Annotated in this window: 211 protein-coding genes and 3 pseudogenes (2 of these 214 only partly in view); 98 read left to right on the top strand and 116 right to left on the bottom strand. The window is 59.6% G+C overall.

Annotation, left to right across the window (positions count from 1 at the left end; all coding sequences use genetic code 11):
- Window positions 1-268, top strand: partial view of an amino acid ABC transporter ATP-binding protein gene (locus tag QF010_RS13350; protein WP_429511623.1) — the 3' portion only. It extends 470 nt beyond the left edge of the window; 268 of the gene's 738 nt are visible here — the last part of the coding sequence; its start codon lies beyond the left edge, outside the window; its stop codon occupies window positions 266-268.
- A gap of 105 nt (window positions 269-373) precedes the next feature.
- On the top strand, window positions 374-1876 hold the full coding sequence (ppx, locus tag QF010_RS13345) for an exopolyphosphatase (protein ID WP_033060648.1): 1503 nt from the start codon (window positions 374-376) through the stop codon (window positions 1874-1876).
- A 107-nt stretch (window positions 1877-1983) separates the two neighbouring features.
- Here the strand turns inward: ppx and ppk1 are convergent, their stop codons facing one another.
- Both ppk1 and hemB read right to left on the bottom strand, forming a co-directional pair.
- Window positions 1984-4206: a polyphosphate kinase 1 gene (gene ppk1 / locus QF010_RS13340; protein ID WP_033060650.1), complete on the bottom strand. Its 2223-nt coding sequence runs from the start codon at window positions 4204-4206 to the stop codon at window positions 1984-1986.
- An 18-nt stretch (window positions 4207-4224) separates the two neighbouring features.
- Complete coding sequence (gene hemB, locus QF010_RS13335) at window positions 4225-5238, bottom strand: porphobilinogen synthase (RefSeq protein WP_008150323.1); 1014 nt, start codon at window positions 5236-5238, stop codon at window positions 4225-4227.
- Between the two features lie 208 nt (window positions 5239-5446).
- Here hemB and QF010_RS13330 point away from each other — a divergent pair, with 208 nt between their 5' ends.
- Window positions 5447-6079, top strand: coding sequence for a DedA family protein (locus QF010_RS13330; protein WP_008150321.1), 633 nt, complete (start codon window positions 5447-5449; stop codon window positions 6077-6079).
- Here the strand turns inward: QF010_RS13330 and QF010_RS13325 are convergent.
- Window positions 6060-7295 (bottom strand): sterol desaturase family protein, encoded by a 1236-nt coding sequence (locus tag QF010_RS13325; RefSeq protein ID WP_429533271.1) that lies wholly within the window; start codon window positions 7293-7295, stop codon window positions 6060-6062. The two genes, QF010_RS13330 and QF010_RS13325, sit on opposite strands and share 20 nt — an antisense overlap.
- 115 nt (window positions 7296-7410) lie before the next feature.
- Between QF010_RS13325 and elbB the strand changes: the two genes are divergently transcribed.
- Complete coding sequence (elbB, locus tag QF010_RS13320; RefSeq protein ID WP_033060653.1) at window positions 7411-8079, top strand: isoprenoid biosynthesis glyoxalase ElbB; 669 nt, start codon at window positions 7411-7413, stop codon at window positions 8077-8079.
- 65 nt (window positions 8080-8144) lie between these two features.
- On the opposite strand, the gene QF010_RS13315 is transcribed toward elbB, so the two are convergent.
- The 5 genes from QF010_RS13315 to QF010_RS13295 all read right to left on the bottom strand — a co-directional run bounded on the left by QF010_RS13315 (window position 8145) and on the right by QF010_RS13295 (window position 13998).
- A complete protein-coding gene (locus QF010_RS13315; protein WP_033060654.1) occupies window positions 8145-8600 on the bottom strand; it encodes a YaiI/YqxD family protein in 456 nt (151 codons plus the stop codon).
- A 108-nt stretch (window positions 8601-8708) separates the two neighbouring features.
- A complete protein-coding gene (locus QF010_RS13310) occupies window positions 8709-10607 on the bottom strand; it encodes a cytochrome c/FTR1 family iron permease (RefSeq protein ID WP_033060655.1) in 1899 nt (632 codons plus the stop codon).
- 151 nt (window positions 10608-10758) lie between these two features.
- Window positions 10759-11391 (bottom strand): LysE family transporter, encoded by a 633-nt coding sequence (locus QF010_RS13305; protein WP_033060657.1) that lies wholly within the window; start codon window positions 11389-11391, stop codon window positions 10759-10761.
- A gap of 115 nt (window positions 11392-11506) precedes the next feature.
- Window positions 11507-12088: a mechanosensitive ion channel family protein gene (locus tag QF010_RS13300; protein ID WP_033060659.1), complete on the bottom strand. Its 582-nt coding sequence runs from the start codon at window positions 12086-12088 to the stop codon at window positions 11507-11509.
- Complete coding sequence (locus QF010_RS13295; protein ID WP_074871876.1) at window positions 12088-13998, bottom strand: ATP-binding cassette domain-containing protein; 1911 nt, start codon at window positions 13996-13998, stop codon at window positions 12088-12090. Before QF010_RS13295 ends, QF010_RS13300 begins: the two co-directional genes overlap by 1 nt.
- Window positions 13999-14048: 50 nt before the next feature.
- Between QF010_RS13295 and QF010_RS13290 the strand changes: the two genes are divergently transcribed.
- On the top strand, window positions 14049-14513 hold the full coding sequence (locus tag QF010_RS13290) for a TIGR02444 family protein (RefSeq protein WP_429511618.1): 465 nt from the start codon (window positions 14049-14051) through the stop codon (window positions 14511-14513).
- On the opposite strand, the gene QF010_RS13285 is transcribed toward QF010_RS13290, so the two are convergent.
- Complete coding sequence (locus tag QF010_RS13285; RefSeq protein ID WP_429511617.1) at window positions 14510-15631, bottom strand: AlgP family protein; 1122 nt, start codon at window positions 15629-15631, stop codon at window positions 14510-14512. The two genes, QF010_RS13290 and QF010_RS13285, sit on opposite strands and share 4 nt — an antisense overlap.
- 192 nt (window positions 15632-15823) lie before the next feature.
- Between QF010_RS13285 and QF010_RS13280 the strand changes: the two genes are divergently transcribed.
- Complete coding sequence (locus tag QF010_RS13280) at window positions 15824-16489, top strand: FKBP-type peptidyl-prolyl cis-trans isomerase (protein WP_429511616.1); 666 nt, start codon at window positions 15824-15826, stop codon at window positions 16487-16489.
- A 63-nt stretch (window positions 16490-16552) separates the two neighbouring features.
- Here QF010_RS13280 and QF010_RS13275 read toward each other — a convergent pair whose 3' ends face one another.
- From QF010_RS13275 to QF010_RS13240, 8 genes and pseudogenes are all read right to left on the bottom strand, one after another.
- Window positions 16553-17011, bottom strand: coding sequence for an Rsd/AlgQ family anti-sigma factor (locus QF010_RS13275; RefSeq protein WP_033060667.1), 459 nt, complete (start codon window positions 17009-17011; stop codon window positions 16553-16555).
- Window positions 17012-17190: 179 nt separating this feature from the next.
- Window positions 17191-17742 carry a disulfide bond formation protein B gene (locus QF010_RS13270; RefSeq protein WP_033060668.1) on the bottom strand — a complete coding sequence of 184 codons (552 nt, stop codon included), beginning with the start codon at window positions 17740-17742 and terminating at the stop codon, window positions 17191-17193.
- A 334-nt stretch (window positions 17743-18076) separates the two neighbouring features.
- Window positions 18077-19315 (bottom strand): heme biosynthesis protein HemY, encoded by a 1239-nt coding sequence (locus QF010_RS13265; protein ID WP_429533270.1) that lies wholly within the window; start codon window positions 19313-19315, stop codon window positions 18077-18079.
- Window positions 19312-20466, bottom strand: coding sequence for a uroporphyrinogen-III C-methyltransferase (locus QF010_RS13260; protein ID WP_429511614.1), 1155 nt, complete (start codon window positions 20464-20466; stop codon window positions 19312-19314). Before QF010_RS13260 ends, QF010_RS13265 begins: the two co-directional genes overlap by 4 nt.
- Before the next feature lie 16 nt (window positions 20467-20482).
- The gene (locus QF010_RS13255; RefSeq protein ID WP_429533269.1) at window positions 20483-21250 is read right to left on the bottom strand and encodes a uroporphyrinogen-III synthase; all 768 of its coding nucleotides are present in this window, start codon (window positions 21248-21250) and stop codon (window positions 20483-20485) included.
- On the bottom strand, window positions 21247-22188 hold the full coding sequence (gene hemC, locus QF010_RS13250) for a hydroxymethylbilane synthase (protein ID WP_008150280.1): 942 nt from the start codon (window positions 22186-22188) through the stop codon (window positions 21247-21249). Before hemC ends, QF010_RS13255 begins: the two co-directional genes overlap by 4 nt.
- A 137-nt stretch (window positions 22189-22325) precedes the next feature.
- Entirely contained in the window at window positions 22326-23072 is a 747-nt protein-coding gene (locus QF010_RS13245) for a LytR/AlgR family response regulator transcription factor (RefSeq protein WP_033060674.1), read from the bottom strand.
- A pseudogene (locus tag QF010_RS13240) lies at window positions 23069-23188 on the bottom strand (sensor histidine kinase); the annotation flags it as partial. The pseudogene QF010_RS13240 and the gene QF010_RS13245, both read right to left, overlap by 4 nt.
- Window positions 23189-23531: 343 nt before the next feature.
- Between QF010_RS13240 and argH the strand changes: the two are divergent.
- Entirely contained in the window at window positions 23532-24926 is a 1395-nt protein-coding gene (argH, locus tag QF010_RS13235; RefSeq protein ID WP_033060676.1) for an argininosuccinate lyase, read from the top strand.
- Window positions 24927-25028: 102 nt separating this feature from the next.
- On the opposite strand, the gene QF010_RS13230 is transcribed toward argH, so the two are convergent.
- Complete coding sequence (locus QF010_RS13230; RefSeq protein ID WP_429533268.1) at window positions 25029-25688, bottom strand: glutathione S-transferase family protein; 660 nt, start codon at window positions 25686-25688, stop codon at window positions 25029-25031.
- Window positions 25689-25812: 124 nt separating this feature from the next.
- Here QF010_RS13230 and QF010_RS13225 point away from each other — a divergent pair, with 124 nt between their 5' ends.
- The 3 genes from QF010_RS13225 (at window position 25813) to QF010_RS13215 (ending at window position 29719) form a co-directional block, all read left to right on the top strand.
- Window positions 25813-26097, top strand: a complete 285-nt coding sequence (locus QF010_RS13225) for a hypothetical protein (protein ID WP_007894899.1) — start codon at window positions 25813-25815, stop codon at window positions 26095-26097.
- 323 nt (window positions 26098-26420) lie between these two features.
- Entirely contained in the window at window positions 26421-26666 is a 246-nt protein-coding gene (locus tag QF010_RS13220; protein WP_008150272.1) for a TIGR02647 family protein, read from the top strand.
- A gap of 206 nt (window positions 26667-26872) precedes the next feature.
- Window positions 26873-29719, top strand: coding sequence for a class I adenylate cyclase (locus tag QF010_RS13215; RefSeq protein ID WP_429533267.1), 2847 nt, complete (start codon window positions 26873-26875; stop codon window positions 29717-29719).
- A 5-nt stretch (window positions 29720-29724) separates the two neighbouring features.
- Here QF010_RS13215 and rnk read toward each other — a convergent pair whose 3' ends face one another.
- The 3 genes from rnk to cyaY form a co-directional block, all read right to left on the bottom strand.
- The gene (rnk, locus tag QF010_RS13210) at window positions 29725-30135 is read right to left on the bottom strand and encodes a nucleoside diphosphate kinase regulator (RefSeq protein ID WP_033060680.1); all 411 of its coding nucleotides are present in this window, start codon (window positions 30133-30135) and stop codon (window positions 29725-29727) included.
- A gap of 257 nt (window positions 30136-30392) precedes the next feature.
- Complete coding sequence (locus tag QF010_RS13205) at window positions 30393-30611, bottom strand: DUF1289 domain-containing protein (protein ID WP_429511609.1); 219 nt, start codon at window positions 30609-30611, stop codon at window positions 30393-30395.
- Between the two features lie 4 nt (window positions 30612-30615).
- The gene (cyaY, locus tag QF010_RS13200) at window positions 30616-30948 is read right to left on the bottom strand and encodes an iron donor protein CyaY (protein WP_008150266.1); all 333 of its coding nucleotides are present in this window, start codon (window positions 30946-30948) and stop codon (window positions 30616-30618) included.
- 242 nt (window positions 30949-31190) lie between these two features.
- Between cyaY and lptM the strand changes: the two genes are divergently transcribed.
- Genes lptM through QF010_RS13170 form a run of 6 tightly spaced genes read left to right on the top strand, consistent with a single transcriptional unit; the run spans window position 31191 to window position 35804 of the window.
- A complete protein-coding gene (gene lptM, locus QF010_RS13195) occupies window positions 31191-31364 on the top strand; it encodes an LPS translocon maturation chaperone LptM (RefSeq protein WP_429533266.1) in 174 nt (57 codons plus the stop codon).
- Between the two features lie 9 nt (window positions 31365-31373).
- Window positions 31374-32621, top strand: coding sequence for a diaminopimelate decarboxylase (gene lysA / locus QF010_RS13190; protein ID WP_429533265.1), 1248 nt, complete (start codon window positions 31374-31376; stop codon window positions 32619-32621).
- Window positions 32622-32625: 4 nt separating this feature from the next.
- Window positions 32626-33456: a diaminopimelate epimerase gene (gene dapF, locus QF010_RS13185; RefSeq protein ID WP_046053813.1), complete on the top strand. Its 831-nt coding sequence runs from the start codon at window positions 32626-32628 to the stop codon at window positions 33454-33456.
- A gap of 13 nt (window positions 33457-33469) precedes the next feature.
- Window positions 33470-34195: a DUF484 family protein gene (locus tag QF010_RS13180; RefSeq protein ID WP_429511608.1), complete on the top strand. Its 726-nt coding sequence runs from the start codon at window positions 33470-33472 to the stop codon at window positions 34193-34195.
- A gap of 2 nt (window positions 34196-34197) precedes the next feature.
- Window positions 34198-35097: a tyrosine recombinase XerC gene (gene xerC, locus QF010_RS13175; protein WP_008150257.1), complete on the top strand. Its 900-nt coding sequence runs from the start codon at window positions 34198-34200 to the stop codon at window positions 35095-35097.
- Entirely contained in the window at window positions 35094-35804 is a 711-nt protein-coding gene (locus QF010_RS13170; RefSeq protein WP_429533264.1) for an HAD family hydrolase, read from the top strand. Before xerC ends, QF010_RS13170 begins: the two co-directional genes overlap by 4 nt.
- A 193-nt stretch (window positions 35805-35997) precedes the next feature.
- On the opposite strand, the gene sutA is transcribed toward QF010_RS13170, so the two are convergent.
- The 4 genes from sutA to glnK all read right to left on the bottom strand — a co-directional run bounded on the left by sutA (window position 35998) and on the right by glnK (window position 38777).
- On the bottom strand, window positions 35998-36321 hold the full coding sequence (sutA, locus tag QF010_RS13165; protein WP_033060690.1) for a transcriptional regulator SutA: 324 nt from the start codon (window positions 36319-36321) through the stop codon (window positions 35998-36000).
- A gap of 102 nt (window positions 36322-36423) precedes the next feature.
- A complete protein-coding gene (locus QF010_RS13160; protein WP_033060691.1) occupies window positions 36424-36849 on the bottom strand; it encodes a secondary thiamine-phosphate synthase enzyme YjbQ in 426 nt (141 codons plus the stop codon).
- A gap of 216 nt (window positions 36850-37065) precedes the next feature.
- Window positions 37066-38403 carry an ammonium transporter gene (locus QF010_RS13155; RefSeq protein ID WP_033060693.1) on the bottom strand — a complete coding sequence of 446 codons (1338 nt, stop codon included), beginning with the start codon at window positions 38401-38403 and terminating at the stop codon, window positions 37066-37068.
- Between the two features lie 35 nt (window positions 38404-38438).
- Window positions 38439-38777, bottom strand: coding sequence for a P-II family nitrogen regulator (gene glnK, locus QF010_RS13150; RefSeq protein ID WP_002555808.1), 339 nt, complete (start codon window positions 38775-38777; stop codon window positions 38439-38441).
- A gap of 417 nt (window positions 38778-39194) precedes the next feature.
- Between glnK and QF010_RS13145 the strand changes: the two genes are divergently transcribed.
- A complete protein-coding gene (locus tag QF010_RS13145; RefSeq protein ID WP_429533263.1) occupies window positions 39195-39455 on the top strand; it encodes an accessory factor UbiK family protein in 261 nt (86 codons plus the stop codon).
- Between the two features lie 385 nt (window positions 39456-39840).
- Window positions 39841-40362, top strand: a complete 522-nt coding sequence (locus QF010_RS13140) for a BRO-N domain-containing protein (RefSeq protein ID WP_429533262.1) — start codon at window positions 39841-39843, stop codon at window positions 40360-40362.
- Between the two features lie 50 nt (window positions 40363-40412).
- On the opposite strand, the gene QF010_RS13135 is transcribed toward QF010_RS13140, so the two are convergent.
- Together QF010_RS13135 and QF010_RS13130 are read right to left on the bottom strand one after the other, a co-directional pair.
- A complete protein-coding gene (locus QF010_RS13135) occupies window positions 40413-40718 on the bottom strand; it encodes a HigA family addiction module antitoxin (protein WP_030129123.1) in 306 nt (101 codons plus the stop codon).
- Window positions 40719-40726: 8 nt separating this feature from the next.
- The gene (locus QF010_RS13130; protein ID WP_082459222.1) at window positions 40727-41005 is read right to left on the bottom strand and encodes a type II toxin-antitoxin system RelE/ParE family toxin; all 279 of its coding nucleotides are present in this window, start codon (window positions 41003-41005) and stop codon (window positions 40727-40729) included.
- 775 nt (window positions 41006-41780) lie between these two features.
- Here QF010_RS13130 and QF010_RS13125 point away from each other — a divergent pair.
- Entirely contained in the window at window positions 41781-43274 is a 1494-nt protein-coding gene (locus tag QF010_RS13125) for a YifB family Mg chelatase-like AAA ATPase (RefSeq protein ID WP_033060699.1), read from the top strand.
- 5 nt (window positions 43275-43279) lie between these two features.
- Here the strand turns inward: QF010_RS13125 and QF010_RS13120 are convergent, their stop codons facing one another.
- The gene (locus QF010_RS13120) at window positions 43280-44491 is read right to left on the bottom strand and encodes an aldose 1-epimerase family protein (RefSeq protein ID WP_429533261.1); all 1212 of its coding nucleotides are present in this window, start codon (window positions 44489-44491) and stop codon (window positions 43280-43282) included.
- Window positions 44492-44758: 267 nt separating this feature from the next.
- Here QF010_RS13120 and QF010_RS13115 point away from each other — a divergent pair, with 267 nt between their 5' ends.
- The 11 genes from QF010_RS13115 to QF010_RS13065 are packed head-to-tail and all read left to right on the top strand — an operon-like array spanning window position 44759 to window position 61217.
- Window positions 44759-46165: an SrfA family protein gene (locus QF010_RS13115; RefSeq protein WP_429533260.1), complete on the top strand. Its 1407-nt coding sequence runs from the start codon at window positions 44759-44761 to the stop codon at window positions 46163-46165.
- A gap of 17 nt (window positions 46166-46182) precedes the next feature.
- Window positions 46183-49248 carry a virulence factor SrfB gene (locus tag QF010_RS13110; protein ID WP_429511602.1) on the top strand — a complete coding sequence of 1022 codons (3066 nt, stop codon included), beginning with the start codon at window positions 46183-46185 and terminating at the stop codon, window positions 49246-49248.
- Entirely contained in the window at window positions 49245-51956 is a 2712-nt protein-coding gene (locus tag QF010_RS13105) for a putative virulence factor (protein ID WP_429533259.1), read from the top strand. The genes QF010_RS13110 and QF010_RS13105 overlap by 4 nt, the downstream gene beginning before the upstream one ends.
- Before the next feature lie 3 nt (window positions 51957-51959).
- Entirely contained in the window at window positions 51960-53003 is a 1044-nt protein-coding gene (locus tag QF010_RS13100; protein WP_033060707.1) for a hypothetical protein, read from the top strand.
- Complete coding sequence (locus QF010_RS13095; protein WP_429533281.1) at window positions 53003-54994, top strand: vWA domain-containing protein; 1992 nt, start codon at window positions 53003-53005, stop codon at window positions 54992-54994. The genes QF010_RS13100 and QF010_RS13095 overlap by 1 nt, the downstream gene beginning before the upstream one ends.
- Before the next feature lie 10 nt (window positions 54995-55004).
- Window positions 55005-55706, top strand: a complete 702-nt coding sequence (locus QF010_RS13090) for an ABC transporter ATP-binding protein (RefSeq protein WP_429533258.1) — start codon at window positions 55005-55007, stop codon at window positions 55704-55706.
- Complete coding sequence (locus QF010_RS13085) at window positions 55690-56913, top strand: ABC transporter permease (RefSeq protein WP_429533257.1); 1224 nt, start codon at window positions 55690-55692, stop codon at window positions 56911-56913. Before QF010_RS13090 ends, QF010_RS13085 begins: the two co-directional genes overlap by 17 nt.
- The gene (locus QF010_RS13080; protein ID WP_429533256.1) at window positions 56903-58447 is read left to right on the top strand and encodes an SUMF1/EgtB/PvdO family nonheme iron enzyme; all 1545 of its coding nucleotides are present in this window, start codon (window positions 56903-56905) and stop codon (window positions 58445-58447) included. The genes QF010_RS13085 and QF010_RS13080 overlap by 11 nt, the downstream gene beginning before the upstream one ends.
- 34 nt (window positions 58448-58481) lie before the next feature.
- Window positions 58482-59216, top strand: a complete 735-nt coding sequence (locus QF010_RS13075) for a hypothetical protein (protein WP_033060714.1) — start codon at window positions 58482-58484, stop codon at window positions 59214-59216.
- Window positions 59217-59220: 4 nt separating this feature from the next.
- Entirely contained in the window at window positions 59221-59727 is a 507-nt protein-coding gene (locus tag QF010_RS13070; protein ID WP_033060716.1) for a hypothetical protein, read from the top strand.
- Between the two features lie 56 nt (window positions 59728-59783).
- Window positions 59784-61217 (top strand): vWA domain-containing protein, encoded by a 1434-nt coding sequence (locus tag QF010_RS13065; protein ID WP_429533255.1) that lies wholly within the window; start codon window positions 59784-59786, stop codon window positions 61215-61217.
- A 124-nt stretch (window positions 61218-61341) separates the two neighbouring features.
- Here QF010_RS13065 and QF010_RS13060 read toward each other — a convergent pair whose 3' ends face one another.
- The gene (locus tag QF010_RS13060) at window positions 61342-63318 is read right to left on the bottom strand and encodes a methyl-accepting chemotaxis protein (protein ID WP_429533254.1); all 1977 of its coding nucleotides are present in this window, start codon (window positions 63316-63318) and stop codon (window positions 61342-61344) included.
- Between the two features lie 183 nt (window positions 63319-63501).
- Window positions 63502-64422: a LysR substrate-binding domain-containing protein gene (locus tag QF010_RS13055; RefSeq protein ID WP_033060721.1), complete on the bottom strand. Its 921-nt coding sequence runs from the start codon at window positions 64420-64422 to the stop codon at window positions 63502-63504.
- A 159-nt stretch (window positions 64423-64581) separates the two neighbouring features.
- Here QF010_RS13055 and QF010_RS13050 point away from each other — a divergent pair, with 159 nt between their 5' ends.
- Window positions 64582-65976 carry a NorM family multidrug efflux MATE transporter gene (locus QF010_RS13050; protein WP_429511593.1) on the top strand — a complete coding sequence of 465 codons (1395 nt, stop codon included), beginning with the start codon at window positions 64582-64584 and terminating at the stop codon, window positions 65974-65976.
- Between the two features lie 109 nt (window positions 65977-66085).
- On the opposite strand, the gene QF010_RS13045 is transcribed toward QF010_RS13050, so the two are convergent.
- Window positions 66086-67759, bottom strand: coding sequence for a putative bifunctional diguanylate cyclase/phosphodiesterase (locus QF010_RS13045; RefSeq protein WP_033060723.1), 1674 nt, complete (start codon window positions 67757-67759; stop codon window positions 66086-66088).
- 263 nt (window positions 67760-68022) lie between these two features.
- Between QF010_RS13045 and rep the strand changes: the two genes are divergently transcribed.
- Window positions 68023-70032, top strand: a complete 2010-nt coding sequence (gene rep / locus QF010_RS13040; protein WP_008150203.1) for a DNA helicase Rep — start codon at window positions 68023-68025, stop codon at window positions 70030-70032.
- Window positions 70033-70089: 57 nt separating this feature from the next.
- Window positions 70090-70662, top strand: a complete 573-nt coding sequence (locus tag QF010_RS13035; protein ID WP_020799401.1) for a xanthine phosphoribosyltransferase — start codon at window positions 70090-70092, stop codon at window positions 70660-70662.
- Window positions 70663-70789: 127 nt separating this feature from the next.
- On the opposite strand, the gene QF010_RS13030 is transcribed toward QF010_RS13035, so the two are convergent.
- The 6 genes from QF010_RS13030 to dadA form a co-directional block, all read right to left on the bottom strand.
- Window positions 70790-72712, bottom strand: coding sequence for an acetyl-CoA hydrolase/transferase C-terminal domain-containing protein (locus QF010_RS13030; protein ID WP_429533253.1), 1923 nt, complete (start codon window positions 72710-72712; stop codon window positions 70790-70792).
- 134 nt (window positions 72713-72846) lie between these two features.
- Complete coding sequence (locus QF010_RS13025; protein ID WP_033059396.1) at window positions 72847-73260, bottom strand: c-type cytochrome; 414 nt, start codon at window positions 73258-73260, stop codon at window positions 72847-72849.
- Window positions 73261-73441: 181 nt separating this feature from the next.
- Entirely contained in the window at window positions 73442-73990 is a 549-nt protein-coding gene (locus QF010_RS13020) for a cupin domain-containing protein (protein ID WP_008150195.1), read from the bottom strand.
- A 127-nt stretch (window positions 73991-74117) separates the two neighbouring features.
- Entirely contained in the window at window positions 74118-75191 is a 1074-nt protein-coding gene (alr, locus tag QF010_RS13015; RefSeq protein ID WP_429533252.1) for an alanine racemase, read from the bottom strand.
- 96 nt (window positions 75192-75287) lie between these two features.
- Window positions 75288-75641, bottom strand: a complete 354-nt coding sequence (locus QF010_RS13010) for a RidA family protein (RefSeq protein ID WP_033059393.1) — start codon at window positions 75639-75641, stop codon at window positions 75288-75290.
- Window positions 75613-76917 carry a D-amino acid dehydrogenase gene (gene dadA / locus QF010_RS13005; RefSeq protein ID WP_033059391.1) on the bottom strand — a complete coding sequence of 435 codons (1305 nt, stop codon included), beginning with the start codon at window positions 76915-76917 and terminating at the stop codon, window positions 75613-75615. The genes QF010_RS13010 and dadA overlap by 29 nt, the downstream gene beginning before the upstream one ends.
- A gap of 156 nt (window positions 76918-77073) precedes the next feature.
- Between dadA and QF010_RS13000 the strand changes: the two genes are divergently transcribed.
- Window positions 77074-77562 (top strand): Lrp/AsnC ligand binding domain-containing protein, encoded by a 489-nt coding sequence (locus QF010_RS13000; RefSeq protein WP_003177284.1) that lies wholly within the window; start codon window positions 77074-77076, stop codon window positions 77560-77562.
- A 126-nt stretch (window positions 77563-77688) separates the two neighbouring features.
- On the opposite strand, the gene QF010_RS12995 is transcribed toward QF010_RS13000, so the two are convergent.
- Window positions 77689-78042: a YkgJ family cysteine cluster protein gene (locus tag QF010_RS12995; RefSeq protein WP_007947437.1), complete on the bottom strand. Its 354-nt coding sequence runs from the start codon at window positions 78040-78042 to the stop codon at window positions 77689-77691.
- Between the two features lie 147 nt (window positions 78043-78189).
- Here QF010_RS12995 and QF010_RS12990 point away from each other — a divergent pair, with 147 nt between their 5' ends.
- Complete coding sequence (locus QF010_RS12990; protein WP_429533251.1) at window positions 78190-79503, top strand: NAD(P)/FAD-dependent oxidoreductase; 1314 nt, start codon at window positions 78190-78192, stop codon at window positions 79501-79503.
- Between the two features lie 183 nt (window positions 79504-79686).
- On the opposite strand, the gene QF010_RS12985 is transcribed toward QF010_RS12990, so the two are convergent.
- Window positions 79687-79932 carry a DUF1127 domain-containing protein gene (locus QF010_RS12985; protein ID WP_429533250.1) on the bottom strand — a complete coding sequence of 82 codons (246 nt, stop codon included), beginning with the start codon at window positions 79930-79932 and terminating at the stop codon, window positions 79687-79689.
- A 179-nt stretch (window positions 79933-80111) separates the two neighbouring features.
- Between QF010_RS12985 and QF010_RS12980 the strand changes: the two genes are divergently transcribed.
- The gene (locus tag QF010_RS12980) at window positions 80112-81536 is read left to right on the top strand and encodes an aminotransferase-like domain-containing protein (RefSeq protein ID WP_429533249.1); all 1425 of its coding nucleotides are present in this window, start codon (window positions 80112-80114) and stop codon (window positions 81534-81536) included.
- A gap of 20 nt (window positions 81537-81556) precedes the next feature.
- Here QF010_RS12980 and QF010_RS12975 read toward each other — a convergent pair whose 3' ends face one another.
- The 4 genes from QF010_RS12975 to QF010_RS12960 form a co-directional block, all read right to left on the bottom strand.
- Entirely contained in the window at window positions 81557-82132 is a 576-nt protein-coding gene (locus tag QF010_RS12975; protein WP_429533248.1) for a DUF1120 domain-containing protein, read from the bottom strand.
- Between the two features lie 27 nt (window positions 82133-82159).
- Window positions 82160-84550 (bottom strand): fimbria/pilus outer membrane usher protein, encoded by a 2391-nt coding sequence (locus QF010_RS12970; protein WP_429533247.1) that lies wholly within the window; start codon window positions 84548-84550, stop codon window positions 82160-82162.
- 59 nt (window positions 84551-84609) lie between these two features.
- On the bottom strand, window positions 84610-85314 hold the full coding sequence (locus QF010_RS12965) for a fimbria/pilus chaperone family protein (RefSeq protein WP_429533246.1): 705 nt from the start codon (window positions 85312-85314) through the stop codon (window positions 84610-84612).
- Between the two features lie 178 nt (window positions 85315-85492).
- Window positions 85493-86149 carry a DUF1120 domain-containing protein gene (locus tag QF010_RS12960; RefSeq protein ID WP_033059378.1) on the bottom strand — a complete coding sequence of 219 codons (657 nt, stop codon included), beginning with the start codon at window positions 86147-86149 and terminating at the stop codon, window positions 85493-85495.
- 606 nt (window positions 86150-86755) lie between these two features.
- Here QF010_RS12960 and QF010_RS12955 point away from each other — a divergent pair.
- On the top strand, window positions 86756-88276 hold the full coding sequence (locus tag QF010_RS12955; protein WP_429533280.1) for a phospholipase D family protein: 1521 nt from the start codon (window positions 86756-86758) through the stop codon (window positions 88274-88276).
- Between the two features lie 166 nt (window positions 88277-88442).
- Here QF010_RS12955 and QF010_RS12950 read toward each other — a convergent pair whose 3' ends face one another.
- Window positions 88443-89588, bottom strand: coding sequence for an MFS transporter (locus tag QF010_RS12950; protein WP_429533245.1), 1146 nt, complete (start codon window positions 89586-89588; stop codon window positions 88443-88445).
- 185 nt (window positions 89589-89773) lie between these two features.
- Entirely contained in the window at window positions 89774-91267 is a 1494-nt protein-coding gene (locus QF010_RS12945; RefSeq protein WP_033059373.1) for an aldehyde dehydrogenase, read from the bottom strand.
- Between the two features lie 237 nt (window positions 91268-91504).
- On the opposite strand from QF010_RS12945, the gene QF010_RS12940 reads away from it, so the two are divergent.
- Entirely contained in the window at window positions 91505-91867 is a 363-nt protein-coding gene (locus QF010_RS12940) for a cupin domain-containing protein (RefSeq protein WP_033059370.1), read from the top strand.
- Window positions 91868-91939: 72 nt separating this feature from the next.
- On the opposite strand, the gene rpmG is transcribed toward QF010_RS12940, so the two are convergent.
- The gene (rpmG, locus tag QF010_RS12935; protein WP_007894709.1) at window positions 91940-92095 is read right to left on the bottom strand and encodes a 50S ribosomal protein L33; all 156 of its coding nucleotides are present in this window, start codon (window positions 92093-92095) and stop codon (window positions 91940-91942) included.
- An 11-nt stretch (window positions 92096-92106) separates the two neighbouring features.
- The gene (rpmB, locus tag QF010_RS12930; RefSeq protein ID WP_007894701.1) at window positions 92107-92340 is read right to left on the bottom strand and encodes a 50S ribosomal protein L28; all 234 of its coding nucleotides are present in this window, start codon (window positions 92338-92340) and stop codon (window positions 92107-92109) included.
- Between the two features lie 445 nt (window positions 92341-92785).
- On the opposite strand from rpmB, the gene QF010_RS12925 reads away from it, so the two are divergent.
- Window positions 92786-94372: an ABC transporter substrate-binding protein gene (locus QF010_RS12925; protein WP_429533244.1), complete on the top strand. Its 1587-nt coding sequence runs from the start codon at window positions 92786-92788 to the stop codon at window positions 94370-94372.
- A 115-nt stretch (window positions 94373-94487) separates the two neighbouring features.
- Here QF010_RS12925 and radC read toward each other — a convergent pair whose 3' ends face one another.
- Complete coding sequence (gene radC, locus QF010_RS12920) at window positions 94488-95162, bottom strand: RadC family protein (protein ID WP_429533243.1); 675 nt, start codon at window positions 95160-95162, stop codon at window positions 94488-94490.
- A gap of 136 nt (window positions 95163-95298) precedes the next feature.
- On the opposite strand from radC, the gene coaBC reads away from it, so the two are divergent.
- The 9 genes and pseudogenes from coaBC to QF010_RS12875 all read left to right on the top strand — a co-directional run bounded on the left by coaBC (window position 95299) and on the right by QF010_RS12875 (window position 102954).
- Window positions 95299-96507, top strand: coding sequence for a bifunctional phosphopantothenoylcysteine decarboxylase/phosphopantothenate--cysteine ligase CoaBC (gene coaBC, locus QF010_RS12915; RefSeq protein WP_429511577.1), 1209 nt, complete (start codon window positions 95299-95301; stop codon window positions 96505-96507).
- Window positions 96508-96512: 5 nt separating this feature from the next.
- The gene (gene dut, locus QF010_RS12910; protein WP_033059363.1) at window positions 96513-96968 is read left to right on the top strand and encodes a dUTP diphosphatase; all 456 of its coding nucleotides are present in this window, start codon (window positions 96513-96515) and stop codon (window positions 96966-96968) included.
- Between the two features lie 241 nt (window positions 96969-97209).
- Window positions 97210-98613, top strand: a pseudogene (locus tag QF010_RS12905) (phosphomannomutase/phosphoglucomutase); the annotation flags it as partial.
- A gap of 25 nt (window positions 98614-98638) precedes the next feature.
- Window positions 98639-99544, top strand: coding sequence for an acetylglutamate kinase (argB, locus tag QF010_RS12900; protein ID WP_010465204.1), 906 nt, complete (start codon window positions 98639-98641; stop codon window positions 99542-99544).
- Window positions 99545-99734: 190 nt separating this feature from the next.
- Window positions 99735-99944 (top strand): hypothetical protein, encoded by a 210-nt coding sequence (locus QF010_RS12895; RefSeq protein WP_033059358.1) that lies wholly within the window; start codon window positions 99735-99737, stop codon window positions 99942-99944.
- Window positions 99945-99961: 17 nt separating this feature from the next.
- A complete protein-coding gene (locus tag QF010_RS12890; protein ID WP_429533242.1) occupies window positions 99962-100534 on the top strand; it encodes a hypothetical protein in 573 nt (190 codons plus the stop codon).
- Entirely contained in the window at window positions 100521-100904 is a 384-nt protein-coding gene (locus QF010_RS12885; RefSeq protein ID WP_429533241.1) for a hypothetical protein, read from the top strand. Before QF010_RS12890 ends, QF010_RS12885 begins: the two co-directional genes overlap by 14 nt.
- A complete protein-coding gene (locus QF010_RS12880) occupies window positions 100886-102097 on the top strand; it encodes a type IV toxin-antitoxin system AbiEi family antitoxin (protein WP_231670554.1) in 1212 nt (403 codons plus the stop codon). Before QF010_RS12885 ends, QF010_RS12880 begins: the two co-directional genes overlap by 19 nt.
- Window positions 102085-102954: a hypothetical protein gene (locus QF010_RS12875; RefSeq protein WP_429511574.1), complete on the top strand. Its 870-nt coding sequence runs from the start codon at window positions 102085-102087 to the stop codon at window positions 102952-102954. Before QF010_RS12880 ends, QF010_RS12875 begins: the two co-directional genes overlap by 13 nt.
- Before the next feature lie 72 nt (window positions 102955-103026).
- Here QF010_RS12875 and pyrE read toward each other — a convergent pair whose 3' ends face one another.
- Complete coding sequence (gene pyrE, locus QF010_RS12870) at window positions 103027-103671, bottom strand: orotate phosphoribosyltransferase (RefSeq protein WP_007934609.1); 645 nt, start codon at window positions 103669-103671, stop codon at window positions 103027-103029.
- Between the two features lie 82 nt (window positions 103672-103753).
- On the opposite strand from pyrE, the gene QF010_RS12865 reads away from it, so the two are divergent.
- Window positions 103754-104533 carry a catabolite repression control protein Crc gene (locus QF010_RS12865; RefSeq protein WP_007934608.1) on the top strand — a complete coding sequence of 260 codons (780 nt, stop codon included), beginning with the start codon at window positions 103754-103756 and terminating at the stop codon, window positions 104531-104533.
- A 177-nt stretch (window positions 104534-104710) separates the two neighbouring features.
- Here the strand turns inward: QF010_RS12865 and QF010_RS12860 are convergent, their stop codons facing one another.
- Window positions 104711-105079, bottom strand: coding sequence for a DUF4870 domain-containing protein (locus tag QF010_RS12860; RefSeq protein ID WP_046053852.1), 369 nt, complete (start codon window positions 105077-105079; stop codon window positions 104711-104713).
- Between the two features lie 28 nt (window positions 105080-105107).
- Window positions 105108-105830: a ribonuclease PH gene (gene rph, locus QF010_RS12855; protein ID WP_010465211.1), complete on the bottom strand. Its 723-nt coding sequence runs from the start codon at window positions 105828-105830 to the stop codon at window positions 105108-105110.
- Between the two features lie 269 nt (window positions 105831-106099).
- On the opposite strand from rph, the gene QF010_RS12850 reads away from it, so the two are divergent.
- The 6 genes from QF010_RS12850 to QF010_RS12825 all read left to right on the top strand — a co-directional run bounded on the left by QF010_RS12850 (window position 106100) and on the right by QF010_RS12825 (window position 111390).
- The gene (locus QF010_RS12850) at window positions 106100-106963 is read left to right on the top strand and encodes a YicC/YloC family endoribonuclease (protein WP_429511572.1); all 864 of its coding nucleotides are present in this window, start codon (window positions 106100-106102) and stop codon (window positions 106961-106963) included.
- A 12-nt stretch (window positions 106964-106975) separates the two neighbouring features.
- Window positions 106976-107596, top strand: a complete 621-nt coding sequence (gene gmk / locus QF010_RS12845; protein ID WP_033059345.1) for a guanylate kinase — start codon at window positions 106976-106978, stop codon at window positions 107594-107596.
- A gap of 167 nt (window positions 107597-107763) precedes the next feature.
- A complete protein-coding gene (gene rpoZ / locus QF010_RS12840; protein WP_007894670.1) occupies window positions 107764-108027 on the top strand; it encodes a DNA-directed RNA polymerase subunit omega in 264 nt (87 codons plus the stop codon).
- Window positions 108028-108083: 56 nt separating this feature from the next.
- The gene (gene spoT / locus QF010_RS12835) at window positions 108084-110189 is read left to right on the top strand and encodes a bifunctional GTP diphosphokinase/guanosine-3',5'-bis pyrophosphate 3'-pyrophosphohydrolase (RefSeq protein ID WP_033059343.1); all 2106 of its coding nucleotides are present in this window, start codon (window positions 108084-108086) and stop codon (window positions 110187-110189) included.
- Between the two features lie 24 nt (window positions 110190-110213).
- Window positions 110214-110594: a RidA family protein gene (locus QF010_RS12830; protein WP_003229509.1), complete on the top strand. Its 381-nt coding sequence runs from the start codon at window positions 110214-110216 to the stop codon at window positions 110592-110594.
- A gap of 55 nt (window positions 110595-110649) precedes the next feature.
- On the top strand, window positions 110650-111390 hold the full coding sequence (locus tag QF010_RS12825) for a hypothetical protein (protein WP_429511571.1): 741 nt from the start codon (window positions 110650-110652) through the stop codon (window positions 111388-111390).
- A 52-nt stretch (window positions 111391-111442) separates the two neighbouring features.
- Here QF010_RS12825 and QF010_RS12820 read toward each other — a convergent pair whose 3' ends face one another.
- On the bottom strand, window positions 111443-112300 hold the full coding sequence (locus tag QF010_RS12820) for an SDR family oxidoreductase (RefSeq protein ID WP_033059340.1): 858 nt from the start codon (window positions 112298-112300) through the stop codon (window positions 111443-111445).
- A gap of 189 nt (window positions 112301-112489) precedes the next feature.
- Here QF010_RS12820 and exbB point away from each other — a divergent pair, with 189 nt between their 5' ends.
- From exbB to QF010_RS12790, 6 genes are all read left to right on the top strand, one after another.
- Entirely contained in the window at window positions 112490-113464 is a 975-nt protein-coding gene (gene exbB / locus QF010_RS12815; RefSeq protein ID WP_429511570.1) for a tonB-system energizer ExbB, read from the top strand.
- Window positions 113465-113470: 6 nt separating this feature from the next.
- Complete coding sequence (gene exbD / locus QF010_RS12810) at window positions 113471-113899, top strand: TonB system transport protein ExbD (protein WP_008150131.1); 429 nt, start codon at window positions 113471-113473, stop codon at window positions 113897-113899.
- Window positions 113896-114642: an energy transducer TonB family protein gene (locus QF010_RS12805; RefSeq protein WP_429511569.1), complete on the top strand. Its 747-nt coding sequence runs from the start codon at window positions 113896-113898 to the stop codon at window positions 114640-114642. Before exbD ends, QF010_RS12805 begins: the two co-directional genes overlap by 4 nt.
- A 160-nt stretch (window positions 114643-114802) precedes the next feature.
- A complete protein-coding gene (locus QF010_RS12800; protein WP_008150125.1) occupies window positions 114803-115732 on the top strand; it encodes a hydrogen peroxide-inducible genes activator in 930 nt (309 codons plus the stop codon).
- Window positions 115733-115741: 9 nt separating this feature from the next.
- Window positions 115742-117817: an ATP-dependent DNA helicase RecG gene (gene recG, locus QF010_RS12795; protein WP_033059336.1), complete on the top strand. Its 2076-nt coding sequence runs from the start codon at window positions 115742-115744 to the stop codon at window positions 117815-117817.
- A 78-nt stretch (window positions 117818-117895) separates the two neighbouring features.
- Complete coding sequence (locus QF010_RS12790; protein WP_429533240.1) at window positions 117896-119296, top strand: aminoacyl-tRNA deacylase and HDOD domain-containing protein; 1401 nt, start codon at window positions 117896-117898, stop codon at window positions 119294-119296.
- A gap of 251 nt (window positions 119297-119547) precedes the next feature.
- On the opposite strand, the gene QF010_RS12785 is transcribed toward QF010_RS12790, so the two are convergent.
- Window positions 119548-119937: a hypothetical protein gene (locus QF010_RS12785; RefSeq protein ID WP_008030620.1), complete on the bottom strand. Its 390-nt coding sequence runs from the start codon at window positions 119935-119937 to the stop codon at window positions 119548-119550.
- Between the two features lie 561 nt (window positions 119938-120498).
- On the opposite strand from QF010_RS12785, the gene QF010_RS12780 reads away from it, so the two are divergent.
- Complete coding sequence (locus QF010_RS12780) at window positions 120499-120882, top strand: DUF6124 family protein (RefSeq protein WP_429533239.1); 384 nt, start codon at window positions 120499-120501, stop codon at window positions 120880-120882.
- Between the two features lie 72 nt (window positions 120883-120954).
- Here the strand turns inward: QF010_RS12780 and QF010_RS12775 are convergent, their stop codons facing one another.
- The 30 genes and pseudogenes from QF010_RS12775 to QF010_RS12630 all read right to left on the bottom strand — a co-directional run bounded on the left by QF010_RS12775 (window position 120955) and on the right by QF010_RS12630 (window position 154776).
- The gene (locus QF010_RS12775; protein ID WP_429533238.1) at window positions 120955-122328 is read right to left on the bottom strand and encodes a lysozyme inhibitor LprI family protein; all 1374 of its coding nucleotides are present in this window, start codon (window positions 122326-122328) and stop codon (window positions 120955-120957) included.
- A gap of 36 nt (window positions 122329-122364) precedes the next feature.
- Window positions 122365-122811: an XAC2610-related protein gene (locus QF010_RS12770; protein ID WP_429533237.1), complete on the bottom strand. Its 447-nt coding sequence runs from the start codon at window positions 122809-122811 to the stop codon at window positions 122365-122367.
- A gap of 9 nt (window positions 122812-122820) precedes the next feature.
- Window positions 122821-123246 carry a hypothetical protein gene (locus QF010_RS12765; RefSeq protein WP_429533236.1) on the bottom strand — a complete coding sequence of 142 codons (426 nt, stop codon included), beginning with the start codon at window positions 123244-123246 and terminating at the stop codon, window positions 122821-122823.
- A 43-nt stretch (window positions 123247-123289) separates the two neighbouring features.
- Window positions 123290-124039 (bottom strand): lysozyme inhibitor LprI family protein, encoded by a 750-nt coding sequence (locus QF010_RS12760; protein WP_429533235.1) that lies wholly within the window; start codon window positions 124037-124039, stop codon window positions 123290-123292.
- Between the two features lie 108 nt (window positions 124040-124147).
- The gene (locus QF010_RS12755; protein WP_429533234.1) at window positions 124148-124576 is read right to left on the bottom strand and encodes a lysozyme inhibitor LprI family protein; all 429 of its coding nucleotides are present in this window, start codon (window positions 124574-124576) and stop codon (window positions 124148-124150) included.
- Window positions 124577-124766: 190 nt separating this feature from the next.
- A complete protein-coding gene (locus QF010_RS12750; protein ID WP_429533233.1) occupies window positions 124767-127076 on the bottom strand; it encodes a hypothetical protein in 2310 nt (769 codons plus the stop codon).
- A gap of 48 nt (window positions 127077-127124) precedes the next feature.
- Entirely contained in the window at window positions 127125-129158 is a 2034-nt protein-coding gene (locus tag QF010_RS12745; RefSeq protein ID WP_429533232.1) for a type VI secretion system Vgr family protein, read from the bottom strand.
- 28 nt (window positions 129159-129186) lie between these two features.
- Window positions 129187-130203, bottom strand: coding sequence for a serine/threonine-protein kinase (locus QF010_RS12740; protein WP_429533231.1), 1017 nt, complete (start codon window positions 130201-130203; stop codon window positions 129187-129189).
- Entirely contained in the window at window positions 130200-130928 is a 729-nt protein-coding gene (locus QF010_RS12735; protein ID WP_033059323.1) for a PP2C family protein-serine/threonine phosphatase, read from the bottom strand. The genes QF010_RS12740 and QF010_RS12735 overlap by 4 nt, the downstream gene beginning before the upstream one ends.
- A complete protein-coding gene (gene tssM / locus QF010_RS12730; protein WP_429533230.1) occupies window positions 130928-134452 on the bottom strand; it encodes a type VI secretion system membrane subunit TssM in 3525 nt (1174 codons plus the stop codon). The genes QF010_RS12735 and tssM overlap by 1 nt, the downstream gene beginning before the upstream one ends.
- Window positions 134453-134465: 13 nt before the next feature.
- Entirely contained in the window at window positions 134466-135341 is an 876-nt protein-coding gene (gene icmH, locus QF010_RS12725) for a type IVB secretion system protein IcmH/DotU (protein WP_429511562.1), read from the bottom strand.
- Between the two features lie 5 nt (window positions 135342-135346).
- Window positions 135347-136678, bottom strand: a complete 1332-nt coding sequence (gene tssK, locus QF010_RS12720) for a type VI secretion system baseplate subunit TssK (RefSeq protein ID WP_033059318.1) — start codon at window positions 136676-136678, stop codon at window positions 135347-135349.
- A 2-nt stretch (window positions 136679-136680) separates the two neighbouring features.
- Window positions 136681-137181 carry a type VI secretion system lipoprotein TssJ gene (tssJ, locus tag QF010_RS12715; RefSeq protein WP_008150089.1) on the bottom strand — a complete coding sequence of 167 codons (501 nt, stop codon included), beginning with the start codon at window positions 137179-137181 and terminating at the stop codon, window positions 136681-136683.
- Between the two features lie 5 nt (window positions 137182-137186).
- On the bottom strand, window positions 137187-138383 hold the full coding sequence (gene tagH, locus QF010_RS12710; RefSeq protein WP_429533229.1) for a type VI secretion system-associated FHA domain protein TagH: 1197 nt from the start codon (window positions 138381-138383) through the stop codon (window positions 137187-137189).
- A gap of 17 nt (window positions 138384-138400) precedes the next feature.
- Complete coding sequence (locus QF010_RS12705) at window positions 138401-138541, bottom strand: hypothetical protein (protein WP_007894589.1); 141 nt, start codon at window positions 138539-138541, stop codon at window positions 138401-138403.
- A 93-nt stretch (window positions 138542-138634) separates the two neighbouring features.
- Window positions 138635-140158: a sigma-54 interaction domain-containing protein gene (locus QF010_RS12700; RefSeq protein WP_429533228.1), complete on the bottom strand. Its 1524-nt coding sequence runs from the start codon at window positions 140156-140158 to the stop codon at window positions 138635-138637.
- Between the two features lie 10 nt (window positions 140159-140168).
- Window positions 140169-142823, bottom strand: coding sequence for a type VI secretion system ATPase TssH (gene tssH / locus QF010_RS12695; RefSeq protein ID WP_033059314.1), 2655 nt, complete (start codon window positions 142821-142823; stop codon window positions 140169-140171).
- A gap of 13 nt (window positions 142824-142836) precedes the next feature.
- A complete protein-coding gene (gene tssG, locus QF010_RS12690; RefSeq protein WP_033059313.1) occupies window positions 142837-143844 on the bottom strand; it encodes a type VI secretion system baseplate subunit TssG in 1008 nt (335 codons plus the stop codon).
- Window positions 143808-145595, bottom strand: a complete 1788-nt coding sequence (gene tssF / locus QF010_RS12685; protein ID WP_033059312.1) for a type VI secretion system baseplate subunit TssF — start codon at window positions 145593-145595, stop codon at window positions 143808-143810. The genes tssG and tssF overlap by 37 nt, the downstream gene beginning before the upstream one ends.
- 66 nt (window positions 145596-145661) lie before the next feature.
- On the bottom strand, window positions 145662-146045 hold the full coding sequence (locus QF010_RS12680) for a hypothetical protein (RefSeq protein WP_197281763.1): 384 nt from the start codon (window positions 146043-146045) through the stop codon (window positions 145662-145664).
- 20 nt (window positions 146046-146065) lie between these two features.
- The gene (locus tag QF010_RS12675; protein WP_429511555.1) at window positions 146066-146449 is read right to left on the bottom strand and encodes a hypothetical protein; all 384 of its coding nucleotides are present in this window, start codon (window positions 146447-146449) and stop codon (window positions 146066-146068) included.
- 20 nt (window positions 146450-146469) lie between these two features.
- Window positions 146470-146853 carry a hypothetical protein gene (locus QF010_RS12670; RefSeq protein WP_033059308.1) on the bottom strand — a complete coding sequence of 128 codons (384 nt, stop codon included), beginning with the start codon at window positions 146851-146853 and terminating at the stop codon, window positions 146470-146472.
- A 1149-nt stretch (window positions 146854-148002) separates the two neighbouring features.
- Window positions 148003-148291: pseudogene (locus QF010_RS12665) on the bottom strand (PAAR domain-containing protein); the annotation flags it as partial.
- A gap of 10 nt (window positions 148292-148301) precedes the next feature.
- Window positions 148302-148709, bottom strand: coding sequence for a type VI secretion system baseplate subunit TssE (gene tssE / locus QF010_RS12660; RefSeq protein WP_008150080.1), 408 nt, complete (start codon window positions 148707-148709; stop codon window positions 148302-148304).
- A gap of 14 nt (window positions 148710-148723) precedes the next feature.
- On the bottom strand, window positions 148724-150199 hold the full coding sequence (tssC, locus tag QF010_RS12655; protein ID WP_033059305.1) for a type VI secretion system contractile sheath large subunit: 1476 nt from the start codon (window positions 150197-150199) through the stop codon (window positions 148724-148726).
- Between the two features lie 28 nt (window positions 150200-150227).
- Complete coding sequence (gene tssB / locus QF010_RS12650) at window positions 150228-150731, bottom strand: type VI secretion system contractile sheath small subunit (protein ID WP_429533227.1); 504 nt, start codon at window positions 150729-150731, stop codon at window positions 150228-150230.
- Window positions 150732-150763: 32 nt separating this feature from the next.
- Window positions 150764-152320: a type VI secretion system protein TssA gene (tssA, locus tag QF010_RS12645; protein ID WP_429533226.1), complete on the bottom strand. Its 1557-nt coding sequence runs from the start codon at window positions 152318-152320 to the stop codon at window positions 150764-150766.
- Window positions 152321-152970: 650 nt separating this feature from the next.
- A complete protein-coding gene (locus QF010_RS12640) occupies window positions 152971-153246 on the bottom strand; it encodes an HU family DNA-binding protein (RefSeq protein WP_003213368.1) in 276 nt (91 codons plus the stop codon).
- A gap of 192 nt (window positions 153247-153438) precedes the next feature.
- Complete coding sequence (locus tag QF010_RS12635) at window positions 153439-154587, bottom strand: NAD(P)/FAD-dependent oxidoreductase (RefSeq protein ID WP_046045007.1); 1149 nt, start codon at window positions 154585-154587, stop codon at window positions 153439-153441.
- Between the two features lie 18 nt (window positions 154588-154605).
- The gene (locus QF010_RS12630) at window positions 154606-154776 is read right to left on the bottom strand and encodes a rubredoxin (RefSeq protein WP_033059298.1); all 171 of its coding nucleotides are present in this window, start codon (window positions 154774-154776) and stop codon (window positions 154606-154608) included.
- 200 nt (window positions 154777-154976) lie between these two features.
- On the opposite strand from QF010_RS12630, the gene QF010_RS12625 reads away from it, so the two are divergent.
- On the top strand, window positions 154977-155540 hold the full coding sequence (locus QF010_RS12625) for a chorismate--pyruvate lyase family protein (RefSeq protein ID WP_429533225.1): 564 nt from the start codon (window positions 154977-154979) through the stop codon (window positions 155538-155540).
- Window positions 155540-156430: a 4-hydroxybenzoate octaprenyltransferase gene (gene ubiA / locus QF010_RS12620; RefSeq protein WP_033059295.1), complete on the top strand. Its 891-nt coding sequence runs from the start codon at window positions 155540-155542 to the stop codon at window positions 156428-156430. The genes QF010_RS12625 and ubiA overlap by 1 nt, the downstream gene beginning before the upstream one ends.
- Window positions 156431-156519: 89 nt before the next feature.
- Here ubiA and QF010_RS12615 read toward each other — a convergent pair whose 3' ends face one another.
- Window positions 156520-156903, bottom strand: a complete 384-nt coding sequence (locus QF010_RS12615; protein ID WP_429511546.1) for a COG4315 family predicted lipoprotein — start codon at window positions 156901-156903, stop codon at window positions 156520-156522.
- A gap of 153 nt (window positions 156904-157056) precedes the next feature.
- Here QF010_RS12615 and phoB point away from each other — a divergent pair, with 153 nt between their 5' ends.
- The 3 genes from phoB to QF010_RS12600 all read left to right on the top strand — a co-directional run bounded on the left by phoB (window position 157057) and on the right by QF010_RS12600 (window position 160578).
- A complete protein-coding gene (gene phoB, locus QF010_RS12610; protein WP_008150066.1) occupies window positions 157057-157746 on the top strand; it encodes a phosphate regulon transcriptional regulator PhoB in 690 nt (229 codons plus the stop codon).
- 81 nt (window positions 157747-157827) lie between these two features.
- Complete coding sequence (gene phoR, locus QF010_RS12605) at window positions 157828-159114, top strand: phosphate regulon sensor histidine kinase PhoR (protein WP_231670556.1); 1287 nt, start codon at window positions 157828-157830, stop codon at window positions 159112-159114.
- A gap of 123 nt (window positions 159115-159237) precedes the next feature.
- A complete protein-coding gene (locus QF010_RS12600; protein WP_033059291.1) occupies window positions 159238-160578 on the top strand; it encodes a hemolysin family protein in 1341 nt (446 codons plus the stop codon).
- A 171-nt stretch (window positions 160579-160749) separates the two neighbouring features.
- Here the strand turns inward: QF010_RS12600 and QF010_RS12595 are convergent, their stop codons facing one another.
- The 8 genes from QF010_RS12595 to QF010_RS12560 all read right to left on the bottom strand — a co-directional run bounded on the left by QF010_RS12595 (window position 160750) and on the right by QF010_RS12560 (window position 171396).
- Window positions 160750-161646 carry a peptidoglycan DD-metalloendopeptidase family protein gene (locus tag QF010_RS12595; RefSeq protein ID WP_033059289.1) on the bottom strand — a complete coding sequence of 299 codons (897 nt, stop codon included), beginning with the start codon at window positions 161644-161646 and terminating at the stop codon, window positions 160750-160752.
- Window positions 161647-161867: 221 nt separating this feature from the next.
- Entirely contained in the window at window positions 161868-162818 is a 951-nt protein-coding gene (locus QF010_RS12590) for a response regulator (protein ID WP_429533224.1), read from the bottom strand.
- Between the two features lie 167 nt (window positions 162819-162985).
- Complete coding sequence (phoU, locus tag QF010_RS12585) at window positions 162986-163747, bottom strand: phosphate signaling complex protein PhoU (RefSeq protein WP_008150055.1); 762 nt, start codon at window positions 163745-163747, stop codon at window positions 162986-162988.
- Window positions 163748-163818: 71 nt separating this feature from the next.
- Window positions 163819-164652, bottom strand: coding sequence for a phosphate ABC transporter ATP-binding protein PstB (gene pstB / locus QF010_RS12580; RefSeq protein ID WP_033059285.1), 834 nt, complete (start codon window positions 164650-164652; stop codon window positions 163819-163821).
- Window positions 164653-164735: 83 nt separating this feature from the next.
- Window positions 164736-166406 (bottom strand): phosphate ABC transporter permease PstA, encoded by a 1671-nt coding sequence (gene pstA / locus QF010_RS12575; protein WP_429533223.1) that lies wholly within the window; start codon window positions 166404-166406, stop codon window positions 164736-164738.
- A 15-nt stretch (window positions 166407-166421) separates the two neighbouring features.
- Window positions 166422-168704: an ABC transporter permease subunit gene (locus QF010_RS12570; protein ID WP_429533222.1), complete on the bottom strand. Its 2283-nt coding sequence runs from the start codon at window positions 168702-168704 to the stop codon at window positions 166422-166424.
- A 159-nt stretch (window positions 168705-168863) separates the two neighbouring features.
- The gene (locus QF010_RS12565) at window positions 168864-169865 is read right to left on the bottom strand and encodes a phosphate ABC transporter substrate-binding protein PstS family protein (RefSeq protein WP_033059279.1); all 1002 of its coding nucleotides are present in this window, start codon (window positions 169863-169865) and stop codon (window positions 168864-168866) included.
- A gap of 232 nt (window positions 169866-170097) precedes the next feature.
- Complete coding sequence (locus QF010_RS12560; RefSeq protein ID WP_033059277.1) at window positions 170098-171396, bottom strand: MFS transporter; 1299 nt, start codon at window positions 171394-171396, stop codon at window positions 170098-170100.
- A 364-nt stretch (window positions 171397-171760) separates the two neighbouring features.
- Between QF010_RS12560 and QF010_RS12555 the strand changes: the two genes are divergently transcribed.
- Together QF010_RS12555 and QF010_RS12550 are read left to right on the top strand one after the other, a co-directional pair.
- Window positions 171761-172165 carry an acyl-CoA thioesterase gene (locus QF010_RS12555; protein WP_003177184.1) on the top strand — a complete coding sequence of 135 codons (405 nt, stop codon included), beginning with the start codon at window positions 171761-171763 and terminating at the stop codon, window positions 172163-172165.
- 57 nt (window positions 172166-172222) lie between these two features.
- Window positions 172223-173122 carry a D-hexose-6-phosphate mutarotase gene (locus tag QF010_RS12550; protein ID WP_429533221.1) on the top strand — a complete coding sequence of 300 codons (900 nt, stop codon included), beginning with the start codon at window positions 172223-172225 and terminating at the stop codon, window positions 173120-173122.
- Between the two features lie 81 nt (window positions 173123-173203).
- On the opposite strand, the gene QF010_RS12545 is transcribed toward QF010_RS12550, so the two are convergent.
- The 5 genes from QF010_RS12545 to QF010_RS12525 all read right to left on the bottom strand — a co-directional run bounded on the left by QF010_RS12545 (window position 173204) and on the right by QF010_RS12525 (window position 177018).
- Window positions 173204-173740: a DUF3299 domain-containing protein gene (locus tag QF010_RS12545; protein ID WP_429533220.1), complete on the bottom strand. Its 537-nt coding sequence runs from the start codon at window positions 173738-173740 to the stop codon at window positions 173204-173206.
- Between the two features lie 89 nt (window positions 173741-173829).
- Window positions 173830-174075, bottom strand: coding sequence for a GlsB/YeaQ/YmgE family stress response membrane protein (locus tag QF010_RS12540; RefSeq protein ID WP_033059272.1), 246 nt, complete (start codon window positions 174073-174075; stop codon window positions 173830-173832).
- 107 nt (window positions 174076-174182) lie between these two features.
- On the bottom strand, window positions 174183-175265 hold the full coding sequence (locus QF010_RS12535; RefSeq protein ID WP_033059270.1) for a 5-(carboxyamino)imidazole ribonucleotide synthase: 1083 nt from the start codon (window positions 175263-175265) through the stop codon (window positions 174183-174185).
- An 11-nt stretch (window positions 175266-175276) separates the two neighbouring features.
- Complete coding sequence (purE, locus tag QF010_RS12530) at window positions 175277-175768, bottom strand: 5-(carboxyamino)imidazole ribonucleotide mutase (protein ID WP_008150032.1); 492 nt, start codon at window positions 175766-175768, stop codon at window positions 175277-175279.
- A 332-nt stretch (window positions 175769-176100) separates the two neighbouring features.
- Entirely contained in the window at window positions 176101-177018 is a 918-nt protein-coding gene (locus tag QF010_RS12525) for a LysR substrate-binding domain-containing protein (protein ID WP_046053897.1), read from the bottom strand.
- 180 nt (window positions 177019-177198) lie between these two features.
- Between QF010_RS12525 and aspA the strand changes: the two genes are divergently transcribed.
- The 6 genes from aspA (at window position 177199) to QF010_RS12495 (ending at window position 185069) form a co-directional block, all read left to right on the top strand.
- Window positions 177199-178623: an aspartate ammonia-lyase gene (gene aspA, locus QF010_RS12520; protein ID WP_033059267.1), complete on the top strand. Its 1425-nt coding sequence runs from the start codon at window positions 177199-177201 to the stop codon at window positions 178621-178623.
- A gap of 503 nt (window positions 178624-179126) precedes the next feature.
- Window positions 179127-180578 (top strand): alanine/glycine:cation symporter family protein, encoded by a 1452-nt coding sequence (locus QF010_RS12515; protein WP_033059266.1) that lies wholly within the window; start codon window positions 179127-179129, stop codon window positions 180576-180578.
- Window positions 180579-180677: 99 nt separating this feature from the next.
- Entirely contained in the window at window positions 180678-181682 is a 1005-nt protein-coding gene (locus QF010_RS12510; RefSeq protein ID WP_429533219.1) for an asparaginase, read from the top strand.
- A gap of 98 nt (window positions 181683-181780) precedes the next feature.
- Window positions 181781-182773, top strand: coding sequence for an AraC family transcriptional regulator (locus tag QF010_RS12505; protein ID WP_429533218.1), 993 nt, complete (start codon window positions 181781-181783; stop codon window positions 182771-182773).
- A gap of 135 nt (window positions 182774-182908) precedes the next feature.
- On the top strand, window positions 182909-183940 hold the full coding sequence (locus QF010_RS12500; protein WP_033059261.1) for a histone deacetylase family protein: 1032 nt from the start codon (window positions 182909-182911) through the stop codon (window positions 183938-183940).
- Window positions 183941-183953: 13 nt separating this feature from the next.
- The gene (locus QF010_RS12495) at window positions 183954-185069 is read left to right on the top strand and encodes a polyamine ABC transporter substrate-binding protein (RefSeq protein WP_033059260.1); all 1116 of its coding nucleotides are present in this window, start codon (window positions 183954-183956) and stop codon (window positions 185067-185069) included.
- Window positions 185070-185084: 15 nt separating this feature from the next.
- Here QF010_RS12495 and pdxR read toward each other — a convergent pair whose 3' ends face one another.
- Window positions 185085-186635: a MocR-like pyridoxine biosynthesis transcription factor PdxR gene (gene pdxR, locus QF010_RS12490; RefSeq protein WP_429533217.1), complete on the bottom strand. Its 1551-nt coding sequence runs from the start codon at window positions 186633-186635 to the stop codon at window positions 185085-185087.
- A gap of 90 nt (window positions 186636-186725) precedes the next feature.
- Between pdxR and QF010_RS12485 the strand changes: the two genes are divergently transcribed.
- Genes QF010_RS12485 through QF010_RS12475 form a run of 3 tightly spaced genes read left to right on the top strand, consistent with a single transcriptional unit; the run spans window position 186726 to window position 188494 of the window.
- The gene (locus QF010_RS12485) at window positions 186726-187349 is read left to right on the top strand and encodes an FMN-binding negative transcriptional regulator (RefSeq protein ID WP_429533216.1); all 624 of its coding nucleotides are present in this window, start codon (window positions 186726-186728) and stop codon (window positions 187347-187349) included.
- 9 nt (window positions 187350-187358) lie between these two features.
- On the top strand, window positions 187359-187805 hold the full coding sequence (locus tag QF010_RS12480) for a GNAT family N-acetyltransferase (RefSeq protein ID WP_429533215.1): 447 nt from the start codon (window positions 187359-187361) through the stop codon (window positions 187803-187805).
- A gap of 17 nt (window positions 187806-187822) precedes the next feature.
- On the top strand, window positions 187823-188494 hold the full coding sequence (locus QF010_RS12475; RefSeq protein WP_429533214.1) for a GNAT family N-acetyltransferase: 672 nt from the start codon (window positions 187823-187825) through the stop codon (window positions 188492-188494).
- An 88-nt stretch (window positions 188495-188582) separates the two neighbouring features.
- Here the strand turns inward: QF010_RS12475 and QF010_RS12470 are convergent, their stop codons facing one another.
- Entirely contained in the window at window positions 188583-189482 is a 900-nt protein-coding gene (locus tag QF010_RS12470; RefSeq protein WP_033059251.1) for a homocysteine S-methyltransferase family protein, read from the bottom strand.
- A gap of 112 nt (window positions 189483-189594) precedes the next feature.
- Here QF010_RS12470 and QF010_RS12465 point away from each other — a divergent pair, with 112 nt between their 5' ends.
- From QF010_RS12465 to QF010_RS12455, 3 genes are all read left to right on the top strand, one after another.
- Window positions 189595-190416, top strand: a complete 822-nt coding sequence (locus QF010_RS12465; RefSeq protein WP_429533213.1) for an ABC transporter substrate-binding protein — start codon at window positions 189595-189597, stop codon at window positions 190414-190416.
- Window positions 190413-191249, top strand: a complete 837-nt coding sequence (locus QF010_RS12460; protein ID WP_258618363.1) for an amino acid ABC transporter permease — start codon at window positions 190413-190415, stop codon at window positions 191247-191249. Before QF010_RS12465 ends, QF010_RS12460 begins: the two co-directional genes overlap by 4 nt.
- Before the next feature lie 221 nt (window positions 191250-191470).
- Window positions 191471-193930: an autotransporter outer membrane beta-barrel domain-containing protein gene (locus QF010_RS12455; RefSeq protein WP_429533212.1), complete on the top strand. Its 2460-nt coding sequence runs from the start codon at window positions 191471-191473 to the stop codon at window positions 193928-193930.
- Window positions 193931-194008: 78 nt separating this feature from the next.
- On the opposite strand, the gene oadA is transcribed toward QF010_RS12455, so the two are convergent.
- Both oadA and QF010_RS12445 read right to left on the bottom strand, forming a co-directional pair.
- On the bottom strand, window positions 194009-195817 hold the full coding sequence (gene oadA, locus QF010_RS12450) for a sodium-extruding oxaloacetate decarboxylase subunit alpha (RefSeq protein WP_033059612.1): 1809 nt from the start codon (window positions 195815-195817) through the stop codon (window positions 194009-194011).
- A gap of 11 nt (window positions 195818-195828) precedes the next feature.
- On the bottom strand, window positions 195829-197244 hold the full coding sequence (locus QF010_RS12445) for an acetyl-CoA carboxylase biotin carboxylase subunit (protein WP_033059614.1): 1416 nt from the start codon (window positions 197242-197244) through the stop codon (window positions 195829-195831).
- Between the two features lie 190 nt (window positions 197245-197434).
- On the opposite strand from QF010_RS12445, the gene QF010_RS12440 reads away from it, so the two are divergent.
- Complete coding sequence (locus QF010_RS12440) at window positions 197435-198397, top strand: LysR family transcriptional regulator (protein WP_033059616.1); 963 nt, start codon at window positions 197435-197437, stop codon at window positions 198395-198397.
- Here QF010_RS12440 and QF010_RS12435 read toward each other — a convergent pair.
- The 3 genes from QF010_RS12435 to QF010_RS12425 form a co-directional block, all read right to left on the bottom strand.
- Window positions 198339-198548: a PA3496 family putative envelope integrity protein gene (locus QF010_RS12435; RefSeq protein ID WP_082459174.1), complete on the bottom strand. Its 210-nt coding sequence runs from the start codon at window positions 198546-198548 to the stop codon at window positions 198339-198341. The genes QF010_RS12440 and QF010_RS12435 overlap by 59 nt on opposite strands.
- Window positions 198549-198778: 230 nt before the next feature.
- Window positions 198779-199645 (bottom strand): transcriptional regulator HexR, encoded by an 867-nt coding sequence (hexR, locus tag QF010_RS12430; protein WP_008156648.1) that lies wholly within the window; start codon window positions 199643-199645, stop codon window positions 198779-198781.
- A gap of 135 nt (window positions 199646-199780) precedes the next feature.
- The gene (locus tag QF010_RS12425) at window positions 199781-202654 is read right to left on the bottom strand and encodes an EAL domain-containing protein (RefSeq protein WP_429533211.1); all 2874 of its coding nucleotides are present in this window, start codon (window positions 202652-202654) and stop codon (window positions 199781-199783) included.
- Between the two features lie 258 nt (window positions 202655-202912).
- Here QF010_RS12425 and uvrD point away from each other — a divergent pair, with 258 nt between their 5' ends.
- The 4 genes from uvrD (at window position 202913) to QF010_RS12405 (ending at window position 207291) form a co-directional block, all read left to right on the top strand.
- Complete coding sequence (uvrD, locus tag QF010_RS12420) at window positions 202913-205096, top strand: DNA helicase II (RefSeq protein WP_046053913.1); 2184 nt, start codon at window positions 202913-202915, stop codon at window positions 205094-205096.
- Window positions 205097-205255: 159 nt separating this feature from the next.
- Window positions 205256-205696: an EamA family transporter gene (locus QF010_RS12415; protein ID WP_429533210.1), complete on the top strand. Its 441-nt coding sequence runs from the start codon at window positions 205256-205258 to the stop codon at window positions 205694-205696.
- Between the two features lie 179 nt (window positions 205697-205875).
- Window positions 205876-206748, top strand: coding sequence for a Tim44 domain-containing protein (locus QF010_RS12410; RefSeq protein ID WP_348131669.1), 873 nt, complete (start codon window positions 205876-205878; stop codon window positions 206746-206748).
- A gap of 135 nt (window positions 206749-206883) precedes the next feature.
- Window positions 206884-207291 (top strand): SMI1/KNR4 family protein, encoded by a 408-nt coding sequence (locus tag QF010_RS12405; protein WP_008007803.1) that lies wholly within the window; start codon window positions 206884-206886, stop codon window positions 207289-207291.
- A gap of 21 nt (window positions 207292-207312) precedes the next feature.
- Here QF010_RS12405 and QF010_RS12400 read toward each other — a convergent pair whose 3' ends face one another.
- Entirely contained in the window at window positions 207313-209076 is a 1764-nt protein-coding gene (locus QF010_RS12400) for a cation:proton antiporter (RefSeq protein WP_429533209.1), read from the bottom strand.
- A 290-nt stretch (window positions 209077-209366) separates the two neighbouring features.
- Here QF010_RS12400 and QF010_RS12395 point away from each other — a divergent pair, with 290 nt between their 5' ends.
- Window positions 209367-209849 (top strand): acyl-CoA thioesterase, encoded by a 483-nt coding sequence (locus tag QF010_RS12395; protein ID WP_074872148.1) that lies wholly within the window; start codon window positions 209367-209369, stop codon window positions 209847-209849.
- A gap of 54 nt (window positions 209850-209903) precedes the next feature.
- On the opposite strand, the gene pdxY is transcribed toward QF010_RS12395, so the two are convergent.
- Entirely contained in the window at window positions 209904-210776 is an 873-nt protein-coding gene (gene pdxY / locus QF010_RS12390) for a pyridoxal kinase PdxY (RefSeq protein ID WP_429511529.1), read from the bottom strand.
- A gap of 120 nt (window positions 210777-210896) precedes the next feature.
- Between pdxY and QF010_RS12385 the strand changes: the two genes are divergently transcribed.
- A complete protein-coding gene (locus QF010_RS12385; protein WP_033059629.1) occupies window positions 210897-211310 on the top strand; it encodes a DUF3301 domain-containing protein in 414 nt (137 codons plus the stop codon).
- A 1-nt stretch (window position 211311) separates the two neighbouring features.
- Here QF010_RS12385 and QF010_RS12380 read toward each other — a convergent pair whose 3' ends face one another.
- Window positions 211312-212283: a CobW family GTP-binding protein gene (locus tag QF010_RS12380; protein WP_429533208.1), complete on the bottom strand. Its 972-nt coding sequence runs from the start codon at window positions 212281-212283 to the stop codon at window positions 211312-211314.
- A gap of 26 nt (window positions 212284-212309) precedes the next feature.
- Here QF010_RS12380 and QF010_RS12375 point away from each other — a divergent pair, with 26 nt between their 5' ends.
- Window positions 212310-212666, top strand: a complete 357-nt coding sequence (locus QF010_RS12375) for a hypothetical protein (protein WP_033059632.1) — start codon at window positions 212310-212312, stop codon at window positions 212664-212666.
- A 4-nt stretch (window positions 212667-212670) separates the two neighbouring features.
- On the opposite strand, the gene QF010_RS12370 is transcribed toward QF010_RS12375, so the two are convergent.
- Together QF010_RS12370 and zigA are read right to left on the bottom strand one after the other, a co-directional pair.
- Window positions 212671-213321, bottom strand: coding sequence for a DUF1826 domain-containing protein (locus QF010_RS12370; protein ID WP_429533207.1), 651 nt, complete (start codon window positions 213319-213321; stop codon window positions 212671-212673).
- Window positions 213321-214529: a zinc metallochaperone GTPase ZigA gene (zigA, locus tag QF010_RS12365; RefSeq protein WP_033059634.1), complete on the bottom strand. Its 1209-nt coding sequence runs from the start codon at window positions 214527-214529 to the stop codon at window positions 213321-213323. The genes QF010_RS12370 and zigA overlap by 1 nt, the downstream gene beginning before the upstream one ends.
- 143 nt (window positions 214530-214672) lie before the next feature.
- Between zigA and QF010_RS12360 the strand changes: the two genes are divergently transcribed.
- The gene (locus QF010_RS12360; protein WP_033059636.1) at window positions 214673-215050 is read left to right on the top strand and encodes a hypothetical protein; all 378 of its coding nucleotides are present in this window, start codon (window positions 214673-214675) and stop codon (window positions 215048-215050) included.
- Here the strand turns inward: QF010_RS12360 and QF010_RS12355 are convergent.
- Window positions 215047-216243 carry an N-acetylmuramoyl-L-alanine amidase gene (locus tag QF010_RS12355; protein ID WP_429533206.1) on the bottom strand — a complete coding sequence of 399 codons (1197 nt, stop codon included), beginning with the start codon at window positions 216241-216243 and terminating at the stop codon, window positions 215047-215049. The genes QF010_RS12360 and QF010_RS12355 overlap by 4 nt on opposite strands.
- 86 nt (window positions 216244-216329) lie before the next feature.
- Here QF010_RS12355 and folE2 point away from each other — a divergent pair, with 86 nt between their 5' ends.
- From folE2 to QF010_RS12320, 7 genes are read left to right on the top strand one after another with little or no spacing between them, the layout of a single operon-like run.
- Window positions 216330-217226 carry a GTP cyclohydrolase FolE2 gene (gene folE2 / locus QF010_RS12350; protein WP_429533205.1) on the top strand — a complete coding sequence of 299 codons (897 nt, stop codon included), beginning with the start codon at window positions 216330-216332 and terminating at the stop codon, window positions 217224-217226.
- A complete protein-coding gene (locus QF010_RS12345) occupies window positions 217223-217891 on the top strand; it encodes a metal ABC transporter ATP-binding protein (RefSeq protein ID WP_429533204.1) in 669 nt (222 codons plus the stop codon). Before folE2 ends, QF010_RS12345 begins: the two co-directional genes overlap by 4 nt.
- A complete protein-coding gene (locus QF010_RS12340; RefSeq protein ID WP_429511521.1) occupies window positions 217891-218757 on the top strand; it encodes a metal ABC transporter permease in 867 nt (288 codons plus the stop codon). Before QF010_RS12345 ends, QF010_RS12340 begins: the two co-directional genes overlap by 1 nt.
- A gap of 11 nt (window positions 218758-218768) precedes the next feature.
- Entirely contained in the window at window positions 218769-219644 is an 876-nt protein-coding gene (locus QF010_RS12335) for a metal ABC transporter substrate-binding protein (RefSeq protein ID WP_429533203.1), read from the top strand.
- Window positions 219641-220201, top strand: a complete 561-nt coding sequence (locus QF010_RS12330) for a gamma carbonic anhydrase family protein (protein WP_429533202.1) — start codon at window positions 219641-219643, stop codon at window positions 220199-220201. The genes QF010_RS12335 and QF010_RS12330 overlap by 4 nt, the downstream gene beginning before the upstream one ends.
- Window positions 220202-220203: 2 nt before the next feature.
- Window positions 220204-221541 carry a dihydroorotase gene (locus QF010_RS12325; RefSeq protein WP_429533201.1) on the top strand — a complete coding sequence of 446 codons (1338 nt, stop codon included), beginning with the start codon at window positions 220204-220206 and terminating at the stop codon, window positions 221539-221541.
- 17 nt (window positions 221542-221558) lie between these two features.
- Window positions 221559-222440 carry a His/Gly/Thr/Pro-type tRNA ligase C-terminal domain-containing protein gene (locus QF010_RS12320; protein ID WP_429533200.1) on the top strand — a complete coding sequence of 294 codons (882 nt, stop codon included), beginning with the start codon at window positions 221559-221561 and terminating at the stop codon, window positions 222438-222440.
- Window positions 222441-222463: 23 nt separating this feature from the next.
- On the opposite strand, the gene QF010_RS12315 is transcribed toward QF010_RS12320, so the two are convergent.
- Complete coding sequence (locus QF010_RS12315; RefSeq protein WP_033059649.1) at window positions 222464-222985, bottom strand: DUF3617 domain-containing protein; 522 nt, start codon at window positions 222983-222985, stop codon at window positions 222464-222466.
- 132 nt (window positions 222986-223117) lie between these two features.
- On the opposite strand from QF010_RS12315, the gene cls reads away from it, so the two are divergent.
- Window positions 223118-224557, top strand: a complete 1440-nt coding sequence (gene cls / locus QF010_RS12310; RefSeq protein ID WP_429511516.1) for a cardiolipin synthase — start codon at window positions 223118-223120, stop codon at window positions 224555-224557.
- Here the strand turns inward: cls and cfaB are convergent.
- The 5 genes from cfaB to hflK (QF010_RS12285) form a co-directional block, all read right to left on the bottom strand.
- Complete coding sequence (gene cfaB / locus QF010_RS12305) at window positions 224554-225738, bottom strand: C17 cyclopropane fatty acid synthase CfaB (RefSeq protein WP_429511515.1); 1185 nt, start codon at window positions 225736-225738, stop codon at window positions 224554-224556. The genes cls and cfaB overlap by 4 nt on opposite strands.
- 226 nt (window positions 225739-225964) lie before the next feature.
- Window positions 225965-227875, bottom strand: a complete 1911-nt coding sequence (locus QF010_RS12300) for a cation-translocating P-type ATPase (protein ID WP_429533199.1) — start codon at window positions 227873-227875, stop codon at window positions 225965-225967.
- The gene (gene hflK, locus QF010_RS12295; RefSeq protein ID WP_429533198.1) at window positions 227872-228930 is read right to left on the bottom strand and encodes a protease modulator HflK; all 1059 of its coding nucleotides are present in this window, start codon (window positions 228928-228930) and stop codon (window positions 227872-227874) included. The genes QF010_RS12300 and hflK (QF010_RS12295) overlap by 4 nt, the downstream gene beginning before the upstream one ends.
- The gene (gene hflC, locus QF010_RS12290) at window positions 228927-229967 is read right to left on the bottom strand and encodes a protease modulator HflC (protein ID WP_429533197.1); all 1041 of its coding nucleotides are present in this window, start codon (window positions 229965-229967) and stop codon (window positions 228927-228929) included. The genes hflK (QF010_RS12295) and hflC overlap by 4 nt, the downstream gene beginning before the upstream one ends.
- On the bottom strand, window positions 229964-230686 hold the final stretch of the coding sequence (gene hflK, locus QF010_RS12285; protein ID WP_429533279.1) for a protease modulator HflK. It continues 1236 nt past the right edge of the window; only the last 723 of its 1959 coding nucleotides appear in the window; its start codon lies off the right edge, out of view — the gene reads right to left on this strand; its stop codon occupies window positions 229964-229966. The genes hflC and hflK (QF010_RS12285) overlap by 4 nt, the downstream gene beginning before the upstream one ends.

Genomic DNA, 230686 nt, shown 5'->3' with positions numbered 1-230686 from the left:
GAAGGTCTTGCTGTGCGATGAAATCACCTCGGCGCTGGACCCGGAATTGGTCAATGAAGTGTTGAGCGTGGTTCGGCAACTGGCCAAGGAAGGGATGACGTTGATTATGGTCACCCATGAGATGCGTTTTGCCCGGGAGGTTGGGGACAAATTGGTGTTCATGCATCAGGGCAAGGTGCATGAGGTCGGGGATCCGAAGGTGTTGTTTGCCAATCCGCAAACGGCGGAGCTGGCGAATTTCATTGGGACGGTTGAGACCGTCGGCTAACCCTTGTGGCGAGGGTGCGCTGGATCAAGGCATTGAACACTGCGCGTTGGCGGCAGCGTTTGATCGTGGCACGATGTCGAGGTTATCGACCGAGACCCCCTGACCATGCCGCAATCCCAAGCCAAGAATCTGTCCCTGATCGCCGCAATCGACCTGGGCTCCAACAGCTTTCACATGGTCGTGGCCAAGGCCCAGAACGGCGAAATCCGTATTCTCGAACGTCTCGGGGAGAAGGTTCAGCTGGCCGCCGGCATCGACGATGAGCGTCAGCTCAGTGAAGAATCCATGCAACGCGGGCTCGATTGCCTGAAGCGTTTTGCCCAACTGATCAACGGTATGCCGCCCGGCGCCGTGCGAATCGTCGGCACCAACGCCCTGCGTGAAGCCCGTAACCGTGGCGAATTTATCCGCCGCGCTGAAGAAATTCTCGGCCACCCGGTGGAAGTCATCTCCGGCCGTGAAGAAGCACGCCTGATTTACCTCGGCGTTTCCCACACCCTCGCCGACACTCCGGGCAAACGCCTGGTGGCCGACATCGGCGGCGGCAGTACCGAATTCATCATCGGCCAGCGCTTCGAGCCGCTGCTGCGCGAAAGCCTGCAAATGGGCTGCGTCAGCTACACCCAGCGCTATTTCAAGGACGGCAAGATCACCCCGGCCCGCTACGCCCAGGCGTACACCGCGGCGCGGCTGGAGATCATGAGCATCGAACACGCCCTGCATCGCCTGACCTGGGATGAAGCCATCGGCTCCTCGGGCACCATTCGCGCCATCGGCCTGGCGCTGAAGGCCGGCGGGCATGGCACGGGAGAGGTCAACGCCCAGGGTTTGGCCTGGCTCAAGCGCAAGCTGATCAAGCTCGGCGACATCGAGAAGATCGACTTCGAAGGCATCAAGCCTGACCGCCGGGCGATCTTCCCGGCGGGCCTGGCAATTCTCGAAGCGATCTTCGACGCACTCGAACTGCAACGCATGGACCACTGTGAAGGCGCCCTGCGTGAAGGCGTGCTCTATGACCTGCTAGGCCGCCATCATCACGAAGATGTCCGTGAGCGCACCCTCAGCTCGCTGATGGAGCGTTATCACGTCGACCTGGAACAAGCGGCGCGGGTTGAGCGCAAGGCGTTGCATGCGTTCGATCAAGTCGCCGAAGATTGGGATCTGGATGACGGCGTCTGGCGTGAACTGCTGGGCTGGGCCGCCAAGGTCCATGAAGTGGGCCTGGACATCGCTCACTATCAGTATCACAAGCACGGCTCCTACCTGATCGAGCATTCAGACCTGGCCGGATTCTCCCGCGAAGACCAACTGATGCTGGCGTTACTGGTGCGTGGCCACCGCCGCAATATTCCCCGGGACAGGTTTGCGGATTTTGGTGACGAGGGCATCAAGCTGATTCGCCTGTGCGTACTGCTGCGCTTTGCGATCCTGTTCCATCACATCCGCGGCACCCAGGAAATGCCCCAGGTCGTGCTGCAGGCCAATGGCGACAGCCTGGATGTGTTGTTCCCGGAAAACTGGCTGGACGAAAACCAACTGACCCAGGCCGACTTCGCCCTGGAAGCAGAGTGGCTGACCCGCGTCGGCTTTGTGCTTAACGTCCGCTAACACCGTTTCTGTGGAGAGGGGATTTATCCCCTCACCACAGGTAAGTAGCTAGAACCAAAAAGGGCGATCCATATGGATCGCCCTTTTTTTGCCCATCCGAATCTGCGTTAACGAACAGTCAGAATCGGGCTACCCAAGCGCTCCAGCAAAGTCGCCTGCGCGCTGCGCGGGTTCTGGTTGCCGGTCGGCGTGTTGCGGATGTAACGACCGTCCGCCTGCAGGCTCCAGCTGTGAGTGTTATCAGTGAGATAAAGCTCCAGCTCTTTCTTGACCCGCAAGATCAGCTTCTTGCCCTCGACCGGGAAGCAAGTCTCGACGCGCTTGTCGAGGTTGCGCTCCATCCAGTCGGCGCTGGACAGGAACATCTGCTCTTCGCCGCCATTGAGGAAGTAGAAGACCCGGGTGTGCTCCAGGAAGCGACCGATGATCGAGCGCACGTGGATGTTGTGCGAAACCCCGGCGATGCCCGGACGCAAGCAGCACATGCCACGCACCACCAGATCGATACGCACCCCGGACTGACTGGCCTTGTACAGCGCGCGGATGATCTTCGGGTCGGTCAGCGAGTTGAATTTGGCGATGATGTGCGCCGGTTTGCCGTCGAGGGCGAACTGGGTTTCGCGGGCAATCATGTCGAGCATGCCCTTCTTCAACGTGAACGGCGCGTGCAGCAGCTTTTTCATGCGCAGGGTTTTACCCATGCCGATCAGCTGGCTGAACAGTTTGCCGACGTCTTCGCACAAAGCATCGTCGGACGTCAGCAAGCTGTAGTCGGTGTACAGACGGGCGTTGGCCGCGTGGTAGTTGCCGGTACCCAAGTGGGCGTAACGGACAATCTCGCCGGCTTCGCGACGCAAGATCAGCATCATCTTGGCGTGGGTCTTGAAGCCGACCACGCCGTAAATCACCACCGCACCGGCCGCTTGCAGACGGCTGGCCAGTTGCAGGTTGGACTCTTCGTCGAACCGCGCACGCAACTCGATCACCGCAGTAACTTCCTTGCCGTTACGCGCTGCATCGACCAGCGCATCGACGATTTCCGAGTTGGCGCCGGAGCGGTACAGGGTCTGACGGACCGCCAATACATGCGGGTCCTTGGCGGCCTGGCGCAGCAGGTCGACCACCGGAGTGAAGGACTCGAACGGGTGCAGCAACAGGATGTCCTGCTTGCTGATCACGCTGAAGATGTTCTCGCTGTTCTGCAGCAGTTTCGGGATCTGCGGGGTAAACGGCGTGTATTGCAGCGCTCGCTGACTGTCCAGGCCGGTGATGCTGAACAGGCGGGTCAAGTTGACCGGACCGTTGACCTGATACAACTCGGTCTCGTGCAGGTTGAACTGCTTGAGCAAGTAGTCGGACAAGTGTTTCGGGCACGTATCGGCGACTTCCAGACGCACCGCGTCACCGTAGCGACGGGAGAACAACTCGCCGCGCAGGGCGCGGGCCAGGTCTTCTACATCTTCGGTGTCGACGGCGAGGTCGGCGTTTCGGGTCAGACGGAACTGGTAGCAGCCCTTGACCTTCATGCCCTGGAACAGGTCATCGGCGTGCGCATGGATCATCGACGACAGGAACACGTAGTTGTCGCCAGAGCCGCCCACTTCTTCCGGCAACTTGATGACGCGCGGCAGCAGACGTGGCGCCGGGATGATTGCCAGACCGGAATCGCGGCCGAAGGCGTCGATACCTTCGAGCTCGACGATGAAGTTCAGGCTCTTGTTCACCAGCAACGGGAACGGGTGCGTCGGGTCGAGGCCGATCGGGGTAATGATCGGCGCGATCTCGTCGCGGAAATAGCGGCGCACCCAGGTTTTGATCTTGGTGGTCCAGTGACGCCGGCGGATGAAGCGGACCTGATGCTTTTCCAGTTCCGGCAACAGAATGTCATTGAGGATCGCGTACTGGCGGTCGACGTGACCGTGCACCAGTTCGCTGATGCGCGCCAGGGCCTGGTGCGGTTGCAGACCATCGGCGCCAGCCTGTTCACGGGCGAAGGTGATCTGCTTCTTCAGGCCGGCCACACGAATCTCGAAGAACTCGTCCAGGTTACTGGAGAAGATCAGCAGAAACTTCAGCCGCTCCAGCAACGGGTAGGACTCATCCAGCGCCTGCTCCAGCACGCGAATGTTGAACTGCAGTTGCGAGAGCTCGCGATGGATGTACAGGCTGCTGTCATCCAGGCCGGGAATGGCAATCGCTGGCGCCGCTATTGCGGGCTCGGCCACCACCGCCGGAGCAACAGGCTCCAGTTCCGGCGGGGTTTCAGCGATTTGCTCCACCACAGGTTGAGCGTCTTTTACGGCAACTTCAGTGAGCACTTCGGTATTCATCGAATGTTCCTGGGAGGGCTATTTTTGCTCTCGTAACAATTGAGCAGCACGGACGGCAAAGTAAGTCAGGATGCCATCAGCGCCTGCACGTTTAAAAGCGGTCAGGGATTCGAGGATAACCCCTTCGCTCAACCAGCCATTCTGGATCGCCGCCATGTGCATGGCATATTCACCGCTGACCTGATAAACAAAGGTCGGCACTTTAAATTCTTCTTTGACCCGGTAGAGGATGTCCAGATACGGCATGCCTGGCTTGACCATGACCATGTCCGCGCCTTCTGACAAGTCCGCCGCTACTTCATGCAGGGCTTCATTGCTGTTGGCCGGGTCCATCTGATACGAGGCCTTGTTGGCCTTGCCCAGGTTCAGCGCCGAACCGACCGCATCGCGGAACGGGCCGTAATAGGCGCTGGCGTACTTCGCCGAGTAGGCCATGATCCGCACGTTGACGTGATCGGCCAGTTCCAGTGCTTCGCGGATTGCCTGGATGCGACCGTCCATCATGTCCGACGGCGCTACCACCTGAGCACCGGCTTCGGCGTGGGACAGCGCCTGCTTGACCAGTGCGTCGACGGTGATGTCGTTCTGCACGTAGCCTTCTTCGTCGAGGATACCGTCCTGGCCATGAGTGGTGAACGGGTCCAGGGCGACATCGGTGATTACGCCCAGCTCAGGGAACTGCGCACGCAACGCGCGGGTGGCGCGCTGGGCAATCCCGTTCGGGTTCCAGGCTTCGGCGGCATCCAGAGACTTGAGCTCCGGCGGCGTCACCGGGAACAACGCCAATGCCGGAATCCCCAGCTCGACCCACTTGGCCGCTTCTTCAAGCAACAGATCGATGGTCAGGCGCTCGACGCCTGGCATCGACGCCACCGCTTCGCGACGGTTTTCACCGTCCAGCACGAACACCGGCAGGATCAGATCGTCGACGGTCAGAACGTTTTCACGGACCAGTCGACGCGAGAAATCATCACGACGATTGCGACGCAGGCGGGTTGCTGGAAACAAACGGTTGGCGGGGGTAAAGCTCACGGCAGACTCCTGAGCCCGCGCTGGCGGGCGAGCGTGACAGTTATAAGCGGCCATTATGACGAACGTATTACAGTTGTGCGCACCCCTGTGACAGGTAGTCGCATTCCATTGTCGTTGTAGGAAATGTTCACGTCGAGACACATTTGGACACTTTCATGAATGTTCCCGAAGGGTTAGGCTGCGCGTTCATTTCGCCAGCATCCAGACAATGCTCCAACAATTTCTTCAGGAATTCGGCTACTTCGCCCTCTTTCTCGGCACGTTTTTCGAAGGCGAAACCATTCTGGTGCTCGCAGGCTTCCTCGCGTTCCGCGGATACATGGACCTCAAAGTGGTTATGATCGTGGCGTTCCTCGGCAGTTATGCCGGTGATCAGCTGTGGTATTTCCTGGGGCGCAAGCACGGCCGCAAGTTGCTGGCGCGCAAACCGCGCTGGCAATTGATGGGTGACAGGGCGCTGGAACACATCCGCAGGCACCCGGACATCTGGGTACTGAGCTTCCGCTTTGTCTATGGCCTGCGCACGGTGATGCCAGTGGCGATCGGCCTGTCGGGCTATCCGCCGGGACGTTATCTGCTGCTCAACGGGATTGGTGCCGCGATCTGGGCCGCCGCGCTGGCTGCTGCCGCGTATCACTTCGGTGCAGTGCTCGAAGGCATGCTGGGCAGCGTCAAGAAGTACGAACTGTGGGTGCTTGGTGCCCTGCTGATACTGGGCTTTTGCCTGTGGTTACGCCGACGCCTCAAGAACGCCCGTCTGGCGAAGAAGATCTACGCCGACGAGCAGGCCTTGAAAGCGGAACAAGCCAAAACCAACGAACCTACGACGCCAGTCGAGTGAAACGGTTTCTGCAACAGTAGAGACCGATACCACTGAGCAGGCTGTAACTCAGCAGGCCGACCCAGCCCACTGCGCTGGCCGGCCACAGCCCGACGACCGGCGCCAGCCACACCAGCGGCACATTCGACGCCAGGCGCAGCAGCTCCAGCTTCAGCGCCCACGGGCGATTCTCCAGGACCACGCCCAACGTAAACAAACCCAGCGCCACGGCACTCCAGCCGAGCACCAGCGCGGCGGTTGGCAAACTTTGCTCCAGGTTCATCAAGTAGCTGCCCAGCGCGATGTAGACGCAGAACTGCAATACGACGTAAAGCTGCTGACGCCCGTCCAGCGGCACCTCGAATTTACGGAACTGACTCAGGTCGGACTTGTTCATCGGGTATTTGGCGGCCACATCCGCCGGCCGCCAACCGGTGCGCATGAACCAGATGCGCAGCTTGTCCCATTTGCTTTGCGCACGCCGCGCGTCATCCCACAGCTGCGCGTAGAACTGCACGTTCGCCCACAACGGATTCCAGCTCGCCAGCGGCGTGGTGACGCCGAAAATCACCGGTTCGTTGTCGTCCTCTTCCTGGAACGAGCCAAATAGACGGTCCCAAATAATGAACACCCCGCCGTAGTTGCGATCCATGTAGAGAGCGTTCTGTGCATGGTGGGCCCGATGATTGGACGGCGTGACAAAGAACCACTCGAACCAGCCGAGCTTTGGAATGTGTTTGGTATGCACCCAGAATTGGTACAGCAAGTTCAGCGAGGCGACGCTGATGAACACCAGCAGCGGCACGCCGAGCACAGCCATCGGCAGGTAGAAGATCCAGCTCAGCAGGAAGCCGGTACTGGTCTGGCGCAGAGCCGTGGACAGGTTGTAGTCCTCGCTCTGGTGATGCACCGAATGCGCCGCCCAGAGGATGTTGCGTTCGTGGCCCATGCGATGCAGCCAGTAGTAGCAGAAGTCGTAGAGGACAAAGGCAAAGATCCAGACCCAAACGCTGTCTGCCGAGAGCTGGAACAGCGCCAGATGCTTGAGGGCAAACGCATACGTCACCAGGCCGACGCCTTTGGTCAACAGGCCGGTGGTGGTCGACAGCACGCCGGTGCTCATGCTGTTGATCGCGTCCGCCACGCGATAATTGCTCACTCCGCGCCAACGGTCAGCCAGCAGTTCGACGGCTATCAGCACAAAGAAAAACGGCACCGCATACAGAATGAAGTCCATGACGCGCCCTGATCGGAATCTTGAGGACAGATCCTAGGTGTAGCCGCGAATTAACCCTATGGCAACGAGTGACAAATTAGTGGACATTTAACGCCATGAATCTGGAGAAAAGCCCATGAGCAAAAAAATTGCAGTGATCCTATCCGGCTGTGGCGTGTACGACGGCGCCGAGATCCACGAAAGCGTGATCACCCTGCTGCGTCTGGACCAGCGGGGGGCTCAGGTGCAGTGTTTCGCACCGAACATCGCGCAGCTGCACGTGATCAATCACCTGACCGGCGAAGAAATGCCCGAGTCACGCAATGTACTGGTGGAGTCGGCGCGGATCGCCCGGGGCAATATCAAGGATATCCGCGAAGCGGACGTGGAAGACTTCGATGCGCTGATCGTGCCTGGTGGTTTCGGGGCGGCCAAGAACCTGTCGAACTTCGCCGTCGAAGGCGCCGGCTGCACCGTGCAACCGGAAGTCCTGGCGCTGGCTGAAGCCTTTGCCGAGGCCGGCAAACCGGTCGGGCTGATCTGCATCTCGCCGGCGCTCGCGGCGAAGATTTATGGACCGGGCGTGACCTGCACCATCGGCAACGACGCCGATACTGCCGCCGCCATGAACAAGATGGGCGCTACACACGCAGACTGCGCGGTCACTGACATCGTTGAAGACAAAGCACGCAAACTGGTCAGCACCCCGGCATACATGCTGGCGCAATCGATCAGCGAAGCGGCGTCAGGCATCAACAAACTGGTCGACCGGGTACTCGAACTGACCCACGAAAACGACGCCTGACATTGTTCGATGAAGGGCTTTTGTGGCGAGGGAGCAAGCTCCCTCGCCACAAGAACAGGGTTTGTTCAGGCTTTACGGGAAAGTCGCGTGAGGATCCGGTCCAGCGCATTGGCAAACGCCTGCTTCTCACGCTCGCCAAATGGCGCTGGCCCGCCACTCATCTGCCCCTGTTCACGCAAATCGGTGAACAGGTTACGCACCGCCAACCGATCGCCCATGTTCTGCGCATCGAACTCTTTGCCCCGTGGATCCAGCGCCGCAACGCCCTTTTTCACCAGACGGTCGGCCAGCGGCACATCGCTGCAGATCACCAACTCGCCGGGGACCGCGTATTCCACCAGATAGTCGTCTGCGGCATCCGGACCGCTTGGCACCACGATCAGCTTCACCAGGGCCAAACCCGGTTTGATCTGCGGCTGCCCGGCCACCAACACCACTTCGAACTGGCGCTTGAGGGCGAACTTCACCACCAGATCCTTGGCCGCCCGGGGGCAGGCGTCGGCATCGATCCACACACGCATGTTTTTCTTCCTCTTAAAAGCTTCGCGGGCAAGCCACGCTCCCACAAGGTTAACGCTAAACCTGTGGGAGCGTGGCTTGCCCGCGATTGTGAGCGCAGCGAATGCTGTTTAAGAAACCTGCACCCGCCGCTTCTCAGCCAGCCGACTACGGCTATACAGCACGATGATCGCAATGATCGCCACCGCCTGAGCACTCAGCGAATACGCATCAGCGTGGATCCCCAGCCAGTCGAAGTCAAAGAACGGCACCGGCCGAGTGCCGAAAATCCCGGCTTCCTGCAACGCCTTCACGCCATGCCCGGCAAACACCACCGACAACGCGCACAGCAGGCCGGCGTTGATACTGAAGAACAGTGACAGCGGCAGCTTCGCCGAACCGCGCAGAATCACCCACGCCAGCCCCACCAACAACACCAACGCCGTCCCACCACCCGCCAACACCGCGTTATGACCCGCCGGACCTGCCTGCAGCCACAGGGTCTCGTAGAACAGAATCACTTCAAACAGCTCGCGATACACCGAGAAGAACGCCAGCGTCGCAAACCCGAAACGCCCACCGCCGCCCACCAGGCTGCTCTTGATGTAATCCTTCCAGGCCGCCGCGTGACGACGGTCGTGCATCCACACGCCGAGCCAAAGCACCATGACAGCGGCGAACAACGCCGTCGCACCTTCCAGCAATTCACGTTGCGAGCCGCTGACATCGATCACATACGCCGCCAACGCCCAAGTCCCGAGACCGGCCAGCAGCGCCAGCCCCCAGCCGACGTTGACGCTGCGCACCGCCGATTGCTGGCCGGTATTGCGCAGGAACGCGAGGATCGCCGCCAGCACCAAAATCGCTTCCAGGCCTTCGCGTAACAGAATCAACAAACCGGAGATGTAGCTCAGGGACCAGCTCAAACCATCGCTGCCCAGCAGGCCGGCGGATTCCTTCAACTTGGCCTTGGCCGTATCCAGGCGCTGTTGGGCCTGGGCCACCGGCAAACCGTCCTGCAACGACTGACGGTAAGCCATCAGCGATTTTTCAGTGTCTTTGCGCACGTTGGTGTCGACGTTATCCAGAGAACTTTCGACCAGTTCGAAGCCCTCCAGATATGCCGCCACCGACAGGTCATAGGCCTGATCGTGATCGCCGGCACGGTAGGCCGCGATGCTCTTGTCCAGCGTTGCGGCGGTGTAATCGAGCAACTGCGCCGGGCCACGCTTGACCTGTGGCGGTTGCGCCCGCTGCGAACGGAAGGTCGCCGCCGCTTGCGGCCCCTCGGCAACCTGCACTTCTGCGGGAGTCTGACGGGCCAGGTCGGCGATGTTGTAGGCCTTTTCGGATTTTGCAGCAGCCGGATCTGCGCTGAAGCTGGCGATGTAGGTCGCCAGGTCCCAACGCTGTCGATCATCCAGCTGATCGGCGAAGGCCGGCATATCGGTGCCTTCGACACCGAGGCCCAAAGTGCTGTAGATCGCATAGAGGCTCAGGTGATCCAGCCGCGCAGCATCACGCAGATTGGACGGTGGCGGTGTCAGACCGACACCCGCCGGGCCATCCCCGGCACCCACGTCGCCGTGGCACACCGAACAGTGCTGAGCGTACAACGGCGCACCACGGGTCGGATCCGGCGTAATGATCGGCGCCTGGCTGACTTCATAGGTCACCGCCAACTTGGCGCCGAGTTGCCGTGCCTGACGACCGACGTCCGCGCCGTCCTGACGCGCAGTGATCGCGTTGCGCAGCGTGCTGACGCCCTGCTCCAGCCCGGCTTTTTCCGGTTTGGCCGGCATCGCAGCGATCAAGCCTTGCAGCGCCTTGATGGATGCCAGCTGCTCTTGGTACTCGGATTCATTAATGACCTTGCCCGCCTGCACCGTTTCCGGGTAATCCGCACCGATGTAATCGAGCAAATGCAGCGCTTGCGGCGCGCCTTCCACGGTGTCGGCCAGCAGGTTGAAACTGCACAAGGCAAACAACGGCAACATCAGCCAGGCCAGGAATCGGGACGGGGCAGTCATGGAATGAATCTCAATTGGAAATAAGAAGTAACACATTGTTCACTTCCAATGACTTTCACTCAAGCGTTGTTCGCAAGTACCGCCGTTTTTGCACGGGTTTGGGCCATGAAAAAGGCGACCTCGAGGGTCGCCTTTTTTGTGCTTGGCGGTTTTACACCACCGCTTTGCGAAGGGTCGCCATGAACGCCGCCGCACCGATGAACAGCCCGGCAAAGGTACGGTTCATGCGTCTTTGCTGCTTCGGCGTGCGCAACATGCGCAACACCTTGGAAGCCAGTCCGGTGTAACCGGCCATGACGATCAGGTCGACGCAGATCATGGTCACACCGAGGATCAGGTACTGCGCCACCAGTGGTGCATGCGGATCAATGAATTGCGGCAGCACCGCGAGCATGAACACCAACGCCTTGGGGTTGCTGACGTTCACCAGGAAACCCCGGAACACCAGCGCCATCGGCTTGCCGATTTGCCGGACGGCCGCGTCGTCGCTCATGTCATTGGGCAATGCGCGCCATTGCTTGACCGCCAGGTAAACCAGATAGGCCACGCCAAACCATTTGATCGCGTAGAAAGCGCTGGCCGACGCCGCGAGGATTGCGCCAACACCGGCGGCGACAATCGCAATCTGTAGCGCCAGGCCCAATTGCAGGCCCAGGGCGTTCCAATAACCGCGCCAGAAACCGTATCGCAGACCGCTGGACATCGACGCAATGGCGCCGGCACCGGGAGACAGACTGATCACCCAGCAGGCGGCAAAAAACGCCAGCCATGTTTGAAGCACCATCGCACACCTCGATTCAGACTCGTGACAGACGTCTAAGCTAATGCGGCTTTGGGCCGATGACTACCGATTTTTTGCAGGACAGAACAGCTGCCGACCAGCGTGGTCGGCATTCAGGCTACTTTTCGAAACCGCTGGAAGGGAATACATCACTGCCGCGCCAGCGTCGAACCGAGCGTTGGAAGAACAGGCTGTTGGGCACTTGCACCATGGCGCTGCCGGTGCCGAGTTCTTCGGCTTCGATCAGCGTGGTGTAGAGCAGATTGATTGCCACCACCCGGCCTTTGACGCCGGGCTTGTCGGTGGTGTCCACCAACTCGACCACGTCGCCGAGACGGAACGGGCCGACGGTAAAGATCAGAATGGCGCAGAGCAGATTGGAGAGCACGCTCCACATGGCGAAGAACGCCACTGCCGCTACCGCGACAAACCCGGACAACGCGGTCCAGAGCACCGTTGCCGACACCCCGAGGCGTTCCAGCACGAAGATCAGCGCGCTGCCCATGATCAGCCAGCGCAGACCACCGCGCAGCGGCATCAGAAACTGTGGCGGAAACGGATAACGCTCACCCAGGCGAGTCAGGCACTTGGCGACGCAACGCTGGGCAACATATCCCGCCAACAGAATCAGCAGGATCTGCACGAAGAGCCAGATCGGCTCAATCCACACGGCAGGCAATGGCAGCTTGAAAGCTTCCATCAGGACAGCGCCTCCAGCTCCGCCTGCATGCTTTCGAGCAGTTCCAGCGCTTCCATCCAGGCTTCTTCCAGCTCGGCTTCACGGACCTTCAGCTTGGCCTGTTCGGCCAGCAGATCACGCAAGTCGTTCTTGCGCGCCGGCTCGTAAATGTCGCTGTCGCCGAGGCTGGCATCGATCTTCGCCAGTTTCTCGTGCAGCTTGCCCAGCTCGGCTTCGAGCTTGTCAGCCTCGCGCTTGTGCGGTGCCAGTTGCTGACGCAACGCAGCGGCGGCCTGGCGCTGGGCTTTCTTGTCGGTCTTGTCCGGATTGACCGGCGTATTGCTGACCGGGGCGTTGCGCTGACGGTAGTCCACCAGCCAACGGGTGTAGTCTTCCAGGTCGCCGTCGAATTCCTCGACCTTGCCGTCCGCCACCAAGTAGAAATTGTCGGTGGTGCTTTTGAGCAAATGGCGATCGTGGGAGACCACCAGTACCGCGCCACTGAATTCCTGAAGGGCCATGGTCAGCGCCAAACGCATTTCCAGGTCCAGGTGGTTGGTCGGTTCGTCGAGCAGCAGCAGGTTCGGCCGGCCCCAGGCGATCAACGCCAGCGCCAGGCGCGCCTTTTCGCCACCGGAGAAGTTCAGCACCGGCTCATCGATCCGCGCACCGCGGAAGTCGAAACCACCGAGGAAGTCGCGCAGCGTCTGCTCGCGCTCGGTCGGCGCCAGGCGCTGCATGTGCAGCAACGGGCTGGCCTTGGAGTCGAGTGAGTCGAGTTGATGCTGGGCGAAGTAGCCGACGACGGTGTTCTCGCCACGGGTCAGTCGGCCGGACAACGGCTCGAGTTCACCGGCAAGGTTTTTGATCAGGGTCGATTTACCGGCACCGTTCGGGCCAAGCAAACCGATCCGCGCACCGGGGATCAGTTGCAGCTTGACCTTCTCCAGCACGGCTCGCTCGCCGTAACCCAGTCGGGCGTCGGAAAGGTCAATCAACGGGCTGGAGATTTTTACTGATTCGCGGAAAACGAAATCGAACGGCGAATCGACGTGGGCGGCGGACAGTTCTTCCATCCGCTCCAGCGCCTTGATCCGGCTCTGGGCCTGACGGGCCTTGGTGGCCTGGGCCTTGAAACGGGCGATGTAGCTTTCCATGTGCGCACGTTGCGCCTGCTGCTTCTCGTAGGCCTGCTGTTGCTGGGCCAGACGTTCGGCACGGGCGCGTTCGAAGGCGCTGTAACCACCGCGGTACAGGGTGATCTTGCGCTGATCGACGTGGGCCACGTGATCGACCACGGCATCGAGGAAGTCCCGGTCGTGGGAAATCAGCATCAAGGTGCCGGGATAGCTTTTGAGCCATTCTTCGAGCCAGATGATGGCGTCGAGGTCCAAGTGGTTGGTCGGTTCGTCGAGCAACAACAAGTCCGAAGGGCACATCAAAGCCTGCGCCAGGTTCAGACGCATCCGCCAACCACCAGAGAAATCTCCTACCTGGCGATCCATCTGCTCATTGGTGAACCCAAGACCGGCCAGCAGCTTTCGGGCCCGGGCATCGGCGGTGTAACCGTCGGCGCTGTCGAGTTCCGAGTGCAGGCGGGCCTGAGCGGTACCGTCATGGGCCGCTTCGGCTGCCGCGAGGTCGCGTTGCACCTCGCGCAGGCGCAGGTCGCCATCGAGCACATAGTCGACCGCCACCCGATCGAGGGTGTCGATCTCCTGGCGCATGTGGGCGATGCGCCAGTCCGCCGGCAGGAAGCAATCACCCGAGTCCGGGTGCAGGTCACCCAGAAGCAAGGCGAACAGGCTCGATTTGCCGGCGCCGTTGGCACCGATGAGGCCGGCTTTGTGGCCGGCGTGCAGGGTCAGCTCAGCGTCTTCTAGCAGACGTTGAGGGCCACGCTGTAAAGTCAGGTTCTGAAGTCGAATCATAATGGCGGCGGAGTCTACCAGCTTCGCTCGCAACTGGCGCGAGTAGCACTATGTCCTCTGACCTGTGGAGCTTTTCCCTTAGTACTTACGCCCGTCCCGGCGTTGAACCCGCCTGCCTGCAATTACAGTCGGCGGGGATCAATGTGTGCTTGCTGCTCTGCGGACTCTGGCTGGGAGATCGTGGCGTCGCCTGTAACGAACACCGATTGCAGCAACTACGTAGCGTGGCCGAGCCGTGGGACGCAGACGTGGTGCACCCGCTGCGAGCCTTGCGGGTGAATTGGAAAGTCGTCGCCGCCGACGATAGGGAACTGAATGCTTTGCGCGAGCAAGTGAAGGCACTCGAGCTGGAAGCCGAGCGACATCTGTTGGTACGACTGGAACGATCGGCGCAGAGTTGGCCGCAGTGTGAGGCGACCGATCTATCGGCCTGGCTGGAAGGTGTGACGGCAGGCGCCGCCCACCTGGACCGCGACGCGCTGCATCAGCTGCGCGTCGCGGTAACCGGCACTTAGGAAGCGCTGGTTGGGGTGGTTGCTGCGATCGACGCGGCGGCCGGCGTTGGCGCTGGCGTGGCTGTCGAGGTGGCTGCTGCTAAAGCAGACGGTGCTGCCGGAGCCGGGCTGGCTGGCTTGGCAACTGGCGCGGCGGCCGGCTTGGCGGCAACCGGTTTTTTCACGGCTGGTTTTGCAGCAGGTTTGGCAGCGGCAGGTTTGGCTGCTGGTTTCGCTGCGGCAGGTTTTGCAGCAGTGGCTGGCTTGGCTGCGGCAGGTTTTGCAGCAGCCGTTTTGGCAGCCGGTTTGGCTACAGCTTTTGCAGCTGGTTTTGCAGCTGGCTTGGCGGCAGTTTTAGTCGCGACTGATTTCGCGGCAGGCTTGGCAGCAGGTTTCGCAGCGGCAGTTCTTGCAGCTGGTTTTGCGGCCGGTTTGGCAGCTGGTTTAGCCGCTGCAGTTTTCGCCACCGCCGGTTTGGCAGCAGCGGTTCTTGCAGCCGGTTTAGCGGCAGCTGTTTTGGCAGCAGCTGGCTTGGCGGCAGGTTTTGCTGCAGCTGTTTTAGCAGCCGGTTTTGCAGCGCTAGCAGCGACTGGTTTTTTTGCCGCAGGTTTAGCGACAGGTTTTGCTGCGGCTTTCACCGGTGCTTTGGCGGCCGGTTTGGCGGCAGACTTGACCGGTGCTTTTGCAGCAGCCGGTTTGGCAGCGGCTTTCTTGGCAGGAGCCGCAGCAGGCTTGGCCGAACGCAGGGACAACGCCTTGCCGACAGCCTCTTGTACACGACCGACGCCCTGGGCCAGTTTCAGGCTTTCTTGAGCATCGCGCTTGAGTTGCAGAATGTAGCTGCGAGTTTCGGATTGACGATCCTTGAGGGCATCGAGCAAGTCCTCAAGCTCCTTCACTGCGCCCTTGGCTTTGGTTTGTGCCTTGGCCTTGCCGGCCGCCGCAGCGTCCTGCAATTTGGTACGGGACTTGTGCAGTTTTTCTTGCGCTTTTCCGCGCTGCTTTTCCAGTTTGGCGAGCAGTTTTTCAGCATCAGCCAAGGCTTGCGAACAAGCGTTTTCCAAATGCTCAAGCAAGCTGCCCGAGAGTTGTTGGAGTAAGTGCAACGGAGTATTTACTGGCTTCTTGGTGGCCGACATGGTTTACCTCCTGGCTGACGTGGGTGCGGCTCATACTAGACCTCTGCTGCTACCGCCGCTAGGGCATGTTGACAGTATCGAAAGCGCCGCGTTGCAACGGATTGAAATTCTTCTGCACTTGCGCAAAACCAGTTCACCGTCGAGCGCATTCACACTGGCATAATCCCCCGCATCTCAGGTCGGAGAGTGCCCATGTCGCGCTACCTTTTTTTATCACTGTGCGTGTTTTTTTCCGTGGCCCAGGCCGCCGAAAAAACCAAAGAAAATGACACTCATGATCTCTCTTACAGCCTGGGCGCAAGCCTGGGCGAACGCCTGCGCCAAGAGGTTCCCGATCTGCAACTTCAGGCGCTGATCCAGGGCTTGCAACAAGCCTATCAAGGCAAACCCCTGGCGCTGAAAGATGAGCAGATCGAACAGATTCTTGCCGAGCATGAAGCCCAGGTCGCCTTGCAAACGAGTACGCCACAAAGTGAAGTCGCCCTCAAAAAAGAGCAGGCCTTTCTCGCCGAGGAAAAAGCCAGGCCGGGCGCTCGTGAACTGGCCGATGGAATATTGCTGACGGAGTTGGCGCCAGGCACTGGCGCCAAAGCTGGCCCCAACGGCAAAGTCCAGGTGCTGTATATCGGTCGCCTTCCCGACGGCACGGTGTTCGATCAGAACAGTCAGCCGCAGTGGTTCAGTCTCGACAGTGTGATTAGCGGATGGCGCAGTGCGTTACAGCAAATGCCGGTCGGTGCGAAATGGCGCCTGGTGATTCCATCGGCCGAAGCCTATGGCGCCGAGGGTGCCGGCAACCTGATTGCGCCGTTCACACCGCTGGTGTTCGAAGTCGAATTGCGCGGTGCCACAAGCTGAATACCGGAAACGAAAAACGGCGCGCATAGCGCACCGTTTTTGGAGGTCTTGCAGGAAGGGGGTTCAGGCCTGAACCGAGTCCTCTTCCTTGTGAGCGGTGTGCAGCACTTCGATCAGGCAGTCTTCCAGTTCGAAGCGTTCGTGCAACAGACCACCCAGCTCTTTGAATTTCTCTGCCACGCATTGACCTGCATCACACAGGTCATTGAACGCGAGCAGCTTCTCGGTGATGACGTCGATGCGAGGGTAGATGGTCTCGGCCAGCTCGAGCCCGCGAGTGTCGCCAAACGCTTTGGCTTCGCCGGTCAGCTGTTCGTAGATCTCGAAGTGCCCGGCAGACACGTAATCGACCAGCACGCCGCAAAACTCCTGCAACGGCTTACGGTTCTCACCCAGCGCCTCAGGCTCGGCGCCGAGAGCATCATAGGCCCGAACCAGTTCGTGACGCTCCTGCAACCAGCGATCGATCAGCAGATGCACTCCACCCCAACGTTCCTGAGCATTCTGACAACTTTCGAGCATGGTGATCTCTCTTCCCTTGTGGGTCATGCTGCCCTACACCCGTCGCCACACTTGAAGGTCAAGTATCGGCCAGGCAGAGCGTCATTCGAGCAACATAATTCCAATGACACGTGCGGGCCAGATTATGCCCGCGCGACAATGGCTTCAAGGTACGCAGGAGATAAAGTTCATACAAGTGTTTAATCTCCCGCCAGCGCCCGGTGCGACGAACCGCCGCTGAGCGGTCGCAGACAGGCTTTCCAGACAACGCGCAGCAGCTGATAAAGTCCCAGAATTGTCATCGCCATGAAAAACAGCAGACTCCATTCAGGAATGCTCAGGTCGAACAGTGTCCAGGAGATCTCCGCGCACTCCGCCTCCCCTTTAAACATCTGTGTGGCCTGACACAACCAAGGCATGTCCTTGTACTGAACGGCCAGATTGGGCGAGCACATCAACAGCTGATGCATTGGATCGCTCTGCAGCAATACCTGCCGCCACGCCGTGACCGTACCCGCCAGACTGCAAAACAGCCCGAGCATCCAATACAGGAAAGACCCGAAGCGGCCCGGCCCATGCACCGAAGCCACCAGGCTGATACCCGTAAGCAACGCGAGGCAAAAGCGCTGCAACAGGCACAACCCGCAAGGCTTGAGGCCGACCGCATATTCCAGGTAATAGGACACGCCCAGGGCCAGGGCACCTGCAATGAAAGCCATGAAAAACAAGGAGCGTGAGCAGGCCAAAGACATGGCATTTCCGTAACAGTAGAGACAGGCGGTTACGGTAGAGGAAAGCGCTGCAGCCTTTCAAGGCAGGCCAGCGGGGACACTTCAACAGAGGTGTAGGGAAATCCCGACAGGAACGAGAGGATTAGGTGTAGTCCTCTGTAGGATTCTGCCTGCGAAGGATTACAACGCTGAAACAGTGGCGGATTCGAAGCGATTCCCGCCCCTGGCGCAGCCTGCGTTCGGCTGCGCAGCAGTCGTCCAAGTTTATGCGACTCGACTGACCAAACCGTGGTGTCTGTTTTGCGACTGCTGCGCAGCCGAACGCAGGCTGCGCCATCTGCTACAGGGGCAGGAGTCAGGCGTGAACAGGAACCGGCAACGGTGCCGCCAGCAAGCGCTCGTCCAACAAGCCCAAGCCCTCCTGGAACAACTGATTGCTGCGTTCTGTGTCACCCAGTTGCGCCAGCAGCCGCGCCAGTTCCGCACAGGCTTCCGGATTGCGCTGCACGCGCAGGCTGCTTTCCAGATAGTCCCGGGCCTTGCCCCAAAGGCTGCTTTGCAGACACAAACGCCCCAGGGTCAGCAACAGGCTTGGGTCGGCCGGATGCTCCTTGAGCCAGCCCTCGGCGGTGTGCAGTTGACGTGCCGGATCGCTGCCGCGAACGAGTCCGTAGAGGCGCGCCAGATGACTGTCGTAGTTGCGCTTGAGCGCCGTTCGCAGAATCTCTTCGGCTTCGACCTGAGCACCCAGTTGCCGAAGTTGCTCAGCATAGGCGAGCACCAGTTGCGGCTCCTGACGCTGGGCCGAGGTTAACTGCTGCCAGGCGCGATTGAGCGATTGCAGGCCAACCGTCCCGTCTTCTTCCTGATGCGCCGCCAGGGACAGGTTCTCACCCCAGGCCCGGCGTTCCAGTTCGGCCAGCTCGGCCGGTGGCAGGACCTTGTCCTTGCGTAGATCCGGCAGCAGACGAATCACGGCCGACCAGTCGCCCCGCTGTTGGTGCAAGCGCTGCAACTGGCGCAAGGTCTGGACGTTATGAGGATGACGCTCGTGCATGGCTTGCAGGGTTACCAGGGCGCCTTCGGTATCGCCGCGGTCGGTCTGTAATTGCGCGTGGCTCAGGGCAATCGCCAATTCTGCCTGGGGTTGTCGCTCCAGAGCGCGCTCCAGCAGGTTGTCGCTTTCCTCGTATTGACCTTGTTCGTTCGCGGCCCGGGCAGCGCCGAGGTAGTAAAGCAAAGGCTGGCGCTCGGCTTCCGCAGCCCGATGCAGATGGCGCTGCGCACTGGCCCAGCGACCTTCGGCCAGATCCAATTGACCGTGTTCAATGGCTACCTGCACACGGCGACTGCGATTGCGTCGCGACCACGGATTGACTACGCCGCTGGAGGTCGTCACCAATTCGATCAACGCCTTGATGCCCCAGAACACCAGCCAGAGCACGGCGACCAACGCCAGGGTTGCCCACAGGCTCGATTCATAACGAAAGCTTTTGTAGGCGATCAGCACGTAACCGGAATGCTCGGCAATCGCCAGCCCCAGCGCGGCAGCCGCAGCGATCACCAGGAACACGATCACATAGAGGCGTTTCATGGCGTCGCCTCCTGCACGGTGTCCGCGGCAGGTTTGGCCATTGGTTTGATCGAGTCCTCCGCGTTGACATTACGCCGCTCCAGATACCCCTGAACCGCACTCAGCGTGCCGGTCAGGTCTGGCGTCAGGACGGTGACCGGTTGCTTGCTCAACTCGCCAACCTGCTCAAGCATCACTTTGCTCTGAGGGTTGTCCGGGTTGAAGTTGCCCTTGAGCACGTCCCGCGCTTCGGCAAGCGCCTGCGTATAAACCGCGGCCTGGCCATTGAGCGCGGCCCATTGCGCCTGCTCCAGCGCCAGGCTCAGGGCCAGGCGCACCTGGCTCAGGCTCTGCCCGGCCAGCAACGGACGCACATTCTTGTCGGCGTTGAAGTCGATGCGGATGTAGCGCGAGACCTGATCCCACCATTGCGCCCAACGACTGGCGCCGTCGCCATCAGCGGTGAGGCCTAACAGGGATTCGCCACGGTCCTTGTACTCGGGCGCCAGCTCGGTGAGGCTGATGACCTGATCGCGCAGCGCCCCCAGTCGCAGGAACAGACCGGTGCGATCGGGCTGTTGGGTGCTACGCAATGCCACCAGCGTTTTGGCCACTTGCTCGCGAGCGGCAAAAGAGCCCGGGTCGTTCTGTTCGCGCAGGATTTCATCGGCGCCCTGCACCAAAGCCTGGGCACTGCTGATGTCCTGCAACGCGGAAAGACGCAGACTGGCCAGACGCAGCAGATGCTCGGCCTCGGCCAGACGCCAATCCTTGCGGCTGGCGCCGAGAACCGTTTCCAGACGTTGATTCAAGCGTTGCTGATCGCCTTGAAGTTGCGTGACCAAACGACTGCGCGCGTCGAGCTCGGCGGCGGCAGGCATTTGTTCCAGGCGAGCAGTCAGGCGTTGTTCATTGAGCTTCAGGTCCTGCGCCTGATCGCTCAATGCCTGGACCTGACTCAACTGCAGTTGAGTATTGGCTTGCAGGTGACGCACCTGCCAGACTCCCCAACCGCCCACGGCGACACCGGCAGCGCCCAGCAGCAGCGCGAAGATTGCCAGCCCATTGCCTCGGCGCTGCGCTGCAGCAGGTGGCCCGTTTCCAACCGGTGCTTCAACCGGTGCATCGAGCACTGGCTTGACGTCATCTTTAGGCAAGGCTGTTTCGCTCACGTATCCATCCTTTGCATTAGAGAACGGGTCCGGGATGCTCCCGTAACGCCGTCAGCAAAGCCGCGGCACTGGCGCCACGACAATCCACAACTGTTTGGGCCCCGGCGGCACGTGCCAGCTCGGCGACCCTGGGGCTTGGAACAAACAACGGCAACCGCGCCAATTGCGGCCAGGCATCGCCGGCCAATTGATGCAGGTGCTCAAAACCCTGTCCACTGCTGACCACCAGCCCGTTCAAGCGTTCCGCTTCGATCAGGTCTGGCAGCGCTGCCGGCGGGTAGTGCGGCAGGTCGCGGCGGTACAACTCCAGATACTCGACACTAGCACCAAGCTCGCGCAAACGCTCAGCCAGCAACTCGCGCCCGCCCTCCCCGCGCATGATCAGCACGCGTGGACCGGGCCGCGCGATTGCCTCACGCAACCGAGGAAGTTCAAGCAAGGCTTCGCTGTCATCGCCATCCACCGGAAAGCTGACGTCCAACCCGTGGTCCTCAAGGATCTGCGCGGTGGCTGCGCCCACGCTGAACCACTTCAAACGAGGGGGTTGTGGCCGATACCGCCCGAGCAGATCCACAGCAATTCTGGCGGCCGGCTTACTGACCACGATCACCGCGCAATAGCGATCCAGTCCCTGAATCACCTCGCGCATTGTGTCAGAGGCAGGAATCGGCTCGATCTCCAAAAGCGGCAAACTGCTGCTGAAAATCCCCTTTTCGGCCAAAAGATTGCTCAGCGCCGCCGACTCATCCTCGGGACGCGTCAGCAGCAGGCGCCAGCCCGTCACTCGTGACCTGCCTCGCCGTAGACTGCTTTCAGAATGTCGTTGGCGCCTTGACTCAGCAGGTCTTCAGCCACTTGCACGCCCAGGGCTTCGGCGTCGCTGCGTGGCGCACGAGCCTCGGCGCTGAGCAGCAGACCGCCGTTCGGATCACCGACAAGACCACGCAACCAGATCTGCTCGCCTTCAAGCACGGCATAGCAGGCGATCGGCACTTGGCAGCCGCCATTCAAATGTTTGTTGAGCGCACGTTCGGCGGTCACGCGGGTGGCGGTGTCCTGATGGTGCAGCGGTGCCAACAGCGCGTGGATTTCGCTGTCGACGCTGCGGCATTCGATACCCACCGCGCCTTGACCACCCGCCGGCAGACTGTCGTCGACGCTGATGGCCGAGGTAATCCGATCTTCAAAGCCGAGACGAATCAGGCCAGCGGCGGCGAGGATAATGGCGTCGTATTCGCCGGCATCGAGCTTGGCCAGGCGCGTGTTGACGTTGCCGCGCAGGAAGCGAATTTCCAGGTCCGGACGACGGGTCAGCAACTGGGCCTGACGGCGCAGGCTGGAGGTGCCGACGATGCTGCCTTGCGGCAATTCGTCCAGGCTGGCGTAGGTGTTGGAGACGAATGCATCACGCGGGTCTTCTCGCTCGCAGATGCAAAACAGACCGAGGCCTTCGGGGAAGTCCATCGGCACGTCCTTCATCGAGTGCACGGCGATGTCGGCTTCGTTTTCCAGCAGCGCGGTTTCCAGTTCTTTGACGAACAGGCCCTTGCCGCCGATTTTCGACAGTGGCGAGTCGAGCAATTTGTCACCGCGACTGACCATGGGCACCAACGTCACGAGCAGACCCGGATGGGCCTCTTCCAGACGGGCTTTGACGTATTCGGCCTGCCACAGGGCGAGTGCACTTTTACGGGTGGCGATGCGGATTTCGCGAGAGGACATGGATCAATCCGTACTGAATAGATACGGCGGATAATAACAGCTCAGCCAAATCCACTTTGACTTGTATCAGAAAACGCGTGGCCTCCCTGGCCTCAGACATCCAGCAATCGGGATAAAACCCGCCCGTAAATGGCGGATTAAAGCTGTTGCATCATCTTGCGCACGCCGGCCACATGCCGTCGGCTGACGATCAGGGCGTCGCCGTTCAAGCCTTTGAGGAACAGCTGAAAATGCCCCAGGGGCGTGCGCTGCAGGCGTTCGATGCGTTCGCGGGCGACCAGCGCGTTGCGGTGGATTCGCACGAAGCGGTCGCCAAATTCATCTTCAAGGGCTTTGAGCGGCTCATCCAGCAACACTTCGCCGCCTTCGTGGCGCAAGGTCACGTATTTGTGATCCGCAATGAAGTAGACCACCTGACCCAACGGGATCAGTTCGATACCTTTACGGGTACGGGCGCTGATGTGGCTGCGCGGGCCGCTGCCACTTTCGGCGGCGGGACGGGTCAGGGCTGCGAGCTGGACACGATTGGGCCGCTCGGCTTTTTTCAACGCTTCATGCAATTGTTCTGTACGCACAGGTTTCACCAGATAGCCTACGGCGCTGGCCTGTAAGGCTTCCACGGCAAATTCATCGGGCCCTGCGCAAAACACCACGGCGGGCGGGGTTTCGCGTTCGCACAATCGTGCAGCCACTTGCAGGCCATCGAGGCCCGGCATACCGATATCGAGCAGCACGATATCGGGTTTGTGGCTGTCGATCAGAGCCAACGCCTCATCGCCGTTCGTGGCGCTAGGCTCCAGGACACTGTATCCCTCGAGTTCGCCAACCATTCGGCTCAGGCGCTCGCGGGCAAGGGGTTCGTCATCAACGATCAGGACATTCATATTGCGCTGGATTCCTGCGTGAGTCTCGCACAAGGATAGCGTAGACAGGTGAAGTGACGTCCGTCACCGCGATCCACGCTAAGACTAGCGCGAGGGCCAAAAAGTGCCGCCCGTCTGACGGCTAAATTTTCATCTGTCCTGCGTTTGGCGGCCCAGGCCCGCATTGGCGAGGCATCGCCGTAGGGTTTGTTGATACACAATACGAACACCCCCTCTTTTTATAGTCAGCTGCAACGTCTGGAACTGCGCTGATCCTACTGTCCAACTGTAGACGGTTGCCGGCACGATATTGCTCAATTGAAAAATATCGTTGCGCAAATCCCCTCGGGGTTGATTCGAGTATGGACCGCCGCCTGAGAAAAAAACGTATCGACCAGTGTCAGCGACAGGATTGGCAACCCTGTTATTATCCGCGACAGCTTTCTACGCCATCTTTCTTCAGCCGACACGAGCGAATTCATGAGCACTGACAAGACCAATCAGTCCTGGGGCGGCCGCTTCAGTGAACCCGTCGACGCCTTCGTCGCCCGCTTCACCGCCTCCGTCACTTTCGACCAGCGCCTGTATCGCCACGACATCATGGGCTCGATCGCTCACGCCACGATGCTGGCCAAGGTCGGCGTGCTGACCGATGCCGAGCGCGACAGCATCACTGATGGCCTGAAGACCATCCAGGGTGAAATCGAGGCCGGCCAGTTCGACTGGCGCATCGACCTCGAAGACGTGCACATGAACATCGAGGCGCGTCTGACCGACCGCATCGGCGTCACGGGTAAAAAGCTGCACACCGGACGCAGCCGCAACGACCAGGTCGCCACCGACATCCGCCTGTGGCTGCGTGACGAGATCGACCTGATCCTGAGCGAAATCACCCGCCTGCAAAAAGGCTTGCTGGAGCAGGCCGAGCGCGAAGCCGGCAGCATCATGCCGGGCTTCACTCACCTGCAAACCGCGCAGCCGGTGACCTTCGGGCACCACATGCTGGCCTGGTTCGAGATGCTCAGCCGCGACTACGAGCGCCTGGTCGACTGCCGCAAGCGTACCAACCGCATGCCACTGGGCAGCGCCGCACTGGCGGGCACCACCTACCCGATCGACCGCGAATACACCGCTCAACTGTTGGGCTTCGACGCCGTGGGCGGCAACTCGCTGGACAACGTGTCCGATCGTGACTTCGCCATCGAGTTCTGCTCGGCCGCGAGCATCGCGATGATGCACCTGTCGCGCTTCTCCGAAGAGCTGGTGCTGTGGACCAGCGCGCAGTTCCAGTTCATCGATCTGCCGGACCGTTTCTGCACTGGCAGTTCGATCATGCCGCAAAAGAAAAACCCGGACGTTCCAGAGCTGGTGCGTGGCAAGACCGGTCGCGTATTCGGCGCGCTAATGGGCCTGCTGACCCTGATGAAAGGCCAGCCCCTGGCCTACAACAAGGACAACCAGGAAGATAAAGAGCCACTGTTCGACGCCGCCGACACGTTGCGCGACTCGCTGCGGGCCTTTGCCGACATGATCCCGGCGATCAAACCCAAGCACGCGATGATGCGTGAAGCAGCCCTGCGCGGCTTCTCCACTGCCACCGACCTGGCCGACTACCTGGTTCGCCGCGGCCTGCCGTTCCGTGACTGCCACGAAATCGTTGGCCATGCCGTGAAGTACGGCGTGGAAAGCGGTAAAGACCTGGCGGAAATGAGCCTGGAAGAGCTGCGCAAGTTCAGCGACCAGATCGATCAGGACGTGTTTGCCGTGCTGACCCTGGAAGGTTCGGTGAATGCCCGTGACCATATCGGCGGGACTGCGCCGGCACAGGTCAAGAAGGCTGTGGCTCGCGGCCAGGCATTGCTCGCCAGCCGTTAAACCGCTAAAAACTTCGCGAGCAGGCTCGCTCCTACATTTGGAATGCGTTCCCCTGTAGGAGCGAGCCTGCTCGCGAAAGCGGTCTTGAATACGCTGTAAAACCTACTTCTTGCCAGCGACCATCGCCAAAAACGCAGGCATTGCCGCATCCTTGTCAGCCGCAATCCGCTGTACGTTCGGATTCTGCTCCAGACGCTTCAATAGCGCCTTGGCTGCCGGCATCTCAGCCAGCAAATCCAGGTCAAACAACTTCTGCGCCACCGCACAGGCCAGCGGCACGCTGTACAGGAAATACAAATCCGCAATGCTCAGGCTGTCGCCTGCCACATAAGGGGCGAACTTGCCGTGCCTGCCCAATGAGGCAAACCCCAGCAGCAACTCGGCTTTGGTCTTGTCCTTGATCGCCTCCGGCACCGTCATGCCGAAAAATGCTTCGGCGTAGCAGGCACGCCCAGGCAATTCGATGTACAGCTCGATTTCCTTGGCCAACGCCAGGACCTGCGACCGTTCAAAGGGATCGCTCGGCAACAGCGGCGTACCTTTCTGGCTATGTTCGAGGTATTCGAGAATCACGCTGGTTTCGTTGACGAAACCCTGTTCGACGCCCAGTACCGGCACCTTCCCGCGCGGGCTGATGGCTAATGCCTCAGGGCTCGGCCCTGGGTAAAACAGTACTTCTTCAAACGGCAGTCCCTTCTCCAGCAGCGCCAGCTTGACCATGTTGTAGTAGTTGCTGACGGAAAATCCATAAAGCTTGAGCATCACATAGCCTCCAGGCCGTGCGGGGTTGGCAGGTGCCTTTTATAGAACGCCGCGGCGGTTCTTGCCAGCAGCATCACAGCGCTGAATGCAGGTAAACTGGCCGCCTTAACTTGAGGAGCCTGCCATGAGCGAGCCAACTGATATCGAGATCGACGAAGAAGAGTTCGCCGAAAACACCCTGATCGAAGCCATCGAAAACCAGATTGAAAGCGACAATCCGCCAGCAGCCAAGGCCACCTTCAACAAGCTGACCTTGGTCGGCTACGAACGTGAAGAAATCCTCAACCTGATGGCTCACGTGTTAGCGGTAGAAATCGACGCGATCCTCGAAGAAGACCGTGCGTTCAACACCGAATGGTACGAAACAGCGCTGCGCGCGTTGCCAGAATTGCCGCCGGAAAAGAAATAACTCCGACCTGAAGGGCGCAGGCTTCTGTGGCGAGGGAGCTTGCTCCCGCTGGGGCGCGAAGCGGCCCCAAAAGCTTTGCGACTGCTTCGCACTCGAGCGGGAGCAAGCTCCCTCGTCACAAAAACAGGTTCAACACAGAATGTAACCAATCAATCCTGCCTTCTTCCAGACCCTGACTACACTGAATCCACCCCGCTGCCGCGTTACCCAACGGGGAATGCTTCCCAAGGCGAAAAAACCCTGTCGCGAGCACTGGACATGCCGCCCGAGTGGGATCACCTTAGGGGCGCTGTCGTCCAATTCCTAGAAAGTCTGGAGTCCTTATGTCGCTTACCCCTGAGTTGGTTGCCGAACTGGAAATCCTCGCACTCTTCAACCTGGACAGTTCCCAGGAAGGTTTGAAAATTCATCAGACCGCTGCCCCGAAAGCCATTGCCGCCGCCCAAAGACTGTTCGACAAAGAACTGATCACCCAGCCAGATGGTGGTTATCTGACCAGCCTGGGTCGTGACGCCGCGCAAAATGTGCAAACCGTTCTGACCATTCTCAACGTCCGGGAAACTGCCTGAGCATTACCGTAGCGCCCACGGAAACCCCTGCTACGGGATTTCCGCGGGCACATTTCGTAACCTGCCCTGTTGCCTGCCGTCGCCCCGCGATAAAAATCTGACGCCAGAAAAACAAAATCAGCTTAAAAGTCCTGGAGCCGAGGCGCTAAACTGCCCCTCATCCGCAGACACCCACGTCTGAGCCCCGCGAGCCGGTTTGAGCTGACATGACCCGCCACCATGAAATCCGCCCCGATCTGGACGAGGGAATCGATCGCAAGATTCTCAGTCAACTGCGCGCACGTTTTCTGAAGCTCAATGAAGGCCGTATGGCCCGCGCCATGGAAGGGTTGTCGACCCGCCAGCAAGCGGTGCTGACCTTGTTGCCGCTGTTTTTCCACGTCAATCATCCGCTGTTGCCAGGGTACGTTTCGGGCAGCACGCCGGCCGGGCTGTCGAATTACGAACCCGACGCCAACACCCTCGCCGAAGCCCAACGCCTGACCCGCTCGTTTTCCTATAAGCCCCGCCATGGCAGCAATCCGCCGCGACCGATTCACGGCCTGTTCCTGATGGGCAGTCTCGGCACCCTCGCCCAGGCCGACCAGAGCGACATGGACGTGTGGGTCTGTCACGGGCCGGACTTGAGCGAAAGCGAGCTCACTGAACTGCGTAAAAAATGCCAGCTCCTCGAAATCTGGGCCGCCAGCCAGGGCGCCGAGGCGCATTTCTTCCTGATCGATCCGACCCGTTTCGTACGCGGCGAACGTGATACGCAAATGAGCTCGGAAGACTGCGGTACCACCCAGCACTATCTGCTGCTGGACGAGTTTTATCGCACCGCGATCTGGCTGGCCGGACGCACGCCCATCTGGTGGCTGGTGCCGGTCTATGAAGAAGCAAGCTACGACCGTTACACCCACACGCTGATGTCCAAGCGTTTCATTCGTACCGACGAAACCCTGGACCTGGGGCATCTGGCCTATATCCCGCCGGGTGAATTCATCGGCGCCGGACTCTGGCAGTTGTTCAAGGGCATCGAGTCGCCGTACAAATCGGTGCTCAAACTGCTGCTGATTGAGGTCTATGCCAGCGAACACCCCAAGGTCCATTGCCTGAGCCTGCGCTTCAAACAAGCAGTGTTTGCCAATAGGCTCGACCTTGATGAGCTGGACCCGTACGTCGTGGTCTACCGGCGCATCGAGGAATACCTCACCGCCCGTGGCGAGCCGGAACGGCTGGAGCTGGTACGCCGGGCGCTGTACCTGAAGGTCAATCGCAAGCTCACCGGCAGCAACAGTCGCACTCAGAGCTGGCAGCGTTCATTGCTCAAACGCCTGGCCCACGAATGGCAGTGGGATCATCGTCAACTGGCCCTGCTCGACAGCCGCAGCCAGTGGAAAGTCCGCCAGGTCGGTTCTGAACGCAGGGCTTTGGTCAACGAGCTCAATTACAGCTACCGCTTCCTGACCCAGTTCGCCCGCAACGAACAGACCGTCAGCCTGATCAACAAGCGCGACCTCAACGTGCTGGGGCGACGGTTGTACGCGGCCTTCGAGCGCAAGGCCGACAAGGTCGAGTTCATCAACCCTGGCATCGCCCCGGATCTGGCCGAAGACACCCTTACGCTGGTGCACGCGCCGAACAAAAAAGAATCGGGTCAAACTCAGTGGGGTTTGTACAACGGCAGCCTGACGGCCCTCGAATGGGAACATTTCGCACCGATCAAGCGCAGCCGCCAATTACTGGAACTGCTGACCTGGTGTCACCGCAATGGCGTGATCGACAGCAGCACTCGCCTGGCCTTGCACCCCGGCAGCAGCGACCTGAGCGAGTTCGAACTGTTCAACCTGCTCGGCAGCCTGCAACAGAGCATCGTCCTGCCGCTGACGACCGTCGCCGAAGAACCGTTACTGCGCGCCAGTGTGCCGAGTGAAGTGCTGATTCTGGTGAACGTCGGCGTCGATCCACTCAAGCACCACCGCGACCTGAACATCCTGATGACCACCGAGCGCACCGATTCCCTCAGTTACGCCGGTGTCCGGGAAAATCTGGTGCTGACCCTGGATCAGGTCACGCTCAATAGTTGGAACGAAGTGCTGGTCAACCGCTTTGACGGCCCTCACGCGCTACTCGACTGCGTACGCGATTACCTCAACAACCTGCCCGGCGGGCTACAACAGCCCACTTTGCGGGTTCGTTGCTTCTGCCACAACCGCGCACAGTTCATCGCCCGGCGGGTCGAAGAGATCCTCGACACCGCGCAGAACCTGCTGTTGAGCAAACTCAATCATCGCTACCTGATTCAGGTCCAGCAGCACTACCACGTTCTGGAGCTGGTGCCCGGCCAGGTCAATCATGTCGCCCTCGCCACGCTGCCGGCGCTGGTCGATTACCTGGGCGAAGAGCTGGCAAGCTACAGTCCGCTGCACCTGGACCCGATGGCGCTGGAAGACCACGACCTGGCGCTGGTCCTGCCGATGGGCCAGCCCGATTGCATTCAGGTGTTCTACCGGATCAGCGAATACCACGCCGACCTGTACGTGCTGGATGAATTCAATGCCCTCTGGCAGCAGCGCTTGCCCTACCACGACGAGCAAAGCCTGCTGGTGCCGTTGCAACGTTTCCTGCAATCGATCCAGTACCGGCGCGACGCCTTGCTGCCGATGGACGCCGCCCAGCCGCTGAGCCTGGACACCTTGTATTACCAACTGCTGCCCTCCGGCCCCGTGCGGGCGCGTCGGGTCGAAGCTCGGCCAGCGCCGCAAACCCCGGTCAACAAACCGTTCTACGACGTGCAGGCGATTATCGGCAAAGCCGCACCAGGGGAGGTGCAGGTCACGCTGTATTGCAATCAGCGGGAGTTTTCAGAACTGGAGCATGGCGACCAACTGTTCAGCGTGGTCGCCCGGGAAATCGTCGAGCAGCGCCGTGAAACCGAACGCTATCGCTGCTACATCACCGACCTGGACCTGTCGGGCCTGCTCGGTGATGGTCAGAGTTCAAGCATTTTGTATTTGCGCTACAAGGCTGACCTGGAGCGCGCATTGAATGAGGCGCTCGAGCAGGTCTGAGGGGTTCATTCCGGAAAGTGGCCGCCCTCGGCTGGCTGCGATTCAACTTCCAGCAGCGTCAGTTTTAGTGTCTTGCCGCCCGGTGCCGGCCAGTCGATGTGCTGACCAACTTTCAGGCCGAGCAAGGCACTGCCCACCGGCGCCAGAATGGAAATCTTGCCTTCGTCGGCATTGGCGTCTTTGGGGTAAACCAGCGTCAGGTGATAGTCCTTGCCACTGCCTTCTTCACGGCAATGCACACGGGAATTCATGGTCACGACATCGGCGGGCACTTCATCGTGACCGACCACGGTATCCGCGCGATCCAGTTCGGTTTGCAGCGCGATTACGCCCGGCAGCGTGTCATCCAGGCTGTCGATCAGGCGTTCCAGACGTTGCACGTCCAGACGAGTAAGGGTGATGGAAGGTGCGGTCATGATAGAGGCAGACTCCTTTCTTCTGCACAGAAAAAGCAAAACCCCGCCAGAAAAAGGCGGGGTTTTCACGAGCCTCGATGGGTTGAGGCGTTTCTCGACACTATCACAGCTCAATAAATATACAAGTCAGGGGCGATCACGGCCCGACGTAGACCTTTGTGGCGAGGGAGCTTGCTCCCGCTAGGGCGCGAAGCGGCCCAAAATCTTGCGGTTGCTTCGCAACCGAGCGGGAGCAAGCTCCCTCGCCACAAAAGCACTTATGCCAAGGATTTGCGCTGGATGGCCTGGGCGCAGATGACTCGCCGGCGATCATCATCGGCCGAGCGCCATTCGCGGATGTCTTCGACATGGCGAAAACACCCAAGGCAGACCTTCTGCTCATCCAGCCGACACACACCGCTGCACGGCGAAGCCACCGCCGGGCTGACATTGCTGTAGAGCGGTTTTGGCGGACGAGCGGGCGCAGGTTGGGTCACGATCTCACAGACCTTCGAAATCGAGCTCGGCGTCAGCTTGCTGCTTGACGATGCGCTCGAGCATCTCGCCGAGTTGTTCGTCGCTCTTGTCACACATCCAGCGCTTGCTCTCTTCGTCGTAATCGAAGTGGAAACCACCGGACACGGCCGCCAGCCACAGCTGCCGCAGCGGTTCTTGACGGCTGAAGATCAACTGGCTGCCGTTTTCGAACTTGACGGTGAGCACACCGGCCGAGCTCTCCAGATCAATATCCAGGTCACACTCGTCAAAAATATCCTCCAGCGTCTGCTGGGTGGCATCGACCAGATCGTGGAAACGGGCTTCAGTCAAACTCATTGCGGGAACCTCAAAAAGTGTCTACTCACGCTCAAGCGCCGCAAGATACGGGCGAGCCCCGGTGATTGCAAAGGATAACGACCAAGGGCCGATATAGGTACACCTGTGGGAGCGAGCCTTTGTGGTGAGGGGATTTATCCCCTCACCACATAGCCCCGCCGGACGGGACCCCCGTCGCATAGGCAAGCTGCCGGGTGGCCGGTATACTCCGGCGCAATTAACGCATTTTCAAGGATTTCGCCATGAAGCGCCTGATCTCTTCCCTTGCTGCGCTCGTCGCGGTTGCCTGCCTTGTGTCGGCCTGTGGTCAAAAAGGCCCGCTGTACCTGCCTGACGACTCCCAGGATCCTGCCGCGCAAGCCCAGTCCTCGCAAAAGAGCCCGTCGAAAGCACACAAGCACGACGTCTACCAATAAGGGAACGCCATGGACGCTTTTAATTACCGTGACGGCGAGCTGTTCGCGGAAGGTGTTGCCCTGTCCGCCATCGCCGAACGCTTTGGCACACCGACCTACGTCTACTCCCGTGCGCACATCGAAGCCCAGTACCTGGCTTACGCCGATGCGCTGGCCGGCACGCCGCACCTGGTCTGCTTTGCGGTCAAGGCCAACTCCAACCTGGGCGTGCTGAATGTCCTGGCACGTCTGGGCGCCGGTTTCGACATCGTTTCCCGTGGCGAGCTGGAACGCGTACTGGCCGCTGGCGGCACCGCTGACAAAATCGTCTTCTCCGGCGTCGGCAAGACCCGTGACGACATGCGTCGCGCCCTGGAAGTCGGCGTGCATTGCTTCAACGTCGAATCCACCGATGAGCTGGAACGCCTGCAAGTGGTCGCCGCCGAGCTGGGTGTTCGCGCGCCGATCTCGCTGCGCGTGAACCCGGATGTCGACGCCGGCACTCACCCGTACATTTCCACCGGTCTTAAAGAGAACAAGTTCGGCATCGCCATCGCCGACGCCGAAGACGTGTACATCCGCGCCGCCCAACTGCCAAACCTGGAAGTGGTCGGTGTCGATTGCCACATCGGTTCGCAACTGACCACCCTGCCACCCTTCATCGACGCCCTCGACCGCCTGCTGGGCCTGGTCGACCGCCTCGGCGATTGCGGCATTTACCTGCGCCACATCGATCTCGGTGGTGGTTTGGGCGTGCGTTATCGCGATGAAGAGCCGCCATTGGCTGCCGACTACATCAAAGCCGTGCGCGAGCGTCTCGACGGTCGTGACCTGGCACTGGTGTTCGAGCCGGGCCGCTTTGTCGTCGCCAACGCTGGCGTGCTGCTGACCCAGGTCGAGTACCTCAAGCACACCGAACACAAAGACTTCGCCATCGTCGACGCGGCCATGAACGACCTGATCCGCCCGGCGCTGTACCAGGCCTGGATGGACGTCACTGCCGTGCGCCCGCGCAATTCCGCTGCCCGTGCCTACGACATCGTCGGGCCGATCTGCGAGACCGGCGACTTCCTGGCCAAGGATCGTGAGCTGGCCCTGGAAGAAGGCGACCTTCTGGCCGTGCATTCCGCCGGTGCCTACGGGTTTGTCATGAGTTCCAACTACAACACCCGCGGCCGTGCCGCTGAAGTGTTGGTGGACGGTGATCAGGCATTTGAAGTGCGTCGCCGTGAGACGGTAGCCGAGTTGTTTGCTGGCGAAAGCCTGCTGCCGGAGTAAAACCATGCTGCTGCGTTTTACCAAGATGCACGGCCTGGGCAATGACTTCATGGTCCTCGACCTGGTCAGCCAGCATGCGCATATCCTGCCCAAACACGCCAAGCAATGGGGCGATCGGCATACGGGTATCGGTTTCGACCAGTTGCTGATCGTCGAAGCGCCCAGCAACCCGGACGTGGATTTCCGCTATCGGATTTTCAACGCCGACGGCTCCGAAGTGGAACAGTGCGGCAACGGTGCGCGCTGTTTTGCACGCTTCGTGCTCGACAAACGCCTGACCGCGAAGCGGCAGATCCGCGTCGAAACCAAAAGCGGCATCATCGAACTGGATATCCGCAGCGACGGGCAGATCGGTGTCAACATGGGCGCACCGCGCCTGGTGCCGGCCGAGATTCCATTCGAAGCGCCGGAGCAGGCCACGAGCTATCAGGTTGACGTCGACGGCACCCTGGTCGACCTGGCCGCCGTGTCCATGGGCAACCCCCATGCCGTGCTGCGGGTCAGCGACATCAACAATGCACCGGTGCATGAACTGGGGCCGAAAATCGAAAACCATCCGCGCTTCCCGGCGCGGGTCAATGTCGGTTTTCTCCAGGTCATCGACCGGAACCGCGCGCAACTGCGCGTCTGGGAACGCGGCACCGGGGAAACCCAGGCTTGCGGAACCGGCGCTTGTGCTGCCGCAGTGGCGGCGATCAGCCAGGGGTGGATGGATTCGCCGCTATTGATCGACCTGCCCGGCGGGCGTCTGTCCATTGAATGGGCAGGCCCTGGCCAACCGGTCATGATGACCGGCCCGGCAGTGCGCGTTTATGAAGGACAAGTGCGTCTTTAAGAGAGTCGAATCCATGAAAGATAAGCCCCAGGTTCCCGCCCTACAGCCCGACGAATCCCCTTCTGAAAGCCTTGAGGCGGCGGCGACTGCCGCGTACCTGGAGGCTCATCCGGATTTCTTCGTCGAGCGTGAAGACCTGCTCGCAACCTTGCGCATTCCGCACCAGCGCGGCGACACCATCTCGCTGGTCGAACGCCAGATGACCATCCTGCGCGACCGCAATATCGAGTTGCGTCATCGCCTCTCGCACTTGATGGACGTGGCCCGCGACAACGACCGCCTTTTCGACAAGACCCGCCGCCTGATTCTTGCGCTGATGGACGCCACCAGCCTGGAAGACGTGGTGATCAGCGTCGAAGACAGTCTGCGCCAGGACTTCCAGGTGCCCTTCGTCAGCCTGATTCTGCTGGGTGACAACCCGATGCCGGTGGGCCGCTGGGTGACCCATGCCGACGCGCAAACGGCCATCGGCGGCTTGCTCTCGGAAGACAAAAGCGTCAGCGGCAGCCTGCGTGAACACGAACTGGACTTCCTGTTCGGCGAAGAACAGCGCAAACAGATCGGTTCCACCGCCGTCGTCGCCATCAGTTACCAAGGCATCCACGGCGTCCTGGCCATCGCCAGCCGTGACCCACAACACTACAAGAGCTCGGTGGGCACGCTGTTCCTCAGCTACATCGCCGAAGTCATGGGCCGCGTGCTGCCACGGGTCAACACCTCCCTGCGCTCGGTACGCTGATCGTGGAACGGCAACTGGACGCTTACTGCGAACACCTGCGCAGTGAGCGGCAGGTGTCGCCTCACACGCTGTACGCCTACCGTCGCGACCTCGACAAAGTGCTGGGCTGGTGTGTCAAACAGAACATCAGCAGTTGGGCGGCCCTGGACATCCAGCGCCTGCGCAGCCTGATCGCTCGCCTGCATTCACAGGGCCAATCTTCGCGCAGCCTGGCGCGGCTGCTGTCGGCGGTGCGCGGGCTCTATCACTATCTGAACCGCGAAGGCCTCTGCGACCACGACCCGGCCAACGGCCTGGCGCCGCCGAAGGGCGAACGTCGTCTGCCAAAAACCCTCGACACCGATCGCGCGCTGCAACTGCTTGAGGGCGCGGTGGAGGATGATTTTCTGGCGCGTCGGGATCAGGCGATTCTGGAGTTGTTCTATTCCTCGGGCTTGCGGCTGTCGGAGCTGACCGGGCTCAATCTGGATCAGCTGGACCTGGCCGACGGCATGGTTCAAGTGCTCGGCAAGGGCAGCAAGACCCGACTGCTGCCGGTCGGCAAAAAAGCTCGCGAAGCGCTGGAGCTGTGGCTGCCGCTACGGGCCATGACCAACCCGGCGGACGACGCGGTGTTTGTCAGCCAGCAAGGCCGGCGCCTCGGCCCACGGGCGATTCAAGTGCGGGTTAAAGCCGCTGGCGAGCGCGAGCTGGGACAGAACCTGCATCCGCACATGCTGCGCCACTCCTTCGCCAGCCATTTGCTGGAGTCCTCCCAGGACTTGCGGGCAGTTCAGGAATTGCTCGGCCATTCGGACATCAAAACCACCCAGATCTACACCCACCTGGACTTCCAGCACCTGGCGACGGTTTACGACAGCGCCCATCCACGGGCCAAACGCATCAAAGGCGATGAGTCATGAGAATCCAATTAATCACCTTCGACCTCGACGACACCCTGTGGGATACCGCCCCGGTGATCGTCAGCGCCGAAGCCGTACTGCGTGAATGGCTGACCGAGCATGCACCAAATCTGGGCGCCGTACCGGTGGAGCATTTGTGGGCGATTCGCGAACGGATCCTGAGCAGTGAGCCGGGCTTCAAGCACCGCATCAGCGCCCTGCGCCGCCGAGTCTTGTTCCACGCCCTGGAAGAGGCCGGTTACGACCATGATCAAGCTTCGGATCTGGCCGACAAGAGTTTTGAAGTGTTTCTGCATGCGCGGCATCAGCTGGAAATCTTCCCGGAGGTGCAACCGACCCTGGAGACGCTGGCCAATCACTACGCGCTTGGCGTGGTCACCAATGGCAACGCCGATGTGCGTCGGTTAGGGCTGGCGGATTACTTCAAGTTTGCCTTGTGCGCCGAAGACATCGGCATCGGCAAACCGGATGCGCGACTGTTTCATGAGGCATTGCAACGGGGTGGTGCGACGGCTGAAACGGCCGTGCATATCGGCGATCATCCGGGTGACGACATTGCCGGCGCCCAACAAGCAGGGTTGCGCGCGATCTGGTTCAACCCGGCGGGCAAGGTTTGGGAAGCCGAGAAGGCACCGGATGCCGAGATTCGCAGCCTGAGCGAGTTGCCTGCGTTGTTGGCCCTCTGGAACGCCCAACACCCGTCCTGAGATCACCGATATCCCCTTGTAGGAGTGAGCCTGCTCGCGATTGCGGTGTGACATTCAGCACTTATATTGCCTGACACACCGCATCGCGAGCAGGCTCACTCCTACAGGGGATCGAAGTAGCCCCACGGCTTTTGTTTCACCCATGAAAAAGCCCGCAGCGACGGCGGGCTTTTTCAGCAAGCAAGTAGCAGGCTCAGATAGGCCGGCTGCCGTACTTGTTGTCAGGCTTCTTGGGCGGATCGGCGACCACATTGGCCTCCACTTCCTGCACCTTGCCGCCCTTGGCCAGGAACTCTTCCATGGCCCGCGCCAGAGCATCACGCTCCTTGTTTTTCGCTTCGACGCTCGGCAGCTCATCGACCGATACCGCTGCCTTGGCTTTGCCTTTGGCGGTCGGAACGGGCGCTTCACCGCCATCGTCTTCAGCGACGTCGTCCGTCGCTGCTTCCAGACCTTCTTCGGTTTCGTCGTCGTCGCCTACTTCGAGGTCGTCGTTTTCCAGATCATCGTCGCTCATGTTCTACCTCATGACTTGCGAAAAGCAGATTAGTTATAGCCCAGCTACGCCATCTGTCGAAGGCCGCCGGAAAAAATTCTACAACCACTGGTAACCAGCAGTTTATGCCCCTTCACCGTGCACGGTGGCGAGGACTTTACGGGCACCGCCAAAATCACGGTGCTCGCCCAGATAAACGCCTTGCCAGGTTCCCAGCGCCAGTCGGCCTGCCGAAATCGGCAAACTGAGCTGACAGCCAAGTACGCTGGCCTTGAAGTGCGCCGGGAGGTCGTCCAGGCCTTCGTCGTTATGCTCATAGCCGTCTGTTCCTTGTGGGATCAGACGATTGAAAAATCGTTCGAAGTCGCGACGTACCGCCGGATCGGCGTTCTCGTTGATGGTCAACGACGCCGAGGTATGCTGCAGCCACAAATGCAACAGACCGACCCGACATGCCTTGAGTTCAGGCAGGCCAGCGAGTAACTCGTCCGTTACCAGATGAAAGCCCCGGGGCCTCGCCCGCAGGGTAATCAGAGTCTGTTGCCACATACAGTTCTCCGCACGTTCGGGGCGCATTCTAGCGCGCTCTGGGAAAAAACAAAGGCCCTAATATTCCTTCTATCATGTAAGCCATTGGCCGCAGAAAAACGCTCGTCGTAAACGCCACTAAACGTGTACGAAAAAACCTTTCAGCAGTTCCTTCACTGACAAACTCCAGACAAAAAAATGCCCGGCAAGCCGGGCAAGTTTTTTTTGTGCGCGTACTTACAAGTTGTAGCCGCGTTCGTTGTGAAGTGCCAGATCGATGCCGACGGCCTCTTCTTCCTCAGTGATACGCAGACCCATGACGGCGTCCAGGACCTTGAGGATGATGAAGGTGACGATCGCGGTGTAAATCACCGTGAAGCCCACGCCTTTGCACTGAATCCAGACTTGTGCGGCGATGTCGGTCACGGTGCCGAAGCCACCCAGCGACGGTGCAGCGAAGACACCGGTCAGGATCGCGCCGAGGATACCGCCTATACCGTGCACGCCAAAGGCGTCCAGGGAGTCGTCATAGCCGAGTTTGCGTTTCAGGGTGGTGGCGCAGAAGAAGCACACCACGCCGGCTGCCAGACCGATGACCAGAGCGCCCATCGGGCCCACGGTGCCAGCGGCTGGTGTGATTGCAACCAGACCGGCTACAACACCCGAAGCGATACCCAAGGCACTTGGTTTGCCGTGAGTGATCCACTCCGCGAACATCCAGCCCAGTGCGGCGGCGGCGGTTGCGATCTGGGTCACCAGCATCGCCATACCGGCGGTGCCGTTGGCTGCAGCGGCGGAACCGGCGTTGAAGCCGAACCAACCAACCCACAGCATGGCAGCGCCCATCAGGGTGTAACCGAGGTTGTGCGGCGCCATCGGGGTGGTCGGGAAGCCTTTGCGTTTGCCCAGTACCAGGCAGGCAATCAGACCGGCCACACCGGCGTTGATGTGCACCACGGTGCCGCCGGCGAAGTCCAGCACGCCCCAGTCCCACAACAGGCCGCCATTACCGGACCAGACCATGTGCGCGATGGGGGCATAAACCAGGGTGAACCAGACGCCCATGAAAATCAGCATGGCGGAGAACTTCATCCGCTCGGCGAAGGCACCGACGATCAGCGCAGGGGTGATGATGGCGAAGGTCATCTGGAAGGTGACGAACACCGCTTCAGGGAACAGCGCCGCGGGACCGGTCAGGCTCGCTGGCGTGACACCGGCGAGGAATGCCTTGCCCATGCCACCGAAGAACGAGTTGAAGTTGATGACACCCTGCTCCATGCCAGTGGTGTCGAACGCGATGCTGTAGCCATAAATGACCCACAGGATGCTGATCAGACCGGTAATGGCGAAGCACTGCATCATCACGGAAAGAATGTTTTTGGAGCGAACCATACCGCCGTAGAACAGCGCGAGGCCGGGAATGGTCATGAACAGCACGAGGGCTGTCGAGGTCATCATCCAGGCAGTGTCGCCGGAGTTGAGGACTGGGGCTGCCACTTCGTCTGCCGCCATGGCCAGGCCGGGCATTACGAGGGACAACAGGGCTCCTAGCCCTGCGAATTTACGCAGAGTCATATTGTTTTCTCCTGGGGCGTTGGGTTTGTGGCGGCTTAGATTGCGTCGGTATCGGTTTCGCCGGTACGGATGCGAATCGCCTGTTCCAGATTGACCACGAAGATCTTGCCGTCCCCGATCTTGCCGGTGTTGGCAGCCTTGGTTATCGCCTCGATAACCCGATCAAGATCCTTGTCGTCAATGGCGACATCGATCTTCACCTTTGGCAGGAAATCGACCACGTATTCCGCGCCGCGATACAGCTCGGTGTGACCCTTCTGCCGACCGAAGCCTTTGACTTCAGTAACGGTAATGCCCTGCACGCCGATCTCGGACAGCGACTCGCGTACGTCGTCCAGTTTGAACGGCTTGATGATGGCAGTGACTAGCTTCATGAAAACTCTCTCCCGAATTGGTGGACTTGCCCCAGGAAAACAAACCCGACTCAAGTCTAAGCGCAGTGCCTGGCTTTGTAACGCATCGTCGGCCTTACCTGCCCGTCCGACGCCAGCTAACCGCTCCTCACGAAACAACTCCCCGTTCCGCTTGGCGCACTGCATTCGTCACAGCGACTGCATCAGTGCATGGGTTGCTACTGACTAAGCAGAAAGCTTGCCATCTCCACAAAACCCTCAGTTTTCAAGCCTTTGGCCGTAGATGCCAACCACATCGCCGCAACACCTGACGCGTTACGCACAACAACGGTGCGATGCCGTCCGTCCGCATGCGCGAAAAGCGTGCATCCCTGCCGCCGGAATTGACTATAGACACTGCGTGATACACTGCCCGCCATTGTTGACAGGACATTTGCCATGCTCGCACCCAAAGACTTCCTCGACGCCCTGACCGGCACCGCTTCGCGCCTCTTCAGCGGCGACACTCCACTGCCGAAAAGCGAAATCGAAAGCCAGTTCAAGGCTTTGTTGCAGAGTGGTTTCAGCAAGCTGGACCTGGTGAGCCGGGAAGAGTTTGATAGCCAAATGGTTGTGTTGGCGCGCACTCGGGCACGACTGGAGAGTCTTGAGGCGAAGGTGGCGGAACTGGAAGCGAAGCTCACTCCACCGGCCGAATAACACCACCGATCAACTGTGGGAGCGAGCTTGCTCGCGATAAGGTCGGAACGACCTTCCGACCATTACGGATTCCGCGCTAATTCCAGGCTGAGTCCTACAAAGATCACATCCGCCGTCCGATAGCGTCGCAAAGCCCCGACTCCTAAGCTCATTCTCAGCTGAATTATTCAGCACTGGGTTTGGCGACCTGGAACCAAGCTATGCACGCAACCTCATTCGATATCGGGTATTTCCCTCGATTCGTTATATGGCGGCTGTGTGTGGGAGACCTTCGGGTCTGCCGGTATTCGCTTGGCCGGTTCGCCAACCCGCACGCAGCTGCCACCCTTATTGTTTGGCGACGATAAGTGGCAGTCATCTATCAAGCGAATTTGGGTACTGCACCATGGACGAAAACTATCTGACTCCACACATCTTCACCCGCCACAAACTCCACCTCCACGCCCTCCTCCTACAAAACCAACCCTGGTTCAGAGCCCGAGACCTAGGCCGCCTGCTTCGCCTCTACCTCGACGAACGCGCCGTCCGCAAACTCGACCCCGATCAACATCAGTCCGCGCGAGTCCTCACCCACGGCACCATCGAAAACACCCTGCTAATCAGCGAGTCCGGCGTCTACGCCCTGCTGGTTTACCACTACTGCCCCGAATACCGAGGCCTGCGCGAATGGCTGACCCACGACGTAGTGCCAGCCCTCAGAGATGCCCAACAACCGACGTCAACCGAACGCCCGATTCTGAGCCTGCTGAACTGGCCGGAGATGTCGTTGAGTTTGCTGCACTGGAATAACCAGCCGTGGATTCGGTTGCAGGATGTTCCGCACATGCTGCCCGACAGTGAACGGCCGCAGCGTGCGGTTAATGCACCGTGGTGGAAGCGTGCTTCCCGAATACTCCAGGCATTCTGAACGACAAAAAACCCCACGTTGTAGCGTGGGGTTGGTTCACGAATTCAGGATTAGGCGCAGTGCGGAAGCCGCTCAACCTGATCCCGGATCGCTGCCCCTCGTTCAATCTCGGCTTTGCGCAAATCATAAGTCGATTGCAGGTTCAGCCAAAACTCCGGGGTCGTGTCCAGACAGATAGATAGCCTTAAAGCCATATCAGCGCTGACACCCCGGCGCTGGAGCACGATATCGTTCACCGTTGGTGTCGAAACGCTCAATGCTCTAGCCAAGGCTGCCGCCGTAAGGCTCAGAGGCTCTAGGTATTCCTCTTTGAGGATCTCGCCAGGGTGAACCGGGCGCATACCATTCTTAGTCATTACTCACCTCAGTGATAATCGACGATTTCGACATTTTCTGGCCCGTTAAGACCCCAAACAAAGCAAATTCGCCATTGAGTGTTGATACGGATGCTGTGCTGACCTTTTCGATTTCCCCCCAACGCCTCCAAGCGATTACCCGGCGGTGATCGAAGGTCAATCAGTACGGCAGCAGCATCAAGCATCGTCAGCTTTCGTTCCACGACACTCAAAATGGCTGACCACATACGGGTCCTACCGTTGCGAAACAGGTACTCGGTCTCAGAACACTTAAAGCTAACGATCATAATTTAAAGCTTAACGTTATGCATTAATCTTGAGTGTATAACCTGAATTCACTTATGCAAATGCGCCAATGCGACTCTTGGCCAGCCCTTCAAAGCTTTAGGAAAAGGACTACCAAAGGCCTTCAGAACTCCTTTTAATCCAAGACGCTTCCTACAAAAAGGAGCACCAATTCTCATTGCATCACTACCGCGCTCACCTCTTAAGCTGACCCACCTGTAAAACCATCTTCAAATCCAAAAGAGATCGCTATGAAACCCGGAAAACGAAAAGCCAAACTGCTACTCATCGCTGGATATCATGCGGAGGCACTCCGACTGGCCGGGAACGTATCAGCCACTCAACGTCACTTTTTTGAGGTCGCTGCGGCTCGCGGTAAAGAATTGGAACCAAGCGGCTGGCTCGCCGGTTATAGGGCACCCGCTACGCTTGATTCGACAACAAAAGGTGAATAGTCTCAGCACCGTGAGTGTTTCCGTTGAGGATGTGCAGGTCTTGGCTCCACCGAAGCCTGCAAACAAAAAACCGCCTCCTCAAGGCGGTTTTTTTTCGCCTTCGATTCAGCTTTCGCCGCCGTCCTTCATAGATCCAGGCAACGTCCTACAACAACCTCATCCCACGACTGATTACGTCGTAAATCCCCACTCCCTTACGCTTCACCCATCAGAAAGACACTCGCAACATCCTGCGAAAATTTGGCGCCTGCGCCGTCACGCGCCCCCGACTACCCTTCAAAAAACCGCAGGAAGCGGTTCCCGTAAAGCTCAAGGAACGACCATGTCCCTCTCCATCGTCCACAGCCGCGCCCAGATTGGTGTCGATGCGCCCGCCGTCACCGTAGAAGTCCATTTGGCCAACGGTCTGCCGTCCCTGACGATGGTCGGTTTACCCGAAGCGGCAGTGAAGGAAAGCAAGGATCGGGTACGCAGTGCGATCATCAATTCAGGCCTGCAATTCCCGGCGCGGCGCATCACGCTGAATCTCGCGCCTGCGGACTTACCGAAGGACGGCGGGCGGTTTGATCTGGCGATTGCCCTGGGGATTCTGTCCGCCAGCGTGCAGGTGCCGACGCTGACGCTGGATGACATTGAATGCCTGGGTGAGTTGGCGCTGTCAGGCGCGGTACGTGCCGTGAGGGGCGTGTTGCCGGCTGCGCTGGCCGCACGAAACGCCGGGCGCTCGCTGATGGTGCCGCGGGCGAACGCCGAGGAGGCGTGCCTTGCGTCAGGGTTGAAGGTGTTTGCCGTGGATCACCTGCTGGAAGCCGTTGCGCACTTCAATGGACATTCGCCAGTCGAGCCCTACGTTTCCAACGGGTTGCTCTACGCCAGCAAGCCGTATCCCGACTTGAATGAGGTGCAGGGGCAAATCTCGGCCAAGCGCGCATTGCTGATTGCGGCGGCGGGCGCTCATAACCTGTTGTTCAGCGGTCCGCCCGGGACCGGGAAAACGCTGCTGGCGAGTCGTTTGCCAGGCCTGCTTCCTCCACTGGCCGAAAACGAGGCGCTGGAAGTCGCAGCCATTCAATCAGTCACCAGTTGCGTACCCTTGAGCCACTGGCCGCAACGACCCTTCCGCCAGCCTCATCACTCAGCTTCCGGCCCGGCGTTGGTAGGCGGTGGTTCGAAGCCACAACCTGGCGAAATCACACTCGCCCATCATGGCGTTCTATTCCTTGATGAGCTTCCGGAATTCGACCGTAAAGTTCTAGAGGTTTTAAGGGAGCCACTGGAGTCCGGTCACATCGTGATTTCCCGCGCCAAGGATCGCGTGAGGTTTCCGGCGCGCTTTCAATTGGTGGCCGCGATGAACCCCTGCCCCTGTGGATATCTCGGCGAACCCAGCGGCAAATGCAGTTGCACACCGGACATGGTCCAGCGTTATCGCAACAAATTGTCGGGGCCTCTCCTGGACCGGATCGACCTGCACCTGACCGTCGCCCGCGAAGCCACGGCGTTGAATCCTGCGCTCAAACCCGGCGATGACACCGCCACTGCGGCGGTCCTGGTCGCCGACGCCCGGGAGCGGCAACACAAACGCCAGGGTTGCGCCAACGCCTTCCTTGATTTGCCGGGGCTGCGCCGTCACTGCAAGTTATCCACAACCGACGAAGCCTGGCTGGAAACGGCCTGCGAGCGTTTGACCTTGTCACTCAGATCGGCGCATCGACTGCTCAAAGTTGCGCGAACCCTCGCAGACCTTGAGCAGCTGGATGACATCACTCGTGGCCATCTGGCTGAAGCGCTGCAATACCGGCCAACCTCCAGCTGATGAAATCACTCCTTGGTCAAATCCACCAACGGCGCCTGCCGCACCTCAGTCTCCCGACCACCCTGAATGTCGCTCACCGTTTTCAAAGCCTTATCCACAGCCCCTTTATCCGCCAGCAAGCTATACCGGATCTGGAACTGCCTCTGCTCTTTAACCCCAATCATCGGCACCAAACCAAGCGGCCGCTGATACCGACGGTTGTAGGAAAAACTCGTCCCCGGCTCCAACCCGGTCACATACCCCTGTCCCTGCGTATCCGTGTTTTTCCACAACGAAAAAACCGGCAACTGTTGAGTATTGAAACCCACCGAAACCCCGAGGCTCCCGGCTTTGTTATGCAGCACGGTCAGTGTGTCGCCCTTGGCGTCGCCATAAGGCACCACGTTGTAAACCGTCTCGTCATAGTCCTTGGTCGGTGCACGGTAAGTCTGCCAATCCGGCAGATCCCCTTTGGCCTTGTCATTGAACGGCGAGACCTGTTTCACCGGGGCAGCGAAACGGGCGCCTTGTTCCAGGAATGGAGTGCTGAAGTTGCTGTGATACAGCGCCTGGTATTCCTTTGGATAATCGCCATTGTTGGTGAGGGTGTCGTTGAGGGTGAACGCTGCGCTGCCGGGTTCAGTGACCAGTTCGGTGATCACCGAGAAGTCGACTTTCTTGAACGCCTGCTCTTTCAACTCGCCGCGCAGGCTGATGGCGTAAGGCGGTTTTTCATCGATGTGCAAAGTGACTTTGCTGGCCGGGATGTTGGCGGCGCGACCGTGGAGCGTCAGCAATTCACCGTTATCCATGCCTGGGTGACCGACCCACTCATAGCCGCAGCGGGTGACCAGTTCGTTAAAACCCTCAAGCCAGCCCAGCCCGCCGCGACCGTTGAGTTCGATGAAGGACGGATTGACCACGTCCTTGACCGGCGAATCCCAACCCATGCGCACATTACCGACCGACGCCTGCAGAACGTTCATCCCGCGAGTGGGGACCACCGAGAGTTTCATTGTGCCGTTATCGATGTCGACGATGCTGACGCCCTCCTGCCGACCGCCATGCAAATTACGAAGGGTCACGGAGAAGGGTTTGTCGGTTTTCACACCGAGTTGCTGGCTGGTGATCTGCCAGTTTTGGGCAGCCTTGTCGCTGTCGAGCAGGACGTAGTCCCAAGCCATGGCGTGGGTGGCGGACAGAGCGCTAAAGGCAACGAGGAATTTGAGCGGAGTCATGGGGAAGCCTTTCTTGGAGTTGTGCATTTTTTATAACGCTGATGAAACGATTCAGCAAGCTTAAAAAGCTGACACCCGAGCCTCCCCAAGCGAATAAAAATTGACCCCATGCAACCTACGCACGCTTACGCTAGTCTCATACGGTTTCGAGGCCTCCGGCAGATTGACGGCGACATCATTATGACATTAAGGTCGCCGGCTAATTGCAGGAGCAAGAACAGACACCTTTGTCTGTCATTTTTGCGCAACAGAACATATGGAGTTTGAATGCGCGGGGCACTATTACGCAGCGGTAAGAGCGGGTCATTCACAGCCCTGGGCGAGACAGGTCAACCGGTTTACCGGGCGGCCCTGCAATTGCGCGAAGCCATTCGCCGCAAGAACCCTGAAATGGTCGATCATCTGGCCATCCCTCAAAGCGATGAACTTGGCAACCAGATTGACTGGTACAGCGGACTCGACGGCGATGTGATCCCGTGGAGCAGCGCGACTGAAGAAGAACGCGCCCCTGCCCGCCGCCAACTCGAAGCGCTGAAGACCGCGCTCGAGGAATTGAGCCAGCGTTTCCTGGGCACTGATTCCGGCGAACAGCAGCAAGGTGACAAAGCCGTGTTCGGCAAGCTGCTCAAGCGCGTGATTCATTTCCCCGACGAGAATTTCGTCTACCTGGTGCAAGGCAAGCCGGTGCTGACCTTTTGGGGTTTCGAGCATGCCGGTACCGGCAATCGCGATCCCCTGCACTGCCTCTATCAAGTTCCGCCCGCGTTCACGCTTCCCCCTGTGGTCGAAGCCGCGCCTGTCGTTGCGCCGGTAGTGCCGGTGGTTGCTCGTCCGTGGTGGCGTCGCTGGTGGTGGCTGTTGCTGCTGCCGTTCCTGCTGCTGCTTTTGTGGCTGTTGCTCGGTCTGCGCGGTTGCGTGCCGATTCCGTTGGTGGCGGTAGACCTGCTGCCTGAGGGCATCGTGCCGGTGGAAAAACGGCTGGAAGAGCCGCAACTGACCGGCAATGCCACGACGCTGAACGGCGTTCCGGTGACGGGCACCGTTGTAGGCTCCACCACTGGAACCGGCACTGCTGTGACCGGCCCCCATGACGTGGAAGCGCCGGCGGTCGAGGGCAAAGAGGCTGATGCAGCGCCGGCCGACCTGGCCAAAGACCCAGCCAAAGACGCAGCCAATGACCCTGCCCAAGACGCGGCCAAAGACCCGGCAGCCGAATCGCCCGCCACCCCGCCCGAAAACAAAACTGCGCCGCCGGATATCACATCGCCCGAGGCCGAAAAATCCGCCGCCGCAAAACCCGGCCCTCCCCTGAGCATTCCGCCAGACGCCGCCGACGGTGCCGCCAAGTTCCTCGACGGTCAGTTCCGCGCCGGTGCCGGTATTCAGGACAGCCGAACCGGCAAACCCCTGCGTCTGGAATACCAGCTCAAGGACGGTAAGGGCGAAGTCACCGTACACCAGGCCGACGGCACGAAATGCACCGGGCCGGTGAGCGCTACTATGAAGGGTGGCAGCCTGGCCATCGACAGTCAGGGCCAGGCCGTGTGTGGCGATGGCAGCACTTACGACATGCCCAAGGTCAACTGCCGCAAAGGGGCGACCACCGTCGCAGACTGCACCGGCGGTTATGGCAAAGAACAATTCCCCATGTCCATGCGGCACGTGGCCGAATAAAAACGGAATAACCCGACATGTTGCCTGAAGTCACCCAATTCGAAGACACCGTCACGCTGGTCAGCGACACCGGCATCCAGTTCATGGATTTCGCCCTGCGCCTGGATCCTCGCAAAGAACCGGCGGGCGAGTTCGCGCCGATGATCAGCGGGTTGATCTGCCGCCTGTCGTACAACGAAGAGAAAGACTTCTTTTTCTACGAGCCGGAGCCGGAAAAGGTCGAAAAAGCCAAACCTGCGTTCAGCGTCGACATGAAAAGCAGCCTTGAACTGCTCGACGGTGTCTGGCTGCCGACCCCGTTTTTCCGCTTCATGCCGCCGTACCGCTTCGACGAAGGCCCGACCAACTGGTCGCGCATGCGCCTGGTCAAACTGGCGACGCCCGACATTGACGGCAACACCCACCGCCTGACGATGGCCTTCGACAGCCGCGTGATGCCCAAGCGTGACGGCACCGCTTACCTGGCACCAAACGAAGAAGACATCAGCTCCGGCGTGTCCTTCAAACTGGCGACGAAGGCCAGCGAAACCCGCTGGTTCCTGGCCCAGCCGTGGGTCAACGAGTGGCTGCTGGAAGTGTTCAACGAGGGCAATGCCCACCGCTCGCGCGCAGAGCTGGACACTGACATCCGCGCCAACTATCACTTGGCGCACTACCTCAACTTGCTCAGTCTGCTGAGCAATCCGTCCGCCGCCCAGCAGTCGACGAGCCGTGCGAAAGTTGAAATCCCTGAGCTGAAAGTCGTCGCCAACGACAGCAATGGCCTGGTCAAACCGATTCCGGTGGACCTGGTGCTGGACGTCGGCAACTCGCGCACTTGCGGCATCCTGATCGAAAACCACGGTCAGGCCGGTTCCGGGTTGAAACAGAACTACGTGCTGGAACTGCGTGACCTGATCACCCCCGAACACACTTACAACCTGCCGTTCGAAAGCCGTGTGGAATTCGCCCAGGCGTACTTCGGCAAGGACCACTGCTCGGTCAAAAGCGGCCGGCACGATGCGTTCCAATGGGCAACGATTGCCCGCGTCGGCAATGAGGCCAGCCGTCTGGCCAGCCGTCGCCGTGGTACCGAAGGCTCCACTGGCCTGTCCAGCCCAAAACGTTATCTGTGGGACGAAAACGCCTACGGCCACGGCTGGCGCTTCAATTGCTCGTACATCAAGACCGACAGCGAGCCGTACGCCACTGCCGCGCCGTTCTCGCACCTGATCAATGAAACCGGCGAGGCGCTTTACAGCCTTGAAGAAGACGATCGCCTGCCGGTATTCATGCCGCGTTATTCGCGCAGCTCGCTGATGACCTTCATGCTCGCTGAAGTACTGGCCCAGGCGCTGTCACAAATCAACAGCCCGGCCCAGCGCTCGCGTCAGGGGCACACCCGCGTGCCGCGCCAACTCAACAGCATCACCCTGACCGTGCCGCCGGGCATGCCGCAGGCCGAGCGCAGCATTCTCAACGAACGCATGCTGCAAGCCATCGGCCTGGTGTGGAAAAGCCTCGGCTGGCATGCCGGCGAGGAAGACCCGCATCAGGATCAGGCTGTCAGCCCGCGTACGCCGATCCCGAGCATCCGCGTGGAATGGGACGAAGCGTCCTGCGGTCAGTTGGTGTACCTGTACACCGAGGTCAACGAGAATTTCGCCGGTCACCCAGAAGAGTTTTTTGACACCATCGCCCGGCCAGACAAGACCGACCGCGAACGCATCACCCTGGCGACCATCGACATCGGCGGTGGTACCACGGACCTGGTGATCACTGACTATCGCCTCGACCGTGCCGGCAACACCGGCAGCGGCAGCAACGTGCACATCGTGCCCGAGCAGCGTTTTCGCGATGGCTTCAAAGTGGCCGGCGATGACATCCTGCTGGACGTGATTCAGGACTTCGTCCTGCCGAGCTTCGAAAAAGCCTTGCAGAACGCCGGTGTGAAAGCCCCGGATTCGCTGATGTCACGCCTGTGTGGCGATGAATCGGTCAGCGCCCAGGACATGATCCTGCGCCAGCAATTGAACCTGCAAGTGTTCGCACCGCTGGGCCTGGCGCTGCTCAAGGCGTACGAGCATTACGATCCGCAAGTGCCACAAGAAGTCACCCCGCAAAGCTACCGCCAATTGCTCGGTGACAACGCGATCAGCCAGACCGTGCTCGACTACGTCAACGCCGCCGTGCGCCGCGATGTCGGCGGTCAGAGCGGTTTCGACCTGTATGACGCGCCGATCAGTTTCGACCTGCAGAAGCTTCACGCCGCGTTCCTCAACGACCAGATCAACATCACCAAGATTCTCGGTGCGCTGTGTGAAGTGGTCGCGCATTACCCGTGCGATGTCTTGCTGCTGACCGGCCGCCCTTCCCGCCTGCCTGGCATCCAGGCGTTCATTCGCAAGGTGCTGCCGCTGCCACCGGGGCGCATTCTGGCGCTGCAAAACTACCGCACTGGCGGCTGGTACCCGTTCCACAAGAACGGCCGGATCGACGACCCGAAAAGCACCGCATCGGTCGGCGCGATGCTCTGCCTGTTGTGCGCCAACCACAGCGTGCCGAACTTCTACTTCCGTGCGTCGGCGCTCAAGCCGTATTCGACGGTCAAGAATATCGGGGTCATCGACCTGAACAACGTGATCAAGGATGCCGACGTGCTGTACCGCGACATCCAGTCCGAAGACTATAAAATCAAGCTGCCGGAAATCGGCGTTGGCGATGCCGCCGACACGCCACAGCTGGAAATGCGCGGCGATCTGCGCCTCGGTTTCCGTCAGTTGGCCGCCGACCGCTGGGCCGCCTCGCCGCTGTATACCTTGCGGTTCACCAAGGCCGGTCGGGAGAAGTTTTCCCGCGCGATCGGTGAAAACGGCAGCTCGCCGCTGCTCAAGGTGCGGTTCGAGGTCAAGCCGGCGGACAAGTACACACGCAAGCAGGATCTGGTCAGCGACCGCCTCTCGGTTCGCGACATCGAATCCAACAGTAGCAACGTCAACTTCAACCCGCGCAGCGACCTCGAACTGGAACTCAACACCATGCTCGACGCCGGCCTGAGCGAGACCAAGTACTGGCTCGACAGTGGAAGTGTGAAACGCAAATGAATGATCTGACCCCCGATCAAACTCAGCTCTCTGCCAGTTGGGCCGCTGTTTATAACGGTGCCGGTCAGGCGCTGGACTGGATTGCCCAGACGCGCGGCAACGCGCCACGCCTGGACAGCGAAGCCGACAACCTGAACATCCGCCTGCACCGCGCCCGCAACCTGGCTCACAGCCTCGGTCGCGTGGCCTGCACGCCGATGACCATTGGCTTTTTCGGCTTGTCGCAAGCCGGCAAGTCCTACCTGATCTCGGCCCTCGCCGCCGGTCAGAACGGCAAACTGGAAACTGATTTCGGTGGCCAGCGCCTGGACTTCATCAAGCACATCAACCCGGTGGGTGGTGGCAAGGAAGCCACCGGTCTGGTGACGCGCTTCAGCCGTCGGGCGACGGAGAGTCAGGACAATGACTTTCCGGTAGAGCTCACGCTGTTCAAGGAAATCGAGCTGGCGAAGATTCTCGCCAACTCCTGGTTCAAGGATTTCGACCTTGAGCGCATTTCCTACGAGATCGACGAAGAGCGCATCCAGCGCGTGCTCAAGCCGTTCGAAGGCCGTGAAACCGGGCCACTGCAAACGGGCGTCAACGCCGATGATCTGGTGTCGCTGTGGGATTACCTGCGGGACAACTTCCGCAACTCGGTGAAGAAACTCGAACACCTGTATTGGCCCAAGGCGTTGCAACTGGCGCCTCGGCTGAATTTCCAGGAACGCGCCGAGCTGTTTTCCATCCTGTGGGGAGAGCAAAGCGAGCTGACGCGCGTGTACCAGCAACTGGCCGGTGCGTTGCACAAGCTGGGCCTGCCTGAGACCGTGTTCGCGCCATTGAAGGCGTTGGTGAGTTTCGAAAACGACACCTACAGCCAGCGCGACAGCATCATGAACGTCGACATCCTCGAACGCTTCGGCAGCCCGCAGGACTTGCCGATTGATGTTCGACCGCTGGTTGGCGGTCACCTGCAAAGCAGTCAGGGCATCCCGGTCGCGCAACTGGCGGCACTGACCGCCGAAATGACCTTCCGCCTGATCGAAGCGCCAGCGGATGACATCGTCAATCAGGTCGACTTGCTGGACTTCCCGGGTTATCGCGGGCGCAAGAAACTGCACGGGATCGCCGATTCCAACGACCCGCAATCCGCCACCAAGGACAACTCGGTTTCGCAGCTGATCCTGCGCGGCAAAGTCGCCTATCTGTTCGAGCGCTACACCGACAACCAGGAAATGAACGCGCTGGTGGTCTGCACCGGCTCGACCAAGCAGAGCGACGTCAACGACGTGGGCCCGGTGCTGACCCGCTGGATCGAAAAGACCCAGGGCGCCGACTCGGCCGCTCGCAGCAAGCGCGACACCGGTCTGATCTGGGCGTTGACCATGCTCGACCTGCGCATCACCAACTCCCTGAGCCTGACGCCTGATCAGTACGACGAGAGCTGGAACGGCATGGTCAAGCTGACCATGCTGGAGCGCTTCGGCAGCCTGAGCTGGATGAGCGACTGGGCCGGCACACCGTTCCAGAACACCTTCCTGGTGCGCAAACCACGCATGGACGCGGCGTTCATCGAGCAAGACGCAACGGGTGCGGAAACCGGCCTCAATGCCAGCTACCAGGAGCGAGTCGATGCCCTGGGTACAAGCTTTGTCAGCAACGACCTGGTGTGCAAACACATCCACGATCCTGCCAACGCCTGGAAAGAAATGCTGCGCAACGATGACGGTGGCATCAGCCACTTCAGCAGCAGTTTCAAAGGCGTGGCCAATCTCGAATTCAAACTGCAGCGCATCCGCGAGCAATTGAGCGAATGCCTCGAAGGCCTGACCACTCACGGTCTGAGCACCTGGTACCACGCCGACGGCGACGGAGCCGCTGCCGCCAAGAAAGCCCAGGCGCAGATGATTCTGACCGGCCTGGGCCGTCGCCCGGCAGTGCTCGGCGAGCTGATCGATCAACTCGACATGCCGAGCGAAGAGGTCCGCGACCTGTACCTCAGTGGCGTGTACGAAACGGATGACGAGCCGGCCGCGAACGACGAGCCAGTCGCCCCGACACCGAGCCAGAGCCTGTACGGCAATGACGCCGGTTTCGACTTCGATTTCGGTGACGACCCGAGCCACGACGCGCCGGTCAGCAGCAACACCGGCACCCCGGCGCCCGAACTGCAAAGCAACGAACATCGATTCGCCAAAGCGGCATTCAAGGCCTGGATTGCGCACCTGCGTGAACTGACCACCCGGCAAAGCCTGCTCAACCTCCTGGGGTTGGAAAAAGCATTGCTGGAAGCGGTGGTCGACGAATTGATCACCGCCGGCTATCGCCAGGATTTGCCGGGGCAACTGAGCCGTGCGGTCCTCAAGCGTGCACAAAGCGGCGCACGGCGCGATCAACTGGTCGAGCGCCAGGTACTGGAAGTACAACGGGTACTGCGCGATTTCGTGTCCTGGTTCGGCTACCTCCAGAAGCCGGTAAGCGAGCGTCCGAACAGCCGCGCCGGTACCAAGGCGCCGCTGTTCTCGTTCTACACCGACATCAGTCCGGGACAAGTGCCCGTGCTACCGGCGCAACCAGCGAATCAGGCGCAGCGGTATCTCGGCGACTGGCTCTCGGGCCTGGCCTGCCTCACGCAGGACAATGCCGGCCATGGCGCCGGACGTGAAATCACCCCTGAACAGAACGAACGGCTGGGCCAAGTGCTCAAAGCCTTCACAGCGAGATAAGCAATGCCAATTCGTGTCGACCTGCTCGCGTTAGAGCCCAATGTGCCTGGTCAGGCCCGCCTCACTGTGAAGAAATGGCAGGGTGGCGAGGAACAGCTGGAGTTTTCCATTCAGCGTAACCAGGATGGTTTTTACCTCCAGGACCACAAGGCCTGGAGCAACAATCCATTCTGGTTCAAGGTCTCGCGTTTCAACGTCACGGCCAGCGGCGAAGGCCTGGAAGCACAGGTCGGCCCAGACGTGGTCGACCCGCTGCTGGAAGGCGGCGCCAACTCGCAATTCCAGATCGAACTGCGCGAACAAAGCCAAGGCCACGCCGACAAAGGCGTGGTTCGTCCAGGCGTTGGCGTGTTGCCGTCCACGGCCGGCGGCCAGACGCGCTCAACTTACGGTGGCGCCGAACTGACGGCGCCAAATGCACCGGCACCGAATGCACCGGAACCGGCACCGGAAATCCCGGAGTTGCCTGAGCTAACCCTTTCCACCGCCGAGCCAGAACTGGAATTGGAGTCGGTGCTCACCGAGCCCGCCTACACACCGCCTCCCGCACCGGTGAAGAAAAGCAACAAAGGCCTGATCGGCCTGTTGATTGTCGTGGTGTTGCTGCTGGCCGCGGGCGCCGGATTCTGGTTCTACAAACGCACCCCGCAGCCTGCCCCGGTAGCCGCAGCCCCTGCCACCGCACCAGCCGGTGCCGACGCTCAAGCCTGCACCCTCGATAGCATGAACAGCCTGCCCGAATTGACCTTCGTCCAGACCTGCATCAAGGCTGCGCCCGACAGTGCCAAGTTGCTGGAGATCATCAACCAGGCCAAGACCGGCAAACACTGCGGTGTCGCCCAGCGCCTGTACGCCAACCGTGCCCAGGCCGGTGACGCGCTGATCGCCAACGCCTATGCCCGCGAATACGACCCTAAATACCTGAAGGCCAGCGAGTGCTTCCCGGCCGCGGACAACGCCACGGCGGCCTATTGGTACGAAACTATTCTTACCCAGGACCCGAACAACGCCGAAGCCAAGCAGCGTTTCGAGGAGTTGCAGAAGTGATGCGTTCGTCCGTGAGTCGATTCCTGTTGAGCGGCGCCGCATTGTTGGCGCTGTGTATCAGCCCGTTATCCCAGGCCGATGACAAACCACTGATCCAGGCCGGTAAAAAGACCCTGTTCCAACGCGTGCTGACCACGCCGGGCTGCAAGATTAGCCCCACAGCGGGTGGTGCCGCCGGTGACGCACAACCGGTCTTCAGCCGCTTTTATGTGTACGAGCGCGCCCAAGCGAACAACGCCGAATGGCTGAAAGTCGGCCCCGACAGCTATGGCAAAACCATTGGCTGGCTTCCTGCCAGCTGCACCACCGACTGGAAGATGCAGCTGACACTGGCCTTCACCAACCCGGCCAACCGCGACCGGTTGCTGTTCTTCAAGGACCGCGCCACCGTCGAAGGCATCCTCGATGCGCCGGACCCTGTCAGCAAAGTCGCGCCGCTGCGGGCCACGTTGAAAAAAGGCCAACAAGCACCGGGTGTACTGGCTCAGGAACCTGAATACTTCGTCGACCTGCAAAAGCAGTTCTACCTGCTGCCGGTGCTCAGCGGCGAAGAAGTCATGACCGAAGGCGGTTTCCGCACGCGCCTGCTCAACGTCGCGTCGGTCAGCAAGCCGGATGACAAGAATGCCAAGGGCGGTGCTGCGAACAGCGCGGCCGGCGGCAAGGAAGCCGCGGACAAAACGTCCAACCAACTGAAAGAATTCAGTGCAGCGGTGGTGTTTGTCATCGACTCGACGATATCGATGGACCCGTACATTGACCGTACTCGCGAGGCGATCCGCAAGGTTTATCAGCGGATCGAAGCGCAGAACCTCGGCAAGCAGGTCAAGTTCGGCATGGTCGCTTTCCGCTCCAACACCCAAGCGGTGCCGGGGCTGGAATACACCACCAAGATGTACGCCGACCCTACCAAGGTGAAAGACAGCGCCGACTTTTTCGCCAAGATCGCCGACCTCAAACAGGCCAACGTGTCGAGCAGCAGCTTCGATGAAGACTCGTTTGCCGGCGTCATGGACAGCATTGACAAGGTCGACTGGAGCCAGTTCGGCGCGCGCTACGTGGTGCTGATCACCGACGCGGGCGCCATCGAAGGCGACGACAAACTGTCGAAGACCGGCTTGAGCGCCGCGCAGGTGCGTATAGAAGCCGCCAACCCGGGCGTGGCGATTTACACCCTGCACTTGAAAACCCCCGCCGGGGCCAAGGACCACGCCAAGGCCGAAGCGCAGTACCGGAACCTGTCGACCTACCCGGGCACCAACACCTCGCTGTACTACCCGGTGAACGCTGGCGATGTGAATGAATTCGGGCGCAAGGTCGACGCTCTGGCCGCAGCGATCACCACTCAGGTGAAAGCCGCCTACATGGGCGAAGACGCCATCGGCAGTGCGGCGAACGCCAAGCAGGACCCGGCCGAGAAGAAGATGCTCGAAGACGCGGCGCTGATCGGCCACGCCATGCAACTCGCCTATCTCGGCGAGAAGACCAACAGCAAGGCCCCGCCGGTGTTCAAGGCATGGATCACTGACCGTGACCTGATCAAGCAGAACATCCCGACCACCGATGTGCGGGTGCTGCTGACCAAGTCCCAGCTCAGCGACTTGAGCGACGTGATGAAGAAGATTCTCGATGCCGCCAACGAAGGCCTGATTTCGCCGACGGAAATGTTCGATCGCCTGCGTTCGGTAGCCGCGACCATGGGCGCCGATCCCAATCAGCTCAAGCAAAACAGCAACGCCAAACTGGCGGACATGGGCGTCCTCGGCGAGTACCTCGAAGACCTGCCCTATCAGAGTGAAGTGCTGAACCTGGATGAAGAGACCTGGAAGAGCTGGGACGGTCTGGCGCAAGAGAAATTCATCCGTACGCTGAACACCAAACTGCGGCATTACCAGCGGTACAACGCGGATGTCGACCGTTGGGTGGCTTTAGCCAAGGACAGCGATGCACGGGACAACGTGTACCCCGTACCTCTGGAAATGATGCCTTAACGAGACGCCGATGCTCGATATCAAGAACCTGCTGGTGCGCCGTGGTGAAGGCGCGCTGGCCCATCACGTGCGCCTGCCCCACTTGCAGGTCGGTGTCGGGGAAATCCTCGCCATCACCGGCGAGAGCGGCAGCGGCAAAAGCACGTTGCTCGAAGCCATCGGCCTGTTGCTCGCGCCGATGGAGCTCGAGCGGTTTCGGCTGGGCGCGGCGCAGGGTCAGGATATCGCCCAACTGCTTGCCAACGACGACCAGCCAGCCTTGGCGACCGTGCGCTCGCAGCATTTGGGGTTCATTTTGCAGAGTGGCGGCTTGCTGCCGTTCCTGAGCGTGCGGGACAACATCAGCCTGCCACGCCGGTTGCTCGGGATGCCGGCAAAGAGCGCGCACATCGACCATGCGGTTGACGTGTTGCGCCTGCAAGGCTTGCTAAACAAACACCCTCAAGCGTTGTCGATCGGCGAACGCCAGCGCGTGGCCTGCGTGCGGGCAATTGCCCATGAACCGCTGCTGCTGTTGGCCGACGAGCCGACTGCCGCGCTCGACCCCCACAGTGCCCGACGCTTGTTCGAGTTGCTACTGAGCCTGGTGTCGAGCATGGGTTTGAGCGCGCTCGTTGTGTCCCATGACTGGGCCTTGCTGAAGGATTTCGGCTTGCCGCGCCTCGGTGCGATCAGCCGTGAGGGAGAGACATCGTTTGAACCGATGGACTGAACGACTGCGCCTGCTGGGCTCACTGGCCCTGCAAGACCTCTGGCACGACCGCAAGGTGTCGCTGTGCATCGCCGCATCGCTGGTGGCGGTGATTGCGCCGTTGTTGCTGCTGTTCGGGCTCAAGCACGGGGTGGTCAGCCAGTTGCAGGACGAACTGCTGCGCGACCCGCGCAACCTTGAAGTGAAGATGCTCAGCAACGGCAACTACGACACGGCCTGGATCGAGCGTTTGCGCCTGCGCCCCGAAACCGGTTTTGCCCTCGGCCAGACGCGCTCGCTCAATACCCAGGCTGACCTGCTGATCGGCATGCAGCGGTTTGTCGAAGGCGCCGAGATCATTGCCACCGAACCGGGCGATCCACAGCTGAACCTGTCGTCGCTCACCCCTGTCGGTAATCAAGTGATCCTCAGCGCCAGCGCCGCGCAACGTTTACAGGCCAAGGCCGGCGACAGCGTGCAACTGCGCGCGTTGCGTCACCTGGAAGGTGTCAATGAACGAGGAGAGATGACCCTGACGGTGCTGGCGGTGCTCGACGGCGCCCGCTTCGGCCGCGCGGCCGGGTTTGTCGCCCCGCCGCTGCTGCTGGACCTGGAGCGCTTTCGCGACGGTTATCAGGTCAGTGCGTTCGGCGTTATCACCGGCAAGCCTCTGGGCGATCTGCAACCGCTGTATGCCCGCGCCCGCGTGTATGCGCGCGACATCGATCAAGTCGCACCGCTGGAGCACTGGCTCAACGAACAACACATCGAAACGTCGAGCCGGCTGGCCGACATCGACAATGTCAAAGCCATCAACCATGTGCTGGGGCTGATCTTCGGCGTGATCGCCGTGGCGGCGCTGATTGGCTGCGTGGCGTCGATGGTCGGCGCGTTCCTGGCCAACATCGACCGCAAACGCAAAAGCCTCGCGGTCCTGCGTCTGTTAGGTTTCAAGCGGCGGGCCGTCGGCGGTTTCGTGGTCCTGCAAGCGCTGGTACTGAGCCTGGCCGGCTACGTTGGCGGGCTGGGGTTTTATGCCGTCGGCAGTCATCTGTTCGACTACTTGCTCGGCAGCAGTCAGGCCACCGGCACCTTCGTTTGCCACATCACTGTCTGGCATGGCCTTGCCGCCCTGCTCCTGACTTTTTTGGTCGCTGCATTGGTGGCCGTGATCGGCGCCGTGCGAGCCATCAACATCCAACCTGCGGAGAGTCTGCGTGAGCTATAAACGTTTTGGCTTGCTGTTGCCCCTGAGCCTCGGCTATGTGCTCGATGCCTCGGCGGCGGGCTGGGAAGAGAAGTTTTACAACCCGATGCCGGACGCCGCCGACGTGGTGCTGCCGATGCCCTGCGAAGGCTCCATGGTATTTCGCAAGGTGTTCATTCCGGTGGCCGGCCCGCTCGACGATTACCCGATCAACATCGGTCAGGACGGCGCGGAATATGGCTATGTCGAACAGACCCGCCCGACCTTTATCGCCGGCAGTTTTACCGGGGCCAAGAACGACAAGTCCCGCTACTACCTGATGGCCAAGTACGAGATGAGTCAGCTGCAATACGCCGCACTGACCGAAGCAACCTGCCCCACCGCCGCCACCAAAATGCGCGTACCGCAAACGGCCGTGAGCTGGGTGCAAGCCATCGAAGCCGCCGACAAGTACAACCTGTGGCTGCGCAAAAACGCCGCCAACAAGTTGCCCAAGGAGGACGGCGCACTGGGCTTCCTGCGCCTGCCGACTGAAGTCGAGTGGGAGTTCGCTGCGCGCGGCGGGCTCGAAGTCGCTGCTGCAGAGTTTCGCGACACGCACTACCCGATGCCGGAGGGCATGAATGCCTACGAGTGGTTCGCCGGGGCGCAATCGTCCAACGGCAAAGTGCAGTTGTCCGGTCTGCAAAAGCCCAATCCGCTGGGTCTGCATGACATGCTCGGCAACGTCGACGAAATGATGTTCGAGCCGTTTCGCCTGAACAAACTTGATCGCCAGCACGGTCAGGCCGGCGGCTATGTGGTGCGTGGCGGCAACTACTTGACCGCTCAGGCCGACCTGCGAACTGCGTTGCGCAAGGAAGAGCCGTATTACAACGCCGACGGTCAGGTGAAAAACAAAACCACCGGCCTGCGCCTGGTCATGGTCTCACCGACCCTCACCTCTCGCGAACGCGTCGCCAGCATCGAAAGCAGCTGGAAGAAACTCGGTACCGGCAGCAAGGAAACCGAATCCGCCGACAAAGGCACGGTTCAATCTCTGAACAGCCTCGCCTCGGGCGTCGAAGACAAAGCGCTCAAGGAAAAACTCCAGGCCCTGGAAAACAAGCTGCGCGCCAGTAACCAGCAGCAGGAAGAAACCCGCGACCAGGCGATTCGCGCCAGCCTCAATCTGGGCGCATTCTTGTGCACCAAGATGCTAGACGACGGCCAGTACGTGGACTTCCTGCAAAAGAACTACAAACTCAACTGCGAAAGCGCGGACAAAGACGCCAGTTGCGACATGCGCAAAGGCAAGCTCGACGAGCAGAAGGATCGCCTGCACAAACTCAGCCGTTACTACGCCAGCAGCCTGGTGGAATCGGCGACCTTATACGGCCAGCCATTGCTTGAAACGCAGGTCCCGGTGATGGACGAAATCATCACCCGCAACAAACAGCTGCAAGACCTCAAACCTTACTTGCGCACCCACTGGGCCAATCAGAAGGCGTTCCTGCAAAAGCAGAAGATCGATACTGAAGCCTGGCTGAACAGCTGCAAAACCGTTACTCAATAACAACATTTCAACACCGTTACCGAGGAGTTTCACCATGTCGCGCAGCCTTTGGACTCGCTTCAAGCTACAGATCGCTTTCGTTGTCGCCGGCAGCCTGCTGCTGACGGGTTGCGCCAACACCGGTAGCTCCATGCTCGGCGACAGCGACGGAACCGACCCGCGCCTGACCCAGGGCCAGGACGCTGAGTTCTTCAGCAAGTCCGGCTACCAGGCCTGCGCCGTCGGTGCCGGTGTCGGCATCCTCGCTTGCGCACTGTCCAACAGCAACAACAAGGGTGTCTGCGCCATCGCCGCCGGTATTACCGCGTGTGGTGTGGCCATGGGCGCGAACTACTATCTGGATCAGCGTCGCAGCGAATACGCCGACACCTCCACCCGCTTGGCTAAAATGAACAGCGACGTCGAACAAGACACCCAGAACGTGATCGCCCGTACCGCGACCGCTCAGCAAGTGATCAAAGATGATCAGGCGAAAATCGCCCGGATCAAAAAGGACATCGCCAACAAGAAAGTCGACAGGAGCCAGGCCCAGGCGCAAATCGCCGAGATCGATTCCAACATCGCGCGCCTGCGTAAAGACCTCGGCAACATGCGCATCAAAGTCACCGAGTACACCAAGGTGGCAGACGCCGAGCGTGCACAAGGCGCCACCGGCGCCGAGATCAAGCAGGTGGACATGAACATTAAGAAAATGAACCAGAAAGTCGCTGCCCTGCAGAAGGAAGTCGACGGTCTGTACAGCCAACGCTCCGCAATCACCCTGGGCTAAGCACATGACGCTACGACAACTGGCGGTCCTCACCGCCGTCCTGGCCTTGAGCGGTTGCGCGACCACGCCGGGCGAATGCGATGCGACCAATCGCGACAGCAGCATGCTGACCAAGATGAACTGCGACTACTCCGGTGGTTACAGCGATCAGGTCAAGCAGAAGGAACAGGCCCTGAGCGAGTCCCGTCAGCAAAACGCAATGTTCCGTCAGGTGTACGAGAACATTCAGGCCCAGCAGCTCAGCACCAAAACCGACCTGGCCAGCCAGCAGAAAGCCCAGGCGGCGCTGAATCAGTCACTGGGTAAATTGCTGACCTCGCTCAAGGCCCGGCATGGCAATGAAACCCAGGTGAAAAAGCAGATCGCCGATCTCGAGCAGCAGCTCAAGGCTTCGCAAGCGGCACCAATGGCCAAGTCAACGCCAGCGACACTGGCGGCCAAGCAGAAAGAGCTGAAGGCGTTGCAGAAGAAGGTCAATCAGCTGCAATTCAGCCTCGGCTACGAAGAGTAACTTTTCACCCCGCAGGCCTCCCGATGGAGGCCTGCACTTTTTCAGGAATCGTCGTCATGCAGCGGGTCATCAGGGATGCGCAAGCCACATCGGAGGGGATGAGTGCACTGCAAGCCAAAGTCGCCCTCATCCAGAAACACTTTCCGCCGACCGTCGCCAGCCTTTTTGCCATCCCGCGGATGGGCAGCGGCGACGTGCTGGAGTGGTGGACCGAACTGGGTGGCCAACCTACGCCCTACGCGGACCTCAATGAGGACGCGCAACGACGTTTGCTGGAAACCTATGAAGTGCGTCAGACGTCCCTCGGACAGTTGGCGGACGAACTGCAAAGACGCGGTCAAGCGACGGAAGCGCAAGACCTGCGCAGCCTGCTCGGCACGCCTGAGCTGGACAAACTCTACAGCCTCAACGGTGAGCCTTTGGTCGTGCGCTGGAACCAGCGTCCGCCCAAACCGATCGTGCCGCCAGTGATTCCTGTGGTGCCGGTCGTACCGCCGTCGCGCCGTGGCTGGTGGATCGCGGCGGCCTTGCTTGCGCTGCTGTTGCTGCTTCTGGCGCTGTGGCTCTGGTGGTTCCTGCACCGTGAACCGGTTGTCGTGGTTCCACCGGTAGCGCCGGTGGTGACACCAGTGGAGAAACCGGTGGAGAAACCGGTTGAACCGGTACCCGAGCCTGTCGTGGAACCGGAACCGGAGCCTGCTCCGAAACCAGAACCCGCGCCAGCACCGGTGCCGCCGCCCAAGCCGGTCCCACCACCAAAACCGGTCGTGGCCGCGCCGCCGCCACCGCCACCGCCACCTCCAGCCCCGACGCTGGATAACTACGCATGCCGCAAAAAAGCGCCTGATGCCGTGCCCCCGCAATTTGTGGTGGTACTCGACACCTCGGGTTCGATGGATTTGAACATCAAGTCGGTGAAAGCCGACGAGGACTGGTTCTTCGGCAATGAGATGAACAAGTACCTGGACCCGAACCGCACCATGCAGATCTTTGCCAAGCCCAGCCGCATGGACGTCGCCAAGGAATCGCTGGCCGGCATGATCAATGGGCTGGACCCGAAGATCGACACACGCCTGATCACCTTCGCCGGTTGCGAAAGAACACCGGACCAGGGCGTGTTCAAGCTTGGCGACCGCCCGCGGCTGATCAACGGGATTCGCGGTCTGGTTCCCAACGATGGCACACCACTGGCTGACAGCCTGGCCTACGCCGCCAGCAAAGTCGACGGGCGCAATAACGATGCAGTGATCGTGATGTTCGTCGACGGCGAGGACGGTTGCGATAAAGACGCCTGCGCGGTATCCCGTCGCATCGCCAGGGAACAACCACGCCTGCGGGTCAACGTGGTGAAAATCGGTGCCGGTGGCCCGTCACGTTGCATCGCTGAAAACACCGGTGGCCGGGTTTACAGCAGCACCAATGCGGCGGAGTTGGGCAAGCAGTTGAAACTGGCGACCAAGGAAGTGTCGAGCAATGCCAAGTGTGACTAGCCTGGGGACAGATCCTGAATTGAGGTGACCCCATCGCGAGCAAGCTCGCTCCCACAGGGTTTTGTGTCGATCACAAATCCAGTGTAGGAGCGAGCCTGCTCGCGATGGCTATATCAGAGGCGCCTCAACGAAACCGGTCAACCTCATGCCGCAAGTCCGCCGCGAGCTTCTCCAGCTCTTTGGCGGTGATCGCCAGATTGGACACCACTTCGCGCTGCTCACTGTTCGCCAGGGCAATGCTTTGCAGGTTGCTGCTCAGCAAGGTGGCGGTACTGCTCTGCTCTTGAGTCGCGGTGGTGATCGCCGCGAATTGCTGACCGGCAGAATGGCTTTGCTCATCGATCCGAGCCAGGGCACTGGCGACGTTGGCGTTGCGTGACAGGCCTTCCTGCATCAACACATTGCCCTGTTCCATGGTGCTGATGGCGTTGCCGGTTTCCTGCTGGATACTTTGAATCATTCCGGAAATTTCATCTGTCGCCTGACGGGTACGCGAAGCCAGGTTGCGAACCTCATCGGCTACCACGGCAAAACCACGCCCCTGCTCACCGGCACGAGCGGCTTCGATGGCGGCGTTGAGCGCCAGCAGGTTGGTTTGATCGGCAATCGAAGTAATCACACCGACAATGCCGCCGATTTCCTGGGAGCGCTGACCCAAGGTATTGATCACCGCCGCCGTGCTGTTCAACGCGCCAGCGATTTGCTCCAGAGACGAGGACGCTTCGCCCATCGACGTACGACCGATCTGGGTTTGTTGTGCGTTTTCCTGGGCCAGACGCTGGGTGTTGCCCATGTTGTCGGCGATGTTCAGGGACGTTGCGCTGAACTCTTCCACGGCGCCGGCCATGCTGGTGATTTCGCCCGACTGCTGCTCCATCCCTTCATAGGCGCCGCCGGACAGACCGGACAAGGCCTGGGCGCGGCTGTTGACCTCTTGCGAAGCCTTGCGGATGTGCTCGACCATGGTCGACAGCGCCTGGCTCATCTGGTTGAACGCGCGGGCCAGCTGACCGATTTCGTCATTGCTCGATACGTTCAGCCGCACGCTCAAATCACCGGCGCCCAAGGCTTCGGCCTGACGCACCAGATCCCCCAAAGGCGCGAGTTTGCTGCGCAGCAACCAGACCGCCGCCCCCACAGCGATCAACATCGCCAGCAGACTGCCAATCGCCAATTGAATGCCGACACTCCAGGTCACAGCACGAATTTCGGTTTTCGGCATGCTCGCCACCACCGACCAAGGCCCGCCTTCAAACGGTACGGCAATGCTGTAGAAATCTTCGGACTTGTCGCTCCAGAACTTGCCCTTGCCCGGCGTCTTCGCCAAGTCAACGATGGTCGGAGTCGCTTGATCCAGCGCTTGTACGCCCGCGATCGGCACCAGCCATTTGCTCTGTTCATCCAGCAGCGCCAGGGAACCGGTCTGGCCGATACGGAAACGCTTGAGGTTGGCATACTGCGCATTCTGCGCGTCGGTGTAGTCGAATCCTACGAACAGCACGGCAATCACCTTACCGCCACTGTCACGTACGGGGGTGTACTGAGTCATGTAGGAGCGGTCGAACAACAAGGCACGACCGACGTAGGCCTGCCCCGCCATCAAGCGCGCATAGGCCGGGTTCGCGTGATCGAGCAGCGTACCGATGGCCCGGCTGCCGTCCTGTTTGCTCAGGGACGTGCTGACCCGGATGAAGTCTTCGCCGCTGCGCACAAACACCGTCGCAACACCGGCGGTCATTTGCTTGAACTCGTCCACTTCCTTGAAATTGTTGTTCAGCACTTCGCTGCCCAGGTGCAGGCCCGGCGTCTGCGCGCCCGCTACCGCCACCGGTTCATCCGGGTGCACGCTCAAACCGGCGCTGAAGCGCTTCTCGAACAGACCGCTGAGGCGCTGGGTGCTTTCACGCAACGTGCCGTGAAAGGTACTCAACTGATCAGCCAGCAACCGGGCTTCACTGGCCAGGTGCTCTTCGCGGGTGGCGAGGTTGGCGGCGTCCAGCGAACGAAGGGCGAATACGGTACTGCCGCTGATGACAATCGCCAGTATCACGGCAAGCGCAAGACCAAGCTGTGAGGCGATCCGGGCACGAGGTTGAGACATGACAGCTCCTGGCCGAGCGACCGGATCATCCTTGATCTGGCTGCACACTCAGCAAAATTCTAATAATGGGAATTGCGTCGAACCTGCACGAAGGTTCCACCTGCCTTTTCGGCGGACAATCTGAATACTTGAGTAATTAACCGGGATATGGCTCAAGGCCGCCATTGCGGCGGCTCTATCGATTCAGCCCAGGTGTTGAACGTCGGGCAATTCCATTGCTCGGGCTTCGCCTTGCAGGAAGTCGCTGAGCCTGCGCAAACGTTCACCACCGGGGCGGGTTTTCGGCCAGACCAGGTAATATTTCTCACCGCTGGCGACGGCCGTCGGCCACGGCAGACTCAGACGCCCCTGAGCCACATCTTCCGCCACCATCAGCAGATCGCCCATGGACACGCCATAACCTCGGGCGGCGGCGATCATGCCCAGTTCCAGCGTGTCGAACACCTGCCCGCCCTTGAGCGACACCTGATCCGCCAGCCCCATACGCTCCAGCCAGCTGCGCCAGTCGCGACGATCCGGCGTCGGGTGCAGCAATTCGGCATTGGCCAGCCGTGCGACATCCCACGGTTGATCCTGCAGAAGATTCGGCGCGCCGACTGGAATCAGCTCTTCCGAGAACAGGAAACTCGCCTCCCAGTCCGGCGGAAAATGCCCGTTGCTGAGAATGACGGCGCAGTCGAACGGTTCATGGTTGAAGTCCACCGAGTCGACATCCATCCAGGCGCTGGTCAATTGCACCTCGTTGCCCGGTTGCAGGTGCCGAAAGCGGCTGAGCCGTGCCAGCAGCCAGCGCATGGTCAGGGTCGACGGCGCTTTCATGCGCAGGATGTCATCTTCGGCACGCAAGGTATTGCAGGCCCGCTCCAGCGCGGTGAAGCCTTCGCGAATGCCGGGCAGGATCAACCGCGCCGACTCGGTCAATTGCAGATTGCGTCCGCTGCGGTGAAACAGCCGACAGGCAAAATGCTCTTCCAGCGTACGAATGTGCCGGCTGACCGCGCTTTGGGTGATCGACAGTTCTTCGGCCGCACGGGTAAACGAGCTGTGCCGTGCCGCCGCTTCGAATGCGCGCAGGGCATACAAGGGAGGAAGACGACGGGACATTCGGAAAGCTCCTATAGCGGGATTCGGTCACCCTAGCAGAAACCTTCCAGCATGAGTTTGAATCATGCAACCCATCCTTTTTATCCCTTTGTGCAAACCCCGTAGAGCGCCGAGAATCGACGCTTTCCTGTCCCTCTTTAATTATCGAGCGTGATGACCATGCAGCATCCAGCACGTACCGAACTCTGGGCCATCCTGCGGCTGGCGGGGCCGTTGATTGCCTCGCAGTTGGCGCACATGCTGATGGTCCTCACCGACACCTTGATGATGGCGCGCCTGAGTCCAGAGGCGCTGGCCGGTGGCGGCCTGGGCGCAGCGACATACTCGTTCGTGTCGATCTTCTGCATTGGCGTGATCGCCGCGGTCGGCACCCTTGTGGCCATCCGTCAGGGTGCCGGCGACATCGTCGGCGCCGCCAGGCTGACCCAGGCCGGGTTATGGCTGGCGTGGTTGATGGCGTTGGTGGCCGGGCTGCTGCTGTGGAACCTCAAACCGGTGTTGCTGCTGTTCGGCCAGACCGAAACCAACGTCCACGCGGCCGGGCAGTTCTTGCTGATCCTGCCGTTCGCCCTGCCCGGCTACCTGAGCTTCATGGCCCTGCGCGGCTTCACCAGCGCCATCGGCCGCGCAACACCGGTGATGGTCATTAGCCTCGGCGGCACCGTGGCTAACTTCCTGCTCAATTACGCATTGATTACCGGCATGTTCGGCCTGCCGAAACTGGGGTTGATGGGCATTGGGCTGGTCACCGCTATTGTCGCCAACTGCATGGCGCTGGCGCTGGCCTGGCACATCCGTCGGCATCCGGCTTACGACGCTTATCCCTTGCGTCAGGGCCTGTCGCGGCCTAACCGTCAGTATCTGAAGGAACTGTGGCGCCTGGGCCTGCCGATTGGTGGCACCTACGCGGTGGAAGTCGGCCTGTTTGCGTTCGCCGCGCTGTGCATGGGCACCATGGGCAGTACGCAAATGGGCGCACATCAGATTGCCCTGCAAATCGTCTCGGTGGCGTTCATGGTTCCGGCGGGAATTTCCTATGCGATCACCATGCGCATCGGGCAGCACTACGGCGCCGGGCAACTTCTGGATGCACGGCTGGCCGGTCGGGTCGGCATCGCTTTTGGCGCGGCGGCGATGCTTGCCTTCGCCATGGTCTTCTGGTTGCTGCCGAATCAGTTGATCGGCTTGTTCCTGGACCACAACGACCCGGCGTATCGCGACGTCATCAACCTGGCTGTGAGCCTGTTGGCGGTCGCCGCGTGGTTCGAGCTGTTCGACGGCACGCAAACCATCGCCATGGGCTGCATTCGCGGGCTCAAGGATGCCAAGACCACGTTCCTGGTGGGGTTGGGCTGTTATTGGCTGATTGGCGCGCCAGCTGCCTGGTGGATGGCCTTCCATTTGAATTGGGGGCCGACAGGCGTCTGGTGGGGATTGGCGCTGGGGCTGGCGTGCGCGGCGGTGAGCCTGACACTGGCGTTTGAGTGGAAGATGAAAAAGATGATTCGTCGGGAGCCGTCGTCGCGGCGCTTCGAAACTGCCCAGACCGAGTGAAATCCCCCTGTAGGAGTGAGCCTGCTCGCGATAGCGGTGTACCAGTTAACAACTATGTTGACTGACACACCGCTATCGCGAGCAGGCTCACTCCTACAGGGATTTTGGGTTAGTTCACTACTTCCAGTGCAGACTGCTGACCGCTGCCAAAGGTCAAATACTCAACCAGCTCCGCCAGCGGCAACGGCTTGCTGATCAAATATCCCTGCACCTGATCGCAGCCAAACCCGCGCAACAGATCCAGTTGCTCCGGCGTTTCCACGCCCTCGGCGACCACTTCAAGATTGAGGTTGTGCGCCAGATTGATCATGGCGTGGACCAGTTTGCGATTCTCTTCGCGCTGTTCCATGCCGCCGACAAAGCTCTTGTCGATCTTTAGCAAGGCAATCGGCAAGCTGTTGAGGTGCACAAACGATGAGAAACCGGTGCCGAAGTCGTCGAGGGAGAAGCGCACACCCAGACGCCCCAACGCATCCATGGTCTGTTTGACCAGATCGCTGCGGCGCATCACCGCTGTTTCAGTCAGCTCGAATTCCAGCCATTGCGCCTCGACGCCGCGTTCGGCAATCAACCGGCTCAGCGTCGACAGCAACTGGCTGTCCTGAAACTGCCGGAACGACAGGTTGATCGCCATGTGCAACGCCGGCAAACCCCGTTCGCGCAACGCTTGCATGTCGCGCAAGGCCCGGGAAATCACCCAGTAACCCAGCGGCACAATCAACCCGCTCTGCTCGGCCAGCGGCACGAATTCGCTGGGAGGCAGCAAGCCGCGCTCGCCATGACGCCAGCGCACCAAGGCTTCGAGGCCGACGATCTGACCGTCCTCAAGATTCAGGCGTGGCTGGTAATGCAGTTCCAGTTCATCCCGACGCAACGCCCGGCGCAGCTCGCTTTCGAGGTCGGCCATGCTGCGGGCATTGCGATTGATGCGTTCGTTGAAGATGTGAAAAGTGCAGCCCTGGGTACTTTTGGCTTGTTGCATGGCGATGTGCGCGTGCCACATCAGCGGGTCGGCGCCGGCCTGAGCCCGGGCGTGGGCAATGCCGAGGCTGGAACCGATCAACAGGCTTTCGCCATCGACCCAGTAAGGCTCGGCCAGCGCTTCGGTAATGCGCTCGGCCATCCATTCGGCGCGCTGAGGCGCGCGGCGGGTGTCGATCAGCAGGGCGAACTCATCACTGCCCAGTCGAGCCAATTGATCGCTGGCCTCAAGCTGGCTTTTCAGCCGCGCGACCACTTGCAGGATCAACCGGTCACCGGCCTGGTGGCCGAGGGCATCGTTGGCGTGCCGGAAGTTATCGAGGTCGAGGTGACCGAGAGCCAGGCCGCGGCCGTCGTTTTCCGCCAGGCGTGCCGCCAACAAGGTCTGGAAACCCTGGCGATTGGCGATGCCGGTCAGCGGGTCTTGCTCAGCCAGACGCTGCAGGGTGTTTTCCAGCAGGCCCCGCTCGCGCACATGCCGTAGGCACCGGCGCAACATGCCGGGATCGAGGTGATCGCGCACCAGCCAGTCACTCACCCCATCGGGCGGCGACAGCGGCTCATGTTCGAGCAGCAACACCGTCGGCAGATTGCAACGGCCAGGTAGAGGTTGAAGCGCTGGAATCGTCAACAACACCGCACTGCGGTTGTCATCGAACAGACTGCTGACCGACTCCCAGCTCGGCGCGCTGATCAGCACGGTCGAGCTCCCCATCGGAGCCAGACACTCGCGCAACAACGCTGCCCACGCTGGCTCTTCGGCCAGTAGCAGCAAACGCAAGGGTTCGACAGGCGTAGACAAGCTAGCTCCCTAGACTCTGCAAAGATGTAGGCGGCGGGCATTATGCAGCGCCGGTAACCAATGACCAACCGACACCGGTTAACAAACGCGGCTTTGTATCCGGAATTACGAACATTAGACGCAAACTCACCGCGCATCCTGCGTGAAAGTATCAAAACCGGCAAATATAGATAGCGTGCTGCGTCACAAGTCGGAGAGAGCAGCACAATTCGCTGAGCCTGTTAAAATGCCGGCCCATTTCGCAAACGACTCCCTGATTTCGTATGTCCCGACTCAATCCCCGGCAGCAAGAAGCCGTGAGCTACGTCGGCGGCCCTCTTTTGGTGCTCGCCGGCGCAGGCTCCGGCAAGACCAGCGTGATCACGCGCAAGATCGCCCACTTGATCCAGAACTGCGGCATTCGCGCCCAGTACATCGTCGCCATGACCTTTACCAACAAGGCCGCGCGCGAAATGAAGGAACGGGTCGGCACCTTGCTCAAGGGCGGCGAAGGCCGCGGCCTGACCGTCTGCACCTTCCACAATCTGGGCCTGAACATCATCCGCAAGGAACACGTGCGGCTAGGCTACAAGCCGGGTTTCTCGATCTTCGACGAGACCGATGTCAAAGCCCTGATGACCGACATCATGCAGAAGGAATACTCGGGCGACGACGGCGTCGACGAGATCAAGAACATGATCGGCTCGTGGAAAAACGACCTGATCCTGCCGCCCGAGGCCCTGGAAAACGCGCGCAACCCCAAGGAACAGACCGCCGCCATCGTCTACACCCACTATCAGCGCACGCTCAAGGCGTTCAACGCGGTGGACTTCGACGACCTGATCCTGCTGCCGGTGAAGCTGTTCCAGGAACACGCCGACATCCTCGAAAAATGGCAGAACAAAGTCCGCTACCTGCTGGTGGACGAATACCAGGACACCAACGCCAGCCAGTATTTGCTGGTGAAGTTGCTGATTGGCATACGTAACCAGTTCACCGTGGTCGGCGATGACGACCAGTCGATCTACGCCTGGCGCGGTGCGCGGCCGGAAAACCTGATGCTGCTCAAGGACGATTACCCGTCCCTGAAAGTGGTGATGCTGGAGCAAAACTACCGCTCCACCAGCCGCATCCTGCGCTGCGCCAACGTGCTGATCTCCAACAACCCGCACGAATTCGAAAAGCAGCTGTGGAGCGAGATGGGCCACGGCGACGAGATCCGCGTGATCCGTTGCCGCAACGAAGACGCCGAAGCCGAACGCGTGGCCGTGGAACTGCTGACCCTGCACTTGCGCACGGATCGGCCATACAGCGATTTTGCGATCCTGTATCGCGGTAACTACCAGGCCAAGCTGATCGAGCTGAAGCTGCAACACCACCAGATTCCGTATCGTCTGTCCGGCGGCAACAGCTTTTTCGGACGTCAGGAAGTGAAAGACCTGATGGCCTACTTCCGCCTGATCGTGAACCCGGACGACGACAACGCCTTCCTGCGGGTGATCAACGTCCCACGCCGGGAGATCGGTTCGACCACGCTGGAAAAGCTTGGCAACTACGCCACCGAACGCAAAATCTCGATGTACGCCGCCACCGACGAAATCGGTCTGGGCGAGCATCTGGATACGCGCTTCACCGATCGCCTGTCGCGCTTCAAGCGCTTCATGGACAAGGTCCGCGAGCAATGCGCCGGCGAAGACCCGATCTCGGCGCTGCGCAGCATGGTCATGGACATCGACTACGAGAACTGGCTGCGCACCAACAGCTCCAGCGACAAGGCCGCCGACTACCGCATGGGTAACGTCTGGTTCTTGATCGAGGCGTTGAAGAACACCCTCGAAAAAGACGAAGAAGGCGAGATGACCGTCGAAGACGCCATCGGCAAACTCGTCCTGCGTGACATGCTCGAACGTCAGCAGGAAGAGGAAGACGGCGCCGAAGGTGTGCAGATGATGACCCTGCACGCCTCCAAAGGCCTGGAATTCCCTTACGTGTTCATCATGGGCATGGAAGAGGAAATCCTCCCGCACCGCTCCAGCATCGAAGCCGACACCATCGAAGAAGAACGCCGGCTGGCCTACGTCGGGATTACCCGAGCGCGTCAGACGCTGGCCTTCACCTTCGCCGCCAAGCGTAAGCAATACGGTGAGATCATCGACTGCGCCCCGAGCCGCTTCCTCGATGAGCTGCCGCCGGACGATCTGGCCTGGGAAGGCACCGACGACACACCCGTTGAAGTCAAAGCCGTTCGCGGCAATACCGCATTGGCGGATATACGCGCGATGTTAAAGCGCTAGAATCGACTACTTTTTAACCAGCCTTAGGCGCACAAGCCGCCCGTAGAGGAAAGCTTCATGGAAGCACTGCACAAGAAAATTCGCGAAGAAGGCATCGTGCTTTCCGACCAGGTCCTGAAAGTCGACGCCTTTCTGAACCATCAGATCGACCCGGCCCTGATGAAGCTGATCGGCGACGAATTCGCCACGCTGTTCAAGGATTCGGGCATCACCAAGATCGTCACCATCGAAGCCTCGGGTATTGCGCCGGCGATCATGACCGGTCTGAACCTCGGCGTGCCGGTGATTTTTGCGCGCAAGCATCAATCCCTGACCCTGACCGAAAACCTGCTGTCGGCGACCGTTTACTCGTTCACCAAGCAGACCGAAAGCACCGTGGCGATCTCCCCGCGCCACCTGACCAGCAGCGACCGCGTGCTGATCATCGATGACTTTCTGGCCAACGGTAAGGCGTCGCAAGCGCTGATCTCGATCATCAAACAGGCCGGCGCTACCGTCGCGGGTTTGGGTATCGTTATCGAGAAGTCGTTCCAGGGCGGCCGTGCGGAACTGGATGCGCAGGGTTATCGCGTTGAATCGTTGGCTCGCGTGCAGTCGCTGGCGGGCGGCGTCGTAACCTTCATCGAATAACGCCACACCGAATATCCCCTGTAGGAGTGAGCCTGCTCGCGATTGCGGTGTATCAGTCGACATCTTCGGAGACTGATATACCGCAATCGCGAGCAGGCTCACTCCTACAGTTGTTTTGTGTTGGCTGTTATTGCGCGGTGGCCTTCAGGCCGGTAAGCAGCAAGCGCTGAAACAGGTCCTCTTTCAAACCTTCCGGTTTCGTCAGCTGCATCCGCTCCAGATGCTCGGGAAACGATGAAGGCTCTGGCGCATCCAGCGCTGCCTTGCCCAGTTCCAGAATCTCCGTGAGCTTGAACTTGCTCTTCAACCAGTTCAGCGCCCGCAATAGGTCCTTCTCCTCAGCGGTGAAATCACAGCCCAACGGATACTCCGGAAACAACTGCGGATGCCGCGCCTGGATGGCCTGCAAGCGCTGCGGACTGTTGTCGGCAAACCGTGGATCAATACGGAAACTCTTCGGTAACTTGCCGACGGCCTGAGCCTGTTCGATCAACCCCGGCTGGAAACGTGAGTCGCTGATGTTCAGCAATGCCTCGATCACCGCCGCATCGGTCTTGCCCCGTAGATCGGCGATGCCGTACTCGGTGACCACGATGTCTCGCAGGTGACGCGGGATCGTGCAATGGCCGTACTCCCAGACGATGTTCGAACTGACCTCACCGCCCGACTCGCGCCAGCTGCGCAGGAGCAGCACCGAACGCGCCCCTTCCAGCGCATGGCCCTGCGCAACGAAGTTGTATTGCCCGCCGACACCGCTGAGCACCCGCCCGTTTTCGAGCTGATCGGCTACGCCAGCACCCAGCAAGGTCATGGTGAATACGGTGTTGATGAAGCGCGCATCGAGGCGCTGCAAGCGTTTGAGTTCTTCCTGACCGTAGAGCTCGTTGATGTAGCTGATGCGGGTCATGTTGAACTCGAGCCGCTTGCTGTGCGGCAGCTCGCGCAACCGCTCATAGAAACTGCGCGGCCCAAGGAAGAATCCGCCATGCACCGAGATGCCGTCAGTCTGCGCGGCTTCGTCCAGCGTGCCGGCATTCGCCTGTTGCTGGGTCGGTACATCGGGGTAGACCTTGCGCCGCACGATCCCTGCGTCGGCCAGCACCAGCAAGCCGTTGACGAACATTTCGCTGCAACCGTAAAGGCCCTTGGCGAAGGGTTCGACGCCGCCTTCGCGGTCGATGAGTTGCGCCCACTGGCTGAGATTGACGTCCGCCAGCAGTGCCTTGTAACCGTCATTGTCGGCCTGACGCGCCAGCAGCGCAGCGGTCAGGGCATCGCCCACGGCGCCAATGCCGATCTGCAAGGTGCCGCCATCGCGCACCAGCGTGCTGGCGTGCAGCCCGATGAAGTGATCCTGGGTACCCACCGGCATGTTCGGCGTGGAGAACAGCGTGGTGCTGTCCTTCTCGTCGATCAGCAAGTCGAACGTGTCGATACCGATTTCGGCATCGCCGGGCATGTACGGCAAATCATTGTGCACCTGGCCCACCAGCAGGATCGTCTCCCCCGCCGCCCGACGCTTGGCGATCATGGGAAACAGGTCGAGGGTGATGTCCGGGTTGCAGCTCAGGCTCAGGCGGTCGGGATGTTCGCTGTGGCTGGCCACCAATTGCGCCACCAGGTTCAACCCGCCGGCGTTGATGTCCCGCGCCGCGTGGCTGTAATTGCTGCTGACGTAATCCTGCTGGGCCTGTGCGCTGTGGAGCAGGCTGCCGGGCTGCATGAAGAATTGCTGAACACGGATGTTGGGCGGCAGGCTGTCGCGATGCAGGTCGGCCAGGAAATCCAGTTCCGGATAGTCACCGAAAACCCGCTCGATGAAGGGCTCCAGAAAACGCTTTTGCAAACCGTCGCCCAAAGAAGGACGGCCCAGGCACAGGGCGGTGTAGATCGTCAGCTGCCGTTCGGGCAACTGCGCGATGCGTTGAAACAGCGCGTTGACGAAATGGTTGGGTTTGCCCAGACCGAGAGGCAGGCCCATGTGGATATGCGCCGGCAACCGTGCCAAGACATCATCGACCGCTTGCTCGATAGAACACAGCTGCACCATCTGATCCTCCCTTACATTCCGTGAATTGGGGTTGGACCGAGCTTGCCGGGTCTTTGCTGCAATGAATAGCCTCGGGTGTAAATCGCAGGCACAAAAAAGCCGCTCGAAAGCGGCTTTTTGATGAAGATGAAGGCTTATTTCAGGCCGGACATCTTCTGGATGGCGCCTTTGAGCTCGGCGTCTGCGCAATCGGCGCAGGTCCCTTTTGGCGGCATCGAGTTGATGCCGGAGATCGCCTTGGCGAGCAAACCGTCAACACCGCCTTCCTTCTTGGCGCGCTCGCCCCAAGCGGCAGCATCACCGATTTTCGGCGCGCCCAACAGGCCGGTGCCGTGGCAAGCGTTGCAGTGTTTGGCAATCACTTCGTCAGGCGTTTTGGCACCACCGCCGCCAGCAGAAGCGGCAACTTCCATCCCCTTGCATTCTTTACCCGTCACACAAACCTGGCCGACGGGCTCAAGGCGTTTAGCAATTTCGTCGTTGGTCGCAGCTTGAGCGCTGACTGCCCAAAGGGCCAATACGGTTGCTGGTACGGCCAGCATTTTCATAATTAGATTCACGCGTTCACCCTCAATGGTGGCTAGTCACGCCCACGGCCACGGTTCGCAGGCGGGCGCAAGTATAACGGTAAGCCCGCCACACTGAAACAACCCTAAAGTCGGAGGGGTCTTATGCGTGGCGGAAAAACAACTCGGGCACCTCCGCAATACTGGCGGGACGCCTCTTTTCTTAGAAATTCGCTGGAGTCGCTGCGCTGATTAGTCGCGCTGGCGCATCGAACGGATTACGGAAACGGTGCGGTTTAGTACTCTCAAAGTAGTAGCTGTCGCCGGCTTCGAGCACAAAAGTTTCAAGCCCTACCACCAGTTCAAGTCGACCTTCGAGCAAAATCCCGGTTTCCTCGCCCTCATGGGTGAGCATCTCGTCACCGGTGTCGGCGCCTGGCGGGTAGATTTCGTTGAGGAACGCGATGGCCCGGCTCGGATGAGCCCTGCCGACCAGCTTCATGGTCACTGCACCATCGGAAATATCGATCAGCTCGTTGGCTTTGTAGACGATCTGAGTCGGTTTTTCCTGCAGGATCTCTTCGGAAAAGAACTCGACCATCGACATGGGAATCCCGCCCAGTACCTTCCTCAGCGAACTGATCGAGGGGCTGACGCTGTTCTTCTCGATCATCGAAATGGTGCTGTTGGTGACGCCCGCGCGCTTGGCGAGTTCACGCTGGGAAAGTCCTTTGAGCTTACGGATGGATTGCAGTCGTTCACCGACGTCCAATGCTGGAGCCTCCAGGGATTCAGGTTGTTGGAATATTGAGCGTTATCATGGCGACAGCGTTCAGTATTTACAACACTTGGACCTGAATCCTGTTCGGTGAAGCGACTTTCGGTCGGGACGCTTTGGCCTAAACCCCGGAATAGAGCATTGGCACCCGGCGCAGGTTGCAGAAGATCTGGTAAGGAATCGTGCCCGCCGCCGCGGCCACGTCACTGGCGAGAATGTTTTTGCCCCACAACTCGACGGTCGAACCGAGGCCGGCTTGCGGCACATCGGTCAGGTCGATGCAGAGCATGTCCATCGATACCCGACCAATCAACTGGCTGCGCTGCCCGGCAACCATCACCGGCGTACCGGTCGGTGCCTGACGTGGGTAGCCATCGGCGTAACCCATGGCCACCACGCCGACGCGCATCGGTTTCTGGGTGATGAATGTGGCGCCGTAACCGATCGGCTCGCCGGCCGGCAGTTCACGCACGCAAATCACTTTCGATTCGAGGGTCATCACCGGTTGCAGTCGGGACGCCACGGCGTTGGCTTCTTCAAACGGAGTCGCGCCGTAGAGCATGATGCCCGGGCGAACCCAATCACTTGGAATCTGCGGCCAACCGAGCACTGCCGGCGAGTTACGCAGGCTGACCTCGGCCGACAAACCCTGACGCGCCGCTTCGAACACGACAACCTGGTCGACACTGGCCTGACTGTGCAGCTCATCGGCCCGGGCGAAGTGGCTCATCAGAACAATCTTCGCCACCTTGCCGCTGGCCAGCAGCCGTTGATAGGCCGCCTGATAATCATTTGGATGCAAGCCCACCCGATGCATGCCCGAATCGAGCTTGAGCCAGACCGTGATCGGCTTGCTCAGTGCAGCGTTCTCGATGGCTTCGAGCTGCCACAGCGAATGCACCACGCACCAGAAGTCATGCTCGACGATCAGCGACAGCTCATCGGCTTCGAAAAAACCTTCCAACAACAACACCGGCGCACGAATGCCCGCGGCTCGCAGCTCCAACGCTTCTTCGATACAGGCTACGGCGAAACCATCTGCTTCGGCTTCCAGCGCCTGGGCGCAACGCACCGCGCCATGACCGTAGGCATCGGCCTTGATCACCGCGAGGGCCTTGGCCCCCGTGACTTCACGGGCAATTTGGTAGTTGTGACGCAGGGCTTGAAGGTCGATCAGGGCACGGGCTGGACGCATGGCGGCAGACTTCTAGGCGGTCATGGGAATAAAAACCGGCGCTGGCTGACGGCGTGGACCGCCCGTAGCACCGGGAGAGGGATCTTTCTGACGGGTTTATGGCAGAGCGGCGACAACCGACAGCTCGACCAGGATTTCCGGTTCGCACAGTTTCGATTCAACGGTGGCACGGGCCGGTGCGACGCCTTTTGGCAGCCACTTGTCCCAGACCGAGTTCATGCCTTCAAAGTGTGCATCAATGTCTTTCAAGTAAATCGTCACCGACAGCAGGCGATTCTTGTCGGTCCCGGCCAGATCCAGCAAACGCTCGATGTTGGCAAGCGTTTCACGGGTCTGCTGTTCAATCCCGGCGTTCATATCGTCGCCGACCTGCCCTGCCAGATACACGGTACCGCTGTGGACTACGATCTGGCTCATGCGCTCATTGGTGAGCTGGCGCTGGATTGACATGTTTTGCAGACTCCTGAAGTTTTTTTCCATAACGGGAAATATCGAGGCCTTCGGCGCTGATTTGCGGCGTTTTCTTCGCCATCAGATCGGCCAGCAAGCGACCGGAACCGCACGCCATGGTCCAACCAAGCGTGCCGTGACCCGTGTTCAAAAACAGATTGCTGAACGGCGTAGCACCCACGATCGGCGTGCCGTCCGGCGTAGTCGGACGCAGACCGGTCCAGAAACTCGCCTGGGCCAGATCGCCGCCCTGAGGATAGAGGTCGTTGACGATCATCTCCAGGGTTTCGCGCCGACGCGGGTTCAGCGACAGGTCAAAACCAGCTATTTCAGCCATGCCGCCGACGCGGATGCGATTGTCGAAACGGGTGATCGCGACCTTGTAGGTCTCATCGAGGATAGTCGATGTCGGGGCCATTGCCGGGTTGGTGATCGGCACGGTCAGGGAGTAACCCTTGAGCGGATACACCGGGGCCTTGATGCCCAGCGGCTTGAGCAGTTGCGGCGAGTAGCTGCCCAGGGCCAACACGTAGCGATCAGCGGTTTCCAGCTTGCCGTCGATCCAGACACCATTGACGCGATCACCGGCGTAGTCGAGGCGTTGAATGTCCTGGTCGAAGCGGAATTCCACACCCAGTTTGGTAGCCATTTCGACCAGGCGGGTGGTGAACATCTGGCAATCGCCGGTCTGGTCGTTCGGCAGGCGCAAGGCACCGGCGAGGATGTCGGTGACGCTGGCCAACGCGGGCTCAACGCGGGCAATGCCGGCGCGGTCGAGCAGTTCGAACGGCACGCCGGACTCTTTCAGCACGGCGATGTCTTTCCAGGCGCCGTCAAGTTGAGCCTGGGTGCGGAACAATTGGGTCGTACCGAGGCTACGGCCTTCGTAGGCAATGCCGGTTTCGGCGCGCAATTCGTCGAGGCAGTCACGGCTGTACTCGGACAGGCGGACCATGCGTTCCTTGTTCACCGCATAACGGCTGGCGGTGCAGTTGCGCAGCATCTGCGCCATCCACAGGTATTGGTCGATGTCGGCGGTGGCCTTGATCGCCAGCGGTGCGTGGCGTTGCAGCAGCCACTTGATGGCCTTGAGCGGCACGCCCGGCGCGGCCCACGGCGAGGCATAACCCGGCGAAACCTGCCCGGCGTTGGCGAAACTGGTCTCCATGGCAGCGGCCGGCTGACGGTCCACCACCACCACTTCAAACCCGGCACGCGCCAGATAGTAAGCACTGGTGGTACCGATGACGCCGCTACCCAAGACCATAACGCGCATTTTCATATCCTCATCGCGGCTCGCCGCTGACGTTCGTAGTTGTAAAGCAATGATGTGCGCAGTGTAAAAAAGATTAGGCAGTGCTTTTCACTATATAACTGCCTATATTTGGCGAGAATTCTCGGCAAAAACGCTTTTCACGGAGGCGCATCCCCTATGCGTACCAACACTCAGACCAAACGTGAGCTGGACAAGATCGACCGCAACATCCTGCGGATCCTGCAAGCGGACGGACGTATCTCCTTCACCGAGCTGGGGGAAAAGGTCGGGCTCTCGACCACGCCCTGTACCGAGCGGGTCCGGCGGCTGGAGCGCGAAGGGATCATCATGGGCTACAACGCCCGGCTCAATCCGCAGCACCTCAAGGGCAGTCTTCTGGTGTTCGTCGAGATCAGCCTCGACTACAAATCCGGCGATACTTTCGAAGAGTTCCGACGCGCGGTCCTGAAGCTGCCCCACGTGCTGGAGTGCCATTTGGTGTCAGGGGATTTCGATTATCTGGTGAAGGCACGGATTTCCGAGATGGCCTCGTACCGCAAGTTGCTGGGCGACATCCTGCTGAAATTGCCGCATGTACGCGAATCCAAGAGCTACATCGTGATGGAAGAAGTGAAAGAGAGCTTGAGTTTGCCGATTCCGGATTGAAGATTTGTGGTGACTGCACTGACCCCATCGCGGGCAAGCCCGCTCCCACAAGGACAGCGCCGTACCTGTGGGAGCGGGCTTGCCCGCGATGGGGTCGACTCGGAACAACTGAACCAGCGCCGCAGCTTAAACCAACACCTGGCGGGTCGAAGCCATGTACTCATGAATCTGCTTTTCAACCCGCGGATGAATCAGCTCCACCGGCCCCCGCCCATTGGGGCACGGCAAGGTCTTGGTGGTACCAAACAACCGGCAAATCAGCGGCCGTTCGTCATACACGGTGCAGCCGTTGGGTCCGAGGTGAACGCAATTGAGCTCATCCATCGCCGCGTCCTGCTCGGCGCGGGTCTTGCGCGGCAGGCGGGACATTTCTTCCGGTGAGGTGGTTACCGGCCCACAGCAGTCATGGCAGCCGGGCACGCACTCGAACGAGGGGATCTGCTGCCGTAACGTGCGAATTTTCTGACTGTTGCAGCTCATCGAAGCGGTAACCAATAGCGGAATAGAGCGGGATTCTGACGTAAAAGCCCTGATCCAGACAGCACCAACCGACCAGTGTTGCCGGTGTCCGAAGGTCCGGCTTATGCTCCGTCAAATTTTCTAAACATACGAATCAGGATCACGCGCATGAATGCCGGTGCTCAGCAACCTGCCCCGAACCACCAGCACACTGCCTCTTATTACGCCGCCAGCAGCCTGCCGCAGCCCGATCATCCGGTGCTCACAGGCGACCTGGTGGCGGACGTGTGCGTGGTCGGTGGCGGGTTCTCCGGGTTGAACACGGCGCTCGAACTGGCCGAGCGCGGCTTCAGCGTGGTCCTGCTCGAAGCGCACAAGATCGGCTGGGGCGCGAGCGGGCGCAATGGCGGGCAGTTGATTCGGGGCGTCGGCCATGGCCTTGATCAGTTCGCCAACGTAATCGGTGCGGACGGCGTGCGTCAGATGAAACTCATGGGACTGGAAGCGGTGGAAGTCGTCCGACAGCGCGTCGAGCGTTTTCAGATCCCTTGCGACCTGACCTGGGGTTATTGCGACCTCGCTAACAAGCCTCGCGACCTTGAAGGTTTTGCCGAAGACGCCGAAGAGCTGCGCAGCCTCGGCTACCGTTACGAAACCCGGCTGCTGCAAGCCAGTGAAATGCATTCCGTTGTGGGTTCCGACCGCTACGTCGGCGGTTTGATCGATATGGGCTCGGGGCATCTGCACCCGCTGAATCTTGCACTGGGCGAAGCGGCTGCGGCCCAGCAGCTCGGGGTGAAGCTGTTCGAACAATCGGCAGTCTCCCGCATCGATTATGGCCCCGAGGTCAAGGTTCACACCGCCCAGGGCTCGGTTCGCGCCAAGACGCTGGTGTTGGGCTGCAACGCCTACCTCAATGAACTCAATCCCGAACTCGGCGGCAAGGTGCTGCCCGCCGGCAGCTACATCATCGCCACCGAACCCTTGAGTGAAGCGCTGGCACACTCGCTACTGCCACAGAACATGGCGGTCTGCGATCAACGGGTGGCGCTGGATTACTATCGGCTCTCGGCAGATCGACGCTTGCTGTTTGGCGGTGCCTGTCACTATTCAGGTCGCGACCCGAAGGACATCGCCGCGTACATGCGGCCGAAGATGCTGGAGGTTTTCCCGCAACTGGCCGGCGTGAAGATCGACTTCCAATGGGGCGGGATGATCGGCATCGGCGCCAACCGTCTGCCGCAGATCGGCCGGCTCAAGGATCAGCCGAATGTGTATTACGCCCAGGCTTATTCCGGTCATGGCGTGAATGCCACGCACCTGGCGGGGAAGTTGTTGGCTGAAGCTATCAGTGGTCAGCAGAGCGGAGGGTTCGATCTGTTTGCCAAGGTGCCGCACATGACCTTTCCGGGTGGTAAGCATTTGCGCTCGCCGTTGTTGGCGTTGGGAATGTTGTGGCATCGGCTTAAAGAGTTGGTCTGAGCCTGATTAAGCGACATGCCCGCCCTTGTAGCAGCTGACGAGCACCGCGAGACAGCGTTCGGCGGCGAAGCCGTCGCAAATCCTGCAACCGCGCTCTTTCAGGCAAACCGCGGTGTCTGATTTACGACTGCTGCGCAGTCGGACGCAGCCTTCGGCAGCTGCTACAAGGGATCGCATTTCATCTCACAGACACCAGAAAGGCTTGAGCCCCTCCTCCCGCGCCTGCTCCCGACTCAACCCGATGTCCTTAAGCTGCTCAGTCGTGAGCTCCAGCAATGCCTTGCGCGTGTGCAGACGATGCCAGAACAGACCCCAGCGACCCAGGCCGGACGGCGCATTGCGCATGACCGCCTCGCGCGCACCGTTGATTTGCCCTGCCGCCAGTTCCTGACTGTGTAACGTCAGCCGCACATCGCTCAAGCCGTTCATTTTGTTTGCTCCTGTTTACTTGGGTAGCCAGAGCTTTCATGATGCGTCGACGGCAAAAAGCATTACAGATTCAACGAGACTGTATTAACTCCATACAGATTTTGCATTTCAGCGTCTGAATCCTATATTTTCGACCCATCTGTACTGGTTGACCGAACCACCCACACAGAGACTGCGCCATGACCCTTTACGTCAACCTCGCCGAACTACTTGGCACGCGGATCGAACAGGGCTTCTATCGCCCCGGTGACCGGCTGCCGTCGGTGCGGGCGTTGAGTGTTGAACACGGCGTCAGCCTGAGCACCGTGCAGCAGGCCTATCGCGTGTTGGAAGACAGCGGGTTGGCGACACCGAAACCCAAATCCGGCTACTTCGTTCCGGTGGGTCGCGAACTGCCGGAGCTGCCGGCCATTGGGCGCCCGGCCCAGCGTCCGGTGGATATTTCCCAGTGGGATCAGGTGCTGGAGTTGATTCGCGCCGTGCCACGCAAGGACGTCGTGCAACTGGGCCGCGGCATGCCGGACATCACCACGCCGACCATGAAACCGCTGCTGCGCAACCTGGCGCGGATCAGCCGTCGGCAGGACATGCCCGGCCTGTATTACGACAACATCTACGGCACCCTCGAACTGCGCGAACAGATCGCCCGTCTGTTGCTGGATTCCGGTTGCCAATTGACGGCCCACGACCTGGTGATCACTACCGGTTGCCACGAAGCGCTGTCCACCAGCATTCGCGCCATTTGCGAGCCAGGGGATATTGTGGCCGTGGACTCGCCGAGCTTTCACGGCGCCATGCAAACCCTCAAGGGCCTGGGCATGAAAGCCCTGGAAATCCCTACCGACCCGCTCACCGGGATCAGCCTCGATGCCCTCGAACTGGCCTTGGAACAATGGCCGATCAACGCCATACAGTTGACGCCCAACTGCAACAACCCGCTGGGCTACATCATGCCGGAGTCGCGCAAACGCGCGTTGTTGACGCTCGCACAGCGTTTCGACGTCGCGATCATCGAAGACGATGTGTATGGCGAACTGGCTTATACCTACCCGCGACCGCGCACGATCAAATCCTTCGACGAAGACGGCCGGGTCCTGCTCTGCAGCTCGTTTTCCAAGACCTTGGCCCCGGGACTGCGCATCGGCTGGGTGGCGCCGGGGCGTTATCTGGAACGGGTGCTGCACATGAAATACATCAGCACCGGTTCCACGGCGCCGCAGCCGCAGATTGCCATCGCCGAATTCCTCAAAGCGGGGCACTTCGAGCCGCATTTGCGACGGATGCGGACGCAGTACCAGCGCAATCGCGACTTGATGATCGATTGGGTCACGCGTTACTTCCCGGCCGGCACCCGCGCCAGTCGCCCACAAGGCAGCTTCATGTTGTGGGTTGAACTACCGGAAGGCTTCGACACGCTGAAACTGAATCGTGCGCTGCATGATCAAGGCGTACAGATTGCCGTCGGCAGTATCTTTTCCGCCTCCGGCAAATACCGCAATTGCCTGCGGATGAACTACGCTGCCAAGCCAACACCGCAGATCGAAGACGCGGTGCGCAAGGTCGGCGCCGCAGCGATCAGACTCCTGGCAGAGGTTGATCACTGACAGGCGATGCCTTGGCGCGATTACTCCAGCTCAATGCGGATTCGGTTTTCGAGGGTTTTAATATCACGCACCCGGGTCGCCTCCTCATTGATCCGGGCGTCGAGTTCCAATTCCAGATCCCAACGCGTGCCCAGCGCAGCGGCCCCGTTATGCCACGGCATGATCCGCTCACCCGGACGCAACAGACCCGAATCAACGGGGCTCTCCTCGCCTTCTCGCCGCCACGCCATTGCAGCACCATCCAGCCGGGCAGACAGTACGCTGACCTGCAACACTCCATCGCCAAACGGGAAGTGCTGCGTATCCACCCTTGCGCCGTCCAGCCAGATTCTCATCGGCGTTGGCGCATCACATTGCACCTGCAACCGGGTGTGCCGCTTGCCCAGGTTCAATAGCTCCCCGGCTGGCGAACGCCCGAGTAACTCCCCGCGAGTGGCCGAACCAAAATCGATCAAGGACGGCGCAAGGGTCAACGTGCAGCGCTCCGCAGCCATCGCAGGAATAGCGCAAACAGGCAGAAAAACACTGAACAGCAAGCGGACGAATATTGCTCGCAACGTGCGAGGAGCAAACGAAACATCAGGTGGATTTTTCATCGGTAGCCCTTGATCAAAATGAACACTTCAAGCCTCCTCGCAGACGCTTTCGGCGGTCTCGAACAACGCCGAAGACTCAGGTTTTTGACCGAGGCTGACATTGAGCCTGCACGATGCCCCGTCGGGCAGCGTCAACCGCAGCTGCATCTCGGGACGGGCGTCGATAAGAAAGATTTTCCCTGTGTCGACGACCGTCGTCAGGTAGCGCTGATCGTCGTCATAAACGCCCACGCCTTGAGTCACCGGCTGACCATCCGCCCGGCGCGCCATTAACAGCACGCGGCGGGCGCTGATCACTGAAAAGTCGAACGCCTGAACCGAGCCACGCCCGGCCTCGACCTCCTGATAGCCATTGAGCACATCGACGCTGCGCGGCAGGCTGGCGGTATCGATCTCGATCCGGCCTGTGCGATAGGCCGGCAGACTGGCCGCGACCGCACGGCCGGCACTGTCAGTCCATACCGGCCCCTGCGGCGTGTGCAGTTTGATGCCGGCATCGTCACCGATCTTCACCAGCCCGAACGTGTCGCGCAACGGATAGGGCGACGGTGTGATGCCATTGGAGTGAATGGCCAAACCACCGCGCATGGCCGCGTCATAACCCGTCGCTCCAGCACCGCTATGGGAATAGCCGAGGTCGACGCTGGTATAGCGCGGCAACAGACTGAGGCGTCCATTCATATCCGATTGTCCTTCTGCCGCTCGATCCACACCGAGGGTGTAGCCCAGCGTGTCATCGACCTGCTCGCTCAATTGCGCCCCCGTGCGCAGCCCATTTACCCGGTCGTGGCGGGCGTAATTGCTGAGGCTACGTCGCGGGCCCAAGGTGAAACTCAGTGAGGCGAACGCCGCGGTTCCGGGACTGTGTTGCACCGAGGCACCTAACCTTTCTTCCAGCCTCAGCGAAAAGTGAGTGTCCTTGAAGACGCTGGACGACCAGGAAAGTCCCAAGCGAGATTGCGCTCGCCCGTTGACCGTGGCGTTGCGCGAGACCATGGCACCCAACGTCCCCAGCTTATCCAGCGAACCGTTCACCGACGCGCTCAACTGCTGGCTGGCACGTGATTCGGGGGCTTTGCGTTTTTCGTTCCAGGCCGTATCGGTCAGCGTCCTGAAGCCCTCGGTCTGCTGCGAAGCAGTAAGGCCTGCGGACAAGCGGCGGTTGATGGTTGTGCTAATTGAGGCTTGAAGTTGTGAGCCACGCAATTGCACCGCAGGAGTGCTGGAGAAGACATGTTGAGCGCTGATCGTGGTGCGATCAGTCAGCGCCTGCTGGAGGCCCCAGCCGACTGCCTGATACTGACCGGCTCCCATCAGAGCAGCACTCAGATTCGTGCTTGCCCCCCACTGCCAGCTGCGGGTCGTGGCAGCAAACAAGGGTGTTTCACGATCATCGCTACCGAACCGGCGAACCTGACCTGCCGCCAAGGTGTAGCCGGTAGGTCCTGCGTTGCTGCCACGGCGCAAGGTTGCCGACGGCACCGTAAATTGATGCTGTGAACCACCGTCCTCGTGCACCGTCACGTCCAGATCGAGGTTGAGACTCAGCAGCGGTAAACCACTTAAGGTAAAAGGACCACTCGGCACCAGGGTCGCGTAAATCACCACACCACTTTGTCGCACCTCGACGCGAGCAGGGGAGTACGCCACCCCTTCGACAACTGTGTTGCTGCCAATCCCCTCGTTGGTCAGGGTGCTGAGTACGGTTTCCGGCAGTAACTGAACCCCGGTAAACGCGCCACCCGCCAGTAGCGGTACGGCCAAGGTGAGTTGCCCGAACTGTATCCGGGTCTGTTGTTTTTCCCACGTGTGTTCGGCATACGCATACAGATGTTCGGCGCGCCTGACACCCTCGAACGCGCTATAGGATTGTCGGCTGCGTACAAGCCAGTCCCTGCTATTCAGACCGACTTCGGTGTTGAAGTTGCGGTACTGACTGGACTGGCCATTGAATTGCCGGCTGACCAGCAATGCGTCGTAATTCAGCAGTCCGGCACTTCCGCCATTGGAGAAGCTGCGTTGCATCAGTACCGGCGATAGCAAGGCATGGGTTGGAACCCGCAAGGCCACTTCTTCTTTACCCGGAAGGAGGCGCACCACAGCCTCGGGAAAGGCTTGGTTGAAGGGCAGGCAGGCGCCAATGTCCTGAGCGTCCAGTGCGCGCTCGGGTGCGTGAATGTCTGCACTGGCCAGCAGCGAGGAGTCCACGCACAGCTCACCGTGTTCATTGAACGTTGCATGGATGCGCCCCTTCGTCACGCCGTTAACCTCGAGGGTCACCCGCCGTGGGCCTTGCTCGAACCGGGGTGCAAGGCGAAAGTACTGCGCGAGTTGTGGATCGATCCCGCGCGCCTTGAGAACCTGGGCATCAAAGTCAACGCCCTCATCCGCCACAACTTTTCCGAGCGCAGCTGCCATGAGAGTGATGCCAACCACCCCTCTTATCCCTGCGGCTATCCCTGCGCAGGTGCCACGCATTACCTGACGACCAAAGGCGCATCGTAGCTGCCCACTGCGAATCCGTAAGTGCTCGCCGGCGACAAGCGCACAGTCGCACCCACCACTACAACGCCCGTAAGCACCAACTCTTCGCCGGGCAGCACGTAAGTACGCGGTAAATCCAGCGGTATGCCGAGGGGCATGATGCTGACCGACTTCGCCAGCCGGACTACATACGGACTGGCGTTTTTGACCTGAACCTTGCCGCCCTGTAACGACCAGGTCAGACGCTTCCAGGGCTCACGTTCGACCGGTAGATGGGCCGGTCGCAGGATCACTGGAATATTCTGGCGCACACCCAGTTTCACTTGAGCCTGCCCTCCCGTTTCGGCAGGCAGAATGCCCTCGAAGATGACGCGCTTCAGGCGTTCGGTTTCGAGGGGCTTGGCACTTTGTAGAATAAACCTGAGCTGCTGGGTTGCACCCGCCTCGACACGCGCCACTGGCTGGGTGACGACCAGCAGATGCTCACTGTCCTGGGGAATATCCTCAATCACGGTGTACAACAACGCAGGCTGGTCATCAGTGTTGCGAACGTTGATTGTTGCTTCGCCGATGGCCTCATCCACCAGCAGCGCCGGAACCTCCGGCACCATGCCAACGGCGAACGCGCTCGTACTGGAAACGGCCATACCGATAGCGATGAACGCGCCCAGCGCGACCTGCTTTTTTAATGAAAACATAATGATTTCCAGGCGTGCCAACGCAGCACCGCGAGGCAGCACGTGCGCTGAAGCGCAGCTTTTATCAAAGAGACCTGACGGTAGGCAGACGTGACCCGGGACGACTGCGCGAGCAGTCGCCTTCGTGTCGCCAGATAGATGCCCGGGAGCTTGGCCGTAGCCGTCCCGGGGACCTGAGTTACAGGTAGTAAACGTCGAAGGTCACAAACCCATCGACCTTGTACTCATCGGTGGTGACGGGAAGATCCCTGGCCGGGCGAATTGCCGCTGCCACTTTCATGGGAAAGGCGTGGAAAGTGGCGGCAATCGGCCCTTTGACCTCGTCTTCGCCCCAGGAATAGCTGGTTGGTGCATTCGACACCATCAGGCTGCGCGGGGTACGCCAGTTAAGATTATCGGGGGTGCGAACCAGAAACTTCTGTGCCTGCTGATCTGCACTTGGGGTACCAACTCGCAAGCCGAAACCGCCAATCGCAACGCCGTTTACGGTCCCTAGACCGTAATACAAATTTTCACCGGTAAAACCGGTAGGGCTAAAAACCAAACCTGGCGCCTTGGTATCGCCACGACCATCCGTCACGGCGAACTCCACGGCAGCAGGCGCGGTGCACGCGATTTTCAGCGTGATGTCCTTCTCGGGAAAATTGGTTTGAGCAACAACATTCAGTTCTTTTGCAGACAACTTACCCAGGTCCACAGTCGTACCACCGGCAAACGTCGGGACACACGAAGTTGGCGTAACAGCACCGGTCACCGTCAAACTGGTACTTGCTGCCGACGCCAACATCGGGGAAGCAGCAACTGCTATAGCGGCCATCAAAAAAAGATTTTTCATTTTTACCATCCTTGTTAAATATCGATATGTAACTTTTGTAAATCCATAACTTCCAAAAAAACAGACACGTTTTAATTCGCCCTCACTTGCCCGGCGATGATTGCCGTTTACGTGGGATTTATCTGTAGGACGCATCTCTACTACTAATAGGACAAGGCTCACGCTGGCGTAGCTTTTCGAGAGCTTTCTTGAAAGTTTTGAATGAAAAAACTTGTAGCATTCCAACCACCAAACGTGTGACTTCCCACCCCCCCGACAACACTGGAGCTCCGGTTTTTTTTCGCGCACCACTCCTCTCTAGCGTCACGAATACGCATTAAACTTTCATTCAAAACAAATCAAACAGCAAAAGCGCAATGAGAATCATCAAACTAAAAATCGAGATCTAAAATTGCAACCCGTACTTTCAACTCTTTAAATACATTTTCGTTTCGTCTTTATTCAATGCGTAAAAACTTGCACGCCATTTGCCATATAACACTCGCCAGCACAGCGTTCACACCTGCTCGTCGCAGGCCGTGCCATACTCCGGCTTTGCCGCGAATCGAGATAACCAACTTGAGTTCCAGACAAACCATCGCTCTGGTGATATTGCTCAGTGTATTAATGAGCGGTTGTGCCACCCTTGATGTGCCCAGGACTCCCAGCCAGGCACTGCCCGCCAGTGACTCGGCGTTCGGTCGCTCGATTCAGGCCCAGGCTGCCCCCCACGAGGGGCAATCCGGCTTTCGCCTGCTGTCCGACAGCACCGAAGCCTTCACGGCCCGCGCCGAACTGATCCGCAACGCCCAAAGCAGCCTGGATTTGCAGTACTACATCGTTCACGACGGCATCAGCACACGGATGCTGGTGGACGAGCTTCTCAAGGCTGCCGACCGCGGCGTGCGCGTACGCATTCTGCTCGACGACACCACCAGCGATGGCCTGGACCGGCTCATCGCCACGCTGGCGGCGCATCCGCAGATCCAGATCCGTGTGTTCAACCCACTGCACCTGGGTCGCAGCACCGGCGTGACACGAACGGCGGGACGGTTGCTCAACCTGTCGCAGCAACACCGGCGCATGCACAACAAGCTGTGGCTGGCCGACAACAGCATGGCCATCGTCGGTGGACGCAATCTGGGGGATGAGTACTTCGATGCCGAACCCAACCTGAATTTCACTGACATCGACATGCTCAGCGTCGGCCCGGTCGCCGAACAGCTGGGGCACAGTTTCGACCAATACTGGAACAGTGCGCTGAGCAAGCCGATCGACCAGTTCCTCTCGAGCAAACCGACGGTCAGGGATCTGGAAAACACCCGGACCCGACTGGAAGAATCGCTTGAGGAAACGCGCAAACAGAATCACGCGCTCTACCAGCAGTTGATGACCTACACCACTCACCCGCGCCTGGACATCTGGCGTCGGGAGTTGATCTGGGCCTGGAACCAGGCACTGTGGGACGCGCCGAGCAAGGTGCTGGCCGACGGCGAGCCCGACCCGCAGTTGCTGCTGACCACGCAGCTGGCGCCCGAACTCAATGGCGTCAGCAAAGAGCTGATCATGATTTCGGCTTACTTCGTACCCGGCCAGCCGGGGCTGGTGTACCTGACCGGGCGCGCCGATGCCGGGGTGTCAGTGAGCCTGCTGACCAACTCACTGGAAGCCACTGACGTGCCGGCGGTGCATGGCGGTTACGCGCCGTATCGCAAGGCACTGCTGGAACATGGCGTGCAGCTGTTCGAATTGCGTCGCCAGCCTGGTTTAGGCGGCGGAAGCGGACCCCATCTGTTCTACAGCAAGTCCCACCGCGGTTACGACTCCAGCCTGCACAGCAAGGCGATGATCTTCGACCAGCAAAAGTCGTTCATTGGCTCGTTCAATTTCGACCCGCGCTCGGTGCTGTGGAACACTGAAGTCGGGGTGCTGGTGGACAGCCCGGAACTCGCCGCGCACGTCCGCGAACTGGCGATGCAGGGCATGGCGCCGCCGTTGAGTTATCAGGCGAAACTGGAAAATGGCCAGGTTGTCTGGGTGACAGAAGACGACGGCAAGCTGCACACCCTGACCCGGGAGCCGGCAAGCTGGTGGCGGCGCTTCAGTGCATGGATGAGCACCACGGTCGGCCTGGAGCGGATGTTGTAGTCAGGAGGTCGCGATCAATTGTGGCGAGGGAGCTTGCTCCCGCTCGACTGCGCAGCAGTCGCAAATCGGCATATGCGTTCTGCCTGAACAAACGCGGCGCCTGAGTTTAGGGCCGCTTCGCGCCCCAGCGGGAGCAAGCTCCCTCGCCACAGGTTTTGTACCGTGCTCAAGCCGGCTCGGTAATCGCACCAAATGCCCCTTGCCGTGACAGCAGGATCACCAACCCCAGCGCACCGGCCGCCATCAGCAGTGGCAACGCATGCCCGCTGATCCACTGGCTGCCGGCACCGGCCGCCAACGGTCCGACCAGGCAACCGATACCCCACAACTGCGCGATATGCGCATTGGCGCGCACCAGTGCATCGTCGCGATAGCGCTCGCCGATCAGGATCAGTGACAAGGTGAACAGGCCACCGGCACTGGCACCGAACAACACCCACAACGGCCAGATCAGCAACGTATCGATCAACAACGGAATGGCCAGGCTCGATATCAACAGGACCACCGCACACCCGGTGAACAACGTACGTCGCGACAAGCGATCAGCCAGTGCGCCAATCGGCAATTGCAGCAAGGCATCACCCACCACCACCGTGCTGACCATCGCCAACGCAATATCCGTCGTAAAGCCCTGACGCAGGCAATAAACCGGCAACAACGTCAGGATCATCGCTTCGAACGCTGCGAACAGCGACACCGCCCAGGCAATCGCCGGCAGGCCACGGCAGAAACCCAGCAAGTCGCTGAAGGTCACGCTGCAGGCCTCACTGGTCGGCGCGCCGCTGCGGCCCAGTAACAGGAACGGTGCCGCCATCAACAAACCGACGCCGACCCAGAATCCGTAATCGTGCTCAGTGCCCAGAACGCCAAGCAGCAACGGCCCGGCCAGCTGACTCAGCGCATAACTGCTGCCATACAGCGCCACCAATCGCCCGCGCCACTCTTCCAGCACAAGCTGGTTGATCCAGCTTTCGCCGAGGATGAAGACGAGGGTCAGGATCACCCCGATCATCAGCCGTAATGCCAGCCAAATCGGATAGCTCGGCAACAGCGCCAGCAAACCGATGGACAACGCCCCGGCCCACAGGCACAAACGCATCAGATTGGCCGTGCCCAGACGCGCGGCCAGATGGCTGGAGATCTTTGCCCCCAGCAATACGCCAATTGCGGGCATCGCGGCCATCACGCCGATGGCGAACGAGCCGTAACCCCAGCCTTCCAGGCGAAACGACACCAACGGCATGCTGACGCCCAGCGCCAGGCCGACACTCAAGACAGACGCCAACACGGCGAAATAAGTCGCCCAACGCATTTCCCACGCTCCTGTGGATATTTTTATGTACAGCACAAAACAATGTGGGAGCGAGCTTGCTCGCGATGACGGAGCAACATTCAACATTGACGTCGACTGTCATACCGCTATCGCGAGCAAGCTCGCTCCCACAGGGGATCTTCGTTGTGTTTAGCCCCGGTTTTTTGACCGGGGCCCGCTACAAATTACAACTTGATCCAGGTCGCCTTCAGCTCGGTGTACTTGTCGAACGCATGCAGCGACTTGTCGCGACCGTTGCCGGACTGCTTGAAGCCACCGAACGGGGCCGTCATGTCGCCGCCGTCATACTGGTTGACCCATACGCTACCCGCGCGCAGTGCCTTGGCAGTCAGGTGGGCCTTGGAAATGTCCTTGGTCCACACCGCTGCGGCCAAGCCGTAAGGGGTGTCGTTGGCAATCGCAATGGCTTCTTCGGCGGTATCGAAAGTGAGCACCGACAACACCGGGCCGAAGATTTCTTCCTGGGCGATTTTCATCGCGTTGCTGACGCCGTCGAAAATCGTCGGCTCAACGTAGGTGCCACCGGTTTCCTGAAGAATGCGTTTGCCGCCCGCCACCAGCTTGGCGCCGTCGGTGTGGCCGGATTCGATGTAGGACAGCACGGTGTTCATCTGCTGGGTATCCACCAGTGCGCCGACGTTGGTCGCCGGGTCCAGCGGGTTGCCCGGTTTCCAGGTTTTGAGGGCCTCGATCACCAGCGGCAGGAATTTATCCTTGATCGAACGCTCCACCAGCAGGCGCGAGCCGGCGGTGCAGACTTCGCCCTGGTTGAAGGCGATGGCACCGGCAGCCGATTCCGCGGCAGCTTGCAGGTCCGGTGCATCGGCGAACACGATGTTCGGGCTCTTGCCGCCGGCTTCAAGCCAGACGCGCTTCATGTTCGATTCGCCGGAGTAGATCAGCAGTTGCTTGGCGATTTTGGTCGAACCGGTGAACACCAGGGTGTCCACATCATTGTGCAGGGCCAGGGCCTTGCCGACGGTGTGACCGTAACCTGGCAGGACGTTCAACACGCCTTTCGGAATGCCGGCCTCAACGGCCAGCGCAGCGATGCGGATGGCGGTCAGCGGGGATTTTTCGGATGGCTTGAGGATGACCGAGTTACCGGTGGACAGCGCCGGGCCGAGTTTCCAGCAGGCCATCATCAGCGGGAAGTTCCACGGCACGATGGCGCCGACTACGCCGACGGGTTCGCGGGTCACCAGACCCAACTGGTCATGGGGAGTCGCGGCCACTTCGTCGTAGATCTTGTCGATGGCTTCACCGCTCCAGCTCAGGGCTTGCGCCGCGCCTGGAACGTCGATGTACAGGGAGTCGCTGATCGGCTTGCCCATGTCCAGGGTTTCAAGCAGGGCCAGCTCTTCGGCGTGCTGTTTCAGCAGGCCGGCGAAACGGATCATGGTGGCTTTGCGCTTGGTCGGTGCCAGACGCGACCAGACGCCGGAATTGAAAGTGGCGCGGGCGTTTTCAACAGCGCGCTGGGCGTCGGCGGCGTCACAGCTGGCAATCTTGCCCAGCAGACGGCCATCGACCGGGCTGATGCACTCAAAGGTCTCGGCGGAGACAGCATCGGTGTATTCGCCATTGATGTAGGCGCGGCCTTCGATCTTCAGATCGAGAGCCCGTTGTTCCCAATCGGCACGAGTCAGGGTGGTCATACGAGTGTCCTCCTCTTGTTGAATACGAACGCTCCACGGTCTTCGCGGGCGCTGTCAGGAATTCTGCCCAGCCGGCCTGATTATTCGGCCCAAGGCAACCGTCACCCTAAACCAGTGGCCGGGGTTGTTTCAATATATTTGACACAAGGTCGGCAAACGGCCTTGCGGTGTTCATTTTAATAAACATAGACTTTGGACTTTCCAGCCATCGCGCCGCAATCACGGGGGATTACAAGAATGAGCATCCAGGACATCGTCGACTTCAGCCAGGCCACCACCCAGCCCGATCGTTACCGGCCAGACCCGGCGAAAGTCCTCAAGGGCGACCCTGAACAAGCAGTGTACAACCACTACAACAGTCCTTGCGGCCAGATGAGCGCAGGTGTGTGGGAAGGCGAAGTCGGCCAGTGGCATGTGAACTACACCGAGCACGAATACTGCGAAATCCTTCAGGGGGTTTCAGTGCTGCGCGACAACGATGGCAACGGCAAGACCTTGCGCGTAGGTGATCGCTTCGTGATCCCGGCCGGGTTCAGAGGCACCTGGGAGGTGCTGGAGCCGTGCCGCAAGATCTATGTGGTGTTTGAACAGAAAGCTTGAAACCTTTCTCGAGGCCACAAAAAAGGCCCGTATCTCGCGATACGGGCCTTTTTCGTAAGAGGGAAAAATCAATTACTTGATTTTGCCTTCTTTGTAGATCACGTGCTTGCGAACAACCGGATCAAATTTCTTGATCTCGATTTTGTCCGGAGTAGTGCGCTTGTTCTTGTCGGTAGTGTAGAAGTGACCAGTACCGGCGCTCGAAATCAAACGAATCAATTCACGCATGATTAGCTCCCTTAGATCTTGCCAGCTTTGCGGATTTCGGCCAGCACGACAGTGATGCCACGCTTGTCGATGATACGCATGCCTTTGGCAGATACGCGCAGACGCACGAAACGTTTCTCTTCTTCAACCCAGAAGCGGTGATGCTGCAGGTTCGGCAGGAAACGACGACGGGTTTTGTTGTTTGCGTGGGAAATGTTATTCCCAGTCACCGGACCCTTACCGGTAACTTGACATACTCTCGACATGCCTCAGCCCTCTAAAACCACATGCCCAACCCGGCATGGGTTGGCCGCTTAATCTCTCAGTCATTTGGCGCCAGGCGCCGCGTTTCTTTAGAGGTCTTACCGGCTACACCTACAGTGAAGGAACCGGGCCCCTAGAAAAGAGCGCTGCTTTATACCAGAAAGACTGAAGAGCAACAACATTCCGTGTGCGCTGAGTTGATAAAAACCCCATTTTTCAGGCTCCGAGCGCCTAAGACAAAGGCTGTCGTCGATGAAGACCGCTCGTCGCAGAAAATCGGCCGAGCCATCAATCCAGGGTTTTGCCAACCGCCCTACGCGGAAATCGATCGCACATAGTCCCCTTAAAATGAAAAAGGGGATAGTCATTTACAAAAGAGCCCACTAGGGTAAGCCTTTTCCAGACTGCACTTGCAGATGGGCCTTCGATCTGTAAAGGAATCCGACCATGCGCCTCGCTGCCCTACCGCTGCTGCTTGCCCCGCTTCTGCTGAGCCCATTGGCCCATGCCGCCGCCCTGAGCGTCTGCACCGAGGCCAGCCCGGAAGGGTTCGACGTGGTGCAATACAACTCGCTGACCACCACCAACGCCTCGGCCGACGTGCTGATGAACCGCCTGGTGGACTTCGACACGGCCAGCGGCAAAGTGGTCGCCAGCCTCGCGGACAGCTGGGAAGTCACGCCCGATGGCCTGACGTACGTGTTCAAGCTTCACCCACAGGTGAAATTCCACCGCACTGAATTTTTCAGCCCGACGCGCGAACTGACCGCCGAAGACGTTAAGTTCAGTTTCGACCGTATGCTCGACCCGGCACACCCTTGGCACAAAGTGGCCCAGAGCGGTTTCCCACATGCGCAATCGATGCAGTTACCGGCGCTGATCAAGAAGATCGATGCATTGGACCCGCTGACCATTCGCTTCACCCTCGACCACCCGGACTCGACCTTCCTCGCGACCTTGAGCATGGGTTTCGCCTCGATCTATTCGGCTGAATACGCCGACAAACTGCTGAAGGCCGGTACTCCGGAGAAACTCAACAACCAACCGATCGGCACCGGACCGTTCGTTTTCACTCGGTTCCAGAAAGACGCTTCGATCCGCTACAAGGCCAACCCGGACTACTTCCGCGGCAAGCCTTCGGTGGATCCGCTGATTTTCGCCATCACCCCAGACGCCAACGTGCGTTTGCAGAAGTTGCGTCGCAACGAGTGCCAGATCGCCCTGTCGCCCAAGCCTCTGGACGTACAGGCGGCGCTGAAAGAACCGACCCTGAAAGTGGAAAAGACTGACGCCTTCATGACCGCGTTCGTCGGCATCAACAGCCAGCATCCGCCGCTGGACAAGCCTGAAGTGCGCCAGGCGATCAACCTCGCGTTCGACAAGGCCAGCTACGTCAAAGCCGTGTTCGAAGACACCGCCGAACCTGCCAACGGTCCATATCCGCCGAACACCTGGAGCTATGCCAAAGGCCTGCCGGGCTATCCGCATGACGTCGAAAAAGCCAAAGCACTCATGGCGAAGGCCGGGCTCAAGGACGGTTTCCAGACCACTATCTGGACCCGACCTTCTGGTAGCCTGCTCAACCCGAACCCGAGCCTCAGCGCTCAAATGCTGCAATCGGACCTCGCGGAAATCGGCATTCAGGCCGAGATTCGGGTGATCGAATGGGGCGAACTGATTCGCCGCGCCAAGGCTGGTGAACACGACCTGTTGTTCATGGGCTGGGCCGGTGACAACGGCGACCCGGACAACTTCCTCACGCCGCAGTTTTCCTGCGCCGCGGTGAAATCCGGCACCAACTTCGCCCGCTACTGCAACCAGGACCTGGACAAACTGATCAGTGCCGGCAAGACCACCGGGGAGCAAGGTGTGCGCACCAAGCTCTACGAGCAGGCTCAGGCGCAGATCCAGCAACAGGCGCTGTGGCTGCCGCTGGCCCACCCGACCGCCTTCGCGCTGACGCGCAAGGACGTTGAGGGCTATGCCGTCAGCCCGTTCGGCCGTCAGGACTACTCCAAGGTCAACCTGAAGTAATCAGCCTCAGCATAAAACCCTGTGGGAGTGAGCCTGCTCGCGATGGCATTCTTTCAGTCACCGGTTAGGTTGACTGACACGACGCCATCGCGAGCAGGCTCACTCCTACAGGGGTTCACATCCATCCATACTCGGCCATGGACAGCGGATCGCCATCACCGATGATGAAATGGTCGAGTACCCGCACATCAATCAGATCCAGCGCCTCCTGCAGGCGCTTGGTCAGTGTTCGGTCGGCTTGACTGGGGTTGGTATTACCCGACGGATGGTTATGGCAGAGGATCAGCGCTGCGGCGTTGTGGGCCAACGCGCGCTTAACCACTTGTCTCGGATAGACACTGGTGCTGTCGATGGAGCCGCGAAACAGCACTTCAAAGGTCAGCACTTGATGCTTGGAATCCAAAAACAGACAGCCGAACACCTCGTGAGGCTCGTGGCGCAACATTGACTTCAGGTAATCACGAACCGCCTGCGGATTTTCCAGTGCCGATTTTTGGCGCGCACGTTCGGCCAAATGCCGCCGGCTCATTTCCTGGACCGCTTGCAACTGAGCGAATTTCGCCGGCCCGAGCCCCAACTGCCTGCTGAAGTCTGCTTGATCGGCCTCGAGCAGTGAGCGCAGGCTGCCAAACTGACTCAACAGGTGTCGCGCCAGATCTACCGCGCTTTTACCCGACACGCCCGTTCGTAAAAAAATCGCCAGCAGTTCGGCGTCTGAAAGGCTCCCCGAGCCCAACTCAAGCAACCTCTCCCGCGGCCGTTCCGCCGCTGGCCAATCGCGAATACTCATAGCACCTCCCTGGTCTGTGGGCGCCGCTGTTCCGTAGCGGTCGCTGTGATATCTTAGCCCATCTTTTTTGCGGGCGATTTCATCCCTGGGGAGGGGGTATCGCCATGCAGTCATCAACGAAATGAAAGGCAGACCTATGCAGCGGCTGTATCGGAAACGCATCGTTCTGGGCGTCGGCGGCGGCATTGCTGCCTACAAGAGCGCCGACCTGGTTCGCCGCCTGATCGACCAGGGCGCCGAAGTGCGCGTGGTCATGACCCGTGGCGGCAGCGAGTTCATCACGCCGTTGACCATGCAGGCCTTGTCCGGCCACCCGGTCCACCTCGACCTGCTGGACCCCGCGGCCGAAGCCGCCATGGGCCACATCGAACTGGCCAAATGGGCCGACCTGGTGCTGATCGCCCCCGCCACCGCGGACCTCATTGCCCGCCTGGCCCAAGGCATTGCCGATGACCTGCTGACCACGCTGGTGCTGGCCACCGACGCCGTGGTCGCCGTAGCCCCGGCGATGAACCAGGCCATGTGGCGCGACCCGGCGACCCAGGCCAACCTGCAAACCCTCGAAAGTCGCGGCATCAAAGCCTTCGGCCCGGCCTCCGGCAGTCAGGCTTGCGGCGACGTCGGCATGGGTCGCATGCTCGAAGCCACCGATCTCGCCCAGTGCGCGGCAGACTGCTTCCAGCGTCAGGCGCTGACCGGCAAACACGTGCTGATCACCGCAGGCCCGACCCAGGAAAACATCGACCCGGTGCGTTACATCACCAACCACAGTTCCGGGAAAATGGGCTTTGCCCTGGCCGAAGCCGCGGTGGAAGCCGGCGCCCGTGTAACCCTGATCACCGGCCCGGTGCACCTGCCGACCCCGGATCGCGTCACCCGCATCGACGTGGTCAGCGCCCGTGACATGCTCGCCGCTTGTGAAGCCGCGATCCCTTGCGACCTGTTCATCGCCTCGGCAGCGGTCGCGGATTACCGTCCGGAAGTCGTCGCCCCACAGAAACTCAAGAAAGACCCTACGAACGGCGACGGCTTGTTGCTACAGATGGTGCGTAACCCGGACATCCTGGCCACCATCGCCACGCGCCCTGACCGTCCGTTCAGTGTCGGTTTCGCCGCCGAAACCGAACACTTGCTCGATTACGCTGCCCGCAAGTTGAAAGACAAGAACCTCGATTTGATCGTCGCCAACGACGTCGCCAACCCGAGCATTGGCTTCAACAGCGAAGAAAACGCCTGCAGCGTGATCGACCGCCAGCTACACGCCACACTTTTCGCTCAGACCAGCAAGAGCAAGATTGCTCGCCAGCTGATCACTTTTATCGCCGAACGTCTGAACCAGGTTTAATTTACATGCACACTTTGCAAGCCAAGATCCTCGACCCTCGCATCGGTACCGATTTCCCGCTGCCGCAGTACGCCACGCCAGGCTCCGCCGGCCTCGACCTGCGCGCCATGCTGGAAAAAGACACCGTCATCAAGCCGGGCGAAACCGTGCTGATCCCAACGGGCCTGTCCGTTTACATTGGTGATCCGGGCCTCGCGGCGCTGATTCTGCCGCGCTCGGGCCTGGGCCATAAGCACGGCATCGTGCTCGGCAACCTGGTCGGTTTGATTGACTCCGATTACCAGGGTCCGCTGATGGTTTCCTGCTGGAACCGCGGCCAGACCGATTTCAACATGGTCGTTGGCGAGCGTTTGGCCCAGCTGGTTTTGGTGCCGGTGGTTCAAGCGCACTTCGAGATGGTAGAAGAGTTCGTTGAAACCGAACGCGGCACTGGCGGTTTCGGGCATTCCGGTAGCCATTGATCGAAAAACTGACGACCTTGTGATGAGGGAGCAAGCTCTCTCACCACAAATTGCACAGACGTCATCTGGAAGGTTTATCACTGAAAATCAAGGCATCGGGCGTTCCATTACACGCTGATGTCGGGGTCATGGCCTTTTCACACCACGAACTCTCAGTGGAAAAAGCCGTCATACCCTTCAGTTTGAACCTGCCGACGAGTTATTCGCAGCAGGTCCTGCCACCCTTCGAGATGGAGCATTTCCAGTAATGAGCACCCCAGCCCAAGTCGCACCCAAGTTCCCCGACAGCATCTTCCGCGCCTACGATATTCGCGGCACCGTCCCGGAATTCTTGAACGCTGAAACCGCTTATTGGCTCGGTCGCGCCATCGGCTCCCAGAGCCTGGCCCAGGATGAACCGAACGTTTCCGTCGGCCGTGACGGTCGCCTGTCCGGTCCGGAACTGGTCGAACAACTGATCAAAGGCCTTGCCGACAGCGGTTGCCACGTCAGCGACGTTGGCCTGGTGCCAACGCCTGCGCTGTACTACGCCGCCAACGTCCTGGCCGGCAAATCCGGTGTAATGCTCACCGGCAGCCACAACCCGTCGAACTACAACGGCTTCAAGATCGTCATCGCTGGTGACACCCTGGCCAACGAACAGATCCAGGCCCTGCACGAACGCCTCAAGACCAACAACCTGAGCAGCGGCAAGGGCAGCGTCACCCAAGTCGAAATCCTCGACCGCTACAACACCGAAATCGTTCAGGACATCAAACTGGCCCGTCGCCTCAAAGTCGTCGTCGACTGCGGCAACGGCGCGGCCGGTGTGATCGCCCCGCAACTGATCGAAGCCCTGAACTGCGAAGTCATCCCGCTGTTCTGCGACGTCGATGGCAACTTCCCGAACCACCATCCGGATCCGGGCAAGCCTGAAAACCTCGTGGACCTGATCGCCAAGGTCAAGGAAACCAACGCTGACCTCGGCCTGGCCTTCGATGGCGACGGCGACCGCGTCGGCGTGGTGACCAACACCGGCAGCATCGTCTACCCGGACCGCCTGCTGATGCTGTTCGCCCGTGACGTACTGGCGCGCAACGCTGACGCGGAAATCATCTTCGATGTCAAATGCACCCGTCGCCTGACGCCGCTGATCAAGGAATACGGCGGCCGTCCGCTCATGTGGAAGACCGGTCACTCGTTGATCAAAAAGAAAATGAAACAAACCGGCGCCCTGTTGGCCGGCGAAATGAGTGGGCACATCTTCTTCAAGGAACGCTGGTTCGGTTTCGACGACGGCATTTACAGCGCCGCGCGCCTGCTGGAGATCCTCAGCAAAGAAAAATCCACCGCGGAAGAGCTGTTTGCGACCTTCCCGAACGATATTTCTACGCCGGAAATCAATATCCATGTGACCGAAGAGAGCAAATTCAGCATCATTGATGCATTGCACGACGCGAAGTGGGGCGAAGGCGCCGACCTGACCACCATCGACGGCGTGCGAGTCGACTACGCCAAAGGCTGGGGCCTGGTGCGCGCATCCAACACCACACCGGTGCTGGTGTTGCGCTTCGAGGCCGATGACGAGGCGGAATTGCAGCGCATCAAGGACGTATTCAAAGTCCAGCTGAAGCGTGTTGCACCTGATCTCCAATTACCGTTCTGATTTTACGAAGCACCCGGAGCCCTGAATGACCCTCGAACGCGAAGCCGCCGCCAACACCGCCAAGGTCCTGTCCGAAGCGCTGCCTTACATTCGCCGCTATGTCGGCAAGACGCTGGTGATCAAATACGGCGGCAACGCGATGGAAAGCGAGGAGCTGAAAACCGGCTTCGCCCGTGACATCGTGCTGATGAAAGCCGTCGGCATTAACCCGGTGGTGGTTCACGGCGGCGGCCCGCAAATCGGCGACCTGCTCAAGCGTCTGTCGATCGAGAGCCACTTCATCGATGGCATGCGCGTGACTGATGCGCAGACCATGGACGTGGTGGAAATGGTCCTCGGCGGCCAGGTGAACAAGGACATCGTCAACCTGATCAACCGTCATGGCGGCAGCGCCATCGGCCTGACCGGTAAAGACGCCGAGCTGATTCGTGCGAAGAAGCTCACCGTGACCCGCCAGACGCCGGAGATGACTCAACCGGAAATCATCGACATCGGCCAAGTGGGCGAAGTAGTCGGCATCAACACCGACCTGCTGAACCTGCTGGTCAAAGGTGACTTCATCCCGGTGATCGCGCCAATCGGTGTCGGCGCCAACGGCGAGTCGTACAACATCAACGCTGACCTGGTGGCCGGTAAAGTCGCCGAAGCGCTGAAAGCTGAAAAGCTGATGCTGCTGACCAACATCGCCGGCCTGATGGACAAGTCGGGCACGGTTCTCACCGGCCTGACCACCCAACAGGTCGATGAGTTGATCGCCGACGGCACCATCTACGGCGGCATGCTGCCGAAGATCCGTTGCGCGCTGGAAGCCGTGCAAGGTGGCGTGGGCAGCTCGTTGATCATCGATGGCCGGGTGCCGAATGCGATTCTTCTGGAAATCTTCACCGACACCGGTGTGGGTACCTTGATCAGCAATCGCAAGCGTCACTGATTCAAGAACGTCAAAAGATCGCACCCTTCTGCGGCACCTACGGATGTACGAATATTCCGTAGGAGCTGACGAAGTCTGCGATCTTTTTTATGCGCGCAGGAAATGCCTGACCTGATTAAGCGAAACGTCCGACATCCCGCCAGCATTAGTCCGCATAGGATCTTCCCTGTATCCACAGGAGAACGACCCCATGCAAAAAGTTTACGCACCTTACGGCAGCGACGTTTCCGCAGGCACCTACGAATGCGCCGATTGCGGCTACGAATATTCCAACCAATCGAAAAAATCCTTGCCGCCCTGCCCGCAACGCCTGGATTCATTGCACCTGCAAAACGGCTGGAAAATCCTCAGCGGCCAAGGAGACGCAGCGGACGACCCTTATCCGAATTCCGATAAGTGATCACGGGAGACTCAGTCATGCAGATCTCGTTCACGATCGACGCCCAGGCTTTCGAGCAGGAGCAGAAGGAGCCGGTCAAAAAGACCCTGAAGATTTCCGACAGCGAAATCGCTCATGCCTTACAGCGTATCGCCAAGGCGAGCCTGACCGAATACTTGAAAATGCTGGTTGAAGGCGGCATGCCGAGTCGGGCCGATGAAGCGAAACAGGACCGCTTGCTGTATCTGATTCAAAGCTACTTCGGGCAGACATTGCCGACCGAGTCTCAGATATCGACGATTTTTCAGCTGACCCAGAGCCAAAGCAAAACCCTGCTGAAAAATACGGTTTCGCGCTTTCGCAATCAGCTGGACGATATTCTGCAACACAGCATGCGAGCCGTGATCGAGTCTGCGGAGCATGCGCAGACGGTGTATCTGGTGGTGATCAGTTCGGACGTCATTCGTGATGAGCTGAACATGCTGATCACACAGAACGAACCGACCTTCAAACCCATCACAAAACGTAAAGGCAGCGCCGGGCAGTTCGAGATTAGCGAGGATTCTCACCACTTGCTCTGCGCAACGCTGGGGATCAATGCCGTTCAGTGACATCGTGGCGGTCAGTGGATTGCTGCTGACCTTGACCACCTTCATGTTCAACCTGGCGTGGCCGAGGCTGCATGAAGCGCTGGAACTGGATGAAAACCAACCTGGCCCGCTCGCCAGAAAACGCTGCCGGAAAAAGGTAATGAACGTTTTGTTCGCCTGCGCCCTCCCTCTGACCAGCGCCTTCCTGGCGCTGTTTTACGTCAACTTGCCTGCCGCTGTGAAAATCATGGGCAGCAGCACACTGGATCTTTGGGACTTTGACGTGGATCGCACGCTTTATGTATTCGTTGTCTTGGCCTTGCTGGTGTTTGCGCTATTCAATGTATGGCTCGCTGTGCGGCTCATCGATAAATGGCGGAAGCTGGGCTAGCAGCACATCAATTTTTCATATTTCAATATTTACCCTACTTTCAACAATCGCTGAAATCATCATTTTGGATGAAAACTCTCGACAGTTTTCACCCAAATGGTTATTTTCAGCATTCGTTGAAAAGGGTTAAATCAATGAAAGAGCTCGAAATGCACTCAAGAGACGCGCTACGAAACCTCCTGAGTAAAGTACCGATCCTCGAGATTAAAAGCCTGACATCTGCCCCGCTTGCAAAAGTCTGGACTCCCGACTTCATTGTCGAGGTAAACACATCCGGGAAATTGCACTCTCTGGTCTGCGAGGTGAAGGCCAGTGGCCAGCCCAGATTCATAAACGCAGCCATACTTCAGCTTCGCGACTACGTGAACGAGCAGAACGCCGAGGCCACGCCTATCGTGATAGCACCTTATCTTTCACCCGCTGCCAGACAAGCGTGCCGGGAAAAAGGTGTGGGGTATCTGGACCTGGAGGGCAATTCCTGGATTTCATTCGATGGTGTATTCATTGACCGCCAGGTTGCTGACAGGCCGCCTTCAGAGAACAGGGAGCTGAAGTCTCTCTTCAAACCAAAATCAGCTCAGATCATTCGTATGATGCTTCGAGAACCGGGCCGAGCCTGGCGGGTGATGGAACTTTCCGAAGCTGCCGGAGCGAGTCTTGGTCAAGTCAGCAATGTCCGCACAGCGCTGCTGAATCGAGAATGGGCAAGAGCAACAAACGAGGGGGTATGTCTATCCGATCCTCAAGCCCTTTTGGATGCATGGGTCGAAACATACGAGCTTCCATCAGGGGAACGTAAAAAGTTCTACACCACCTTACATGGCAGCGCATTGGAAAATGCGGCGCGAAACGCTATCGGAGAAAGTAGCAACGGACACGCGCTTTTCTCCTCATTTTCTGCCGCTCAATGGCTCGCTCCCTATGCTCGAGTCAGCACGAATTACTTTTATACGGACATTCAAGGTCTAGAGAAATTGATCAAAGCATTACAGTTGGTTCCCGCATCAAAGGGAGAAAACGTAGTGATCACTTTACCCAAGGACGAAGGACTTCTACTGGATACCGTTGAAGCCGCGCCGGGCGCCATATGCACCAGTCCAGTTCAGACATATCTGGATCTATCGGTTGCAGGAGAGCGCGGAAAGGAAGCCGCCGAGTATCTACGAAAGGAAAAATTGACATGGCCCCGTTAGTACCTCAAGAGCCTCAATCCGCTTCAGATTATGACGACAGAACGACGACAGCAGTGAAGGCGGTATTGATCGAAATGGGTCAAATTCTTGGTTCCTTCAGAGGCAAATTTGCAGTGATCGGTGGAGCAGTGCCGTGGCTTCTGCTTGCGAATGACGATATGCAACATGTTGGTACCCTTGATGTCGATTTGAGCCTGGACGCAGAGGCACTCGGTGATGGCGAGTACGCGACATTGATCGAAGCACTGATGGGCAATGGGTACGAGCAAAGAGGAGAACTTCGGAGATTCCAACTAGTTCGCCAGGTTCCCGTGCAGGACGGTGGCGCTGCGATAGATGTGATCGTGGATTTCTTGATGCCGCGCGACGCTGAAATCATCCAAAACAAGCCACCCATTCTCAACGACTTTGCAGTTCAACGCGCCGACGGCGCCGACTTGGCCATGCGTTTCTATCAGATGGTTGCAATTGAAGGCCCCATGCCTACGGGCGGCAAAAATCGCGTCGAGGTCGCTGTGTGCTCGATCCCCGCACTGCTTGCGATGAAGGGATATGCCCTGAACGGAAGGCATAAACAGAAGGACGCATACGACATCTACTACTGCGTTCGCAATTATCCCGGTGGCATAGAAGCGCTTGCAGAAGAGTGTCGACCAGTACTTGAAACGGGAAGTGGCGAACAGGGTTTTCAGTTCATTTGCGAAAAGTTTGATATCGCCGAGGGCTACGGCCCGACCTCAGTAAGACGTTTCGTCGAAGACAGCCAAATCCTAGGAGATCGCACACCGGATCAGTGGCAACAGGACGCATTCGGGCAGATTGATGCCTTATTGCGCGCCTTACACCTACGGGAGTAACAGATCCCCTGATACCTATTTCAGGACGAGACAGCACTAACAAAAAGGCCCTGTTCTCACAGGGCCTTTTCGTTAAACGCCGAACTGTGCGCGGTAAGCTTCAACCGCTGGCAGGTGTTGCTTGAGCTGCGGATCGTCCGCCAGGAATTCGAGCACCTGGTTCAGCGAGACAATGCTGATCACCGGAATACCGAAGTCACGCTCCACTTCCTGGATCGCCGACAACTCGCCGTTGCCACGCTCCTGACGGTTCAGGGCGATCAGCACGCCCGCAGCCTTCGCACCGTCCTGGGAAGCGATGATCTGCATCACCTCGCGGATGGCAGTGCCAGCGGTGATCACGTCGTCGATGATCAGCACGTCGCCAGTCAACGGTGCGCCGACCAGACTGCCGCCTTCGCCGTGAGCCTTGGCTTCCTTGCGGTTGAAGCACCATGGCAAATCACGGTCATGATGTTCGGCCAGGGCCACTGCGGTGGTCGCCGCCAAAGGGATGCCTTTGTAGGCTGGACCGAACAAAACGTCGAACGAAATACCGCTCTCGACGATGGCTGCCGCGTAGAAACGACCCAGCTGCGCCAGGGCCGAACCCGAGTTGAACAGGCCGGCATTAAAGAAGTAAGGACTGGTGCGCCCGGACTTCAGGGTGAACTCGCCGAAGCGCAAAACGCCGCGATCGATGGCAAAACGAATGAAATCGCGCTGATACGCTTGCATGAAAAAAACCCCAAATACCACGGATTTAGCTAATTAGGTTGACGCCGTGTATCATACACGCACGCGATTTTTGGGGCCATTTATGCGGATCATCAGTGTGAACGTCAATGGTATTCAGGCTGCAGTGGAGCGAGGGTTGCTCAGTTGGCTGCAAGCACAGAATGCCGACGTCATCTGCCTGCAGGACACCCGCGCCTCCGCCTTTGAACTGGACGATCCAGCCTTCCAACTGGATGGCTACTTCCTTTATGCCTGCGAAGCCGAAGTTCCCGCCCAAGGTGGCGTGGCTTTGTATTCGCGGCTGCAACCGAAGGCAGTCATCAGCGGTCTCGGCTTCGAGACAGCCGACCGCTACGGGCGCTACCTGCAAGCCGATTTCGATAAGGTCAGCATCGCGACCTTGCTGCTCCCTTCGGGGCAGAACGGCGATGAAGACTTGAACCAGAAGTTCAAGCTAATGGACGATTTCGCCCGTTATCTGGATAAACAGCGACGCAAACGTCGCGAGTACATTTATTGTGGCTCGCTGTACGTGGCGCAACAGAAGCTGGATATCAAGAACTGGCGTGACAGCCAGCAATCCCCGGGCTTCCTGGCACCTGAACGTGCCTGGATGGACGAGATTGTCGGCAACATGGGCTATGTCGATGCCCTGCGCGAAGTCAGCCGTGAAGGTGACCAGTACAGCTGGTGGCCGGATAACGAACAGGCTGAAATGCTCAACCTCGGTTGGCGTTTCGACTATCAGCTGCTGACTCCGGGCCTGCGTCGCTTTGTACGTAGCGCACGCTTGCCGCGTCAGCCACGGTTCTCGCAACATGCACCACTGATCGTGGATTACGACTGGACGCTGACCATCTAAGCGTCTTTTCGCACACACAAAAAAGCCGACATCAACTGTCGGCTTTTTTGTGGGTGATGATTTTTGGCTTTTTGTAGGAGTGAGCCTGCTCGCAATAGCGGTAGACCTGTCACATTGATGTTGAATGTGGAGGCCTCATCGCGAGCAGGCTCACTCCTACCGGGTTTTGTGTACGGCTTATTTGATCAACCGCCAAGTGAACGGATACCGGTAAGGCACCCCTTCATTGGCCTTCACGCCGGCAATGATCGTCAGCACCAGCGCACCGATCGCCAACAGACCGAACAGGAAGAACCCGACGATCACCACCATCAACAGCAAGCAGATGGCGGAGGCAATGGCGACGGTGATCTGAAAGTTCAACGCCTCCTTGCCCTGCGCATCGATGAACGGGTCCATCTCGCGCTTCATCTGCCAGAGAATCAGCGGGCCGATCAGCGTGCCGAACGGAATCCAGATCCCCAGCAAGGCGGACAGGTGACAAAACATTGCCCACTGCCGAACCTCTTTGCTCGGTGTGGGAAGCAGCTGTTGCTCGTCACTCATAACGCCCTCCTTGCCTGGATCAGTCCGATCAGTCGGCCAGTGCCGCCTTTTGCAGTTCGAAGATTTCAGTCATGCCTTTCTTCGCCAATTCAAGCATAGCGTTCAGTTCTTCCGGCTGGAACGGAGCGCCTTCGGCAGTGCCCTGGACTTCGATGAAGCCGCCAGTGCTGGTCATCACCACGTTCAGGTCAGTCTCGGCAGCCGAGTCTTCCAGGTAGTCGAGGTCGAGTACCGGCTCGCCCTGGTACATACCCACCGATACGGCAGCAATCATTTGTTTCAGCGGGTCGCCGCCTTTCAGGCCGCCGCGCTTCTTGATCACTTTCAAGGCATCGACCAGTGCAACCATGGCGCCAGTGATGGACGCGGTGCGGGTGCCGCCGTCAGCCTGGATCACGTCGCAGTCGACGTACAGGGTAACGTCGCCCAGCTTGGACATGTCCAGCGAAGCGCGCAGGGAACGGCCGATCAGGCGCTGGATTTCCAGGGTGCGGCCGCCTTGTTTGCCGCGGCTCGCTTCACGCTGGTTACGCTCGCCAGTGGCGCGCGGCAGCATGCCGTATTCGGCGGTCAACCAGCCTTGGCCCTGACCTTTGAGGAAACGCGGTACGCCGTTCTCGACGCTGACGGTGCAGATGACTTTGGTATCACCGAACTCGACCAGTACAGATCCCTCGGCGTGTTTGGTGTAGTTGCGGGTTATGCGGATCGAGCGGAGCTGATCGGCAGCGCGACCACTTGGACGTTTCATAGGGAATACCTGTACGGGGGACGGAAATCTGCGGAGCATTATAGAGCCGCAGGGCCACGAGTGGGCACTTCTAAAAAATCCCCCGACGACTGAAGGCCCTGAACAGCGCTTTGCCGACGACCTGCAGCCCTTTGTCACACCGTGTGTTTGGGCGCATTCGCCCCACTGCGCTACAATCCTGCGCCTTTGCTGCCTCTGGGCTTAAATTCATATAGATCAGGCCTGCGAAACCTTTGGTAACGCATGAACCTGCATTGCGAGGTACCTCCATGGTGCACAGCATGACCGCCTTTGCCCGCGTCGAAAAAGCCGGCGCCCAAGGCACCCTGAGCTGGGAACTGCGCTCGGTCAACAGCCGCTACCTGGAGCCGCACCTGCGTCTGCCGGAGTCCTTTCGCGACCTCGAAGGCGCGGTCCGCGAAGCACTGCGCCAGGGAATCTCCCGGGGCAAGCTCGAATGCACCCTGCGCTTCACCGAAGAAAATACCGACAAACCACTGCAAGTGGACCGCGAGCGCGCGGCTCAATTGGTCGCCGCCGCCGAGTCTATCGCCAGCCTGATTAAAAATCCGGCCGCGCTGAACCCGCTGGAAGTCCTGGCCTGGCCCGGCGTGCTGGTGGGCGATGCGACCGACCCGCAAGCCTTGAATGCAGAAGCACTGGCGCTGTTCAACGAAGGCCTGAAAGAACTCAAGGCCGGCCGCGAGCGCGAAGGCGCGGAGCTGGCGCGGTTGATCAACGATCGCCTGACCTCCATTGAAGAAGACGTGGTGACCCTGCGTGAGCTGGTCCCGCAGATGCTCGCCACCCAGCGCCAGAAAGTGCTCGACCGCTTTGCCGACATGAAGGCCGAGATGGACCCGCAGCGGCTGGAGCAGGAAATGGTCATGCTCGCGCAAAAGAGCGACGTCGCCGAAGAACTGGATCGCCTGAGCACTCACATCATCGAAGTTCGCCGGGTGCTCAAATCCGGTGGCGCTGCCGGTCGGCGCCTGGACTTCCTGATGCAAGAGCTCAACCGCGAAGCCAACACACTGGGCTCCAAAGCCTTCGACCCGCGCAGCACCCAAGCGGCGGTCAACCTCAAAGTGTTGATCGAGCAGATGCGCGAACAAGTGCAGAATATTGAGTAAGGCAACCCTGACATGACCCACAGCACCGGCACCCTGTACATCATTTCCGCACCTTCGGGCGCGGGCAAGAGCAGCCTGGTCAAGGCCCTGACCGACGCTGATCAGGAGATCCGCGTCTCCGTCTCCCACACCACCCGCGCCATGCGCCCCGGTGAAGTGAACGGCGTGAACTATCACTTCGTCGAACGCAGCGAGTTCGTGAAGATGATCGAGCATGGGGATTTTCTCGAGCGCGCCGAAGTGTTCGGCAATCTCTATGGCACTTCGCAAAGCCACCTGCAGCAGACCCTGGACGAAGGCCACGACCTGATTCTAGAAATCGACTGGCAGGGCGCCGAGCAAGTGCGCAAGTTGATGCCCCAGGCCCGTTCGATCTTCATTCTGCCGCCGTCCCTTCAAGCCTTGCACCAGCGCCTGACCAATCGCGGCCAGGACAGTGACGAGATCATCGATGGCCGGATGCGCGAAGCCGTCAGCGAGATGAGTCACTACGTCGACTATGATTACCTGATCATCAACGACGATTTCGCCCACGCACTGCGCGATTTGCAGGCGATTTTCCGTGCCAATCAGCTGCATCAGAAGCGCCAGCAGCAGCGTAACGGAAAACTTTTGGCCGAATTGCTCGGCTAAACAGCTCTTCCCAAAACCGTTGCAAGGGCTTTACATTGGCACTTGCAGCGCGTTGAAGGGCTTGGTCAAAAAATCAGCGCTTCCCTAATCGCTGGTGATTTTTTAAACTGTTGAGTCCGCTCGCCCAACCGGGCAGCGCGCATATTGCATTCGCTCCGAGGAATACCATGGCCCGCGTAACCGTTGAAGATTGCCTAAACCACGTGGAAAACCGCTTTGAGCTGGTCATGCTGTCTACCAAGCGTGCCCGTCAACTGGCCACCGGCGGCAAAGAGCCACTGGTTCAGTGGGAAAACGACAAGCCTACCGTTGTAGCCTTGCGTGAAATCGCTGAAGGCCTGATGAGCTACGAGTTCATCGCCAACGCTGAAATCGTCGAAGACGAACCGCTGTTCGCAGCGTTCGAGGACGAGTCCAACGAGGCAGTCTAAGCCATGCCTGGTCGACGTAGCACGGCGCGGGGTCACAGCGAACGGCAGGTTTCATCATGCCGAGCATAGACGCCCTCGCCGATCGCTTATCGACCTACCTCGGCAAGGACCAGGTCAACCTGGTCCGCCGAGCGTACTTCTACGCCGAACAAGCCCACGACGGCCAACGCCGCCGTAGCGGTGAGGCGTACGTCACGCACCCACTCGCGGTTGCGAATATTCTTGCCGACATGCACATGGACCATCAGAGCCTGATGGCGGCGATGCTGCATGACGTGATCGAAGACACCGGTATTGCCAAGGAAGCGCTGCAAGCGCAATTCGGCGAAACCGTGGCCGAACTGGTCGACGGGGTCAGCAAACTGACCCAGATGAACTTCGAGACCAAAGCCGAAGCCCAGGCCGAAAACTTCCAGAAAATGGCCATGGCCATGGCCCGCGACATTCGCGTGATCCTGGTCAAACTGGCTGACCGCCTGCACAACATGCGGACCCTGGAAGTCCTGTCCGGCGAAAAACGCCGACGGATCGCCAAGGAAACCCTGGAAATCTATGCGCCCATCGCCAACCGGCTGGGCATGCACGCCATCCGCATAGAATTCGAAGACCTCGGCTTCAAGGCGATGCACCCGATGCGTTCCGCACGGATCAACCAAGCGGTCAAACGCGCCCGGGGCAACCGCAAGGAAATCGTCAACAAGATCGAAGAATCACTCAGCCACTGCCTGGCCATCGACGGCATTCAGGGCGAGGTCAGCGGTCGTCAGAAACACCTTTACGGCATCTACAAGAAAATGCGCGGCAAGCGTCGGGCCTTCAACGAGATTATGGACGTCTATGCGTTCCGGATCATCGTCGACAAGGTCGATACCTGCTACCGCGTGCTGGGTGCTGTGCATAATTTGTACAAACCGTTGCCGGGGCGCTTCAAGGATTACATCGCGATTCCCAAGGCCAACGGCTACCAGTCGCTGCACACCACGCTGTTCGGCATGCACGGTGTACCGATCGAGATTCAGATCCGCACCCGTGAAATGGAAGAGATGGCCAACAATGGCATCGCCGCCCATTGGCTGTACAAATCCAGCGGCGACGAGCAGCCAAAAGGCACTCACGCCCGCGCCCGCCAGTGGGTCAAAGGCGTGCTGGAGATGCAGCAACGGGCCGGCAACTCGCTGGAATTCATCGAGAGCGTGAAGATCGACCTGTTCCCGGACGAGGTCTACGTGTTCACGCCCAAAGGCCGGATCATGGAGCTGCCCAAAGGCTCCACGGCGGTCGATTTCGCTTATGCGGTGCACACCGATGTGGGCAACAGCTGCATTGCCTGTCGGATCAATCGTCGTCTCGCACCGCTGTCCGAACCGCTGCAAAGCGGCTCCACGGTCGAGATCGTCAGCGCCCCAGGCGCGCGACCGAATCCGGCGTGGCTCAACTTCGTGGTCACCGGCAAGGCGCGGACTCACATCCGCCATGCGCTGAAACTGCAACGCCGCTCCGAGTCCATTAGCCTCGGCGAGCGCCTGCTGAATAAAGTGCTGAATGGCTTCGACAGCTCGCTGGAGAAAGTCGCAGCCGAGCGCGTCAAGGCGATGCTCACCGAGTACCGACTCGAACTGATCGAAGACCTGCTTGAAGACATCGGCCTGGGCAATCGCATGGCTTACGTGGTCGCCCGCCGCCTGCTCGGCGAAGGCGAACAGCTGCCAAGTGCGGAAGGTCCACTGGCCATTCGCGGTACCGAAGGCCTGGTGCTCAGTTACGCCAAGTGCTGCACACCGATCCCGGGCGACCCGATTGTCGGCCACTTGTCCGCGGGCAAAGGCATGGTCGTGCACCTGGACAACTGCCGCAACATCAGCGAAATCCGCCACAACCCGGAAAAATGCATCCAGCTCTCGTGGGCCAAGGATGTCACCGGCGAATTCAATGTCGAGCTGCGCGTCGAGCTGGAACACCAGCGCGGCCTGATCGCTCTGCTGGCCAGCAGCGTCAACGCGGCCGACGGCAATATCGAAAAAATCAGCATGGACGAACGCGATGGTCGCATCAGCGTGGTCCAACTGGTGGTCAGCGTGCACGACCGCGTGCACCTGGCCCGCGTGATCAAGAAACTCCGCGCCTTGACCGGGGTGATTCGCATCACTCGCATGCGCGCCTAAGCCCACTATTACAAGGAGTCATTCATGACCAAGACTGTTATCACCAGCGACAAGGCCCCGGCCGCCATCGGCACTTACTCCCAGGCGATCAAGGCTGGCAACACCGTTTACATGTCGGGTCAAATTCCTCTGGACCCAAAAACCATGGAACTGGTTGAAGGCTTCGAAGCCCAGACCGTCCAGGTGTTCGAGAACCTCAAAGCCGTGGCTGAAGCCGCTGGCGGTTCGTTCAAGGACATCGTCAAACTGAACATCTTCCTCACCGACCTGAGCCACTTCGCCAAGGTCAACGAGATCATGGGCAAGTACTTCGATCAGCCTTACCCAGCCCGCGCCGCCATCGGCGTAGCAGCCCTGCCAAAGGGTTCGCAGGTTGAAATGGATGCCATTCTGGTCATCGAGTAATGCGTCCGGCGCAGCCCCAAAGGCTGCGCCGATTCTGTCTTGAAAGGATTCCACCATGCGCCATGCGCTAGCTCTCTCGCTGGTCGCCCTACTCTTGGGCGGTTGTGCCAGCAACCCTGCCGATCGCGACATCAGCGGCACCTGGATCAATCAGGTGGCGATCGATGCTGCAGCCAAAGGCGGCCCCCTGCGCGAAGCGCTCCAGGCCTATGGCCCGAACCTGGAATGGGACGTCAACACCAAGGCCGGTCAGGCCCGCTACACCAATGGTTTTGAAAATGTCGACGGCAAGCTGTTGGGCGAAGAGTCCGGCGCCTGGAAAGTCGACTTTTATGGCAGCTCCGCCAGCGCGCTGAAGCGTGATGGCAAGCAACTGAGCCAAGTCGCCAGCGACAATGAGCCGGAGCAAGTCTTCCATCGCGCGCAGGTTACGGTGCCGGACGGCGCGCCGATGGGTGCCAGTTTCGAACGCGCACTGTATTCGGCCTACATGGGCGGCAGCTGGAAAGTCGTCAGCGGTCCCGGCGAAGGCAATACCGTGCAATTCCAGCCTGACGGACAGGTTGCCGGCCTGCCGGGCGCGGATCGTTATGCCTTGTGTCTGGCGGGCGATTGCGCGTCGATGAGCGGCGGTCACGACAACATGTGGCTGCAAGCGAATGGCCAGGGCAACACCTGGATCTTTGCGCGCAAGGGCAAGGAACTGGAAATCCTCCAGGCAGTGAACACCGCACAGGCGGATGAAATGCCGCAATTCACCCCGGGTGATCGCAAGTGGTTGCTCGAGAAGCAGTGATCCAGCAAAAAAGGAGCCCAAGGGCTCCTTTTTCTTTGGCTCGCAGATTAAGTCAGCTGCGCCCTTCAAGGATCGCCGCATAACCTTCGCGATAGCTTGGGTACTTCGGCGTCCAGCCCAAGGCTTTCGCCCGAGCATTGCTGCATTGCTTACTGCCCGTGCGACGCACGCTCGCGTCTTCGGCCCATTCGGTCACGCCCAGATACTCACGCAACCAGCCCACCACTTCGGCCAGCGGCGCAGGCGCATCGTCCACGCCGATGTAGACGTCATCCAGCGCCACACCGCGTCGATCAGCCTCAAGCAGAAACGCCATCAACCCCGCCGCATCGTCGGCGTGAATACGGTTGCCATACAACGGCGGATCAATCGCCACGCGATAACCCTGACGAACCTGCGTCAGCAGCCGTTCGCGACCCGGTCCGTAAATGCCGGTCAAGCGTACGATGCTGGCCGGAATGCCGCTTTGGAGTGCCACTTGCTCAGCCTCCAGCATCAATCGACCTGAAAAGCCTGCCGCAATGGTCGGCGAAGTCTCATCAACCCACTCGCCATCCTGCTGGCCATACACACTGCTGCTGGAAACAAACAGCAGGCGATTGGGCACCTGACCGTAGTCGTTCAGCCACTCCAACACATGCTGCAAGCCCTGCACATAAGCCGCGCGATAACCGGCTTCATCGTGATCGGTGGCGGCCGCGCAATACACCAGGTAATCCACCGCACCGACTGGCCAGGTCGCCGGACAGTCTTCATTGAACAAGTCACCGGCAACGCCAATGACCCCCTCGGGCAGGCGAGAAACGTCACGCCTCAGGCCATGAACCTCCCACCCGCAAGCGACCAATTGCGTAGCCAGACGACTGCCGACATCACCGCAGCCGGCGATCAAAACAGAAGGCGCGGACATCAGAAAACTCCCTCAAGAAAGGTACAGACTAGCGCCCGAAATGGATGAGCGGCTAGTAATGGAGGAAAAAAAGAGACGCTATTACTTTTGTTAACAAGAATTAATTGCAATAATGCCAGCCACTTTTGTTCTCGGCCTCACGAGGCCTGGAAGAGCATTTACCGTTTTTCTTTCTCAGGTCCGGCCAGCATGACACGCAATCAATTCCCCGCTTCGCCAACCAAACGACCTCGCGCCTGGAGCGCAGTGGCCGCCCTGCTGCTCAGCCTGATGCTGGCGCCGACCGCCGCTTTCGCTGACGCACAAGCGCCAGCCGCTCCGGCAACTACTGTTGCTCCAACTCCTGCCGATCACGCCGCACCGGCCGTTACCCCGGCTGCGACCGACCCGGCCCAAGCCGTAGACACCACCGCCGATGACGTTCCGGAAGTCCTCGAAGCCGACAACACTCTGGGCATGGCCCACGACCTGTCGCCGTGGGGCATGTACCAGAACGCCGACATCATCGTGAAAATCGTGATGATCGGTCTGGCCATCGCCTCGATCATCACCTGGACCATCTGGATCGCCAAGGGTTTCGAGCTGATGGGCGCCAAGCGTCGTCTGCGCACCGAAATCGTCCACCTGAAAAAAGCCACCACACTCAAAGAAGCCAGTGTGACAGCCACCAAGCAAGGCACCCTCGCCAATCTGCTGGTGCATGACGCCCTGGAAGAGATGCGTTTGTCGGTCAACAGCCGCGAGAAAGAAGGCATCAAGGAACGCGTCGCCTTCCGCCTTGAGCGTCTGGTTGCAGCCTGCGGTCGCAACATGAGCAGCGGCACCGGCGTGCTCGCCACCATCGGCTCCACTGCGCCGTTCGTAGGTTTGTTCGGCACCGTGTGGGGCATCATGAACAGCTTCATCGGCATTGCCAAAACCCAGACCACCAACCTCGCCGTCGTGGCTCCCGGCATCGCCGAAGCCCTGCTGGCAACCGCACTGGGTCTGGTTGCAGCGATTCCAGCCGTAGTGATCTACAACGTCTTTGCCCGCTCCATTGCCGGTTACAAGGCGCAAGTATCCGATGCCTCGGCTGAAGTCCTGCTGCTGGTCAGCCGTGACCTCGATCACCTGCCGACCACCGAGCGCTCTGCGCAACCCCACATGGTCAAAGTAGGGTAATCAGCCATGGGCTTGCATTTGAAAGAAGGCGCAGACGACGATCTGGCCGAGAATCACGAAATCAACGTCACACCGTTCATCGACGTGATGCTGGTGCTGTTGATCATCTTCATGGTCGCGGCCCCGCTCGCTACCGTGGACATCAAGGTCGACCTGCCCGCTTCCAGCGCCAAACCGGCGCCACGGCCAGAGAAACCGGTGTTCCTCAGCGTCAAGGCTGACCAACGCCTGTTCCTCGGCGAAGACGAAGTGAAGGCCGAAGCACTCGGCGCCACCCTCGACGCCAGGACCAAAGGCAAGAAAGACACGACGATCTTCTTCCAGGCCGATAAAGGCGTGGATTACGGCGACCTGATGAGCGTGATGGACAACCTGCGCTCTGCCGGTTACCTGAAGGTGGGTCTGGTCGGACTCGAGACGGCAGTCAAGAAATGATCACGACGCGCCAAAAGCTGACGCGTTATAGCGGGAGCCTGGCCGTAGTGCTGGGCGTCCATGCGCTGGCCATTGCGCTAGCGCTGAACTGGACGTCGCGCCCACCGATCGAGCTGCCGCCACAGGCGATGATGGTCGAGTTGGCGCCGGTTCCGGCCCCGCCACCGCCGGCACCGCCGAAGGTTATAACGCCGCCACAGCCACCCGCCCCAGTGGAAGAACTGCCGATACCGAAGCTGGCTGAAGTGCCGAAGGCCGAGATTGCGGTGCCGAAGCCGGTCAAACCCAAGCCAAAGCCTCAACCGCCCAAGCCTGTGGAAAAAAAGCCGGAACCGCCTAAAGAGAAGCCGTCCGAGGAAAAGCCGAGCGACGCCCAACCGACTCAGGCACCGACGGAGAAATCCGCACAACCGGCACCCGGGCCATCTGCCGCGCAACAAGCCGCCAAGGCCAGTTGGCAAGGCGAATTGCTTGCGCACCTGGCCAAGTACAAAAAGTACGCCAGTGCACAGATGCGGAACAAGGAAGGCATGAACCGCCTGCGCTTCGTGGTGGATGCTGAAGGTAACGTGTTGTCATTCGAACTGGTGGGCGGCTCCGGCAAGCCCGATCTGGACCGGGCCACCCTGGAAATAATCCGCCGCGCCCAACCGCTGCCAAAGCCACCGGCCGACATGTTGACCAACGGGACCATCGAAATCGTTGCACCGTTTGTTTACTCGCTGGAAAAACGCCGGCGCTGAGACCCGTCGCAACACTGCAAAAGGCACCGAAAGGTGTCTTTTGCATATCCGCCCGCGGCAAACCTGCTTTGCCCTGTGTCACTCAACGCACTCAGTCTGATAACGTGCGTCTATCGATTGCAGCCGGTATGCTTGGCTCGCAACTTCATGGACGCTTGCTATGACTCTTACAGAATTACGCTACATCGTTACCCTCGCCCAAGAGCAGCACTTCGGCCACGCGGCTGAGCGTTGCCATGTCAGCCAGCCGACCCTGTCGGTGGGCGTGAAAAAGCTTGAAGACGAACTCGGTGTGCTGATTTTCGAGCGCAGCAAGAGTGCCGTGCGCCTGACCCCGGTCGGCGAAGGCATTGTCGCCCAGGCGCAGAAAGTGCTGGAACAGGCCCAAGGCATCCGCGAACTGGCCCAGGCCGGCAAGAACCAGCTGACCGCCCCGCTGAAAGTTGGCGCCATCTACACCGTCGGCCCGTACCTGTTTCCGCACCTGATTCCACAACTGCACCGGGTCGCCCCGCAGATGCCGTTGTACATCGAAGAAAACTTCACCCACGTGCTGCGCGACAAACTGCGCAACGGCGAACTCGACGCGATCATCATCGCCCTGCCGTTCAACGAAGCCGATGTGCTGACCCTGCAACTCTACGACGAGCCGTTCTACGTCCTGATGCCGGCCCAGCACCCGTGGACCCAAAAAGAATCCATCGACGCCGCCCTGCTCAACGACAAGAGCCTGCTGCTGCTCGGCGAAGGCCACTGCTTCCGCGATCAAGTGCTGGAAGCCTGCCCGACCCTGGCCAAAGGGAACGACGGCGCCAAGCACACCACGGTGGAATCCAGCTCCCTGGAAACCATCCGCCACATGGTTGCGTCCGGTCTCGGCATCTCGATCCTGCCGCTGTCGGCAGTCGACAGCCATCACTACGCTCCCGGCGTGATCGAAGTGCGCCCACTGACGCCTCCGGTGCCGTTCCGCACCGTGGCCATCGCCTGGCGCGCGAGCTTCCCGCGGCCAAAGGCGATTGAAATCCTTGCTGACTCCATTCGCCTGTGCTCGGTGGCCAAGCCGCAAGCACCGGTCGTTGCGGCCTAAGTCGCTGCCATGACCGAGTTGTCGCAAGTGTCGGTGACGGCACTCAAGGGTGTCGGTGAAGCCATGGCCGAGAAGTTGGCCAAGGTCGGCCTGGAGAATCTCCAGGACGTGCTTTTTCACCTGCCGTTGCGTTATCAGGACCGCACTCGCGTGGTCCCGATCGGCCATTTGCGACCCGGGCAAGACGCCGTGATCGAAGGCACCGTCAGCGGCGCCGATGTGGTCATGGGCCGCCGCCGCAGCCTGGTGGTACGCCTGCAGGACGGCACCGGCGGGCTCAGCCTGCGTTTCTACCATTTCAGCAACGCCCAGAAAGAAGGCCTCAAACGCGGCACGCGGATTCGCTGCTACGGCGAAGCGCGGCCCGGTGCGTCGGGGCTGGAGATCTACCACCCGGAATACCGCGCCATCACCGGCGACGAGCCGCCGCCAGTGGACGAAACCCTGACCCCGGTTTACCCGCTCACCGAAGGCCTGACCCAACAGCGCTTGCGCCAGTTGTGCATGCAGACCCTGACGATGCTCGGCCCCACCAGCCTGCCTGACTGGTTGCCGAACGAACTGGCGCGGGACTATCAACTGGCGCCGCTGGCCGATGCGATCCGCTACCTGCACCACCCGCCCGCCGATGCCGACGTCGACGAACTCGCCCTCGGTCATCACTGGGCGCAGCACCGTCTAGCCTTTGAAGAACTGCTGACCCATCAACTGTCCCAGCAGCGCCTGCGCGAGAGCATGCGTTCCCTGCGCGCGCCGGCGATGCCGAAAGCCACCCGGCTGCCGGCCCAGTATCTGGCCAACCTCGGTTTCACTCCGACCGGCGCTCAGCAACGGGTCGGTAACGAAATCGCCTACGACCTCAGTCAGCACGAGCCCATGTTGCGGCTGATTCAGGGCGACGTCGGCGCGGGCAAAACCGTGGTCGCTGCCCTCGCCGCACTCCAGGCCTTGGAGGCCGGCTATCAAGTGGCGCTGATGGCGCCCACCGAGATTCTCGCCGAGCAGCACTTCATCACCTTCAAGCGCTGGCTCGAGCCGCTGGGCATCGAAGTCGCGTGGCTGGCCGGGAAGCTAAAAGGCAAGAACCGCGTGGCCGCACTGGAGCAGATTGCCAACGGCGCATCTATGGTGGTCGGCACCCACGCGCTGTTCCAGGACGAAGTGCAGTTCAAAAACCTCGCACTGGCGATCATCGACGAACAGCACCGCTTCGGCGTGCAGCAACGGCTGGCCCTGCGGCAGAAAGGTGTCGGCGGGCGGATGTGTCCGCACCAGCTGATCATGACCGCGACACCGATTCCCCGGACGCTGGCCATGAGCGCCTACGCCGACCTCGACACCTCGATCCTCGACGAACTGCCGCCCGGCCGGACTCCGGTGAACACCGTGCTGATCACCGATACCCGGCGCGTCGAAGTCATCGAGCGGGTGCGCGGCGCCTGCGCTGAAGGGCGTCAGGCCTATTGGGTGTGCACGCTGATTGAAGAGTCGGAAGAGCTGACCTGCCAGGCTGCCGAAACCACTTACGAAGACCTCACCGCCGCCCTCGGCGAGTTGAAGGTCGGGCTGATCCACGGCCGCATGAAGCCCGTCGAGAAAGCCGCCGTCATGGCCGAGTTCAAGGCCGGCAACCTGCAACTGCTGGTCGCCACCACGGTGATTGAAGTCGGCGTCGACGTGCCCAACGCCAGCCTGATGATCATCGAAAACCCCGAACGCCTCGGGCTTGCGCAATTGCACCAGTTGCGCGGTCGCGTGGGTCGAGGCAGTGCAGCCAGCCATTGCGTGCTGCTTTACCATCCGCCGCTGTCACAGATCGGTCGTCAGCGCCTGGGCATCATGCGTGAAACCAACGACGGTTTTGTCATCGCCGAAAAAGACCTCGAGCTGCGCGGCCCCGGCGAAATGCTCGGCACGCGTCAGACCGGCCTGCTGCAATTCAAGGTCGCTGACCTGATGCGCGACGCCGATCTGCTGCCCGCTGTGCGCGACGCCGCCCAGGCGCTGCTGGAGCGCTGGCCGGATCACGTCAGCCCGCTGCTCGACCGCTGGCTACGTCATGGGCAGCAATACGGCCAAGTGTGAGCACCGTCGCAGTTTCTGAACCACCGTTCTGAGCAAGCTGGTTATACTCCTGCCATTGTTTTAAAACGGATACAGACCATGACCGAAGTTGCCCTCGCACCCGCCACCCCGCACGCTCCGTCGGTTATTCGGCTGATGCTGGGCAAACTGGGTATCGCCTACGAAGAAGTCCTCGACCATCACGGCCTGAACGCCGCACGCAAAGTGCAGGCTGTTCTGCTTGATGACGCCGTGAGCACGCTCATGGTGCTGTTCCCGCAGAGCCAATTGCTGGACCTCAATCGCCTCGCCGAACTGACCGGCCGCCGCCTCACCGCCGTGTCCACCGAACGCCTGGTAAAAATGCTCGGCAAACACAACCTGAGCCTGCTGCCTGGCATGCCGGCGCTCACCAGTTCACCGTGCCTGTATGAAGAATGCATGCTGCGCGAGCCGAAGTTGCTGATCAACTCGGGCGAGCCGGGCGTCTTGCTGGAGATCACCAGCGAAGACTTCAAGACCATGCTGACCAAAGCCAGTGCCGCCAACTTCGGCGAAGCGCTGACCAGCATTCGCCCGAACCTCGACCGCCCCCACGATGACCGCGAGGAAATCACCCAGGCCGTTCAAGCGTTCACCGCGCGGCGCATCCAGCAACGCCTGGAAGAGACCATCGAGATTCCGCCGCTGGCCGAGACCGCGCAGAAAATCATCAAACTGCGCGTCGACCCCAACGCCACCATCGACGACATCACCGGCGTCGTCGAAACCGACCCGGCCCTGGCCGCACAAGTCGTGAGCTGGGCGGCGTCGCCGTATTACGCGTCGCCGGGCAAGATTCGTTCAGTGGAAGACGCCATCGTCCGGGTGCTGGGTTTCGACCTGGTGATCAACCTGGCGCTGGGCCTGGCCCTGGGCAAAACCCTGAGCCTGCCAAAAGACCACCCGCAACACACCACGCCGTACTGGCAACAATCGATCTACACCGCCGCCGTCATCGAAGGCCTGACCCGCGCCATGCCGCGCGCCCAGCGCCCGGAAGCCGGCCTGACCTACCTCGCCGGCCTGCTGCACAACTTCGGCTACTTGCTGCTGGCCCACGTCTTCCCGCCGCACTTCTCGCTGATCTGCCGCCACCTCGAAGTCAACCCGCACCTCTGCCACAGCTACGTCGAACAACACTTGCTAGGCATCAGCCGTGAACAGATCGGCTCGTGGCTGATGCGCTACTGGGACATGCCCGAAGAACTGGCCACCGCACTGCGCTTCCAACACGACCCAAGCTACGACGGCGATTACGCCGAGTACCCAAACCTCGTGTGCCTGGCTGTGCGTTTGCTGCGCAGTCGCGGCATCGGCTCCGGCCCCGACGAGGACATCCCTGACGCATTGCTGGAGCGCCTTGGACTGAGCCGCGACAAAGCCAACGATGTCGTCAGCAAAGTGCTTGAGGCTGAGGTGTTGCTGCGGGAACTGGCTTCGCAATTCAGCCAGCCCTAAAAGCATTCGCGAGCAGGCTCCCACAAGGGATCGCCAAAACCCTGTGGGAGCGAGCCTGCTCGCGAAAAATCCACCCCGATCCAACTGAATCACCACAACCCCTGTGGCGAGGGAGCTTGCTCCCGCTCGACTGCGCAGCAGTCGCAACCCAGCCGACACGGTGTGTCAGATACAACCGAGGTCTCAGGCTCTAGGGCCGCTTCGCAGCCCAGCGGGAGCAAGCTCCCTCGCCACAGGTTCAATCACTCGAATCAAACCTTGGCTTTAGCCTTAGCCTTCCGCGGCTTCAAATACTTGGTCAACCCCTGGAACCAGATCACCAGCGCCGGGTTGCCCTTGATCTGAATCGACTTGTCCTGAATCCCCGTCATAAACGCCAACTGCTTGTTCTTCGCCTGCATCGTGGCAAAGCCATACGCCGCGTCTTTAAAGGCAATCGCAAACGCCGGCTCGGCATACACGCCGGACTTGCTGGTAATTCGCTGATCCTTCACAAAGAAATGCCGCGCCACTTTCCCGTCCAGGGTCTGTAGCTGAAACACCAATTCCTTGTCACCCAACTGCTGCTGAAACGCAGGATTAGTCCGACTGGCCTTACCCATCAACAAACCCAGCATCCACAGAAGAAAACGAAATTTCATGCGCACAGCCTCAAAAGGAAAATGAACGGCCGGCGCAGTGTAGCGGCTTCAAGCGAGAACGCCACTGTCTGGTTGCGTTAGAAGAAGATGCGGTGCTTTTTGACGCCAATGACTACCAAGTCACGCCAACCTGATCGTTCCCACACGCAGCAAAGGAATGCATCCCGTGACGTCCGCGTCACCTTCCCTACACCCGAAGAAACACAATCTGTAGGAGCTGCCGAAGGCTGCGATCTTTTGATCTTGATCCCCTCAAACCTCTCGGACATTTCCTTCAACACGCCGGGCTGTCCGTGAACTAGGCAGTCGTAGGTATCACCGATAGTCTCTGGTGGTCGCCGCAAAATCGGTGACACGGACGTGCAAGTCCGCCTCGGCATGCAATCGGTTATGGCTATTCATCGAGCGTTTTCTTATGCTCGCGAATTGTTATGGCAGCTGTGTGTGGGAGACCTTCGGGTCTGCCGGTTTACCGAGTCGGTCTTGCACACCTATGCACAGCTGCCACCTCCTTCGAAGCAAGCGAAACGGTGTTAGCTCCTAAATCTCGGTATTACTCCTATGATCAAGCCAACACCTAACCCCCCCGAACACGAAGACACATCCCCCTACGAATCCTTAGATTCAAAAAAACTCCACGAAGCCGCCGAGCGCGCCCTAGATCTTCACCTCGGCACACCTACGGATAAAAAACCTAAACGTCGCAATGGCGACCTCTTCATCGTCGCTCCCGACCTCCACACCGAAACCGTCCTGGCCAACGCCTCGGAAGACCTGCTGTCCATCAGCGCCATCGCCGCCGACCTGGCCGACAGCGTAGAAGGCTCACGCCGCTCCGTCGCACTGGCACTCAGCAGAATGGCGGTCGGTGTGCATCTGTTAGTGGAGCGAGCTCTGGACCATATTGATTCGCCGGATCCGGCGGAGCATCGGGCGAAGGTGTAGTAGAAACCACGAAGGGGACTAAACGTCCCCTTCTTTCATTCAGATGCATTGGTCACATCCGCTCTTGGAGCATCAGATGCAGTGACTTGCCTTGATCGATTCTGTGCCTTGCGATCCCAAGCGCCCTATGTTGTTGATACCCTGCTGATTACCTTTATCAGCTGACAATTGATAACAGGCCAGCGCCCGGGACATATCCTTTGTTCCTAAGTCGCCACTCTCAAAATAGGAACCCAGAGTGTTCATCGCATCTGTAGACCCCATGGAAACCGCACGAATAATCTCCCTTTCTGCCTGCTCAGGGTGTTGGCAGGGGCCGTCATAGTCGGTGGAGTTGCCATTACAGTAAAAAAAAGAGAGACCCAATGCCCCACCCGGCAGTGTCGTCGCCGCCGCTTTAAACAGAGCTTCAAGCTTGCTCGTTTCCAACTGAGGTGCCATCTGCGAAAGACTCAAGCCTGCCGCCGACAGACTCGCCTGTGGATCACCCGACTCTGCAGCACATACATAGTTTTCCAGGGCCGCTTCATGCAGCTCCTTAGTCAGCCGGTATTGTTCAAGCGCCCCTAACCCACCCAACCCTTCTGCACGTTGATAACAGAAACTCTCCGCGCGGCTCATTCCGGGCTTACTGGATGCGACAAGCTCTTTCTCGCTAATCGACCAGTCTTCAACACCCACAAGCGCCCAGCACGGCTTTTTAGAAAAGTTAAAAATCTTGATATTGCTGTTGCCTGCCCGTTTATCCACAACGTTCATGTGATTGTCGTCTACACGCTCGATCTCAACCCCTTCCGTCTTGCTCTCCCCTGTTGCGGCCATCAAAGGAAAGTCCAAGCTCGGGCCTACCGCCGCAGTGATGAGAGGTTCAAATCGACCAGGATCATCGGTTCGCTTCAACACCAGTATCTTCACCGCCAATGCGGTTAGACGCTTTTGAGACTCGGCATTGGCGGAAAACGCTGGCAAAAACTGAGCAAAGTCTTTGGATGGGCAAGAGTTATCTGACCCGCTTCTCACGGTCCCCCCACTTAAAATATCGGGTGCGATCTTGTCCAAAAAAGCCGAGCGCTCGTGGCTCATTCTTGCGATGCAATTATTCACAGTCGTTAAGTAAGCAGAAGTACCGGGCTTTATCTCAAACGCCTCGAGCGGACAATTCGCGTCCCGCAATTTTATCCACACCCGCTGCGCTTCCTTGACCTTCGCTGTATACGCCGCCCCCGCGTCGGGGTCGGCCAGGTACTGAGTTTCGAGTCGCGCCATCAGTTGGTGATAACTGGTATTCAACAGTGAGTCGGCAGCGTTTTTGGCCACATCCGAACACTTATCAATTTGTTGACTTGCAGTAATTTCGCCGCATTCATCTTGGGCTAGTGCGGTTGGAACTGTCAGAACGGCTTGGTATGCCAGCGCACCAACAACTCCTAAGAAAAAGCGTTTCACTATGTTCAATCCTTGATTCGTTCAGGTTCTACGCTTCTAAAAGCGAGTCACGCATTGCTTTGGAACATTCATTTCCCAGCAAGTACTGATCAACGCTTTACGTTTTCTCTCTATACGAAGATTGACAAAACCATCGCCGCAATCTGGCTGCAACTCCTCAAAGCTGCTGGAATTTGGTTGGTAAACAAAAATCCTGTAGTAATCTAAAGTGCCCATACCGTCATCGATTTGCGAGACCGCGAAATCCTTCACACCGTCGAAATTGAAATCGTTGATCTGCACATGCAGGTCATTTTCAGCTTGAAAATCAATTGTCCGGGAATCGTTATGGGCCTCGTTTTTAACGGTGACTGTTAGCATGGAACCTTCCAACACGAGCGTCGCTTCGACGTTTTTGGTTGGGCTGAATGTAATTACTTCAGCAAACACTGGTGCCGTCCACAGCAGGCCGAGCCATGATAGGGCTAGATATTTGAATCGCATGTGCTCGTCCTATTCCCACTTACATCCAGCTTCCAAAGAAGAGTCGATACTGGTGTTAATCACGAAGCTGTACTCCTTGCCACTGGACTTCTTCGTGTACAGCATCGAGACGATCTGCGCCCCTTGCGTCACCCCTTCATAGGTTCCCGTGACCTTACCGTCCACGACTTCAGACCAGATCATGGTGTGCTGCCAAGGCGCCTCTGGGTCGAGTATTTCACTCTGAGAATCTGTCAACACAAGGGAAATGGGGACGTTCGACTTGGCGTACTTGACGAAGCCACCCGACCACTTGCTGGAATGGTCGTAGAAGGTACGGAATTCGAACTTTACTGGGCTGGATTGTGAGAGTTCGAAGCAGAGGGTCTGGGCGGTGACTTCGCTGTGTGCGGCGAAAGGGAATAACGCCAAAAAGGTAAAAGACAACCGTTTCATACTTAGCAAACCCCATAAACCTACTAGATTTCAGACTTATGTCTCAGCTCTTACTCTTGTGCGGCGCCATAGCCAGTTGGCGGGCTCGCTCTATCGTCGCGCGTATTAAACATGTATCAGGAAACTCACCGAATATCGTTGTATACAACTTCGCGTCCATTAGGCATTCCGCATCCCGAAATTTCATCCAGGCTCTCTGGGTATCTCTCAACCCTTTCTGTGCGCTTTCGTTTAAGCGAGTCATACGATCCCGATACACGGAGTTGAGTAGCGCATCGGCATCGATAAGCACCACATTAAGCACTCCATCGGGTGAGGATGGCAATACCACGTCCGCTAACGCCTGCTTAGTCTCATTATTCCAATTGTAGAAGCCGTTTTCTTCGACTCTCAGCAATGCTGATCGCCCATGGTGATTTGTGGGATCGCTCGCACTAACTTCCGAGCGGTAAACAATCGCCAGATAGATAGGATCAGTTGCGCGCTGAGGATCATTGATTAGCGCTTGTCGGATAATTGTCCGCTGTTTCTTGCTCTCAGTTATCTCAATCGAGAAACATGGGTCCGGGCCGGGACGATCAGACGACTTCACCCTCTCCAAGCATTGGTTACGAACTGCCATAGAGGGCGAGTCTGACCCGAAACCTACATCTACAACCCTGACAAGCAGCCGTATTTCTGGATCTTTTGAAAAATCGGCTTGAAGCACGGTCGCAATCATCGTGCCTTCTGCTTTGACGATGGATGGTAGCAACGCAAACAAAATAACGAAGCTGAACTTTAAAATCTTCATTCCCTAACAACCTGAGCAATATACAATAACAAACTAGCGGAAAAGCGGACCACTTTACTTATCGCAAACAAACCCACCACCTACATAAACCCGCGCCTATTACATTTTTTATCGCACAGGTATAATTCCATCCAAATACAACACCCGCTCCAAGCTCATTCTTGCAATACAATTATTCAACTCCATGGTGTATGCGGGCTTATCCCACTCATTTTCAAAACCTTCAAGCGCACAGTTTGTATCACGCAGCTTTATCCAAGCCCGCTGCGAGTCTTTTAACTTACTTAAAAATCCCTTCTGCATTTCAGGCTGAGATTGATACTGAAAAATATATCTGGACTCAGCCCTCCCCATTAATTCTTTGTAACTATTATTGAGCTTTGCATCGGCCTCTTTTTTCGCAAACTCAGAACAAGCAATAGTCGACTCTCCTGCACCGCCATCTTTGCAATCGCCTTGAGCAAAAGCCATTACTGAGAACGAAAGTCCGACTACCACTAATAAACATCTTTTAACGCAACCCAAAATATTTAACATACCATCCCTCTCCAAAATATCAGTTCCAACCATTAAAATACGAATACATCACTCCATAAAACCGAAATCAATCATCCTAAGACTTTCTTCTCCTTAGCATACCGACATGCCGCCTTTCTACTTTACCTACCCGCAATCAACTACTACCCAATCCTCCATACTGCGACACCCTGTAAGAAAACCAACAACATCACTCTCGTCTAGGCTTGTAATTTTGTGGCTTTTCATGGAGTTTCCCCGAGGCGTCTGGATAGCTCATCTGCTCGGTTAAAACCATTAGGGCAGTGGTATACGCTTGAAAACGTGCAGTAATACCATTTACTTTGTTAATACTAGCGGGGTCCGCTACAGGACGACCAAAGTTTACTGTTGCAGCAACTTGTCCAAACGATTCACAACTATAATATATGTGTTCTGCCGAGCCAATTTTTATAGAAACTCGCTTCATCACTGGCTCTTTATCAGCAAACCTTGCAGCTCCTGTCCAAGCCCAATAAGCACCAGCACTCATGGCTGCGTCTAAACCTTTTTTCCCAATGTCATTTCGCCACTGAATTATTTCTGTAGTCAACCCTTTCGGTATTAAAGCTGCATCAGCCAAGTGTCGATTCTCACCTGTATTATTTGCTAACTTCGCCGCTGCAGTAAGTGCCTTAGCCACATCATTAGAAACGACACGACCACGAAATCGCCAATATTTCACGCAGTTATCTGGCCATGTTAACTGAAAGAAGCCTCGCCCATCCCAAGGGTAGTACTTGGCACTCGAGTTACTCTCATATATCTTTCCAAACCATTGCGTCTCTTGAGTTGAGTTCCCAAAAAAAGCCGCCATTCGAAATGGACTATTCGTAACTGTAAACTTTCGTAACGCCTTATTTATGTCATCCTTCATCTGACTAATTGTTGACTGTGACGCACCACCCAAGACCACCGACTCAGAAACAAACTCTTTCTTGCTTATACGCAAGGCACTTGTTGGCAGTAACTGCGTAAGTTCCCGCTCGCTAAGCCATCCACATTTTCTAAACGTTTGAATAAATTCTTTTGGCGGAAAGTGCCAGTGCTTACAACCTATACCTGTCAAACCAGCGTCCTCCCAAAAAGCCATCGCATTTTGGTGGGCTTTCAACTTTTCATAATCACCTTTTGGCATGGGCGGGCCTAGCTCTGACTCTTCCAGCAACCAACCGTAACGAGTATCGAAATCGCTTACCCCCCACTCACTGGGGAATTTGAAAATACAACGCTTCAGTTCGCGCTGGGAAATTTCCCTCTGAATGATGACCTGGTTATGTTGCTTAATCCGGAATTTTTTACTGTAAACGTGCTCTTCTTCTGGCTTTAGAGGCACATGCTTGAAGTCGGGGGCATGGGAGATTTCGACCAAGGTTCTGGAAGGCGGGTACAGCGGATCTTCGTCGAGTTTCAGCAGTTTCCTTAAATAAGGCGACTGACAGTGGCTATCTTCGTCAGTATCGTCATCAATTAATTTCCACCCTTGCCAGTGAGGAAAGTCAGCGTCACTGAAACATGTAACAGTACTAGCGTTAAGATTGAACCAAGCGACCCCACCGGGCAACGCAATCTGACGCCAGTGTGCTGCGTTGGCAGGCTTCAGTGAATCCGGGCCGATTACACGCCCAAAGCGAAGTAATTCATAACCTGCACTAGCACTGCCAGGGTAACGAGTCGCAGCGGTCTCATAGAGGTTATACTCGAAGTCTTTAACCTCTTTAAGTTCACCCACGCATTCGCCATTGAGAATGTAGGTGCTTAAAGTACATTGACCTTGACCATAACGCATACGAATGAACAAATCTTCGGGCGGGCGAGCCACACAGCTTGTCAAGTTATTCGAGTCGGGCCAGGTACTGGGGTGGTCCGAAAAACCCATAACTTCTGACGGCAAGTAAAAATACATATCTCCCCAGCAACTATCGGTACGACCAGGGCTAGTCTGAAAGGCCACCTCCCGTTCTGCTCGACCCGTAAGGTGTTTTATTTGGCTATCGTCCGCAATAATTTCAAAATGAATTTTATTGCCGTCACCATAAATTTTCCCAGCCTCTCCAAGAGTTTCCTTACGATAAACTTGCATCCCTTTTTTCGGATCTTTCACCGTTAATTTTGAAAGATGCATATAGATCGAAAAAAAGACCACCTTCGAATTTGCACCTTCACCGATCTCGGTTTCGTGACGCAAGACAATGCAGCCATTGTCTGTCCAACCACTGTAATTCAATGGGGCGTCAGCATTTGTATCCACAGGGGCGGGCTCGCGAAAATAAGCTAGCGTCCCGTCGGCAATCGCACGTACAGGCAGGACGTGACCCGCTTCTGTTGGTGCTTTTAGGTGTGTTCCACCATGCCAGTTCAGATCAAAACTGATAGGGAAAAAACCATCTCCAGGAGCTCCACATAGCATCGCTCGATTCAGAAATGCTTCGTCGTCCTCTCCAGCGCTGGGAGTTGGAATAAACGGAGGGCTAATCAACATAGGTGTGATCCATATTTAATAAATTTTCAGATCCATCGAACGCTGGCTTCACAGCGATAACAGGTATTTCGTTTTCGGTTTGAGTTCCTCAGACGCATTCCCCAACGCCTGATCCATCAAACTTCCCGCCTTATCCTTATCCGCCGCCCCCGGCAGCACCGGCGGCTTAATCCCAATCCCCGTCCCACTCCCCGCCGATCCACCGGCATTAATTTTCACCACCGGCCCAACCACGGTAATTCCACCCGCATCCAGCTTGATAAAGCTCCCACCCGCCTTAACCGTGAGCTCCATCCCGGCCTCGATCACAATCTTGTCCCCAGCCTTCAGATGAATCTCTTTCCCAACGCTAGTCAGCTGCGCAGTCCCCAGCTTCACATGCTGGTTCTGCCCAATCGTCAGGTGATCATCCATCCGCGCTTCAGTCTTGCGATCCGCAATCGTGGTCCGATGCTCTTCCGCCTTGAGCTCGGTGTAGGTGTTCTTCTCCACCGTGTCATGCCGCTCATTCCCCACCCGAATCTTCTGATCATGCTCAATGTTTTCATCCCAATCCCGCTGGGCATGGATAAAGATCTGTTCCGCACCCTTCTTGTCCTCAATCCGCAGTTCATTGAACCCGCCGCCGCCCGGTGAGCTGAGGGTTTTGAACACGCTGCGGGTTTTGTTCGCCGGCAGATCGTAGGGAACCTGGTTTTCCTTGTGGTACAGGCACCCGGTCACCAGCGGCTGGTCGGGATCGCCTTCGAGAAAGGTCACCAGTACTTCCATGCCAATGCGCGGGATGGCGATGGCGCCATACCGATCCCCGGCCCAACTCGAAGAAACACGCATCCAGCAGCTGGTTTTGTCATCAGCCAACCCTTCGCGGTCCCAATGGAATTGCACCTTGATGCGGCCGTATTGGTCGCAGTGAATCTCTTCACCTTTGGGCCCGGTGACCATGGCCGTCTGGCTACCGAGCACACGCGGTTTCGGGTGTTGCAGCGCCGGGCGGTAGAACACGTCCCACGGCGTGGCGAGGAAGCGGTTGCGGTAGCCCTGGTGGAAGTCGTCCTTGTTGGCGGTGGTGTCGCTGGTGACCGACTCTTCGAGGACTTGCGGTTGTTTGCCTTCGTGGAAGATTTCGGTGAGCAGCCAGAGGTCGTTCCACTCGGTGCGCGGGTGGTCGGACATTTCCAGGAAGTGGCCGCTGACCAGGGTGGTCTGATCGCCGTTGCCTTCGGCTTGGCGGTAGTCGGCGCGGTGGCGTTCGAGGGCGCGTTGGCTGAGGAACTTGCCGCGTGCGCGGTCGATGAAGCGGCCGGGGTAGTCGTAGTCTTCGAGGTCTGGCTCGTCGCTTTGCGCCTCGGGTTTGTAGGCGGATTCGAGTTGCAGGCGCGGTTTTTCGAAGTCGTAGTCGCGGCGGGTGACGCGGCCGGTGCGGGTTTCGAGGCGCAGTTTGAAGCCTTTGATCACGGGTTCGTCGGCGACCATGCCGCTGCCTTGCACGTAAGCCGTTGGCTGCCCGAGTTTCTGGAACACGGTCTGGTCGTCGCCGAATACCAACAGATGACCTTTGGAGCTGTGCTGGAAGTGGTAGTGAATGCCTTCTTCTTCGCACAGGCGCTGGATGAAGTGCAGGTCGGTTTCGTCGTACTGCACGCAGTAGTCGCGATCCGGGCACGGTTGGCTGAGCTGGAATTTGTAGGCGTTGCCTTTGATGCCGTGCTCGTCGAGGATCAGCGCGATGATTTTCGGCGCGGACATCTGCTGGTAGATGCGCTGGTTGGTGCGGTGGTGCAGGTATTGCAGTTGCGGCACCAGGGAGATTTTGTAGCGGGTCAGGCGTTTGCCGGCATCGCCTTGGGCAACGCGGTAGATCTGGCCGTGGATGCCAGAACCCTTCGGATCGAACGCCAGAAAGGCCTGCTTGTGCAGGAGCTTTTCCAGGTCCAGATCGGGGTTTTCGCTGACCAGTTCCAGGTCGAAGCGATACGGCTGGCTGATGCCTTCAGTGCCGGTGAACGACAGCACTTGCAGGTCGCCGACATAGTCTTCAACAGTCAGGCTGAAGTGGGTTTCGTTAGCGGAGTTGAACATTGCTTGCTCCCTGTTCGGTAGTCATCCGTTACGCCCGCAGTCGCAGGCGTTGCAGCAAAGTCGAAGTGGCGCCCAGGGCGTCACGCAATTGGGCGGCGGTGATGGTGCGCTTTGCCGCATCGAAAGCCAGCGCCGTTCGCAGGGCTGGCCAGCAGTGTTTCGGGAGATTCCTGGGGGCGTGCAGCTCGTGTTCGAGGTGGCCGTCGCGGGCCTCGGTCGAGGGCAAGCGGCGGAACGGGTGTTTGCCGCTCGCCAATTCATAGAGCACGCAGGCCACGCCGTACACGTCCGCACTGGCCGTCAGCGGTTGGCCTTCGAGCAGTTCGGGGGCGGCGTAGCCGGGGGTCCAGGCGTTGAAGCGGTGGCGGCTCAGGTGTGGCAGGCCGGGCAGGATGCCCTCTTCGGCCTGGCCCAGACCGAAGTCGAACAGGCGCACGCCTTCTTCGCTGAGCATCACGTTGCTTGGCTTCATGTCACCGTGCAGCACGCCGCGAGCGTGGGTGAAGGCCAGCGCGTCGAGCAGCGGCAGCGCGATGTCGCGCAGTTCTTTCCACGGCAGGCCCAGCGGCCGCTCGCAGAGTAATTTGTCCAGGGTCAGCCCACGCATGAGTTCCATGGTGATGAAGGCGCGCTGGCAGTCGGTGTCCACTTCAAAGCTGTGCAAACGCAGCACGTTGTCGTGGCGCAGGCGTCGGGTCAGGGCGAACTCGCTGTAGAGCAAGGCACTGGCGTCCGGCGATTCGGCAAATTCTTCGCTGAGGATTTTCAGCGCGATGTAAGGGTCGGGATCGCCGAACTGCTCGCTCAGCAGATCCCGTGCGCGGTAAACCGCGCCCATGCCACCAGCACCGAGCAGGCGCTCGATGCGGTAACGGCCTGCGAGCACGTCGGGCATTTCACCGATGCTGGCCTTGGTCGGCGCCAGCGCGGGTTCGGCCTTATGCGGCTTGTCGTTTAGAGACTTGGCGAACGCAAAGTAAGTCAGGTTACTGTCTTGCTCTTCGCTCACCAGCAGGTCGTCGAGCGGCGGCATGAGTTGAGTCATTTTCGGATCACCACAGCAGTCAAGTTGTCCCGGGCCGAGCCACGCAGAGCGCCATCGAACAGACGCTCTAGCGCAACGTGCGGCGCGGTCAGGCTCAGGGCGTTGCCCAAGGCATCGGTGCTCAGCCCCTGGTACAAACCATCGCTGCACAACAGAAACGCATCGCCGGGGTAAACCTCGAGTTCGAGCACGTCCAGCGTCAGCACATCGGCGGCGCCGACCGCACGGGTCAGCGCATGAGCGGAAGGATGCGCACGGGCGTCTTCGACGCTCATGTTTTGCTCGTCGATGAGTTGCTGTTGCAGCGAATGGTCCTTGGACAGCTGATACAAACGCTGGCCACGCCACAAGTAGCAACGGCTATCGCCGGCCCAGATGCAGGCCGCGCGACTACCTTCCACCAGCAGCGCCACCACGGTGCTGCCCATGATGCTGTCGTGGCGCCCGGCCGTGACGGTCAACTCCTGACCCAAGCGGCGGTTGAGCCAGTGCAGGCACTGGCGTATGCCTTTGAGTCGTTCGTCGAAGTCGTCCTGCACCGGCAATTCCGCCAGGCTGGCGACGATCAACTGGCTGGCGATGTCGCCACCCTGATGACCGCCCATGCCGTCCGCGACCACCCACAGCCCCTGCTGCGGGCAGTCGAGGAAAGCATCTTCGTTGCGCGCCCGAACCTTGCCCGGATCGGTACGCGCAGCGCTGCGCCAGGGACTGGCAACCAGCATCAGAGCTGCACCGGCATACGGAAGGTACGCAGCACGCCCATGTCGAACGGGTTCGGCGTGCGTTGGCTCGACAGCAAGTAGTTGGCGCGCAGGCCGCCCACGTCAGCTTTCAGTACCAACACATCGCGACCGCTCAGGTACTCGGTCTGCATCAGGTCGAACAGACGGAACAGCGACCATGGGCCGGTGTTCTTCTCGATGCCGATCGGGCGGCCGGCCATTTTGTCGAGGACCAGGCTGGTGCGACCGTCTTCAGCATCGGTCGGCCATTTGAACGACACCGGCACGATCGGGCCGTGGCGGTATTCGATGGTCTTGTCGCCAAACTTGAACTCGGAACGGCTGACGGCCGGGTCGAGGGTGTACGGCTCCAGTTTGAATTGCACTTGCGGCTCGGCCGGATTGATCGAGAAGAAGCTCTGGCGAATCACTTGGGCCGCCGCCATCTGGTCGAGGTAGACCTTGGAGATCGGCATGCTGTGACCGTCGATGCTGCGCAGACGGTAGTTGCCTGGATCGCCACTCACGAACGGACGCATGTAAGTGTCGAAGAAACGATCGTTGATGCCCTGCGCCTTGAAGAACTCGCGGAAGTCGCTGATCGCAACGTCGCTGGTGCTGTGGGCGCTGAACGGGTAACGCTTGTTGATCGCCTTGCCATAGAAGCTGTACAGCTCGCTCTGATAACGCTGGTTCAGGTACTGGTAGGAATCGTTCAGCACCAGACGCCAAGTGTCTTCAGCCAGGACGTTGAACCACACGCTGACCGGACGCGGCAGACGGTTGGAGGCATTGCGCAAGTTGCTCAGCGCATCACGCTGGCCGCTCATGCGGGTCTTGGCCATTTCGAACGCTGCCTGTTCCGGCGCACTGGCACGAGCGAGGCTCGCCAGTTGCAGTTGCAGGTCGTTGAGCGCTGCGAGTGCCGGGGTCAAATCAGCGGCCGGGCCGTTGTTGTCGTCCAACAAACGGTGCAACGGTTCGAAGCGACGTTGCAGGGATTTCTTCGCGGTGTCGGGCAGGTTCTTGGCCATGTCCGCTGCCTGGTCGGCAGCCGATGCAACCAGTTTGCCGAGTTTTCCGCCCTTCTCTGCCAGCTTCGCGGCCGCATCGGCGGCGTCCTCGGCAGTGTCGGCAGTCGCCGCGAAACGGGTGTTTTCGCGTACTTCCACCAGCAGTTGCAGCACTGGGGAGTTGGCCGAAGTCAGACCCGCCAGTTGCTCAGCGCCTTCACCGGCGTCGTTGATCGGTGGCAGGGCAACCTGGCCGACCGCTTCACTCCAGAAGTTGGCGTAGTCGCGGAAGTACAGTTGCTCCAGTTCGACCATCAGGCGACGCAAGTCCATGCCGCTGATGCCCGAGCCCTCGCCCAGCACCCAGTTGTCACGCAGGATATCGGTGACCAGCGCAGAGCCCTGAACCGAGAAGTACTGCTGATAACCCTGTTGGGTGTAGAAGCCCGGAATCACGTATTCGGTGCCGACAAACAATGAAGCTTGTGGACCCATGTGTTGGCTCAAGCGGTATTCCGGCAGGTTGCGGGCCTGCTCGCGCAGCATCCGGTACACCACGTTGGCGAGCGACTCACTGCGCAATACCTGACGCGCCTGAGCCACCAGTTGGTCGTTCAACGGGTAGATAAACGGCTGCTTCAGCAAACGCTCGAAGTGCGTGTTCAAACCGTTCTGCACCGCCGTGTTGCCGGCGTAACGCTGGGACCATTCGGTGGCAACCCAATCCTTGAGCCATGGGCCGTCGCGACGGTCTTTCATGTTCAGCATCAGGTACGCACGCAAGCTGTTGAGCAGGCGTTCGCGGTCCTTCATGTTGGCGCGGATCTGCCCTTCCAGCAGCGTCGCGACCTTCGGCAGCAGTTGCGCTTCAAGCTCACGCTCGTAGGCCTCCTTGACCACCGGATTGACCTCTTCGCCCTGATACAAACCGCCGCGCTCGTGGTACGACACGTCACCTTTGTTCGGGAAGACCTGAGTCGCCGCGTAGCTGCTATCGAGGGGCTTGAGCACCGCCATGGAGTCATCACGCGCGGTCAGGGCCGAGCGTTGTTGCGTCCAGCTGGTGGCCAGGTTGCGCAGGTTTTCCAGACGCTCGTAGTTGGCGGAGAAACCGCCCGCCCACAGCATGCCGAACAGCGCCAGTGCCGCCAGCGCACCCACGTACAGGGCACGTTGGCCCCAATGGATGCGGCTGCGTTCGCGCTTGTCCAGACCGGCCAGATCGGCTTCCGGGAAGATAACGCGGCTCAGCAAATGGTGAATGAAGCGCGAACGGCCGCTGCGCAAGGTCGGCAGCATGCCAGCGTTCATGCCCAGGTTGGCGCCGATGCCGGCGGTGGTCTGGTCCATTTCTTGAGTCAGGTGCGGTGCGCTGGTCAGGTAGAACCCGCGCAACTGGCTGACACGCTGGTAGCGGTTGCCGGTGAACGCCATGTCGACGAACAGGCACAGGCGCTCGCCGATCTGCCCCAGTTGATGCGGGAAGTCGAGGATGCGACCACGGCGCTGGGTGTCGCGCTCCTGGTGCATGCGCATGATCACTTGGCTGTTGAGGCGACGCAGCAGCTCTTCGAACTCGGCGCGCAGCACGGCGACGTCGGTACCGCTCTGCGCTTTGCGGAAGCTGGTGCCGAGCACCTGATCGCTTTCTTCGCGGGTCAGCTGATCGAAGAACTCGTCAAAACCGAGCAGCTTGTCTGCCTTGCTCAACACCAGGTAAACCGGCACATCGACGTGCAGTTTCTGATGCACGTCTTGCAGACGGGCACGCACCTGGCGAGCCAGGGTGTCGAGGTCTTGCTCGGTGTTGCCCAGCAGCATTTCCACCGGAATGGTCACCAGCACGCCGTTCAACGGACGGTTGCGGCGACGCTTGCGCAGCAGGTCGAGCAAGGTGCTCCAGGCGCTGCCATCGACTTCGGCATCCGGCTGGGTCAGGTAACGCCCGGCGGTGTCGATCAGCACACCGTGGTCGGCGAAATACCAGTCGCAATGACGGGTGCCGAGGGTGTCGCGGGTCAGTTTGCGGTCGATCTTGTTGATCGGAAACTCAAGGCCCGAGAAGTCCAGCAGGCTGGTCTTGCCGCTGCCCTGCGGGCCGATCAGCAAGTACCAAGGCAAATCGCTGCGCCAGCGCTCGCTGCGACCGCGATAGAGGCTCGAGGTCTTCAGGGTTTTCAACGCATCCTTGAAGCGCACGCGAAGTTCTTTCTGCTCTTCGTCGATCAACTCTTCACGGCGGATACGGTCCTGGCCGTCTTCGGTGTCTTCGATAGCCTTTTTGCGTACGCCAGCGCGCCAGCTGACGAAGACCATGGTCAGGCCCCAGATCAGGAACAGCACACTGATGGTCAGCAGGCGGGAGGTCGAACCTTCCCAGAACTTGTAGTCATCCACCGCCAGCAGCGGCCCGACGAACCACACCAGCAGCGCGACAAACAGCACCACCAGCAAGGTCCAGACCCAGGTCTTGCGCAAGAATGCGCCGACTTTCTTGAAAAACTTTTTCATCACACGTCCCTGTTTACGGCTGCGACTGCGGCTGGACCGCGGCCGGATCTAGCTGCTGATAAGGTTGCAGAACGGTTTCGCGTTGCTCGCCCAGTACCCAGGCGAAGCCCGAATACATCACTACCAGGCAAACCACGGTGAACAGCACCACCATCCACGCCGGCACGATGCGCACCAGGCTGCGGCGCTGATCGTTCAAGCCTTCCCAATGCGGCGACAGTTCGCGAGGCACGTCGCCGCGCAACTGACGAATCTGGCGATACAAGGCGTCGCGGATGCCTTCGAGCTCGAGCATGCCGCGGGCTTGCACCCGGTACTTGCCTTCGAAGCCCAGCGACAGGCACAGGTACATCAGCTCCAGCATCGGCAGGTGCTTGACCGGGTTTTTCGACAGGCGATCCAGCAGCTGGAAGAACTTCTCGCCGCCGAAGGTTTCGTTGTGGAAGCTGCTGAGCAGACTCATCTGCGACCATTCGCTTTCGTTGCCCCACGGCGTGGTCACGACGGCTTCGTCGACCACGGTGCAGAGCACGTAACGCGCGGCCATCACCTGGCTGCTTTCGGCGCCGTTGTGCAGCGCCCGCACTTCAAACAGTTTCAGCCCGGAGGTCAGTCGCTCGTTGAGCGCGTACATGTCTTCGCGGGTGTCGCTGTGCTTGAGTCGCACCACTTCCGACAACAGGTCGGACGCTGCGGCCACCAAGGAGTTGAGGCTGATGTTGAAGGATTCCGCCGGGCGCAAACGCGCGGCGTAGATCATCCGTTCTTCGAGCTGTTCAAAACGCGGCGGTGCGGCGAAATCTGTCAGCGGACTCTGCGCCGGGCCGTGGCCCTGGCGGTCGAGCAGGACGGTTTTATCGTCCTGGTTGTGTTCCATGTCCTTGATCATGTCGGTCAGTTCCTGATGGCCCAGAATTTCAGTTCAAGCTCGGCAAATTCGCCGGACACGTGGAACGCGAAGCCGCCGGAGCGCTCGAGTTGTGCCAGGTCTTCGGAACTGAGTTCGAGAATGAAATAGGTTTTGTTGGAGTGGAACGCGATCTGCCGCGGGGCCACCGGCAACGGTTTGACCTTGATGCCCGGCAGATGCAGGTTGACCAGTTGGCGGATGCGCTCCACCGGGCCGACCTTGAGGTGCGCCGGCAAGCGATGGCGCAGTTCTTCGGAATCGCAGTTGGCACTGGCGGCGAGCACGAACGAGGCCGAGCCCAGCAGTTTGTGGTCGTGCAACGGCGAGACGATGATCCCGTACTGGCGCGCTTGCAGGACCAGTTCGATGGCGTGCTGTTCGAGCACCATCGACAGCACCTGACGAATCGCTTCCATCAGTTTGCGGAAGCTCGCGCCCTGATCGCTGTGCTGGTAACGGCTGTCCAGGCGCGGGCGTTTGCTGTCGCTGGAGAAGGTCGCCAGATCACCAAGCATGGTCAGCAGCGTGCGGTACAACTCTTCCGGGTGAACCTGCTCCAGGCCGAGGTAGTGACGCAGCAGCAGTTCGGTGCGGTTGATCAGTTGCAGCATCATGAAGTCGCCGACTTCCGCGCCACCGACTTTGCCGTTCGAGCGGATGCGCTCGGCGATGGTGTCGCCCCGGTGGCCGAGCATGCTGATCACTTCTTTCAAGCACGACAGCAGGTAGCTGGACGAGTGCGACTGAATGTAGGTCGGCACGAAGTCCGGGTCGAGGCTGATCACGCCGTCGGGCGTGGTGTCGAGCACTTCGCAGATCTTCAGTTTCACGTAGGCCTGGTCGCTCTGCTGCTCGCCGAGCAACAGTTTGAAGTCCGGGCGGCCGCAGCTGACCTGGCTGGCAGAGTCGTCACCGGCGTTGGAGTCGGCGACTTCCGCTTCGTACGCGGTGTAGCGCGCCAGCACGTCGGATTGCTCCGGACGACGCGACTCGATGTGGTTGCCGGTGACCAATGGCAGCGCCAGGTAGATCGGCGTGTGACCGGTGTTCGGCGGTACGTCGAGCGCCAGCGGCTCGGTGTTGCCGCCGAGTTCGAACAGGCTGCCGTCCGGCAGAATCCCCGAGGCCTGGCTGATCACCAGTTTGCCCATGTTGAGGAACTGCAAGTCGATGTCCAGGTTCAGGAAGCCCCAGGTGTAGCTGCCCAGCAACTGTGTGCGGGTTTTCATCTGGTGGTCGTAGTAGCGATCGTTGTGCTGGAAGTGCTGCGGACGCAGCAACATGCCTTCCTGCCAAATCACTTTATGGGAATTCATGATCAGTCATCCGCCTTGGCGAGCGTTTCGTTGCTGTTGCGAATACCGGCCTGGTCAAGGGTCAGATCAGCGTCGGTGACTTCCACCGGGGTGACTTGCACCGTGTAGCGCCATTTGGTTTCCGGCAGATCGCGGTAGGCGGCGAGGATGCCGACGTAGCGACTGCCCTCCTCCACGCTGAGTTTCATCTCCACGGTTTCACCTGGACGCAGTTCGATTTCTTCGCTGGCCACCAGGTCCGGGGCCAGGGATTCCTTGGCGCGCTCGTACAGGCTGAAGAAATCAGCGTTCTCGAACGTCACCGGATGCTTAAGCTCGAACAGACGCACGACGATCGGCGATGGACGCCCGTTGAGGTCCGGGTTCAGTTGATCGCTGGCGGTCAGCTTCAGGTTGAGCTTGGTGACGTGGGAATACGGCGACAGCGACGAGCAACCGGCCAGCAGCACCAAGGCCGCGAACGCCGTCAGCGTCTTGAAAAAAGCGGTCGAGCAGCGAGACATGCGCATCATCCTTGGTGGTCGGTGTGAAGGGTGGAAATCAGGCGGATCTGTTCTTCGTAGGCCTGAGCGAAGTCGCGGGCCAGCAGGCGCTCGCTCCAGTCATCGTCCTGACGCAGGGCCTGGTGATAACGACCGTAAGCTCTCCAGCGACTGCCGGACGTGGCGAGCAACGGCTTGTTGTCGCGCTCGAAACGCAGGGTCAATTGCTGTGGCGAGAAGTGTTCCAGCGTGCCGCGAACGGCGGCGCGGCTGGCGGTCAGCAAGGCCACCTGATGCGCCTGCAAATCGCGGAACGCACGGGAGATCGCCTGCTCGGCCGGCAACTGACCCGGCTTGTTCGGCTGCAACAAAATGCCCAGTGCTTCGCCGGCATCGACGGCAAATTTCAGCGGGTTCTTTTGGGTGCCTTGCACGGTGGTCTGGGCCAGGCGCAGCTCGTTTTTCAGTTCGCTGCGGGTGCGCAGGCTCTGCTGCAAACCACCGACGCTTTGCTTGAGCAAGCGTGCAGCGTTCAACGCCAGCGCTTCGCGGGCGTCGTGGTCGAGGCCTTTGAGGTCCACGCCCAGCGCCGTACCGAAGTGCTCCCAGAAACCTTCACTCTGACGCTCGATCGCTTTCGGCGGTGGCGCGGGTGCTGGCTCTGCCGGGGCGTTGATCAGCTCCGGCACCAACAGGCTTTCCATGTCGATACGCGCATAGTCGGCGCGCTGACGGGTGTCCTCGATGGTCGTGCTCGGCGAAATCAGCTCGTCGATTTCCGAATACACGCGCTCTTGCTGATCGAGGGCATTGAGCGGGTCGAGATCGAGAAACGCATCGTCCGGAATGATGCTGCCTGCCACTTGCGGACGGCCGACTTCAACGTCGAAGGTCGCCGGGTCGCGCACCAGTCGCGCCCGGATCTCGAAGTCACCCAGCACGTAGACACTGCCGTGCTCGATGCGCATCGCTTCGCCCTTGCGCAGGCGCGCGCCGCTTTCGCTGTCCTGAATACCATTGCTGCTGGTATCGGTCAGGAAAAACGTGCCTTCGCGGTAGCTGATCAATGCGTGGTGGTTGGACAGGTGACGCTTGCGGTCCGGGATGATCCAGTCGCAATCCTCGCCCCGACCGATCACGCCACCGGCCTGTTTGAAGGTCTTCTGGCACAAATCCGTGGGCACGAACTGCTTGGTGTTCAGCATTTCGAAAACCAGTTCCATGGTGATACTCCTTGCGGTCACTTGCCGCGATTGACCGCCTGCGGATCACCCAATGGGCGATAGGTGTTGTCGTTGTATTTGTAATTGCCGCTACAGCCGCCGAGGCCGCATAGAACGACGAGGGTCAGCAGGACGGCTTGCCAGTGACGAACAGGCATCAGAGGGTCTCCAGGGGTAGACAAAGTACAAAGCGCCGACCCGTTTGGGCGGCGCTGTTAGAAGCGGATGAGGTGAAATCGAAGGTCTTTTGCCTACCCATCGAAATCACCCAAATTGATATTCAGGCGCCCGAGGCGGTACAGCAGCGTGCGGCGTGGCAGCCCGAGTTCGCGGGCGGCGAGGGTCTGGTTGCCGTCGTTTTTGCGCAGGCAATCGAGCAACAGACTGCGTTCGACTTGCTCCAGGCGTTCGCGCAGGTTCAGGCCGCTGCTGTCTTCCGGCATGGCTTCCATGCGCAGAGAGAAATGTTCGGCCAGTAACTCGCCACCCTCGCACAGCAGCACCGCGCGTTCGACCAGGCCTTTGAGTTCACGCACGTTGCCGGGAAAGGTGTAACCGGACAGGTGATCCAGCGCCGCATCGGACCAGCACACCGCATCGCGCTGCAAGAACGAGCACGCCTTGTCGGCGAAGTGCCGGGCCAGGTCGAGGATGTCGCCTTCGCGCTGACGCAGGGCCGGTAACTCGATCGGGAATTGCGCGAGGCGGTAGTACAAGTCCTCGCGAAATTTGCCTTCACTGACCAGCACCGACAAATCACGGTGCGTCGCGGCGATGATGCGCACGTCGATCTTGTGAGTGTCGTTGGAGCCCAGCGGACGAATCTCGCCCTCCTGCAGAACCCGCAACAGCTTGGCTTGCAGGGACAACGGCATGTCGCCGATTTCATCGAGCAGCAAAGTGCCGCCGTTGGCCGCGTCAAACAGCCCGGCACGGTCGCGATCAGCACCGGTAAACGCACCTTTGCGGTAGCCGAACAGTTCGCTTTCCAACAGGTTCTCGGGGAACGCCGCGCAGTTCTGCACGATGAACGCCTGGGAACGGCGCGGCCCGCAGTCGTGAATGGCGCGCGCCACCACTTCCTTGCCGGTGCCGGTTTCGCCGCGCAGCAGCACGGTATACGGGCTGTGCAGGACTTTGCTGATCAGCGAATAGGTCTGGCGCATGGCCGAACTCTTGCCGATCAAACCGTAACCGCTGGCGCTCGGGACGCTGATTTTCGCCGGCAGCCGTGTATCACCGGTCGGCTGACGCAAACGCTGCAGCAAATGCAGTTGGCCGAGCACGAACGAGCCCAGTTGCCCGAGGGAATCGGCAAAGCCTTGCAGGTCGATGTGCCGGCGACTGGCGCACAGCAGCAAGCCTTCGACGGCTTTCTGCTGATTGACCAGCGGCACACATAACAGCGACTGCCAAGGCATGGCCTGAGGCGGCAGGAAACTGGTTTCGTGCAGGCTGCCGCTCAGCTCGCTGAGGCACACCACGCGGTTCTGGCACAGGGCGAATTGCAGCAGTTGTTCACCGTTGTAATCCGCCGGCAGGCTCGCCGATTCCCGGGGTTGCAGGATGCCGTTCAGGCATTCGGCGTTCATCCCCAGGCACGTGTGAGTCGCATCCAGCAGGTACAGCTGCGTCAACTCGCAACCGCTGAGCTCGGCCAAGCCGCGCACGAAGTCACCCAGCAGCGCAGCACCGTCCGCCGCGCGCGACAGGCTGGCGAATTGCGCCAGCAAGGCTTCGGCATAGACCAGCGGTTGCGGCACTTGAGTGAACATCACGCCCACCTCAGGCGAACTCGCACGTCACGCTGGCGTTGCCGTCGAGCGTCGCATGGACACGCTTGAGGCTTTCACCCGTGGCCATCGCATCGAGCAAACGGTCGGCCACCAGCGGCAGCACGTGCAGGTCCAGCAAATGGTCGATCAGGCGTGCGCCGCTGTCGCTCTGGGTGCAGCGTTCGGCCAAGTGATCGACGAGGTCCTGGGAGTACGTGAAATCCAGCTGACGACGGTTCAGGCGCTCGCCCAAACGGCCGAGTTTGATTTCGATCAGCTCGCGCAGCACCGGGCCGCCCACCGGGTAGTAAGGCACGACGCGCATGCGCGCCAGCAGCGCCGGTTTGAAGTGTTTGCTCAGCACCGGGCGGATGGTTTCTTCGAGGACTTCGGCCGACGGCCGCGCGCCGTTTTCACAGAGCTCGGCGATGCGGTCGCTGCCCAGGTTCGACGTCATCAGGATCAGCGTGTTGCGGAAATCGATCTCGCGCCCTTCGCCGTCGTTGGCCACGCCTTTGTCGAAGATTTGGTAGAACAGGTTGAGCACGTCCGGGTCGGCTTTCTCGACTTCATCGAGCAGCACCACCGAGTACGGTTTCTGGCGCACGGCTTCGGTGAGCATGCCGCCCTCGCCGTAACCGACGTAGCCCGGCGGCGCACCGATCAGGCGCGAGACGGTGTGCTTTTCCTGGAACTCGGACATGTTGATGGTGGTGATGAAACGATCACCGCCGTACAGCAAGTCCGCGAGGGCCAGTGCAGTTTCGGTCTTGCCGACGCCACTCGGGCCGACCAGCAGGAACACGCCCACCGGTGCATCAGGTTTGTTCAGGCCGGCAGCGGTGGCGCGCATCGAGCGGTCCAGTGCGTGAACGGCTTGTTCCTGACCGCGGATGCGGGTGCGCAAGTCGGTGGCGAAGCTCGCGACCTTGGCGTTGTGTTCGCGGGCCAGTTGGGCCAATGGCACACCGGTCCAGGCACTGATCACTTCGGCGACCAGACGTGGGCAGACTTCGAAGCTCACCAGACGTTCTTTGACCTGAAGCTCGGTCAGGGTTTTGTGAGTTACGTTCAGTGCAGCTTCCAGGGACGCGACGCTTTGCGCTTCGTCCACAGGGGCTTCGAGCGTTTCGATCACGGTGCCTTCAGCGTCTTCTTCAACCGTAACGGTGGGCTCGACGGCGGCAGCTTCGCGGGCCTTGGCCAGTTGCTGACGCAGGTCCAGCAGGCGCTCGGCCAGTTCTTTCTGCTCGGTCCAGAGGGTTTCCAGCGCGACTCTTTCATCATCGGCGGCAGCCAGGCGATCTTCCAAAGCGTCCAGCGCTTCGTGATCGATCAGCAGACCGGCCTCGGCATCACGGCGCAGGGCCTGACGCTGACGGCCACCTTCAGCCAGTTCACCACGCAGGCGTTCAAGGCTTTCCGGGGCGGCGGCGAGGCTGATGCGTACGCGGGCGCACGCGGTGTCGAGCACGTCGACGGCTTTGTCCGGCAGCTGACGGCCCGCGAGGTAGCGAGCAGACAACTCGGCCGCCGCAACCACTGCGTCGTCGCGCAGGTAGATGCCGTGGCTCTTCTCGTAGACCTGAGCCAGGCCACGCAGGATGGTCACCGCTTCGCTGACGGTCGGTTCGTGCAGTTGCACCGGTTGGAAACGACGGGCCAGGGCCGGGTCTTTTTCGAAGTACTTCTTGTACTCCGCCCAGGTGGTGGCGGCGATGGTGCGCAACTCGCCACGGGCCAGGGCTGGTTTCAGCAGGTTGGCCGCGTCGGAACCACCAGCATTGCCGCCCGCGCCGATCAGTGTGTGAGCTTCGTCGATGAACAGGATGATCGGTTTCGGCGAGGCTTTGACTTCGTCGATCACGCCTTTGAGGCGACGTTCAAACTCACCTTTGACGCTGGCGCCCGCCTGCAACAGGCCCATGTCCAGCGACAGTAACTCAACGCCTTTCAAGACTTGCGGCACTTCACCGGCCGCGATGCGCGAGGCCAGGCCTTCGACGATGGCGGTTTTACCGACGCCGGCTTCACCGACCACAATCGGGTTGTTTTTGCGGCGACGGGCGAGGATGTCGACCATCTGACGGATCGCGCCATCGCGGCACAACACCGGGTCGAGTTTGCCGTCGCGGGCCTGTTGGGTCAGGTTGTGGGTGAAGCGCTGCAGCAGCGATTCGCCGGGTACAGCGGGTTTGCCCGTTGCCGGTTGTTCTTTCTGCGACAGGGCGAATTCTTTCAGGCGCTCAATGTTCAGCTTGGACAGCAACGACTGGTAGCGGCTGCCGGCGTAGCGCATCGGGTTGCGCAACAGCGCGAGGATCAACGCGGCTTGCTCGACCTGGCTTTGGCCCAGTTCAAGGTTGGCCACCAGCAACGCGTCTTGCAGCCACTGCACCAGTTCCGGGGCGAACACCGGGTTGCGCGAAGCGCTGTGCTCAACCCGCGATTGCAACGCGGCGCTCAGTTCACCAGCATCGACTTCGGCGTCTTGCAGCGCGCGTGCGAGCAAGCCTTGCGGGCGCTCCAGCAAGCCCAGCAGCAAGTCTTCGACGAGGATCTTGCTGCCGCCACGGGCGACGCAGCGCTCGGCAGAACTTTCCAGATCACGACGGGTTTCGGCGTCCAGCGCCTGGATAAGTTGTTGCAGGTCTACGTTGATCATTGGTCATCTGTCCTTAATGAATTTTGCTGCCCAGGGTCACCACGCCGTCCGCTTTTTCGCGGCCCAGCCAACTGGTCCATCCCAGGCGACAGGCGTTCTGCTCACCGATGCGCAGTTCGCGGATTTCTTCCTGGCGCAACACCAGGCGAATGTCGTAATCGAGCGGGTCACGCAGGGTGAACCGCACCAGCGCGCAGAGCGGCTGGTAGCCGAAACCGATCGGCAGAAATTCGTGAAAGCGTTGCCAGTCGAGTTCGCGGATGTGAATGCGGAACTTGCCGCTGCGGTCGCGCACGTGTTCGCCCAGCACCAGGTCTTCGCCGAGCAGGCTGTTGGCGCGCCCCAAACGATTGCGCTGCTCGTCGAGGATTTCGACGCGGCGCTCGATGCACTGTTCGATGGTCAGTTCGGCGTGTTTGAAGTAGTAACGCAGCACCGCTTCGATCAGCGCCGCCGAGTGCGCCCGCAAGCTGAGCAAGCCGAGATACGGCAGCAGGCGTTTCCAGTTCAGCTCCTGGGCCCTGCGGATCTCTTCGCCACCGAGGCCGATCAACGCAAACAGCTGCGACGAAAACGGGTCGAGGGCGCCGCTCTGGAAGCTTGCGCGGTAGCGGTATTTTTTCCAGATCGGCAGCATCAGCCGTTGCAGGCGATGGTGGAACAGGTCGAGGAAGTTGCGGGTCGGGTTGCCGTCTTCGCTATCGCCCAGGGCCTGTTCGCCGTAGAACGCCGGCAGTGGCGAACCGGAACCGACCAGGCCGATCAGGTTGAAACGCAGACGCGCGCGCATCTGCCCGTGCTCTTCGAAAAACTCCACGCGATCGACGTCACTGCCGGGGAAACCCAGGCTCGGATTGGCCTGGAATTCCAGCTGGTCATACAGATCGTCTTCGCTCAGGTACGGGTGCGCCTCGCGCAGCCGGTCAACCACCAGCAGCACGGCCTGAAACAGCGAGTACTCGCGTATTACCCGGGTCAACCCGCTTAAAGCAGGGGTTGCAGACCCATACGTGGTGTCCATTGGTACACCTCTCCCTGTGTGCTTTTTACCCGCAGCTCGTGGTACGAATTAAGACTGGCGTAAAGCGCGAAAAACTCGTTAAGAACTGAAGCGAATACGAACAGGTCGCCCTCGCCGATATACCCTTCCGGGTCGATGGTCAGCTCAGTGCGCAAACCGCGTACCGGCAACCCTCGGTGCAAGCGGTCGACGTGTTGGTGTTTGATCGACTTGAGCCCGCCCAACAGGCGCTTGCTGACTTTTTCAGCGTGTTGGTCGTAGTAGCGCGGCAGGTCGTAGGTTTCGAGAATCACCTTCAACGCATTGACGTCAGCCAGCGACAGATAGTTAAGCGACATGTTGCTGATCAGCTTCCAGAGGAAGTCACGGTTCAGCGGCGGCGCATAACTGGGCGTGGCCGGAGTGATGTTGCGGAAGCTCAAGAACTCCGGCGTGTCTTCGCAAGCCATGCAGATGTCGCCGAGCTTGAGTTTTTTCGGCAGATTCTGGTTGGTGCACATCAACTCGATCGACAGGGTTTCGTGGGCTTCGGTGTGACGGATGCCGAAGCTCAGGTAAGTGTCGAGCCCGTCGTGCAACGAGGACGAACGCTGGCGGATGCTGTAGTGCGGACGGCTGTTGGGCACGTCGAAACTCGGGTCGTGCTCGAACGATTCGAACGGCACGTACTCCTGATAACCAAGGCCGCCGGGCTTCCATCCCGTGACGGTTTCCACCGAGAACACGCCGCAGTTTTGCAGGTCGTATTCGGCTGGCAGCAGCAGGTATTCGTCCTGCTTGCCGTCGAGGCGGATCGGCAGCGCATCGTGCTTGAACAGGTTGACGATCGGCGTGCAGTAGAGCTTTACGTTGTCCAGCGTCGGGCGCAGGCGCTGGATGCCGCTCTTGCGAATATCGAAGCGCAATTCCAGGCCGCGCATCTGCTTGAGCGTGTCTTCCGGCAGGGCCTTGAGCAGGTCCAGACCGTTGATATCGACGAACAGGAATTTGTCCTGGAAGGCGAAATATTCCTGCAAGTAGCGATAGCCACGGAAGGTGTTCAGCGGATACGGGATCAACGCCTCTTCTTCGGCAAAACCCACCGGCTGCACACGGTCGCCGGGCATCTTGAACGCCATCGGCGTGCCGTTGACGCCATTGATGGGCTTGCCGGCGCCATCCAGCGGGATCAGCTCGATGCCTTCCAGGTTGCGCAACAGGCTCAGGTAAAGCATCTGGCTGATGTAGCGCTCGCCGGCGAAGTGCAGACGCAGACGACTCAGCTCTAGCTCACCGAGGTGACCGTCAGCGCTCATCTCCAGACGCAGGCTCAACAGCGAACCGTCGCCTTTCACCGAGTAATTCAGCGCCGCCAGATCCAACGGCAAGACTTCGGTCGGGTAGCAGGTACGGAAACGGCAACGCACGTCATCGATCAGCACACTCTCAACCGGCGTGTCGCGCTCGACCATCAACGCAGGTCCCGATCGCTTCAACGGATCGAACTGCAAAATGCTGAACGCCGGCAGCGGCCGCATGTAGTTGGGCCACAGCAGGTGCATCAGCGAGTGGCTGAGCTCCGGCAACTCGTCGTCGAGCTTCTGACGCAGGCGACCGGTCAGGAACGCAAAGCCTTCCAGCAACCGCTCCACGTCCGGATCCCGCCCGGCCTGACCCAGGAAAGGCGCCAACGCCGGGCTACGCTCGGCGAATCGACGACCTAACTGGCGAAGTGCGGTGAGTTCGCTTTGGTAGTAGTGGTTAAAGGACACGGGGGGTTACCTGTTTGTCGTTTTTGCAAAATTTTTAAGAGCTGGAACATCCAACAACTGCGTGCGTCATGGGCAAAAAGAACGGTCATCGACAGTCCATGAACGCACGGCTTTTTCTTCGACCTTCTCAACCCGCGCCAAAGCCGTGCGCAGCGCCTGCCCATCAATGGTTTTGACGGCGCTGGCGCTTTTAATCGACAGGCTGTACTGATCGCTTATCTGGCCCGACACGTCCTTGCCCGCCGACGTGTAGTTGGCGATGGAACGACGCTCGTCCGGGTTCAGCCTGAAGCTGCGGGGCTGATCGTCGTAGTTGGAGTCATGGGCCAGGGACAGCTCCAGCGGGACTCCGCAGGTGTTGAGCAGGTAGACATCGTTGCGGTAGACCTGCTGCGCAGCGCAGGCCGTCAATGACACGAAGAAAGCAAAAAGACCGGTCCACTTAAACATCGAATTCATCCTTGGCAGCTTCATGGGCAGAACGACGCATCGTTGATCGTCCAGGAGCTGATATCGCCTTGTCTCACCGGTGTTTTGCCTTCAAGGGCCGCTCTTAATGCCTGCGCATGAATGACCTTCGAGCCACTAGCGGTGTTGATCAGCAGTTCGTAATCATCGGCAATGCGCACCATCGAGTCTTTGTCATACGAGATAAAGCTGCCGATGATTTGTCGGGCGCCGACCGGCGCGACATAGTCGCCAACAGCCGGTCCCCAGTTCGAAAAATGCGATACCTTCAGCGTCAGGGGACTAGCGCAGCTGTTCTGTAGATAGATTTCGTCACGGTAGAGCTGCTGCGAGGTGCAAGCCGTCAGCGGGAACAGCAGCACGGCACAACCGATGTACTTAATCATCAAAGTCATCCTTGGCAGCTTCATGGGCACACCGACGTATCGTTGATCGTCCACTCACGCTGAGTGCCGTCGCTGATCTTCTCCACGCCGCTCAGGCGCTGTTTCAGCTGGGCGCCATCAATCACTTTGCTTCCAACGGTATCGGTGATTTTCAGCGAATAGTTGGCCGGGATTTGCTCGATCACGTCTTCGCCATAAGAGGCAAAGCTCGCTACCAGCGCCCGGGAGCCCGCTGCTGACTTCACATTGCGCAACTGCGTATGCAAGTTGGAGCCGTTGGATATCTTCATTTCCAACGCTTGGCCGCAGCGGTTTTCGACATAAACATGGTTGTTGTAAACCTGTTGTGTCGCGCAGATGGTCAGGGAGATGAAGAGCAGGCTGAAACCGGCGAACTTAATCATCGAATTCGACCCGGGCCAGCCACAGAAGGCTTTTCACATCTTGTTCGGCAGCGGCAACGCGGCTGAAGAAGTCAATGGAGCGATAACCGCTGTAGTAGTTCATGACATCGATTTCACCGGACGTCGGCTCAGGATGATCGGGCTTGATGCTTTGCCCCAGCGTCGAAGAATCCTTGTGCGTCCAGGAATACATCGGGATCACGCCACCGCCATACTCGTTCAGGATGAAATGCCCAAACTCATGGGCGGCGGTGTATTTGAAGTCGTCGTTAGCGGTGCTCGTGGCAGAGGCGATACCGCTCAATCCGCTGTTTACAGCGGCCGCGTAGTACATGCCCATGTTGTGATGAATCTTGCGAAACAGCGCCAGACTGGTAGAGCGACCACCTTCTTTCGACAAATTGTCGACGAGTGGAAAGTTGCCGGCCGAAGGCTGGGCATTAACGTCAGCCTTCACCTTGACCTTGTAAACGCCCTTGCTAGTTGTGATACCGCTTGAAATGCCCTGCCCTCGACTGCCATCGCGCGACCAGTAACGCTCGATACCTTCTTTGGCAAAGCCTTCCAAGGTTGCATATGGCGTATGCGGTGCTCCCGTTACGGAACCTGTCGAACCGCCATCGGAAAACTTGGGCCGCAACACGACATCTACCGTCTTCGCATTCCGATCAACCCGAACATCAACCCACTTCACTTTTTGCGCGGAGCACTCAAGCGTCAGATCCGTGACCTGTTGTTCGCCGCCCTGAGTCGCGGTCAATCGCACCTTCAAGTTCGGGCTTTTCAGAACACGGGTATCGAGAATGCCGGCGGTGTCGTAGCCATCCCACTGCCATGAGTGCTCACCAGTCGGCAGAAACGCTGCGGTATTGGTTTCGGCGTAGATCAACTTTTCGCCGTCCAGCACTTCCAGCTTCACGGTGTCGGCAGCGGCCTTGCGGTTGTCGATGAGGAAGTCGATCAGCTCACGGTTTTTCGTGGCACCGCTTTTGATTTCATCGTAATCCGGGACCTCCAGCGGCGTCAGAACCGAATTGCCGCCGGACTTCAGCTTCAGCCGGTAATCGAGTTTCTTTTCATCAGCGCTGGCTTCTGGAATCAGTGCCGCGACCACAGCACCCAGCGCGGTCGCGACAATCCCGGAGAACGACGCCGCCGAATGCGAATTCCCGATAATCACGGTCCCGGAACCCGCCGTCACCTTGTTGCCATGAGTCCCTACGGAATCCACCGTCGCAGCCGGTTTGCCGTTGATCAATACGGTCGTGGCCAACCCGCCCGACATCGCACCACCACACGCCGAGGCATCGCCTTGGCGGGCGGCCGGGAGGCCGTCGAAAAATACGTCGCCGGAACCGGCGACAATCGGGTTGGTGCCGTGGCCGGGGAGCGGGCAAGCGGTGGGGTCGGATACGCGGGCTGCGGGTTTACCGGACATCGGAGTCTCCTTAGTTGACCTTCACTTGACCGCTGCCATCCAGGCGCGCGGCGAAACTGACCTGACGCTTGAAACCATCAACTTCCAGCAAGCCTTCGATGCTGAAGGACAGGCGAAGCTGATCGTGGTCACGCGGCAGGGAAATGACACGCACATTGCTCAGGCGTGGCTCGTAGGCTTCGATGAAATTTTCGATGGCCAGACGGGCCTGACTCAGGGAGTCGTGCAGGCTCAGACGCATGTCATTGAGATCGGGTAGCCCGTAATCGGACAGCGTTTGCACGCTGCCCGCACGGGTGCTGAGCATCTTGGCCAGATGGGCAGCCACGGACGCCATGGCGGAGACCTCGCGGCTCCAGCCGACGCGTTTGTCCGCGTCGCCACCCAGGCGTTCGAAAAGGCTGCCGTATCCAGTCATGAGTTAGGCTCCGCTTACTCTTTGTCCAGCTTGCCAACCAGCGACAGGGTGAAATCGGCCCCCATGTACTTGAAGTGCGGGCGCACGTTCAGGCTGACGCGGTACCAGCCAGGCTCGCCTTCAACATCGCTGACGATGATCTGGGCAGCGCGCAGTGGACGACGGCCACGTACTTCGGCACTTGGGTTTTCCTGGTCGGCCACGTACTGGCGGATCCACTTGTTGAGTTCCAGCTCGAGGTCGGTACGTTCTTTCCACGAACCGAGTTGCTCGCGCTGCAGCACTTTCAAATAGTGAGCCAGGCGGTTGACGATCATCATGTACGGCAGTTGGGTGCCGAGCTTGTAGTTCAGCTCTGCGGCCTTGCCTTCTGCGCTGATGCCGAAGAACTTCGGCTTCTGCACCGAGCTTGCGGAGAAGAACGCCGCGTTGTCGGAGCCTTTGCGCATGGTCAGGGAGATGAAGCCTTCCTCGGCCAGTTCGTATTCACGGCGGTCGCTAACCAGAACCTCGGTAGGAATCTTGGTTTCGATTTCGCCCATGCTTTCGAAATGGTGCAACGGCAGGTCTTCAACCGCGCCACCGCTCTGCGGGCCGATAATGTTCGGGCACCAGCGGAATTTGGCGAAGCTGTCGGTCAGCTTGGTGCCGAACGCGTAGGCGGTGTTGCCCCACAGGTAGTGCTCGTGGCTGTTGGCGACGGTTTCTTTGTACACGAACGATTTGACCGGGTTTTCTTCCGGGTCGTACGGGTTACGCAGCAGGAAACGCGGCACGGTCAGGCCAACGTAACGGGAGTCTTCCGACTGGCGGAAGCTCTGCCATTTGGCGAATTGCGGGCCTTCGAAGTGATCTTTCAGATCCTTCAGGTCCGGCAGGCCGGTGAAGCTTTCCAGGCCGAAGAATTTCGGGCCGGCCGCGGCAATGAACGGCGCGTGGGACATGCAGGCAACGCTGGACACGTACTGCATCAGTTTCACGTCCGGCGAGCTTGGGGACATGAAGTAGTTGGCGATGATCGCGCCTACAGGCTGACCACCGAACTGACCGTATTCAGCGGTGTAGATGTGCTTGTACAGGCCAGACTGCATCACTTCCGGCGAATCGTCGAAATCGTCCAGCAGGTCTTCTTTGGAGACGTTGAGGATTTCAATCTTGATGTTTTCGCGGAAGTTGGTGCGATCAACCAGCAGCTGCAGACCACGCCACGACGATTCCAGGGACTGGAAAGACGGGTGGTGCAGAATCTCGTCCATCTGGCGGCTGAGCTTGGCATCGATCTCGGCGATCATGCGGTCAACCATGGCTTTCTTGACCGGCTCACCGTTGTTTTGCGGCTTGAGCAGCTCTTCGATGAAGGCCGACACACCGCGCTTGGCGATGTCGTAGGCTTCGTCGTCCGGCGTCAGGCGGGTTTCGGCGATGATGCTGTCGAGAATGCTGTATTCGCCGTTCTCTTTGCTCTTTTGCTGTGCTGCGCTAGTGCTCATGGTGTTGGCTTCCTTGGCTGATGGAGACTCAGGCATCCTGGGCTGCGGCGTTCAAGCCCAGCTCACCCAGTACGCGACCGCGGGATTCGTCGTCGGCGAGAACGCCTTCGATGGCTTTGCGGAACGCAGGCGCGTTACCCAGCGGGCCTTTGAGGGCCACCAGCGCGTCGCGCAGTTCCATCAGTTTTTTCAGCTCAGGCACTTGCTCGACCAGGCTGGCCGGGTTGAAGTCCTTCATCGAGTTGACGCGCAGTTGCACGCCGAGCTCTTCAGTACTGCCCTCTTCCTGAAGACGGTTCGGCACGTTCAGCGTCAGGGTCAACTCTTGCTTGGCCAGCACTTCGTCGAAAGTCGTCTTGTCGATGCTGATCGGCTTGCGATCTTCGACTTTGCGTTCGTCCTTGCGGTGGGTGTAGTCACCGATTGCCAGTAGTTTCAACGGCAGTTCAATCTCTTCCTGTGCACCACCGGTGGCAGGTTTGAAAGTGACGTTGATGCGTTCCTTGGGGGCTACCGAGCCTTCTTTGGCCATGGCTATTCTCCTTGCGGTTGTGGCCCTGGGGCCTATTCGAGTACCACTTCGAGATCGAGGTGGCACAGCCTGCGATAAATCTCTTCCTTGCGTTCACGTACGGCATGGTTCTGCGGCAACAACTCGCAGCAGCTATGCAGTAAATGCAGCACTTCCAGCGCAAGATCGGGCTCCCAGGCGTTCAGGCCTGAGTCCTGTAATGTTTGGTCGAGGGTTTCGAGTTGGGTCTTGGCCAGTTCGTATTTCTTGGCCATGAAGCACAGCCGCGCGAGGGCGAACTGCCAGAAGAATCGGACGCGTCCGCCCTGGGCGCTTTGCAGGCCTTGCTTGAGGATCTGCACGGCGGTCTTGAGGCCATCCTTGCGCAGGATTGGCAAGACTTCTTCCAGGGCCACTTCCCAGGCCGGCTGGCTGTCGGCGACTTCGACCTTGCGCGGCGCACTGGCGCTTTGCAGGTGCGGCATGACATGGGCACTGACCCAGGCGCGGGTGGCCGGATCGGCAAACGGGGCGCCGTCATGGAAACGCAATTCGATGATGCCGGGCAGGCGCTGAATCAAAAGCGCGAAGTGGATTTCCACTTCGCGCATAGCCATCTCGGCGTTGAGCCCCTGGAGGCACTCCCAAACCATTCGCTGGCCATCAAACCAGAACGGCGCCTTCGCCAGGCTCGCCTCCAGTTCCACCAGCAGATCGGCGTATTTGGCCTGGTCGTAACGGTCCTGATAGGCCTTGAGCTTGTCGGCTGGCAACCCGCGCAGAACGGTGATCTGCTCGGCGTTGCGCTCGGGCACCGCGTCAATGGGCAACCATAACAGTGTGCGATTGAGGCGCAAGGCGCGAAGGTCGGTGGCTTTCTGCTTGAGCCACCAGGCACACAGCGGCCGCGCGCTTTCCTGCTGGGCGCGCAGGGCTTTATGGGCTTCTTTTTCGTTGTCGATCGGTGCGCCGGGGGTGAACAGTTGCGTGGCGGCTTGTTTGACCTGAGCCACCGCCGCGCCGACGACGCCAGGTTCCGGCTGATTGTCGGCGGCACGCTGGACCATGTTCTTCAGGCGGCGGGAGATCGGCAGCAGCAATGGCGCATCGTCGCCCAAGTGCCCGGTGCAAGCGGCATCGAGACCTTCAAGGTGCTCGACCAGCCGCCGAAACATCGGCAACTGCTCTTTGATTGCGACGTTTTCGGTCAGCACCTGCTCAAGACGCGGTACAAGCCAACTGATGGCAGCGGAGCGGGTGCGGGCCTTGGTCGGGTGGACTTCGGCCCAGTGGCTTTCGCACAGGTAGTGCAGCAAACCGAGGCCGGCCAGCAGCCCCTGAAAGGATTCGCGCTGGTACAGCGCCCAGGTCAGCCAGGCGCCAACCCGCAAATCCTTGGACTGGGTGCGCAGGAGGCTTTCGCTGTTTTCGCGGATTTTCAGCCAGTCGATCTGACCGCTTTCGTGCATGGATTGGGCTTTGCCCAGCTCGCTTTCCAGTGCCTCATATTCGCTCGAAAAGCGAACATCCTCGCCCGCGAAATTCTCTTTGGAAACAGAGGCTTTTGCGAGTTCGAGATAATGAGCCGAAAGTTTGCTTGAGTAGGACATCCATGGCCTTTATTTAGGATTACGGTCATACGCCCAATGAAGATTTCAGGGGGCGAGGACAGTATCAAAGAGCTGCGATGAGTCTCATCCAATTGAGTTCGTGCTCTTTCAAGTGGGCGCATCGTAATCACAATGATGGCCACTAGCAAGCATCTGATTAAACAACAAGACGAAGTGTCTCTATTGCTCGTAGGAGATCTCCCTATAAGTAGCAAGGGATACCCTGATGTCAGTTTAATATTCATGCCATCGACCAGCCGCCCCGAAACCATTGAGCTAGAGCAGCGCGCCAATCCTTCCAGGAATGAGTGCCGACTCGCCCCATGAGCCCGGCCCGAATCATGACAAAAATAAGAGAAAATAAATGTAGGAGTCTTCCTCAATGTCACGGTCATCTTTGAACAAAACGACGATGACAACAGAGAACTAAAAAAGTGCCACTATAATGATGGCATTTTATATATCACTGATATTGAACGACAAGCCTCCAGTAACTCAAACCAACCACTTTGTATCCGGAGTGTATTAATCAGTCCAAAAACACTGTGTATATAGAACAAACCAACGCCCATAAAAAATGGGCACCCGATTCAATCGGCATGCCCATTTTTCAATACGGTTCTCCCCGTTATTCAGGGAGTTCGCCGCAATTATGGATTAACGCTGTCTTTCAACGACTTGCCTGGCTTGAACGCAACAGTGTTGCTGGCCTTGATTTTGACGGGCTCACCGGTTTGCGGGTTTTTGCCGGTGCGGGCACCGCGATGGCGTTGCAGGAAGGTACCGAAGCCCACCAGCGTAACGCTGTCCTTGCGGTGCAGAGCGCCGGTGATTTCTTCGAGAACGGCGTTGAGAACGCGGTTGGCCTGCTCTTTGGTGAGGTCTGCTTTTTCAGCAATTGCAGCGGCGAGTTCTGGTTTACGCATTAGTGAAGCCCCTTTGACGGTTTTTTGTTGTTATGTCCGTGCTGTTCTCGTTGGAACAGCGCCCAAAGCGCCGCAGGTGCTCTACTCTGCGGCAGACGGGAGTGAGGATGGCACGCAGCGAAGAGCCGCGCCAGTCTCGGCGCGACCTTTGTAAGGGCAAAATAGGGGTGATTCCGACAGAACGACCGGTATTTACGCCAGCAGTGCCGGAAGCTCTTTGTTCAGGGCCAGTTTTTCCATCACCGCCGCGCCTGTCAGGGCATATCCCAGCAGTTTGCCGCTGGCATCGCGGCACAATACCTTGATGTCCGCGCCCTGCCCTTCGACGGTCCAGACCCCCTCCAAACCCCGTGGTGGCGGTGAAACCACCAAAGGGCAGACTGGCGTTTTAACGGTGATGGGCATCGGGCCATAACTCACCGCCGTCGGGTTTCCGGCGAGGGTCTGGGCCAGCGCTCTCGCACAGCTCATGAGGGGCATGACGTACAACAGATTCAGCCCATCGACTTCGGCGCAGTCGCCCAAGGCATAAATATTGGCGTGGGAGGTTTTCAGGTGGCGATCGACCACCACGCCGCGATTGACCTGCACGCCGGCCGCAGCCGCCAGATCAATGCGCGGACGCAGACCAATGGCCGACACCACCACATCGCAAGGGATCACCTGGCCATCGGACAGATGCGCTTCCAGTCCGTCAGCGACGCGCTGCAAGCGATTGAGCACCGGCCCGAGGTGGAAGCGTGCGCCCAGGCTTTCCAGCCCGGCCTGGACCGCCGCGGCCGCCGCCGGGTGCAACAGAGTCGGCATAACCTGCTCGCACGGTGCAACCAGTTGCACCTCATAGCCGCCAAGGATCAGGTCATTGGCGAACTCGCAGCCGATCAGGCCGGCGCCGAGCAACAACACCCGACGCTTGCCGGCCGCCGCTGCGCGAAAGCGCGCGTAATCTTCCAGGTCGTTGATCGGAAAAACGGCGTCAGCTGCGTCGCCTTCGATCGGCACTCGCACGGTTTCTGCGCCCCAAGCGAGGATCAGGTCACGGTAAAACACCGCTTCCTCGCCGATCCACAAGCGCTTGTGGCCCGGATCGATGCCGCTGATGCGCGTATGGGTACGCACTTCGGCCTTCAATTGCTCGGCCATGGTGCCGGGTTCAGCCATGCTCAGGCCGTCGGCGTCTTTGTTTTTGCCGAAGCCGGTGGAGAGCATGGGCTTGGAGTAGGAGCGTCCGTCATCGGCAGTAATCAGCAGCAGCGGGGTTTCGCCATCGAGTTTGCGAAACTCCCGGGCCAGGTTGTAGCCAGCCAGGCCGGTGCCGACGATCACGACAGGTGCGTTCATTCCTTACTCCTCAGTTATTTAAGCGGCGATTTCGATCATTTCAAAATCCAGCTTGCCTACGCCGCAGTCCGGGCACAGCCAGTCTGCCGGTACGTCTTCCCAGCGGGTGCCCGGCGCAATGCCGTCATCCGGCCAGCCGTCGGCCTCGTTGTAGATCAGGCCGCAGACCACACATTGCCACTTTTTCATTCACGTACATCCTCAAGATTCAGGCTTTTGCCGGCGCGAACGGTCGATGGTTGGAGCGCTGCCGTCCGGCTCAGAGCGTTTTGTACTGATGGGGCCCGGCAGATGCAAGCCTGTTCGACGCAATGGCCGGCCGGATCAATCAAAATCGCAGGCTGACATGGTAAGCTCGCCGCCTCATTTGCTGCCAATAATGACTCACTGTGCCGCACTCAAAATCCCCCGCCGTGACCCCGCTTTGGCTCCCTCAAAGCCAACTGACGCCCCTCCCCGACACGTCTACCCTTGACTGGTTGTTCGATGAAGGCTCTTTGACCCGACGGCTGATCCGTTTGTCGAATGATGGCTTCAGCGTCACGCCACTTTTCGAAGGCTGGCAACCGCTGCGCGCCGACGAATGTGCCGCGCTGGACCTGGCCGAAGGCAGCGAGGGCTGGGTTCGCGAGGTGTATCTGCGCGGCCACGGCGAAGCCTGGGTATTTGCGCGCAGCGTGGCGGCGCGCAGTGCGTTGCAGGGCGACGGTCTGCACATGGACGAATTGGGCAGCCGCTCCCTGGGCGAATTGCTGTTTTGCGATCAAGCGTTCCAGCGCCGTGCTATCGAGGTTTGTCACTATCCTCAGGAGTGGCTGCCGATGGAGTCCCGGGCACCTGAGCTGTGGGGCCGCCGTTCGCGTTTCGATCGCGGCGCCTTGAGCGTGCTGGTGGCCGAAATTTTCTTGCCGACCCTGTGGAACGCCACCCGCGCCCATCCGGAGAAATGCTGATGTACCAAAGCCTGCTCAAGTCCCTGAATCGCCTGAATCCACGGGCCTGGGACTTCATTCAGCTGACCCGCATGGACAAACCGATCGGCATTTATCTGCTGCTGTGGCCGACGCTGTGGGCGCTGTGGATTGCGGGTAAAGGTTCGCCGTCACTGGCCAATATCGTGATTTTCGTCCTTGGCGTGGTGCTCACTCGCGCCGGCGGCTGCGTGATCAATGACTGGGCAGACCGCAAGGTCGACGGCCACGTGAAACGCACCGAACAACGGCCATTGGTGAGCGGCAAGATCAGTTCCAAAGAAGCCCTGGTGTTCTTCGCGCTGCTGATGGGCGTGAGTTTCCTGCTGGTGCTGTGCACCAATGCCAAAACGGTCTGGCTGTCGTTCGGCGGTTTGGCCCTGGCCTTCACTTACCCGTTCATGAAGCGCTACACCTATTACCCGCAAGTGGTGCTGGGCGCGGCGTTCTCCTGGGGCATGCCGATGGCGTTCACTGCCGAAACCGGTGAACTGCCGGCAGCGGCGTGGTTGCTATGGATCGCCAACCTGCTGTGGACGGTGGGCTACGACACTTATTACGCGATGACCGACCGCGACGACGACCTGAAGATCGGCGTGAAATCCACGGCGATTCTGTTTGGCGACGCGGACCGGGTGATCATCCTGACGCTGCAAGGGCTGGCGCTGGGTTGCCTGCTGCTGGCCGGGTCGAAATTCGAGCTCGGTGGCTGGTTCCACTTGGGATTGCTGGCAGCGGCGGGCTGTTTTGCGTGGGAGTTCTGGTACACCCGTGGCAAGGACCGGATGCGCTGCTTCAAGGCGTTTCTGCACAACCACTGGGCCGGGTTGGCGATTTTTGTCGGGATCGTGCTGGATTACGCGCTGCGTTGACCGTTAGAAAAGATCGCAGCCTGCGCCAGCTCCGACAGGGGGATGGAGCGACCGCAGGCTGCGAACTCTTTACGGCGCAGACGAATCGCTTATTTATGCTCGCGCATGATGTGCCAGACTTCCTTCATATTGTCGCCTGCCATGTCACCAGGTTTTTTGTCCTTCATGAACGTGTAAAGCGGCTTGCCGTCATAGGCCCACTGCATCTTCCCGTCGTCACGCTTGATCGTGCTCCACTTGCCTTCGGCCTTGGCGCCCGCCGGCGCCATCATTGGCGGCCAGTATTCAGCGCACTCGCCGTTGCACATCGACTTACCGCCTGAGTCCTTGTCGTATGTGTACACCGTCATGCCTTTGTGATCGACCATCATCCCGTCTTTCATCATCGCCGGCTCGGCGGCGAAGGCCAGAGCCGGCAGCGTTAGCGCAGCCGTGACCAGCAGAGCCTTCCAGGTTTGAGCAATGTGTTTCATGGAAACCTTCCTTTTGTGGTTGTCAGGATTCGGAATTAGAGCTTAGTTCAGGATCATGACAATCGCCGGGCGACTAAAATACTGTCACACGACTGCAATAATTCCGTTATCTAATGCGGCGCAAGACAGTTAAATGACAAGAGGATTAAAGGCATGGTTGGCAGGAGTATTCTGATCGTCGACGACGAAGCGCCCATTCGCGAAATGATCGCCGTTGCGTTGGAAATGGCCGGCTATGACTGCCTGGAGGCTGAGAACTCGCAGCAGGCCCACGCCATCATTGTCGACCGCAAGCCGGACCTGATCCTGCTCGACTGGATGCTGCCCGGCACGTCCGGCATCGAGCTGGCCCGACGCCTCAAGCGCGATGAGCTGACCGGGGACATCCCGATCATCATGCTCACCGCCAAGGGCGAAGAGGACAACAAGATCCAGGGCCTGGAAGTCGGTGCCGATGACTACATCACCAAGCCTTTTTCCCCACGTGAGCTGGTTGCGCGCCTGAAGGCCGTGCTGCGCCGTGCCGGTCCAACCGATGGCGAGACGCCGATTGAAGTCGGCGGCCTGCTGTTGGACCCGATCAGCCACCGTGTGACCATCGACGGCAAACCCGCCGAGATGGGCCCGACCGAATACCGCCTGCTGCAATTCTTCATGACCCACCAGGAACGTGCCTACACCCGTGGCCAGTTGCTAGATCAGGTCTGGGGCGGCAACGTTTATGTTGAAGAGCGCACCGTCGACGTGCACATCCGTCGCCTGCGCAAAGCCCTCGGCGATGCGTACGAAAATCTGGTACAAACCGTGCGCGGCACCGGTTACCGGTTCTCCACCAAGGCCTGATCCGGACCTTTCCCGCCCGACAAGCTGACAAGGACGCGCGTTCAAGTGAACCAAAACTGGCATGGCACCCTGATCCGCCACATGCTTTTGCTGGTGACCGGTTGCCTGGTGATCGGCCTGATAACCGGCTACTACGGCTGGAGCCTCGCCGCGGGCCTGGGCCTTTACCTGGCCTGGACCCTCAAGCAACTGCTGCGCCTGCACGAATGGCTGCGTCTGCACAAACCCGATGAAGCACCACCCGATGGCTATGGCCTGTGGGGCGAAGTGTTCGACAGCATCTACCACCTGCAGCGTCGCGACCAACGTGTGCGCGGGCGTCTGCAAGCGGTAATCGACCGAGTCCAGGAATCCACCGCCGCGCTGAAAGACGCGGTGATCATGCTCGACAGCGACGGCAACCTCGAATGGTGGAACCGCGCCGCCGAAACCCTGCTCGGCCTCAAGACTCCTCAAGACAGCGGCCAGCCGGTGACCAACCTGGTGCGCCATCCGCGCTTCAAGGAGTACTTCGAGCAGGACAGCTACGCCGAACCGCTGGAAATTCCGTCACCGATCAATGATCGCCTGCGCATTCAGCTGTACATCACCCGCTACGGCAACAACGAACACTTGATGCTGGTGCGCGACGTGACGCGTATCCATCAACTGGAACAGATGCGCAAAGACTTCATCGCCAACGTCTCCCATGAGTTGCGCACGCCGTTGACGGTGATCTGCGGTTATCTGGAAACCCTGCTCGACAACGTCGAGGACGTGAACCCGCGCTGGTCCCGTGCCCTGCAACAGATGCAGCAGCAAGGCGGACGCATGCAGACGTTGCTCAACGACCTGCTGCTGTTGGCCAAACTGGAAGCCACCGATTACCCGTCGGACAACCAGCCGGTGGCCATCGACGGCTTGCTGCAATCGATCAAGGGCGACGCTCAGCAACTGTCCGCCCAGCGCAATCAGAAAATCACGCTGGAAGCCGACCCGACGATTCTGCTCAAAGGCAGCGAAGCCGAATTGCGCAGCGCGTTTTCCAATCTGGTGTTCAACGCGGTGAAATACACACCGGCCGAAGGCAATATCCGCATCCGCTGGTGGGGCGATGAGCAAGGCGCACACTTGAGCGTGCAGGATTCCGGCATCGGCATCGACAGCAAACACTTGCCGCGCCTGACCGAACGCTTCTACCGCGTCGATTCCAGCCGCAACTCCAACACCGGCGGCACCGGGCTCGGACTGGCGATCGTCAAACACGTGCTGCTGCGCCACCGTGCGCGGATGGAAATCAGCAGTGTGCCGGGCCATGGCAGCACCTTTACCTGCCATTTTGCGCCGGCCCAGGTCACCAAATCCCGGGTCATCAGCGCCGCCGACTGATACCGGCCGGCACGCGCCACTAGGCAATCGCACGGTCAGCCGCTACATTGGCTGACTTGTGCCTGCCCTTCAGGCGCACTTTTTTCTTTCCTTTCGAATACACGGAACCCGCAAAACTCCATCATGGACCCTTCCCCTGGCTTGACCCTCGCGACACTCTTCGCCGATTTCGGCATGATTCTTTTTGCTCTGATCCTGGTTTTGCTCAACGGCTTTTTCGTTGCGGCCGAATTTGCCATGGTCAAATTGCGCTCGACCCGGGTCGAAGCCATCGCTGATAAAAACGGCTGGCGCGGGCATATCCTGCGCACCGTTCACAGTCAGCTCGATGCTTACCTGTCGGCGTGCCAATTGGGTATCACCCTCGCCTCCCTGGGCCTTGGCTGGGTCGGTGAGCCGGCGTTCGCGCACATCCTCGAGCCGATCCTTGAAGCCGTCGGCGTGCAGTCGGCCGAAGTGATCAAAGGCGTGTCGTTCTTCGCCGCGTTCTTCGTCATCTCGTACCTGCACATCGTGGTCGGCGAACTGGCCCCGAAATCCTGGGCCATCCGCAAACCCGAGCTGCTGTCGCTCTGGACCGCCGTGCCGCTGTACCTGTTCTACTGGGCCATGTACCCGGCCATTTACCTGCTCAACGCCAGCGCCAACACGATCCTGCGGATCGCCGGCCAGGGTGAACCCGGCCCTCATCACGAGCACCATTACAGCCGTGAAGAACTGAAACTGATCCTGCACTCCAGCCGTGGCCAGGACCCGAGCGACCAAGGCATGCGCGTTTTGGCCTCGGCGGTGGAGATGGGCGAGCTGGAAGTGGTCGACTGGGCCAATTCCCGGGAGGACCTGGTGACGTTGGAGTTCAACGCGCCGCTGAAGGAAATCCTGGCGATGTTCCGTCGCCACAAATTCAGCCGTTATCCGGTGTACGACAGCGATCGCCAGGAGTTCGTCGGCCTGCTGCACATCAAGGATTTGCTGCTGGAACTGGCAGCCCTGGACCACATTCCCGAGTCGTTCAACCTTGCCGAACTGACCCGGCCGCTGGAGCGGGTTTCGCGCCATATGCCGCTGTCGCAGTTGCTGGAACAGTTCCGCAAAGGTGGCTCGCACTTCGCCCTGGTCGAAGAAGCCGATGGCAACATCATCGGCTACCTGACCATGGAAGACGTGCTGGAAGTACTGGTCGGCGACATTCAGGACGAACACCGCAAGGCTGAGCGCGGGATCCTCGCGTACCAGCCGGGCAAGCTGCTGGTGCGCGGCGACACGCCGCTGTTCAAGGTCGAGCGCCTGCTGGGCATCGATCTGGACCACATCGAAGCCGAAACCCTCGCCGGGCTGGTCTACGAAACCCTGAAACGGGTGCCGGAAGAGGAAGAAGTGCTGGAAGTCGAAGGCTTGCGGATCATCATCAAGAAGATGAAAGGGCCGAAGATCATTCTGGCCAAGGTGTTGATGCTGGATTAACTGTCGGCAGGGACTTTTGTGGCGAGGGAGCTTGCTCCCGCTGGGTCGCGAAGCGGCCCCCGAATCCTGCCACCGCGGTTCTCCAGATACACCGCATTTGCTGGTTTTACGACTGCTTCGCAGCCGAGCGGGAGCAAGCTCCCTCGCCACAATTCGCTCTCGCAGCCTTCGCTACTGTTTGCCGAGCGCAAAGTTCGGCAGGCTGCCCACCGGTTGATTGAACTGGTACGGGATCGACACCAGCCCCAACCCGGTATTGCGCTGCACCACGAAATGCAGGTGCGGCCCGCTGCTGTTGCCGGTATTGCCCGACAAGGCCAGTGGACTCCCCACCGACACCCGTTGCCCCTCGCGGACGCTCACAGAACCTTGTTTAAGGTGCAAATACACGCCCATCGTCCCGTCATCGTGCAGTATCCGCACGAAATTGCCCGACGGATCGTTGCCACGCCCGGTCTGGGCATTCTCGGTTTTCACCACCACACCGCCACGCGCCGCGATGATCGGCGTGCCTTCGGGCATGGCGATGTCCATGGCGTAACGGTTCTTTGGACCAAAGTGGCTGTATTGACCATTGGCCCCCTGACTCAGCCGAAAAGGTCCACCGCGCCACGGCAGCGGGTACCGATAGGCCATGGCGGCCCCTGAGGGGTCGCCCAGGGAGTATTCGAATTTGGGGGTGTACGCGAGCGGCATCTCAGCTTTTGTGGCCGTGAGCAGCGCCAGACGAATACTGCTGCGTGCCGGCATTACCCGGCGAATCGGTCGGCTCGGGGCCCCGCTGACGTTCTTCAGCCCGCCGAAGCTCAACTCGATTTCTACCGGCGCATACAGGTCATTGCGCACGTAAACGCTGTCCACACCCTTCTTCTTCGTGATGACGACGTACACCTGGCGCTCAAGATTCTCGACCATGCGATCACGAAAAACGAACACCTTGGAGCCTGTCGTGGGGCGGTCGCTGTAGGAGACCACGCCATTGGCGTCGGTGGACTTGTAGATCGTCATGGCCATCGCTGAGGTGGAGGCCATGAAAAGACCTAAGAAAAACAGCAGGCGCGCGAGCATGGGCAAGATTCTGTCGAGTAAGGCCTGGGTAGGAGCCTAGCAGCTGCAATGGACCCGGGTAGTCGGCAGATGTTTCAAAATGGGCCGTTCAGCGGATGTGCGGTGAATTCGAAGGCCTCATCGCGAGCAAGCTCGCTCCCACAAGGGAACGCATTCCAATGTGGGAGCAGCCGGTCGACGCTCGATTGCTCGCGATGGCAGTCGAACAGACGATGCCGAACTTAAGCGCCGGGTACGAAATGCTTCTGCGCCGTACCACGTGCTATCAGTCGGGAGATGTAGTCGAGCTTCTGCGCGTCCTGGTCGACAAAGCGGAAGGTCAGTTGCAACCACTCGCTGTCGGGTTTCTGCTCGTGGGCGACGATGGCGTGCAGGTAGCCGTTCAGACGGGCGGTTTCGGCGTTATCGCCCTGCTCCAGGTCGAGTACGGCGCTGTCGAGCACTTGTGGCAGGGTGTCGGTGCGTTTCACTACCAGCAAGGCTTCCTTGAGGCTCAAGGCCTTGATCACACATTGCTGAATGCCGTTCGGCAGGCGCAGTTGGCCCTGGCCACGACCGCCCGTTGGCGCTGCGGAGGACGCTGAAGGCTTGATCGGCGGGCTGTTGAGCAGACCACGAGACGGAGCAGCCGCCGGGGCTGGCACGGCGGCGACAGGTTTGGCGAACGGGTTGACCGGCGCTGCGGCGGGTGCGGCCACGGCAGCCTTGCCGCCGGTCAATGCGCTCAGGGAATCGTTGCCGAACGCCGAGTTCATTTTGGTCGGCGCGCTGTTCATCAAGGTGTCGAGCTTGCCGATCTTGTTCAGGGCTTGCTTGACCTTGGTCAGCAGTTGCTCGTTGGTGAACGGCTTGCTGACGTAGCCGGAAACGCCGGCCTGGATCGCCTGGACGACGTTCTCTTTATCGCCCCGGCTGGTCACCATCACGAACGGCATGGTCTTGAGGTTGTCCTGCTCGCGGCACCAGGTCAGCAGTTCCAGGCCGGACATTTCCGGCATTTCCCAGTCGCACAGGACCAGGTCGAACGCTTCCCGTGCCAGTAAGGCCTGAGCCTTCTTGCCGTTGACCGCGTCTTCGATCCGGATGCCCGGGAAGTAGTTGCGCAAGCACTTCTTCACCAGGTCACGAATGAACGACGCATCGTCCACGACCAACACACTGACCTTACTCATCCATCACCCCTTTAAAAAATCCCGGCAAGCATACCGCTTTGCTGATGGCACATTGCCAAAAACCTTCAGTCACGCCGGGACTTTTCGTTCGCGGGTGCTGCTTTCGAATTCATCGACCACAAACAAAAACGCCCAGCCAAAAGGCCGGGCGCTTTTCTCAGGCAATCTTACTTATCGTCAGCTTTGCCCGGAACATTAGCGGTTTCACCACTTGTGCCTTCAACTTCTTCTTTCATGCGCTTGAGGCCCAGGTGCCGCACGTCGGTGCCGCGCACCAGGTAAATCACCAGCTCCGAGATATTGCGCGCGTGGTCGCCGATCCGTTCCAGCGAACGCAGCACCCAAATGATGCTCAAGACCCGCGAGATAGAGCGCGGGTCTTCCATCATGTAGGTGGCGAGCTCGCGCAGCGCGGTTTTGTATTCGCGGTCGATAATCTTGTCGTACTGGGCCACCGACAACGCAAGGTCGGCGTCGAAGCGGGCAAAAGCGTCCAGGGCATCGCGAACCATGTTGCGGACCTGGTCGCCGATGTGGCGAACCTCGACGTAACCCCGTGGGGCTTCGCCTTCTTCGCACAACTGGATGGCGCGACGGGCGATCTTGGTCGCTTCGTCACCGATGCGTTCCAGGTCGATGACCGACTTGGAGATGCTGATGATCAAACGCAAGTCCGACGCCGCCGGCTGACGACGGGCCAGAATGCGCAGGCATTCTTCGTCGATGTTGCGTTCCATCTGGTTGATCTGGTCGTCGATCTCGCGCACCTGCTGGGCCAGGCCGGAGTCGGCCTCGATCAGCGCGGTCACCGCGTCGTTGACCTGCTTTTCCACCAGACCGCCCATGGCCAGGAGGTGGCTGCGAACTTCCTCCAGCTCAGCGTTGAACTGCGCGGAGATGTGATGGGTAAGGCCTTCTTTACTAATCATGTTGGCGTCCTTGGAGCGTCCGGTAAGGTGCGGTGGACCGCAGCGTCAGTTCAGTGAGCAACAACAGCTTCCTAGCCGTAGCGACCAGTGATGTAGTCTTCGGTCTGCTTCTTCGCCGGATTGGTGAACAGGGTGTCGGTGTCGCCGAATTCCACCAGTTTGCCCATGTACATGAACGCCGTGTAATCGGAAACCCGCGCGGCCTGTTGCATGTTGTGGGTCACGATGACGATGGTGAACTTCGATTTCAGTTCGTAGATCAGCTCTTCGACTTTCAGCGTCGAGATCGGGTCGAGTGCCGAGCACGGTTCGTCGAGCAGCAGCACTTCCGGCTCCACGGCGATGGTGCGAGCGATCACCAGACGTTGTTGCTGACCACCGGACAGGCCGAGTGCCGATTCATGCAGACGGTCTTTGACTTCATCCCACAGCGCCGCGCCTTTCAACGCCCACTCGACGGCTTCGTCGAGGATGCGCTTCTTGTTGATGCCCTGGATGCGCAGGCCGTAGACCACGTTCTCATAGATGGTTTTCGGGAACGGGTTCGGCTTCTGGAACACCATGCCGACGCGACGACGCAGCTCGGCGACGTCTTCGCCCTTACGGTAGATGTTGTTGCCGTAGAGGTTGATCTCGCCTTCGACACGGCAGCCATCCACCAGGTCGTTCATGCGGTTGAACGTTCGCAGCAGCGTGGACTTGCCGCAGCCGGACGGGCCGATGAAGGCGGTCACGCGCTGTTTCGGGATGTTCATGCTGACGTCGTACAGCGCTTGTTTGTCGCCGTAGAACAGGCTCAGGCCCGGCACTTCAATCGCGACGGTTTCTTGCTCAAGGCTCAGGCTCTGTTTGTCGCGGCCCAGGGCAGACATGTTGATGCCGTGGGTATGTGCTTCGTGCTGCATGGGAGGCTCCCTGTGCTAACAAATTCGGTTCAGTGAGCGGCTGGCATTGAGGCCAGCAGCCCATTCAATTTTTGCGGCAGCTATCAGCTATCCAGCGCTTTGTACTTCTCGCGCAGATGGTTACGGATATAAACGGCCGACAGGTTCAATGTGGCGATCACCAGCACCAGCAGCAGCGCCGTGGCGTACACCAACGGCCGCGCAGCCTCTACGTTCGGGCTCTGGAAGCCGACGTCATAGATGTGGAAGCCCAAGTGCATGATCTTCTGGTCGAGGTGCAAGTACGGGTAGTTGCCATCCACCGGCAGCGACGGCGCCAGTTTCACCACACCCACCAGCATCAGCGGCGCCACTTCACCCGCGGCGCGAGCCACGGCGAGGATCATGCCGGTCATCATCGCCGGGCTGGCCATCGGCAGTACGATCTTCCACAAGGTTTCAGCCTTGGTGGCGCCGAGGGCCAACGAGCCTTCGCGTACGGTGCGAGGAATCCGCGCCAGGCCTTCTTCGGTGGCCACGATCACCACCGGCACCGCCAGCAGCGCCAGGGTCAGGGACGCCCAGAGCAGACCCGGTGTGCCGAATGTCGGCGCCGGCAAGGCTTCAGGAAAGAACAACCGGTCGACCGAACCGCCCAGTACATAGACGAAGAAGCCCAGACCGAACACGCCGTAAACGATCGCCGGAACGCCCGCCAGGTTGTTCACCGCGATGCGGATCAAGCGCGTCATGGTGTTCTGTTTCGCATATTCACGCAGGTAAACCGCTGCCAGTACGCCGAACGGGGTCACGATCATCGCCATGATCAACGTCATCATCACGGTGCCGAAAATCGCCGGGAAGATCCCGCCTTCGGTGTTCGCTTCACGCGGGTCGTCGCTCAAGAACTCCCAGACCTTGCTGAAGTAGAAGCCAATCTTGGTGAAGGTGCTCATGCCGTTCGGCTGATAGGCGTGAACCACTTTGCCGATACCGATTTCGATCTCTTTGCCGTTCGCGTCGCGGGCCGTCAGGCTGTCGCGGTTGAACTGGGCGTGCAGGTCGTTGAGGCGGGCTTCGATGTCCTGATAACGCGCGTTCAGCTCAGCGCGCTCAGACTCCATGTCGGCTTGCGCAGTGGCATCGAGCTGGCCGGACAGTTCCAGTTTGCGACCATGCAGACGGACGCGCTCCAGACCGGCGTTGATCGAGCCGATGTCGGTTTTTTCCAGGCTCTTGAGCTGCGCCGCGAGCTGGTTGACGCGGGCCACTCGGGCCTGCAACTCAGGCCATGCGGCTTCGCCTTCAGCGATGACCTTGCCGTCCTGTTTGACGTTGACCAGATAGCCGTAGAAATTGCCCCATTCGCGACGCTCGATAGCCATCAACTCAGGTGGAGTCTTCTGGTTAGTCAGCCACTCGCCGACGATCCAGGTGAAGTCGTTGCCGTTCAGGTCACGGTTGCCGACCTTGATCAGCTCGCGAGTCATGAACTCCGGGCCCTGATCGGGCACCGGCAGGCCAGCGCTTTTCAGGCGCTCGCGTGGCACTTCTTCTTTTTGCACCACTTCGCCGATGACGAGGTGGTTGGCCTGGCCCGGCACGTCGTAGCTGGCGTGGATCAGGTCCGCCGGCCAGAAGTGGCCCAGGCCGCGCACGGCAATCACTGCCAGCAAGCCAATAGTCATGATGACTGCGATGGACACCGCGCCACCGCTGATCCAGACGCCGGGGGCGCCGCTCTTGAACCATCCTTTCAGGGAGTTCTGTTTCACAGACTTCTACCTTTCTTAAAGCGACGAGTATTTCTTGCGCAGACGCTGACGAATCAGTTCCGCGAGGGTGTTCATGACGAAGGTGAACAGCAACAGCACCAGCGCCGAGAGGAACAGCACGCGGTAGTGGCTGCCGCCGACTTCCGATTCGGGCATTTCCACCGCAACGTTGGCCGCCAGGGTGCGCAGGCCTTCGAACAGGTTCATTTCCATGACCGGGGTGTTGCCGGTGGCCATCAGCACGATCATCGTTTCACCGACCGCACGGCCCATGCCGATCATCAGTGCCGAGAAGATGCCCGGGCTGGCGGTGAGGATCACCACCCGCGTCATGGTCTGCCACGGCGTGGCACCGAGGGCCAGGGAACCGAGGGTCAAACCGCGAGGCACGCTGAACACGGCGTCTTCGGCGATGGAGTAGATGTTCGGGATCACCGCAAAGCCCATGGCCAGACCGACCACCAGTGCGTTGCGCTGGTCGTAGGTGATGCCCAGGTCGTGGGAGATCCACATGCGCATGTCGCCGCCGAAGAACCAGGTTTCCATGTACGGGCTCATGTACAGCGAGAGCCAGCCCACAAACAGGATCACCGGAATCAGGATCGCGCTTTCCCAACCGTCCGGCACTTTCAGGCGGATGGACTCAGGCAGACGGCTGAAGACGAAACCGGCCACCAAAATGCCGATCGGCAAGAGCATCAGCAGGCTGAAGATGCCCGGCAAGTGACCTTCCACATACGGTGCGAGGAACAGACCCGCGAAGAAGCCGAGAATTACCGTCGGCATCGCTTCCATCAGTTCGATCACCGGTTTGACCTTGCGGCGCATGCCCGGGGCCATGAAGTACGCAGTGTAGATTGCTGCGGCGACGGCCAATGGAGCGGCCAGCAGCATGGCGTAGAACGCGGCTTTCAAGGTACCGAAGGTCAGCGGAGACAAGCTCAGCTTGGGTTCGAAGTCGGTGTTGGCGGCAGTCGATTGCCAGACGTATTTAGGCTCGTCGTAGTTTTCGTACCAGACCTTGCTCCACAACGCGCTCCAGGAAACCTCTGGGTGCGGGTTGTCGAGCAACAGCGGTTGAATCTTGCCACCCGCCTCCACGATCACCCGGTTGGCCCGTGGCGACATGCCAAAGATGCCTTGGCCATCGACCACCTGATCCACCAGCAAGGTGCGGTGGGCGGTGCTGTGGAACACGCCTAGCTTGCCGGACGCATCGAGGGCGATGAAGCCTTTGCGACGTTCTTCAGCGGTGATTTCAACGATCGGCGCAGTGCCCATCTGGAAGTTACGAATCTGCTTCAGACGCAGTTCGCCATCGTGGTCGCGGGCCATGAACCACTGGGCCAGACCACCCTTGGAATCACCGAGGATCAGCGAGATACCGCCCACCAGTTGAGTACTGGCGGTGATTTGCGCTTCGCCGTCATCCAGCAGTTTGTAACGACCGTTGAGGCTCTTGTCACGCAGGCTGAACACGTCGGCCTGGGCGCGACCGTTAATCACGTACAGCCATTGCTGACGGGGGTCGACAAAGATGTTTTTCACCGGCTCGGTCATCTGCGGCAGATCGATGCGCTTCTGCTCGTTGGTGATTTCGCCGGTCATCATGTTTTCTTCGCTGGTCAGCGACAAAACATTGAGTTGCGCACCGGTGGAACCCACCAGCATCAGAGTGGTGTCGGTAGCGTTCAGGCTGATGTGTTCCAGCGCACCGCCCGCTTCGTTCAACGCAATCGGCGTTTCGCCATACGGGTATTCGACGGCCGGCGTGATGGTTTTCTTGCCTTCCGGGTAGCTGACTTTATAAGTGTGACGGAACACCAGTGCCTGGCCGTTGGACAAGCCCACCGCCACCAATGGATGGCCTGGCTGGTCTTCGCCGATGGAGGTCACGGTAGTGCCGGCCGGAATCGACAGATCGACACGCTTGAGTTCAGCGCCGCTGTCGATATCGAAGAACAGGGCCTGGCCCTTGTCGGAAACCCGCATGGCGACCTGGTTCTGTTCTTCCAGGGAGATCATCAACGGCTTGCCGGCGTCTTGCATCCAGGCGGGCGTGATGGCGTCCTTGGCGGTCAGGTCGGCGCCCTGAAACAGGGGCGCGACAACGTAAGCAAGGAAGAAAAAGATCAGCGTGATCGCGCCGAGAACGGCGAGGCCGCCCACGAGGACGTACCAGCGGGTCAGGCGATCTTTGAGCGCACGGATGCGGCGCTTGCGTTGCAGCTCAGGCGTATTGAAGTCAATTCGCTTGGGGGGATTTGTAGTCATGGTGGAATTGGCCAGATCATTCATTCGCACACCCTAGCGATCCTGTATGACAGAAAGATGACAATGCAGTGACGCAACAAATCCGCCGCCTGTGGGAACTGGCAGCGGACTGAAAATTTGGGGGTGTAGAAGCGGGCGGACCCGCTCCTACAGGAGCCCGAGGATTACCCCGGACTCAAGGTTTTACTTTTTTGCGACTTCAGCGCCACCTTCCTGCAGACCCAGGTCAGCCAGTGCTTTTGCAGCAACTTTGGCCGGCAGTGGGATGTAACCGTCTTTCACCACAACTTCCTGGCCCTGTTTGGACAGAACCAGTTTCACGAACTCAGCTTCCAGCGGAGCCAGAGGCTTGTTCGGGGCTTTGTTGACGTAAACGTAGAGGAAACGCGACAGCGGGTACTTGCCGTTCAGGGCGTTTTCTTCGGTGTCTTCGATGAATTCAGTGGTGCCTTTCTTGGCCAGGGCCACAGTCTTCACGCTAGCGGTTTTGTAGCCGATGCCCGAGTAACCAACGCCGTTCAGCGAGGAGCTGATCGACTGCACGACCGAAGCCGAGCCTGGTTGTTCGTTGACGTTTGGCTTGTAGTCGCCTTTGCACAGGGCTTCTTCTTTGAAGTAGCCGTAGGTGCCGGATACCGAGTTACGACCGAACAGCTGAACCGGCTTGTTGGCCAGGTCGCCGGTCACACCCAGGTCGCCCCAGGTTTTCACGTCGGTTTTAGCGCCGCACAGACGAGTGGACGAGAAGATCGCGTCGACTTGTTCCATGGTCAGGTGCTGGATCGGGTTGTCTTTGTGAACGAAGACAGCCAGGGCATCCACGGCAACCGGGATAGCGGTTGGCTTGTAGCCGTACTTGGTTTCGAAGGCTTGCAGCTCGGTGTCCTTCATCTTGCGGCTCATCGGGCCCAGGTTAGCGGTGCCTTCGGTGAGCGCAGGTGGCGCGGTAGACGAACCGGCAGCCTGAATCTGGATGTTTACGTTCGGGTATTCTTTTTTGTAGTTCTCAGCCCACAGGGTCATGAGGTTGGCCAGGGTATCGGAGCCGACGCTGGACAGGTTGCCCGACACACCAGTGATCTTGGTGTAGCTCGGGATAGCAGGGTCAACAGCGGCAACCGCGTTGGCAGTCGCAACGCCAGCAGCGACAAAAGTCATTGCCGCCATCAAACGCTTCAGTTTCATGCCTTACTCCTAGCAGATAGGTGTGTTAAGTCGGGGCCAAGTATCAGCAGGCCGTGTGAACACTCTATGGCTGAAATATGACAATTAGATGAAAGGCCAGCATTCGATCTTTTACAGAATGATTCGCGTCATCGTTCTTCGCGAGCAAGCTCGCTCCCACATTGGTTTGTGTTGAACCTGTGGGAGCGAGCCTGCTCGCGATGAGGCCGGTACAGTCAAAGAAAGGGGTCGATTAACGCCCCTTCTTCCAGAGATACGCACCCACCAGAACCCCGACACCGCAAATGATCGCCACGTAGTAGGCAGGCCCCATCGGGCTTTCCTTGAGCAGCAAGGTGACAACCATCGGAGTCAGGCCGCCGAAGATGGCGTAAGCCAGGTTGTAGGAGAACGACAGCCCGCTGAAGCGCACCACCGCCGGGAAGGCTTTGACCATCACATACGGCACCGCACCGATGGTGCCGACCAGCAAGCCGGTCAAGGCGTACATCGGGAACAGCCAGTCAGGGTGGTTGAACAGGCTGTGGTAGAAGGTCCACGAACTGATCAGCAACGCAGCACTGCCAAATACAAACACCCGGCCAGCGCCGAAGCGGTCAGCCAGTGCACCGGAGGCGACGCAGCCCAGGCTCAGAAACACGATCGCCAGGCTGTTGGCCTGCAACGCGGTGGTCGGCGAGAAGTGGTAGACGGTCTGCAGCACGGTCGGGGTCATGAGGATGATCACGATGATGCCGGCGGACAGCAGCCAGGTCAGCAGCATGGAAATCAGGATCGCCCCGCGATGGTCGCGCAACACGGCGCGCAGCGGCACTTCTTCTGCCAGGGCCTTGCGCAGTTGCAGCTCGGCGAACACCGGGGTCTCGTGCAACCAGCGGCGCAGGTAAACCGAGAACAGGCCAAACACACCACCCAGCAGGAACGGGATCCGCCAGGCGTAATCCGAAACTTCGACCGGGGTATAAATGCTGTTGATCGCGGTGGCGACCAGCGAGCCCAGCAGGATACCGGCCGTCAGGCCGCAGGTCAGGGTGCCGCAGGCGTAGCCGATGTGCCGCTGCGGCACGTGTTCGGAAACGAATACCCATGCGCCCGGCACTTCACCGCCAATCGCGGCGCCTTGAATCACCCGCATCAGCAGCAACAGGATGGGTGCCCACATGCCGATCTGCGCGTAAGTCGGCAGCAAACCCATGATCAGGGTCGGCACCGCCATCATGAAAATGCTCAGGGTGAACATCTTCTTGCGTCCCAGCAGATCGCCGAAGTGCGCCATGACAATGCCGCCCAATGGTCGCGCCAGGTAGCCAGCGGCAAAGATCCCGAAGGTCTGCATCAAACGCAGCCACTCGGGCATGTCGGCCGGGAAGAACAGCTTGCCGACCACCGTAGCGAAGAACACGAAGATGATGAAATCGTAAAACTCCAGCGCGCCACCCAAGGCAGACAGCGATAACGTCTTGTAGTCGTTGCGAGTCAGCGGACGTGCGGACTGGGTTGGCTGCGCGATGCTCGAAGGCGCTGTGGTCATGGCAAGGCTTCTCTTATAGTCGGATCTGCAACCCCAACAACGCTGGCTGAGGCTTGGGCAGGTCCGGCACGATAGCAAATTGTTCGAAAAAGCACATAGAGGTGCGTATTTGACGGTCGAAATGAGAACCGGACGGTCGTCTCGGAGTCTACCGATCGATATACTCGCAATCCTGCATCTGCTTGTAAGGGGTTGCTGTGCGAAAACGTCGTTGGCACCCGTCAGCCGATTTCGCAGAGTTTCCCTTTAGGCGCCTTACGAAAAACGTGACGAACGTAGTATGTTCGGGGCTGAATCGTTTTTCTTTGAGACGGCTATTCACCTGAAGTACTTATAAGAGTCACGGGTCAGAGGCACCCCCGGCATGATAGAGCTCGAACAAGAAGATCCAATCCCGCAAGGCGACCTTGCCCTGCAAATTACCGCTCTCCCTCGCGAAACCAACGGTTTTGGCGATATTTTCGGCGGTTGGCTGGTGTCGCAGATGGATTTGGCCGGCACCGCAATGGCCAGCAAAGTCGCGGGTGGCCGCGTGGCTACGGTTGCGATCGACCGCATGGCGTTTCTGGTTCCGGTAGCGGTGGGCGCTCAGCTCTCCTTCTATACCCAGGCGCTGGAAATCGGCCGCAGCTCGATTCAGATGATGGTCGAAGTCTGGAGCGACGATCCGCTGTCCAGCGAGTGGCGTAAAGTGACTGAAGCCGTGTTTGTGTTCGTCGCCATCGACGGCAGCGGTCGCACCCGTTCGGTTCCGCCTAGAGCGCGTTAAACACTGCGACCTTTCTGTGGTCCATTGCAGTCATTGTTCCTGATCGAGAGTTGCCCCATGAGCACGCCCAACGTTGAAGCCGTGAAACTGGATGAACTGAACTGCTGGCGCATCCGCCACGGTCAGGCCGAACTGCTGGTTGCCCAGCAGGGCGCGCACATCCTCAGTTATCAAGTGGCCGGGCAACCGCCGCTGATCTGGCTCAACGACGAGGCCGTGTTCAAGGCTGGCAAGAGCATCCGCGCCGGGGTTCCGGTGTGCTGGCCGTGGTTCGGCAATCTGCCGCGCAACCCGCAGAGCGTTCAGGCCATGCGCGTCAGCAACGAAGCGCCCACCGCCCACGGGCTGGTAAGGGCGATGGACTGGGAACTGGGCGGCATTGAAACCGAGGGCGAAAGCCTGAAGGTGGAGTTTGTTCTGCCTTACCCCGAAGGCGGCTTGCCAGGCTGGCCGCATCAAGTGGATTTAAAGCTGAGCATTCGTCTGGATGAGCAACTGCATATCAGCCTGACCAGCCATAACCAGGGCGCTGACAACGTCACCATCAGCCAGGCGCTGCACAGCTATTTCGCGGTCAGCGATGTACGCGAAGTGCATGTCGAAGGGCTGGATGGTTTGAGTTACATCGAAACCCTGGACGACTGGAAAACCGTCACTCAGACCGGCGATCTGCGTTTTGCCGGCGAGACCGATCGTATCTATCTCAATACCCCGGCGAAGCTGAGCATTGTCGATCCGGCCTGGGAACGGCGCATCGAGCTGACCAGCAGCGGTTCACGCTCGGCGGTGATCTGGAATCCGTGGATTGAACGCGCTGCGGCGTTCAGTGACATGGCCGACGATGGTTGGCAGCGCATGCTGTGCATTGAAACGGCGAATGTGATGGATGATGTGGTGACGCTGGCACCGGGTGCGAGTCATACCCTCGGCGTCAGCATCGCCAGCAAATCTCTTTAGAAGCTTCGCGGGCAAGCCTCGCTCCTACGAACACACGGACCTGTAGGAGCGAGGCTTGCCCGCGAATGGATCTATCAAACGCTACAAATCCGATTCCTTCACCACCCGCACCTTCGCCGCATCCAGCGCATACGCTGCATCAGCCAGGTCGTTGTTGACCTTCTCGACCTTCAGCGTGCCGGTCACCCACAGCGGTGTATAGATGTCATTCAGCTTCAAACCTTTCGGATAACGCACCAACACCAATTGATTAGGTGGCGGCGGCGGCACGTGGATGCAGGCGCCCGGATACGGTACGAGGAAGAACAGTGTGCTGCGGCCCTGGGCGTCGGATTCCAGCGGCACCGGATAACCACCGATGCGGATGTTCTTGTCGTTCATCGACGGCACGGTTTTGGTCGAATACATCACCGCCGGCAAGCCCTTGCTCTGCTTCATGCCACCCTTTTTGGTAAAGGTGCCATTGGCTTCGGGGGAGTTGTGGTCGATTTCAGGCATGGCCTCGAGGGCTTTCTGGTCCGACTTGGGCATCAGTTCGAGCCAGTCGGTTTCCGGCAGTTCGCCGGCATGGGCGAGGCCCGAGCCCAATAAAAAGAAAGTCAGTAAAAGACGGCGCATGGAGGTGCTCGGCAAAGGAGAGGACGGTGCAACGCCGAGCATTCTAGCCCGCTCTGCGTGCGGCGCAGAGGGGGCTTTGTCGCTTTGGATCAGTTCTTTTTGATCAAGCCGTAGATCACCAGCAAGATCACGGCGCCCACCAGCGCACCAAGGAAGCCTGCGCCTTGGCCGGCCTGATAGAAGCCCAGGGCCTGACCGCCATAAGTGGCCGCCAGCGAACCGCCGATACCGAGCAGGATGGTCATGATCCAGCCCATGCTGTCATCGCCCGGTTTCAGGAACCGAGCCAGCAGGCCGACGATCAAGCCGATAAAGATGGTTCCGATAATTCCCATGACATTTCCCTCTGATTGGTTTGGCTATGCAGAAGCCTAGTCAGACTTTTGCATCCTGCCATGAGAGAACGGCGGCCCCTGAATGGTTCCGCCGCTGTCACATGAAACTATTCGGCGATAAGCGCTTCGACCTTGAGGATCTGCTGCTCTAGCGTGGCCTTGTCGGCGCAGCGCAGGTTGGCGTGACCGACCTTACGGCCGACCTTGAACGCCTTGCCATAGTGATGCAGATGGCAATCAGCAATGGCCAGGACTTTCTCGGTCTCCGGCACTTTACCGATGAAGTTGAGCATCGCGCTCTCACCGACCTTGGCCGTCGAACCCAGCGGCAGACCGGCAACGGCCCGCAGGTGGTTTTCGAACTGGCTGCACTCGGCACCTTCAGTGGTCCAGTGACCCGAGTTATGCACACGCGGGGCGATCTCGTTGGCCTTGAGGCCACCGTCGACTTCAAAGAACTCGAACGCCATCACGCCGACATAATTCAGCTGCTTGAGCACACGGCTGGAATAGTCTTCCGCCAAGGCTTGCAGCGGGTGGTCGGTGCTGGCCACGGACAGTTTGAGGATGCCGCTGTCGTGGGTGTTGTGAACCAGCGGATAGAACCTGGTTTCGCCATCGCGAGCGCGCACAGCGATCAACGAGACTTCACCGGTGAACGGCACGAAACCTTCCAGCAGGCACGCCACGCTGCCGAGTTCGGCGAACGTACCGACGACATCTTCAGGCTTGCGCAGGACTTTCTGGCCCTTGCCGTCGTAACCCAGGGTGCGGGTTTTCAGCACGGCCGGCAGACCGATGGAAGCCACGGCAGCGTCCAGATCGGCTTGCGATTGAATGTCGGCGAACGCCGGGGTGGGAATCCCCAAGTCCTTGAACATGCTCTTCTCGAACCAGCGATCACGGGCGATGCGCAGGGCTTCGGCGCTCGGGTAGACCGGGACGAATTGCGACAGGAAGGCCACGGTTTCAGCCGGGACGCTTTCGAACTCGAACGTCACCAGATCGACTTCATCGGCCAGCTGACGCAGGTGATCCTGATCGCCGTAATCGGCCCGCAGGTGTTCGCCCAACGCGGCTGCGCAAGCATCCGGCGCGGGGTCCAGGAAAGCGAAGTTCATGCCCAGCGGAGTGCCCGCCAGCGCCAACATGCGACCCAACTGGCCGCCACCGATTACACCGATCTTCATCGTCAACAACCTCAGGCGATGCGTGGGTCTGGATTTTCCAGGACGCTGTCTGTCTGCTCAGCACGGAATTTTTTCAGCACCGCGTGGAACTGCGGGTGCTTGGCGCCGAGGATACTCGCCGAGAGCAGCGCTGCGTTGATCGCGCCGGCCTTGCCGATGGCCAGGGTGGCGACCGGAATGCCCGCTGGCATCTGCACGATAGACAGCAGCGAATCGACGCCCGAGAGCATCGACGACTGCACCGGCACGCCCAGTACAGGCAGGTGGGTCTTGGCCGCACACATGCCTGGCAAGTGGGCCGCGCCGCCGGCACCGGCGATAATCACCTCGATGCCACGCGCCTCAGCCTCTTCGGCGTACTGGAAGAGCAGGTCCGGGGTGCGGTGGGCAGAGACCACTTTTACCTCGTAAGGAATGCCGAGCTTTTCCAGCATATCGGCGGTGTGGCTAAGGGTGGACCAATCGGACTTGGAGCCCATGATCACGCCAACCAGTGCACTCATCGTCGTGCCTCTTCTCTCTGGGCGCCCGCAGGCGCGTCAAAAAACAACAAGCCACGCAAATTGCGTGGCTTGATTGTACGAATTATGGCCGGACGAACCGGCCGAAGGCCGCGCAGTATACCTCAATGAAGCAGATAAACAGCCCCCATAGCGACCATCTGTCATTAGACGCAAAGTGCCGGTTTTATTGACTCGAAGGTCAACGGAATACACCACAAATCCCCCTGTGGGAGCGGGCTTGCTCGCGAATGCGGTGTGTCAGCCAACATTGATGTCGACTGACACACCGCATTCGCGAGCAAGCCCGCTCTCACATTGGATATTCACAGGTATCAGGAACCGGTTGTACCTTGTGCGGCGCCGCCCTCAAGTTTGCGCCACAGCAACCGCACATTCGCCTTGCGCACCAGCGCGCAGCGGTACAGGCGAATCTCCAGCGGCACATGCCATTGCGGGCCGCCGCAAACCACCAGCTCACCTCGAGCCAGTTCGGCGCGCACGCTGAGCCGCGGTACCCAGGCAATGCCCAATCCTTCCAGCGCCATGCTTTTAAGGCTGTCGGCCATGGCCGTCTCGTAGATGGTGGTGAAGCGCAGCGCACGTTGGCGCAGCAGCATATTCACCGAACGCCCAAGAAACGCACCGGCGCTGTAAGCGAGCAACGGCACACTGCCTTCGCCTTCCAGATCGAACAGCGGCTTGCCCTCGGCGTCCGCCGCGCAGACCGGGAGCATTTCGGTGTCGCCAAGGTGCAACGACGGGAAGATTTCCGGGTCCATCTGCATCGCGGCATCCGGGTCGTAGAACGCGAGCATCAGATCGCAACCGCCTTCGCGCAAGGCATGCACCGCATCACCGACGTTGGTTGCCACCAGCCGCGTCGCGATGTTCAGGCCTTCGTTGCGCAACTGTGCGATCCAGCGCGGGAAAAAGCCCAATGCCAAGGAGTGAGCAGCGGCGACCTGCATCACCTCGCCCTGCCCGCCTTCCAGGTGATGAAGGTGACGCAACACTTCACCAAGCTGCTCGACCACCGTTCGCGCGGTGACCAGAAACAACTGCCCCGCCGCTGTCAGCTCGATCGGCGTGCGCGAGCGATTGACCAGGGTCAGCCCCAGCGCGGCTTCAAGGCTGCGGATTCGTCGACTGAACGCTGGCTGAGTCACGAAGCGTCGTTCGGCAGCCTGGGAGAAGCTGCGGGTGGCGGCCAGAGCACTAAAGTCCTCAAGCCATTTACTTTCAAGGTTCATCACGCCCTCCCGGACACGCACCAATTTAGGTCACACGCTCGCCGCAGACACGGCGTCACACGGGCATTATGCCGAATGTGCATAGGCTAGTGTTTAACAGCATTGGCCCAAAATTCTCCACAAGCCTAGCATTTGCAGTGTTCCGGCACAGCCCGGGTCCATATCGAGATGATTTCTATCATGTCTTCCGCTGCATCTTTCCGCACAGAAAAAGACCTGCTTGGCGTACTCGAAGTACCTGCTCAAGCGTATTACGGCATCCAGACCCTGCGAGCGGTGAACAACTTCCGTCTCTCCGGCGTTCCGATTTCGCATTACCCGAAGCTGGTTGTCGGGCTGGCCATGGTCAAACAGGCCGCTGCTGACGCCAACCGCGAACTGGGTCACCTGAGCGAAGCCAAGCACGCTGCCATCAGCGAAGCCTGTGCACGTTTGATCCGCGGCGATTTCCACGAAGAGTTCGTGGTGGACATGATTCAAGGCGGCGCTGGCACTTCAACCAACATGAATGCCAACGAAGTCATCGCCAACATCGCGCTGGAGGCCATGGGTCACCAGAAGGGCGAATACCAATACCTGCACCCGAACAACGACGTGAACATGGCGCAGTCGACCAACGACGCCTACCCGACCGCGATCCGCCTGGGTCTGCTGCTGGGTCACGACGCGCTGTTGGCCAGCCTCGACAGCCTGATCCAGGCGTTCGCTGCCAAGGGTGTTGAGTTCAGCCACGTCCTGAAGATGGGCCGTACCCAGCTGCAAGACGCCGTGCCGATGACCCTGGGTCAAGAATTCCGTGCCTTCGCCACAACCCTGAGCGAAGACCTGGCGCGCCTGAAAACACTGGCGCCTGAACTGCTGACCGAAGTGAACCTGGGTGGCACCGCGATCGGCACCGGCATCAACGCCGACCCGCGTTACCAGCACCTGGCCGTTGAGCGTCTGGCGCTGATCAGCGGTCAACCGCTGGTTCCGGCCGCCGACCTGATCGAAGCCACCTCCGACATGGGCGCCTTCGTGCTGTTCTCCGGCATGCTCAAGCGCACCGCGGTCAAGTTGTCGAAGATCTGCAACGACCTGCGTCTGCTGTCCAGCGGCCCACGCACCGGCATCAACGAAATCAACCTGCCGGCGCGTCAGCCAGGCAGCTCGATCATGCCCGGCAAGGTCAACCCGGTTATCCCGGAAGCGGTTAACCAGGTAGCGTTCCAGATCATCGGCAACGACCTGGCCCTGACCATCGCGGCCGAAGGCGGCCAGCTGCAACTGAACGTGATGGAGCCGCTGATCGCGTTCAAGATCTTCGACTCGATCCGCCTGTTGCAACGCGCCATGGACATGCTGCGCGAGCACTGCATCGTCGGCATCACCGCCAACGAAGAGCGTTGCCGTGAACTGGTCGAGCACTCGATCGGTCTGGTCACCGCGCTGAACCCGTACATCGGCTATGAAAACGCTACCCGCATCGCCCGTATCGCCCTCGAAAGCGGCCGCGGCGTGCTGGAACTGGTGCGCGAAGAAGGCTTGCTCGACGACGAAATGCTCGCCGACATCCTGCGCCCGGAAAACATGATTGCTCCGCGTCTGGTTCCGCTTAAAGCCTGAATCGACGCGTTACTTGTAGCACCGCTCACCAGGTCGAGGGACTAGACACCTCTCACCTTTTGAGGGCTTGGGGATTTATTCCCCAAGCCCTTTTTTTTAACTCTCGGACACCCCAACCGTCTTCTGTAGGAGTGAGCCCGCTCGCGATGAACGATTACGCGGTGTAACTGAAATACCGCAGTGTCTGCATCGCCGGCAAGCCGGTCTCACTCCTACAAAAGCCTGACTCCAAAAAGTCAGGTGTTTCAAAGCCTTAGAATCGTCGCTTGCACCACAACCGTGCAGACGGACGGCACACTCATAGGTATAGTGCCGCCCCTCTTCGCGTGAGCGGTCGTCGGTAACGAGGCCCAAACCCATGCGAAACCCGAACTAATAACAAACCCGCAATATGAAATCGGGACGAACCTTCGCCTCACCTGTTTTGCCGCGCGCAAAGCGGTGTAACGCGATGTTTCTGACCGCCCAGCATTTGCCTACACAAAAAACAGCGAGGAATATCCATGCTCGAAGTCATCAACGGCTTCCTCTCAGAGAAAGTACTGATCGTGCTCATTGTCGGGCTCGGTGGTTACTTCACGATCCGCTCGCGTTTCGTACAACTGCGTCACTTCTTCCACATGTTTGCGGTATTCCGCGACAGCCTCAAAAGCAGCGCCGGTCAACTCAGCTCGTTCCAGGCCCTGATGCTCAGCCTCGCCGGTCGCGTCGGTGCGGGTAACATTGCCGGTGTCGGCATCGCCGTCACCATGGGTGGCCCCGGCGCGGTGTTCTGGATGTGGGTAACCGCGCTGGTCGGCATGTCCAGCAGCTTCTTCGAATGCTCCCTCGGCCAGCTCTACAAGCGCTGCGACTCCGACGGCACGTACCGTGGCGGCCCGTCCTATTACATCCAGCACGGTCTGCAGAAACGCTGGCTGGGCATGATCATGGCGTTCCTGCTGCTCGTGACCTTCGGCTTTGCCTTCAACGGCCTGCAATCCCACGCCGTGACCCACTCGCTGCAGAACGCATTTGAACTCAACCCCCAGTACACCGGCGCGGCCCTGGCAGTGTTGCTGGGCCTGGTGTTCATTGGTGGCATCAAGCGCATCGCCAAGGTCGCTGACCTGTTGGTACCGGTGAAGACCCTGGTGTACATCGGCGTGACCATTTACGTGATCGTGCTGCAAATCGACCACGTACCGGCGATGCTGATGACCATCGTCAAGAGCGCCTTCGGTCTGGACCAAGCGTTCGGCGGCTTGATCGGCAGCGCCATCATCATGGGCGTGAAGCGTGGCGTGTTCGCCAACGAAGCAGGCCTGGGCAGTGCGCCAAACGTGGCTGCGGTCGCGTCGGTCGAGCACCCTGTGGCACAAGGTGTGGTTCAGGCGTTCAGCGTGTTCCTCGACACCTTCGTGATCTGCACCTGCACCGCGCTGCTGATCCTGCTCTCGGGCTTCTACACCCCAGGCTTTGAAGGCGACGGCATTGCCCTGACCCAGAACTCCCTGGCCGCCGTGGTCGGTGACTGGGGCCGGAGTTTCATCTCCGTGGCCCTGTCGTTGTTCGTGTTCACCTCGATCCTCTACAACTACTACCTGGGCGAGAGCAACCTGCGCTTCCTGATCGGTGAAAACCGCTGGGCGCTGATCGGCTACCGCGCGCTGGTACTGGTGTTGATCTTCTGGGGTGCGATCGAGAACCTCGGTACGGTGTTCGCCTTCGCCGACATCACCATGACCCTGCTCGCGTTCGTGAACCTGATCGCGCTGTTCCTGCTGTTCAAAGTCGGCATGCGCATCCTGCGTGACTACGATGACCAGCGCGCGGCCGGCATCAAGACGCCCGTGTTCGATTCGAGCAAATTCCCGGACCTGGACCTGGACTTGAAAGCCTGGCCAGCCAATCCGCCGGCTGCTGCCACCAAGGCTGAAGCTGAGCCGCAAGGCGTACCCGCAGCGCAACGCTGATCGGTAAAAAACCGGGCGCACCCCCTGCGCCCGGCGTGACACAGCGTTCGGTCAGCGTCATGCTCGACCGCATGCTGTCATCGTTCTCGGAGAACCCCCATGAATTCCTCGACCTACCCTGCCGCCCAGCACGTCATGGTGCTTTACACCGGTGGCACCATCGGTATGCAAGCCAGCGCCCACGGCCTGGCCCCGGCGTCCGGTTTCGAAGCACGGATGCGCGAGTATCTGCACAGCCAGCCTGACCTTGTCGTGCCGCAGTGGCGCTTTCGCGAGATGTCGCCGCTGATCGACAGCGCCAACATGACCCCTGATTACTGGCAGCAACTGCGTGAAGCGGTGGTCGACGCCGTCGATGTCCAGGGCTGCGACAGCGTGCTGATCCTGCACGGCACCGACACCCTCGCCTACAGCGCTGCGGCCATGAGCTTTCAGCTGCTCGGCCTGCATGCCCGAGTGGTGTTCACCGGTTCCATGCTGCCGGCCGGCGTGACCGACAGCGACGCCTGGGAAAACCTCAGTGGCGCGCTGGTTGCCCTGGGTCACGGCCTTGCGCCGGGTGTTTATCTGTACTTCCACGGCGAACTGCTGGACCCGACCCGTTGCGCGAAGGTGCGCAGTTTCGGTCGCCATCCGTTCAAGCGTCTTGAGCGTCAGGGTGGTGGTGCGAAGGCATCTTCAATACCGGCATCGCTGACCTACAACCAGCCCAGGCAATTGGTGAAAGTCGCTGTGCTGCCGCTGTTCCCTGGCATCGGCGCCGAGATACTCGACGGCCTGCTCGACAGCGGCATTCAGGGCTTGGTGTTGGAGTGCTACGGCAGCGGCACCGGACCGAGCGACAATCCAGAGTTTCTCGCCAGCCTGGAACGGGCGCGGGACAAGGGTGTTGTGGTGGTCGCGGTTACGCAATGCCATGAAGGTGGCGTCGAGCTGGATGTTTACGAGGCTGGCAGTCGGTTGCGCGGTGCAGGTGTGCTTTCGGGTGGCGGCATGACCCGTGAAGCCGCGTTCGGCAAGTTGCACGGCTTGCTCGGTGCAGGACTCGACGCCGCTGAAGTACGGCGCCTTGTAGAACTCGACCTGTGCGGCGAACTCAGCTGACACCACCCAAAACCCTGTGGGAGCGAGCTTGCTCCCACAGGATCTTCATTGGGCATACAACTTGCTGTCCTCCAGCCATCCCAAGGCTGGAAAACCCCATGCTCCACTCCCACCTCACCACCCTCAACGCTGTCTCTCTGGTGCTCAACACCTTCAAGGATGAGGGCTTGTCCAGCGAAGCGCTGCTGGCCGGCAGCGGCATCAGCGCGGCGGATCTGAGCCGGGCGGACACGCGCATCACCACTAATCAGGAGATGCAGGTCTGCGCCAACGCCGTCGCGCTCAAGCGTGACATCGGCCTGGAACTGGGCCGGCGAATGCATGTTTCGTCCTACGGCATGCTCGGGTACGCCTTACTCACCAGCGCCACTTTAGGTGACGCCTTGCGGCTGGCACTGCACTATCCGGCGCTATTGGGAACACTGTTCGAGTTGAGCCTGGAAGAAGATAACGAGCGCATCTGGCTCACCGCTGGCGACTATCGGGAAAACCCTGCGCTGGCGCCCTTCAATGTCGAGTTTTGCCTGGTTTCGATGAAGGTCACTTGCGAAGACCTGCTCGGCCAACCGTTGCCGCTGCTTGGCGCCCGCTTCGAGTACCCGGCACCGGACTATCAGGCACGCTACACCGAGCGTTTCGATTGCCCCTTGCAGTTCGACGCTGCGTCCAACGCCTTTGCCTTCGACAAAGCCTGGCTGGAACACCCCCTGCCTCTGGCCGACGCCATCACCCATCAAGCCATGGCCGAACGCTGCCGCAAACAAAACACCGAGTTCACGGGTCGCCAGGTGTGGCTGGGACGAATCCGCCAGCTACTCAGCGCGCAGTTGAATGCGGCGCCCGGTCTCGAAGGTTTGGCCGAACAGATGAATTGCTCGGCGCGCACCTTGCGTCGGCACTTGAAGGACCTGGGCTGCAGCTATCAAGAGTTGCTCGATGAACTGCGGTTCGAGCAGGCCAAACGCATGCTCTGCGAGGACGAACTGCCGATCTATCAAATCGCCGAAGCGCTGGGTTTCAGCGAGACCGCGAGTTTCCGTCATGCCTTTGTGCGCTGGAGTGGTGTAGCGCCGAGTCAGTTCCGGCCCTGACCCTCGCCACAGAGGGGCGAATTCCGGTCAATTGTTTTGGCCATATCAATCCCCTTTTGGCCTTTCCTGCCGTTCTCTCAAACGCCGCGCGCCGCAAGACTGTGTTCAACCGAATCAGCCTGCGGAGAACAAGAAATGCTGACGATCTACTCGGACGATCACCACCTGCACCACGGCCGTTGTGAATTGATGGACGGGCAACTGATGCCCTGCTTCGAAATGCCTTCGCGGGCTGACCATGTTCTGCAGCGCGTGCAGTACCGCGACCTCGGCCCGGTGGAAGCGCCGCAAGATTTCGGCCTCGACCCGATCGCGCGCGTCCACAGCCGCGACTACCTCGACTTCTTCAAAGGTGCCTGGGCGCGCTGGACCGAATTCGGTACCGACGGCGACTTGCTGCCCTACACCTGGCCGGCCCGCACCCTGCGCCGGATCATTCCAACCAGCCTGCACGGCCAACTCGGCTATTACAGCTTCGACGGCGGCGCACCGATTACCGCCGGCACCTGGCAAGCAGCGTATAGCGCGGCGCAAGTCGCACTGACCGCCCAAGCCGTCATTCAACGCGGCGCCCGCAGTGCCTTCGCCTTGTGCCGGCCACCGGGACACCACGCCGCCAGCGATTTGATGGGCGGTTATTGCTACCTCAACAACGCCGCCATCGCCGCTCAGGCTTTTCTCGACCAGGGCCACAAAAAGGTCGCAATCCTCGACGTCGATTACCACCACGGCAACGGCACCCAATCGATTTTCTACGAGCGCAGCGACGTGCTGTTCACCTCGATCCACGGGCATCCGGAAGCCGAGTTCCCGTTCTTCCTCGGCTATGAAGATGAGCTGGGTGAAGGGGCCGGCGAAGGCTTCAACTTCAACTACCCTTTGCCGGCTGGCAGCGGCTGGGACAGTTGGAGTGCCGCGCTGGAACAAGCCTGCAAAGAGATCGAAAAGTATGGTGCCGATATCGTCGTCGTCTCCCTGGGCGTCGATACGTTCAAGGACGATCCGATCTCCCAGTTCAAGCTCGACAGCCCGGATTACCTGGCCATGGGCGCACGCATCGCCGGCCTCGGCAAGCCGACGCTGTTCGTGATGGAAGGTGGCTACGCGGTAGAAGAAATCGGCATCAATGCCGTGAACGTTCTCGAAGGTTTTGAAAGCGCCCAATGAGGAAATTAGAACAATGAAAAGTCTCAAGCGTTTTATCGCGCCCGCACTCTTCCCCACAGTGCTGTGCGCCACAGTGCTCAGTGGTGCCGTTCATGCTGAAGAGCGAACGTTGCGCGTCTATAACTGGTTCGACTACATCACCCCCAAAGCGCTGGAAGACTTCAAGACCCAGAACACCCAGACCAAACTGGTCTACGACATCTTCGACACCAACGAAGCGCTGGAGGCCAAGTTGCTGACCGGTAACTCCGGTTACGACGTGGTCGTGCCGTCCAACGTGTTCCTGGCCAAGCAGATCGAGGCCGGTGTGTTCCAGCCTCTGGACCGCAGCAAACTGCCGAACTGGAACCACCTCGATCCCAAGCTGATGAAGCTGATCGAAGCCAACGACCCGGGCAACAAATTTGCCGTGCCGTACATGTACGGCACCATCCTGATCGGCTTCAACCCGGACAAGATCAAGGCTGCACTGGGTGATAACGCACCGGTGGACAGCTGGGACCTGATCTTCAAGGAAGAGAACATCAGCAAGCTCAAGCAGTGCGGCGTCGCCCTGCTCGACTCGCCGTCGGAGATCCTGCCACTGGCCCTGCAACACCTGGGTCTGGACCCCAACAGCAAGAAGCCGGCGGACTACGAAAAGGCTGAAGCGCTGCTGATGAAGATCCGTCCGTATGTCACCTACTTCCATTCTTCGAAGTACATGGCCGACATCGCCAACGGTGACATCTGCGTTGCGGTCGGTTATTCCGGCAGCTTCTCCCAGGCAGCGAACCGCGCCAAGGAAGCCAAGAACGGCGTGATCGTCGACATGCGCCTGCCGAAAGAAGGCGCGCCGATCTGGTTCGACATGCTTTCGATCCCGAAAGGTGCGAAGAACCCGGAAGACGCCTACACGTTCATCAACTACTTGTTGCAGCCGCAGGTGATCGCGCCAGTCAGCGACTTCGTCGGTTACCCGAACCCGAACAAGGACGCCACCGAAATGGTCGACCCGGCGATCCGCAACAACCCGAACCTGTACCCGACCGAAACGGCGATGAGTACGCTTTACACCCTGCAACCGTTGCCCCGTGACGCCGAAAGGGCGCGGACCCGGGCCTGGACCAAGATCAAGTCCGGGACCTGAAACCTGTTCCTGACCTCAGGGACGCCAAGCCTTTTGCAATCGCCCGAGCGCAGCGCTGATCGCCGCCTCGGGCACCGCCGCAAAGCCCAGCACCAGTCCGGCGCGTTGATCCACAGTGTTTTTCGAATCTGGTAGCCAATAACTGCTCAGACCATTGATCTCGACATCGACGCTGGCGGCGGCTTCGATCAGTTCGCGTTCGCGGGCCTGAGTGTCGACCGCCACTGTCAGGTGCAGCCCTGCCGCCACGCTCGGCAGGCTGCCAACCCCGGGAATATCCGAGGGCCAATTGGCCAGAAGTGTATTGCGGCGACTCAACGCAGCGCGGCGCATACGGCGGATATGCCGCTGGAAATGTCCGGCCGCCATGAACTCGGCCATGACGGCCTGGGTGCTCACCTCGGAATGCCGAACATCGACCGCGCGACGCTGGGCGAAAGCGTCTACCAATGCCGGCGGCAGCACCAGATAACCCAGGCGCAATGCCGGGAAAGCCACTTTGCCGAACGTGCCGACGTAGAGCACCCGCCCGTGACGATCAAGCGCAGCCAGCGGCGCCAGTGGCGCGCCGCTGTAACGATACTCGCCGTCGTAATCATCCTCGACGATCCACCCTTCGGTTCGCTCGGCCCAGGCCAACAATTCCAGCCGCCGCGCCAGACTCATCACCACCCCGGTCGGGTACTGATGCGACGGCGTGACATAGGCCAGTCGGCAATCGTTGAGCCCATTCAATTCGGTGCAGTCGATACCGTCGCTGTCCACCGCCACCCCGTGCAATCGCGCACCGGCCACAGCGAACGCATGACCCGCCGCCCGATACCCCGGATTCTCGATCGCCACGCCATCGCCCGGCTCTACCAGCAGCTGTGCACAAAGGCTAATCCCCTGCTGTGCGCCACTGGTGATCACTATTTGCTCAGCCGTACACTGCATCCCCCGGGAGCTGCGCAAATACGCCGCGATCAAGCCGCGCAAGCGCGCGTCGCCTGCCGGATCGCCGTAACACAACTGCTGGAGATCCGGTTTACGCCAGAAAGCCGCATTCAGCTTGGCCCAGACCTCGAACGGGAACAGATCAAAAGCCGGAACACCGACGCGAAATGCGCGGGGAGGACCGACGGGAGGCAGGGCCAAATGATTCCTTTCAACCCGCCCCAATGCGCCGCTGTGGATAACTTTGCTGGATGAAATCACAGGTAAATCCAGCCAATTTGTGGATAAGGCTGTGGGTAACCCTGTTGACAACCCTGTGGATACTTTTGTGGATAGTTTTTTCACCGGTAACACTGATTGAGGCAATTGCGCGACATACGTCCCGTCACCCACACGCCCTTCGATAAAGCCTTCGGCGTAGAGCTGATCGTAGGCCCGGACCACACTGTTTCGGGAAATCGACAACGCCGCCGCCAGATCGCGACTGGCCGGTAATCGCGTACCGCTGGCCAGACGACCGTCGAGCACCCGCACCCGCAAGGCTTGATAGAGCTGACGGCTCAAACCTTGACGGCGGTCGAGTTCGATACCGGCCGGGTTGAATGACAAGGACAGCGGCTCGCTGGTCATGGCAATGGACCTATGAAATTGGTCGTTAATGGCTCTTACAACAGACCATTAGCCTGCCTAGGATGCAGACATTCGCCAAGGAAAATCTCCATGTACACGCCAAACAGCTTTGCCATAGATGATTTGCATGAACTGCACCAGCAGATACTCGGCACCCGCCTCGCTGTGTTGGTCACACACGGGGAACAAGGTCTGCAAGCCAGCCATTTGCCGCTGCTGTTGAGTTCAGACCAGGGCCCGAATGGCACCCTTTATGGACACTTCGCCAAAGCCAATCCGCAATGGAAGGAACTGCAGAACGGCGCCGAAGCCCTGGTGATTTTTGCCGGTGCCGACGCTTACGTCAGCCCGGGGTTTTACCCGAGCAAAGCCGAGCACGGCAAAGTGGTGCCAACCTGGAACTACGTCGCGGTGCATGCGTACGGCACGGCCGAGGTGTTCACCGACGCCGATCGCTTGCGCACTCTGGTCAGCGCGCTGACTGATCGCCATGAAGCGGGTCGCGCCAGCCCATGGAAAGTCGCCGATGCCCCCGCCGACTACATTGACGGGATGCTCAAGGCCATCGTCGGTTTTGCCTTGCCGATCCAGCGCCTGGAAGGCAAACGCAAGCTCAGCCAGAACCGCAACGCCGCAGACATCACCTGTGTGCGCGAGGGGCTTGCCGCCAGCCCTGATGTGCACGACCAGGCCCTCGCCCACTTGATGCGTTAAGGAATGAACATGAGCCAGATCGACATCCGCCAGGTCTCCGCCGACGACCACGCCGCCTGGTTACCTTTGTGGCAAGCGTACCTGCGTTTCTACAACACCGAACTGCCCGAGGCCGTCACTCAAAATACTTGGCAGCGTCTGCTCGACCCGAGCGAACCGACCCATGCCGCGTTGGCCTGGGCCGATGGCAAAGCGGTGGGCATGGTGCATTTCATCTACCATCGATCGAACTGGAGCATCGAAAACTCCTGCTACCTGCAAGACCTGTTGGTAACGCCTGAAACCCGCGGCACTGGCGTCGGCCGACAGTTGATCGAATTCGTTTACGCCACCGCCAAAGAGGACGGTTGCTGCAAGGTCCACTGGCTGACCCACGAAACCAACGCCACCGCGATTCAGCTCTACGAGCGCATCGCCGAACGCCCCGGTTTCATCCAGTTTCGCAAAACCATTTAAGGTTCAAGGAGAACAGCATGTCGACTTCACTCGCCGACTGGAAAGGCGTTCCGGCACCGTCGGTTCAAACCATCGAAGGGCGTTTCATCCGCCTGGAAAAACTCGACCCGACGCGTCATGCCGACGGTTTGTGGAAAGCCCTGCAAGGCCCGGGTTCCGACCCGAAGCTCTGGGACTATTTGCCTTACGGACCTTTCCCGGAGCGCAGCGCGTTCAACGATTGGCTGAACAATCATGCGGCCAACAGCGACCCTTATTTCTTTAGCGTGATCGACCGTGCCAGCGGCGATGTGCAGGGCATCCTCAGTTTGATGTCGATTGTTCCTTCACAAGGTCGGATCGAGATCGGCCATGTCACCTTTGGCGCGCCGATGCAGCGCTCGCCGAAAAGCACCGAGGCGGTTTATCTGCTCGCCAAAGAGTCGTTTTCCTTGGGTTACCGGCGTCTGGAGTGGAAGTGCAACAACGGCAACGCCCGCTCCAAATACGCGGCCGAGCGTCTGGGGTTCAGCTTTGAAGGCGTGTTTCGCCAGCACATGGTGGTCAAGGGGCAGAACCGGGATACGGCGTGGTATTCGATTCTGGACTCGGAATGGCCAGCGATCGGGGCGGGGTTTGAGCGGTGGCTATCCGATGAGAACCAGACGGATTCGGGGCAGGTGAAAACCTTGGCGGAGTGCCGCGGGTAAGTCCCAACAGCAAAAGATCGCAGCCTGCGGCAGCTCCTACATGGGATCGCATGTAGGAGCTGCCGCAGGCTGCGATCTTTTGATCTTTCTACGCTAATTTCTGGGCCAACACGGCGATGTGCTCCGGCCCGATCCCGCAGCAACCTCCCAAATGACTGGCGCCGCGTTCTTTCCAATCGGCCGCCCACTGCAAGTAACCCGGCGGATCAAGGTCTTCACGCAGCGGGTCCAGACCGTCATTGGCCGTGGCCTCTTTCGGTTGCGGCGGGAAGGCGTTGGCGTACGCGCCGATGTGAATCTTCACACCCAAGCGCTCGAAGGTTTCCCGCGCGGCATCAATCGCAGCACCGATCACTTCCGGCTGGCTGCAGTTGAACAGCAACGTCTCGACGCCCAGCTCAGCCGCCACGGCGGCGGCTTCAGTCACCGGCTCACCCGAGCGCAAGCGCGGCACTTCGTCCGTGTCCTCATCCTTCAGGGTAAACGACAGCCAGAACGGTTTGCCGTCTGTTGGCAGACCGGCATGGATCGCTCGCGCCTCAACGATCGAGCTCTGGGTTTCCGCCAGCCACAGATCGACATGAGGCGCGAGCCCCTTCACCAGCGGCGCCAACAATTCAGTCGCCCGAGCAGCATCGAAAAGGTCTGGACGATAGGACCCAAACAGCGGCGGCAATGAACCGGCCACACGCACCGCTTTGCCCGAAGCCTCTACCGCGCGCCGAGCCAGCTCACCGGCCAACGCCGCGAGCGCCTGCCCTTCTGCGGCAAAACGCTCTTCGCCAATATGGAACGGCACCACCGCGTAACTGTTGCTGGTGATCACGTTCGCACCGCTTTCGATATAAGCCGAGTGCACCGCTTCTACCGCTTGCGGCGCTTCGCTCAAGGCCAGCGCCGACCACTCGGGCTGTCTGAACGGCGCGCCTCGACGCTGCAACTCACGACCCATGCCGCCATCCAGAATTACTGTGCTTGCTGCGCCCATATGCTTTTCACTCATAAGCTTATGAAAATAACTCACTATCAGAGTCGTTCTTATAACTATTTAATACGCACCATCCGGCTAATAACAACCTCTTTTTTATCAGGGATCGACTGTGAAATTCCAACCACTCCTGGCCCTGGGCCTGACGATTCTGGCTGTCTCCACCCAAGCCTTTGGCGGCGCCACGCTGGATCGCGTCGAAAAAAAGAAAGAGCTCGTGGGCGTGTTGATGGAGAGCTATCCACCCTTCTCGTTCCTCAATGATCAGAACCAGCTCGATGGATTTGACGTCGACGTGGCCAAAGCCGTGGCAGACAAACTGGGCGTCAAACTGCGCCTTGAAACCCCGTCCTGGGACGTGATCGCAGCTGGCCGCTGGAGTGGGCGCTACGACATCTGCATCTGCTCCATGACCCCGAGCAAGGCCCGCGCCGAGGTCTTCGACTTCCCTGTCGAGTACTACGCCTCACCCGCGGTGATCGTGGTCAACGCCAAAGACGACAGCATCCACAGCGCCAAGGACCTGAGCGGCAAGAAAGTCGGCCTCACCAGCGCCTCCAGCTACGAAAGCTACCTGAACAAGAATCTGGTGATCGAAGGCGCCGAAGACACCCAATTGCAGTACCCGTTCGAGGACGTGCAGATCGCGCCGTATGACACTGACAACGTGGCGTTCCAGGACCTGGGGCTGGGCGCTGGCGTGCGGCTGGATGCGATCCTCACCAACCTTGTCACCGCCCAACCGCGCCTGACCGAAGACAAACGCTTCAAGCTCGCCGGCGAGCCGCTGTACTCGGAGCCAAACTCGGTGGCCATTGAAAAAGGCGACGCCCAGTGGGACGCCAAAGTACGTGACGTCTTCGCTCAGCTGAAACAGGACGGTACGTTGAGTAAGCTGTCGCAAAAATGGATCGGCGCCGACATCAGCAAATGACTTCTTTCCCAAAACCTCCCCAACCGCCGCAACCGGTGGCTGAGTCGCTGTTGCAACGGATCTTCGGTTTCCGCACGCGGCTGTACCTGACCTGGGCAGCGATGTTCGGATTGTTCGCCAGCTTCTTCCTGAGCTTCGACCTGAAGTTCTCGATCATCCTCGACAAACTGCCGAACCTGATCGGCCTGCACCTGGCACCCAACGGCTTCTTGCAGGGCGCGGCGCTGACGTTGTTTTTGTGCCTGTGTTCAATCGTGACCTCCTCGCTGCTGGGCTTCATCACCGCCCTGGCGCGGCTGTCGAAAAGCGCCGTGGCCTTCGGAATCGCGAGCTTCTACGCCTCGTTCTTTCGTGGCACACCGCTACTGATCCAGATCCTGCTGATCTACCTCGGCCTGCCCCAACTAGGCATCGTCCCGGGCGCCATCGCCGCCGGCATCATCGCCCTGTCGCTGAACTACGGAGCGTACCTCAGCGAAATCTTCCGCGCCGGCATCCTTGGCGTCCCTCACGGCCAACGCGAAGCATCCCTGGCCCTGGGCATGCGCGAAACCGTGATCTTCTGGCGCGTCACCCTGCCCCAGGCCATGCGCACCATCATCCCGCCCACCACCAACCAATTCATCTCGATGCTCAAAGACTCGTCGCTGATCTCGGTGATGGGGGTTTGGGAGGTTATGTTTTTGGCGCAATCCTATGGGCGGTCGAGCTATCGCTACATCGAGATGCTGACAACGGCGGCGGTGATTTATTGGGTGATGTCGATTGGGCTGGAGCTGATTCAGGCGAGGATGGAGCGGCATTATGGGAAGGCGTATTTGAGCCGTAGTTAGCGAAAGGAAGATGAGTTTCCGAGGTGCGATAGCCGACCGTGTCTCGATTTGTTGTAAGAAAAAGCATCAACCCGAACGGGTAAAAACAACCTTCCTCAGGAGGCTGGCAATTTTCTACACAACCTTCTGACAACCCCCGCAAGCCTGCGGGAAGCAGCTGACATCGGTACCTATAGCCTCTCTCTTAGAGTTTGGCCTCTTATCAACAGAGGCCGAATTCGATGCCCGTTCAACACAAATACCGACCAAAACACCTGGCGCTGGCCATTGCACTGGCGTTGGGTTGCACTGAAATTTCGCTTGCCCAGCAAGTATCCATCGATGCCACCATTCCTTCAGGTGCAACACCGGAGCAGCTCATAGCGGCGCTGGACGCATTTATAAATGATCCCGACACCTTAAAGACTCCCATCAACAGAGCAGTGGATGGTGTAGATCGGACATTCGGAAATGGAAATGACCTGGTCGTTGTGTCCGGCCGCGGAGCCCTGGCCGGATTCATTGACGGTGGTGACGGTGTCAACTTCCTGCAACTCGATACCGCGAGCGGTGGCACGTTAGGCGATAGTCGTCGTTTTGAAGGTCTGGAGCTCAAACGAAGCACCTGGACCATGAATGGTTCCGGTGATTTCAATACCGGTGTCTTGATACGGTCAAAAGCAACGCTAATAAATAATGGGCATATAAAGGGTGGAGCGTTGAGCCAAGGAACGTTTGTCAACAACGGAAAGATTGGCGGCGACGCAACCGTGCAATCAGGAGGTTTCCTGAACAACCCAGGAACTATCGAAGGCAATGTCGTTATCCATGAAAAAGGCGCTTTGGCGGGCAACGGTTTAATCGGCTCCCTGAAGGTAAGCGGAAAGCTTTCTGTCGACGGCTTGCATGGCGCACCTAAAGTTAACGGTGACTTAAATCTCTCCAAAACTGCCGAGCTAACCTACGAGGTCAATGCCGACCGCAAAAGTGAAACGATATTAGTCGGCGGCACCGCCAGCCTTGGTGGCGCCACACTGAACATCGTTGCAGCACCGGGTGACTACCCGCTGATCAGCGAAAAAAACATCCTTGCTGCCAAAAAAGTCGAAGGGGAATTTGGAAAAGTCATCAACAACCTTGCCTTTTTAACGCCCAAGCTCGACTACGAAGAAAAGAGAGTCAACCTGTTCCTCGTCCGTAACGATGTGTCGATCGAGAGTGTCGCAACTACGGATAACGGGAAGGAAGTCGCCCAAAGCATTGAAGAGCCAACGGACATACCTCAAGCACCCTCCGTCGCTGAAGCCCCGAATCCACCTGCAAGTGCCGACACATCCGTTCCGGTCTCCGCACCAACAACTACCGCTGAAAAACCATCGATAGCCGCAACGCCACCTACCACAGACCTGTCCGTCACAGCCGCAACTTCACCCACCACCGACCTGCCCGTCATAGCCGCAACTTCACCCACCACCGACCTGCTCGTCATAGCCGCAACTTCACCCACCACCGACCTGCCCGTCATAGCCGCAACTTCATCCACCGCCGACCTGCCCGTCATAGCCGCAACTTCATCCACCGCCGATCAGCCCGTCATAGCCGCAACTTCACCCCCTGCTACCAATTCCGTCGCCACAGTGCCAAAGGCATCCAGCCCCACAAATGCTGCTGTCGCGGCCCTGCTCAGAGCTGACAAACAAACGGCATCTGTTGCCATCGAACAACTGGCTGGCGGCAACAACGCCAACCTTGCAAAGGCGACCCTGAACAGTGACAGCCCAATCAGCGCGACCATGCTCTCGGCCATGCGTCAGCTGGACAGCGCCAGTAGCTACAGCAAATCCACCCGGCGCAATGCACCACGCCTGGCCGCCGGCAGCGAAGACAATGGCCGAGTCTGGCTTCAAGCATTGGGTCACGGCGGGACGCTGGATCGCGACTATGACAGTCTGAAACACACAACCCACGGTCTGGTACTGGGAGCCGATTGGGGCATCGATGAGGAATGGCGCATCGGGGTGATGAGCGGCAAATCCGAAACGCGCCTGGACAGCCGCGGACTCGACGGCGATCTCGACAGCTGGCATTTGGGAGCTTATGCCCTACGTCAAAACGGACCAATGTCCCTGCGCCTGGGTGCGACCTACAGCAGTCACGATGGCAGCACTAAACGCCGGGTTGCCTTCAAAGGTTTCAGCGACCGTCCTGAAGGCCGTTACGATGCCAACACCCAGCAGGCCTTTGCGGAATTGGGTTACAACCTGGGGCAGGCGAACGTCAGCATCGAACCGTTTGCCAGCCTGGGCTACCAGCGCTATCAGCGCGACACCTACACGGAAAAAGGTGGCGCAGCGGCGCTGAAGGTACAGGGTCAAACGCAGAACAATTTGAACAGCACATTCGGCCTGCGGCTGGCGAAGCTCAACACGCTGGATAACGGCATGCAACTGACGCCACGGTTCAGTGCCGGCTGGAAACACACGTACGGGGACGTCTACAGCGATACCCGCCAACGATTGGTTACGGGCGGAAAAAACTTCACCGTTTCCGGGGCGGAGCTGGATCGTGACAGTCTGCTGGTCGACGCAGGGCTGGACCTTGGATTGTCAGCAAAACACACCCTGGGCGTCGGCCTCACTGGCGAGATCGGCACCGACAGCCGCAACCACGGCGTGACGGGTCAGTGGCGAATGAGTTTCTAACAGCCACAAACCCGAGGCGAAAAAAAAGGGGAGCACATGCCCCCCCGAGGTTTAAAGCGGTCTATCGAGGCTGTTAACTCAGCCTTCGATCTCGATCAGGATTTCGCCCGGGTTCACCCGGTCGCCCTTGGCCACGTGGATGGCGGTGACTTTGCCGGCGATGGCCGATTGGACTTCGGTTTCCATCTTCATCGCTTCGGTGATCAGCACGGCCTGGCCGGCCTTCACTGTGTCGCCTTCCTTGACCAGCACGTCGACGATGTTGCCCGGCATGGTGGTGCTGACGTGGCCCGGTGCAGTGGCTTGCTTGCGCTTGCTGCTGCCGCCGCTGACGAATTCGTTGAGCGGTTCGAACACCACTTCTTCCGGCATGCCGTCGATGGACAGGTAGAAGTGACGCTTGCCTTCAGCCTTGACGCCGACACCGGTGATGTCGACGCGGTAGGTTTCGCCGTGGACGTCGATGACGAACTCGGTCGGCACACCTTCGCCACCGGCCGAGGTCACACCGCCTGCTTCAGGAATCGGCAGCAGCACTTCTGGAGTCAGGGTGCCGGCAGCGCGTTCTTCGAGGAACTTGCGACCGATGTCCGGGAACATGGCGTAGGTCAGCACGTCTTCTTCAGACTTGGCCACGGTGCCGATTTCGGCACGCAGTTTGGTCATCTCCGGCTTGAGCAGGTCGGCCGGACGCACGTCGATCACTTCTTCGCTGCCGATCGCCTGGCGACGCAGTTTTTCGTTCACGGTGCCAGGCGCCTTGCCATAGCCGCCTTGCAGGTAAAGCTTCACTTCGTTGGTGATGGTCTTGTAGCGCTCACCGGCCAGCACGTTGAAGAACGCCTGGGTACCGACGATCTGCGAGGTCGGGGTCACCAGCGGCGGGAAGCCGAGGTCTTCACGAACGCGCGGGATTTCGGCCAGCACTTCGCTCATGCGGTTCAGGGCGCCCTGCTCTTTCAACTGGTTGGCCAGGTTGGAAATCATCCCGCCCGGTACCTGGTTGACTTGAACGCGGGTGTCGACGGCGGTGAACTCGCTTTCGAACTGGTGGTACTTTTTGCGCACGGCGTAGAAGTACAGACCGATCTCTTGCAGCAGTTCCAGGTTCAGGCCGGTGTCGAACTCGCTGCCTTTAAGGGCGGCAACCATCGACTCGGTGCCCGGGTGGCTGGTGCCCCAGGCGAAGCTGGAGATCGCGGTATCAATGTGGTCGGCACCGTTTTCAATGGCCTTGAGTTGGCACATCGCGGCCAGACCAGCGGTGTCGTGCGAGTGAATGAACACGGGCAGCGATTGCTCGGATTTCAATGCCTTGACCAATTCGCCGGTAGCGTACGGAGTCAGCAGGCCAGCCATGTCCTTGATCGCCACCGAGTCGCAACCCATGGCTTCCATCTGCTTGGCTTGCGCCACGAACGCCTCGATGGTGTGCACCGGGCTGGTGGTGTAGGCGATGGTGCCCTGGGCATGTTTGCCGGCGGCTTTCACCGCTTCGATGGCGACACGCAGGTTACGCACGTCGTTCATCGCATCGAAGATGCGGAACACGTCGATGCCGTTGACCGCGGCCTTGGCGACGAAGGCTTTGACCACGTCGTCGCTGTAGTGGCGGTAGCCCAGCAGGTTCTGGCCGCGCAGAAGCATTTGCAGGCGAGTGTTAGGCAGCGCCGCACGCAGTTGGCGCAGACGCTCCCACGGGTCTTCCTTGAGGAAGCGTACGCAGGCGTCGAAGGTCGCGCCGCCCCAGACTTCCAGCGACCAGTAGCCGACTTTGTCGAGCTTGTCGCAGATCGGCAGCATGTCTTCGGTGCGCATGCGGGTCGCGAGCAGCGATTGGTGGGCGTCGCGCAGGATTGTGTCGGTAACGTAGATTTGTTTGCTCATTGTTCTATTCCTCACAGGCCTGCGTGGGCGGCGATGGCGGCGGCGATGGCCAGGGCCAGCTCTTCGGGTTTGCGCTTGATCGAGTAGTTGGTCAGTTCAGGGTGGCTTTCAACGAAGCTGGTGTTGAACTGGCCGCTACGGAATTCCGGGTTACGCAGGATTTCCTGGTAGTACGCGGCGGTGGTCTTGACCCCTTGCAGACGCATGTCGTCGAGGGCGCGCAAGCCACGGTCCATCGCCTCTTCCCAGGTCAGCGCCCAGACCACCAGTTTCAAGCACATGGAGTCGTAGAACGGCGGAATGGTGTAACCGGTGTAGATCGCCGTGTCGGTGCGCACGCCGGGGCCGCCGGGGGCGTAGTACCGGGTGATCTTGCCGAAGCTCGGCAGGAAGTTGTTTTTCGGGTCTTCGGCGTTGATCCGGAATTGCAGCGCGAAACCGCGGTGCTGGATGTCTTCCTGTTTCACCGAAAGCGGCAGACCGGAAGCGATGCGAATCTGCTCGCGAACGATGTCGATGCCAGTGATTTCTTCGGTGATGGTGTGTTCCACCTGCACCCGGGTGTTCATCTCCATGAAGTACACCTCGCCTTCGGCGAGCAGGAACTCCACGGTGCCAGCGTTCTCGTAACCCACGGCTTTGGCTGCGCGCACCGACAGGTCGCCGATGTAGGCGCGCTGTTCAGGGGTCAGTTGCGGGCTCGGGGCGATCTCGATGAGCTTCTGGTTGCGACGCTGGATCGAGCAGTCACGCTCGAACAGGTGCACCACGTTTCCGAAGCTGTCGCCGAGGATCTGCGCTTCGATGTGTTTTGGATTGACGATGCATTTTTCCAGGAACACTTCCGCGGAACCGAAGGCCTTGGTGGCTTCGGAAATGACACGAGGGAATGCTTGTTCAAGTTCTTCCCGGCTGTCGCAGCGACGGATACCACGGCCACCACCACCGGAAGTCGCCTTGAGCATCACCGGATAACCGATACGGTCGCCTTCGACCAAGGCTTCCTCGATATCCGCGACGTTGCCTTCGGTTCCCGGGGTGACGGGTACGCCAGCCTTGATCATGCTGCGACGGGCTTCGGTCTTGTCGCCCATGCGGCGAATCACTTCAGCCGATGGACCGATGAATTTGATGCCGCGTTCAGCGCAGATGTCTGCCAGCTCGGCGTTTTCCGAGAGGAAGCCGTAACCGGGGTGCAGCGCATCGCAACCGGTTTCTACCGCCAGATTCACCAGCTTGCGAGCATTCAGGTAACCGGCCAGTGGCTCGGCACCGATGCTGTGGGCCTCGTCCGCACGCTTCACATGCAGCGCATGGCGGTCGGCGTCGGAATAGATCGCGACCGAGCGAATGCCCATCTCGGCGCAGGCACGTACGATTCGTACGGCAATCTCACCACGGTTGGCGATCAGGATCTTTTTTATCACTTGGAGGTTCCCTTGAGCCGGTGGTACCCACGACCTGCTAGACCAGGTCGGCGCGTGACCAAATGTTTCGATTCAGTCGCAGCCCCACACTAGCCCCCACAAGGGATTAACAAAAATGATTAATTATTGGGTCAGTCATAAGTAAAGACTTATAGTTGCTGCATCAGCCTGCGGTGAGAGCGCCTATAAAATGCGTAAGTCCTTGATGCGTATGACATTACGTCAATTACAGATCTTCAATGAAGTCTGTGATTTGCGCTCCTACAGCCGCGCAGCCGATGAAATGTCTCTCACACAACCTGCCGTGAGCCTACAGATTCGTCAACTTGAAGAGCTGATTGGTCAGCCTTTGTTCGATTACGTCGGCAAAAAACTCTACATGACCGAGGCAGCCGAAGCCCTTCAACGCGCCAGCCGGGACATTTTCGGACGCCTGGAAAACCTCGACATGCAGCTCTCGGACATGCAGGGATCGCTGCAAGGACAGCTGAAACTGGCAGTGGAATCCAGCGCCAAGTATTTCGTGCCGCACCTGTTTGCCGCGTTCAAGCGCCAGCATCCTGAAGTGAACCTGCAACTGACGGTGGTCAATCGTGGACAGGTCATTCGACGACTGTCGGACAACCGCGACGACCTGGTGATCATGTCCATGGTGCCGCAGGACATGGGGCTGGAGTTCTTGCCATTCCTCAACAACCCGATCGTTGCCGTGGCGCCACCGGATCATCCGCTGTGCCACATGGGCCCGCTGCGTTTGCAGGATCTTGAACCCTACACACTGCTGATGCGCGAATCCGGCTCCGGGACGCGGCTGGCTTGCGAAGAATATTTCAAAGAGAAGCGCGTGCACTTCAACCAGACCCAGGAAGTCTCGTCAGCCGAAGCACAGCGCGAATGTGTGCTGGCGGGTCTGGGCGTGGCGCTGTTGACGCGTCACGCCCTAAACCTTGAGTTGGCGACCGGCGGATTGATCGAGCTGCCGGTCGAAGAGCTGCCGCTGTACCGCAGCTGGTGCCTGGTGCAAGCCAAGGCGAAACGGCTGTCACCGGTGGCGCACGCGTTCCTTGCGTTTATTCGCAGTGAGCGGGTGCAAATCAGCGCGCTGGTTGAGCGCTTCGACGCGAAGTTGCCGGTGCCGCCTGCCAGTAGTTGAGCTCCAGCTCAGGGAAATCACCGATCTCGGCCAGAAGCTGGCGGCGCTCGCAGCGATCTTCGATAGCGCGGCGAAATTCCATGCGGCGCTGGTCTTCCTGCTGACGACGGGTTCTGACGGCGCTGTTGCGTTCTTCGTAGGGCTGGGCCATTTCGAGTCTCCCAAGGCGATTACGGGAGTTTCAAGATAGGCGCGAGGGATGACGGTTTGGCGGCGGGCGGGTTACAGAACGATGAAACCCACCGGCTGACCGCGAACCTGTGGCGAGGGAGCTTGCTCCCGCTGGGTCGCGAAGCGGCCCTAAGATTTTGCGACTGCTGCGCAGCCGAGCGGGACGGTGCGGCGATCCGACAAGCTCCCTCGCCACAGTTCCAGCCAGAATCAGTCGTCCAGCGCTTTTACCGATTTAGGCGACAACCGCAAGCTGCGCAGGCTGCGCTTGACGCTCTTGAGGTGATTGACCAGGCTCGGCCCGCGCGCCATGGCCACGCCCATCGCCAACACGTCGATCACCACCAGGTGGGCGATGCGCGAGGTCAGCGGCGTATATATTTCGGTGTCTTCGTGCACATCGATCGCCAGGTTGACGGTCGACAGTTCAGCCAACGGCGTCTGGCTCGGGCACAAGGTAATCAGCGAAGCGCCGCTCTCGCGCACCAGATTGGCGGTGATCAACAAATCCTTGGAACGGCCGGACTGGGAAATACAGATCGCCACATCGGTCGGTTTCAACGTGACCGCGGACATCGCCTGCATGTGCGGGTCGGAATACGCCGCCGCTGTCAGCAACAAACGGAAGAACTTGTGCTGGGCATCGGCCGCCACTGCGCCCGAAGCACCAAAACCATAGAACTCGACCCGCTGAGCCTGAGACATGAGCGACACAGCTCGCTGCAACTCCACCGGATCAAGCTTCTCGCGAACCTCCATCAGGGTGTGCAGGGTGGTGTCGAAGATTTTCAGGCTGTAGTCAGCGACCGAGTCGTCTTCATGAATCGCAAACTGTCCGAAGCTCGCGCCAGCAGCCAGGCTCTGTGCCAGCTTCAGCTTCAAGTCCTGGAAACCGGAGCAACCGATGGCGCGGCAGAAGCGCACGATGGTCGGTTCGCTGATGCCCACGTTGTGGGCCAGGTCGGCCATGGAGCTGTGCATCACCGCCGCAGGATCAAGCAGCACGTGGTCGGCGACCTTGAGCTCCGACTTGCGTAAGAGGTGGCGAGACTGGGCGATGTGTTGCAGCAGATTCAAAGGGCTGGACTCTTTGTTATTGGCAGGTGCCGGGGATGTAGCACGCTTGTAGTTATACTACATGAATCGGCTTTTTGCCTGCTCAATGCGTAACTCGATGTCCCCATTTCACGCCACATGCGCTCCATGTAGCCCCTATAAGGGTTTTGCGTCCGCACGCAGCAGCGCCGCCAGGCCATCAGCCTCGACCGGACGGCTGATCAAATAGCCCTGCACCTCATCGCAGTGCTCGGCTTTCAAAAACGCCAACTGCTCTGCCCGCTCCACACCCTCAGCCACCACTTTGAGCGACAAGCCGTGCGCCATGGCAATAATTGCCCGGGTGATCGCCGCATCCTCGCTGCCCTCCCCCAGCCCGCGGATAAACGCCTGGTCGATCTTCACGTAATCCACAGGGATGCGCTTGAGGTAGCTCAGGGACGAATAACCTGTGCCGAAATCGTCAATTGCCAGTTTCACGCCCAGATCTCGCAATTGCTGGAAGGTCGCGATGATGTGCTCGACGCTGTCCAGCAACTGACTTTCGGTGAGTTCCAGCTCGAGGTAGTGCGGCGCCAGGCCGGTTTCTTCCAGCACCTGACGCACCAGGCTGACCAGTTTGCCCTGACGCAATTGATGCACCGACAGATTGACCGACACCCGTATCGGTTCAAGCCCCTGACGCTGCCACTCACAGGCTTGCCAGCAGGCCTGACGCAACACGAACTCGCCGATCGGGCCGATCAACCCGGTTTCCTCGGCCAGGCCGATGAAGTCCCCTGGCGGCACACGGCCCATGGTCGGGTGATCCCAGCGCACCAGCGCCTCGGCGGCATTCAACCGACCCGTGGCGAGGCACAGCTTCGGTTGGTAAAACACTTTCAGTTGCTTCTCTTCGATAGCTTTTCGCAGCTGATTTTCCAGCTGCAAGCGCTCCAGCGTGCTGGCTTGCAGGCTGTCGGTGTAAAACTGGAAGTTATTTCCGCCCAAGTGCTTGGCGTGCTGCATGGCCATATTTGACTGATGGACCAGCGCGGAAATTTCTCGCGCGTTGTCCGGCAACATACTGATGCCCATGGACGCGCTAACCACCAGTTCATGGCCCTCGACCGTGATCGGCAAGCGCAGCTTGGTCGACAGTCGGGTCGCCACTCGCGCCAGGCTCGACAGGTTGCCGTAGGCATTGAACAACACGGCAAACTCATCGCCGGATAAGCGAGCGATGGTGTCTGCTTCAGGCAACGCATTGACCAGCCGCCGAGCCATCTTCTGCAAGAGCTGGTCGGCGATTTCATGGCCAAGACTGTCGTTGAGCAGCTTGAAGCGATCCAGATTGATGTGCAGCAACGCCAGACTGCGGTAGCCGCCCTGACGCACCCGCAGATGAGCCTCGCTTAGCCGTTCGCGGAACAGCGAACGGTTAGCCAGGCCGGTCAATTCGTCGTAATGCGTCAGGTAACGCAGGCGCTCTTCAGATTCGCGCCGAGCCGATAGATCGGCGAAGAAGCCCACGATATGGCTTACATTTCCCCGAGTATCGCGCACAGCGTTCAGTTGCAACCATTGCGGATACAACTCGCCATTCTTGCGGGTTTCTACCAGCTCGCCCTGCCAACTGCCGTGCTGCTCCAGCGCCTGACGAATCGCCACGTAGTGCCGGCGGGCATCGCGGCTGCACGGCAAATCGACCACGTTGCATCCAATCATGTCTTCTATGTCATAGCCGGTGACTTGGCTAAAGGCCTGATTGACCGCGATCAACGTGTAATTCGGATCGAAAATCACAATGCCTTCACTGGCGGCTTCGAACACCGTCGCAGCCAGTTGCCGTTGCTCTTCCAGCGCTTTGCTGGCGCTGATGTCGCGACGGGTACCGACCATGCGGATCACCCGGCCATTTTCGCCGCGCTCAACCGCTCGACCTCGGTCCTCGATCCAGACCCAATGGCCATCGCCATGGCGCACGCGGTACTCAATCTGGTAGTCCTCGCTGCGGCCCTTCAAATGCTCGACCAGCGCACGCTTGAGTGACGGCAAGTCATCGGGGTGCAGGCGCGGCTTGAGGTGGCGAAGCATCGCCGTCACGAATTCCGGCTCCAGGCCGAACAGCTCCTGAAGATGGGTGTGATGGACTTCGTCGGTTTGCAGGTTCCAGTCCCACAACCCGAGCTCACTGGCCTTCAACGCCAGCGCCAGACGCGCTTCACTCTTGCTCAGGGCCTGGTTGGCGGCGTCCAGCTCCAGGCTGCGCTGGGCAACACGGCTTTCCAGCTCGATCTGAATTTGCCGCAATTCGTCTTCGGCACGACGGCGCTGGTCGATTTCCTTGGCCAGCGTTTGATTAAGTTGATCGCTGCAACTTTGGGCCTGCTGCAAGTGTTCGATCAGTGCCTGATTCTGGAAGCGCCGCAACAGTCCGCTATCGATGAGCCGATTGACCTGCCAGGCGACCACACTCAACGCGCCCAGTAATATGAGGCCGAACCAGCCCCATCCCTGATCTTGCTCATCGCCGCCCCAGAACAGATAGCCGATGGCCGGCAACAGACAGGGCAAGGTAAAGGACAGGAACGCCGGCAAACTGACCGCGTAGGCAACACTGGCCGAAAGCGCTGCGGCGCCAATCAGGCCGAACACCCAGGCTTGTTGCATGAAGTTATCGGCGGGGACCAGCGCAATGCCGGCGCCGGCCAGCGTCAGGCCGGTCATGGCCGAACCCAGCAAAAACATGCGGCGCCAGATCGGATGGGCCTGACGGTTGGGTATCGCCGAATCGAAGGCCGCGACTTGAATCACCCGCAACGCCACCAGCGACAACAGCCACACCAGCCAGACGCTGACCAGGAAGTAACGCTGCGGACTCCAAAGCAAGCCAGCGCAGACCAGACCGTTGATCAACATGAATAATGTGGGCAGCAATGAGCCCTGATAAAGCAGACGCGTGCGTTCGACCGCCATTTCCATGGCGTATTGTTTACGGATAACCCGGGGCTCCACGACGGGGCCCGACAGGTCGGTGCTGAGGGTCATAGGCAATGTTCTTGTTCTTATAATGGTGAGCATGAGCCCGAAACGTCGACGGAGCATACACAAGCAAATGCCCGGACCAAACTGCCCCAGATCATTAAATCGACAAAAACTGCAGCCCCCCATACCCGCTGAAAAGCCTCGGAGCGAGCCCCGCCAACGTCTGCAGCCAGTGACCGACCGGTCGTCATCCGTGCTTCTTTCATCGGCTAATGCAAAGCTCGGTTTGCCCGGTGTGACGGCGCACCCTAGAATGCCCCGATGCGCGATGATCTCTCCCTTCTGCTGAACTCCCTCAACGATGCCCAACGCCAGGCCGTAGCTGCCCGCGTGGGTCGTCAGTTGGTCCTGGCCGGTGCTGGTTCCGGTAAAACCCGAGTGCTGGTGCACCGTATCGCCTGGTTGATCCAGGTCGAAAACGCCTCGCCCCACTCCATCCTGTCGGTGACCTTCACCAATAAGGCCGCTGCCGAGATGCGTCATCGCATCGAGCAGCTGATGGGTATCAACCCGGCCGGCATGTGGGTCGGCACCTTCCACGGCCTGGCGCACCGCTTGCTACGGGCGCACTGGCAGGAAGCCGGCCTGAGCCAGACTTTCCAGATTCTCGACAGCGACGATCAGCAACGACTGGTCAAGCGGGTGATCCGCGAGCTGGGCCTGGACGAGCAACGCTGGCCGGCCCGTCAGGCCCAGTGGTTCATCAACGGGCAGAAAGACGAAGGTCTGCGTCCGCAACACATTCAAGCCAGCGGTGACCTGTTCCTGGCGACCATGCGCAGCATTTATGAAGCCTATGAGGCTGCGTGCCTGCGCGCTGGCGTGATCGACTTCTCCGAATTGCTACTGCGCGCCCTCGATCTGTGGCGCGATCATCCGGGCCTGCTGGCGCACTATCAGAAGCGCTTCCGGCACATTCTGGTGGACGAGTTCCAGGACACCAACGCCGTGCAGTACGCCTGGTTGCGTCTGCTGGCCAAGGGCGGCGACAGCCTGATGGTGGTCGGTGACGACGATCAGTCGATCTACGGCTGGCGCGGCGCGAAAATCGAAAACATTTATCAGTACTCAGACGATTTCCCGGATGCCGAAACCATTCGTCTGGAGCAAAACTACCGCTCCACCGCCGGTATCCTTAAAGCAGCCAACGCCCTGATCGCCAATAACACCGGGCGCATGGGTAAAGAGCTGTGGACCGACGGCGGCGAAGGCGAAGCGATCAATCTGTACGCCGCGTTCAACGAACACGATGAAGCACGCTACGTGGTGGAAACCATCGAAAGCGCGCTGAAAACCGGCTTGGCCCGCAGCGATATCGCGATTTTGTATCGCTCTAACGCCCAATCGCGCGTTTTGGAAGAAGCTCTGCTGCGTGAGCGCATTCCGTATCGCATCTATGGCGGGCAGCGCTTTTTTGAACGGGCAGAAATCAAAAACGCCATGGCCTACCTGCGCTTGCTGGAAGGTCGCGGCAACGATGCAGCGCTGGAGCGGGTGATCAACGTTCCGGCCCGTGGTATCGGTGAGAAAACCGTTGAAGCGATCCGCGACCATGCCCGTCACAGCGATGTGTCGATGTGGGAAGCCATGCGTCTGCTGGTGGCTAATAAAGGCCTGACCGGCCGTGCCGCCGGCGCGCTGGGCGCATTTATCGAGCTGATCGAGAACCTCGCCGCCAAGTGCATGGAGATGCCGCTGCACCTGATGACCCAGACCGTCATCGAGCAGTCCGGGCTGATCGCTTATCACGAAGCGGAAAAAGGCGAGAAAGGCCAGGCTCGGGTAGAAAACCTTGAGGAACTGGTCAGCGCCGCCCGCAACTTCGAAAACGCTGAAGAAGACGAAGACCTGTCGCCACTGGCGGCATTCCTCGGTCACGCGTCGCTGGAGGCCGGGGATACTCAGGCCGACGAGCACGAAGACAGCATTCAGTTGATGACCTTGCACAGCGCCAAGGGCCTGGAATTCCCTTACGTGTTCCTGGTGGGCATGGAAGAGGGCCTGTTCCCGCACAAGATGAGCCTGGAAGAACCGGGTCGTCTTGAAGAGGAGCGCCGTTTGGCCTACGTCGGTATCACCCGGGCGATGCAGAACCTGGTGATGACCTACGCTGAAACCCGACGCCTGTACGGCAGCGAGACCTACAACAAAGTGTCGCGTTTCGTACGTGAAGTGCCGAAAGGCCTGATCCAGGAAGTGCGGCTGTCCAACAGCGTCAGCCGTCCGTTCGGCGGTGGCCAGCAGCAGAGCTCCAGCAGCCTGTTTGGCGGTAGCGAGATCCCGGATACCGGATTCAGCCTCGGCCAGACCGTACGGCATTCGGTGTTCGGCGACGGCGTGATCCTGAACTTCGAAGGTGCCGGGGCTCAGGCTCGGGTGCAGGTGAACTTCAGCGAAGGCAGCAAGTGGTTGATGCTGGGTTACGCAAAGCTGGAAGCGATTTAGGGCTATCTAATAGCTTTTCTGTGGGAGCGAGCTTGCTCGCGAATGAAAGCGCCGCGGTGTATCTGTTAAATCGCGGTGTGGCTATCGCGAGCAGGCTCACTCCCACAAGGTTGTGTGTGATCCACACTTCAACAGGTTGATCTTATAAGGCGCGACAACATGGGCTCAGGTTTCTTTTCTTCCTGGACGTTCTGGGCCCTGATGTCGGCAGCTTTTGCCGCCATGACCGCCATCTTCGCGAAGATAGGCATAGAAAACGTCAACTCCGATTTCGCCACCCTACTGCGCACCGTGGTGGTTTTGGCCAGCCTGGCCTTGATTTTGTACGCCACGGGCCAATATCAGTCATTAGGATCGATCTCTGCCAGGAGCTACCTGTTCCTGCTGCTGTCGGGACTTGCCACCGGTGCCTCATGGATCTGCTACTTCCGCGCACTGAAACTGGGGCCGGCCTCACTGGTCGCACCGGTAGACAAGCTCAGCGTGGTACTGGTGGCGGTGCTCGGTGTGATCCTGCTGGGCGAAAAACTCGACGTGCGCCAATGGGGCGGAATCAGCCTGATTACGGCCGGTGTGGTCATGCTGGCGCTGCGACGCTAGACAGCCTTCCTACAGAACTAATCCACTCGTCCTACGGACCAAAGTTAACAGGCCTTATTGCGCTGACTGAAGCTGAACGCAACCTGTCAGGCAAAAGCCCGAAACACTCTGCCGCTAGCCAGTATCACTTCAGCTGTGCAACATGGCGCGCGTGCCATCCACAAATGGGAATTCCCTTTATGAAACGTTTTCTTAGCATCGCCATGGCGTTGTGCATCGGCCTGACGATGAGCCTCGACGCCAACGCCAAGCGCTTTGGTGGCGGCAAGAGCTCCGGCGCTGCGCCGACTCACCAGACCAGCCAAATGGCTCCTTCTTCTGCTGCAGGCGGCGCTGCTGCCACTGCGGGCGCGGCCGGTGCCGCTGGCGCTGCCGCCAAGGCCGGCGGTGCTTCGCGCTGGCTCGGCCCTCTGGCCGGTATCGCTGCCGGTGGCCTGTTGGCCTCCATGTTCATGGGCGGCGGCTTCCAGGGCATGCAGATCTTCGACATCCTGATCATGGCGGTCATCGCCTTCCTGGTCTTCCGTTTCATCGCCGCTCGTCGTCGCAAGCAGCAGGAGCACATGGCTCCAGCGGGCGCACCGATGCAGCGTGAAGTGTTCGAGCAGAAGCCAGCGGCCATGGGTTCGATCTTCGGCGGTTCGGCAGCACCGGTTGCAGCTCGTCCGGTGATCAACGCTCCGGCCTGGTTCAATGAAAAGAACTTCATTGAAGCGGCCCGCAACCACTTCCAGTCCCTGCAGCAACACTGGGACGCCAATGAAATGGACAAGATCGCCGAGTTCGTGACCCCGCAACTGCTGGAGTTCCTGAAGCGCGAACGTGCCGATCTGGGCGACGGTTTCCAGTCCACCTACATTGATAACCTCAATGTTCAACTGGACGGCGTGGATGATCGTGCCGACAAGACCATCGCCACCCTGACCTTCACCGGTGTGTCGAAGACCTCGCGTTTCGACCAGGGCGAAGTGTTCAGCGAAAGCTGGAACATGGAACGTCCGCAGGGCGAGAACCAGCCTTGGCTGGTCGCTGGTATCCGCCAGAACGGCTGATCCCTCCCGCGTTAAGCATGCTGTAATAAAACCCCGGACTTGTCCGGGGTTTTCTATTTCGCAGTTGCATCTATAGCGAGCTACTGTATAAACCGCCCCAACTAAACCGCGCCATCAAGCAAGAGGATCCCGGACGTGGAAGAAATCATCGAACAACTGCGTGAAGCCAACGAACCGGTACCGGTCCCCTTGGAGTTACCCGACGAAGACCAGATCGTGGAAATCGAAGAACAACTGTTCATCGACATTCCATTTGTCTTCAGAGAATTTTTGCTGACCGTCAGCGACGTCGTCTACGGCAGCCTGGAGCCGGTAACCGTTACCGACCCGCAATCCCACACCTACCTGCCGGACGTTGCCGCCAACGCCTGGGACGCGGGTGTTGATCGCAGCATGATTCCGATCTGCCAGGACGGTGACAACTACTACCTGGTCGAAGAAGACGGCACCGTGGTGCTGTGGTTGGCCGAAGAAGAGCTGATCGCCGAAGAAACCTGGGAATCGGTGTGGCACTGGGCGCGGGACGTCTGGCTGGAAAGCTGAGACGTCTGACGCGCCACAGGGTCAGTGCCCGGACGAATCTTTGTGGTTGTCCAATGTTTCGAGCAACGCCACCTGCATCCGCGTGTGCACGCGGATGAACCAGCGCCAGAGCAGCGCCGCTACAGCGGCCGCGACGACGACGATCAGCACCAGCAACTTGTTGGTCGGCAGAATACTGGCCGACAAGGCTGCCAGCAGCAGGAAAATCACCAGCAGCGAGAGGATCGGGATCACTTCGGCGATCACCCGACGCACTCGCTGCGTGTGGCGGCCGGCCATCTCCGGCTTCACGCCCATCTCCGCCAACAGCATCGAGAGCGCCTTGAGCTTGCGATAGGCGGCGATCAGGAACGGTAGCGACAACAGCAACGCCCCACCCCAAATCAACGCTTTCTGCCAGCTCGGGTCACTGATCCAGTCTTGCAGGTAAGCAGACATGCGCTCGGCGAAAAAAGCACCCGAGAAGAAGATCGCAATCACCAGCGCCAGATTGACTCCCACCTGCAACAGAATCCGCCGAATCATCAACGCCAGCAACGCGCCCTCACCCTGAGGCTGGATGCTGCGCAGCCATTCGCCGTACATCCCCAATACCCTGCCCAGGCGCTTCGGCATCACCGCGGCAAGCTTGACCGACAGCGGGTCAGCCGCGCGGATCAAGTAAGGCGTCAGCAACGTGGTGATCACCGAGACGGCAACGGCGACCGGGTAAAGGAAGTTGCTGGTGACCTGCAACGTCATGCCCAGCGCCGCGATGATGAAAGAAAATTCGCCAATCTGCGAAAGCCCCATCCCGACTCGAAGTGAGGTGCGTCCATCATTGCCAGCGATAAAGGCGCCAAGACCGCAAGAAAACATCTTGCCCAGCACCACGGCCACGGTGATCACCGCAATCGGCCACGCGTATTGCAGCAGGATCATCGGATCGAGCATCAGCCCGATGGCGACAAAGAAGATCGCACTGAACAGGTCGCGAACCGGTTCGATCAAGCGCTCGATTTTCAGCAATTGCCGGGATTCAGCCATGATCGCGCCAATCAGGAAGGCACCGAGCACCATGCTGTACTCAAGTTTGACCACTAGCAGACAGAAGCCGAAACACAGGCCTAACACAGTGATCAGCAGCATTTCATTGCTTTCGAACTTCGCCACGTAAGCCAGCAATCGCGGCACCAACAGGATACCGATGACCAGCGCGACGATCATGAACAGCGAGAGCTTGCCGACCGTGGAAAACACTTCGCCGGAACTGACCGTGCCGCTGACCGCGATGCTCGACAGCAAGGCGATGATGCCGATGCCAAGAATATCCTCGACGATCAGCACGCCGAAAATCAGCTGCGCAAAGCGTTCGTTCTTCATCTTCAGGTCGTTGAGCGCCTTGACGATGATGGTGGTAGACGAAATCGCCAGAATCGCGCCGAGGAACAGCGAGTCCATGGTGTTCCAGTCGAACCAGCGGCCAATTTCGTAGCCGATCCAGATCATCAGTACGATTTCCATAAACGCCGCGATGAACGCTGTGGCGCCGACCTTCAACAGCTTGCGCAGGCTGAACTCCAGACCCAGGCAGAACATCAGGAAAATCACCCCGAGTTCGGCGAGGGTTTTGATGGTTTCTTCATCGTGGATCAGGCTGAACGGCGGGGTATGCGGGCCGATGATGAAGCCTGCGACGATGTAACCAAGTACCACCGGTTGTTTGAAGCGATGAAACAGCACAGTCACCACACCCGCGATCAACATGATCACTGCCAGATCTTGAATGAAACTGATGGCGTGCATGGCGTGGGGCTCCTTGGGTGACATTGCTCAATCGACAGACGTAGGAAAGGCCTGTTCGAGCAAGGTAAAAAATCCACTTTCCGCGTGGGAATTACCCTTGAGAAGGGGCTTTTGAAGGGTAACACCGCGACTTCCGGCAGAAAGGCGGTGCAATATATGGAAACAGATCGATTCGGGCGTGACGGCAGTCACCCGCCCGGCGTCCCGATAACTGTTGGTTTGAAAAAGCTGACGAGGCCCCCGCAGAGGTGCCGCCCTCCCGAAATTCTGCCTTGAACCGTGAGTACGCTATGGAACCCGGAAACGCACAACTGTCGATGACGGTATTGATGACCCCCGACATGGCCAACTTCTCTGGCAATGTCCACGGCGGTACCTTGCTCAAATACCTCGACGAAGTGGCCTACGCCTGCGCCAGCCGTTATGCCGGCCGCTACGTGGTGACCCTGTCGGTGGACCAGGTGATTTTCCGCGAGCCGATTCATGTCGGCGAACTGGTGACCTTTCTGGCCTCGGTCAATTACACCGGCAACACCTCCATGGAGGTGGGCATCAAGGTGGTGACCGAAAACATCCGCGAGCGCTCGGTGCGCCACACCAACAGCTGCTTCTTCACCATGGTCGCAGTGGATGACGACCGCAAACCGGCTGCTGTCCCGCCATTGCAACCGCAGAACAGCGAAGACAAACGCCGCTTCATGCAGGCTCAGCAACGTCGGCAGATTCGTCAGGAACTGGAAAAGCGCTATCAGGACATCAAGGGCGACGCCTGATATCGACAAAGTCGCAGCCTGCGCAAAGGCTGCGATTTTTTTCGGCGAATGTTGTTACAAACTGATCGCTGTCGCCTCGAACCGCACCCGCGGGTGCGCGATCCGGTCCTGAGCCCGCACCAGTTCCAGCTCATAGCTGGAGCAAGCCTGGGTTTCCAGCAGCACTTCATGCACCGCCGACGCGGCGAATTCAAATGCAGCCACCAGGCTATCGCCCAACAGCACGCGAGCCAGAAACAACCCGGAAGTCAGGTCGCCGACGCCCACCGGCTGACGCGGGAACGCCAGCAGCGGACGGCGCAGATGCCAGCTGTCTTCAGCCGTCACGAGCAACATCTCGAAAACATCCGTCGGTTTACCGGGATAATCCAGATGCTTGACCAGGACAGCCTTCGGACCGCGCGCCAGCAACGCTCGCGCCATAGCCAGGCAATCGAACAACGATTGCGGCTTGCGTCCCGAAAAGCTGTCCAGCTCCAGCTGGTTCGGGCACATGAAGTCCGCCACGGCAGCCGCCTCCTCCAGCAGGAAATCGCTGACTTCCGCAGGCACGCTGCACCCCTTCTCCGGATGGCCCATCACCGGGTCACACAGATACAGAGCCTTGGGATTCATCGACTTGATCCGCGCCACCCCTGTCAGGATCGCCCGGCCCTGAGCAGCACTGCCAAGATAGCCGGACAACACGGCATCACAGTTGCCCAGCTCGCCAATCGCCGCGATGCCTTCGACCAGATCGGGAATCTGATGCGGCGCCAGCACTTCACCGGCCCACTGGCCGTACTGGGTGTGGTTGGAGAACTGCACCGTATTGAGCGGCCAGACATTCACCCCGACCCGCTGCATCGGGAAAACCGCGGCGCTGTTGCCAGCGTGGCCGAACACCACGTGGGACTGAATGGCGAGCAGATGGGGCGTACGTTTCATGCGCTGGGTTTTCCGTCAAACGATTGAAATTCAAGCCGCGCAGTATGCGACTAAACGCAGCCTGTACGACAGACCGGCGACGCAGTTAAGCTGACACTATCTTGTTGGAGCAACGTGTTGATGCTGACCCTTGGAAATATCTTCGTCCTGATGCTGCTTGCCACCGGTGGCGCGTGGTTGTGGCACAACCATGGCTTGCGCGAGCGTGCGCTGGAGCGGGTCAAGCTGCATTGCACAAAGCTAGGAATCGAGCTGCTGGACGGCAACGTGGCCTTGAAGAAGCTCGCCTTCATTAAAGACGCCAACGGCCGGCGGCGCCTCGCCCGTGTGTATAACTTCGAATTCACCGTGACCGGTGAAAGCCGTCACAACGGTACTATCACCCAGTTCGGCGCCCACAGTGCGCAGATTGAGCTGGCGCCCTACCCGATGCCGTTCGACGACACACCTGCGGTGGCCGAAGTAGTGAAACCGCGCGCCGAGGTGATCGAGATGAGTCAGTGGCGGCAAGAACACACTAAATGGCGTCCTTGATTCAAGTCGGGCTCGACCGGCAGTCGGCTAGCTCTCTTTGTAATGAATCAACATCCTGCGGCTCACTGAAAATCAGCTCGATACGCGAATCACGCCGCCATTCGCTGGGCTGCCAGTCCGGCACCGAGTTTTCCAGCGCATTCGCCGAAACCCAACCGTCGACACTGTGGATAACCAGCTTCGCCCGCCGCCAGGCAAGGCTTTCAAGCCAACGGCCAACAAGCGTCGTATCGAAAGCCTGACTCGGATGCCAGCGCCACCCAACGCTCCAGCCGCCCTCCTGCTCCTGACTCAAGCAAATGGGCAGCGCAGGATCGGTCCAGATGGCCGGCAGCTGTGCCAATCCTTTGGGCGCGACGAAGTTATCCACACCCGCTACCGCCTGAACCCCAAGCCCTGGTAACTCACTCAATGGCAACGCGGCTTGCTGCGTCCAGTACAACGGACGCTCTGGCAACTGTGCGGCGATTCGCTGGCGATCAGCATCGTCGATATTTTCGGCTTTATTCATCAGCAACAACCCAGCGCTCTTGAGCGCTTCCTGTTGCGCCACCGGCAGCGGTTTACCGGCAGCCAGTGCCTGGGCGTCCAGCACCAGCACGCAGGGTTGAACAGCCAACACGCCTTGCCACGGCGCCTCACTCAATTGCCTGAGCAATTGTGCCGGATGCCCCAGCCCGGAGGGCTCGATAAACAGCCGATCCGGCCGCGCCTTGCGCAGCAAACGCCCGAGGCCGATCTGAAACGGCGCACCATTCACGCAACACAAACAGCCCCCGGCCACTTCACCCAGTGCGATACCATCGGCGTCCTGGGTCAGCAACGCAGCGTCGAGGCCGATCTGGCCGAACTCGTTGATCAGCACCGCCCAACGCTCATTCGCCGGCCGCTGCGCCAGCAGGTGCTTGATCAGGCTGGTCTTGCCGGCACCCAAGGGACCCGCAATGACGTGAGTGGGAATGTTCTGCAACATGGTCGAAGTTTTCTGAGGAGGTAAGGATGCGGTTGATGGGATTGTCGTTGCTGCTGGTGCTCACTTCAGGTGAAGCGCTGGCTCAAGCCTGTGTGGTACATAGCACGGCTGCGCGACTCGACGTGAAAGTCTGCCAGCAGAACCGCAACATCCCGGAAAAACTGTTCGCCGATGGTTTCTGCCAGCCGAACCTTCCTGGCCAGAAAGTCGAGGTGCAGTACGTCGACCAATGCCCCACCGGCGCGTTCGGCGTGTGCAGCAATGCCCAAGTCGCCAATATGCCTTACCGGCAGGATATTCACTATTACGGCGTGGCCACGGATGCGGCGTATTTGAAGCCGTTTTGTGAAGCCCAGAGCCAGGGAACCTGGCTCAAGCCGTGAGCCGTTAGCTCAGCCAGTCGAGCGTCAGGATCAGCCGCCGCTCACCGGACGCCAGCTGTGGCGAGCGGTGAATCAGGCCGAAGCCTTCGTTGCCATGCCATTTCTCGCCTTTAAGCAGCGCGACTTCGCCGCTGGCGATCTGCTCTATCCGCGAATCGTCCTGGGGTTCGGCATCGGCGTTGCCCAGTTGTCGGCGATCTATCGCACCTTCCTTCAGCCACTGGCTGCCGATCCCGCAATACGTGGTGATCAGCCGCACCGGCACGTGATCGACGTGGAAACGCGGGCACATGGCCTTGTCCAGGACCCGCAAGCGCAGGCCGATACGATTGGCGCCCAGCAAACAGGCGAAAGCACTGACCAGCCAGGAGACGTCGGCAATGAAACCTTCGTAACCTTCGAGATCGCTGAAACCTGAGGCCAATCCATGCAGATTGGGTTCGGTGTCATCGCTGGGCAGTTCCAGGACCAGCGACTCCGCCAACGGCTCGTTCAGGGACAGCAACAAACGCCCGAAATCAGCGATGTGCGCCGGCAGTTGGCGCTGCCAAACGGCGAGATTTACGCCGTCATCCAGTATTCGGGTCAGCGCTTGCGGCGTCTCACCTCGAACCTGATAAATGATCGGCCGCAGTTTCAGACTGGGTGCCAACATCAGGCTGCCGCCTCGTCATGCCACGGGCCAAATGGATCTGGCAGTAGCCGCCAGCCCTCGATACCTAACGCCATTTCATCGTCGGTCAGCAGGCAACTGTCGAGTTCGTTGGTGAGTTGCGCGAAGTCGATGTTCTGGCCGATGAACACCAGTTCCTGGCGGCAATCGCCAGTGGTTGCGGTCCAGTTTTCCATGATCCCGGCGGTGCTTTCTTCGTCCTGCGGCCACTGGGTTTTCGGCACGAAACGCCACCAGCGTCCGGCGAAACCATGGCGCATCAATCCGCCCGCCTGGGACCAGCTACCGGCGTCCATGTGCTTGCTGGCCAGCCAGAAGAACCCCTTGGAGCGCAGCAGTTTGCCGTTCACCCACGGGCGGTCGATGAAGCTGAAAAAACGCTGCGGATGAAACGGTCGGCGTGCTCGGTAGGCTGTCGAAGCGATGCCGTATTCCTCGGTTTCCGGTACGTGTTCGCCACGCAATTCCTGTAACCAGCCCGGCGCCTGGGCGGCCTTCTCGAAGTCGAAACGACCGGTATTCAGGATCTTCGCCAAGGGAATTTCGCCCATGACCATCGGGATGATTTCCGCCTGGGCGTTAAGCCGCTCAAGGATCGCGATCAGTTCCTGGCGTTCGCTGCTGCTGATCAAGTCGATCTTGCTGATCAGTATCACGTCGGCGAATTCGATCTGCTCGATCAACAGGTCGGTGATTGAGCGCTCGTCCTCCTCGCCCAAGGTTTCACCACGGGAGGCGAGGCTTTCGGCGGCCTGATAGTCGATCAGGAAGTTCATGCCATCGACCACGGTGACCATGGTGTCGAGCCGGGCGATGTCGGCCAGGCTCTGCCCTTCCTCATCGCGAAAGGTGAAGGTTTCCGCCACGGGCAGTGGCTCGGAAATGCCGGTGGATTCGATCAATAAATAATCAAAACGACCCTCCTTGGCGAGTTTGCTCACCTCTTCCAACAAGTCTTCGCGCAAAGTGCAGCAGATGCAGCCATTGCTCATCTCTACGAGTTTTTCTTCCGCGCGGTTCAGGCTGACATCGCGCTGGACTTCGCCGCCATCAATGTTGATTTCGCTCATATCATTGACGATCACGGCGACGCGCAGGTTGTCGCGATTGCGCAGCACGTAGTTGAGCAGCGTGCTTTTGCCAGCGCCGAGAAAGCCCGACAGGACGGTTACGGGGAGACGATTGGGCATCAGGTATTCCTCACAAAGATGCCCGGTCGCAGTGTCGGGCTTAACTTGATGTTATAGTATAACAACACAATTAAGCCACTTTCCTCTTGCCCACGATGACAAAGGGCACGATGCTCAAGCCCGTTCGATCCGTGAGAAATCCTATGCGTGTAGCCCTGAAAATAACGCTGATGAGCGTTTCGCTGCTGATTGCTGTCGACGCCTGGGCGCAAATCCCGAGCCTGGCCAAATGCACCCGAAGCGCCAATCTGCTGGCCTGCGTGGATGGCGACGGCAACGCCTACAGCGTCAACACCGTCGGAAGCACGATCTATCTGCGGGGCTTCGAAGCGGCCGGAAAACGCCATTGGGCGCAGACCAACAGTCGCTACGGACAACTCACGTTTTTCACTGGGCTCGCTTCCGATGGCGAGGCCTGGGTCGGCTACAACCGCCGCGTCGGCTGGACCACGATCAATCGGTTTTCCAGTTCCGGTGGCAGCAGCGGCAAGTTCACCTGTAGCCGAATCGCCGGCTGTTAGGCCTGAATCTTTTTCTGCTCCTGCTGCCAAGCGACGTAACTGTTTACCGGCGGATTTTTCTGGAAGTAGCGCTGTAACCCTTCGAACAAGCCATCGGCTACGGCCTGCTGGTAACGCGCAGTGACCAGTCTCTGACTGTCGCGAGCGTTAGATATGAAGCCGGTTTCCACCAAGATCGACGGCACATCCGGCGATTTCAGCACGGCAAATCCCGCTTGTTCCACGCGCTTCTGATGCAATGTGGTGATACCCGCCAGACTGCCGAGCACCGTGCTGCCCAACTGCAAACTGGCGGCGAGGGTCGCGTTCATCGACATGTCGAGAATCACCCCGGCAAGCATCGGGTCCTTATCCTTGAGGTTGAGCAGGCTGGTAGCGCCCAGCAGGTCCGCGCCGTTCTCACGTTGCGCCATGAAACGCGCCGTCGCCGAGGTTGCTCCACCCTCGGACAGGCAGTAGACCGAAGCGCCTGACGCGGTAAGACGCGGTGCGGCATCGGCATGCACCGAGATGAACATGTCGGCGTTGTGCTTGCGAGCGATCTCCACACGCTTGCGTAGCGGGACGAAGAAGTCGTCGTTGCGCACCAGTTTCACGTCGAAGCCCTTCTCGCGTTTCAGCCGTTTGGCCAACAGCTGGGCGATGGACAGCACCACGTCCTTCTCACGCTCACCTTTGGCGCCGATCGCGCCGGGGTCTTTGCCGCCGTGACCGGGGTCGACCACGACGATGATGTCGCGCTTGGGGTGAGCCTTGTCGACGGTCGCCTCGGGCGCCGCCGCCATTTGTAACGGCGCAGCCGTCTTCAGATCGAGTACCAGTCGATGGCCCTGACCGTCCTGTGGCGGCAGTAAAAAACTGGCGAGCTGCACCGGGCCGCTGAGGTCGAGGACGATTCGCGTATCGCCAACGCCAAATTGTCCGGAGCGTATCGAGCGAATCACCGTGTTGCTGAGCGCCAACTGACTGAAATCGCCACTGAGGTTGGCACCACTCAGGTCGATGATCAGCCGTTCGGGAGCGCTCAGGGAAAACGTCTTGTATTGCACCGGCCCGCTCAGATCGAACACCAATCGCAACTTGTCATCCGAACGCCAGAGCCGCGCATTGCGAATCTGTGTGGCCGAAACGCCAAACGGCAAAGCGAAGGCCGCGCTGGCCAGGATCAGGTTGAGCAAGTGACGTCTGTGCATGATGAAAGCCTGTTCATGAAAAAGGCATGGTCGATTTAGATGTAATAACATAACATAAGACATCGACTCCCACGATGGACCTGCTCATGAATGCGCTGACTCTGCCGGATATCGCCGCGCAGGCCTCACGCCAAGCCCTGCCACTCGACTGGGTGGGCATGTGCGGCATTGCTCTTCCTGTTTTGTTCGATGGCCAACGACTGAGTGCGAAAGCCGACGCCGGCGTTAGCCTCGATGATGGCGAGGCGCGCGGAATTCATATGTCGCGGCTGTACTTGGCGCTGGAAATGCTCGAGCAAGAAAACCTGACGCCCGCTTTGTTACGGCGAATTTTGCAAAGTTTTCTCAAGACTCATGAAGGACTGTCCAACAGCGCGTACTTAAAAATTCACACCGATTTACTGCTCAAAAGACCGGCGCTGGTCAGTCCATTGGCCGGCTGGAAAACCTATCCAGTGAGCATCGAAGCACGTTTGAAAAACGCGATGTTCCACGTGGAACTAAAAATCGACGTGTCTTATTCCTCGACCTGTCCCTGCTCGGCCGCACTATCCCGGCAGTTGATTCAGCAACAATTCGTCGATGACTTCGCCAACAAGCCGCTGCAACACGCTGATGTGTTGACTTGGCTCGGCTCGACAAAAGGCATCGTCGCAACGCCGCACAGCCAACGGAGCACTGCGAAATTGCGGCTTCGAGTGGACGACTATCTGGATGACCTACCGCTGATCGCGATCATCAACGACGCCGAAGCAGCCCTCGGCACCGCCGTGCAAACCGCCGTGAAACGCGCCGACGAACAAGCCTTCGCGCTGGCCAACGGGCAGAACCTGATGTTCTGCGAAGACGCCGCCCGCCGTTTGAACTTGGCCCTGAAACGCTCCCCCGGCATCAACGCCTTCCACCTACGAGTCGTCCACGCGGAAAGCCTCCACGCCCACGATGCCGTCGCCGAAAGCCGTTGGAATTGGGAGGCCGCATGATTCATTGCCAAGCCTTGCGATGGGGTGCACCCGGCCAGGCCCTGACTCCACCCGTGGATTTCGAACTGGCCCAAGGAAGTCTGACCGCCGTAATCGGTGCGAACGGTTCGGGTAAAAGCAGCCTGCTGAAAGTCATCGCGGGTTTGCAAAAACCGCTGACCGGCAAAGTCATCCTGGATGTTCCACGCAAGGGCAGCCTCTCATTCCTACCCCAGCAACAACACTTGGATCGCCAATTCCCTATCAACTTGCAAGAGTTAGTGGCCGCCGGTTTCTGGGGCCGTACACAGTCGCCCGAGATACGCAGACAACGCCTCAAAGCCGTCCTGGAAAACTGGTGCCTGAGCGGACTGGAACAGCGCTCGCTGATGGCCTTATCCGGTGGCGAATTACAGCGTGCCCTGCTCGCCCGTTTAAGCCTCGCGGATTCACCACTGCTGTTGCTCGACGAACCCCACGCCGCCCTCGACGAGCTCGGTCAGGCGCTGCTCTGGAAACACATTCACGCCTGGCATGCCGAAGGCCGAACCCAAGTGATCGTGTGCCATGACCTGGCCGCCGTTCGCCAACACATTCCTCAAACGTTGCTGATCAAAAGCTCCGGCTGTGTCCTCGGGTCGAGCGTTGACCTGATCCATCAACAACCACAAACGCGGGTGGCCTGATGCTCGCGGCCGCTCATCTTTGGCAACCGTTCCACGAGTTCGTGTTCATGCGTCGGGCTCTTCTCGGCGGGTTGGTTCTGGCATGCAGCACAGCACCGTTAGGTGTGTTTTTGATCCTGCGACGCATGAGCCTGATCGGCGACGCGGTGGCTCACGGCATTCTGCCGGGGGCCGCATTGGGCTTCTGGTTCGCCGGATTGAGTCTGCCGGCGCTGACCGTCGGCGGCCTCGGTGCCGGTCTCGGCATGGCCGGCCTCGCCGCCTGGATCACCCGTCGCACCGGCCTGCGGGAAGACGCCAGCCTCGCCGCGATCTACCCGATCTCCCTTGCCTGCGGTGTGCTGATCCTCGGAATCGCCGGCAAACGCCTGGATCTGTTGCACCTGTTGTTTGGCTCGGCACTGGCGGTCGATGGTCCGACGTTAACGGGCATGCTCTGGGTCTCCGGCTTCAGCCTGATCGCCATGGCGTTCATCTACAAACCGCTGTTGCTGGACACCCTCGACCCACTCTTTCTGCAAACCGTCAGCCGACTAGGCCCCCTGGCACACGGCGTATTTCTAACCCTGGTGGTGCTGAATCTGGTGATCGGTTTTCAAGCCATCGGCGCGCTGATGGTGGTCGGTTTGATGATGTTGCCCGCCGCCGCGTCGCGCTTCTGGAGTCGTCGCTTGCCGACGTTAATGGCCATCGCCGCCCTGCTCGGCTGCCTCTCGGTGTGGCTCGGACTGTTGCTGTCGTTCTACTTCTCGCTGCCCAGTGGCCCGGCGATCGTGCTGGTGGCTGGCGGTTTGTATCTGCTGTCCGTGGTGTTCGGACCGGTGCACGGTTTGCTGCGCCGCCCGCCTTTGCTCACATCCCAATGAGGTGTTACCCGATGCGCGTTTTACTCGTGCTGTTCAGTTTGCTGCTGTCGATGTCGCTGTCTGCTGCGGAAAAACTTCAGGTAGTCACCAGTTTCAGCATCCTCGCCGACATGACCCATCAGGTCGGCGGCGACCACATCCAGATCACCAACATGGTCGGCGCGGACGCCGATGCTCACACGTACGAGCCGACGCCGGACGACGCCAAGGCGTTGCTGAACGCCAAACTCATCATCAAAAACGGCTTGGGTTTCGAGCCATGGCTGGACCGCCTGGTGACCAGCACCGAGACCAAAGCGCCAGTGATCAGCGCGAGCCACGGCATCATCCCGCGCTCCCTGGATGAAGATGGCGAGACGATTCCCGACCCTCACGCTTGGCACAACCTGGCGAACGCTGAGCTGTATATCAGCAACATCACCAAGGCGCTGATCGCTGCCGACCCGACGAATAAAGCCGACTACGAACGTAACAGTCAGGCCTACCTGAAACAGATCTACGCGCTGCTTGCAGAAGCCAAGGTCAAACTCGGTTCGCTGCCACCGGGTAATCGCAAAATCGTGACGTCCCACGACGCCTTCGGTTATCTCGGTCAGGCTTACGGCATCGACTTCATGGCCCCTCAAGGTCTGTCCACTGAACGCGAACCGTCAGCCGCCGAAGTCGCTGCATTGATCACTCAGATTCGCCAGGCCAAGGTCAAAGCGGTGTTCATGGAAAACATCAAGGATGCACGTCTGCTCAAACAGATTGCCGATGAAAGCGACGCGCACATCGGTGGCACGTTGTACTCCGACGCCCTCGCGGCGACCGGACCGGCCAGCACCTTCGTCGGGTTGTTCGAGTACAACCTCAACACCCTGTACAACGCGTTGAGCAAGCCATGATCCGCAAGAATCCTTCCGGTGATTTGCCGGTCATAGCAGAGTCTGCCTACGTGGATAAAACCGCCATCATCTGCGGCAAAGTGGTGATCGGCGAGAACGTCTTCGTCGGTCCTTACGCGGTGATTCGTGCCGACGAAGTGGATACCTCAGGCGAGATGGAGCCGATCATCATCGGCGCCAACTCGAACATCCAGGATGGTGTGGTGATCCACTCCAAGTCCGGCGCGGCAGTGACCATCGGCGAGTTCAGTTCCATCGCCCACCGCTCGATCGTTCATGGTCCGTGCACGGTTGGCGACCGGGTGTTTATCGGGTTCAACAGCGTGCTGTTCAACTGCGCAGTCGGTGACGGTTGCGTGGTGCGGCACAACTCGGTGGTCGATGGTCGCGACTTGCCCGAAGACTTCTACGTGCCCTCCACCACCCGCATCGGCCCGAAGACAGATCTGTCGCAGTTCCCACCGGTAAGCGTCAGCGCCTCGGAGTTTTCCGAGGACGTGGCGCGCACCAACGTCGATCTGGTGCGCGGCTACAAAGCCCTGCAGAACGAGTTCTGACCATGAGCAGCGTGCTGATTCGCAATGCCCGGCTGGTGAATGAAGGCCGTGAGTTTGACGGTGATCTGTTGGTGAGCAACGGTCGAATCGTGAAGATCGCCAGCAGCATCCACAGTGAAAATGCCGACGTGGAAATCGATGCACAAGGGCAACGGCTGCTGCCAGGAATGATCGACGACCAAGTGCACTTCCGCGATCCAGGCTCACCAGACAAGGGCAGCTTCTACACCGAATCGCGGGCGGCGGTGGCGGGTGGCATCACCAGCTTCATGGACATGCCCAACACCCATCCGGCGACCCTGACCCTCAGCGCACTGGCCGACAAAAAGCGCCGAGCGGCGATCAACTCCGTCGCCAATTACGGCTTTCATTTCGGCGTGAGCAACGACAATCTCGACACCGTCGCCAGGCTCAACCCCTGTGAAGTCGCCGGCGTCAAAGTGTTCATGGGCGCCTCGACCGGCAACATGCTGGTCGATGACCCACAGATTCTCGAGCGGTTATTCGCCGAGGTGCCGACCCTTTTGTTGGCCCACTGCGAACACACGCCCAGCATCGACGCCAATGCCGCGAACCTGCGTGACTTGTTCGGCGAACACATTCCTGCGGCGGCCCACCCGCTGATCCGCAACGCCGAGGCCTGCTTTCGCTCCTCCTCAATGGCCGTGGACCTGGCCAAGCGTCACGGCACCCGACTGCACGTTCTGCACCTGACCACCGCCCGCGAACTGGCGTTGTTCGAAGACAAGCCACTCGCCCAGAAACGCATCACAGCCGAAGTCTGCCTGCACCACTTGCTGTTCGATGACCGGGATTACCCGAGCCTCGGCAACCTCATCAAGTGCAACCCGGCGATCAAAACCCAGGCCGACCGCGATGCCTTGCGCAAAGCGTTGCTGAGCCATAGGCTCGACGTGATTGGCAGCGACCACGCGCCACACACCTGGGCCGAAAAACAGCGGCCGTACAGCCAGGCGCCTTCCGGCTTGCCACTGGTGCAACACGCCCTGCCCGCGCTGCTGGAACTGGTCGCGGATAAAGTTTTGCCGATCACTACACTCGTGGCCAAGACCAGTCACCGGGTCGCCGATCTGTTCGCCATTCCTGACCGCGGTTATCTGCGCGAAGGCTATTGGGCCGACCTCGTTCTGATCAAACCCGAACCCGGCGGCGTCGCCGTTTCCCAGCAGCCGATTCTGTCTCAATGCGGCTGGACGCCTTTTGCCCGGCAGCGTTTCCGCCACAGCGTCAGCACCACGATCGTGTCGGGGCAAATTGCCTGGCACGACAAACGTCTTAATGACAACTGCCAGGGTTTACCACTACGGTTTATGCGCTAGCACTCGAGGGCACCGACATGATTCACATCACCCTGAGCGATGGTTCATTGCGTGAATACGACCAGCCACTGTCGGTGTACGAGCTCGCCGCGAGTATCGGACCCGGGCTGGCAAAAGCGGCGGTGGCCGGCCGAGTGGACGGCATCCTGGTGGACTGTGAGTACATGATCGAAGCCGATGCCAGGGTCAGCATCGTCACGCCTCAAGAGCCCGATGGGCTGGAGATCCTGCGACGCTCCTGTGTACTGATGCTGGCCATGGCCGTTAAACAACTTCATCCACAGGTGCAACTGCACGCAGGAACGGCGCTGGGCGACGGGTTCTTTCATGAGTTCTCTGTCGAGCCATCCTTAATGCCAGCAGACCTGCCACTGATCGAAGCCCGCATGCAGGCTCTGGCGGCGACCAATCACTCGATTCGCCGTCAAGGAAAGACGCCGCTGTACCGCCTGGGGAATGTCGAATCGACGACCGCTGGCCCGCATGTCCCCGCGACCCGAGTGCTGCAAGCGTTCACCCTCGACCACATCAGCGGTACGTTGCCGCAACGGATTTACGGTACGTGCTGGTCGTGCCAACAAGAGCTGGAAAACTGGCGGACACCGCCGCACGTCATGATCGTCAGCATGGACGAACGTCAGGCGGATTACGCGCAGTCGGTGACCGAGGCATTGCGTCGAAGCGGCGTGCGCGCCCGTGCGGATCTGCGTCACGAGAAAGTCCGCCAAAAGATTCGCGAGCACAGTCAGCACGTGCCGTATCTGGTGGTGATCGGAGAGAAAGAAAAAGCAGGCGGGTTTGTCAGTGTGCGCAGCCGCACAGGTGAAGACTTCGGGAGGATGGGTGTTGAGACGGTGTGTGAGTGGTTGAATCAGGCCCGCTCCCACACAGTCATGTAGGGCGCGGGCCTGCTGGCGAGCTTTTAAGCTCTTGGTTTGACGGTCCCGCAATCCTGCCCCAACCACACGGCGCGGCTATCGAGGCTGCCCTTCTGCTGAATGCCGGTAGCGTTGAAGGTGCCATTAACCTTGGTGGTGAACTCACGATCACTGAGGAAAGTGGCGACACCGGTGCCCTGCGCTTTCGGACAGCTGAAGCGGAATTTCCACTGATTCCCGGTGCGGTCGGTGACTTCCTGCTTGCAGCCAGACTGTGGATCGGTCAGCGGAATGTCGTTGGTCTTCACTTGTTCCGGCGTCAAGCAAGCCCGAATCCCTTTGCCGCCCATGGTGATGCCCTGCTTCTCCAGCTGCGCACGCTGTGCAGGGGTCATCTGGCTCTGTAGCTGACCAAGGATCAGCTGCAAGTCCGGGAGATTCTGGTCATCGACCTTCATGTTGCTTGTGGTCATTTCCCACAAGCCGGGCTGCAACATCTGCGCCTGAGCGGCCACAGGAAGTGACAAACCAACAGCCATGGCCAAACCCAGCAGACGAACGTTCATCGAGTAACTCCTGATCAGTTGTGGCCGTTAGACGTCAGCGAATGGCTTCGGTTCATGGGCCAATTAAATAGCGACATTCTGCACGGAACATGGTCTGTTAAGCATTGAATCTTCAGGAGCAAGGCTGCCCCCATGGATTACTTTGGACCGCATATTTTTGGCTACATGATTGCACTGCTTCATACGCTGGGCCTGATCGCTGCCATCCACGCCGTGCTCACCGTCCGGACCGCCCAGGGATCGATCGCCTGGGCCCTGTCGTTGCTGTTTATTCCCTACCTCACACTCATCCCCTACCTGGTCTTCGGCCGCAGTACCTTCGATGGCTACATCAAGGCTCGGCGGCAGGCCAACGAAGAAATGCGCAAGGCAATCTCCGAGCTCAACTGGCGCCCTTGGGTAGAAGAGGCGCTGACCGCTCGCGCCTCAAGTGCTTACGCGTCCTTGAGGGCGATGCCGAAACTGGGACGCATGCCGTGCCTGGCGAACAACGAAGTGCGTTTGCTGATCGACGGCCAGGCCACCTTCAACGCCATTTTTGACGCCATCAGCAACGCGAAGGAAGCGGTGCTGATTCAGTTTTTCATCATCCACGACGATCGACTCGGCCAACGCCTGCAAACCTTGCTGCTGCAGAAAGCCGCCGAAGGCGTGGCGGTTTATTTATTGTACGACCGCATCGGCAGCCACTCCCTGCCTCACAGTTACGTGCAGCCACTGCGCGATGCCGGCGTCGAGGTCAAAGCCTTTGCGACCCGCAGTGGCTGGCTCAACCGCTTCCAGGTCAACTTCCGTAACCACCGCAAGATTGTGGTGGTCGATGGCGTATTGGGTTTCGTCGGTGGGCACAACGTCGGCGACGAATACATGGGCGAGAAACCACCCCTGGCGCCGTGGCGCGATACCCATGTGCAAGTACGCGGGCCGGTGGTGGCCTGCATGCAAGAATCTTTCGCTGAAGACTGGTTTTGGGCCGCCCGCTCATTGCCGCCGCTGATCCTGCCGGACGTTTACCCGGACGACGGCGTGCTCTGCCAATTGCTCGCCAGCGGTCCGGCGGATTCCTACGAAACCTGTTCGTTATTCTTCGTCGAAGCCATCCATGCGGCAACCGAGCGGGTGTGGATCACCAGCCCTTATTTCATCCCCGACGAAGCCGTGTTCGCCGCGTTAAGGCTGGCCGTTCTGCGAGGCGTGGATGTGCGGCTGCTGCTGCCCTCTCGACCTGACCACCGAATCGTCTACGCCGCCTCCAGCCTGTATGCCTTCGAAGCCGTGCGCGCCGGCGTGCGGGTGTTCCGCTACGAGCCTGGCTTCCTGCATCAGAAAGTGGTGTTGATCGACAGCGAAATCAGCGCCATTGGCAGTGCCAATCTGGACAACCGCTCGTTCCGGCTGAATTTTGAAGTGATGTTGTTGACGGTCGACAGCGCCTTTGCCGCCGAAGTAGAACAGATGCTCAACGATGACTTCGCCCAGGCTCACGAGATCGCCAAAGAAGAAAGCCGGGAGACCCGCCGCCTGCAACAGGTCGGCATGCGGGTCGCCCGGCTTATTTCACCGATACTTTAAGGGTTGTAGATATCGTCTCGCGTCCATGGCAGTTCATGGCTGCCATCGGGGTGGGCTTTCACCGCGAGAATCTGGTGCAGATTGATCCAGCCCTTGGCGAACGCGTAAGCGCATCCCGCCAGGTACAGCCGCCAGATCCGTAAGGCTTGCTCTGGCACCAGCCGGGAAGCCGCTTCCAGATTGTCTTCCAGGCGTTCGCTCCAGTGGTCCAGGGTACGCGCGTAGTGCAGGCGCAGACTTTCGACGTCGACGATCTCCAGCCCTGCTTCACTGATCTCGGCAGAGATCATCGACAGGTGCGGCAGCTCGCCATTGGGGAACACATACTTCTCGATGAATTCGCCGGCACCGCGCCCCACCGGACGGCCGTCGATGTGCTTGGCGGTGATCCCGTGGTTCATTACCAGGCCACCCTCCTTCACCGCACCGAACAAGGTCTTGCAGTACTCGGCCAGATTGGCGTGGCCAACGTGTTCGAACATGCCGACACTGACCACTTTGTCGAAACGGCCGTCCTGAGGTAGGTCGCGGTAGTCGAGCAGTTGCAGTTCGACCAGATCGTCCAGGTCTTCGGCGGTCACCCGTTCGCGGGCAAGTGCGAGTTGCTCTTTACTGAGCGTGATCCCGAACACCTTCGCACCAAACTCCCGGGCGGCATACCGTGCCAGTCCGCCCCAACCGCAACCGACATCCAGCAGATATTCCCCTGGTTGCAGCCGCAGCTTGCGGCACAGGTGGCGGAATTTGGCTTGCTGGGCTTGTTCCAGCGTTTCGCTGCCGGTCTCGAAATAGGCGCAGGAATACGCCATGTCACTGTCGAGCCACAGTTGATAAAACGCGTTGGAAAGGTCGTAGTGGTAGGAAATCGCCTTGGCGTCTGCTTCTTTGTCGTGAGGGGTGCGCACTGGCTGACTGTCTTGATCACCGAGCAACGCCTGGCTCCACTCATCGCAAACGCGGATCACGTCGCTGATGGAGCCTTCCAGCTCAAGCTTGCCTTCGACAAACGCCGCTCCGAGCGTGTCCAGGCTTGGGTGAGTGAACTGGGTAACCATTTGTGGGTCCTTGACCACAATTGTGACGCTAGGCGTCGGCCCCAGGTTGAATTCATGGCCGTCCCAGAGTCGCAGGCGTAACGGTAACTGCAGATTCTGTAAGGCCGGAGGAAGATGCGCGAGCATGGATAGACCCTCTTGTTTCAGACGTCTGATGTGAGGGTAGTCCATCCTTGAAAAATAGCTGGCTACCGAATTAATAGCCCTTTTTTATGATTCGTAACGCTCGAACTAACCGTCGCGAATTCACAAAAGTGATTGCCCTCACCTAGATGACTACGAATTCGTCGTACAGTTCTGAAAACTTGAAATCGCCCGTGATCGCGCTGTTTAGAGCACTCACCAGACGTGTTCAATCCTCATCCTCAAGCTTGAGCAATGGTTCCTGAAAACGCAGTAAACGCCCGGCATTCCCCAACACCAGCAGGGTGCTGAAATTGTGCAACAGCGCAGCAATCATCGCGCCCGCAGCACCAAGCCAGCCGAAGGCGGCGAAGGCAACAATCGCCAGCGTCCAGCCAAGACCAATGATCACGTTAACCTGCAACGTGTGTCGGCATTGGCGACTCAAACGCACACATGTACCGAGTCGACGCAGGTCGCTGCCGATCAGGACGATGTCGGCCGAAGCCAGCGCGATGTCCGCCCCGCCCGCGCCCATGGCCACGCCGACCACACCGGCCTTGAGCGCCAGCGAATCGTTGATCCCGTCTCCCACGACCATCGGCCGGAAGCCGCTGCCGATTTCTTTCAACACACGATTGAGTTTGTCCTCGGGCAACGCTTGAGCTTCAACGTCGCTGATCCCGACATCCCGCGCCAATGTGTGCGCGACGCTTTGCCGATCCCCTGTCAGCAGCAACTGCCGGCCCAACCCCAATTCGCGTAGCTCGCTCAAAGCAAATCGAGCTTCAGGTTTGACGCTGTCGGCCAGCAACAACCAGGCGAGGAATTCACCGTTGAGCGCCAGCCCGGCAATCGGGCCATCGTGGTCGGGAACACTGGAAGTGGCGATACCCAATTGCGCGAATAGCTCCGGACGACCGAGCGCCGCCTCGCCCTGCTCCGTCATCGCCACCACGCCCAGCCCCTGGCGTTCGTGGATGTCAGAGAGCAGCAGAAAATGTTCCTGGGTGACCAATCCGGCAAGCGCACGACTAACCGGATGACTGCTGGCAGAACCGAGGCTGGCAGCGAGTTTAAGGACGTGGCTGCGATCCTCGAGCGGACTGTCGATGGATTGCAAACGCAAGGTGCCAAAGGTCAGGGTTCCGGTCTTGTCGACCACCAGCGAAGTCAGATCTGCCAACTCTTCGAGGAACGCGGAGCTGCGAATCAGAATCCCGTGACGAGCCGCCACCGCCACCCCGGCAATCGCCGTGGCCGGTGCCGACAACACCAATGCACAAGGACAGGCCGCCACCAACACCGCGAGCATGGCCTGAGCATCGTTAGTGACGAACCAGGTCACGGCGGCCAGCAGCAACACCAGCACCATGTAGCTGCCGGCGTAACGTTCCAGCAAACGCGTGATCGGTGGTTTGGAACGCTCGGCACTTTGCATCAGCGCGATGACTTTGCCGAGAGTCGACTCATTGCCAGTGCGGGTCACTTCGATGCGCAGCAGACCGTCGAGGTTGATCGCGCCGCCGAACACTTGCATGCCGACGCCCGCCTCCATCGGCACCGATTCGCCAGTAATCGAAGCAGTGTCCAGGCTCGCCTGACCGGACAACACCCGACCATCCGCCGGCACCCGATCACCCGCGCGCACCTCGACGAGGTCTCCGGCCTTGAGTGTGCCGTTATCGACTTCGACGATGGAGCCATCGGCCTGAACCTTGCGAGCGTGGCTGCGCGTCAGTTTGCCGAGGGCGCGAATCGCCTCTTGAGAGCCGATCACGCTGCGCTCCTCCAGCACGTGGCCGAAGATCATGATGATCGGCAGCAATGCTGCAGTCAGCAGATCACCCGTGGCCCACGCCCCGAGCATGGCCAGGGCGATCAATTGATCAGTGATCCCGTGCAGGCTCGGATAACGCAGGCTGTACCAGGCCGAACGCATCACGGGCACGGCCACCAGTAACGAAGCAAAGCCTAGCAGCAGTTGACTGACGCCCGTCTGCTCCGGAGACAACCAGCGCCAGGTCAGGCCGAGCGCAAGCAGGCCCAATGCGAGCATGGCCAGGGTCAATTGCCGGGCGGCGCTGCGCTGTTCAGCCGAGGACAACATGCTCGGTGCGGCGGCGGTTGGGGTGGTCATTGTGCAGCTCCCTGAATGATCAGGCGGGAATCGTCTTTCGGGTTGACCGTGGTCACCGAGCCGGCCTGACCGAGAATCTTCGGCATCCGCTCGCGGTAGATGCGCAGCAGCATTTGCGGGTCGGTCCCTTGTTGCTGCGCCTTGGCCAGGCTCAATACCGTGGCGGTGTCCGTCGACGCTTTGGCCAGACGTTCGCTCGCTTGGGCGTGAGCGACTTGCAGCGTGCGATCGGCTTGTTCGTTGGCCGTCTGAGTCAGTTTCTCGGCTTCAGTGCGAGCATTGGCCACGGCTTTATCGGCTTGTTGACTGGCGGTCAGAACAGCGTTGAACGCATTAACCGCTGGGCCTGGCAGACTCGATTGCACGTCGACCCGAGCCACTTCAATGCCTAACCCCTGCCCGGTCGCGGTCAGGTCAGCCAGGCGCTGATTGATGCCTTGCACCAGATCACCGCGCAACCGTTCGCGGCGTTCGGCTGCCTGGCTATCGGCGCCGATCAGCTCTGGCCGAGCGACCAGAATAGTGTCCAAATCTCGCGCCGCCGTGAGCGTCACGGCGCTACGGGTCACCAGTCGATCCAGTGCCGGCAACACATGTTCGCCTTGAAGGACGAAGGCATAGGGCTCGGTGACTTTGTAGAAAACACGCACATCCAGTTGCACCACACCCGCGTCACCGGTGAGCAAATAACCGGAGCCGGCGAGTGCATCGCTGATCGGTGTAGCGAAACTTGCTGCCCGGTCTGCCTGCAACGCGGCATCGGTGCGCAGCAGGTTTTCCACCCGACGCTCAATCACCCGGTCCGCCGCGGGCAACAAAATCACCTGCTCAAACGGACGTGGCCAAGCCAATAGCAGGCCAGCATTCTGGATGCGATCCAGCGCGCCGAAATGCAAAACCACCGCGCGATTTTGTGGATCGATCTGCCGCACATTGGAAAATGCCCACGCCAAAGCGGCCAGTACCGTCACGGCGTAAAGGGCCAAGAAAGCCAGTCGCCCAGCCTGAATCCAGGGACTGCTTAACTCATTTGTTCCACGTGGAACTAATTTCATGGCTGCGACCCGGCCTTGTTATCGAGGGTCGGCGGACCGTCAACCAACACCCGGAACGGCGCGGCGTCGGTACGCAGAATCAGCTTTGTGCCGGGCGTGACGATCGTGCCTAGCGTGTCGAGGGAGCGCAGCAGGTTGTAGAGCTGTGGTGACCCGGCATAGGCGCGACCATAAATCTGCGCGGCTTCGACGCGCGATTGAGCTTCGATATCGGCAGCTTTCACCGTCGCATCGGCCTGCACTATTCGCGCATCACGCTCGGCGGCAGAACGGATTTGCGCCGCTTCGCGCTTACCAATAGCCGTGCGTTCGGTGGCGATTGTTTCACGCTCGGCACGCATGCGATCGACGGTAGCGGTGAGGGTTACCGACGGCAAGGTCAGTCGCTCGATGCCGACTTGCAGCACCCGCACGCCATAAGTCGTGAGCAGCTGCTGATCGATCTGTTGACGCAACTGCGCTTCAAAATCAGCGATGTGTACTTTGTTGGCGTCGGTGTTCACCAGGTTAGCCAGATCAAAACTGCTGGCCGTGGTTTCCAGCGCCGAGCCAACAAACGTGCGAATTTGCCGCGCGGCTTCGTCCGGCTGATTCTGTACAGCGCGCATGAAGCGTTGCACGTTGTCCGGATCGCCCTGAACCTGCCAGGCCACGTAAGCCTGAACGATGATGCGCAAACCGTCCCGCGTCCCCACATCCTGTAAACCACTCGAGGTCGTGCGCAGTCGCAGATCGACAGGAATCGCCGCTTCAAAAGGCGCAGGCCAACGCCAGCCAAGACCTGGTTCCAGCAGTACCCGCGACGGATTACCGAAACGCGTGATCACCGTCGCCTCGCCCGAGCGCACTTGCACCAGGCTCGCTGCCGCGATGGCAAATGCTACCAGCAAGGCTGCCCAGCCCATTCGCCGCCACGGGAACGGGCCCGCTTCTTGGGGATCACCGTGATGGTGATGGTGATGTCCGTGGTGATGCCCGCCATGGCCGTGATCGTGGCCAGTGTGGTCATCGTGATCATGAGTGTGCGACTGGCTCAATTGGCAGCTCCTGGCTGAGCGGTTTTACGCGCCGGCGCAAGGTCAGCCGGCAGCGTGAATGTACGAAGGTCTATGGTCGGCGCGTTACTGCTGCCGCCCAGACGATGGTCGAGCACCAGCAACCTGGCATTGGCCAGGCCTTGGGACAGTTGGCTGAAGTACTGTTCCAGCACGAAGGCCTGGCCGGCGCTGGCGTAGGCCTTTTGCTCGGCGCTGAACCGCAGATCCGCCGCTTGGGCAGTGGCGTTGATTTCACGAGCGCTGGCCGTCGCTTGATCGCGAGCGATGCTGGCCTGCAATTGCGCCTGGTTAGTGGCTTCCGCCGCCGCACCGCGCTCGCGGGAAATCAATGCCTGGGCGCCAATCTGCGCAGCCTGGACACCGTGATAGGCATTGGCGGCACCGGCCGGCGGATGAATCGCCTCGACCACGGTGGCGAGAATTTCCACGCCGCTGTCGAGTTTCTGCAAGTCGGCCTGTACCGCCCGACCAATTTCTTCGGCGAGCCCTACCCTGTCTTCGCCGAGCAAACCGTCGAGGGTTCGCGAGGCGAAATCGTGGACCAGAATCCGGCTGGCGGTGCTGCGGATCAGTGTCGGGACGTCGGCGCTGTTATAGGTCGCAGCCAACGCCGCTTGATCGCTCAGGCCGATGCGATAGACGAAACGCACGTCCATGTTGACGATCTGGAAGCTCTGCTTGTCGGCTCGGCTGCTGGC

Source organism: Pseudomonas silensiensis, assembly GCF_050434865.1.
In the GTDB taxonomy this organism is placed as follows: Bacteria; Pseudomonadota; Gammaproteobacteria; order Pseudomonadales; family Pseudomonadaceae; genus Aquipseudomonas; species Aquipseudomonas fluorescens_W.
This window is presented reverse-complemented; position numbering and strand designations above follow the sequence as displayed.

Excerpts from the sequence above, each read along its gene's own strand:
- ppx (WP_033060648.1), top strand. The coding sequence starts at position 374 with ATGCCGCAATCCCAAGCCAAGAATCTGTCCCTGATCGCCGCAATCGAC.
- ppk1 (WP_033060650.1), bottom strand. The coding sequence starts at position 4,206 with ATGAATACCGAAGTGCTCACTGAAGTTGCCGTAAAAGACGCTCAACCT.
- QF010_RS13330 (WP_008150321.1), top strand. The coding sequence starts at position 5,447 with ATGCTCCAACAATTTCTTCAGGAATTCGGCTACTTCGCCCTCTTTCTC.
- QF010_RS13325 (WP_429533271.1), bottom strand. The coding sequence starts at position 7,295 with ATGGACTTCATTCTGTATGCGGTGCCGTTTTTCTTTGTGCTGATAGCC.
- elbB (WP_033060653.1), top strand. The coding sequence starts at position 7,411 with ATGAGCAAAAAAATTGCAGTGATCCTATCCGGCTGTGGCGTGTACGAC.
- QF010_RS13315 (WP_033060654.1), bottom strand. The coding sequence starts at position 8,600 with ATGCGTGTGTGGATCGATGCCGACGCCTGCCCCCGGGCGGCCAAGGAT.
- QF010_RS13310 (WP_033060655.1), bottom strand. The coding sequence starts at position 10,607 with ATGACTGCCCCGTCCCGATTCCTGGCCTGGCTGATGTTGCCGTTGTTT.
- QF010_RS13305 (WP_033060657.1), bottom strand. The coding sequence starts at position 11,391 with ATGGTGCTTCAAACATGGCTGGCGTTTTTTGCCGCCTGCTGGGTGATC.
- QF010_RS13300 (WP_033060659.1), bottom strand. The coding sequence starts at position 12,088 with ATGGAAGCTTTCAAGCTGCCATTGCCTGCCGTGTGGATTGAGCCGATC.
- QF010_RS13295 (WP_074871876.1), bottom strand. The coding sequence starts at position 13,998 with ATGATTCGACTTCAGAACCTGACTTTACAGCGTGGCCCTCAACGTCTG.
- QF010_RS13290 (WP_429511618.1), top strand. The coding sequence starts at position 14,049 with ATGTCCTCTGACCTGTGGAGCTTTTCCCTTAGTACTTACGCCCGTCCC.
- QF010_RS13285 (WP_429511617.1), bottom strand. The coding sequence starts at position 15,631 with ATGTCGGCCACCAAGAAGCCAGTAAATACTCCGTTGCACTTACTCCAA.
- QF010_RS13280 (WP_429511616.1), top strand. The coding sequence starts at position 15,824 with ATGTCGCGCTACCTTTTTTTATCACTGTGCGTGTTTTTTTCCGTGGCC.
- QF010_RS13275 (WP_033060667.1), bottom strand. The coding sequence starts at position 17,011 with ATGCTCGAAAGTTGTCAGAATGCTCAGGAACGTTGGGGTGGAGTGCAT.
- QF010_RS13270 (WP_033060668.1), bottom strand. The coding sequence starts at position 17,742 with ATGTCTTTGGCCTGCTCACGCTCCTTGTTTTTCATGGCTTTCATTGCA.
- QF010_RS13265 (WP_429533270.1), bottom strand. The coding sequence starts at position 19,315 with ATGAAACGCCTCTATGTGATCGTGTTCCTGGTGATCGCTGCGGCTGCC.
- hemC (WP_008150280.1), bottom strand. The coding sequence starts at position 22,188 with ATGTCCTCTCGCGAAATCCGCATCGCCACCCGTAAAAGTGCACTCGCC.
- QF010_RS13245 (WP_033060674.1), bottom strand. The coding sequence starts at position 23,072 with ATGAATGTCCTGATCGTTGATGACGAACCCCTTGCCCGCGAGCGCCTG.
- argH (WP_033060676.1), top strand. The coding sequence starts at position 23,532 with ATGAGCACTGACAAGACCAATCAGTCCTGGGGCGGCCGCTTCAGTGAA.
- QF010_RS13230 (WP_429533268.1), bottom strand. The coding sequence starts at position 25,688 with ATGCTCAAGCTTTATGGATTTTCCGTCAGCAACTACTACAACATGGTC.
- QF010_RS13225 (WP_007894899.1), top strand. The coding sequence starts at position 25,813 with ATGAGCGAGCCAACTGATATCGAGATCGACGAAGAAGAGTTCGCCGAA.
- QF010_RS13220 (WP_008150272.1), top strand. The coding sequence starts at position 26,421 with ATGTCGCTTACCCCTGAGTTGGTTGCCGAACTGGAAATCCTCGCACTC.
- QF010_RS13215 (WP_429533267.1), top strand. The coding sequence starts at position 26,873 with ATGACCCGCCACCATGAAATCCGCCCCGATCTGGACGAGGGAATCGAT.
- rnk (WP_033060680.1), bottom strand. The coding sequence starts at position 30,135 with ATGACCGCACCTTCCATCACCCTTACTCGTCTGGACGTGCAACGTCTG.
- cyaY (WP_008150266.1), bottom strand. The coding sequence starts at position 30,948 with ATGAGTTTGACTGAAGCCCGTTTCCACGATCTGGTCGATGCCACCCAG.
- lptM (WP_429533266.1), top strand. The coding sequence starts at position 31,191 with ATGAAGCGCCTGATCTCTTCCCTTGCTGCGCTCGTCGCGGTTGCCTGC.
- lysA (WP_429533265.1), top strand. The coding sequence starts at position 31,374 with ATGGACGCTTTTAATTACCGTGACGGCGAGCTGTTCGCGGAAGGTGTT.
- dapF (WP_046053813.1), top strand. The coding sequence starts at position 32,626 with ATGCTGCTGCGTTTTACCAAGATGCACGGCCTGGGCAATGACTTCATG.
- QF010_RS13180 (WP_429511608.1), top strand. The coding sequence starts at position 33,470 with ATGAAAGATAAGCCCCAGGTTCCCGCCCTACAGCCCGACGAATCCCCT.
- QF010_RS13170 (WP_429533264.1), top strand. The coding sequence starts at position 35,094 with ATGAGAATCCAATTAATCACCTTCGACCTCGACGACACCCTGTGGGAT.
- sutA (WP_033060690.1), bottom strand. The coding sequence starts at position 36,321 with ATGAGCGACGATGATCTGGAAAACGACGACCTCGAAGTAGGCGACGAC.
- QF010_RS13160 (WP_033060691.1), bottom strand. The coding sequence starts at position 36,849 with ATGTGGCAACAGACTCTGATTACCCTGCGGGCGAGGCCCCGGGGCTTT.
- QF010_RS13155 (WP_033060693.1), bottom strand. The coding sequence starts at position 38,403 with ATGACTCTGCGTAAATTCGCAGGGCTAGGAGCCCTGTTGTCCCTCGTA.
- glnK (WP_002555808.1), bottom strand. The coding sequence starts at position 38,777 with ATGAAGCTAGTCACTGCCATCATCAAGCCGTTCAAACTGGACGACGTA.
- QF010_RS13145 (WP_429533263.1), top strand. The coding sequence starts at position 39,195 with ATGCTCGCACCCAAAGACTTCCTCGACGCCCTGACCGGCACCGCTTCG.
- QF010_RS13140 (WP_429533262.1), top strand. The coding sequence starts at position 39,841 with ATGGACGAAAACTATCTGACTCCACACATCTTCACCCGCCACAAACTC.
- QF010_RS13135 (WP_030129123.1), bottom strand. The coding sequence starts at position 40,718 with ATGACTAAGAATGGTATGCGCCCGGTTCACCCTGGCGAGATCCTCAAA.
- QF010_RS13130 (WP_082459222.1), bottom strand. The coding sequence starts at position 41,005 with ATGATCGTTAGCTTTAAGTGTTCTGAGACCGAGTACCTGTTTCGCAAC.
- QF010_RS13125 (WP_033060699.1), top strand. The coding sequence starts at position 41,781 with ATGTCCCTCTCCATCGTCCACAGCCGCGCCCAGATTGGTGTCGATGCG.
- QF010_RS13120 (WP_429533261.1), bottom strand. The coding sequence starts at position 44,491 with ATGACTCCGCTCAAATTCCTCGTTGCCTTTAGCGCTCTGTCCGCCACC.
- QF010_RS13115 (WP_429533260.1), top strand. The coding sequence starts at position 44,759 with ATGCGCGGGGCACTATTACGCAGCGGTAAGAGCGGGTCATTCACAGCC.
- QF010_RS13110 (WP_429511602.1), top strand. The coding sequence starts at position 46,183 with ATGTTGCCTGAAGTCACCCAATTCGAAGACACCGTCACGCTGGTCAGC.
- QF010_RS13105 (WP_429533259.1), top strand. The coding sequence starts at position 49,245 with ATGAATGATCTGACCCCCGATCAAACTCAGCTCTCTGCCAGTTGGGCC.
- QF010_RS13100 (WP_033060707.1), top strand. The coding sequence starts at position 51,960 with ATGCCAATTCGTGTCGACCTGCTCGCGTTAGAGCCCAATGTGCCTGGT.
- QF010_RS13095 (WP_429533281.1), top strand. The coding sequence starts at position 53,003 with ATGCGTTCGTCCGTGAGTCGATTCCTGTTGAGCGGCGCCGCATTGTTG.
- QF010_RS13090 (WP_429533258.1), top strand. The coding sequence starts at position 55,005 with ATGCTCGATATCAAGAACCTGCTGGTGCGCCGTGGTGAAGGCGCGCTG.
- QF010_RS13075 (WP_033060714.1), top strand. The coding sequence starts at position 58,482 with ATGTCGCGCAGCCTTTGGACTCGCTTCAAGCTACAGATCGCTTTCGTT.
- QF010_RS13070 (WP_033060716.1), top strand. The coding sequence starts at position 59,221 with ATGACGCTACGACAACTGGCGGTCCTCACCGCCGTCCTGGCCTTGAGC.
- QF010_RS13065 (WP_429533255.1), top strand. The coding sequence starts at position 59,784 with ATGCAGCGGGTCATCAGGGATGCGCAAGCCACATCGGAGGGGATGAGT.
- QF010_RS13060 (WP_429533254.1), bottom strand. The coding sequence starts at position 63,318 with ATGTCTCAACCTCGTGCCCGGATCGCCTCACAGCTTGGTCTTGCGCTT.
- QF010_RS13055 (WP_033060721.1), bottom strand. The coding sequence starts at position 64,422 with ATGTCCCGTCGTCTTCCTCCCTTGTATGCCCTGCGCGCATTCGAAGCG.
- QF010_RS13050 (WP_429511593.1), top strand. The coding sequence starts at position 64,582 with ATGCAGCATCCAGCACGTACCGAACTCTGGGCCATCCTGCGGCTGGCG.
- rep (WP_008150203.1), top strand. The coding sequence starts at position 68,023 with ATGTCCCGACTCAATCCCCGGCAGCAAGAAGCCGTGAGCTACGTCGGC.
- QF010_RS13035 (WP_020799401.1), top strand. The coding sequence starts at position 70,090 with ATGGAAGCACTGCACAAGAAAATTCGCGAAGAAGGCATCGTGCTTTCC.
- QF010_RS13030 (WP_429533253.1), bottom strand. The coding sequence starts at position 72,712 with ATGGTGCAGCTGTGTTCTATCGAGCAAGCGGTCGATGATGTCTTGGCA.
- QF010_RS13025 (WP_033059396.1), bottom strand. The coding sequence starts at position 73,260 with ATGAAAATGCTGGCCGTACCAGCAACCGTATTGGCCCTTTGGGCAGTC.
- alr (WP_429533252.1), bottom strand. The coding sequence starts at position 75,191 with ATGCGTCCAGCCCGTGCCCTGATCGACCTTCAAGCCCTGCGTCACAAC.
- QF010_RS13010 (WP_033059393.1), bottom strand. The coding sequence starts at position 75,641 with ATGTCAATCCAGCGCCAGCTCACCAATGAGCGCATGAGCCAGATCGTA.
- dadA (WP_033059391.1), bottom strand. The coding sequence starts at position 76,917 with ATGCGCGTTATGGTCTTGGGTAGCGGCGTCATCGGTACCACCAGTGCT.
- QF010_RS13000 (WP_003177284.1), top strand. The coding sequence starts at position 77,074 with ATGCGTACCAACACTCAGACCAAACGTGAGCTGGACAAGATCGACCGC.
- QF010_RS12995 (WP_007947437.1), bottom strand. The coding sequence starts at position 78,042 with ATGAGCTGCAACAGTCAGAAAATTCGCACGTTACGGCAGCAGATCCCC.
- QF010_RS12990 (WP_429533251.1), top strand. The coding sequence starts at position 78,190 with ATGAATGCCGGTGCTCAGCAACCTGCCCCGAACCACCAGCACACTGCC.
- QF010_RS12985 (WP_429533250.1), bottom strand. The coding sequence starts at position 79,932 with ATGAACGGCTTGAGCGATGTGCGGCTGACGTTACACAGTCAGGAACTG.
- QF010_RS12980 (WP_429533249.1), top strand. The coding sequence starts at position 80,112 with ATGACCCTTTACGTCAACCTCGCCGAACTACTTGGCACGCGGATCGAA.
- QF010_RS12975 (WP_429533248.1), bottom strand. The coding sequence starts at position 82,132 with ATGAAAAATCCACCTGATGTTTCGTTTGCTCCTCGCACGTTGCGAGCA.
- QF010_RS12970 (WP_429533247.1), bottom strand. The coding sequence starts at position 84,550 with ATGGCAGCTGCGCTCGGAAAAGTTGTGGCGGATGAGGGCGTTGACTTT.
- QF010_RS12965 (WP_429533246.1), bottom strand. The coding sequence starts at position 85,314 with ATGTTTTCATTAAAAAAGCAGGTCGCGCTGGGCGCGTTCATCGCTATC.
- QF010_RS12960 (WP_033059378.1), bottom strand. The coding sequence starts at position 86,149 with ATGAAAAATCTTTTTTTGATGGCCGCTATAGCAGTTGCTGCTTCCCCG.
- QF010_RS12955 (WP_429533280.1), top strand. The coding sequence starts at position 86,756 with ATGAGCGGTTGTGCCACCCTTGATGTGCCCAGGACTCCCAGCCAGGCA.
- QF010_RS12950 (WP_429533245.1), bottom strand. The coding sequence starts at position 89,588 with ATGCGTTGGGCGACTTATTTCGCCGTGTTGGCGTCTGTCTTGAGTGTC.
- QF010_RS12945 (WP_033059373.1), bottom strand. The coding sequence starts at position 91,267 with ATGACCACCCTGACTCGTGCCGATTGGGAACAACGGGCTCTCGATCTG.
- QF010_RS12940 (WP_033059370.1), top strand. The coding sequence starts at position 91,505 with ATGAGCATCCAGGACATCGTCGACTTCAGCCAGGCCACCACCCAGCCC.
- rpmG (WP_007894709.1), bottom strand. The coding sequence starts at position 92,095 with ATGCGTGAATTGATTCGTTTGATTTCGAGCGCCGGTACTGGTCACTTC.
- rpmB (WP_007894701.1), bottom strand. The coding sequence starts at position 92,340 with ATGTCGAGAGTATGTCAAGTTACCGGTAAGGGTCCGGTGACTGGGAAT.
- QF010_RS12925 (WP_429533244.1), top strand. The coding sequence starts at position 92,786 with ATGCGCCTCGCTGCCCTACCGCTGCTGCTTGCCCCGCTTCTGCTGAGC.
- radC (WP_429533243.1), bottom strand. The coding sequence starts at position 95,162 with ATGAGTATTCGCGATTGGCCAGCGGCGGAACGGCCGCGGGAGAGGTTG.
- coaBC (WP_429511577.1), top strand. The coding sequence starts at position 95,299 with ATGCAGCGGCTGTATCGGAAACGCATCGTTCTGGGCGTCGGCGGCGGC.
- dut (WP_033059363.1), top strand. The coding sequence starts at position 96,513 with ATGCACACTTTGCAAGCCAAGATCCTCGACCCTCGCATCGGTACCGAT.
- argB (WP_010465204.1), top strand. The coding sequence starts at position 98,639 with ATGACCCTCGAACGCGAAGCCGCCGCCAACACCGCCAAGGTCCTGTCC.
- QF010_RS12895 (WP_033059358.1), top strand. The coding sequence starts at position 99,735 with ATGCAAAAAGTTTACGCACCTTACGGCAGCGACGTTTCCGCAGGCACC.
- QF010_RS12890 (WP_429533242.1), top strand. The coding sequence starts at position 99,962 with ATGCAGATCTCGTTCACGATCGACGCCCAGGCTTTCGAGCAGGAGCAG.
- QF010_RS12885 (WP_429533241.1), top strand. The coding sequence starts at position 100,521 with ATGCCGTTCAGTGACATCGTGGCGGTCAGTGGATTGCTGCTGACCTTG.
- QF010_RS12880 (WP_231670554.1), top strand. The coding sequence starts at position 100,886 with ATGGCGGAAGCTGGGCTAGCAGCACATCAATTTTTCATATTTCAATAT.
- QF010_RS12875 (WP_429511574.1), top strand. The coding sequence starts at position 102,085 with ATGGCCCCGTTAGTACCTCAAGAGCCTCAATCCGCTTCAGATTATGAC.
- pyrE (WP_007934609.1), bottom strand. The coding sequence starts at position 103,671 with ATGCAAGCGTATCAGCGCGATTTCATTCGTTTTGCCATCGATCGCGGC.
- QF010_RS12865 (WP_007934608.1), top strand. The coding sequence starts at position 103,754 with ATGCGGATCATCAGTGTGAACGTCAATGGTATTCAGGCTGCAGTGGAG.
- QF010_RS12860 (WP_046053852.1), bottom strand. The coding sequence starts at position 105,079 with ATGAGTGACGAGCAACAGCTGCTTCCCACACCGAGCAAAGAGGTTCGG.
- rph (WP_010465211.1), bottom strand. The coding sequence starts at position 105,830 with ATGAAACGTCCAAGTGGTCGCGCTGCCGATCAGCTCCGCTCGATCCGC.
- QF010_RS12850 (WP_429511572.1), top strand. The coding sequence starts at position 106,100 with ATGGTGCACAGCATGACCGCCTTTGCCCGCGTCGAAAAAGCCGGCGCC.
- gmk (WP_033059345.1), top strand. The coding sequence starts at position 106,976 with ATGACCCACAGCACCGGCACCCTGTACATCATTTCCGCACCTTCGGGC.
- rpoZ (WP_007894670.1), top strand. The coding sequence starts at position 107,764 with ATGGCCCGCGTAACCGTTGAAGATTGCCTAAACCACGTGGAAAACCGC.
- spoT (WP_033059343.1), top strand. The coding sequence starts at position 108,084 with ATGCCGAGCATAGACGCCCTCGCCGATCGCTTATCGACCTACCTCGGC.
- QF010_RS12830 (WP_003229509.1), top strand. The coding sequence starts at position 110,214 with ATGACCAAGACTGTTATCACCAGCGACAAGGCCCCGGCCGCCATCGGC.
- QF010_RS12825 (WP_429511571.1), top strand. The coding sequence starts at position 110,650 with ATGCGCCATGCGCTAGCTCTCTCGCTGGTCGCCCTACTCTTGGGCGGT.
- QF010_RS12820 (WP_033059340.1), bottom strand. The coding sequence starts at position 112,300 with ATGTCCGCGCCTTCTGTTTTGATCGCCGGCTGCGGTGATGTCGGCAGT.
- exbB (WP_429511570.1), top strand. The coding sequence starts at position 112,490 with ATGACACGCAATCAATTCCCCGCTTCGCCAACCAAACGACCTCGCGCC.
- exbD (WP_008150131.1), top strand. The coding sequence starts at position 113,471 with ATGGGCTTGCATTTGAAAGAAGGCGCAGACGACGATCTGGCCGAGAAT.
- QF010_RS12805 (WP_429511569.1), top strand. The coding sequence starts at position 113,896 with ATGATCACGACGCGCCAAAAGCTGACGCGTTATAGCGGGAGCCTGGCC.
- QF010_RS12800 (WP_008150125.1), top strand. The coding sequence starts at position 114,803 with ATGACTCTTACAGAATTACGCTACATCGTTACCCTCGCCCAAGAGCAG.
- recG (WP_033059336.1), top strand. The coding sequence starts at position 115,742 with ATGACCGAGTTGTCGCAAGTGTCGGTGACGGCACTCAAGGGTGTCGGT.
- QF010_RS12790 (WP_429533240.1), top strand. The coding sequence starts at position 117,896 with ATGACCGAAGTTGCCCTCGCACCCGCCACCCCGCACGCTCCGTCGGTT.
- QF010_RS12785 (WP_008030620.1), bottom strand. The coding sequence starts at position 119,937 with ATGAAATTTCGTTTTCTTCTGTGGATGCTGGGTTTGTTGATGGGTAAG.
- QF010_RS12780 (WP_429533239.1), top strand. The coding sequence starts at position 120,499 with ATGATCAAGCCAACACCTAACCCCCCCGAACACGAAGACACATCCCCC.
- QF010_RS12770 (WP_429533237.1), bottom strand. The coding sequence starts at position 122,811 with ATGCGATTCAAATATCTAGCCCTATCATGGCTCGGCCTGCTGTGGACG.
- QF010_RS12765 (WP_429533236.1), bottom strand. The coding sequence starts at position 123,246 with ATGAAACGGTTGTCTTTTACCTTTTTGGCGTTATTCCCTTTCGCCGCA.
- QF010_RS12760 (WP_429533235.1), bottom strand. The coding sequence starts at position 124,039 with ATGAAGATTTTAAAGTTCAGCTTCGTTATTTTGTTTGCGTTGCTACCA.
- QF010_RS12755 (WP_429533234.1), bottom strand. The coding sequence starts at position 124,576 with ATGTTAAATATTTTGGGTTGCGTTAAAAGATGTTTATTAGTGGTAGTC.
- QF010_RS12750 (WP_429533233.1), bottom strand. The coding sequence starts at position 127,076 with ATGTTGATTAGCCCTCCGTTTATTCCAACTCCCAGCGCTGGAGAGGAC.
- QF010_RS12745 (WP_429533232.1), bottom strand. The coding sequence starts at position 129,158 with ATGTTCAACTCCGCTAACGAAACCCACTTCAGCCTGACTGTTGAAGAC.
- QF010_RS12740 (WP_429533231.1), bottom strand. The coding sequence starts at position 130,203 with ATGACTCAACTCATGCCGCCGCTCGACGACCTGCTGGTGAGCGAAGAG.
- QF010_RS12735 (WP_033059323.1), bottom strand. The coding sequence starts at position 130,928 with ATGCTGGTTGCCAGTCCCTGGCGCAGCGCTGCGCGTACCGATCCGGGC.
- tssM (WP_429533230.1), bottom strand. The coding sequence starts at position 134,452 with ATGAAAAAGTTTTTCAAGAAAGTCGGCGCATTCTTGCGCAAGACCTGG.
- icmH (WP_429511562.1), bottom strand. The coding sequence starts at position 135,341 with ATGATCAAGGACATGGAACACAACCAGGACGATAAAACCGTCCTGCTC.
- tssK (WP_033059318.1), bottom strand. The coding sequence starts at position 136,678 with ATGAATTCCCATAAAGTGATTTGGCAGGAAGGCATGTTGCTGCGTCCG.
- tssJ (WP_008150089.1), bottom strand. The coding sequence starts at position 137,181 with ATGTCTCGCTGCTCGACCGCTTTTTTCAAGACGCTGACGGCGTTCGCG.
- tagH (WP_429533229.1), bottom strand. The coding sequence starts at position 138,383 with ATGGAACTGGTTTTCGAAATGCTGAACACCAAGCAGTTCGTGCCCACG.
- QF010_RS12705 (WP_007894589.1), bottom strand. The coding sequence starts at position 138,541 with ATGCCTGTTCGTCACTGGCAAGCCGTCCTGCTGACCCTCGTCGTTCTA.
- QF010_RS12700 (WP_429533228.1), bottom strand. The coding sequence starts at position 140,158 with ATGTTCACTCAAGTGCCGCAACCGCTGGTCTATGCCGAAGCCTTGCTG.
- tssH (WP_033059314.1), bottom strand. The coding sequence starts at position 142,823 with ATGATCAACGTAGACCTGCAACAACTTATCCAGGCGCTGGACGCCGAA.
- tssG (WP_033059313.1), bottom strand. The coding sequence starts at position 143,844 with ATGGACACCACGTATGGGTCTGCAACCCCTGCTTTAAGCGGGTTGACC.
- QF010_RS12680 (WP_197281763.1), bottom strand. The coding sequence starts at position 146,045 with ATGTTTAAGTGGACCGGTCTTTTTGCTTTCTTCGTGTCATTGACGGCC.
- QF010_RS12675 (WP_429511555.1), bottom strand. The coding sequence starts at position 146,449 with ATGATTAAGTACATCGGTTGTGCCGTGCTGCTGTTCCCGCTGACGGCT.
- QF010_RS12670 (WP_033059308.1), bottom strand. The coding sequence starts at position 146,853 with ATGATTAAGTTCGCCGGTTTCAGCCTGCTCTTCATCTCCCTGACCATC.
- tssE (WP_008150080.1), bottom strand. The coding sequence starts at position 148,709 with ATGACTGGATACGGCAGCCTTTTCGAACGCCTGGGTGGCGACGCGGAC.
- tssC (WP_033059305.1), bottom strand. The coding sequence starts at position 150,199 with ATGAGCACTAGCGCAGCACAGCAAAAGAGCAAAGAGAACGGCGAATAC.
- tssB (WP_429533227.1), bottom strand. The coding sequence starts at position 150,731 with ATGGCCAAAGAAGGCTCGGTAGCCCCCAAGGAACGCATCAACGTCACT.
- tssA (WP_429533226.1), bottom strand. The coding sequence starts at position 152,320 with ATGTCCTACTCAAGCAAACTTTCGGCTCATTATCTCGAACTCGCAAAA.
- QF010_RS12640 (WP_003213368.1), bottom strand. The coding sequence starts at position 153,246 with ATGCGTAAACCAGAACTCGCCGCTGCAATTGCTGAAAAAGCAGACCTC.
- QF010_RS12635 (WP_046045007.1), bottom strand. The coding sequence starts at position 154,587 with ATGAACGCACCTGTCGTGATCGTCGGCACCGGCCTGGCTGGCTACAAC.
- QF010_RS12630 (WP_033059298.1), bottom strand. The coding sequence starts at position 154,776 with ATGAAAAAGTGGCAATGTGTGGTCTGCGGCCTGATCTACAACGAGGCC.
- ubiA (WP_033059295.1), top strand. The coding sequence starts at position 155,540 with ATGTACCAAAGCCTGCTCAAGTCCCTGAATCGCCTGAATCCACGGGCC.
- QF010_RS12615 (WP_429511546.1), bottom strand. The coding sequence starts at position 156,903 with ATGAAACACATTGCTCAAACCTGGAAGGCTCTGCTGGTCACGGCTGCG.
- phoB (WP_008150066.1), top strand. The coding sequence starts at position 157,057 with ATGGTTGGCAGGAGTATTCTGATCGTCGACGACGAAGCGCCCATTCGC.
- phoR (WP_231670556.1), top strand. The coding sequence starts at position 157,828 with ATGCTTTTGCTGGTGACCGGTTGCCTGGTGATCGGCCTGATAACCGGC.
- QF010_RS12600 (WP_033059291.1), top strand. The coding sequence starts at position 159,238 with ATGGACCCTTCCCCTGGCTTGACCCTCGCGACACTCTTCGCCGATTTC.
- QF010_RS12595 (WP_033059289.1), bottom strand. The coding sequence starts at position 161,646 with ATGCTCGCGCGCCTGCTGTTTTTCTTAGGTCTTTTCATGGCCTCCACC.
- QF010_RS12590 (WP_429533224.1), bottom strand. The coding sequence starts at position 162,818 with ATGAGTAAGGTCAGTGTGTTGGTCGTGGACGATGCGTCGTTCATTCGT.
- phoU (WP_008150055.1), bottom strand. The coding sequence starts at position 163,747 with ATGATTAGTAAAGAAGGCCTTACCCATCACATCTCCGCGCAGTTCAAC.
- pstB (WP_033059285.1), bottom strand. The coding sequence starts at position 164,652 with ATGCAGCACGAAGCACATACCCACGGCATCAACATGTCTGCCCTGGGC.
- QF010_RS12570 (WP_429533222.1), bottom strand. The coding sequence starts at position 168,704 with ATGAATGATCTGGCCAATTCCACCATGACTACAAATCCCCCCAAGCGA.
- QF010_RS12565 (WP_033059279.1), bottom strand. The coding sequence starts at position 169,865 with ATGAAACTGAAGCGTTTGATGGCGGCAATGACTTTTGTCGCTGCTGGC.
- QF010_RS12560 (WP_033059277.1), bottom strand. The coding sequence starts at position 171,396 with ATGACCACAGCGCCTTCGAGCATCGCGCAGCCAACCCAGTCCGCACGT.
- QF010_RS12555 (WP_003177184.1), top strand. The coding sequence starts at position 171,761 with ATGATAGAGCTCGAACAAGAAGATCCAATCCCGCAAGGCGACCTTGCC.
- QF010_RS12550 (WP_429533221.1), top strand. The coding sequence starts at position 172,223 with ATGAGCACGCCCAACGTTGAAGCCGTGAAACTGGATGAACTGAACTGC.
- QF010_RS12545 (WP_429533220.1), bottom strand. The coding sequence starts at position 173,740 with ATGCGCCGTCTTTTACTGACTTTCTTTTTATTGGGCTCGGGCCTCGCC.
- QF010_RS12540 (WP_033059272.1), bottom strand. The coding sequence starts at position 174,075 with ATGGGAATTATCGGAACCATCTTTATCGGCTTGATCGTCGGCCTGCTG.
- QF010_RS12535 (WP_033059270.1), bottom strand. The coding sequence starts at position 175,265 with ATGAAGATCGGTGTAATCGGTGGCGGCCAGTTGGGTCGCATGTTGGCG.
- purE (WP_008150032.1), bottom strand. The coding sequence starts at position 175,768 with ATGAGTGCACTGGTTGGCGTGATCATGGGCTCCAAGTCCGATTGGTCC.
- QF010_RS12525 (WP_046053897.1), bottom strand. The coding sequence starts at position 177,018 with ATGAACCTTGAAAGTAAATGGCTTGAGGACTTTAGTGCTCTGGCCGCC.
- aspA (WP_033059267.1), top strand. The coding sequence starts at position 177,199 with ATGTCTTCCGCTGCATCTTTCCGCACAGAAAAAGACCTGCTTGGCGTA.
- QF010_RS12515 (WP_033059266.1), top strand. The coding sequence starts at position 179,127 with ATGCTCGAAGTCATCAACGGCTTCCTCTCAGAGAAAGTACTGATCGTG.
- QF010_RS12510 (WP_429533219.1), top strand. The coding sequence starts at position 180,678 with ATGAATTCCTCGACCTACCCTGCCGCCCAGCACGTCATGGTGCTTTAC.
- QF010_RS12505 (WP_429533218.1), top strand. The coding sequence starts at position 181,781 with ATGCTCCACTCCCACCTCACCACCCTCAACGCTGTCTCTCTGGTGCTC.
- QF010_RS12500 (WP_033059261.1), top strand. The coding sequence starts at position 182,909 with ATGCTGACGATCTACTCGGACGATCACCACCTGCACCACGGCCGTTGT.
- QF010_RS12495 (WP_033059260.1), top strand. The coding sequence starts at position 183,954 with ATGAAAAGTCTCAAGCGTTTTATCGCGCCCGCACTCTTCCCCACAGTG.
- pdxR (WP_429533217.1), bottom strand. The coding sequence starts at position 186,635 with ATGACCAGCGAGCCGCTGTCCTTGTCATTCAACCCGGCCGGTATCGAA.
- QF010_RS12485 (WP_429533216.1), top strand. The coding sequence starts at position 186,726 with ATGTACACGCCAAACAGCTTTGCCATAGATGATTTGCATGAACTGCAC.
- QF010_RS12480 (WP_429533215.1), top strand. The coding sequence starts at position 187,359 with ATGAGCCAGATCGACATCCGCCAGGTCTCCGCCGACGACCACGCCGCC.
- QF010_RS12475 (WP_429533214.1), top strand. The coding sequence starts at position 187,823 with ATGTCGACTTCACTCGCCGACTGGAAAGGCGTTCCGGCACCGTCGGTT.
- QF010_RS12470 (WP_033059251.1), bottom strand. The coding sequence starts at position 189,482 with ATGGGCGCAGCAAGCACAGTAATTCTGGATGGCGGCATGGGTCGTGAG.
- QF010_RS12460 (WP_258618363.1), top strand. The coding sequence starts at position 190,413 with ATGACTTCTTTCCCAAAACCTCCCCAACCGCCGCAACCGGTGGCTGAG.
- QF010_RS12455 (WP_429533212.1), top strand. The coding sequence starts at position 191,471 with ATGCCCGTTCAACACAAATACCGACCAAAACACCTGGCGCTGGCCATT.
- oadA (WP_033059612.1), bottom strand. The coding sequence starts at position 195,817 with ATGAGCAAACAAATCTACGTTACCGACACAATCCTGCGCGACGCCCAC.
- QF010_RS12440 (WP_033059616.1), top strand. The coding sequence starts at position 197,435 with ATGCGTAAGTCCTTGATGCGTATGACATTACGTCAATTACAGATCTTC.
- QF010_RS12435 (WP_082459174.1), bottom strand. The coding sequence starts at position 198,548 with ATGGCCCAGCCCTACGAAGAACGCAACAGCGCCGTCAGAACCCGTCGT.
- QF010_RS12425 (WP_429533211.1), bottom strand. The coding sequence starts at position 202,654 with ATGACCCTCAGCACCGACCTGTCGGGCCCCGTCGTGGAGCCCCGGGTT.
- uvrD (WP_046053913.1), top strand. The coding sequence starts at position 202,913 with ATGCGCGATGATCTCTCCCTTCTGCTGAACTCCCTCAACGATGCCCAA.
- QF010_RS12415 (WP_429533210.1), top strand. The coding sequence starts at position 205,256 with ATGGGCTCAGGTTTCTTTTCTTCCTGGACGTTCTGGGCCCTGATGTCG.
- QF010_RS12410 (WP_348131669.1), top strand. The coding sequence starts at position 205,876 with ATGAAACGTTTTCTTAGCATCGCCATGGCGTTGTGCATCGGCCTGACG.
- QF010_RS12400 (WP_429533209.1), bottom strand. The coding sequence starts at position 209,076 with ATGCACGCCATCAGTTTCATTCAAGATCTGGCAGTGATCATGTTGATC.
- QF010_RS12395 (WP_074872148.1), top strand. The coding sequence starts at position 209,367 with ATGGAACCCGGAAACGCACAACTGTCGATGACGGTATTGATGACCCCC.
- pdxY (WP_429511529.1), bottom strand. The coding sequence starts at position 210,776 with ATGAAACGTACGCCCCATCTGCTCGCCATTCAGTCCCACGTGGTGTTC.
- QF010_RS12385 (WP_033059629.1), top strand. The coding sequence starts at position 210,897 with ATGCTGACCCTTGGAAATATCTTCGTCCTGATGCTGCTTGCCACCGGT.
- QF010_RS12380 (WP_429533208.1), bottom strand. The coding sequence starts at position 212,283 with ATGTTGCAGAACATTCCCACTCACGTCATTGCGGGTCCCTTGGGTGCC.
- QF010_RS12375 (WP_033059632.1), top strand. The coding sequence starts at position 212,310 with ATGCGGTTGATGGGATTGTCGTTGCTGCTGGTGCTCACTTCAGGTGAA.
- QF010_RS12370 (WP_429533207.1), bottom strand. The coding sequence starts at position 213,321 with ATGTTGGCACCCAGTCTGAAACTGCGGCCGATCATTTATCAGGTTCGA.
- zigA (WP_033059634.1), bottom strand. The coding sequence starts at position 214,529 with ATGCCCAATCGTCTCCCCGTAACCGTCCTGTCGGGCTTTCTCGGCGCT.
- QF010_RS12360 (WP_033059636.1), top strand. The coding sequence starts at position 214,673 with ATGCGTGTAGCCCTGAAAATAACGCTGATGAGCGTTTCGCTGCTGATT.
- QF010_RS12355 (WP_429533206.1), bottom strand. The coding sequence starts at position 216,243 with ATGCACAGACGTCACTTGCTCAACCTGATCCTGGCCAGCGCGGCCTTC.
- folE2 (WP_429533205.1), top strand. The coding sequence starts at position 216,330 with ATGAATGCGCTGACTCTGCCGGATATCGCCGCGCAGGCCTCACGCCAA.
- QF010_RS12345 (WP_429533204.1), top strand. The coding sequence starts at position 217,223 with ATGATTCATTGCCAAGCCTTGCGATGGGGTGCACCCGGCCAGGCCCTG.
- QF010_RS12340 (WP_429511521.1), top strand. The coding sequence starts at position 217,891 with ATGCTCGCGGCCGCTCATCTTTGGCAACCGTTCCACGAGTTCGTGTTC.
- QF010_RS12335 (WP_429533203.1), top strand. The coding sequence starts at position 218,769 with ATGCGCGTTTTACTCGTGCTGTTCAGTTTGCTGCTGTCGATGTCGCTG.
- QF010_RS12330 (WP_429533202.1), top strand. The coding sequence starts at position 219,641 with ATGATCCGCAAGAATCCTTCCGGTGATTTGCCGGTCATAGCAGAGTCT.
- QF010_RS12325 (WP_429533201.1), top strand. The coding sequence starts at position 220,204 with ATGAGCAGCGTGCTGATTCGCAATGCCCGGCTGGTGAATGAAGGCCGT.
- QF010_RS12320 (WP_429533200.1), top strand. The coding sequence starts at position 221,559 with ATGATTCACATCACCCTGAGCGATGGTTCATTGCGTGAATACGACCAG.
- QF010_RS12315 (WP_033059649.1), bottom strand. The coding sequence starts at position 222,985 with ATGAACGTTCGTCTGCTGGGTTTGGCCATGGCTGTTGGTTTGTCACTT.
- cls (WP_429511516.1), top strand. The coding sequence starts at position 223,118 with ATGGATTACTTTGGACCGCATATTTTTGGCTACATGATTGCACTGCTT.
- cfaB (WP_429511515.1), bottom strand. The coding sequence starts at position 225,738 with ATGCTCGCGCATCTTCCTCCGGCCTTACAGAATCTGCAGTTACCGTTA.
- QF010_RS12300 (WP_429533199.1), bottom strand. The coding sequence starts at position 227,875 with ATGACCACCCCAACCGCCGCCGCACCGAGCATGTTGTCCTCGGCTGAA.
- hflK (WP_429533198.1), bottom strand. The coding sequence starts at position 228,930 with ATGAAATTAGTTCCACGTGGAACAAATGAGTTAAGCAGTCCCTGGATT.